Origin of the sequence: Nonomuraea sp. NPDC048901, assembly GCF_040649695.1 — a bacterium.
In the GTDB taxonomy this organism is placed as follows: Bacteria; Actinomycetota; Actinomycetes; order Streptosporangiales; family Streptosporangiaceae; genus Nonomuraea.
On record NZ_JBEZFW010000016.1, the window covers coordinates 56369 to 279838 of the forward strand.

Annotated in this window: 225 protein-coding genes, 1 tRNA gene and 3 pseudogenes (2 of these 229 only partly in view); 149 read left to right on the top strand and 80 right to left on the bottom strand. The window is 69.2% G+C overall.

All coding sequences use genetic code 11. The features are described from left to right. Positions 1–1861: the 3' portion of a sodium-translocating pyrophosphatase gene (locus AB0C30_RS41740; protein ID WP_357954528.1), read on the top strand. The gene continues 458 nt to the left of window position 1, outside the view; 1861 of the gene's 2319 nt are visible here — the last part of the coding sequence; its start codon lies off the left edge, out of view; the stop codon is at positions 1859–1861. Between the two features lie 239 nt (positions 1862–2100). Beyond that, positions 2101–2580, top strand: coding sequence for a histidine phosphatase family protein (locus AB0C30_RS41745; RefSeq protein WP_357954530.1), 480 nt, complete (start codon positions 2101–2103; stop codon positions 2578–2580). Here the strand turns inward: AB0C30_RS41745 and serB are convergent. From serB to AB0C30_RS41760, 3 genes are read right to left on the bottom strand one after another with little or no spacing between them, the layout of a single operon-like run. Next, positions 2570–3787, bottom strand: coding sequence for a phosphoserine phosphatase SerB (gene serB / locus AB0C30_RS41750; protein WP_357954532.1), 1218 nt, complete (start codon positions 3785–3787; stop codon positions 2570–2572). The genes AB0C30_RS41745 and serB overlap by 11 nt on opposite strands. A gap of 49 nt (positions 3788–3836) precedes the next feature. Beyond that, positions 3837–4847, bottom strand: a complete 1011-nt coding sequence (locus tag AB0C30_RS41755) for an S-adenosylmethionine:tRNA ribosyltransferase-isomerase (RefSeq protein ID WP_357954534.1) — start codon at positions 4845–4847, stop codon at positions 3837–3839. Next, on the bottom strand, positions 4844–5500 hold the full coding sequence (locus tag AB0C30_RS41760; RefSeq protein ID WP_357954536.1) for an SDR family NAD(P)-dependent oxidoreductase: 657 nt from the start codon (positions 5498–5500) through the stop codon (positions 4844–4846). The genes AB0C30_RS41755 and AB0C30_RS41760 overlap by 4 nt, the downstream gene beginning before the upstream one ends. 123 nt (positions 5501–5623) lie before the next feature. Between AB0C30_RS41760 and AB0C30_RS41765 the strand changes: the two genes are divergently transcribed. Together AB0C30_RS41765 and AB0C30_RS41770 are read left to right on the top strand one after the other, a co-directional pair. After that, positions 5624–6739, top strand: a complete 1116-nt coding sequence (locus AB0C30_RS41765; protein WP_357954538.1) for a GAF domain-containing sensor histidine kinase — start codon at positions 5624–5626, stop codon at positions 6737–6739. Then, entirely contained in the window at positions 6736–7359 is a 624-nt protein-coding gene (locus tag AB0C30_RS41770) for a response regulator transcription factor (RefSeq protein WP_357954540.1), read from the top strand. The genes AB0C30_RS41765 and AB0C30_RS41770 overlap by 4 nt, the downstream gene beginning before the upstream one ends. A gap of 9 nt (positions 7360–7368) precedes the next feature. Here the strand turns inward: AB0C30_RS41770 and AB0C30_RS41775 are convergent, their stop codons facing one another. Both AB0C30_RS41775 and AB0C30_RS41780 read right to left on the bottom strand, forming a co-directional pair. Beyond that, positions 7369–7983, bottom strand: coding sequence for a response regulator transcription factor (locus tag AB0C30_RS41775; protein WP_225299067.1), 615 nt, complete (start codon positions 7981–7983; stop codon positions 7369–7371). Then, positions 7980–9179 carry a sensor histidine kinase gene (locus tag AB0C30_RS41780; protein ID WP_357954543.1) on the bottom strand — a complete coding sequence of 400 codons (1200 nt, stop codon included), beginning with the start codon at positions 9177–9179 and terminating at the stop codon, positions 7980–7982. The genes AB0C30_RS41775 and AB0C30_RS41780 overlap by 4 nt, the downstream gene beginning before the upstream one ends. A 136-nt stretch (positions 9180–9315) precedes the next feature. Here AB0C30_RS41780 and AB0C30_RS41785 point away from each other — a divergent pair, with 136 nt between their 5' ends. Further along, a complete protein-coding gene (locus tag AB0C30_RS41785) occupies positions 9316–10257 on the top strand; it encodes a CPBP family intramembrane glutamic endopeptidase (protein WP_357954545.1) in 942 nt (313 codons plus the stop codon). Positions 10258–10280: 23 nt separating this feature from the next. On the opposite strand, the gene AB0C30_RS41790 is transcribed toward AB0C30_RS41785, so the two are convergent. Continuing rightward, positions 10281–11045, bottom strand: a complete 765-nt coding sequence (locus tag AB0C30_RS41790) for a hypothetical protein (RefSeq protein ID WP_357954547.1) — start codon at positions 11043–11045, stop codon at positions 10281–10283. A 70-nt stretch (positions 11046–11115) separates the two neighbouring features. On the opposite strand from AB0C30_RS41790, the gene AB0C30_RS41795 reads away from it, so the two are divergent. The 4 genes from AB0C30_RS41795 (at position 11116) to AB0C30_RS41810 (ending at position 13961) form a co-directional block, all read left to right on the top strand. After that, positions 11116–11904, top strand: coding sequence for an ABC transporter ATP-binding protein (locus tag AB0C30_RS41795; RefSeq protein WP_225299059.1), 789 nt, complete (start codon positions 11116–11118; stop codon positions 11902–11904). A gap of 93 nt (positions 11905–11997) precedes the next feature. After that, positions 11998–12921, top strand: coding sequence for an SPFH domain-containing protein (locus tag AB0C30_RS41800; RefSeq protein ID WP_357954550.1), 924 nt, complete (start codon positions 11998–12000; stop codon positions 12919–12921). A 32-nt stretch (positions 12922–12953) separates the two neighbouring features. Further along, entirely contained in the window at positions 12954–13709 is a 756-nt protein-coding gene (locus AB0C30_RS41805) for a sulfite exporter TauE/SafE family protein (protein WP_357954553.1), read from the top strand. Between the two features lie 30 nt (positions 13710–13739). Further along, complete coding sequence (locus AB0C30_RS41810; RefSeq protein ID WP_357954555.1) at positions 13740–13961, top strand: hypothetical protein; 222 nt, start codon at positions 13740–13742, stop codon at positions 13959–13961. Between the two features lies 1 nt (position 13962). Here AB0C30_RS41810 and AB0C30_RS41815 read toward each other — a convergent pair whose 3' ends face one another. The 6 genes from AB0C30_RS41815 to AB0C30_RS41840 form a co-directional block, all read right to left on the bottom strand. Beyond that, positions 13963–14802 carry an NAD(P)H-binding protein gene (locus AB0C30_RS41815; protein ID WP_357954557.1) on the bottom strand — a complete coding sequence of 280 codons (840 nt, stop codon included), beginning with the start codon at positions 14800–14802 and terminating at the stop codon, positions 13963–13965. 75 nt (positions 14803–14877) lie between these two features. Next, the gene (locus tag AB0C30_RS41820; RefSeq protein WP_357954559.1) at positions 14878–15789 is read right to left on the bottom strand and encodes a Rieske 2Fe-2S domain-containing protein; all 912 of its coding nucleotides are present in this window, start codon (positions 15787–15789) and stop codon (positions 14878–14880) included. Between the two features lie 30 nt (positions 15790–15819). Continuing rightward, a complete protein-coding gene (locus tag AB0C30_RS41825) occupies positions 15820–16431 on the bottom strand; it encodes an HD domain-containing protein (protein WP_357954561.1) in 612 nt (203 codons plus the stop codon). 1 nt (position 16432) lies between these two features. Further along, positions 16433–18622, bottom strand: a complete 2190-nt coding sequence (locus AB0C30_RS41830; protein ID WP_357954563.1) for a molybdopterin-dependent oxidoreductase — start codon at positions 18620–18622, stop codon at positions 16433–16435. Between the two features lie 147 nt (positions 18623–18769). Further along, positions 18770–19411 carry a hypothetical protein gene (locus tag AB0C30_RS41835; protein ID WP_357954565.1) on the bottom strand — a complete coding sequence of 214 codons (642 nt, stop codon included), beginning with the start codon at positions 19409–19411 and terminating at the stop codon, positions 18770–18772. A 1-nt stretch (position 19412) separates the two neighbouring features. Further along, complete coding sequence (locus tag AB0C30_RS41840; protein ID WP_357954567.1) at positions 19413–19544, bottom strand: hypothetical protein; 132 nt, start codon at positions 19542–19544, stop codon at positions 19413–19415. 758 nt (positions 19545–20302) lie between these two features. Here AB0C30_RS41840 and AB0C30_RS41845 point away from each other — a divergent pair. Together AB0C30_RS41845 and AB0C30_RS41850 are read left to right on the top strand one after the other, a co-directional pair. Then, positions 20303–21166, top strand: a complete 864-nt coding sequence (locus tag AB0C30_RS41845) for a helix-turn-helix transcriptional regulator (RefSeq protein ID WP_357954569.1) — start codon at positions 20303–20305, stop codon at positions 21164–21166. A 55-nt stretch (positions 21167–21221) separates the two neighbouring features. After that, on the top strand, positions 21222–21449 hold the full coding sequence (locus AB0C30_RS41850; RefSeq protein WP_357954571.1) for a DUF397 domain-containing protein: 228 nt from the start codon (positions 21222–21224) through the stop codon (positions 21447–21449). A gap of 272 nt (positions 21450–21721) precedes the next feature. Here the strand turns inward: AB0C30_RS41850 and AB0C30_RS41855 are convergent, their stop codons facing one another. The 3 genes from AB0C30_RS41855 to AB0C30_RS41865 form a co-directional block, all read right to left on the bottom strand. Continuing rightward, complete coding sequence (locus AB0C30_RS41855; RefSeq protein ID WP_357954573.1) at positions 21722–23167, bottom strand: catalase; 1446 nt, start codon at positions 23165–23167, stop codon at positions 21722–21724. A 19-nt stretch (positions 23168–23186) separates the two neighbouring features. Next, positions 23187–23594: a Fur family transcriptional regulator gene (locus tag AB0C30_RS41860; protein ID WP_357954575.1), complete on the bottom strand. Its 408-nt coding sequence runs from the start codon at positions 23592–23594 to the stop codon at positions 23187–23189. A gap of 82 nt (positions 23595–23676) precedes the next feature. Further along, positions 23677–25077 carry an MFS transporter gene (locus AB0C30_RS41865; protein WP_357954577.1) on the bottom strand — a complete coding sequence of 467 codons (1401 nt, stop codon included), beginning with the start codon at positions 25075–25077 and terminating at the stop codon, positions 23677–23679. A gap of 107 nt (positions 25078–25184) precedes the next feature. On the opposite strand from AB0C30_RS41865, the gene AB0C30_RS41870 reads away from it, so the two are divergent. The 4 genes from AB0C30_RS41870 to AB0C30_RS41885 all read left to right on the top strand — a co-directional run bounded on the left by AB0C30_RS41870 (position 25185) and on the right by AB0C30_RS41885 (position 29760). After that, positions 25185–26021: a helix-turn-helix transcriptional regulator gene (locus tag AB0C30_RS41870; RefSeq protein WP_357954579.1), complete on the top strand. Its 837-nt coding sequence runs from the start codon at positions 25185–25187 to the stop codon at positions 26019–26021. A gap of 160 nt (positions 26022–26181) precedes the next feature. Next, positions 26182–27273, top strand: a complete 1092-nt coding sequence (locus AB0C30_RS41875) for a CapA family protein (protein WP_357954581.1) — start codon at positions 26182–26184, stop codon at positions 27271–27273. Between the two features lie 41 nt (positions 27274–27314). After that, positions 27315–29036, top strand: a complete 1722-nt coding sequence (locus AB0C30_RS41880; RefSeq protein WP_357954583.1) for an SDR family oxidoreductase — start codon at positions 27315–27317, stop codon at positions 29034–29036. A 43-nt stretch (positions 29037–29079) separates the two neighbouring features. Beyond that, positions 29080–29760: a TetR family transcriptional regulator gene (locus AB0C30_RS41885; RefSeq protein WP_357954995.1), complete on the top strand. Its 681-nt coding sequence runs from the start codon at positions 29080–29082 to the stop codon at positions 29758–29760. 27 nt (positions 29761–29787) lie between these two features. Here the strand turns inward: AB0C30_RS41885 and AB0C30_RS41890 are convergent, their stop codons facing one another. Continuing rightward, positions 29788–30153: a hypothetical protein gene (locus AB0C30_RS41890; RefSeq protein WP_357954585.1), complete on the bottom strand. Its 366-nt coding sequence runs from the start codon at positions 30151–30153 to the stop codon at positions 29788–29790. 164 nt (positions 30154–30317) lie between these two features. Here AB0C30_RS41890 and AB0C30_RS41895 point away from each other — a divergent pair, with 164 nt between their 5' ends. Then, positions 30318–30848, top strand: coding sequence for a tetratricopeptide repeat protein (locus AB0C30_RS41895; RefSeq protein WP_225299024.1), 531 nt, complete (start codon positions 30318–30320; stop codon positions 30846–30848). A 117-nt stretch (positions 30849–30965) separates the two neighbouring features. On the opposite strand, the gene clpB is transcribed toward AB0C30_RS41895, so the two are convergent. The 6 genes and pseudogenes from clpB to AB0C30_RS41925 form a co-directional block, all read right to left on the bottom strand. After that, positions 30966–33536 (bottom strand): ATP-dependent chaperone ClpB, encoded by a 2571-nt coding sequence (clpB, locus tag AB0C30_RS41900; RefSeq protein WP_357954587.1) that lies wholly within the window; start codon positions 33534–33536, stop codon positions 30966–30968. Positions 33537–33586: 50 nt separating this feature from the next. Further along, positions 33587–33892: pseudogene (locus AB0C30_RS41905) on the bottom strand (helix-turn-helix transcriptional regulator); the annotation flags it as partial. 3 nt (positions 33893–33895) lie between these two features. Further along, positions 33896–35080, bottom strand: coding sequence for a molecular chaperone DnaJ (dnaJ, locus tag AB0C30_RS41910; protein WP_357954589.1), 1185 nt, complete (start codon positions 35078–35080; stop codon positions 33896–33898). Positions 35081–35100: 20 nt separating this feature from the next. Further along, on the bottom strand, positions 35101–35697 hold the full coding sequence (gene grpE, locus AB0C30_RS41915) for a nucleotide exchange factor GrpE (protein ID WP_357954591.1): 597 nt from the start codon (positions 35695–35697) through the stop codon (positions 35101–35103). Next, positions 35697–37568 carry a molecular chaperone DnaK gene (gene dnaK, locus AB0C30_RS41920; protein ID WP_357954593.1) on the bottom strand — a complete coding sequence of 624 codons (1872 nt, stop codon included), beginning with the start codon at positions 37566–37568 and terminating at the stop codon, positions 35697–35699. The genes grpE and dnaK overlap by 1 nt, the downstream gene beginning before the upstream one ends. 277 nt (positions 37569–37845) lie before the next feature. After that, entirely contained in the window at positions 37846–38304 is a 459-nt protein-coding gene (locus AB0C30_RS41925; RefSeq protein ID WP_357954595.1) for a hypothetical protein, read from the bottom strand. A gap of 91 nt (positions 38305–38395) precedes the next feature. On the opposite strand from AB0C30_RS41925, the gene AB0C30_RS41930 reads away from it, so the two are divergent. The 5 genes from AB0C30_RS41930 (at position 38396) to AB0C30_RS41950 (ending at position 43645) form a co-directional block, all read left to right on the top strand. Continuing rightward, the gene (locus AB0C30_RS41930) at positions 38396–39277 is read left to right on the top strand and encodes a proline dehydrogenase family protein (protein ID WP_357954597.1); all 882 of its coding nucleotides are present in this window, start codon (positions 38396–38398) and stop codon (positions 39275–39277) included. A gap of 119 nt (positions 39278–39396) precedes the next feature. After that, complete coding sequence (gene proC / locus AB0C30_RS41935) at positions 39397–40191, top strand: pyrroline-5-carboxylate reductase (protein ID WP_357954599.1); 795 nt, start codon at positions 39397–39399, stop codon at positions 40189–40191. Positions 40192–40332: 141 nt separating this feature from the next. After that, complete coding sequence (locus AB0C30_RS41940; protein ID WP_357954601.1) at positions 40333–41700, top strand: HlyD family efflux transporter periplasmic adaptor subunit; 1368 nt, start codon at positions 40333–40335, stop codon at positions 41698–41700. Next, positions 41697–42464, top strand: a complete 768-nt coding sequence (locus AB0C30_RS41945; protein WP_357954603.1) for an ABC transporter ATP-binding protein — start codon at positions 41697–41699, stop codon at positions 42462–42464. The genes AB0C30_RS41940 and AB0C30_RS41945 overlap by 4 nt, the downstream gene beginning before the upstream one ends. Further along, positions 42461–43645, top strand: coding sequence for an ABC transporter permease (locus AB0C30_RS41950; protein WP_357954605.1), 1185 nt, complete (start codon positions 42461–42463; stop codon positions 43643–43645). The genes AB0C30_RS41945 and AB0C30_RS41950 overlap by 4 nt, the downstream gene beginning before the upstream one ends. A gap of 57 nt (positions 43646–43702) precedes the next feature. On the opposite strand, the gene AB0C30_RS41955 is transcribed toward AB0C30_RS41950, so the two are convergent. The 4 genes from AB0C30_RS41955 to AB0C30_RS41970 form a co-directional block, all read right to left on the bottom strand. Further along, positions 43703–44443 carry an ABC transporter permease subunit gene (locus AB0C30_RS41955; protein WP_357954607.1) on the bottom strand — a complete coding sequence of 247 codons (741 nt, stop codon included), beginning with the start codon at positions 44441–44443 and terminating at the stop codon, positions 43703–43705. After that, positions 44440–45330: an ABC transporter ATP-binding protein gene (locus AB0C30_RS41960; RefSeq protein ID WP_357954609.1), complete on the bottom strand. Its 891-nt coding sequence runs from the start codon at positions 45328–45330 to the stop codon at positions 44440–44442. The genes AB0C30_RS41955 and AB0C30_RS41960 overlap by 4 nt, the downstream gene beginning before the upstream one ends. Positions 45331–45410: 80 nt before the next feature. After that, positions 45411–46070, bottom strand: coding sequence for a response regulator transcription factor (locus tag AB0C30_RS41965; RefSeq protein ID WP_357954611.1), 660 nt, complete (start codon positions 46068–46070; stop codon positions 45411–45413). Continuing rightward, positions 46067–47242, bottom strand: a complete 1176-nt coding sequence (locus tag AB0C30_RS41970) for a histidine kinase (protein ID WP_357954613.1) — start codon at positions 47240–47242, stop codon at positions 46067–46069. Before AB0C30_RS41970 ends, AB0C30_RS41965 begins: the two co-directional genes overlap by 4 nt. A gap of 136 nt (positions 47243–47378) precedes the next feature. Between AB0C30_RS41970 and AB0C30_RS41975 the strand changes: the two genes are divergently transcribed. From AB0C30_RS41975 to AB0C30_RS42020, 10 genes are all read left to right on the top strand, one after another. Then, entirely contained in the window at positions 47379–48542 is a 1164-nt protein-coding gene (locus AB0C30_RS41975) for an acetoin utilization protein AcuC (protein WP_357954615.1), read from the top strand. 8 nt (positions 48543–48550) lie between these two features. Continuing rightward, positions 48551–49333: a phosphatase gene (locus tag AB0C30_RS41980; protein ID WP_357954617.1), complete on the top strand. Its 783-nt coding sequence runs from the start codon at positions 48551–48553 to the stop codon at positions 49331–49333. 312 nt (positions 49334–49645) lie between these two features. Then, entirely contained in the window at positions 49646–49849 is a 204-nt protein-coding gene (locus tag AB0C30_RS41985) for a helix-turn-helix domain-containing protein (RefSeq protein WP_026214222.1), read from the top strand. 176 nt (positions 49850–50025) lie between these two features. Next, a complete protein-coding gene (locus AB0C30_RS41990) occupies positions 50026–50124 on the top strand; it encodes an AURKAIP1/COX24 domain-containing protein (RefSeq protein WP_018654693.1) in 99 nt (32 codons plus the stop codon). A 22-nt stretch (positions 50125–50146) separates the two neighbouring features. Beyond that, positions 50147–51142: an NAD-dependent epimerase/dehydratase family protein gene (locus AB0C30_RS41995; RefSeq protein WP_357954619.1), complete on the top strand. Its 996-nt coding sequence runs from the start codon at positions 50147–50149 to the stop codon at positions 51140–51142. 23 nt (positions 51143–51165) lie between these two features. Then, a complete protein-coding gene (locus AB0C30_RS42000) occupies positions 51166–52035 on the top strand; it encodes a lysophospholipid acyltransferase family protein (RefSeq protein WP_357954997.1) in 870 nt (289 codons plus the stop codon). A 106-nt stretch (positions 52036–52141) separates the two neighbouring features. Next, positions 52142–53140, top strand: coding sequence for a ThiF family adenylyltransferase (locus tag AB0C30_RS42005; protein ID WP_357954621.1), 999 nt, complete (start codon positions 52142–52144; stop codon positions 53138–53140). Between the two features lie 51 nt (positions 53141–53191). Next, a complete protein-coding gene (locus tag AB0C30_RS42010; RefSeq protein WP_357954623.1) occupies positions 53192–53986 on the top strand; it encodes an SDR family NAD(P)-dependent oxidoreductase in 795 nt (264 codons plus the stop codon). 109 nt (positions 53987–54095) lie between these two features. Beyond that, the gene (locus AB0C30_RS42015; RefSeq protein ID WP_357954625.1) at positions 54096–54677 is read left to right on the top strand and encodes a sigma-70 family RNA polymerase sigma factor; all 582 of its coding nucleotides are present in this window, start codon (positions 54096–54098) and stop codon (positions 54675–54677) included. A 2-nt stretch (positions 54678–54679) separates the two neighbouring features. Continuing rightward, positions 54680–55675 (top strand): LCP family protein, encoded by a 996-nt coding sequence (locus AB0C30_RS42020; protein ID WP_357954627.1) that lies wholly within the window; start codon positions 54680–54682, stop codon positions 55673–55675. A 315-nt stretch (positions 55676–55990) separates the two neighbouring features. Here the strand turns inward: AB0C30_RS42020 and AB0C30_RS42025 are convergent, their stop codons facing one another. Next, positions 55991–56866, bottom strand: a complete 876-nt coding sequence (locus tag AB0C30_RS42025) for an HAD-IB family hydrolase (RefSeq protein WP_357954629.1) — start codon at positions 56864–56866, stop codon at positions 55991–55993. A gap of 136 nt (positions 56867–57002) precedes the next feature. Here AB0C30_RS42025 and AB0C30_RS42030 point away from each other — a divergent pair, with 136 nt between their 5' ends. Further along, on the top strand, positions 57003–57230 hold the full coding sequence (locus AB0C30_RS42030; RefSeq protein WP_357954631.1) for a helix-turn-helix domain-containing protein: 228 nt from the start codon (positions 57003–57005) through the stop codon (positions 57228–57230). Between the two features lie 46 nt (positions 57231–57276). Beyond that, positions 57277–58023: a transposase gene (locus AB0C30_RS42035; protein ID WP_357954633.1), complete on the top strand. Its 747-nt coding sequence runs from the start codon at positions 57277–57279 to the stop codon at positions 58021–58023. 103 nt (positions 58024–58126) lie between these two features. Here AB0C30_RS42035 and AB0C30_RS42040 read toward each other — a convergent pair whose 3' ends face one another. Both AB0C30_RS42040 and AB0C30_RS42045 read right to left on the bottom strand, forming a co-directional pair. After that, positions 58127–58759 carry a DUF5667 domain-containing protein gene (locus tag AB0C30_RS42040; protein ID WP_357954635.1) on the bottom strand — a complete coding sequence of 211 codons (633 nt, stop codon included), beginning with the start codon at positions 58757–58759 and terminating at the stop codon, positions 58127–58129. 68 nt (positions 58760–58827) lie between these two features. Next, a complete protein-coding gene (locus tag AB0C30_RS42045) occupies positions 58828–59466 on the bottom strand; it encodes a sigma-70 family RNA polymerase sigma factor (RefSeq protein WP_357655008.1) in 639 nt (212 codons plus the stop codon). A gap of 178 nt (positions 59467–59644) precedes the next feature. Between AB0C30_RS42045 and AB0C30_RS42050 the strand changes: the two genes are divergently transcribed. Further along, the gene (locus AB0C30_RS42050) at positions 59645–61228 is read left to right on the top strand and encodes an antibiotic biosynthesis monooxygenase (RefSeq protein WP_357954637.1); all 1584 of its coding nucleotides are present in this window, start codon (positions 59645–59647) and stop codon (positions 61226–61228) included. A 15-nt stretch (positions 61229–61243) separates the two neighbouring features. Here the strand turns inward: AB0C30_RS42050 and AB0C30_RS42055 are convergent, their stop codons facing one another. Then, entirely contained in the window at positions 61244–61480 is a 237-nt protein-coding gene (locus tag AB0C30_RS42055; protein ID WP_357954639.1) for a glutaredoxin family protein, read from the bottom strand. 116 nt (positions 61481–61596) lie between these two features. Between AB0C30_RS42055 and AB0C30_RS42060 the strand changes: the two genes are divergently transcribed. From AB0C30_RS42060 to ccsA, 13 genes are all read left to right on the top strand, one after another. Further along, positions 61597–62274, top strand: coding sequence for a redox-sensing transcriptional repressor Rex (locus tag AB0C30_RS42060; protein WP_357954641.1), 678 nt, complete (start codon positions 61597–61599; stop codon positions 62272–62274). Then, positions 62271–63527 carry a glutamyl-tRNA reductase gene (locus AB0C30_RS42065; RefSeq protein ID WP_357954643.1) on the top strand — a complete coding sequence of 419 codons (1257 nt, stop codon included), beginning with the start codon at positions 62271–62273 and terminating at the stop codon, positions 63525–63527. Before AB0C30_RS42060 ends, AB0C30_RS42065 begins: the two co-directional genes overlap by 4 nt. Then, positions 63524–64429 (top strand): hydroxymethylbilane synthase, encoded by a 906-nt coding sequence (gene hemC / locus AB0C30_RS42070; RefSeq protein ID WP_357954645.1) that lies wholly within the window; start codon positions 63524–63526, stop codon positions 64427–64429. Before AB0C30_RS42065 ends, hemC begins: the two co-directional genes overlap by 4 nt. Next, positions 64426–65982: a bifunctional uroporphyrinogen-III C-methyltransferase/uroporphyrinogen-III synthase gene (locus AB0C30_RS42075; RefSeq protein WP_357954647.1), complete on the top strand. Its 1557-nt coding sequence runs from the start codon at positions 64426–64428 to the stop codon at positions 65980–65982. The genes hemC and AB0C30_RS42075 overlap by 4 nt, the downstream gene beginning before the upstream one ends. Continuing rightward, entirely contained in the window at positions 65979–66962 is a 984-nt protein-coding gene (gene hemB, locus AB0C30_RS42080) for a porphobilinogen synthase (RefSeq protein WP_357954649.1), read from the top strand. Before AB0C30_RS42075 ends, hemB begins: the two co-directional genes overlap by 4 nt. Positions 66963–67092: 130 nt before the next feature. Then, positions 67093–67722: a bifunctional DNA primase/polymerase gene (locus tag AB0C30_RS42085; protein WP_357954651.1), complete on the top strand. Its 630-nt coding sequence runs from the start codon at positions 67093–67095 to the stop codon at positions 67720–67722. A gap of 31 nt (positions 67723–67753) precedes the next feature. Further along, on the top strand, positions 67754–69043 hold the full coding sequence (gene hemL / locus AB0C30_RS42090; RefSeq protein WP_357954653.1) for a glutamate-1-semialdehyde 2,1-aminomutase: 1290 nt from the start codon (positions 67754–67756) through the stop codon (positions 69041–69043). A gap of 218 nt (positions 69044–69261) precedes the next feature. Continuing rightward, positions 69262–70185: a LysR substrate-binding domain-containing protein gene (locus AB0C30_RS42095; protein WP_357954655.1), complete on the top strand. Its 924-nt coding sequence runs from the start codon at positions 69262–69264 to the stop codon at positions 70183–70185. Positions 70186–70241: 56 nt separating this feature from the next. Then, a complete protein-coding gene (locus AB0C30_RS42100) occupies positions 70242–70880 on the top strand; it encodes a histidine phosphatase family protein (protein ID WP_357954659.1) in 639 nt (212 codons plus the stop codon). A gap of 55 nt (positions 70881–70935) precedes the next feature. Further along, positions 70936–71514: a TlpA disulfide reductase family protein gene (locus AB0C30_RS42105; RefSeq protein WP_357954661.1), complete on the top strand. Its 579-nt coding sequence runs from the start codon at positions 70936–70938 to the stop codon at positions 71512–71514. Further along, on the top strand, positions 71507–72229 hold the full coding sequence (locus tag AB0C30_RS42110) for a cytochrome c biogenesis protein CcdA (RefSeq protein ID WP_357954663.1): 723 nt from the start codon (positions 71507–71509) through the stop codon (positions 72227–72229). The genes AB0C30_RS42105 and AB0C30_RS42110 overlap by 8 nt, the downstream gene beginning before the upstream one ends. Further along, positions 72229–73770 carry a cytochrome c biogenesis protein ResB gene (locus AB0C30_RS42115; protein WP_357954666.1) on the top strand — a complete coding sequence of 514 codons (1542 nt, stop codon included), beginning with the start codon at positions 72229–72231 and terminating at the stop codon, positions 73768–73770. The genes AB0C30_RS42110 and AB0C30_RS42115 overlap by 1 nt, the downstream gene beginning before the upstream one ends. Next, positions 73760–74734: a cytochrome c biogenesis protein CcsA gene (ccsA, locus tag AB0C30_RS42120; RefSeq protein WP_357954669.1), complete on the top strand. Its 975-nt coding sequence runs from the start codon at positions 73760–73762 to the stop codon at positions 74732–74734. The genes AB0C30_RS42115 and ccsA overlap by 11 nt, the downstream gene beginning before the upstream one ends. Positions 74735–75093: 359 nt before the next feature. Here the strand turns inward: ccsA and AB0C30_RS42125 are convergent, their stop codons facing one another. Beyond that, positions 75094–75399 carry a PLDc N-terminal domain-containing protein gene (locus tag AB0C30_RS42125; protein ID WP_357954671.1) on the bottom strand — a complete coding sequence of 102 codons (306 nt, stop codon included), beginning with the start codon at positions 75397–75399 and terminating at the stop codon, positions 75094–75096. A gap of 556 nt (positions 75400–75955) precedes the next feature. Between AB0C30_RS42125 and AB0C30_RS42130 the strand changes: the two genes are divergently transcribed. Both AB0C30_RS42130 and AB0C30_RS42135 read left to right on the top strand, forming a co-directional pair. Further along, entirely contained in the window at positions 75956–77029 is a 1074-nt protein-coding gene (locus AB0C30_RS42130; RefSeq protein WP_357954673.1) for a hypothetical protein, read from the top strand. A gap of 10 nt (positions 77030–77039) precedes the next feature. Next, a complete protein-coding gene (locus AB0C30_RS42135; protein ID WP_225298934.1) occupies positions 77040–77282 on the top strand; it encodes a hypothetical protein in 243 nt (80 codons plus the stop codon). A 94-nt stretch (positions 77283–77376) separates the two neighbouring features. Here AB0C30_RS42135 and AB0C30_RS42140 read toward each other — a convergent pair whose 3' ends face one another. Then, entirely contained in the window at positions 77377–77595 is a 219-nt protein-coding gene (locus tag AB0C30_RS42140; protein ID WP_225298932.1) for a BldC family transcriptional regulator, read from the bottom strand. A 256-nt stretch (positions 77596–77851) separates the two neighbouring features. On the opposite strand from AB0C30_RS42140, the gene AB0C30_RS42145 reads away from it, so the two are divergent. Then, positions 77852–78070 (top strand): DUF4229 domain-containing protein, encoded by a 219-nt coding sequence (locus tag AB0C30_RS42145; protein WP_357954675.1) that lies wholly within the window; start codon positions 77852–77854, stop codon positions 78068–78070. Here the strand turns inward: AB0C30_RS42145 and AB0C30_RS42150 are convergent. Then, complete coding sequence (locus tag AB0C30_RS42150; RefSeq protein ID WP_357954677.1) at positions 78067–79278, bottom strand: hypothetical protein; 1212 nt, start codon at positions 79276–79278, stop codon at positions 78067–78069. The genes AB0C30_RS42145 and AB0C30_RS42150 overlap by 4 nt on opposite strands. 77 nt (positions 79279–79355) lie before the next feature. Here AB0C30_RS42150 and AB0C30_RS42155 point away from each other — a divergent pair, with 77 nt between their 5' ends. The 18 genes from AB0C30_RS42155 to AB0C30_RS42240 all read left to right on the top strand — a co-directional run bounded on the left by AB0C30_RS42155 (position 79356) and on the right by AB0C30_RS42240 (position 98313). Beyond that, a complete protein-coding gene (locus AB0C30_RS42155; protein WP_357954679.1) occupies positions 79356–80072 on the top strand; it encodes a demethylmenaquinone methyltransferase in 717 nt (238 codons plus the stop codon). A gap of 335 nt (positions 80073–80407) precedes the next feature. Next, on the top strand, positions 80408–80488 hold the full coding sequence (locus AB0C30_RS42160) for a DUF397 domain-containing protein (RefSeq protein ID WP_357955000.1): 81 nt from the start codon (positions 80408–80410) through the stop codon (positions 80486–80488). A gap of 192 nt (positions 80489–80680) precedes the next feature. Beyond that, positions 80681–81934, top strand: a complete 1254-nt coding sequence (locus AB0C30_RS42165) for a geranylgeranyl reductase family protein (protein WP_357954681.1) — start codon at positions 80681–80683, stop codon at positions 81932–81934. Positions 81935–82001: 67 nt separating this feature from the next. Next, positions 82002–82397 (top strand): NADH-quinone oxidoreductase subunit A, encoded by a 396-nt coding sequence (locus tag AB0C30_RS42170; RefSeq protein ID WP_214640645.1) that lies wholly within the window; start codon positions 82002–82004, stop codon positions 82395–82397. Between the two features lie 2 nt (positions 82398–82399). Further along, positions 82400–82951 (top strand): NADH-quinone oxidoreductase subunit B, encoded by a 552-nt coding sequence (locus AB0C30_RS42175; protein ID WP_219529166.1) that lies wholly within the window; start codon positions 82400–82402, stop codon positions 82949–82951. Between the two features lie 59 nt (positions 82952–83010). Further along, positions 83011–83643 (top strand): NADH-quinone oxidoreductase subunit C, encoded by a 633-nt coding sequence (locus tag AB0C30_RS42180; protein WP_357955002.1) that lies wholly within the window; start codon positions 83011–83013, stop codon positions 83641–83643. 43 nt (positions 83644–83686) lie between these two features. Next, positions 83687–85012 carry an NADH-quinone oxidoreductase subunit D gene (locus tag AB0C30_RS42185; protein WP_357954683.1) on the top strand — a complete coding sequence of 442 codons (1326 nt, stop codon included), beginning with the start codon at positions 83687–83689 and terminating at the stop codon, positions 85010–85012. Continuing rightward, complete coding sequence (nuoE, locus tag AB0C30_RS42190) at positions 85009–85665, top strand: NADH-quinone oxidoreductase subunit NuoE (RefSeq protein ID WP_357954685.1); 657 nt, start codon at positions 85009–85011, stop codon at positions 85663–85665. Before AB0C30_RS42185 ends, nuoE begins: the two co-directional genes overlap by 4 nt. Continuing rightward, complete coding sequence (gene nuoF, locus AB0C30_RS42195; protein WP_219529170.1) at positions 85662–86951, top strand: NADH-quinone oxidoreductase subunit NuoF; 1290 nt, start codon at positions 85662–85664, stop codon at positions 86949–86951. The genes nuoE and nuoF overlap by 4 nt, the downstream gene beginning before the upstream one ends. Next, complete coding sequence (locus AB0C30_RS42200) at positions 86948–89335, top strand: NADH-quinone oxidoreductase subunit G (protein ID WP_357954687.1); 2388 nt, start codon at positions 86948–86950, stop codon at positions 89333–89335. The genes nuoF and AB0C30_RS42200 overlap by 4 nt, the downstream gene beginning before the upstream one ends. Continuing rightward, on the top strand, positions 89332–90687 hold the full coding sequence (gene nuoH / locus AB0C30_RS42205) for an NADH-quinone oxidoreductase subunit NuoH (protein WP_357954689.1): 1356 nt from the start codon (positions 89332–89334) through the stop codon (positions 90685–90687). The genes AB0C30_RS42200 and nuoH overlap by 4 nt, the downstream gene beginning before the upstream one ends. Beyond that, the gene (gene nuoI, locus AB0C30_RS42210) at positions 90674–91189 is read left to right on the top strand and encodes an NADH-quinone oxidoreductase subunit NuoI (RefSeq protein ID WP_357654965.1); all 516 of its coding nucleotides are present in this window, start codon (positions 90674–90676) and stop codon (positions 91187–91189) included. The genes nuoH and nuoI overlap by 14 nt, the downstream gene beginning before the upstream one ends. Then, positions 91182–91955 carry an NADH-quinone oxidoreductase subunit J gene (locus tag AB0C30_RS42215; protein WP_357954691.1) on the top strand — a complete coding sequence of 258 codons (774 nt, stop codon included), beginning with the start codon at positions 91182–91184 and terminating at the stop codon, positions 91953–91955. The genes nuoI and AB0C30_RS42215 overlap by 8 nt, the downstream gene beginning before the upstream one ends. After that, the gene (gene nuoK / locus AB0C30_RS42220) at positions 91952–92248 is read left to right on the top strand and encodes an NADH-quinone oxidoreductase subunit NuoK (protein WP_214640635.1); all 297 of its coding nucleotides are present in this window, start codon (positions 91952–91954) and stop codon (positions 92246–92248) included. Before AB0C30_RS42215 ends, nuoK (AB0C30_RS42220) begins: the two co-directional genes overlap by 4 nt. 51 nt (positions 92249–92299) lie before the next feature. Continuing rightward, the gene (nuoL, locus tag AB0C30_RS42225; protein ID WP_357955003.1) at positions 92300–94171 is read left to right on the top strand and encodes an NADH-quinone oxidoreductase subunit L; all 1872 of its coding nucleotides are present in this window, start codon (positions 92300–92302) and stop codon (positions 94169–94171) included. Continuing rightward, on the top strand, positions 94171–95730 hold the full coding sequence (locus tag AB0C30_RS42230; protein WP_357954693.1) for an NADH-quinone oxidoreductase subunit M: 1560 nt from the start codon (positions 94171–94173) through the stop codon (positions 95728–95730). Before nuoL ends, AB0C30_RS42230 begins: the two co-directional genes overlap by 1 nt. Continuing rightward, on the top strand, positions 95727–97313 hold the full coding sequence (gene nuoN, locus AB0C30_RS42235) for an NADH-quinone oxidoreductase subunit NuoN (protein ID WP_357954695.1): 1587 nt from the start codon (positions 95727–95729) through the stop codon (positions 97311–97313). Before AB0C30_RS42230 ends, nuoN begins: the two co-directional genes overlap by 4 nt. Positions 97314–97323: 10 nt before the next feature. Beyond that, complete coding sequence (locus AB0C30_RS42240) at positions 97324–98313, top strand: polyprenyl synthetase family protein (RefSeq protein WP_357954698.1); 990 nt, start codon at positions 97324–97326, stop codon at positions 98311–98313. Here the strand turns inward: AB0C30_RS42240 and rarD are convergent. Next, the gene (gene rarD, locus AB0C30_RS42245) at positions 98281–99207 is read right to left on the bottom strand and encodes an EamA family transporter RarD (protein ID WP_357954701.1); all 927 of its coding nucleotides are present in this window, start codon (positions 99205–99207) and stop codon (positions 98281–98283) included. The genes AB0C30_RS42240 and rarD overlap by 33 nt on opposite strands. 137 nt (positions 99208–99344) lie before the next feature. Between rarD and AB0C30_RS42250 the strand changes: the two are divergent. Further along, a pseudogene (locus tag AB0C30_RS42250) lies at positions 99345–99674 on the top strand (peptide-methionine (S)-S-oxide reductase); the annotation flags it as partial. 64 nt (positions 99675–99738) lie between these two features. Here the strand turns inward: AB0C30_RS42250 and AB0C30_RS42255 are convergent. The 3 genes from AB0C30_RS42255 to AB0C30_RS42265 all read right to left on the bottom strand — a co-directional run bounded on the left by AB0C30_RS42255 (position 99739) and on the right by AB0C30_RS42265 (position 100990). Further along, the gene (locus AB0C30_RS42255) at positions 99739–100230 is read right to left on the bottom strand and encodes a helix-turn-helix transcriptional regulator (protein ID WP_357954703.1); all 492 of its coding nucleotides are present in this window, start codon (positions 100228–100230) and stop codon (positions 99739–99741) included. A 224-nt stretch (positions 100231–100454) separates the two neighbouring features. Further along, positions 100455–100658, bottom strand: a complete 204-nt coding sequence (locus tag AB0C30_RS42260) for a hypothetical protein (protein WP_357954705.1) — start codon at positions 100656–100658, stop codon at positions 100455–100457. Further along, positions 100649–100990 (bottom strand): hypothetical protein, encoded by a 342-nt coding sequence (locus AB0C30_RS42265; protein ID WP_357954707.1) that lies wholly within the window; start codon positions 100988–100990, stop codon positions 100649–100651. The genes AB0C30_RS42260 and AB0C30_RS42265 overlap by 10 nt, the downstream gene beginning before the upstream one ends. A gap of 207 nt (positions 100991–101197) precedes the next feature. On the opposite strand from AB0C30_RS42265, the gene AB0C30_RS42270 reads away from it, so the two are divergent. Next, the gene (locus tag AB0C30_RS42270) at positions 101198–101908 is read left to right on the top strand and encodes an XRE family transcriptional regulator (RefSeq protein WP_357954709.1); all 711 of its coding nucleotides are present in this window, start codon (positions 101198–101200) and stop codon (positions 101906–101908) included. A gap of 10 nt (positions 101909–101918) precedes the next feature. Further along, the gene (locus AB0C30_RS42275; protein WP_357954711.1) at positions 101919–102386 is read left to right on the top strand and encodes an NUDIX domain-containing protein; all 468 of its coding nucleotides are present in this window, start codon (positions 101919–101921) and stop codon (positions 102384–102386) included. On the opposite strand, the gene AB0C30_RS42280 is transcribed toward AB0C30_RS42275, so the two are convergent. Beyond that, on the bottom strand, positions 102368–102712 hold the full coding sequence (locus AB0C30_RS42280) for a hypothetical protein (protein ID WP_357954713.1): 345 nt from the start codon (positions 102710–102712) through the stop codon (positions 102368–102370). The two genes, AB0C30_RS42275 and AB0C30_RS42280, sit on opposite strands and share 19 nt — an antisense overlap. 225 nt (positions 102713–102937) lie before the next feature. Next, positions 102938–103450 (bottom strand): peptide-methionine (S)-S-oxide reductase MsrA, encoded by a 513-nt coding sequence (msrA, locus tag AB0C30_RS42285; RefSeq protein ID WP_357954715.1) that lies wholly within the window; start codon positions 103448–103450, stop codon positions 102938–102940. 243 nt (positions 103451–103693) lie between these two features. Here msrA and AB0C30_RS42290 point away from each other — a divergent pair, with 243 nt between their 5' ends. Together AB0C30_RS42290 and AB0C30_RS42295 are read left to right on the top strand one after the other, a co-directional pair. Next, positions 103694–104287 carry a DUF4291 domain-containing protein gene (locus AB0C30_RS42290; RefSeq protein WP_357954718.1) on the top strand — a complete coding sequence of 198 codons (594 nt, stop codon included), beginning with the start codon at positions 103694–103696 and terminating at the stop codon, positions 104285–104287. A gap of 679 nt (positions 104288–104966) precedes the next feature. After that, complete coding sequence (locus AB0C30_RS42295) at positions 104967–105380, top strand: hypothetical protein (protein WP_357954720.1); 414 nt, start codon at positions 104967–104969, stop codon at positions 105378–105380. A 229-nt stretch (positions 105381–105609) separates the two neighbouring features. On the opposite strand, the gene AB0C30_RS42300 is transcribed toward AB0C30_RS42295, so the two are convergent. After that, on the bottom strand, positions 105610–106032 hold the full coding sequence (locus tag AB0C30_RS42300; RefSeq protein WP_357954722.1) for a hypothetical protein: 423 nt from the start codon (positions 106030–106032) through the stop codon (positions 105610–105612). On the opposite strand from AB0C30_RS42300, the gene AB0C30_RS42305 reads away from it, so the two are divergent. From AB0C30_RS42305 to AB0C30_RS42320, 4 genes are all read left to right on the top strand, one after another. Further along, positions 106025–106528 carry an RNA polymerase sigma factor gene (locus AB0C30_RS42305; RefSeq protein WP_357954724.1) on the top strand — a complete coding sequence of 168 codons (504 nt, stop codon included), beginning with the start codon at positions 106025–106027 and terminating at the stop codon, positions 106526–106528. The two genes, AB0C30_RS42300 and AB0C30_RS42305, sit on opposite strands and share 8 nt — an antisense overlap. Further along, on the top strand, positions 106525–107550 hold the full coding sequence (locus AB0C30_RS42310) for a CU044_5270 family protein (RefSeq protein WP_357954726.1): 1026 nt from the start codon (positions 106525–106527) through the stop codon (positions 107548–107550). Before AB0C30_RS42305 ends, AB0C30_RS42310 begins: the two co-directional genes overlap by 4 nt. Positions 107551–107677: 127 nt before the next feature. Then, the gene (locus AB0C30_RS42315; RefSeq protein ID WP_357954728.1) at positions 107678–108883 is read left to right on the top strand and encodes an FAD-dependent oxidoreductase; all 1206 of its coding nucleotides are present in this window, start codon (positions 107678–107680) and stop codon (positions 108881–108883) included. Further along, positions 108880–109791: an RNA polymerase sigma-70 factor gene (locus AB0C30_RS42320; RefSeq protein ID WP_357954730.1), complete on the top strand. Its 912-nt coding sequence runs from the start codon at positions 108880–108882 to the stop codon at positions 109789–109791. The genes AB0C30_RS42315 and AB0C30_RS42320 overlap by 4 nt, the downstream gene beginning before the upstream one ends. Positions 109792–109809: 18 nt before the next feature. Here the strand turns inward: AB0C30_RS42320 and AB0C30_RS42325 are convergent, their stop codons facing one another. Further along, entirely contained in the window at positions 109810–111402 is a 1593-nt protein-coding gene (locus AB0C30_RS42325) for a hypothetical protein (RefSeq protein WP_357954733.1), read from the bottom strand. After that, positions 111399–112328, bottom strand: coding sequence for an ABC transporter ATP-binding protein (locus tag AB0C30_RS42330; RefSeq protein ID WP_357954735.1), 930 nt, complete (start codon positions 112326–112328; stop codon positions 111399–111401). Before AB0C30_RS42330 ends, AB0C30_RS42325 begins: the two co-directional genes overlap by 4 nt. Positions 112329–112419: 91 nt before the next feature. On the opposite strand from AB0C30_RS42330, the gene AB0C30_RS42335 reads away from it, so the two are divergent. From AB0C30_RS42335 to AB0C30_RS42345, 3 genes are all read left to right on the top strand, one after another. Then, complete coding sequence (locus AB0C30_RS42335) at positions 112420–112968, top strand: MarR family transcriptional regulator (protein WP_357954737.1); 549 nt, start codon at positions 112420–112422, stop codon at positions 112966–112968. A 168-nt stretch (positions 112969–113136) separates the two neighbouring features. After that, a complete protein-coding gene (locus tag AB0C30_RS42340; RefSeq protein WP_357954739.1) occupies positions 113137–113592 on the top strand; it encodes a helix-turn-helix domain-containing protein in 456 nt (151 codons plus the stop codon). A 2-nt stretch (positions 113593–113594) separates the two neighbouring features. After that, positions 113595–114149 carry a PIN domain-containing protein gene (locus AB0C30_RS42345; RefSeq protein ID WP_357954741.1) on the top strand — a complete coding sequence of 185 codons (555 nt, stop codon included), beginning with the start codon at positions 113595–113597 and terminating at the stop codon, positions 114147–114149. 47 nt (positions 114150–114196) lie between these two features. Here the strand turns inward: AB0C30_RS42345 and AB0C30_RS42350 are convergent, their stop codons facing one another. After that, a complete protein-coding gene (locus AB0C30_RS42350) occupies positions 114197–115258 on the bottom strand; it encodes a hypothetical protein (RefSeq protein ID WP_357954743.1) in 1062 nt (353 codons plus the stop codon). Between the two features lie 277 nt (positions 115259–115535). Here AB0C30_RS42350 and AB0C30_RS42355 point away from each other — a divergent pair, with 277 nt between their 5' ends. From AB0C30_RS42355 to AB0C30_RS42375, 5 genes are all read left to right on the top strand, one after another. Further along, positions 115536–116198, top strand: a complete 663-nt coding sequence (locus AB0C30_RS42355) for a DUF4097 family beta strand repeat-containing protein (RefSeq protein ID WP_357954745.1) — start codon at positions 115536–115538, stop codon at positions 116196–116198. 165 nt (positions 116199–116363) lie between these two features. Next, the gene (locus AB0C30_RS42360) at positions 116364–118202 is read left to right on the top strand and encodes an RICIN domain-containing protein (protein WP_357954747.1); all 1839 of its coding nucleotides are present in this window, start codon (positions 116364–116366) and stop codon (positions 118200–118202) included. A gap of 248 nt (positions 118203–118450) precedes the next feature. Then, positions 118451–118732: an SDR family oxidoreductase gene (locus tag AB0C30_RS42365; RefSeq protein ID WP_357954749.1), complete on the top strand. Its 282-nt coding sequence runs from the start codon at positions 118451–118453 to the stop codon at positions 118730–118732. Between the two features lie 58 nt (positions 118733–118790). Beyond that, positions 118791–119279 carry a DUF5946 family protein gene (locus AB0C30_RS42370; RefSeq protein WP_357954751.1) on the top strand — a complete coding sequence of 163 codons (489 nt, stop codon included), beginning with the start codon at positions 118791–118793 and terminating at the stop codon, positions 119277–119279. Positions 119280–119339: 60 nt separating this feature from the next. Next, positions 119340–119879, top strand: a complete 540-nt coding sequence (locus AB0C30_RS42375) for an AAA family ATPase (protein ID WP_357954753.1) — start codon at positions 119340–119342, stop codon at positions 119877–119879. Here the strand turns inward: AB0C30_RS42375 and AB0C30_RS42380 are convergent. The 3 genes from AB0C30_RS42380 to AB0C30_RS42390 all read right to left on the bottom strand — a co-directional run bounded on the left by AB0C30_RS42380 (position 119876) and on the right by AB0C30_RS42390 (position 122415). After that, positions 119876–120874, bottom strand: a complete 999-nt coding sequence (locus AB0C30_RS42380) for a zinc-binding dehydrogenase (protein ID WP_357954755.1) — start codon at positions 120872–120874, stop codon at positions 119876–119878. The genes AB0C30_RS42375 and AB0C30_RS42380 overlap by 4 nt on opposite strands. Before the next feature lie 47 nt (positions 120875–120921). Beyond that, complete coding sequence (locus tag AB0C30_RS42385) at positions 120922–121269, bottom strand: MerR family transcriptional regulator (protein WP_357954758.1); 348 nt, start codon at positions 121267–121269, stop codon at positions 120922–120924. A gap of 108 nt (positions 121270–121377) precedes the next feature. Continuing rightward, the gene (locus AB0C30_RS42390) at positions 121378–122415 is read right to left on the bottom strand and encodes a hypothetical protein (RefSeq protein WP_357954760.1); all 1038 of its coding nucleotides are present in this window, start codon (positions 122413–122415) and stop codon (positions 121378–121380) included. 206 nt (positions 122416–122621) lie between these two features. On the opposite strand from AB0C30_RS42390, the gene AB0C30_RS42395 reads away from it, so the two are divergent. The 4 genes from AB0C30_RS42395 (at position 122622) to AB0C30_RS42410 (ending at position 130699) form a co-directional block, all read left to right on the top strand. Continuing rightward, positions 122622–123626 (top strand): ABC transporter ATP-binding protein, encoded by a 1005-nt coding sequence (locus AB0C30_RS42395; protein WP_357954762.1) that lies wholly within the window; start codon positions 122622–122624, stop codon positions 123624–123626. Further along, on the top strand, positions 123623–124327 hold the full coding sequence (locus AB0C30_RS42400) for an ABC transporter ATP-binding protein (protein ID WP_357954764.1): 705 nt from the start codon (positions 123623–123625) through the stop codon (positions 124325–124327). The genes AB0C30_RS42395 and AB0C30_RS42400 overlap by 4 nt, the downstream gene beginning before the upstream one ends. Positions 124328–124387: 60 nt before the next feature. Continuing rightward, positions 124388–127699, top strand: a complete 3312-nt coding sequence (locus tag AB0C30_RS42405; protein ID WP_357954766.1) for an FtsX-like permease family protein — start codon at positions 124388–124390, stop codon at positions 127697–127699. Positions 127700–127837: 138 nt separating this feature from the next. Further along, positions 127838–130699, top strand: coding sequence for an FtsX-like permease family protein (locus AB0C30_RS42410; RefSeq protein WP_357954768.1), 2862 nt, complete (start codon positions 127838–127840; stop codon positions 130697–130699). Between the two features lie 68 nt (positions 130700–130767). Here AB0C30_RS42410 and AB0C30_RS42415 read toward each other — a convergent pair whose 3' ends face one another. The 3 genes from AB0C30_RS42415 to AB0C30_RS42425 form a co-directional block, all read right to left on the bottom strand. Further along, positions 130768–131640, bottom strand: coding sequence for an SDR family NAD(P)-dependent oxidoreductase (locus AB0C30_RS42415; RefSeq protein ID WP_357954770.1), 873 nt, complete (start codon positions 131638–131640; stop codon positions 130768–130770). 99 nt (positions 131641–131739) lie between these two features. Continuing rightward, entirely contained in the window at positions 131740–132321 is a 582-nt protein-coding gene (locus AB0C30_RS42420) for a helix-turn-helix domain-containing protein (RefSeq protein ID WP_357954772.1), read from the bottom strand. A gap of 28 nt (positions 132322–132349) precedes the next feature. Continuing rightward, positions 132350–132991 carry a TetR/AcrR family transcriptional regulator gene (locus AB0C30_RS42425; protein ID WP_357954774.1) on the bottom strand — a complete coding sequence of 214 codons (642 nt, stop codon included), beginning with the start codon at positions 132989–132991 and terminating at the stop codon, positions 132350–132352. Between the two features lie 239 nt (positions 132992–133230). Here AB0C30_RS42425 and AB0C30_RS42430 point away from each other — a divergent pair, with 239 nt between their 5' ends. The 3 genes from AB0C30_RS42430 to AB0C30_RS42440 are packed head-to-tail and all read left to right on the top strand — an operon-like array spanning position 133231 to position 135885. Then, positions 133231–133803 (top strand): RNA polymerase sigma factor, encoded by a 573-nt coding sequence (locus AB0C30_RS42430; RefSeq protein WP_357954776.1) that lies wholly within the window; start codon positions 133231–133233, stop codon positions 133801–133803. Beyond that, positions 133796–134983 (top strand): CU044_5270 family protein, encoded by a 1188-nt coding sequence (locus AB0C30_RS42435; protein ID WP_357954778.1) that lies wholly within the window; start codon positions 133796–133798, stop codon positions 134981–134983. The genes AB0C30_RS42430 and AB0C30_RS42435 overlap by 8 nt, the downstream gene beginning before the upstream one ends. After that, a complete protein-coding gene (locus tag AB0C30_RS42440) occupies positions 134980–135885 on the top strand; it encodes a CDP-alcohol phosphatidyltransferase family protein (RefSeq protein WP_357954780.1) in 906 nt (301 codons plus the stop codon). Before AB0C30_RS42435 ends, AB0C30_RS42440 begins: the two co-directional genes overlap by 4 nt. 317 nt (positions 135886–136202) lie before the next feature. On the opposite strand, the gene AB0C30_RS42445 is transcribed toward AB0C30_RS42440, so the two are convergent. Further along, positions 136203–137237, bottom strand: a complete 1035-nt coding sequence (locus AB0C30_RS42445) for a hypothetical protein (RefSeq protein ID WP_357954782.1) — start codon at positions 137235–137237, stop codon at positions 136203–136205. A 146-nt stretch (positions 137238–137383) separates the two neighbouring features. Continuing rightward, positions 137384–138316, bottom strand: a complete 933-nt coding sequence (locus tag AB0C30_RS42450) for an NBR1-Ig-like domain-containing protein (RefSeq protein WP_357954784.1) — start codon at positions 138314–138316, stop codon at positions 137384–137386. A 425-nt stretch (positions 138317–138741) separates the two neighbouring features. Here AB0C30_RS42450 and AB0C30_RS42455 point away from each other — a divergent pair, with 425 nt between their 5' ends. Further along, positions 138742–139086, top strand: coding sequence for a hypothetical protein (locus AB0C30_RS42455; RefSeq protein WP_357954786.1), 345 nt, complete (start codon positions 138742–138744; stop codon positions 139084–139086). Between the two features lie 159 nt (positions 139087–139245). Next, positions 139246–139983: a DUF2306 domain-containing protein gene (locus tag AB0C30_RS42460; RefSeq protein ID WP_357954788.1), complete on the top strand. Its 738-nt coding sequence runs from the start codon at positions 139246–139248 to the stop codon at positions 139981–139983. On the opposite strand, the gene AB0C30_RS42465 is transcribed toward AB0C30_RS42460, so the two are convergent. The 3 genes from AB0C30_RS42465 to AB0C30_RS42475 all read right to left on the bottom strand — a co-directional run bounded on the left by AB0C30_RS42465 (position 139973) and on the right by AB0C30_RS42475 (position 142437). Further along, on the bottom strand, positions 139973–140629 hold the full coding sequence (locus AB0C30_RS42465) for a response regulator transcription factor (RefSeq protein ID WP_357954790.1): 657 nt from the start codon (positions 140627–140629) through the stop codon (positions 139973–139975). The genes AB0C30_RS42460 and AB0C30_RS42465 overlap by 11 nt on opposite strands. Continuing rightward, the gene (locus AB0C30_RS42470) at positions 140626–141765 is read right to left on the bottom strand and encodes a histidine kinase (RefSeq protein WP_357954792.1); all 1140 of its coding nucleotides are present in this window, start codon (positions 141763–141765) and stop codon (positions 140626–140628) included. The genes AB0C30_RS42465 and AB0C30_RS42470 overlap by 4 nt, the downstream gene beginning before the upstream one ends. 105 nt (positions 141766–141870) lie before the next feature. Next, positions 141871–142437: a helix-turn-helix domain-containing protein gene (locus AB0C30_RS42475; RefSeq protein WP_357954794.1), complete on the bottom strand. Its 567-nt coding sequence runs from the start codon at positions 142435–142437 to the stop codon at positions 141871–141873. Between the two features lie 80 nt (positions 142438–142517). Between AB0C30_RS42475 and AB0C30_RS42480 the strand changes: the two genes are divergently transcribed. Next, on the top strand, positions 142518–143948 hold the full coding sequence (locus tag AB0C30_RS42480) for a prolyl oligopeptidase family serine peptidase (RefSeq protein WP_357954796.1): 1431 nt from the start codon (positions 142518–142520) through the stop codon (positions 143946–143948). Here AB0C30_RS42480 and AB0C30_RS42485 read toward each other — a convergent pair. The 3 genes from AB0C30_RS42485 to AB0C30_RS42495 all read right to left on the bottom strand — a co-directional run bounded on the left by AB0C30_RS42485 (position 143924) and on the right by AB0C30_RS42495 (position 148528). Beyond that, positions 143924–145234 carry a hypothetical protein gene (locus tag AB0C30_RS42485; RefSeq protein WP_357954798.1) on the bottom strand — a complete coding sequence of 437 codons (1311 nt, stop codon included), beginning with the start codon at positions 145232–145234 and terminating at the stop codon, positions 143924–143926. The genes AB0C30_RS42480 and AB0C30_RS42485 overlap by 25 nt on opposite strands. Positions 145235–145364: 130 nt before the next feature. After that, on the bottom strand, positions 145365–147467 hold the full coding sequence (locus AB0C30_RS42490; protein WP_357954800.1) for a prolyl oligopeptidase family serine peptidase: 2103 nt from the start codon (positions 147465–147467) through the stop codon (positions 145365–145367). 116 nt (positions 147468–147583) lie between these two features. Continuing rightward, the gene (locus AB0C30_RS42495; RefSeq protein WP_357954802.1) at positions 147584–148528 is read right to left on the bottom strand and encodes an SDR family NAD(P)-dependent oxidoreductase; all 945 of its coding nucleotides are present in this window, start codon (positions 148526–148528) and stop codon (positions 147584–147586) included. Between the two features lie 141 nt (positions 148529–148669). On the opposite strand from AB0C30_RS42495, the gene AB0C30_RS42500 reads away from it, so the two are divergent. Continuing rightward, the gene (locus AB0C30_RS42500; RefSeq protein WP_357954804.1) at positions 148670–149239 is read left to right on the top strand and encodes a helix-turn-helix domain-containing protein; all 570 of its coding nucleotides are present in this window, start codon (positions 148670–148672) and stop codon (positions 149237–149239) included. Between the two features lie 7 nt (positions 149240–149246). Here the strand turns inward: AB0C30_RS42500 and AB0C30_RS42505 are convergent, their stop codons facing one another. Next, positions 149247–149627: a cupredoxin domain-containing protein gene (locus tag AB0C30_RS42505; RefSeq protein WP_357955005.1), complete on the bottom strand. Its 381-nt coding sequence runs from the start codon at positions 149625–149627 to the stop codon at positions 149247–149249. Between the two features lie 162 nt (positions 149628–149789). Here AB0C30_RS42505 and AB0C30_RS42510 point away from each other — a divergent pair, with 162 nt between their 5' ends. Next, positions 149790–150179 carry a nuclear transport factor 2 family protein gene (locus AB0C30_RS42510; protein WP_357954806.1) on the top strand — a complete coding sequence of 130 codons (390 nt, stop codon included), beginning with the start codon at positions 149790–149792 and terminating at the stop codon, positions 150177–150179. Positions 150180–150184: 5 nt separating this feature from the next. Here AB0C30_RS42510 and AB0C30_RS42515 read toward each other — a convergent pair whose 3' ends face one another. Further along, positions 150185–150763: a TetR/AcrR family transcriptional regulator gene (locus AB0C30_RS42515; RefSeq protein ID WP_357954808.1), complete on the bottom strand. Its 579-nt coding sequence runs from the start codon at positions 150761–150763 to the stop codon at positions 150185–150187. Between the two features lie 42 nt (positions 150764–150805). After that, positions 150806–151621, bottom strand: coding sequence for an SRPBCC family protein (locus tag AB0C30_RS42520; protein ID WP_357954810.1), 816 nt, complete (start codon positions 151619–151621; stop codon positions 150806–150808). A 130-nt stretch (positions 151622–151751) separates the two neighbouring features. Between AB0C30_RS42520 and AB0C30_RS42525 the strand changes: the two genes are divergently transcribed. The 12 genes from AB0C30_RS42525 (at position 151752) to rfbD (ending at position 161357) form a co-directional block, all read left to right on the top strand. After that, positions 151752–152171, top strand: a complete 420-nt coding sequence (locus AB0C30_RS42525) for a VOC family protein (protein ID WP_357954812.1) — start codon at positions 151752–151754, stop codon at positions 152169–152171. Between the two features lie 54 nt (positions 152172–152225). Further along, positions 152226–152585 (top strand): MmcQ/YjbR family DNA-binding protein, encoded by a 360-nt coding sequence (locus AB0C30_RS42530; protein WP_357954814.1) that lies wholly within the window; start codon positions 152226–152228, stop codon positions 152583–152585. 49 nt (positions 152586–152634) lie between these two features. Beyond that, positions 152635–153117 (top strand): GNAT family protein, encoded by a 483-nt coding sequence (locus tag AB0C30_RS42535; RefSeq protein ID WP_357955007.1) that lies wholly within the window; start codon positions 152635–152637, stop codon positions 153115–153117. Between the two features lie 164 nt (positions 153118–153281). After that, positions 153282–153659 carry a hypothetical protein gene (locus tag AB0C30_RS42540; RefSeq protein ID WP_357954816.1) on the top strand — a complete coding sequence of 126 codons (378 nt, stop codon included), beginning with the start codon at positions 153282–153284 and terminating at the stop codon, positions 153657–153659. A gap of 19 nt (positions 153660–153678) precedes the next feature. Continuing rightward, complete coding sequence (locus tag AB0C30_RS42545; RefSeq protein ID WP_357954818.1) at positions 153679–154665, top strand: EamA family transporter; 987 nt, start codon at positions 153679–153681, stop codon at positions 154663–154665. A gap of 18 nt (positions 154666–154683) precedes the next feature. Continuing rightward, positions 154684–155337, top strand: a complete 654-nt coding sequence (locus AB0C30_RS42550) for a GntR family transcriptional regulator (protein ID WP_357954820.1) — start codon at positions 154684–154686, stop codon at positions 155335–155337. Between the two features lie 116 nt (positions 155338–155453). Then, positions 155454–155804 (top strand): hypothetical protein, encoded by a 351-nt coding sequence (locus AB0C30_RS42555; RefSeq protein ID WP_225298795.1) that lies wholly within the window; start codon positions 155454–155456, stop codon positions 155802–155804. Positions 155805–156075: 271 nt separating this feature from the next. Continuing rightward, positions 156076–157530 (top strand): sugar transferase, encoded by a 1455-nt coding sequence (locus AB0C30_RS42560; RefSeq protein ID WP_357954822.1) that lies wholly within the window; start codon positions 156076–156078, stop codon positions 157528–157530. Between the two features lie 2 nt (positions 157531–157532). Next, the gene (locus AB0C30_RS42565; protein ID WP_357954824.1) at positions 157533–158600 is read left to right on the top strand and encodes a glucose-1-phosphate thymidylyltransferase; all 1068 of its coding nucleotides are present in this window, start codon (positions 157533–157535) and stop codon (positions 158598–158600) included. Next, positions 158597–159523, top strand: coding sequence for a dTDP-glucose 4,6-dehydratase (gene rfbB / locus AB0C30_RS42570; protein ID WP_357954826.1), 927 nt, complete (start codon positions 158597–158599; stop codon positions 159521–159523). Before AB0C30_RS42565 ends, rfbB begins: the two co-directional genes overlap by 4 nt. Further along, on the top strand, positions 159520–160464 hold the full coding sequence (locus tag AB0C30_RS42575) for an endonuclease/exonuclease/phosphatase family protein (RefSeq protein WP_357954829.1): 945 nt from the start codon (positions 159520–159522) through the stop codon (positions 160462–160464). The genes rfbB and AB0C30_RS42575 overlap by 4 nt, the downstream gene beginning before the upstream one ends. After that, on the top strand, positions 160461–161357 hold the full coding sequence (rfbD, locus tag AB0C30_RS42580) for a dTDP-4-dehydrorhamnose reductase (protein ID WP_357954831.1): 897 nt from the start codon (positions 160461–160463) through the stop codon (positions 161355–161357). The genes AB0C30_RS42575 and rfbD overlap by 4 nt, the downstream gene beginning before the upstream one ends. Here rfbD and rfbC (AB0C30_RS42585) read toward each other — a convergent pair. Further along, positions 161277–161885: a dTDP-4-dehydrorhamnose 3,5-epimerase gene (gene rfbC, locus AB0C30_RS42585; protein ID WP_357954833.1), complete on the bottom strand. Its 609-nt coding sequence runs from the start codon at positions 161883–161885 to the stop codon at positions 161277–161279. The genes rfbD and rfbC (AB0C30_RS42585) overlap by 81 nt on opposite strands. A gap of 234 nt (positions 161886–162119) precedes the next feature. Between rfbC (AB0C30_RS42585) and AB0C30_RS42590 the strand changes: the two genes are divergently transcribed. From AB0C30_RS42590 to AB0C30_RS42625, 8 genes are all read left to right on the top strand, one after another. Further along, complete coding sequence (locus AB0C30_RS42590) at positions 162120–163037, top strand: hypothetical protein (protein ID WP_357954835.1); 918 nt, start codon at positions 162120–162122, stop codon at positions 163035–163037. Positions 163038–163098: 61 nt separating this feature from the next. Beyond that, positions 163099–164316 (top strand): class I SAM-dependent methyltransferase, encoded by a 1218-nt coding sequence (locus AB0C30_RS42595; protein ID WP_357954837.1) that lies wholly within the window; start codon positions 163099–163101, stop codon positions 164314–164316. Next, on the top strand, positions 164313–165086 hold the full coding sequence (locus AB0C30_RS42600) for a sugar phosphate nucleotidyltransferase (protein WP_357954839.1): 774 nt from the start codon (positions 164313–164315) through the stop codon (positions 165084–165086). The genes AB0C30_RS42595 and AB0C30_RS42600 overlap by 4 nt, the downstream gene beginning before the upstream one ends. Beyond that, positions 165083–165733, top strand: a complete 651-nt coding sequence (locus AB0C30_RS42605; protein WP_357954841.1) for a PIG-L deacetylase family protein — start codon at positions 165083–165085, stop codon at positions 165731–165733. Before AB0C30_RS42600 ends, AB0C30_RS42605 begins: the two co-directional genes overlap by 4 nt. A 6-nt stretch (positions 165734–165739) precedes the next feature. Further along, positions 165740–166762 (top strand): SDR family oxidoreductase, encoded by a 1023-nt coding sequence (locus tag AB0C30_RS42610; protein ID WP_357954843.1) that lies wholly within the window; start codon positions 165740–165742, stop codon positions 166760–166762. A 17-nt stretch (positions 166763–166779) separates the two neighbouring features. Then, complete coding sequence (locus AB0C30_RS42615; RefSeq protein ID WP_357954845.1) at positions 166780–168042, top strand: DUF4910 domain-containing protein; 1263 nt, start codon at positions 166780–166782, stop codon at positions 168040–168042. Beyond that, entirely contained in the window at positions 168039–169010 is a 972-nt protein-coding gene (locus AB0C30_RS42620) for a hypothetical protein (RefSeq protein WP_357954847.1), read from the top strand. The genes AB0C30_RS42615 and AB0C30_RS42620 overlap by 4 nt, the downstream gene beginning before the upstream one ends. Then, positions 169003–170466: an oligosaccharide flippase family protein gene (locus AB0C30_RS42625; RefSeq protein WP_357954849.1), complete on the top strand. Its 1464-nt coding sequence runs from the start codon at positions 169003–169005 to the stop codon at positions 170464–170466. The genes AB0C30_RS42620 and AB0C30_RS42625 overlap by 8 nt, the downstream gene beginning before the upstream one ends. Here AB0C30_RS42625 and AB0C30_RS42630 read toward each other — a convergent pair. Next, on the bottom strand, positions 170435–171403 hold the full coding sequence (locus AB0C30_RS42630) for a glycosyltransferase (protein WP_357954851.1): 969 nt from the start codon (positions 171401–171403) through the stop codon (positions 170435–170437). The genes AB0C30_RS42625 and AB0C30_RS42630 overlap by 32 nt on opposite strands. A 279-nt stretch (positions 171404–171682) precedes the next feature. Between AB0C30_RS42630 and AB0C30_RS42635 the strand changes: the two genes are divergently transcribed. Next, a complete protein-coding gene (locus AB0C30_RS42635; protein WP_357954853.1) occupies positions 171683–172489 on the top strand; it encodes a hypothetical protein in 807 nt (268 codons plus the stop codon). A 22-nt stretch (positions 172490–172511) separates the two neighbouring features. Here the strand turns inward: AB0C30_RS42635 and AB0C30_RS42640 are convergent, their stop codons facing one another. Continuing rightward, entirely contained in the window at positions 172512–173408 is an 897-nt protein-coding gene (locus tag AB0C30_RS42640) for a DUF6492 family protein (protein WP_357954855.1), read from the bottom strand. Between the two features lie 107 nt (positions 173409–173515). On the opposite strand from AB0C30_RS42640, the gene AB0C30_RS42645 reads away from it, so the two are divergent. Next, positions 173516–174241, top strand: a complete 726-nt coding sequence (locus AB0C30_RS42645; RefSeq protein ID WP_357954857.1) for a hypothetical protein — start codon at positions 173516–173518, stop codon at positions 174239–174241. A gap of 2 nt (positions 174242–174243) precedes the next feature. Next, positions 174244–175644, top strand: coding sequence for an O-antigen ligase family protein (locus tag AB0C30_RS42650; protein ID WP_357955009.1), 1401 nt, complete (start codon positions 174244–174246; stop codon positions 175642–175644). On the opposite strand, the gene rfbC (AB0C30_RS42655) is transcribed toward AB0C30_RS42650, so the two are convergent. Next, positions 175583–176128 carry a dTDP-4-dehydrorhamnose 3,5-epimerase gene (gene rfbC, locus AB0C30_RS42655; protein WP_357954860.1) on the bottom strand — a complete coding sequence of 182 codons (546 nt, stop codon included), beginning with the start codon at positions 176126–176128 and terminating at the stop codon, positions 175583–175585. The two genes, AB0C30_RS42650 and rfbC (AB0C30_RS42655), sit on opposite strands and share 62 nt — an antisense overlap. A 106-nt stretch (positions 176129–176234) precedes the next feature. Between rfbC (AB0C30_RS42655) and AB0C30_RS42660 the strand changes: the two genes are divergently transcribed. Genes AB0C30_RS42660 through AB0C30_RS42680 form a run of 5 tightly spaced genes read left to right on the top strand, consistent with a single transcriptional unit; the run spans position 176235 to position 182658 of the window. Continuing rightward, a complete protein-coding gene (locus AB0C30_RS42660) occupies positions 176235–177056 on the top strand; it encodes a WecB/TagA/CpsF family glycosyltransferase (RefSeq protein ID WP_357954862.1) in 822 nt (273 codons plus the stop codon). A 20-nt stretch (positions 177057–177076) separates the two neighbouring features. Next, positions 177077–179176: a glycosyltransferase gene (locus AB0C30_RS42665; RefSeq protein WP_357954864.1), complete on the top strand. Its 2100-nt coding sequence runs from the start codon at positions 177077–177079 to the stop codon at positions 179174–179176. A 10-nt stretch (positions 179177–179186) separates the two neighbouring features. Further along, the gene (locus tag AB0C30_RS42670) at positions 179187–180479 is read left to right on the top strand and encodes a hypothetical protein (protein ID WP_357954866.1); all 1293 of its coding nucleotides are present in this window, start codon (positions 179187–179189) and stop codon (positions 180477–180479) included. A gap of 11 nt (positions 180480–180490) precedes the next feature. Further along, complete coding sequence (locus tag AB0C30_RS42675; RefSeq protein WP_357954868.1) at positions 180491–181786, top strand: hypothetical protein; 1296 nt, start codon at positions 180491–180493, stop codon at positions 181784–181786. Continuing rightward, positions 181783–182658 (top strand): Gfo/Idh/MocA family oxidoreductase, encoded by an 876-nt coding sequence (locus tag AB0C30_RS42680; protein ID WP_357954870.1) that lies wholly within the window; start codon positions 181783–181785, stop codon positions 182656–182658. The genes AB0C30_RS42675 and AB0C30_RS42680 overlap by 4 nt, the downstream gene beginning before the upstream one ends. Here AB0C30_RS42680 and AB0C30_RS42685 read toward each other — a convergent pair. The 4 genes from AB0C30_RS42685 to AB0C30_RS42700 all read right to left on the bottom strand — a co-directional run bounded on the left by AB0C30_RS42685 (position 182655) and on the right by AB0C30_RS42700 (position 188415). Then, complete coding sequence (locus AB0C30_RS42685; protein WP_357954871.1) at positions 182655–183728, bottom strand: acyltransferase; 1074 nt, start codon at positions 183726–183728, stop codon at positions 182655–182657. The genes AB0C30_RS42680 and AB0C30_RS42685 overlap by 4 nt on opposite strands. A gap of 73 nt (positions 183729–183801) precedes the next feature. Further along, entirely contained in the window at positions 183802–184848 is a 1047-nt protein-coding gene (locus tag AB0C30_RS42690) for a 2-oxoacid:ferredoxin oxidoreductase subunit beta (protein ID WP_225298742.1), read from the bottom strand. Further along, entirely contained in the window at positions 184841–186685 is a 1845-nt protein-coding gene (locus AB0C30_RS42695; RefSeq protein WP_357954874.1) for a 2-oxoacid:acceptor oxidoreductase subunit alpha, read from the bottom strand. Before AB0C30_RS42695 ends, AB0C30_RS42690 begins: the two co-directional genes overlap by 8 nt. A 245-nt stretch (positions 186686–186930) precedes the next feature. Further along, a complete protein-coding gene (locus tag AB0C30_RS42700) occupies positions 186931–188415 on the bottom strand; it encodes a polysaccharide deacetylase family protein (protein ID WP_357954876.1) in 1485 nt (494 codons plus the stop codon). An 85-nt stretch (positions 188416–188500) separates the two neighbouring features. Between AB0C30_RS42700 and ndhC the strand changes: the two genes are divergently transcribed. The 5 genes from ndhC (at position 188501) to AB0C30_RS42725 (ending at position 192134) form a co-directional block, all read left to right on the top strand. Continuing rightward, a complete protein-coding gene (gene ndhC, locus AB0C30_RS42705) occupies positions 188501–188872 on the top strand; it encodes an NADH-quinone oxidoreductase subunit A (protein ID WP_357954877.1) in 372 nt (123 codons plus the stop codon). A gap of 130 nt (positions 188873–189002) precedes the next feature. Beyond that, positions 189003–189470: an NADH-quinone oxidoreductase subunit B family protein gene (locus tag AB0C30_RS42710; RefSeq protein ID WP_357955010.1), complete on the top strand. Its 468-nt coding sequence runs from the start codon at positions 189003–189005 to the stop codon at positions 189468–189470. Next, entirely contained in the window at positions 189467–190000 is a 534-nt protein-coding gene (locus tag AB0C30_RS42715) for an NADH-quinone oxidoreductase subunit C (protein WP_357954879.1), read from the top strand. The genes AB0C30_RS42710 and AB0C30_RS42715 overlap by 4 nt, the downstream gene beginning before the upstream one ends. Continuing rightward, a complete protein-coding gene (locus AB0C30_RS42720) occupies positions 189993–190934 on the top strand; it encodes a complex I subunit 1 family protein (RefSeq protein ID WP_357954881.1) in 942 nt (313 codons plus the stop codon). Before AB0C30_RS42715 ends, AB0C30_RS42720 begins: the two co-directional genes overlap by 8 nt. A gap of 231 nt (positions 190935–191165) precedes the next feature. Beyond that, positions 191166–192134, top strand: coding sequence for a hypothetical protein (locus AB0C30_RS42725; protein ID WP_357954883.1), 969 nt, complete (start codon positions 191166–191168; stop codon positions 192132–192134). Between the two features lie 100 nt (positions 192135–192234). On the opposite strand, the gene AB0C30_RS42730 is transcribed toward AB0C30_RS42725, so the two are convergent. Next, positions 192235–193434, bottom strand: a complete 1200-nt coding sequence (locus AB0C30_RS42730; protein ID WP_357954884.1) for a protein kinase — start codon at positions 193432–193434, stop codon at positions 192235–192237. Positions 193435–193642: 208 nt separating this feature from the next. Here AB0C30_RS42730 and AB0C30_RS42735 point away from each other — a divergent pair, with 208 nt between their 5' ends. From AB0C30_RS42735 to htpX, 7 genes and pseudogenes are all read left to right on the top strand, one after another. Beyond that, on the top strand, positions 193643–194506 hold the full coding sequence (locus tag AB0C30_RS42735; RefSeq protein WP_357954886.1) for a 4Fe-4S binding protein: 864 nt from the start codon (positions 193643–193645) through the stop codon (positions 194504–194506). Then, positions 194503–195066 carry an NADH-quinone oxidoreductase subunit J gene (locus AB0C30_RS42740; protein WP_357954888.1) on the top strand — a complete coding sequence of 188 codons (564 nt, stop codon included), beginning with the start codon at positions 194503–194505 and terminating at the stop codon, positions 195064–195066. Before AB0C30_RS42735 ends, AB0C30_RS42740 begins: the two co-directional genes overlap by 4 nt. Then, a pseudogene (gene nuoK / locus AB0C30_RS42745) lies at positions 195066–195350 on the top strand (NADH-quinone oxidoreductase subunit NuoK); the annotation flags it as partial. The gene AB0C30_RS42740 and the pseudogene nuoK (AB0C30_RS42745), both read left to right, overlap by 1 nt. 275 nt (positions 195351–195625) lie before the next feature. Then, positions 195626–197533 (top strand): NADH-quinone oxidoreductase subunit L, encoded by a 1908-nt coding sequence (locus AB0C30_RS42750; protein ID WP_357954890.1) that lies wholly within the window; start codon positions 195626–195628, stop codon positions 197531–197533. Next, positions 197533–199296 (top strand): NADH-quinone oxidoreductase subunit M, encoded by a 1764-nt coding sequence (locus AB0C30_RS42755; RefSeq protein WP_357954892.1) that lies wholly within the window; start codon positions 197533–197535, stop codon positions 199294–199296. The genes AB0C30_RS42750 and AB0C30_RS42755 overlap by 1 nt, the downstream gene beginning before the upstream one ends. Then, positions 199293–200930: an NADH-quinone oxidoreductase subunit N gene (locus AB0C30_RS42760; protein WP_357954893.1), complete on the top strand. Its 1638-nt coding sequence runs from the start codon at positions 199293–199295 to the stop codon at positions 200928–200930. The genes AB0C30_RS42755 and AB0C30_RS42760 overlap by 4 nt, the downstream gene beginning before the upstream one ends. Positions 200931–201297: 367 nt before the next feature. Beyond that, positions 201298–202149, top strand: a complete 852-nt coding sequence (gene htpX / locus AB0C30_RS42765; protein ID WP_357954895.1) for a zinc metalloprotease HtpX — start codon at positions 201298–201300, stop codon at positions 202147–202149. A gap of 91 nt (positions 202150–202240) precedes the next feature. Here the strand turns inward: htpX and AB0C30_RS42770 are convergent, their stop codons facing one another. From AB0C30_RS42770 to AB0C30_RS42785, 4 genes are read right to left on the bottom strand one after another with little or no spacing between them, the layout of a single operon-like run. Beyond that, positions 202241–202450 (bottom strand): ferredoxin, encoded by a 210-nt coding sequence (locus AB0C30_RS42770; RefSeq protein WP_357955012.1) that lies wholly within the window; start codon positions 202448–202450, stop codon positions 202241–202243. 13 nt (positions 202451–202463) lie between these two features. Continuing rightward, positions 202464–203666 carry a cytochrome P450 gene (locus tag AB0C30_RS42775; RefSeq protein WP_357954897.1) on the bottom strand — a complete coding sequence of 401 codons (1203 nt, stop codon included), beginning with the start codon at positions 203664–203666 and terminating at the stop codon, positions 202464–202466. A 54-nt stretch (positions 203667–203720) separates the two neighbouring features. After that, positions 203721–204185 carry an NUDIX domain-containing protein gene (locus AB0C30_RS42780; protein WP_357954899.1) on the bottom strand — a complete coding sequence of 155 codons (465 nt, stop codon included), beginning with the start codon at positions 204183–204185 and terminating at the stop codon, positions 203721–203723. A gap of 49 nt (positions 204186–204234) precedes the next feature. Further along, on the bottom strand, positions 204235–204780 hold the full coding sequence (locus AB0C30_RS42785) for a helix-turn-helix domain-containing protein (protein ID WP_357954901.1): 546 nt from the start codon (positions 204778–204780) through the stop codon (positions 204235–204237). 60 nt (positions 204781–204840) lie between these two features. Here AB0C30_RS42785 and AB0C30_RS42790 point away from each other — a divergent pair, with 60 nt between their 5' ends. Then, positions 204841–206130 carry an alpha/beta fold hydrolase gene (locus AB0C30_RS42790; protein ID WP_357955014.1) on the top strand — a complete coding sequence of 430 codons (1290 nt, stop codon included), beginning with the start codon at positions 204841–204843 and terminating at the stop codon, positions 206128–206130. Continuing rightward, positions 206127–207380 (top strand): serine hydrolase, encoded by a 1254-nt coding sequence (locus AB0C30_RS42795; RefSeq protein ID WP_357954903.1) that lies wholly within the window; start codon positions 206127–206129, stop codon positions 207378–207380. Before AB0C30_RS42790 ends, AB0C30_RS42795 begins: the two co-directional genes overlap by 4 nt. A gap of 146 nt (positions 207381–207526) precedes the next feature. Here AB0C30_RS42795 and AB0C30_RS42800 read toward each other — a convergent pair whose 3' ends face one another. After that, the gene (locus AB0C30_RS42800; RefSeq protein ID WP_357954905.1) at positions 207527–208351 is read right to left on the bottom strand and encodes a glycerophosphodiester phosphodiesterase family protein; all 825 of its coding nucleotides are present in this window, start codon (positions 208349–208351) and stop codon (positions 207527–207529) included. A 332-nt stretch (positions 208352–208683) separates the two neighbouring features. Then, positions 208684–209181, bottom strand: a complete 498-nt coding sequence (locus tag AB0C30_RS42805) for a YajQ family cyclic di-GMP-binding protein (protein ID WP_357954907.1) — start codon at positions 209179–209181, stop codon at positions 208684–208686. Positions 209182–209828: 647 nt separating this feature from the next. On the opposite strand from AB0C30_RS42805, the gene AB0C30_RS42810 reads away from it, so the two are divergent. From AB0C30_RS42810 to AB0C30_RS42830, 5 genes are all read left to right on the top strand, one after another. Then, a tRNA-Tyr gene (locus AB0C30_RS42810) sits at positions 209829–209910 on the top strand. Between the two features lie 547 nt (positions 209911–210457). Further along, a complete protein-coding gene (locus AB0C30_RS42815; RefSeq protein ID WP_357954909.1) occupies positions 210458–211318 on the top strand; it encodes an SDR family oxidoreductase in 861 nt (286 codons plus the stop codon). Positions 211319–211452: 134 nt separating this feature from the next. Further along, positions 211453–213342: a CocE/NonD family hydrolase gene (locus AB0C30_RS42820; protein ID WP_357954911.1), complete on the top strand. Its 1890-nt coding sequence runs from the start codon at positions 211453–211455 to the stop codon at positions 213340–213342. Continuing rightward, the gene (locus tag AB0C30_RS42825; protein ID WP_357954913.1) at positions 213339–213953 is read left to right on the top strand and encodes an alpha/beta hydrolase; all 615 of its coding nucleotides are present in this window, start codon (positions 213339–213341) and stop codon (positions 213951–213953) included. The genes AB0C30_RS42820 and AB0C30_RS42825 overlap by 4 nt, the downstream gene beginning before the upstream one ends. After that, positions 213941–214846: an alpha/beta fold hydrolase gene (locus AB0C30_RS42830; protein ID WP_357954915.1), complete on the top strand. Its 906-nt coding sequence runs from the start codon at positions 213941–213943 to the stop codon at positions 214844–214846. The genes AB0C30_RS42825 and AB0C30_RS42830 overlap by 13 nt, the downstream gene beginning before the upstream one ends. 737 nt (positions 214847–215583) lie before the next feature. Here the strand turns inward: AB0C30_RS42830 and AB0C30_RS42835 are convergent. Further along, entirely contained in the window at positions 215584–216252 is a 669-nt protein-coding gene (locus AB0C30_RS42835; RefSeq protein WP_357954917.1) for a Type 1 glutamine amidotransferase-like domain-containing protein, read from the bottom strand. A 246-nt stretch (positions 216253–216498) separates the two neighbouring features. On the opposite strand from AB0C30_RS42835, the gene AB0C30_RS42840 reads away from it, so the two are divergent. After that, a complete protein-coding gene (locus tag AB0C30_RS42840) occupies positions 216499–216924 on the top strand; it encodes a hypothetical protein (RefSeq protein ID WP_357954919.1) in 426 nt (141 codons plus the stop codon). A 401-nt stretch (positions 216925–217325) separates the two neighbouring features. Here AB0C30_RS42840 and AB0C30_RS42845 read toward each other — a convergent pair whose 3' ends face one another. Then, positions 217326–217481 (bottom strand): hypothetical protein, encoded by a 156-nt coding sequence (locus AB0C30_RS42845; RefSeq protein WP_357954921.1) that lies wholly within the window; start codon positions 217479–217481, stop codon positions 217326–217328. A gap of 155 nt (positions 217482–217636) precedes the next feature. On the opposite strand from AB0C30_RS42845, the gene AB0C30_RS42850 reads away from it, so the two are divergent. Then, on the top strand, positions 217637–219328 hold the full coding sequence (locus tag AB0C30_RS42850) for a hypothetical protein (RefSeq protein WP_357954923.1): 1692 nt from the start codon (positions 217637–217639) through the stop codon (positions 219326–219328). A gap of 58 nt (positions 219329–219386) precedes the next feature. Here AB0C30_RS42850 and AB0C30_RS42855 read toward each other — a convergent pair whose 3' ends face one another. Next, the gene (locus AB0C30_RS42855) at positions 219387–219671 is read right to left on the bottom strand and encodes a DUF3027 domain-containing protein (RefSeq protein WP_357954925.1); all 285 of its coding nucleotides are present in this window, start codon (positions 219669–219671) and stop codon (positions 219387–219389) included. 169 nt (positions 219672–219840) lie between these two features. On the opposite strand from AB0C30_RS42855, the gene AB0C30_RS42860 reads away from it, so the two are divergent. After that, positions 219841–220209: a hypothetical protein gene (locus AB0C30_RS42860; protein WP_357954927.1), complete on the top strand. Its 369-nt coding sequence runs from the start codon at positions 219841–219843 to the stop codon at positions 220207–220209. A 35-nt stretch (positions 220210–220244) separates the two neighbouring features. On the opposite strand, the gene AB0C30_RS42865 is transcribed toward AB0C30_RS42860, so the two are convergent. Beyond that, on the bottom strand, positions 220245–220718 hold the full coding sequence (locus AB0C30_RS42865) for a GNAT family N-acetyltransferase (protein WP_357954929.1): 474 nt from the start codon (positions 220716–220718) through the stop codon (positions 220245–220247). Between the two features lie 48 nt (positions 220719–220766). Between AB0C30_RS42865 and AB0C30_RS42870 the strand changes: the two genes are divergently transcribed. Together AB0C30_RS42870 and AB0C30_RS42875 are read left to right on the top strand one after the other, a co-directional pair. Beyond that, on the top strand, positions 220767–221708 hold the full coding sequence (locus AB0C30_RS42870; RefSeq protein ID WP_357954931.1) for an RNA polymerase sigma-70 factor: 942 nt from the start codon (positions 220767–220769) through the stop codon (positions 221706–221708). Between the two features lie 81 nt (positions 221709–221789). Beyond that, on the top strand, positions 221790–222974 hold the full coding sequence (locus AB0C30_RS42875) for an FAD-dependent oxidoreductase (protein ID WP_357954933.1): 1185 nt from the start codon (positions 221790–221792) through the stop codon (positions 222972–222974). A gap of 121 nt (positions 222975–223095) precedes the next feature. Here AB0C30_RS42875 and AB0C30_RS42880 read toward each other — a convergent pair whose 3' ends face one another. After that, positions 223096–223470, bottom strand: partial view of a DUF4184 family protein gene (locus AB0C30_RS42880; RefSeq protein WP_357954935.1) — the final stretch only. The gene runs 393 nt beyond the window's last position; only the last 375 of its 768 coding nucleotides appear in the window; its start codon lies beyond the right edge, outside the window; the stop codon is at positions 223096–223098.

Consider the following 223470-nt stretch of genomic DNA (forward strand, 5'->3'; position numbering starts at 1 on the left):
CGGCATGTTCACCGTGGGCCTCGGCCTGCTCGGTGCGGCCGTCGTCGTCTTCGTCTACCAAGGTGACGCGCCCGGTGTCCTGGAGGGCTTCGGTTTCGGCGCGGCGCTGCTGGCGATGTTCATGCGAGTCGGCGGCGGCATCTTCACCAAGGCCGCCGACGTGGGCGCCGACCTGGTCGGCAAGGTCGAGCAGGGCATTCCCGAAGACGATCCGCGCAACGCGGCGACGATCGCCGACAACGTGGGCGACAACGTCGGCGACTGCGCGGGCATGGCCGCCGACCTGTTCGAGTCGTACGCGGTCATGCTGGTCGCCAGCCTCATCCTGGGCAAGGTGGCCTTCGGCGAGCAGGGACTGATCTTCCCGCTGATCGTGCCCATGATCGGCGTGCTCACCGCGATCATCGGCATCTTCGTCACCCGGATGCGCGACGGCGACCGCAGTGGCATGGCCGCCATCAACCGCAGCTTCTTCATCTCGGCCGGGATCTCCGCCGTGCTGGTCGCGGCGGCGGCGTTCTGGTACCTGCCCAGCACCTTCAGCGACCTGACCGGCTCGGCCGTGCAGTCCACCGCCAACCCGCGGCTCATCGCCATCGGCGCGGTGATCATCGGTCTGGTTCTGGCCGGCGCCATCCAGCTGCTGACCGGCTACTTCACCGAGACGACCAGGCGTCCGGTCCGCGAGATCGGCGAGAGCTCGGCCACCGGGCCGGCGACCGTCATCCTGGCGGGCATCAGCGTCGGCCTCGAGTCGGCGGTCTACTCGGCGCTGATCATCGCCGGCGCGGTCTACGGCGCGTTCCTGCTGGGCTTCGGGAACGTGACGATCGCGCTTTTCGCGGTGGCGCTCGCCGGCACCGGCCTGCTGACCACCGTCGGCGTCATCGTCTCGATGGACACCTTCGGCCCGGTATCCGACAACGCGCAGGGCATCGCCGAGATGTCCGGTGACGTCGAGGGTGAGGGCGCGCGCGTGCTCACCAGCCTCGACGCCGTCGGCAACACGACGAAGGCCATCACCAAGGGCATCGCGATCGCCACGGCGGTGCTCGCGGCGACCGCGCTGTTCGGCGCGTTCCGCACGGCCGTGGAGCTGGAGCTCGGCAAGGCGAGCCAGGCGGCCAAGGAGGCGCTCGGCGCGTTCTCCACCTTCAGCCTGAGCATCGACCAGCCCAACGTGCTCGTCGGCCTGGTCATCGGCGCGGCGGTCGTGTTCCTGTTCTCCGGGCTGGCGATCAGCGCGGTCGGGCGGGCCGCGATGCGCGTGGTCTTCGAGGTACGCGACCAGTTCCGCAACCACCCGGGCATCATGGACGGCACCGAGAAGCCCGAGTACGGCCGCGTCGTCGACATCTGCACCCGTGACTCGCTGCGCGAGCTGGCCACGCCCGGCCTGCTGGCGGTCATGACGCCGATCGCGGTCGGGTTCGCCCTCGGGTACGCGCCGCTGGGCGCGTTCCTGGCCGGGGCCATCGCCTGCGGCACGCTCATGGCGGTCTTCCTGTCCAACTCGGGCGGTGCCTGGGACAACGCCAAGAAACTGGTCGAGGACGGGCACCACGGCGGCAAGGGCTCCGAGGCCCACGAAGCCACGATCATCGGTGACACGGTCGGCGACCCGTTCAAGGACACGGCCGGACCGGCCATCAACCCGCTGATCAAGGTGATGAACCTGGTGGCGCTCCTGGTGGCGCCCGCGGTGGTCCTGTACGCGGGCAACCCGGCCCTGCGCATCGGGATCACGGTCGTGGCCGTGGGCGTGGTGGTCGGCGCCATCCTCGTCTCCAAACGCCGCTCGGTCACCAGCGAGTCGGCCAGCAACGACAACAACCGGGAGCAGCAGCCGGTGGCTTCCTAGCGACCCCGTCCGGACGCCCGCTCCTCCGAGGTCTGGGGGAGCGGGCGTTCCACATTTCAAGAAACGAGAAGGATCGCGGGTCAGGTGCGGCACCCGCCGCCCCCGGTGGGAAACTGGGCGGATGGAAGACAAGCGGCCCAGCGGCGGCAAGGCGCTGGCCTACATTCTGCTGGCGATGCTGGCCATCCTCGCGGTGATCGTCGCGCTGGGTGTGTGGGCGACGAGAGGAACATGAGCACGTGCGTACGTTGATCGTGCTCCGCCACGCCAAGGCCGCGCAGGTGCCCGGCCTGGAGGACCGTGAGCGTCCGCTGACGCACCGGGGCGAACGCGACGCGAAGCGGGCCGGCGACGAGGTGCGGGCCCTCGGGCTGGCTCCCGACCTGGTGCTGTGCTCCCCGTCCCTGCGTACGAAGCGCACCGCCGAGCTGGCCTTCCCCGAGGTGGCGGTCAGCTACGAGCGTGATGTCTACCAGGCATACCCCGAGGAGCTGCTGGCGCTGGTCAAACTGACCGATCCGGAGCTGGAGACGGTCGTGCTGTGCGGCCACAACCCGGGCGTGCACGAGCTGGCGATCTCGCTGGCCGGGGGCGACTACGGGTTCCGGCCGGGGTCGTTCGCGGTCATCCGTACGGAAGCGAACTGGGTGGACCTGTGGCCGGGCGAGGCGCAGCTGATCACCCGCTGGGACCCCAAGGAGGGAGAGGTCAGCGGGTGAGCACGCCGTCCTCGGCGTCCGCCGCCTCCACCTCGTCCCGGGAGATCCCGAGCAGGTAGAGGATCGAGTCGAGGTAGGGGGTGTTGACCGCGGTGTCCGCCGCCTCCCGGACGACCGGCTTGGCGTTGAACGCGATCCCGAGCCCGGCCGCCGCGATCATGTCGAGGTCGTTGGCCCCGTCGCCGATGGCCACCGTCTGGCTGATCGGCAGCCCCGCCTCGCGGGCGAACCGCTCCAGCGCGCGGGCCTTGCCCGGCCGGTCGACGATCTCGCCGACGACGCGGCCGGTGAGCTTGCCGTCGACGACCTCCAGCACGTTCGCCGCCGAGTAGTCGATGCCCAGGTCCTCGACCAGGCTGTCGGTGATCTGGGTGAAGCCGCCGCTGACGATGGCGAAGCGGTAGTCGAGCCGCTTGAGCGTGCGGACCAGCGTACGGGCGCCGGGGGTGAGCACGACCTGCTGCCGTACCTGCTCGAACACCTCGGCCGGCAGCCCTTCGAGCAGCGCGACCCGGCGGCGCAGGGACTCGGCGAAGTCGAGCTCGCCGCGCATGGCCTCCTCGGTGACCCGGGCGACCTCTTCGAGGCAGCCAGCGTGGCCGGCCAGCAGCTCGATGACCTCGCCCTGGATGAGCGTCGAGTCGACGTCCATGACGACCAGCCGCTTGGCCCGCCGCGACAGACCGGTGCGCTGCACGGCCACGTCGACGTGCAGGGCGGCGGCCTCGGCGGCCAGCTCGACGCGGAGCGCGCTCGGGTCTGCGCCGGAGACCGACAGCTCGATGCAGGTGACCGGCCACTGGGCGAGGCGTTCGATGCGGTCGATGTTCGCGCCGGCGGCGGCGATGCGCCCGGCGATGCCCGCGATGGCGGCGGGCTGGAGCGTCGCGCCCAGCACGCTGACCGACAGGCGGCCGCGCCGGCGCTGCTCCTTGGTCTGGGAGCCGGTGGAGAGCTCCAGCTCCAGGCCGAGGTCCTCAGCCACCCGTTCGACGGCGGTCCACATGGCGCCGAGCGTGCTGCCGGTGCCGGTCGACGGACCGCCCGCGTAGGCGACGAGCACGCCGAGCGTGAGCCGCCCGCGGATGACGACCTGCTCGATGTCGGCCACGGTCACCGGAAAACCCGACAGAACTGAGAAGAGCCTCGAGGTGACGCCCGGTCGGTCCGGGCCGGTCAGGGTGATCAGGAGGGTGCGCTGGTCCACATTGAGCCAGGCTACTGGGCGTACCCTGACACATGAGCACGAGGGGCCACTATCGGCGCAGCAGCAAGTGGGTGTCACCGAACTCGTGCCAGAGATACCCCTCCCGCAACGCCGCCATGTAGGCGCGGGCGAGCGGCTCCCGCTCGGCGATCGCGGTGAGCATCATCAGGTGGCTTGACCTGGGCTCATGCAGCCCGGTGAGCAGCCCGCTCACGGCCTTGACCCCGACGTCTGGCGTCACGATGTGCCTGGTCCAGCCCGCCGAGGCGGCCACCAGCCCGTCGCCGCCGACGGCCGTCTCCAGCGCGCGCACCACGGTGGTGCCGGCGGCCACCACCCGGCCGCCGTTCGCCGTGGTCAGGTTGACCAGGCGGGCCGTGGCCGCGGGCACCTCGTACCGCTCCGCGTAGGGCGGTTCGTCCTTCTCCGGCGAGGCGACCCCGGTGTGCAGGGTGATCGGCGCGATCCCGACGCCGCGCGCCACCAGAGCCGTGACCAGCTCGGCGGTGAACGGCCGGGCCGCGCTCGGCATCTCCGCGCTGCCCGGCACGGTGGCGAAGACGGTCTGGTAAGCGTCGAGCGGCCAGTCGCGCGACACGTAGGAGTAGCGGATCGGCACGCCGTGATCGCGCAGGTACGCCTCCACGTCACGGTCGAGCCTGGCTCGCCACAGGCGCGGCGTCTCGCGTTCGATGAGCCGCAGCGTCGCCCGTCCGGGCAGCGGCAGCCATTCGCCCGGCTCACCGCCGCCGTACGGCTCGGAGGACTTCGAGGTACGGCGGCGCAGCTCGACCAGCCAGGTGCCGTCCTCGCGCGCGGTGGAGAAGTGCACGGCGAGCCGGTCGAGCCTGATGGCGGCGGGCAGCGTCGCCGAGTTGTTGACCACGATCAGGTCGCCGGGGTCGAGCAGCCCCGGCAGGTCGGTGAAGCGGCGGTGCTCCGGCGGGAGATGGCCGCGCGAGACCAGCAGCCGCACCGAGTCGCGGGTCAGCCCTCGGGCCTCGGGCGGCTCGTGCGCCGACAGGGTGTCCGGCAGCGCGAAGTCGAGCGCGGCGGTCATTGCAGGCTCACCCGGCCGCTGGCCGGACGGGCCCTGACCAGGTCGTACAGTGCCGCGGCCACCTTGGCGGGGTCCGCCGCGCCGGCCGCCTCCTCCGCGCCGACGGCGTCGGCCAGCATGCGGGTGTTCATCTCGCCGGGGTCGGCCCACCAGACGGCCAGGTCGGGTTCCTCGGCCGACAGGACGTTGGACAGCTGCTCCAGGGCGGCCTTGGTGGCGCCGTAGCCGCCCCAGCCCTCGTAGGCGCCGGTGGCGGCGTCGGAGGTGATGTTCACGATCGCGCCGCGCGTGGCGCGCAGCGCGGGCAGCGTCGCCTGGATGAGGGCCAGGGGAGCGATCACGTTGGTCTCCAGCAGGGCCCTGAACTCGTCCCTCGGGTACACCGACAGCGGAGGCAGCGGGGTCACGCCCAGCCCGCTCGCGTTGTTGACCAGCAGGTCCAGCTGGGGTACGGCCCGCGCGAGCCGCTCGACATGTGCCGGGTCGCTCACGTCACCGGCGATGGCGGTGGCGCCCAGTTCGGCCGCGACCCGCTCCAGATCCGCCGCGCCGCGGGCGGTGAGCAGGAGCTCCCATCCGGCGCCGGCGAGTGTCGTCGCCAAGGCCAGGCCGAGGCCGCGGGAGGCACCGGTGATCAGTGCGGTGTTCGTCATGTCTTGACGGTAGGAGCGCGGAACCGGCCGTACATCGGGCTGAGGGGCCGCCTCCGCCTGGGCATATGGACCTAGGACCAATGGCGCCCGGGCATGACGGCCCAGGACCATAGAGTGGGTGCCGTGGCCTCCGACAGGGACGAGATCATGCAGGCGGTGAGCACCGCCGTGCTCGCCGTGACCCGGCACCTTTCGGTGCGCGAGGTGCTGCAGGTCATCGTCCGCTCGGCCCAGCGGCTGCTCGACGCCCGGTACGCCGCGCTCGGCGTGCCGGACGAGGACGGCTCGTTCGCCGAGTTCGTCGCCGAAGGGCTCACCGACAAGCAGTGGGACGCGATCGGCCCGCTGCCCAGGCAGCACGGCATGCTCGGCGCGATGCTCCGCGACGGGGCTCCGGTACGCCTGCCCGACCTGCGCGAGGACCCCAGGTTCGAGTGGTGGCCCAAGGCGCACCCGGTGATGAAGGACTTCCTCGGCGCCCCGATCCGCGACGGCGAGGAGGTGCTCGGCATCATCTTCCTGGCCAACAAGCGCTCGCCCGACGGGTTCACGGAGGCGGACCAGGACCTGCTCACCCTGTTCGCCGCGCACGCCGCCATCGCGCTGACCAACGCCAGGCTGTACGAGCGGGGCCGCGAGCTGGCCATGCTCGAAGAGCGCAACCGGATGGCCCGCGAGCTGCACGACGCCGTCACCCAGAAGCTGTTCTCGCTCAGGCTGACCGCGCAGTCCGCCGCCGTCCTGCTGCCCAGCGCCCCCGACCAGGCCGCCGCCGAGCTCGAACGCGTGCAGCGCCTGGCGGGCGAGGCGCTGGCCGAGCTCCGGGCGGTGATCGTCGAGCTGCGCCCGGCCGAGCTGGACCGGCACGGGCTGGCGGAGACGCTGGGCAAGCACGTACGCCTGCTCGACCGGCTCCATCCCGCGCACGTCACGTTCGAGGGCGGCGAGCTGCCGCCGCTCGAGTCGGCGGTGGAGGTGGCCGTGCTGCGGGTCGCGCAGGAGGCGCTGCACAACGCGCTCAGGCACTCGGACGCCGGCCACGTCGAGGTGCGGCTGGCCGATGAGGGCGGCAAGCTGGTGCTGACCGTACGCGACGACGGCAAGGGCTTCGAGCAGGCCGAGTCGCGCGGCCTGGGCCTGGTGTCGATGAGGGACAGGGCGGAGTCCGTGGGCGGCGTCATGACCGTCGCCTCGGCCCGCGACGAGGGGACGACGGTCCGCGTGGAGGTGGGCGTGTGATCCGGGTGCTGATCGCCGACGATCACCCAGTGGTACGACAGGGCCTGCGGACCTTCCTCGACCTCCAGGAGGACATCACGGTCGTCGGCGAGGCGGCCGACGGGGCTCAGGCCGTGGAGCTGGCCGACGAGCTCGTTCCCGACGTGCTGCTGCTCGATCTGAAGATGCCGGTGCTCGACGGGCTCGGCGCGCTGGGCCGGCTCTCGGGGGCGCTCCCCAGGGTGATCGTGCTGACCTCGGTGAGCGATCGGTCCGACGTGGGTCCGGCGATGCGGGCGGGCGCCTCCGGGTTCCTCTACAAGGACGTGGATCCGAACGCGCTCGTGCAGGCGGTGCGGGCCGTACATGGAGGGCAGGTGCTGCTCGCCCCCGAGGCGGCGGAGGCGATGCTGGCCGGCGCCAACGGCTCGCCGCCGACGCTGGGGCCGGTGCCGCTGACCGAACGGGAGCGCGAGGTGCTGGCGCTGATCGCGGCCGGCCACTCCAACCGGGAGATCGCCAGGAGCCTGTCGGTCGCCGAGAAGACGGTCAAGACGCATGTGTCCAACGTGCTGATGAAGCTCGGCGTCCAGGACCGCACCCAGGCCGCCCTGTACGCCGTTCGCCACGGGTTAGCTTGACCTCGCGATTCAGGATGACCTCGCGATGTGGATGGCCAGCTGAGTGCGGTCGCGTAGCCGCAGTTTGCGCAGGATGCTGGAGATGTGGTTCTTCACCGTGCCCTCGGTGATGAACAGCCGCCTGGCGATCTCCCGGTTGGTCGCGCCATCGCCGACCAGAACGGCCACCTCGTGCTCGCGTTCGGAGAGCTGGTCGGCGAGGTCCGGCGTGGCGGGGGCGCTGCGCAGCTCGGCGACCACCCGCTCGGCGGCGACTCCGCCCAGCACGGTCTCGCCCCTGGCCGCCTTGCGGATGGCCGCCACCAGCTCGTCCGGCGGGGTGTCCTTGAGCAGGTAGCCACGGGCGCCGGCTCGCAGGCCGCCGAAGATGTAGTCGTCGTCGTCGAACGTGGTCAGGATGATCGCGGGAATGTCGAGCCGGCCGACCAGCTCGATCCCGTCCATCCTCGGCATCCGCGCGTCCACCAGCGCCACGTCGGGCCTGGCAGAGGGGAGCAGGTCGAGCGCGGCCAGCCCGTCGGCGGCCTCGCCCACGACCTCGATGCCCTCCTCCAGCTCCAGGAGCTTGCGCAGGCCCTGGCGCATCAGCACCTGATCGTCGACGATCAGCACCCGGACGATCACAGGCCCGCCCCCGTACCGGCAGGAAGGTAGACCCGTAACGCGAAGCCGCCCTCCGCGCGGCTCCCCGCGTGCAGCGAGCCGCCGAGCGCGGTGACCCGCTGGCGCAGCCCGGCCAGGCCGTGCCCGCCGCAGACCTCCTCGTCCGCCGCGCCGCGCCCGTCGTCGGTGACGGCCAGCTCGACGCGGCCGTCCGAGGCGCCGAGCACGACCGCCACGCGCCGCGCCCCGGAATGGCGCGCGGCGTTGGTCAGCCCCTCCTGCAACGCCCGGTACATGACCAGCTCGGCCTCCTCGTCAAGAGCCGGCCCCGCGCCCTCCGCCTGGAACGTGACGTCGAGTCCGGTGCCCTCGAACGAGCGCGCCAGCTCGGCCAGCGCGGTGGCGCCCGCCTTGCCCTCCAGCGCCAGTGGCTTGAGCGCCCGCACCCAGCGCCGAGTGTCAGCCAGGGCCTCCACGGTGAGCTGCTGGGCCTGTCGCACCTCGGCCCACGCCTCATCGGGGCGGGCCGCGCGGTAGCGCTGGGCGTTCTCCAGGCCGAGGTTGATCACCGTGAGGTAGTGGCCGACGGAGTCGTGCATCTCGCGCGACATGCGAGCCCGCTCCTCGGCCACCGTGAGCTCGCCCACCCTGGCCGCGTACCGCCGCAGCTTGGCGTGGGCGTCGGTCAGCTCGGCCAGCAGCCGTTCGTTGTCGGCGGCGCGCTGCCTGGCGCCCAGCAGCACGCGGGTGGCGATCAGCGCCCACACCGTGAACACGGCCATCACGATCGTCTCGGCGAGCGACCGCCAGGCATCTCGCCCCATCATCAGATTCGCGGTCAGGGTGAAACCCACCGCGACCGCGCTGAACCACACGCCGCCGCCGAACCCGAACACGGAGACGATGTGCGTGAGCACCACCACCACCAGGGGGATGGTCGTGATCGCGCTCCCGGTGCCCATCCCACCCAGCGCGGCCAGCACGAAAAGGAGGCTGACCGCTCCATGGGTCCGCGAGGCCGCCCGATTCCACCGCAGGAACGGCCACATGCCCAGCATCGCCAGGGGCGGCACACAGAAGAACCACAATCTGTGGTCACCGGCCGCGATCTGGAGCGCGGACCAGAGAAGGATCAGGTCCGAGCCGCCGAAAAGGGCGCTCAGAATGTACGGGGCCCGCTCATCGGTGCCATGTGTCCAACGATCACTTCCGGCCACGCTTCCACGCTAACAGCGGGGATGGCGAAGCCCTCGGGGTCGGCGGCCGAACATGACCTGCGACACATACGAAGACAGGCCGTGATCGGTCTGGGGCAGGATTCGCCCGGCTCGGCCGATCTTTACGTTCGGTGAAATGAACAACGCTTTCGTCAATGCTTCGACGGCCGGGAAACGCGGCACCCATCCGCTCGTGGCGGTCCTGCTGGCGCAATTGATCTACGCCGCGGGCATCGTCATCGGAATGGCGCTCCTGCTGCCCCTTGGCATGCTCTTCCCCGGCAGGCAGTCGGGCCCGCTCTTCGCGGTCCTGCTGGTGCTGACGACCGTGATCCAGCACGCACCGATCTTCGTGCTGCTGTGGCTCTGGACGCGCTTCTACGAGAAGCGGCCGTTCGCCTCGCTCGGCCTCGCCTGGGGCCGTGGTGCCTGGCGGCAGCACCTGATCGGCTTCGGCCTGGGCGCGGCCTTCATCGCGGGCTGGTTGGCACTGCAGTACGTCACGGGCAACCTGCGCGTGGACGGATCGCGGTGGAACTTCGCCCTGCTCTACCTGCTGCCCGTGGCCTACCTGGCCAGGGTCATCATGATCGCTATCGAGGAGATCCTCTTCCGGGGCTGGATCCTGCAGAGCGCCGGGGCGCGGTGGGGCGTGCCCGCGGGCATCGCCGTGTCGTCCGGGGCGTTCGCGCTCTTCCATTTCGTCGGGCCGCTGATGCTGATCGCGCCGCTGCACACCTTCCACTGGGTGCTCGCGACCAACCTGGTGCTCTGGTCGGTGCTGGCGGCGCTGCTCACGCTGACCGGGCGCGGTCTGTGGGCGGCCATGGCGTTCCACGCGACCCCGCTCTGGCTGGCCACCTACGCCTTCGTGGTGGCTGTGCCAGGGCAGCGGCTGCCGGACATGGCCGTGCTCCTGCTGAGCCAGCCGAAGGCGAGCCCGCTGGCCGGGGAGGCGGCGCTGGCCGGACCCTTCACCGGCCTGCCGACCACGCTCCTGCTGGCCGTCCTGTGCGCGGGCGCCCTCGCGGTCTACCTGAGGAGGTCTCGCGTGAGGGAAGTCACGGCCGCCGCCTGACCGTTACGGAAACCCGCGTGCGGCTATGGCCTGACCGGCTCGAAGATGGAGTGGTGCGCGGCTACGAGGGCGCGGCGTACCGCGCGGTCGAGCTCGCGCAGGGCCTCGCCGCTCGCGGCGATCTGGCCCGAGGTGAGCCCTCTCTCGTCGGCCACCCGCAGCACCGCGTCAAGCCGTGTGGCCAGAGTGGAGACGCGGTGCGCCCGTCCCGGATAGCCGGGGGCCAACTCGCCGCCGAGCCGTCCCAGCCGGTCGGGCCGCTCGGGTGCGGGTCCGTCGACTGAGGTCAGGGCATCCGTCGCCGAGCGCATCGCGATCGACAGCTCCCGCTCCGCCTCGGCCACCGAAGGCAGGTCCACGCGTACGGGCCCCGAGGGGTGTACGGCCAGGCGTACCCCCACATAGGACGACCCGCGCAGGTCGGGCGAGGGCACGAGCCCGAGACAGTGGCCGGAGAGCACCGCGATGACCGCCTGACCGGCCTCCACCGCGGCCGCGTTGAAGGCGGGCGGTCCGGAGAGCCCAAGCGGGTCGCCGGGTGCGGGCAGCGCGAGCCGGAGCTCGGTCAGCCCGCCGGATCGCAGCTCGGCGAGGTAGGCACGCAACGGCAGATCGCCCACGACGGGGCCCACGACGGGATCCACGGCAGGGCTCGCGGCGGGGCCCACGACGGCTGGACCTGCGGCGGCTTCGACCCGGTCCACGGCCTCGTCGAGGCCGACGTGACCGGCGAGCCAGGCGTTGCCCCAGGCGACCAGCGGAGGAGAGACAGGTGATTCAGGAGGCACCGATCCACGATATGCGCTCGCCCTGCAATAGGTTTGTCCCGAGCGTTACTCCTAAAGGAGGGATACGGGGATGGGTGGTCAGGTGCTGCGGCTCCAGGACGTCGCCGTCCGGCGCGACGGAGCAGCCCTGTTGCGCGGCATCGACTGGACGGTCAACGAGGACGAGCGCTGGGTCGTCATCGGGCCGAACGGAGCGGGCAAAACGACCTTGTTGCAGGTCGCGGCGACGCTGCTCTATCCGAGCGAGGGGATCGTGGAGGTGCTCGGCGAGCGGCTGGGTCAGGCCGACGTCTTCGACCTGCGGCCCCGCATCGGCCTGGCGAGCGCCGCGCTGGCCGAGCGCATTCCGCCGGAGGAGAAGGTCATCGACCTGGTCCTGACGGCGTCCTACGCGATCATGGGCCGCTGGACCGAGGAGTACGACTCCAACGATGTCACCAGGGCCGTCGAGCTGATCGACATGATGGGCGCCGCGCATCTGATCAGGCGCCGGTTCGGCACTCTGTCCGAGGGTGAGCGTAAACGGGTGCAGATCGCCCGTGCGCTGATGCCCGATCCCGAGATGCTGCTGCTGGACGAGCCGGCGGCCGGGCTCGACCTGGGCGGCCGGGAGGACCTCGTACGCCGGCTGTCGGTCCTCGCCAACGACCTCCGCTCACCCACGCTGGTGCTGGTCACGCACCACGTGGAGGAGGTGCCCAACGGATTCACCCACGGGCTGCTGCTCAAGCACGGCTCGGTCGTGGCCCAGGGGCCGCTGGAACACGTGATGACGGCCGACAACCTGTCGCAGACGTTCGGGGTGCCGCTGACGCTCGATCGCAGCGCCGAAGGGCGCTGGTACGCCCGCGCGCACTAGACGTTGGTACGCCCGCACGCACTAGATCGCGTCAATCCGCTGAACGACCATTAGCATTTACGAAGGCGATCCCCTCGGCCTCGGAGCGTTGGCATGTCCACGGAGCAGCTCATCGTCGCCATCGTCGTCGTCGCCGCGGTGGGGTTCGGGGTGACGCGGACGGTCCGCATCATCCCCCAGGCGACCGCGGCGATCATCGAGCGGCTCGGCCGCTATCACCGCACGCTGAAGCCGGGGCTCAACCTGGTGGTGCCGTTCGTTGACCGGATCAAGGATCTGATCGACCTCCGCGAGCAGGTCGTCTCGTTCCCGCCACAGCCGGTGATCACCTCCGACAACCTGGTGGTCTCGATCGACACCGTCATCTACTTCCAGGTGACCAATCCGAAGGCGGCCACGTACGAGATCGCCAACTTCCTGGTCGGCGTCGAGCAGCTGACCGTCACCACGCTGCGTAACGTGGTCGGCGGCATGGACCTGGAGAGCACGCTGACCTCCCGCGAGGAGATCAACACCGAGCTGCGCGGCGTGCTCGACGAGGCGACCGGCAAGTGGGGCATCCGGGTCAACCGGGTCGAGCTCAAGGCCATCGACCCGCCGTCCTCCATCCAGGACTCGATGGAGAAGCAGATGCGCGCCGACCGCGACAAGCGGGCCGCGGTGCTGGCCGCGGAGGGGCAGCGGCAGGCGGCCATCCTGACGGCCGAAGGTGAGCAGCAGGCGGCAGTCCTGCGCGCCCGTGGCGAGGCGGAGGCTGCCGTGCTGCGCGCCCAGGCGGAGGCTGAGGCTCAGGCCATGCGGGCCAAGGGGCAGGCCGACGCGATCGGGATGGTGTTCAAGGCCATCCACGAGGGCAAACCGGACCAGCGGCTGCTCGCCTACCAATACCTGCAGATGCTCCCCGAGATCGCCAAGGGTGACGCCAACAAGATCTGGATCGTCCCGTCGGAGATGGGCCGGGCACTGGAGAATCTGGGCGGTCTCTTCTCGCCGCCCAAGGATGACCCCGACCGGTAGCCGGGAAAGGATCCGCCTCTAAGCTCTGTCGGATGACAGTGTGGGAGGCGGTCGCGGTGTTCGCGGCGGGGGTCGCGGCCGGAGCCATCAACGCGGTGGTCGGGTCGGGCTCGCTGATCACCTTTCCCACGCTCGTGGCCGTCGGCATCGACCCGGTCGTGGCGAACGTCTCCAACAACATCGGCCTGGTGCCCGGCTCCTTCACCGGCGCGTACGGCTACCGTGCCGAGCTCGCCGGGCAGCGCGAACGGCTGCTGCGCCTCGGGCCCGCCTCGGCGATCGGCTCGCTGATCGGCGGGATCCTGCTGCTGTTCCTCGACCCGAGGGTCTTCCAGGTCGTGGTCCCGGTGCTGATCGGGCTGGCCTGCGTACTGGTCGTGGTGCAGCCCAAGCTCAACGGCTGGCTGTCGGCCCGGCGCGAGAACGACGATCCCCACGGCGGGGTGCTGCTCTGGCTCGGCGTGCTGGGGGCGGGAATCTACGGCGGCTACTTCGGCGCGGCCCAGGGCGTGCTGCTGATCGGGCTGCTCGGCAGCTTCCTGACCGAACCCCTGCAGCGGGTGAACGCGGCCAAGAACGTGCTCTCCCTGATCGTCAACGGCACCGCGGCCGTGCTGTTCGTCTTCATCGCCCACGTGGATTGGTGGGCCGTGCTGGCGGTGGCGCTGGGGGCCACGGTGGGTGGGTTCGTCGGGGCCAAGGTCGGTCGCCGCATCCCGGCTCCGGTACTGCGGGGCATCATCGTTTGTGTGGGGATCGTGGCGATTATCAAACTGGTGTACGGATAAATACCAGGCATTCTGGGTATAAATCCGTACATGAAGGGTGATCGGGTGGAGATCGTCATCGACGCGGGCGACTCATCCCCGCGCACCTACGAGATCGCCGCCACCCGCGCGGGCCGCCGTGTCGAGGTGGCCACGCGGCGGGGGCTGGTCGAGGTCAGTGAGGTGACCAGGAGCGGCACCGCGGTGCGTACGGCGCGGTTCATGTCCAGCCGGATCCTGGCCCTGGTGGAACATCCGGCTGACGAGAGCTGAGTCAGCGGAAGTCGGTCGCGTGGTCGGTGGCCCACTGACGGAAGGTCAGCGCGGGGCGGCCGAGGAGCTTCGGGACCGTGTCCGTGATCCGCTCCGGCGTGTCCACGAACGCGCCCCAGCCCGCGAGCGCGCCGTCCACGAACCGGGCGTCGCCCCACGCGGCCAGCAGTTGCTCGCGGGCGACGTCCAGCGGCAGCTCCGCCCACCGGACCTCCCGGCCGACCGCCTCGCCGATGATCCGCGCCTGTTCGGCCTGTGACAGCTGTTCGGGCCCGCTGAGGACGTACTTGCCCCCGCCGTGCCCGGCCGAGGTGAGCACGTGCACGGCCACCGCCGCGATGTCCTTCTCATGGATCAACGACCTGCGCGCCTCCCCGTACGGCCAGCGCACCACGCCCTGCCTGACCTGGTCGGCCCAGCCGAGCGTGTTGGCCGCGAAACCCACGGGCCGGAGGAACGTCCAGCTCAGGCCGGTGTGCCTGATCAGGCGTTCCACCTCTTGGTGGAACAGCGTCGGCGATTCACCATCGGCCAGATCCTCGACGTCGGCCGACAGGTAGACGACCCGGCGCGCGTGGGCGGCGATGGCCGCCACCACGTCCCGGGCGGTCTCGGCGGCGAAGCCGGGCCAGATCAGGAAGACGGATTCGACGTCCTTCAGCGCCGGTTCCAGGGTCTCGGGGACGGACAGGTCGCCGTTGACCGCCTCGACCCCTTCCGGGAGTTTCGCCCGGTCCGGGTCGCGGACCAGGGCGCGGACCTGGAGGCCCGCCCCGGCCAGTTGGGAGACCACGTGCTTGCCTACGTTGCCGGTCGCGCCGGTCACCAGAATTCTGCTCATGGACGGACCGTAGAACTTCAACCAATGTTCAGGTCAAGCGGTGTCCAGGCCATGCTCGGCCGTACGTAGAGCTGCTCAGGTCATGCTCGGCCGTACCTGGAGCGTGCCGTCGCTGCGGATCCGGGTCTCGAAGGTCGGCGCGGGCGCGGTCGCCGGACCGTGCTTGACAGACCCGTCAACCAGCCGGAACGTGCTGCCGTGCCAGGGGCAGACCACGCACGCCTCGCCGTTCTCCACGATGAGCCGGCCCTGGTGGAGCGGGCCCGCGAGGTGCGAGCACCGGTCGGCGAGCACGGTGACGCCCGAGCTGTGCCGCAGCACGAAGAGCTGGATGTAACCGAGCCGCCGCGACACGGGGCGACCCTGAGGCAGGTCGTTGACCAGGCAAAGGTCGTGCCAGCCCAGCGGTACGAGATGGGTCACCTGGGGCGCGTGGTTGGCGCCCGCCGCCTGCCGATAGGCCAGATTCCCGCCCAGGTAGGCGCCGAGACCGCCGACGCTCAGACCGGCGATGGTCAGCATCTTGCCGGCGCGCTCGTTCCCGCGCAGCCGGGCCAGGAGCGAGGCGGAGAAGAGCCCCAGCGCGGTCACGTTCGACAGCATGTGGACGAACCCGACACGCTGCTGCTCGCGATGGAGAGACGACCAGTCGGTCAGGCCGGCGGCCGCGGTGGGCAGCGCGCTGCCGATGCCCGTGGCCAGCAGGAGTCGCGCGGCCCGGGGATCGGTGCTGGTCCAGTCGAGCACCGCGGTAGACGTCCAGCAGCCCAGGCTGAAGGTGGCGAGCGGCGGGTGCAGCGGTTTGCCCGTGGGCACGCCGTGCAGCCAGTCGCGCAGCCGTCCCGGCCGGATCCCCTTGCGTATGGCCTTGGCCAGCACTCGGATCGGCTCGTCCATGGCTTTGGACCTCTCGAGCCGGTCGGCCAGGTCGACCGGCCCCACGAAACGCCGCGACTGCCGCCTTCTCGCTCGTACTTTCTCTTTCACGACAAGTCCCCTACCCCGGCCATAAGGGCATCACTCGGACAGGTGGCCCCTGGCGATGGAGAGCTCGACCAGCTCGAGCGCGTACGCCCCGAGCGACGGCGAGCCGTCCTCGATGAGCCGTACCTTCTCCTTGACCTGCGCGGCCGTCACCTTGAACAGCGGCCAGGTGCCGCCCTCCGTGTGATGGTTGGCCAGGATCGGCGCGAAGCGGTCGAGCGCTCGGGCGAACTTCGCCTCCGGCGTCTCCCTGGCCTCGAACTCATCCCAGAGTGCCCGCATCGCCGCCCCCTGCTCACCCGGGAGCAACGCGAAGATGCGGTCCGCGGCGGCCCGTTCCGCTGCGGGCTGGGCGGCCACCGCGGCCGTGTCGTAGATGAAGGTGTCACCGGCGTCGATCTCGACCAGGTCGTGCACGAGCAGCATGGACACCACCCGTTGGATGTCGGTGTCGGGTGGCGCGTGCTCGGCCAGGACCATGGCCAGCATGCCTACGTACCAGGAGTGCTCTGCGTCGTTCTCTCGCCGTGAGCCGTCCATGAGATGGTTGCGGCGGATGATCCGCTTCAACTTGTCGATCTCGACGGCGAAGGCGATCTGGGCGGTCAGGCGGTCCTCTTCTGGTGCGATAGTCACGCGCGACACCTTAATGTGCGGTGATCACCCCGGTTGGCAAAATCGTCACCGGAACCCCATTGAACACGGCATTTCCCGACGGAACGTCGATTGTCGACTCATCGGTCAGTATGTTCGCGCTCACCCCGGCGTGTTCGGCGGCGATCAGCTGAGCGCTGCCCGCGTGTCCCCAGCCGTGGGGCAGGCTGACCACGCCCGGCATGATCGTGTCGGTGGGTTCGAGCGGCACTCTGAGCTCCCCCGTGGCCGAGCGGACCAGGGCCTCCCCGTCCAGCCCGAGCCTGGCCACGTCGGCCGGGTTGATCTGGAGCGTGCAGGTGTTGCTGCCGCCGACCAGCGGGGCCACGTTGTGCAGCCAGCTGTTGTTGGAGCGCAGGTGGCGCCGCCCGATCAGGACGATCTCCGGCGGCTCCTGCTCCAGCCCGGCGCGCAGCCGCTCCACGTCCTCGATGAGCTGCGGTGGCGCGAGCTCGATCACCCCGGAGGCGGTCCTCAGCACCTCGCCCAGCCGGGGCTCCAGCGGCCCGAGATCCAGCCCGTGCGGGTTGTCGAGCAGCTTGCGCAGCGACAGGTCGCCCTTGCCCGTCCACTCTCCGTACGGGCCCAGCTTGAGCATCAGGTCGAGCCGTCGCTCGGCCCCGCAATCGCCTTCGAGCGCGGCCCGCAGCTCGGCCACGTCGCGCCCCTCCACGCCCGAGCCCGGCAGGCCGACCGCCTTGCGCAGCATCTGGTCGAGGACGAACTCGTCGAGATCGCCTTCCAGCCCGGAGGCGATCATGGTCAGCCGGGCCAGGATCTGCGCCTCCGACGGCTGCCCGTCCAGCGGCAGCGACGGCGGCGAGTAGCGGGCGTAGTTGCGCACCGCGAAGTTGAGCAGGGCGAAGTCGTAGTGCCCCGACTGGAGGGCCCGCGGCGGCGGCAGGATGACGTTCGCGTGCTTGGTGGTCTCGTTCAGGTAGGGGTCGACGCTGATCATGAAGTCGAGCCGCTCGAGGGCCGCGTCGAGCCGGGTGCCGTGTGGCGCGGAGAGCACCGGATTGCCGGCCACGGTGAGGAGGAACCGGATCTGCCCGTCACCGGGCGTCTCGATCTCGTCGGCGAGCGTGGCGACCGGCAACTCGCCGTTGGCCTCGGGCAGGCCCCTGACCCGGCTCTTCCACCGGCCCACGGTGTAGGGGCGGCGGGCCAGGCCGAACTCGGTGGCGGGTTTGGCGAACATGGCGCCGCCGGGCCGGTCGAGGTTGCCGGTCAGCACGTTGAGCACGTCCACCAGCCACTGGGCCAGCGTGCCGAACTCGGCCGTACACGTGCCGATCCTGGCGTAGACGGCCGCCGTCCTGGCCGCCGCCAGCTCCCTGGCCAGCCGGACGATCATCTCGGCGGGCACGCCGGTGCGGCGGGACACCACCTCGGGCGGGAAGTGCTTGGCCGCTTCGCGTAACTCCTCCAGGCCGTTGACCTCATGGGACACCGTGGTCAGGTCCTCGGCGAAGAGCGTGTGCGTGATCCCGAAGAGCAGGTAGGCGTCGGTGCCCGGACGTACGAACACGTGCTCGTCGGCCAGTCCGGCGGTCCTGGTGCGGCGGGGATCGACCACGACGAGCCGGCCGCCGCGGGCGCGCAGCGCCTTGAGCCGGCCGGGGAAGTCGGGCGCGGTGCACAGCGAGCCGTTGGACTCCAACGGGTTGGCGCCCAGCATGAGCAGGTAGTCGGTCCGGTCGAGGTCCGGCACCGGGACGGCGAGCGGATGGCCGAACATCAGCCCGCTGGCGACGTGCTTGGGCATCTGGTCGGCGGTGCTGGCCGAGAAGATGTTGCGGGTGCCGAGGGACTTGAGCAGCGGCGTGCCGTAGAGCTGGCCCGCCATGTTGTGCACGTTGGGGTTGCCGAGATAGACGCCGACCGACTGGCGGCCGTGCCGCTCCGTGACCTGGTCGAGGCCCTGCTTGACGGCGGCGAACGCCTCGTCCCAGCCGACCTCGCGCCAGAGCTCGCCCTCCCTGATCAGCGGCTTGCGCAGCCGGTCGGGGTCCTCGTCCAGGCGGCCCAGGCTGGCGCCCTTGGGGCAGATGAAGCCCTTGCTGAACGGGTCCTCCTTGTCGCCCCGCACGCTCGTCACGTGCCCGCCCTCGTCGAGGGTGAGTGTCAGGCCGCACACGGCCTCGCACAGGGGACAGGTCCGGTGAACGGTCGACGTCATCACGGCTCCTGAGTTCGTCGGTGGAACTCATCTTTGCTCGTACGACACATATGGGGAAGCCCCGGAGCCCCCGCGGTCTCCGGGGCTTGCACTGGGGAGCGTTCGGCCCAGGCCCGAGCCGCCACTCCCCAGGTCATGGGCAGGCAGTCAGCCGACCTGCGGCAGGGCGAACGGCCTGGCCAGATCAGGGGGCTCCTCGAGGTCGGTCCTCAGCGAGGCCCAGGCGCGGCCGTAGAGCCGGTCGAGTCCGGGGGAGACGGCGCCGGGCAGCTCCTCACGCCGGACGATCTCCACGATCAGCAGGTGCGCCCATTTGCGGTGCCGGTAGACGTTGGCGCTCCTGGCCCAGCACGCCGCCGCGATCTCCTCGGCGTACGCCTCGAACTCCGCGGCGGAGATGCCCGCCCTGGTCATCACCAGGGCCTTCTCGCCCGTACGCGTGGGCGTGATCCACAACACCAGCGGGATCCGGCCCGCGCGGGTGTGCATGGTGGTCTCCAGGCAGGTCTTCTGCAGCCGGTGCCTGGACGCCACGCACCAGAAGTGCGCCATCACCCAGTTGCGACCGGTCCTGGTCACCGCGGGCGCGGAGATCGCGCTGGTCAGCATGATGAACGGCCACCACCGGCCCTGCTGGGTGGCGCCCAGGAGGGTCAGCACGAACAGGCTGAGCGCCCCGATCAGCAGCAACTCGGTACGAATCCGCCAGAGCCTGGCCAGCAGGCCGGTACGGGTGGGCGGCAGGTCCTCGTTGGCGGGGTAGATCTGGTTGCGCGGGTTCCTCGACATCTCAGGACACCTCCTCGGCGATTCGGGAGGGGATCGTGAGCTGGTCGAATCGGGGGTCGCGGTAGCGACGAGCGCCGAATCCGATCTTGTCGACGGTCCAGCCGCGCCGGTAGGCGAACTCATCCGGCTCCATGCAGATTTCTCGATCCGCCCATGCCATGAGTTCCCGGATCCGGGTCTTGATTCGGCTGAGTCCCTTGGTACCTTGTGAGTACATGGAACACCTCTTTCGCGGCATTACTCGAGGTGGGTTCTTTCGCCGGATCGCAGGCTGATGACCGGTGGCGCCGCAGGGTGGCAGCCCTTTTGAGCGGCTAATAGGTGGTCAGCCTGGGTCCGGCTTCTTGGTGTTTCTGCGCGCTCGAATGAGCGACATGCGCTGTGGTCAGTCAGATGCGTGCGGGGTCCTTCCGGCAAGCGGCCTCCCTGGGGCAGAGATTCAAATCCGGGACGGCGACGTTGCCGGAGGTGCGGCCCGCGTGGCCGCCAGCGATGAAGAGCGGTAGGCCCGGTGTGGTAGGCCGTGTCGTCATCTCGGCCCCCCATCCGTCGGTTACCTTCCAGGGCTCGATCGTCTCTCCCGGATGGGCCTGGTGCAATACATTCAGCAAGAGAAGATTTAGTTTTCTTCGGACCTTGCTTGATATTTTGCGGTGCAACTTGCACGTCAACTGTTAGGCGCTCCTGGCGCATGAGCGGTTCAGGGAGGTCGTCGGCTGCCGTCCCGCTCCGGGTTGGGCCCCCTCTTGCCCCTTAAGCTCACTCCGTGAAACCCTTACGGCAAGCCTCAGTGGCAGTGCTCGTGCAAGTTGCAGTGTAAGATTGGCCGAACGGCTAAGTGACCTTTCCCCGTTTCACCTTCACCTTCATTCCCGACGAGGAGAGTGGACGGTGCCATCGCAGCAGGGCAGTCCGACTGTTCGCAGGCTCAGACTCGGTCAGGAGCTACGCCTCCTCCGCGAGCGAAGGAAGCTGACGGGAGCCAGAGCGGCCGGCGATCTGGGCTGGAGTCCCAGCAAGATCAGCCGGATCGAAGCGGCCAAGACCATGCCAAGTGCCGAGGACATCAAGGCATTGGCAGAGCTCTACAAGATCGACAGTGAGAAACGTGACGAACTCTTCGCCCTGCTGAGGGATGCGGATCAGCGTGGGTGGTGGGAAGATTACGAAGACGCCCTCCCGGAGGAATACACAAGATTCCTCGGGCTGGAAGCGGAGGCGACCTTCCAGCGCAACTGGGAACCCCAGATCGTGCCTGGTCTCCTCCAGACTGAGGACTACGCACGGGAGGTCGTCCTTTCCGTCCGTGGCATCTCACGGATCACGCACAGCGGTGTCCGGAGCCGGGTCGAGGCGCGCCTGGATCGGCAGCAGCGGGTGTTGCATCGCCCACAGCCGTCCCAGCTACGTTTCGTGCTCGACGAGCCGGCGCTGATGCGTCGTTTCGGTGAGCCCTCGGTCATGCGTGCGCAGATGGAGCATCTCCTGGAGATGTCGCTGTTACCGCACGTCAGTGTGCAGATACTGGCGACGGATGCGGTGCACCCCGTCAACACGGGGGCGTTCATCCATCTGAAGTTCGCGGAATTCGACGATGTTGTATACCTGGAGCAGCTCTACACGGCCAACTTCGTCGAAGACCTCGAACGTGTAGCCGGATATGAGACGGCCTTCGACTACATCGAGTCCCAAGCGCTTGACGAGGACGAGTCACGTGTCCTCATCCAGCGCAAGGCCATGATGTGGCGGGGCTAGCGACAAAGATCACAACAAGGGGCAATGGTGCCCCTTTCGCCCGTTTGGGGAGAAAATGTACATCGATCCCGTGGTAGCGACCTGGCAGAAGAGCAGCTTCTGCAACGGCGCGAGCAGCTGCGTCGAAGTCGCACCCCTTGCCGACGGAAACGTCGCTTTGAGGGACGGCAAGGAGCAGGACGGTCCCGTCCTGGTCTTCACGCCGAGTGAATGGGCCGCCTTTACGGCCGGGGTCCGCGATGGCGAGTTCGACCTGACCTCGCTTGCCGCTACCGCTTCATGAAAAACGGCCCTGGCAGGTTGCTGGCACAACACCATCAGGGCCGCCACGCACTCCAGTTCGACCTTGTACGCGAGATCTGAAGATCTTCATATCTTGGCCTGAACCGCGTTGGAGATCAACTAGCCACACCAGGTTCGAAGCAGGGGATCAGTCCTCAATCGCGGAGTACGGTCTGACGACTCCAGCCGAAGAGCCCTCTGCCCTCCATTTGGACCGCCCACAACGGGCACAGCCCGCGCCGCACATGGGCGCGGGCTGTTTCACGTGCGGCGTCAGGAGAGGCCGAGGCCGTGGGAGACGCCCTGGCCCAGGTCCTTGTGGATGTTGTTCCAGTACTCCACGACGCGCTGCTTCATCTCCGAGGTGACCTCGGGGGCCGAGGCGTGCCCGACGATGTTGCTCACCAGGTGCGCGCGGTCCGTTTCTGACAGCACGTTCTCCCAGAGGGCGCGCGGCTGGACGTAGTCGTCGTCCTCCGCGTGCTTGGTGTACGCGGACCGGATGATCTCGCCTGCCACCTGGTAGTTCTCGCCCGCGTACAACGCCGGGTCCGCCGCCGGGCCGTTGACGCTGTTGGGGGCGTACACCGGGTCCTGCGAGTTGCTGAAGGTCATCGGACCGTCGAAGTTGTAGGAATTGACCGCGGCCCGCGGCTGGTTGATCGGCAGCTGCAGGTAGTTGGGGCCGATCCGGTAGCGGTGCGTGTCGGGGTAGGAGAACAGGCGGCCCTGCAGCATCTTGTCCGGTGAGGCGCCGATGCCGGGCACCAGGTTCGACGGCTCGAAGCCCGCCTGCTCCACCTCCGCGAAGTAGTTGCGCGGGTTGCGGTTCAGGGTGAACCGGCCGATCGTGATCTCGGGGTAGTCCTCGTGTGGCCACACCTTGGTCAGATCGAACGGGTTGAAGCGGTAGTCGGCCGCGGCTTCGAACGGCATGATCTGCACGTTCACCTTCCACGACGGATGGTCGCCGGCCTCGATGGCCGTGTGCAGGTCGCGGATGTGGTGGTCGGGGTCGACGAGCAGCGCGGCCGCCTCTTCGCCCGTGTAGTTCTTGATGCCCTGCTCGGTCCTGAAGTGGTACTTCACCCAGAACTTCTGACCTCCGGCGTTGTACCAGAGGAAGGTGTGCGAGCCGAAGCCGTGCATGTTCCGCCACGAGGCGGGGATGCCGCGGTCGGTCATGAGGAACGTGACCTGGTGCGCCGACTCCGGCGACAGGGTCCAGAAGTCCCACTGCATGTTGTTGTCCCGCAGGTGGGTGTCGGCCCGGCGCTTCTGGCTGTGGATGAAGTCGGAGAACTTCTGCGGGTCGCGGATGAAGAAGATCGGGGTGTTGTTGCCGACGAGGTCGTAGTTGCCCTCTTCGGTGTAGAACTTGATCGCGAACCCGCGTGGGTCGCGGGCGGTGTCGGGGCTGCCGAGTTCGCCGGCGACGGTCGAGAAGCGCAGGAAGAGCGGGGTCTCCTTGCCCTTCTGGAAGAGGCCGGCCTTGGTGAACTGGCTGACGTCCTCGGTGATCCGCATGACACCGTGGGCGCCGCCGCCTTTGGCGTGTACGACGCGCTCGGGAACCCGTTCCCGGTTGAAGTGCGCCATTTTCTGGATCAGATAGTGATCCTGCATAAGAAGTGGGCCGTTGGGGCCGACGGAGAGCGAGTGCTCGTCGCTCGGCGCGGGAATGCCGGCGTCGTCGGTGGAGATAGGCCTGTTCGTCATCAGCGCGGTCCTCCGAAAATCATCGTTGACAGCTCGGGCAGACGCCCCAGTAGGTGACGTCGGCTTCGTCCACGACGTATCCGGCCGCGTCGACGGGCACCAGACACGGGGCGAGCCCGGTCGCGCAGTCGACGTCGGTCATGGCACCGCAGCGCCGGCAGACCAGGTGGTGGTGGTTGTCACCCACCCTGGCCTCGTAGCGCGCCGGACTGCCCATGGGTTCGATCTTGCGGAGCAGTCCGGCCTGGTGCAGCGCGTGCAGCGAGTCGTAGACGGCCTGAAGGGACACCTGACCCACACGGTCGAGCACGCCGCGGTGAACGGCTTCCACCTCGAGGTGGTCGCCTTCGCGCACGGTCCGCATGATCGCCAAGCGGGCCGCGGTCACCCGCAGCCCTGCCTGGCGAATTAGGTCGTTGTCCCCCATATCCGGACACGCTAGTGCTAAACCTGAATGATTCAAGTAAAGGACTGGTACAGGTCTCGGTCGGGCCGTACCAAGAAGAGTCTCAGCGGCGCCGTACCAGGAAGATCGAGCTCACCCCGGCCAGTACGGCCAGCGCCGCGAGCGCCACGGCGGTCGCCATCGAGGCGGAGCCGGTGCCCCCGCCCTGGCTCAAGGAGATGAACAGCGTGCCGACAGTCGACACCCCGATCACCTGGCCGAGCTGCATCACGGTGAGGAGCGCCCCGCTCGCGTCGGCGGCGTAGACGTCGTCCACCTGCTGGGTCGCCATGTTGGTCACCGCGACCTGCACGCCGAGCCCGGCGCCGATGAGCGCGCTCATGACCGCGTACAGGACGCCGCCTCCGGAGGCGAGGCCGAGGCCCAGGTAGGCCGGCGCGGCCACCACGTAGCCGAAGGGCACGAGCGAGCGCTGCAGACCGGGCGGCAGCAGCGGCCAGCAGAGCCCCACGAGCGCGAACGCCAGCGCGCACGGCACCAGCATCATGCCCGAGGCCAGCGGCGACAGGCGCAGGTCACCCTGGAGGTGCAGCGCCGAGGTGAACAGGAACGCGCCCCAGGTGGCCGGCCCGAGCAGTAGCACGGCGAGCCCCGGCCGCATGCCGGGGGCGCGCAGCACGCCCGCGTTGACCAGCGGGCGCCCGCCGCGGCCCGTCACCCAACGCTCGACACGGACGAACGCCACGAAGACCACCGCGCTCAGCGCCATCGAGGCCCAGCCCCACAGCGGCCAGCCGAGGTCCCTGCCCAGCACGAGCGGCACCACGAACAGCAGCACGGCGGCCGACAGGCTCACCAGGCCCCACGGGTCGAGCCCGCCCTGGCCGCCACCATGGTCGGCGGGGAGCACCCGAAGCCCCGCGATCAACAGCAGCGCGCCGATCGGCACCAGCACGAGGAAGACGATCCGCCAGCCGGCGCCGAGCCCGAGCAGGATCCCGCCGAGCGCCTGGCCGACCACGATGCCACCGCTCACCACCGCCGACCACAGGCCCAGCGCCCGGCCTCTGGCCGCGCCCTGGTAGTTTCGCTGGATCAGCGTCATGACCTGGGGCATCATCAGCGCGGCCCCGGCGCCCTGGGCGAGCCGGGCGGCGACCAGCGTGCCGGTCGTGGGCGCGAGCCCCGCGGCCAGCGTGGTGATCGTGAAAAAGGCGAGCCCGGCGAGGAAGGCCTTGCGGTAGCCGAGCAGGTCGCCGAGCCGGGCACCGGTGATCAACAGGACGGCGTAGACGATGGTGTATCCCGCCACGATCATCTGCAGCCCGGCACCTGATGAGTGCAGATCGGCCTCGATGGTCGGGGTGGCCACGTTGACGATGTTGACGTTCAGGATGGCCAGGAACTGTCCTACGAGGATGATCGCGAGGAGCAGCCCGCTGGCCTTGCCCTTCTCCGGCTGTACGGCCGGGATCGGGGGAGCAAGATGGGCAGATTGGGTCATAGATAGAGTCTGGCGGCAAACCAGTACCAGTAACGAGAGCCCCTTTATACTGGTATTAACAGCACCTGGATGGCTTACGCCCGCTCCACCATAGTGAAGGGGTGACCGTGACAGAGGCAAGGCGCTCCGATTTGTCGGCGTTCCTGCGCACCCGGCGCGAGCGGATCACCCCCGAGATGGTCGATCTGGCGCCCGGGCCCCGCAGGCGCACTCCCGGCCTGCGCCGTGAGGAGGTCGCCCAGCTCGCCGGGGTGGGCGTCACCTGGTACACGTGGCTGGAGCAGGGACGGCCGATCAACGCCAGCAGCCAGGTGCTCGACGCGATCTCGCGTACGCTCCGGCTCGACACCGCCGAGCGGGAGCATCTCTACCGGCTGGCGGGCCAGCCGGGCACACCCGTCCTGGCCGGCTCCACCCCGGTGACGCCGGAGATGCAGGCCATACTCGACCAGCTCGGCGCCATGCCCGCGTGCATCACCAACAGCCGCTGCGACGTGCTGGCCTGGAACCCCGCCTACGCGACGATCTTCCCCGAGATCGTCGACGCCCCGGAGGGCGAGCGCAACTCGCTCTGGCAGACGTTCGTCAGCCCTTCATGGACGACCATGCTCGTCAACCGCGACCATGAGCTGCCGCGCGCCGTCGCCGTCTTCAGGGGTGCCTACAGTCGCCACACCGACGACCCGTGCTGGCAGGACTTCGTCCGGCGGCTCGCCGCGGAGAGCGCCGAGTTCGCCAGGCTGTGGGCCAGGCAGGACGTGGCCGAGCCCGGGCCGCGGGTGAAGACGTACGAGCACCGTGAGATGGGCCGGATCGGCTTCAGCACGACCAGCTTCCACCTCTCCTCGGCGCCGGAGACCCGCATGATCGTCTACTCGCCGCAGGACCAGCGGTGCCTCGACGCCATGACCCGCCTCATGGCCGGCGCTGCCTCGATGTCGTGACCCCGCTCCACGGCCGGCGCTGCCTCGCCGTGACCTTGCGGTGCCTCGGCCTCATGACCGGCCTCATGACCGAAGGTCAGCGCCCCTAGGCCGCGCGCGATTCATCCGCTCATGGCATGCTCGATGGCTGAAAGTCAGGATCGAGCGGAAGTAGCCGCACATGAGAGTCCCCCGCCCCCTTCTCGCGGCGCCCCTCGCCGTGATGCTGGCCTCGGCCGCCGCGTGCTCGGCGGCCGAGTCGGAGCAGCCGCCGAAGAGCGAACAGGCGGCGGAGAAACCGAAGGACGCGTCCGTCAAAACCACCCCCGCCGCCCCCGCCCGGAAGCCGTACACGATCTCGTTCGGCGGGGACGTGCACTTCGAGGGCGGGCTTCGTAACCGGCTCGCCGCGCCGCGCACGGCGCTCGGACCGATCGCGCAGGTGCTGCGCTCGTCCGACCTGGCGATGGTCAACCTGGAGACGGCGATCACCACGGGTGGCACGCCCGCACCCGGCAAGCAGTACACATTCCGGGCGCCCGAGACGGCGTTCGGCGCGCTGAAGGCCGCCGGCGTCGACGTGGCGTCGATGGCCAACAACCACGGCATGGACTACATGGAGACCGGGCTCGCCGACTCGCTGGCGGCGATCAAGCGGAGCAAGTTCCCGATCGTGGGCATCGGGGCGAACTCCACCCAGGCCTACAAGCCGTACAGGAAGACCGTCAACGGCAACCGCGTCTCCATCATCGGGGCCACGCAGGTGCTCGACGCCGAGTTCATCCAGGCCTGGACGGCTACATCCGACAAGGGCGGGCTCGCGTCGGCCAAGGACGAGGATCGCCTGCTCCAGGCCGTACGGCAGGCACGCAAGAACTCCGACACCGTCATCGTGCACCTGCACTGGGGCACCGAGATGCAGAAGTGCCCCAACCCGGCGCAGCTCGCGCTCGGCCCGAAGCTGGTCAAGGCGGGCGCCGACGTCGTGGTCGGCGGGCACGCGCACATCCTGCTCGGCGCCGGGTACATCGGCAACGGCTACGTCAGCTACGGCCTGGGCAACTTCGTCTTCTACAACTCCACGCCCGGCACCACCGGCAGGACCGGCGTGCTGACGCTCACCATCAAGGGCCGCAAGGTGCTCAAGGACCAGTGGACGCCCGCCACCATCCAGGGGGGTATACCGATCCCGATGACGGGCACGGCCAAGACACAGGCGGTGGCCGACTGGCGGGCCCTGCGATCCTGTACGGGGCTGGCAGCCCGCCCTTGACGAGATCTATCATTGGACTCCACGTCCAATAGGAGGTCGCCATGCGCTGGGTCGAGTCCGATGACGTACGGCTGGCGGTCTTCGAGGAAGGCGATCCCGGCGACCCCACGATCGTGCTCGTCCACGGTTATCCGGACACGCACCGGGTCTGGGACGAGGTCGCCGAGCGGCTGCGTGACCGCTTCCAGGTGGTCCGCTATGACGTACGCGGTGCGGGCGCCTCGACGGCCCCACGCCATGCCGGTGACTACGCCTTCCACCGGCTGGCGGCCGACCTGGCGGCGGTGCTCGACGCGATCGGCAAGCCCAGGGTCCACCTGGTCGGGCACGACTGGGGCTCGCTGCAGGGCTGGGACGCCGTGTCTCGTCCCGGCATCCGGGATCGCATCGCCTCCTTCACCAGCTTCGGCGGTCCGGGGCTCGCGCAGGCGCGCCACTTCATGCGGCACGGCAGGCGGCGCGACGTCCTGGCGCAGGCGGTCAGGTCCTGGTACATCGGCGCTTTCCGGCTCCCGGTGCTGCCCGAGCTGGCCTGGAGCACGTTCATGCCCCGGGTCCTGGAGCGGTCGATGCGGCGGGACGAGGGCCTCGAACCCAGACCGGGCCACCCGGCCGACACTCTGAGAAGCGACGCCCGCAACGGACTGCACCTCTACCGGAGCAACATGGGCGGCCATCCCAGCGGCGACGTGCCCGACCACGTTGCCGTGCCCGTTCAGCTCATCGAGGCGACGCGAGATCCGTTCGTCGGCCCGGCGCTGCTGGCCTCGCTGGGGGAGGGGGTTCCCAGGTTCTGGCATCGCAAGATCGCGGCCGGGCACTGGGTCCAGCGCAGTCACCCCGACGTCATCGCCAGGATGATCGCCGAGTTCGCCACCCACGCCGATGGCGGCGCGCCCACCAGGAGCCTGCGCGGGGCCCGCGTCGAGGAGGGGCGCAAGGCGTTCGACGGGCAATTGGTGGTGATCACCGGCGCGGGCAGCGGCATCGGGCGCGCCACCGCGCGGGCCTTCGCGGCGCACGGCGCCGAGGTGGTCTGCGCGGACCTCGATCGCGAGGCGGCGGCTCGTACGGCTGACGGCATCGCCAAGGACTTCGGCGGTACGGCACACGCCGTACGAGTCGATGTCGCCGACACCACCCAGATGGAAGACTTCGCCAGAAATATCCGCACTGAGTATGGAGTGCCGGACATTGTGGTGAACAATGCCGGGATCGCGGTCAGCGGGCCGTTCCTCGACCACTCGGTCGACGACTGGCGCAGAACCCTCGACGTCAACCTGTGGGGCGTCATCCACGGCTGCCGGCTGTTCGCCGCCCAGATGGTCGAACGCGGAGAAGGCGGCCACATCATCAACATCGCCTCGCTGGCCGCGTTCGTACCGTCGCGACTGCTGCCCGCCTACTCGACCTCGAAGGCGGCGGTGAAGATGCTGAGCGACTGCCTGAGAGCGGAACTGGCCGGACAGGGCATCGGGGTCAGCGTGATCTGCCCCGGTTTCGTGTCCACGCCCATCGCGCACAACGCCACGTACGTCGGACCGGACATGAGGGACTCGGCCGAACAAGGGCTGGCCCGCCGCGGCTACCCGCCCGAGCGCGTCGCCGCTCATATCCTCCGGGCCGTACACCGTGACCAGGCCGTTGTGCCGGTCAACGCGGAAGGGAAGATCGGTTACGCGCTGTCGAGGATCTCGCCGGGAGCGCTGCGCCGGTTCGCGAGAGTGACCGGCGTCACGAGAAATCCGCCATTCGCCAGGTAACGATCGTGCACTTGGGGGGAAGATGGAGCACGTGTCCTCCCCGATGATTGAAGACGGCTGCGCGGCGCCCAAACCGCTCCGGCGGCAGCCGACGCAGCGCCGCAGTGCCCGCCGCGTCGAGCGGATGCTCGACGCGACCGCCGAGCTGCTCGACGAGATCGGCTACGAAGGGCTCTCCACCACCCGCATCGCCGAGAGAGCCGGCGTCGCGATCGGGTCGGTCTACCAGTTCTTTCCCGACAAGCGGGCCATCACGCAGGAGCTGACCCGGCGCAACGTCGAGCAGTTCGTCTCCCGGGTCGGCCGCCGGTTCCTCGAAGAGGACTACCGCGGCTGGTGGGAGGCGGTCGACGCGATCATCGACGAGTTCGTCGACATGCACCGGAGCGTGCCCGGGTTCAGGAATCTGCGCTTCGGCGACGTGGTCGACCTCAACCTGCTCGACTCCGACTCCGACAACAACATGGTGATCGCCGGGCGGCTGCGCGGGCTGCTGCTGAAGGAGTTCGGGCTGGCCGACAGCCAGGAGCTCGACATGGCCGTGCTGGTCGCGGTCGAAGCGGGCGACGCCGTGCTGAAGCTGGCCTTCCGCCGCGATCCGGACGGCGCGCCGGAGATCATCGAGGCGGCCAAGCAGCTGATCCGCGGCTTCCTGTCCCGCCAGCTCAAGTCGTGGCCTTCGGGAGGCGCCCGGGCCCTCGATGAAGGGTCACGGCCCTCGTGAAACGTCACGCGCCGGGCTGCTGGGCCGTCAGTGGGCCGCGTGCAGCTCTCTGAGGAGCTCCGGCAGCCAGGCGGGAGTCGAGCCGCGAGGGTCGTACCTGGACTGGAGCCGGTCGCCCGATTCCGGGACGAGCGCGGAGGCGGGCGGCGGGTGCGGCTGGGTGCGAGAGGTGTCGGTGCCCGGCGCGCACGGTGTCAGAAACGTCACCGACCGTGCGTCGCGGGCCTCCCGGACCATCCTGGTGTGCAGCCTCGCCTCAAGCGCGTGCAGGTTTCGCTCCGCCGATTCGATGGCCTCCAGCCGGGCCGAAAGGTAGCCGACCGCCCCGGGAATCACGGCGGACAGTACGACGAGGCAGACCAAAATGAAGGTCATCTGCCTGGACAGGCCCATCGCGACTCCCTCCACTAGCGGACGAGCGCGACGGTAATATCCCCTCCGACCAGCACAGACACGCTGACTGTAGGCACACTTTAACGCTACGTTGCCGAACCTGTGCGAGATCCGCGATGTGTATTGACCGGGCAAAACCGCAAGCGGCTCGGTAGTCTCGCGGTGTGGCGCATGTGACCCGTGAGCACCTTGATCGCCTGCTAGAGCAGGCACTGCTGGCCGACGACCACGGTTCGCTGGCCAAGCGGCTGTACGACGTCGCGCTCGGCTATTCGACGGGCGACGTTTCCAGGGCATCCATCCTGGTCCTGGCCGCCGAGGAATGGCGGGCGGCGGGACAGCCCGCGCGTGCGATGGAGTGTTTCCAGCGTGCGATGGAGGACGGTGGTGAGTCGAGCATCGACCCGCGAGCCGGCATCGCCGACACGCTCTTCGAGCTCGACAGGCCGGACGAGGCCAGGGAGGTCATCGAGACCATCCGTGCGGAGGGCAGAGCCACCACGGCGACCGCCCACACGATCGCCGAGACCCTGGTCGCCTACGGTGACCTGCGGGCTGGGCACGAGTGGGCGACCCAGGCGGTGCTGGCCTGCGACGAGGACGACCCCGAGCACGTGGCCCTGCTACGCACTCGCTACCGCATCAGGGTGGACCTCGGCCTACCGGAGGACGACCTCGACGCCCTGGTGTCCTGACCAGGGACGTCCCGAGAGGGCGGAGGTGACCGGCCCGGTGGTGGCGTGAGCCTGCCCACCTGCCGTGATACGTGACGCCCGGGAACCGATCGGTTCCCGGGCGTCACGTATCAGACCTCAACCGCGGACGATGGACAGCTCGTCGTCGCCCAGGTCCACCAGCACCCGGTCGCCGTCCACGACCTCGCCCGACAGCACCGCCTTGGCCAGCTTGTCGCCGATCGCCGACTGGACCAGGCGGCGCAGCGGGCGCGCCCCGTACATCGGGTCGTATCCGGTGAGCGCCAGCCACTCGCTGGCCGCGTCGGTGACCTCCAGCGTGAGCCTGCGGTCGGCCAGCCGCTGGGCCAGGCGTTCGACCTGGAGGTCGACGATGCGCGTCAGCTCTTCCGAGCCGAGCGCGTCGAACAGGATCACGTCGTCGAGCCGGTTGAGGAACTCCGGCTTGAACGAGCTGCGCACCGCGCCCATCACGGCCTCGCGCTTGGCGCCGTTGGCCAGTTTGGGGTCGACCAGGAACTGCGAGCCGATGTTGGAGGTGAGGATCAGGATCGTGTTGCGGAAGTCGACGGTACGGCCCTGGCCGTCGGTCAGCCGGCCGTCGTCGAGCACCTGCAGCAGGATGTCGAAGACCTCGGGATGGGCCTTCTCCACCTCGTCGAGCAGCACGACCGTGTAGGGCCGCCGCCGGACGGCCTCGGTGAGCTGGCCGCCCTCCTCGTAGCCGACGTAGCCGGGAGGCGCGCCGACGAGCCGGGCGACGCTGTGCTTCTCGGAGTATTCGCTCATGTCGATGCGGGTCATCGCCCGCTCGTCGTCGAACAGGAACTCCGCCAGCGCCTTGGCCAGCTCGGTCTTGCCGACACCCGTCGGGCCGAGGAACAGGAACGAGCCCGTGGGCCTGTCGGGGTCGGAGATCCCGGCCCGGCTCCGGCGTACGGCGTCCGAGACGGCCTGTACGGCCTGCTGCTGCCCGATGAGGCGCCGCCCCAGCTCCTCTTCCATCCGCAGCAGTTTGGCCGTCTCAGCCTCCAGCAGGCGCCCCGCCGGGATGCCCGTCCAGGAGGAGATGACCTCGGCGATGTCGTCGGCGCCGACCTCCTCCTTGACCATGGCGTGGTCGGGCGTCGCGGCGTCGGAGGCGGCTTGCAGAGCCTGCTCCAGGCGCGGCACCTCGGCGTACATGAGCCGGGAGGCGGCCTCGAAGTCGCCGTCGCGCTGCGCCCGCTCGGCGCCGCTCCTGGCCTCGTCGAGCTGCTTCTTCAGCTCGCCGACCTTGTTGAGGCCGGCCTTCTCCAGCTCCCAGCGGCCGACGAGGGCGTTGAGCTCCTCCTGGCGGTCGGCCAGCTCCTTGCGCAGGCGTTCGAGCCGCTGGATGGAGGCCTCGTCGGTCTCCTTGGAAAGGGCCAGCTCCTCCATCTTCATCCGGTCGACGTTGCGCTGGAGCTGGTCGATCTCGACGGGACGCGAGTCGATCTCCATGCGCAGCCGGGAGGCGGCCTCGTCGACCAGGTCGATGGCCTTGTCGGGCAGGAAGCGGTTGGTGATGTAGCGGTCGGAGAGCGCGGCGGCGGCGACCAGCGCGCTGTCGGCGATCTGGACCTGGTGGTGGGCCTCGTAGCGGCCCTTGAGCCCGCGCAGGATCGCGATCGTGTCCTCGACCGTGGGCTCGCCGACGTAGACCTGCTGGAAGCGGCGCTCCAGCGCGGGGTCCTTCTCGATGCGCTCGCGGTATTCGTCGAGCGTCGTAGCGCCGATCATGCGCAGCTCGCCGCGGGCCAGCATGGGCTTGAGCATGTTGCCCGCGTCCATCGCGCCCTCGGCGGCCCCCGCCCCGACGACCGTGTGCAGCTCGTCGATGAACGTGACGATCTGCCCGTCGCTCTCCTTGATCTCGGAGAGCACGGCCTTGAGCCGCTCCTCGAACTCGCCGCGGTATTTGGCGCCCGCGACCATCGCGCCGAGGTCGAGCGAGATGAGCCGCTTGTTGCGCAGCGACTCGGGCACGTCGCCGGCCACGATGCGCTGGGCCAGGCCCTCGACGACAGCCGTCTTGCCGACGCCGGGCTCGCCGATCAGCACCGGGTTGTTCTTGGTGCGCCGCGACAGCACCTGCACGACCCGGCGGATCTCGGAGTCGCGGCCGATGACCGGGTCGAGCTTGCCGTTGCGGGCCCGCTCGGTCAGGTCGACGCCGTATTTCTCCAGCGCCTGGTAGGTGTCCTCGGGCGTCTCACTGGTGACACGGGCGTGACCGCGTACCTTCTCGAAGGCGTCGAGCAGCGCCTGAGGCGTCGCACCCTGGGACTTCAGCAGCTCGGCCGCCTGGCCGCCGTCGGTGGCCAGGCCGACGAGCAGGTGCTCGGTGGAGACGTACTCGTCTTCGAGCCGCTTGGCCCGTTGCGCCGCGGTGTTGATCACGGTGAGCAGTTGGCGGGAGCTCGACGGCGCGCTCACGGTGGAGCCCTGCGCCTTCGGCAGCCCGGCGAGCTGCTCCTCGGCCTTGGCGCGCAGCGTCTTCCAGTCGGCGCCGACGGCTTCGAGCAGCGGAATGGCGGTGCCGCCCGTCTGGGCGAGCAGAGTGGTCAGCAGATGGGCGGGCGCGATCTCCGGATTGCCCTCCGCGGCGGCACGCCGCATGGCCCCGGAGAGAGCTTCCTGGCTCTTCTGGGTGAGCTTGTAGTCCATGTGTTCTAGGCCCCCGGTGGCAGCTCGTAGCGGATCAGCGCCCTGACCATCTGCATCTCGGCGCGGAGGCGGTGAACCTCCTCACGCAGCCGCAGAGCCTCGTTCTCGAGCTCGAGAATCCGCTTGATGCCCGCGAGGTTGATGCCCTCCTCCTGGGAGAGCCGCTGAACCTCGCGGAGCTGGATGATGTCGCGGGTGGAGTAGAGGCGGCCGCGCCCCGCCGTGCGGCCTGGACAGACCAGTCCGAGCCGGTCGTACTGCCGCAAGGTCTGCGGATGGAGGCCCGACAGCTGTGCGGCCACCGAGATCACATAGACCGGAGTCTCGTCTGACAGGTCGAAATAGTTGGCGTCCATCGGCTACTCGCTTCTGGCTCTCTGTATGAGATCAGCCCGCGGGTCCTCGCCCGCCGTCGCGGTGTTGAACTCCGTGAGGAGCTCGCGGGACTTGTCGTCCAGTGTCTTGGGGACGAGCACCTCGACGGTGGCGAGCAGGTCGCCCTTGGTGCCGTCCTTGCGGGCGACGCCTCTGCCACGGATCCTGAACGTGCGGCCGTTGGGCGTGCCCGTCGGGATGCGCAGCGTGACCGGCAGCCCCTTGAGTATCGGCACCTTGATCTCGGCGCCGAGCGCGGCCTCGGAGAAGGTCACCGGCACCGTGATGGTCAGGTTGTCGCCCGTCCTGCCGAAGACGGCGTGCGGTTTGACGTGCGTGAGGATGTAGAGGTCGCCGGCCGGGCCGCCGTTCTCGCCCGGAGCGCCCTTCCCCTTGAGCTTGACCCGCTGTCCGTCGGCCACCCCCGCGGGGATGCGCGCCTGGATGTTGCGGGTGCTCTTGGCCCGGCCGCTGCCCTCGCACACGGGGCAGGGGTCGTCCACGAGCAGGCCGCGGCCCTTGCAGTCGCGGCAGGGCTCGGAGAAGGCGAAGTTGCCCAGGTTGCGGCTGGCCGCCCCGGTGCCCTCACAGGTCGGGCAGACCCGTGGGGTGGTGCCGGCCTTGGCCCCGGTGCCGCTGCACGCCGTGCAGGCGGCCGAGCTGGTCATTCTGAGCGACACCGTGGAGCCGTCGACCGCTTCGGAGAAGGTGAGCGTGACCTCGGACTCGACGTCCTGGCCACGTCGCGGCCTGGTGGCGCTGGTCGTACGGGCCGAGCCGCCGCCACCGCGGTTGAACAGCCCGCCGAACAGGTCGCCGAGCCGCTCACCCGCCCCGTGGCCCTGCTGCTGCTGGTTGGCGGTGCCCCCGAACAGGTCGCCGAAGTCGAACGGGAAGCCGCCACTGCCGGGACGCTGGGCCCCCACCCCGGACCCGAACAGCGTGCGCGCCTCGTCGTATTCCTTGCGGCGCTTGCTGTCGGACAGGATGTCGTTGGCCTCGGAGATCTCCTTGAACTTGGTCTCCTTGGCCACGTCGCCCTGATTGGTGTCGGGGTGGTACTGCCTGGCCAGCTTGCGGTAGGCCTTCTTGATGTCTTCGGCCGTGGCTGACTTGGGCACACCAAGGACGGCGTAGTAGTCCTTCTCCAGGTAGTCCTTGGTGCTCATCTATCGCCCTTCGTTCTTCGTCAGTTGTCGTCGTCGGACGCCGGGGGGGCGTCTTCTGGCTCCGCCACGGCCACCCGCGCCGGGCGGAGCACCCGGTCACCCATCCGGTAACCGGGCTGGAGCACCTCGATCGCGGTCGGCTCGGTGACGTCCGGCGAGTAGCTGTGCATCAGCGCCTCGTGGACGGTCGGGTCGAACGGGTCGCCCTTCTGGCCGAAGGAGTTGAGCCCGAGCTTGGTGACGGCCGCTTCCAGTGACTCTGCCACTTTCGCGAAGCCACCGGTGAGCTCGCCGTGATCACGTGCCCGGCCGATGTCGTCGAGCACGGGCAGGAGCTCCTGGAGGGCGCTCGCGACGGCCTGCTCCCGCACGGCTCCGCGGTCGCGTTCGACCCGCCTGCGGTAGTTGGTGTATTCCGCCTGGAGGCGCTGCAGGTCGGACGTCCGCTCGGAGAGCTGGGCCAGCAGGTCCCCGTCCTGCGCCGCCGCCTCACTGGCGGCGGGAGGAGGGGGAGTGTCCTGGTCCTGCGGTCGTTCGCGCACCTGGCCCGTCTCCGGGTCGATCTTGCGGTTGTCGCGGATCACCGGCTCGTCGTGCCCGTTGTCACGCGTCGGCATCACTTGTCCTTCTTCGGCTGGTCTTCGTCGACGATCTCGGCTTCGACCACGTCGTCATCGGCCTTCTGCTGCTCGCCGGCCGCGGCGTCCTGCGGGGCGCCCTCGCCGCCGGGCTGCTGGGCCTGGCTCTGCGCGTAGATCGCCGAGCCCATCTTCTGGCTGACGGTCGCGAGCTTCTCGGCCGAGTTGCGGATGACGTCGGTGTCGGTGCCCTCCAGAGCCTTCTTCAGCTCGGCGAGCGCCTCCTCGACCTCGGTCTTGATCTCGCCGGGGACCTTGTCGTCGTTCTCGCGGAGGAACTTCTCCGTCTGGTAGGCGAGCCCGTCGGCGTTGTTGCGGACCTCGGCCTCCTCGCGGCGCTTCTTGTCCTCGTCGGCGTAGGACTCGGCCTCGCGCATCATCCGCTCGATGTCGTCCTTCGGCAGCGCGGAGCCGCCGGTGATCGTCATCGTCTGCTCCTTGCCCGTGCCCAGGTCCTTGGCGGAGACGTTGACGATGCCGTTGGCGTCGATGTCGAAGGTGACCTCGATCTGCGGGATGCCGCGCGGCGCCGGGGCGATGCCGGTCAGCTCGAAGGTGGCCAGCTTCTTGTTGTAAGAAGCGATCTCGCGCTCGCCCTGGTAGACCTGGATCTGCACCGACGGCTGGTTGTCCTCGGCCGTGGTGAAGACCTCGGAGCGCTTGGTCGGGATCGTCGTGTTGCGCTCGATGATCTTGGTGAAGATGCCGCCCTTGGTCTCGATGCCCAGCGACAGCGGGGTCACGTCGAGCAGCAGGACGTCCTTGACCTCACCCTTGAGCACACCGGCCTGCAGGGCGGCGCCGATGGCGACGACCTCGTCCGGGTTGACGCCCTTGTTGGGCTCCTTGCCGCCGGTCAGCTCCTTGACGAGCTCGGAGACGGCGGGCATGCGGGTCGAGCCGCCGACGAGCACCACGTGGGCGATGTCGGAGATCTTGATGCCGGCGTCCTTGATGACCTGGTGGAACGGGCCCTTGGTCCGCTCGAGCAGGTCGGCGGTCAGCCGCTGGAACTCGGCCCTGGTCAGCTTCTCGTCGAGGTGCAGCGGGCCCTCGGAGGAGGCGGTGATGTAGGGCAGGTTGATGGTGGTCTCGGCCTGGCTGGACAGCTCGATCTTGGCCTTCTCGGCGGCCTCACGCAGGCGCTGGAGCGCCATCTTGTCCTTGGACAGGTCGACGCCGTGGGCGTTCTTGAACCGGTTGGCCAGCTCGTCGACGACCCGCTGGTCCCAGTCGTCACCACCGAGGTGGTTGTCGCCGGAGGTCGCCTTGACCTCGACGAAGCCGTGGCCGTCCTCCTGGCCGACGTCGAGCAGGGACACGTCGAAGGTGCCGCCGCCGAGGTCGAAGACCAGGATCGTCTGGTCCTGCTCCTTGTCGAGCCCGTAGGCGAGGGCCGCCGCGGTGGGCTCGTTGATGATGCGGAGCACGTTGAGGCCCGCGACCGTGCCGGCCTCCTTGGTGGCCTGGCGCTGCGCGTCGTTGAAGTAGGCCGGGACGGTGACCACCGCGTCGGTGATCTTCTCGCCCAGGTAGGCCTCGGCGTCCTGCTTCAGCTTCTGCAGCACGAAGGCGCTGATCTGCTGGGGGGAGAACTTCTTGCCGTCGATCTCCTGGGACCAGTTGGTGCCCATCTCCCGCTTGACGGAGCGGATGGTCCGGTCCACGTTGGTGACGGCCTGTCGCTTGGCGACCTCGCCGACCAGGACTTCGCCGTTCTTAGCGAAGGCGACCACGGACGGCGTGGTCCGCGAGCCCTGCGCGTTGGCGATGACGGTGGGCTCACCGCCCTCGAGGATCGAGACGACGGAGTTGGTCGTCCCAAGGTCGATACCTACCGCACGTGCCATGAGTACGTCCCTGTAGTTAAAGTTGAGTCGGTCAGACTCAACGTACGAATGCCCGGGGTGTTTGTCAAACAGCTTGAGCCTACTCGACTCAACCCGACCCCGGGCACCCGTATTCCCCCTGAGAGTTCCCCCCTCAAACCCTGACGAGACCCCGGCGCGACAGGGGTCGTGTGCGGGGGTCTGGTCGTTCCGTCCTGAAAGTTTTCCGTCCGATACTGGCGGAGCCTGGCGCGACAGGGGTCGTGTGCCGGGGTCTGGGTCTGGGTCTGGTTGAGGTTCAGGGCTTGGCGCCGTCCAGCACCTTGCGCTTGCCGAGCGGGGTCTTGAGCTTGACCGTCGTCGTCTTCTCCACCGCGATCATGATGCAGGCGACGTCCTTGGCCTTCGGGGCGGTGCCCTCGTACAGGGTGACCTTGACGCTCTTGCGCGTCTCCTTGACCTTCACCCGGTCCAGGACGGTGCACGGGGCCACGCCCGACCACCAGATGAGCTTGAGCTTGCGGCCGTGGGACGTCGGTTGCGCCTTGGTCCAGCGGACCTTGTGCGTGTTGATGGTGTCGCCCGTGGGCTTGACCGGTTTCGGAGCCTTCGTGGGAGTGGTCTCAGCGGGAACACTCGCCACGGGGTCAGTGGTGACCGGCGTCTGTGGGGCGGGGGCGGTGGCCTGCTTGGCAGGCGCGGGGGCCCCGCAACTCGTCGCAAGCACCAGACATCCGGCCAGAAGAGTCGCTGTCATTGTGCGCATACCTCTTGGACGAATGGGACGGCTCGCAGGTTCAGCTACCGAATCCGGCGGGTTTCGCGCCGGCGAAGTTAGGGTGGAATATGTGCTGCGTCAGGCCCTGCTAGCCGTATCCAGGAGCGACCTCGTCGAGCGGGTCGTCACCACCTCGCCGCTGACCAGAGACGTGGTCAAGCGCTATGTCGCCGACGACGTCGAAGCGGTCGTCGCCCGGCTGACCCGCGACGGGCTGCTCGTCACCATCGCCCGCCTGGGCGAGGACGTCACCGACCGGGCGCAGGTCGAGCGTGCGGTCCAGGGCTACCTCACGCTGCTCGGCCGGCTGCCTCGCGACGCCGACGTGTCGGTCAAGCTGACCGCGCTGGGGCTGCGGCTGTCCGAGCAGCTCGCGCTCGACAACGCGGCCACCGTCTGCGAGGCCGCCGCGGCCAGGGGAGTGACGGTCACCCTCGACGCCGAGGAGCACGACACGATCGCCAGGCTCGACTCCGTGCACGCCACGCTGCGCAAGGAGTATCCCGACGTGGGCATCGTGGTGCAGGCGTACCTGCCGGACGCCCGTGAGCGCTGCGAGCGGCTCGACGGCGCCCGCGTACGGCTCTGCAAGGGCGCCTACAGCGCGCCCGGCGCCCTCACCTCACGGGCCGACATCGACCGGTCGTTCGCGCGCTGCCTCAAGGTGCTGATGGCGGGCACCGGCTATCCCATGGTCGCCACGCACGACCCGCGGCTGGTGGAGATCGCCTCGGCGCTGGCCGTACTCACCGGGCGGGACGCGACGGGCTTCGAGTATCAGATGCTGTACGGCGTGCGGCCCGCCGAGCAGGCCCGGCTGGCCGGGCTCGGCGCGCAGGTGCGCGTCTACGTGCCCTACGGCGCCGACTGGTACGCCTACCTCATGCGCCGCCTCGCCGAGCGCCCGCGCAACCTGGCCTTCTTCGCCCGGTCGCTGCTGAGCCGGCACTAGCTTCGCCCGGTCGCCTGGGTCTTCTGGGTCTTCTGGGTCGCCTGGGTCGCCCGGTCGCCTGGGTCGCCTGGGTCGCCCGGGTCGCCGGTCAGCAGGCAGCGGCTCGGTAGGCTACTGGGGTGATTGCGATTCTGGGCACGGGCAAGATGGGCGAGGCCCTCCTGTCCGGGCTGCTGCGAGCGGGGTTCGATCCGGGCGACATCATGGCGACGTCCCGCAGGCCGGAGCGGGCGCAGGCGCTGCGCGAGGCCTACGGCGTGCGGACCGTGACCAACACCGAGGCCGCCAAGGCCGCGGAGACGATCATCCTGGCGGTCAAGCCGCAGGACATGGCGGCGCTGCTGGCCGAGATCGCCCCCTATGTCCCCGCCGACCGACTGGTGATCACCGCCGCCGCGGGCATCACCAGCGCCTTCGTCGAGCAGCGTCTCGGCGTCGAAGTGCCGGTCGTCAGGGTGATGTCCAACACGCCGATCCGCTTCGACGAGGCGATGAGCGTGATCTCGGCGGGCGCCCACGCGAGCGAGGAGCACCTCCAGCACACCGAGGACCTGCTCAAGCCGGTCGGCAAGGTGCTGCGCATCCCCGAGTCGCAGCAGGACGCGGCCACCGCGCTGTCGGGCAGCGGGCCCGCCTACTTCTTCTACCTGGTCGAGGCCATGGTCGACGCGGGGATCCTGCTCGGCATGCCCAGGGCGGCCGCGCTCGACATGGTCACCCAGTCGATCGTCGGCGCCGCCGTGATGCTGCGCGACTCGGGCGAGCACCCGGTGATCCTGCGCGAGGCGGTCACCTCGCCCGGTGGCACCACGATCGCGGCGATCGCCGAGCTCGAACGCCACAGCGTCCGCGCCGCCTTCCTGGCCGCCATCGAGGCCGCCCGCGACCGGAGCCGCGAGCTGGCCTCAGGCTGAGCCGCGACCGGAGCCGCGAGCCGCCCGCGACCGGAGCCGCGAGCCGGCCTCGGGCTGGGGCCGGAGTGAGTCCGGGCTGTGTCCGGCCCGAGTTCGGGAGGCCCAAGCCACCCCGGGCACCCTGCTCCTACGATGGGTCGGGTGACGATCCGTCGCGGCATCCCCCCGCTGCTCGTCCTGCTCGCGCTGACCGGCTGCTCGGCCGAGGCACCGGCCGCCGTACAACTGGCCGACGTCAAGCGCGCCCCCGTCACCGAGGTCGTCGAGGCGCCCGCCACCATCGGCGCCCGCGCCACGGCCACCCTCCGCTCGCCCGCCCAGGGCACGATCGCCCACCTGTACGTACGCGAGGGCGACCACGTGCGCAAGGGCCAGATCGTGGCCAAGATCCGTTCGCCGCAGGCCCAGGACCAGCTCAAGCAGGCCCGGCGGGCGTCGAAGTCGGCCGCGCCCGCGACCCCGAGCCTGGGCCGCCCGAACGTCCGGCTCGCCTCCTTCGACACCGGCGCGTTCGACCGCAAGGTGGCCGCGCACTTCGCCAAGGCGCGCAGGGAGGCGAAGAAGATCGACGACGCTCAGGCCCGCAGGCAGCTGCTCAGCGCCATCGGTCTGGCCGAGGCCCAGCACAAGGCGCAGACCAGGGCCCTGAAGTCGATCACCGCGCAGCTCAACCGGTCGATCAACAGCGTGCTGGCCGGGGTCACCAGCGGGTTCAGCGGGCTGACGTCGTCCATGGCGTCGTTGCAAGCGGCCTCCAAGTCCCAGGCGAAGGCCGCGGTCAAGGCGGCGGAGAGCGCGGTGAAGTCGCTCACCGTCAAGGCGCCGTTCGGCGGGGTGGTCACGCTCGGCCGACCCTCGGGCGGCGGCGCCGCGAGCAGTTTGAACGGCCTGCTCAGCCAGCTGCCCACCGGCGGCCAGCAGCTGCCCGCCGACACCTCCGGCGGCTCGGCGAGCGGCGGCACGCCGGTGGCGACCGGTGTTCCCGTGTCGGCGGGCGACCCGATCGTCACCGTCACGGACATCTCGGAGCTCACCCTCTCCGCCGACATCGACGAGACCGACGTGCTGCTGGTCAAGAGGGGAACCAAGGCCACGGTCGAGCTCGACGCGGTCCCCGGCGCGGCCTACACCGCGCGGGTCACGGGCGTCGGCGTGACGCCGATGCCCGGCACGACGGGCGGCGTCAGCTACCCGGTGCAGCTCACGCTCGGCGCGGGCCGGTTCGACGACGGCGCCGCGGCGCCCACCCCCAAACCGGGTATGAGCGCGGTGACGCGGCTGACGGTCCGCGAGTCGCCCGCCGCCATCGCGGCCCCGGCCTCGGCGATCGTCTCCAGCGGGCGCGAGAGCGTGGTCTGGGTGGTCAGGAACGGTACGGCGGAGCGCCGCGTGGTCAAGCTCGGCGCCCAAGGAGAGGCGGTGGTCGAGGTGCTGAACGGACTGTCGGTCGGTGACCGGATCGTGGTCAAGGGCGCGGACTCGGTACGGCAAGGGCAGCGACTGCCATGACCGCCGCCGCATTGGAAGCCGTCGATCTCACCAGGCGCTACCAGCTCGACGGCGTCGCCGTGGAGGCGTTGCGCGGTGTGTCGCTGCGCATCGGCCGCGGCGAGTTCGTGGCCATCATCGGGCCGTCCGGGTCCGGCAAGTCCACGCTGATGCACTTACTCGGCTGCCTCGACCGGCCCACGTCCGGGCGGCTCCGGGTGAACGGGGTGGAGATGTCGCAACTGTCCGACACCCAGCTGGCCGAGCTGCGCAACAAGACGATCGGGTTCGTGTTCCAGTCGTTCCACCTGCTGGCCAGGACCTCGGCGCTGGAGAACGTGGCGCTGCCGCTGGTCTACCGGGGGGTGGGGAAGGCCGAGCGCCGGGCCAGGGCGCGGGCCGCGCTGGAGGCGGTGGGTCTGGGGCACCGGATGGAGCACCGGCCCTCGCAGATGTCCGGCGGCGAGCAGCAGCGCGTGGCGATCGCCAGGGCGCTGGTGGGCGAGCCGAAGGTGCTGCTGGCCGACGAGCCGACGGGCAATCTCGACACTCGCAACGGCGCCGAGGTCATGGCCATACTCGACCGGCTCAACAGTGACAGCGGGGTGGCCGTGGTGCTGGTCACGCACGAGCCGGAGGTCGCGGGACACGCCCGGCGGCAGATCCACGTACGCGATGGGCTGATCGAGCTGGACACCGGCGCCCAGGAGAGCAAGGAGAGCGAGCAGAGCAAAAGGAGCGAGCAGGGCGCAAGGGAGAAGAGGGACGGCGGCGGCGCGGGGTGAGGGGGCGCGAGGCGTTCGGCATGGCGCTGGAGGCGCTGCGGGTCAACCGGATGCGCAGCGTGCTGACCATGCTCGGGGTCGTCATCGGCGTGCTCGCCGTGGCGATCCTGGTGGCCGTCGGCACCGGCGCGAAGGACGCGGTGGAGAAGGAGATCTCCGGCCTCGGCACCAACATCATCCTGGTCGTCCCTGGCCGGCTCACCGTGGGCGCGGCGCCGACCCAGAGCAAGCTCAACCTGGCCGACGTCGCGTACGTGCGGCGCGTGGTCGGCGACCCGGCCAAGGTGACGGTGTCGCTGCAGTCGGGCGAGACCGTACGCGTCGGCGGGACCGAGGCGTTCGTCACCGTCGTCGGCACCGACCAGAACCTCACCAACATCTTCGACCGCCCGCTCGACAAGGGCCGTCACCTGAGCGGGACCGACGTCGACACCCGGCGCCGGGTCGCCGTGCTCGGCTCCGAGGTGGCCGACAAGCTGTTCGGCGACCTCGATCCGATCGGGCGGCAGCTGACGATCTCCGGGGCGCGGTTCCGGGTCGTCGGCGTCTACGCCAAGATCGGCCAGACCTTCGGGGTCTCGCGCGACCAGGAGGTGCACATCCCGGTGACGACGGCCCAGCGGCTGCTCGGCATCGCCAGGGTCAACGGCATCGCGGTAGGCGCGTCGGGGCCCGACGAGATCGAGCCGCTCCAGAGCCGGGTCGTGGCGGCGCTGACCGACAGGTATCCGGGGGAGAAGTTCTCGGCCGTCACGCAGACCCAGCTGCTCGGCACGATCGGCAGCGTGCTCGGCATGCTCACCGGCGTGCTGGCCGCGATCGCCGGCATCTCGCTGCTGGTGGGCGGCGTGGGCGTGTCCAACATCATGCTGGTCAGCGTCCGGGAGCGGACCCGTGAGATCGGGCTGCGCAAGGCGCTCGGGGCCAGGCAGCGCGACGTGCTGACCCAGTTCCTGATCGAGGCGGTGCTGCTGACGACGATCGGCGGCGTCATCGGGATCCTGCTCGGCGTCGGCGGCGCCCTCGCCATCCAGGCGCTCACGCCGGTGCCCGCCTCGATCACCTGGTGGTCGATCGCGCTGGCGTTCGGCGTCTCGGCGGCGGTGGGCGTGTTCTTCGGCGTCGCGCCCGCGCGGAGGGCCGGCCGGTTGGACCCGGTCATAGCCCTCCGCGCCGAGTGACGCGCTCAGTGACGCGCGCTCAGTGACGCGCGCCCAGCGACGCGCTTAGCGGCGTGATTACGCGTCGCGGCGCCGCATCAGCACGGCGCCCGCGATCACCGCGACCGCCACCCAGGCGAGGTAGACCGCGAACCCGCTCCACGGGCCCAGGGAGCCGCGGCTGTCGCCGGACACGATCAGCAAGCCGGCGTTCGTGGTGAAGTATGCGGCCACGGTCCTGCCCCACTCGCCCGGGAGCTGGATCGCGACGCTGGGCAGTACCAGGATCAGTGAGATGGCCGACACGATCGCGCCCGGCGTGTGCCTGATCAGTGTGCCCAGTCCGAGCCCGAACAGCCCGCACGCGGTCAGGTAGAGACCGGACCCGAGCGTAGCCCGCGCCACCTCCCCCATCTCGATGGACGGTGGCTGGGCGATCGCCAAGCCGACGCCCACCGCGACGGCCGACGCGACCAGGCACACGACGAGCGACACCGCGACGAACACCACGATCTTGCCGGTCAGCAGGCGCATGCGCTGGGGCACTGCCATGAGCGAGGTGCGGATCCCCCCGGTGCGGTATTCGCTGGAGATCACCAGAACGCCCAGGGTGGCCATGGAGATCGAGGCCATCATCGCCCCGGTCAGGCTCAACATGATCGCCTCCGAGCCCGGGACCGGCCCCTTGGCCATGCCCTTGGCCGAGGCGTTGAGGAGGACGGAGAAGCCCAGCATCAGCACGGCGGTGGTGGCCAGGGTCCACACCGTCGAGCGGACAGAGCGGATCTTGGTCCATTCGGACCGGAAAATGTCGATCATGATGAGTACTCCAGGCTGTCCTTGGTGAGCTCCATGTAGGCCGCTTCGAGCGAGGGCTGGACGAACGTCAGTTCCTCCAGCGGCAACCCGGCCCGCGCGGTGATCGTGCCGATCTCCAGCGGCGTCACCCCGGTCACCCTCAGGTGGTCGGTGTGCAGGTCACCGACCTTGATCAGATCGGCCACCTCGGCCAGGCGGGGCGAGCGCACCCGTACGTACGACTGAGAGCTGCGCCCGATGAACTCCGACATGCTCGTGTCGGCGATCAGCGCGCCCTTGCCGATCACCACCAGGTGGTCGGCCGTCTGCGCCATCTCGCTCATCAGGTGGCTGGAGACGAACACCGTGCGCCCCTCGGCCGCCAGCTTCCGCATGAACGTGCGGATCCACAGGATGCCGTCCGGGTCCAGCCCGTTGACGGGCTCGTCGAAGAGCAGGATCTCCGGATCGCCGAGCAGTGCGGCGGCGATGCCGAGCCGCTGCGACATGCCGAGCGAGAACCCGCCGACCCGCCGCTTGGCCACCTTGGTCAGGCCGACCTCCTCCAGCACCTCCTCCACCCTGCTCGCCGGGATGGCGTTGGTCTGGGCGATGGCCAGCAGGTGGTTGCGGGCGCTGCGCCCGCCGTGCACGGCCTTGGCGTCGAGCAGCGCGCCGACCTTGCGCAGCGGGTGCCGCAGCTCCCCGTACGGCCTGCCGTCCACGAGGACCGACCCGCCCGACGGGTGGTCCAGGCCTAGGATCATGCGCATGGTCGTCGACTTCCCGGCGCCGTTCGGTCCCAGGAACCCGGTCACCTGGCCGGGTTCGACGTCGAAGGACAGGTCCGCCACGGCCACGGTGCCGCCGTAGCGCTTGCTCAGGTTCGTTGCCCGGATCGCGGTCATGATCCAAGCGTGGCCGGGCGGGAACGGGATTTCGTCCTGCTGGAGGACCGTTCGCGGGCGCGGTCTCTGGGACCCTGCTCCTACTCTCCAGGGGTGATCAGCGCCGCCTCGTAGGCCACGATCACCGCTTGGGCCCGGTCCCGGACGCCGATCTTGGCGAACAGGCTCGTCACGTGGTTCTTGACGGTCGAGGGGGAGACGTCCAGCTCCTCGGCGATCTCCGCGTTGGACCTGCCGCGGGCGATCAGGACGAGCGTCTCGCGCTCGCGCTCGGTCAGCCCGTCCAGCTTCGTGGGAGCCGCCCGGCGGCGCGGTCGCGCAGCTCGTACGAACGTGCCGATCAGGCGGGTCAGCAGGCGCGGCGCCACGGCGGACTCGCCGCGGTGCACCACGCGGACGCCCTCGACCAGCTCCTCGGGGGAGACGTCCTTGGGCAGGAACCCGGCGGCGCCCGCCCGCAGGGCCGCCACCACGTTCTCGTCCAGGTCGAACGTGCTCAGCGCGAGCACCCGCACACCGGGCGACTCCACGGTGATCCGTTCGGTCGCGCGAACCCCGTCGAGGCCCGGCATGTGCAGGTCCATCAGCACCACGTCCGGGCGCAGCCGCTCGCACAGCGCGACCGCCTCCGCGCCGTCGGCCGCCTGGCCCACCACGCGCATGTCCGGCTGGGCGTCGAGCATGAGCTGGAAGCCCTTGCGCACCAGCGCGTGGTCGTCAGCCAGCAGTACGGTGATCATGTCGTCTCCAGGGGAATGCGGGCGCGCACCAGGAAGCCGCCCTCCAAACGGGGGCCCGTGCTCAGGAGGCCGCCGCACAGGGTCACGCGCTCGGCCATCCCGTCCAGCCCGAACCCCGGAGCCGGGGCGTTCCGGCTGCCCGCCGCGGGCAGGCCGTCGTCGATGACCTCCACCTCGACCGCCTCGCTCTCGTACGCCAGCCGGACGCTGGCCCGCGCCCCCACGGTGTGCTTGCGGGTGTTGGTCAGCGCCTCCTGCACGATCCGGTAGACGGCGTGGTCGACGGTCGTCGGCAGCGTGACGGGCTCGCCGATCACGGTCAGGCTCGTGGGCAGTCCGGCGGTCGCGGCCTCCTGGACCAGCGCCGGCAGCCGGGCGGCGCCCACCCCGGTCGCGGCGTCGGCGCCCCCCTCGACCCTGAGCAGCCCGTCCGTGGTGACCACGCCGCCGGCTCCGACCGGGTCGTCGGCCCTGAGCACGTTGAGGAGCTGGCGCATCTCCGCCAGTGCCTGACGCGCGGTCCGCTCCGCCCCGGCCAGGGCGTCATGGGCGGCGTCCTCGCTCGGCGGCAGGGTGGCCCTGGCGCCGCCGACCAGCACGTTGATGACGCTGATGTGGTGGGCCACGACATCGTGCAGTTCCCTGGCGATGCGCCGCCGCTCGGCGCGGACCGCGCTCTCGGTGGCCTCCCGCTGGCCGCGCTCCCTGAGCTCGGCGCGGACTCTGACGAACTGGCCGACGACTATGGGGGCCAGCGGGTACAGCCCGATCATCCAAGCGCCGGGTACCGGCCTGGTCAGGTGGTTGGCCAGAGCGTAGACCACGCCCCCGCCAACGGCGGTGAGCGCGGCGGTCCTGCCCGGGGTGTAGCGGCCCACGCTGTAGAAGGCGATCGTCGAGGAGATGTTGGCCGACGCCATGATGCCGGCGGCCATGCCGAAGATCTCACCGGCGGTCTCGATCGCGGCGACTGTGACGGGCCGGGTCCGCCGTAACAGCAGCGGGAACGTGCTGAGAATGAAGAGGCCGGCGCCCATGGCGACGTCCGGGTAGCCCTGGCGCAGCACGGAGACCAGGCCGACGCTCGCGGCCCCGACGAGCACGGTCACCAGCGTGATGTCGAAGACGCGCGGACGCTTGAAGAAGCGCCATGCGGCCGTGACGCGTCGCATGAAGCGCATGATCCAACCCTATGTGGCAGTTATTGAAAAGCGGCGATATTTCGCCGGAACAGCCCCCGTCACCGTCTGGACGCGGCCAGTTGACGCTGCGGTAACGTCGCTTCAAGGGCGAGGGACGGGAGCAAGAATGAGTTCTACGGCACGGGCCATCTGGGACGATGCTCTCACTTCCTACGATTTCGGGCCGAGTCATCCGCTGGCGCCCGTCAGGGTGGAGCTGACGATGGCGCTCGCCCGTGAGCTCGGCGTGCTGGACAAGATCGAGGTGGTCGGCTGTGTGCCCGCCACCGACGACGAACTGGCCCTGGTGCACCGGCGCGACTACATCGAGGCCGTCAAGCGCGTCTCCGCCTCCGGTGGGGCCGACCTGTCCGTGGGGCTCGGCACGTCCGACAATCCGGCCTTCAAGGGCGTACACGATGCCTCGGCGCTCATCGCGGGCGCGACGCTCGCGGCCGCCCGCGCGGTCTGGGAGGGCACGGCCGAGCACGCGGTCAACATCTCCGGCGGTCTGCACCACGCGATGGCCGGTAACGCCAGCGGCTTCTGCGTCTACAACGATCCGGCGCTGGCCATCGCCTGGCTGCTCGCGCAGGGGGTCGGCCGCATCGCCTATGTGGACGTCGATGTGCACCACGGCGACGGCGTGCAGGCGCTGTTCTACGACGATCCCCGGGTGCTGACGATCAGCCTGCACGAGAGCCCGCGCACGCTGTTCCCCGGCACCGGCTACCCGGGGGAGACGGGCGCGGAGGGCACGGCGGTCAACGTGGCGCTGCCCGCGGGCTGCGGAGACGAGGGCTGGCTGCGGGCCTTCGACTCGGTCGTGCCGCCGCTGCTGCGCGAGTTCCGGCCGGAGATCCTGGTGACCCAGCACGGCTGCGACAGCCACGCGCTCGACCCGCTCGCCAACCTGATGCTCAGCCTCGACGGTCAGCGCACCGCCTACTCCGCCCTGCACCGGCTGGCGCACGAGACGGCCGGCGGCCGGTGGCTCGCGACGGGCGGGGGCGGCTACGAGTTGGTCCAGGTGGTGCCGCGGGCCTGGACGCACCTGATGGCCGAGCTGTCCGGGCATCCGCTCGACCCGGCCACCCAGACACCCCCGGCCTGGCGGGCGTTCGTACGGGAGCGGACGGGCGAGACGCCCCCGCTGACCATGACGGACGGCAGAAATCCGGAATTTCGCGACCTAGCTGGTGGTTATGACCCAGCAGACCCCATCGACCGTGCGGTCATGGCGACCCGACAGGCGGTCTTCCCCCTGCACGGCCTCGACCCGATGCCTTAGGGAGAGTTGTGCTCAGCCGCGACCAATTCCGCGAACACCTGGTCCGCACCCGGATCGCCGGCGAGGTCGCCACGTCGCGCGAGAACAATCTCGACCACTACAGCTCGGTGGCCAACCGCGATCCCTATTACATGCTGGGACTCACCCTGGAACAGCCTTGGTCGTTCCGTGACGTCCTCGCGCAGATGGTCAAGGCGGCCGGCGTGCAGGCCGACGCGGGACACCGCTGGGGCCAGGACACCATCGACCCCGACCTGACGATCGACGCGCTCGACGCCATGGCCGACCGGATCGCCGGCGTGCTGTCGCGGGACAAGCCGCGGCTGCTGTTCGCCACCGGGCACCCCACGGGCCTGCTCGTCGTCCACTTGGCGCTCGCCCGGTTCGCCGTGGAGCGCGGGGCGACGCTGCTGACGCCGGCCGAGGGCTGGACCTACTCCGGATCGGGTTTCGGACGCGCACGTAAGATCCGCTACCTCCAGGACATCGCCATGCTCGATGACAAGGGCGGATTCGTGCACACCCACGACTCCGCCCCGATGGAGCGGATGCTGACCGTCCTGGGCGAGGTCACGCCGGACCTCGTCATCGCCGACCACGGCTGGGCGGGAGCGGCTGGAGAGGCGGGTGTGCCGACGGTGGCGTTCGCCGACAGCAACGACCCCGGACTCTTCCTCGGCGAGGCCGAAGGCAAGATCGACGTGGTCGTACCCCTCGATGACAATGTGCTACCGCGCTACTACGAGCCGCTGATCGCCCATCTTGTCACACGAGCCTCACAGGCCCTTTGAGTTCAATTCGGTCATCCCCATACTGTCTTTTCGCGCCTGCATTCCAAGAGGCTCGCAGTCCCTTTGCCAACTTTTGAGGGGGCCTGGGCGACTCTTATGTGTGACAAGTTGGACAGTTCCAACGTCCAGGCGAGGTGCTCAAGCCGGTGGTTAACCAGCGATTTTGCTGGTTTGGCTGACAGGTAGCTCCGTCAGCTGAGAAAATAGGGGGTTTGCGCTGTCGGAGTCCCGACTTACGCTGACGGCAGTACACGTGCGTGAGCAGTGGCACCAGTGGGGATAACCCGTAAACACGTGCGGAAGAGGCGTCCGATGGGTGCAGGCGAAAGACCTCTCAGTGAGGTGAAGTTCCTGACGGTGGCGGAAGTGGCCACGGTCATGCGGGTGTCCAAGATGACGGTGTACCGCCTGGTGCACTCTGGCGAGCTGCCGGCCATCCGAGTCGGTCGGTCGTTCAGGGTGCCCGAGCAGGCGGTCCACGACTATCTGCGGGAGGCCTACATCGAGGCAGGGTAGATCTTGAGGTAGCGGCGTATGCCACACGCCGTGAATGCCGTCGTGGGAGACGCCCGGTCGCCACCGAGCGGCCGGGCTCACCCCCAGGGGGCGATCCACAGCCGATCGCCGGTAGTCTGTGATCCGGTGTGCGCTCGCGCATCGGTTCAGATCTGCTATCAGTACCTGGGGGTCCCGTGGGCTCTGTGATCAAGAAGCGCCGCAAGCGGATGGCCAAGAAGAAGCACCGCAAGCTGCTCAAGAAGACGCGCATCCAGCGGCGCAACAAGAAGTAACAGACGCAGCTGCGAGGCGCTGATGACCCACACCGTGCTCGTCACCGGGGTCTCGCGCCACGTGGGCGCTCGGATGGCGAGCGTGCTCGCCGCCGACCCGGACATCAGTCGCGTCATCGGAGTGGACACCGTGCCGCCCCCCTCGCTGACGCGAGATGGCGGCATCTCCCTCGGCCGGACGGAGTTCGTCCGGGTCGATCTGCGCAGCCCCGACATCGCTCAGGTGATCGCGGCTGCCGACATCGACACCGTTGTGCACATGAGCCTGGTCAGCGCTCCGTCGCGGGGCGCGGGCAGGGCCGTGATGAAGGAGCACAACGTCATCGGCACCATGCAGTTGCTCGGTGCCTGCCAGCGGTCGGCGACCGTGCGGCGCGTGGTGGTCCGTTCGACCACCGCCGTCTACGGTTCGTCGCCACGGGATCCGGCGGTGTTCACGGAGGACCTGGAGCCGCACGACGGCCCGAGCCACGGCTACGCCAAGGACGCCGTCGAGGTGGAGGGCTACGTGCGCGGTTTCGCGCGTCGTCGGCCCGACATGGCGGTCTCGCTGCTGCGCTTCGCCAACTTCATGGGTCCCGGCGTCGACTCGCCGCTCACCCGCTACTTCACCCAGCCGGTGCTGCCGACCGTGTTCGGCTTCGATCCGCGGCTGCAGTTCGTCCATGAGGACGACGCCGTCGAGGTGTTGCGGCGGATGGCGACCGAAGATCACCCCGGCACGTACAACGTGGCCGGGGCAGGCGTGTTGCTGCTGTCGCAGTGCGCGCGCCGGGCGGGGCGGCCGTCGTTGCCGCTGTTCGCGCCCGCCTTCCGCCTGCTGGGCGATGCCGCGCGCCGCGCCGGACTGGTCGACTACTCGCCCGAGCAGGTCCGGCTGATGAGCCATGGCCGGGCGGTCGACTGCTCCAGGCTGGAGGCCGAGCTGGGCTGGAAGCCCAAGTTCACCACCGGAGCGGCTTTCGACGACTTTCTGCGCTCGCGGGGGCTGCACCCGCTCGGAGGTGTGCGGCATTGAGCGTCCCGGACGACGAGGCCCGCGTGATCCCCATCAGCTCGGCACCCTCCTTCGAGGAGCCGGAGCCGCTCGCCAGGCTGCTGGCCTTCATCCGCCGGCGCATCACCGGCGACTACGAGGTCGACGAGTTCGGCTATGACGCCGAGCTGACGGACAAGGTGCTGCTGGAGCTGATCAGGCCCCTCTACCACCACTGGTTCAGGGTCGAGACGGTCGATCTGAAGAACGTGCCCGATGAGGGCGGCGCGCTGGTCGTGGCCAACCACTCCGGCACGCTGCCGGTCGACGCGCTGATGATGCAGGTGGCGCTGCACGACGAGGCCGACCGGCCGCTGCGGCTGCTCGGCGCCGACCTGGTCTACCAGCTTCCGATGCTCGCCCACCTGTCGCGCAAGACCGGCCACACGCTGGCCTGCCGCGAGGACGCCGACCGGCTGCTGCGCAAGGGCGAGCTCGTCGGGGTGTTCCCCGAGGGGTTCAAGGGCGTCGGCAAGCCGTTCTCCGAGCGCTACAAGCTGCAGCGCTTCGGCCGCGGTGGGTTCGTCGCGTCGGCGATCCGCGCCGGGGTGCCGATCCTGCCCACCGCCATCGTGGGCGCCGAGGAGATCTACCCCAAGATCGGCGATCTGCCGACGCTGGCCAGGCTGCTCGGCCTGCCCTATCTGCCGATCACCCCGCTCTTCCCGCTGCTCGGCCCGCTCGGCCTGGTGCCGCTGCCGTCGAAGTGGATGATCCAGTTCGGGGAGCCCATCCGTACCGACGAGTACGACGCGGCGGACGCCGACGATCCGGTGCTGGTGTTCAACCTCACCGATCACATCCGCGAGATCATCCAGCAGATGCTCAACGAGCTGAGGCTGCGCCGCGGCCCCGCCTTTCCGCCATTCTTCTGAACTCAACAGAATCTTGACATGATCGGTCAAGCCATCAAGGATGGGGAAACCGAGCAAGGCAAGACGGCGGCTGGACACCCATGGGTTCGACACCTAGGGAGCGTGCATGAGACGGCTCGTCGACTCCGTGCTCGTCACGAACGCTGGCGACCAGGTGATCCTGTCGACCGGCTCGCGTGACGGATTATCGCTGCGGGGCGACCTCGACCGCGTCGAGCAGGCGGTCACGCTGCTGCGGGACGGCGTCGACGACAGTGAGATCCACGCGGACCGGCTGCTGGCCGACCTGGTGGCGGCGCTGACGCACATGGGGTGGCTCACCTCGGAGCCGCCGCAGTCGGCGGCCGAGTCCACGGGCCGGCTCGCCCGCCAGCACGGCTACCTGACACTTTTCGCCCCCGACGCGCGCGAGCTCCAGTCGCGGATCGCCGCCTGCACGATCATGCTCCTCGGCGTGGGCGGCATTGGCGCGGTCGCGGCCCAGCATCTGGGCGCCGCCGGGGTCGGCCGCATCGTGGCCGTCGATCCCGACGTGGTCGAGCTGCACAACCTCAACAGACAGCTGCCGTACACGACAAGGGACGTGGGCGTGCCCAAGGTCGACGCGCTCAGCGCGCGGCTGCGTGACTTCGCGCCCGAGACCGAGGTGGTGTCCGTACGGCGGCGTGTCGCCAGTGCGGCCGACCTCGACGGCCTGCCGCACGTGGACCTCGTCCTCATCGGCGCCGACGAGCCCGCCGAGCTGGCCGACACGGTCTGGCGGTGGTGCCGCGAACGTGACGTGGCCATGAGCCGTGCGGCCGTCGCCCACGAGCACGGCCACTGGGGCCCGCTGCTGTCGCCCCGCGAGGGACACTGCCACACCTGCTTCGAGCACGCCCGTGAGGCCGGGCTGTCGCGCGAGCGGCGGCTGGAGGGCGGTCACGGTCCCACGCCGTGGTCGTTCGGCGCCACCAACACGGTCATCGCGGCCTGGGCCGTGCACGACATCGTCCAGTACATCGCCACGTCCGAGTGCCCCACGCTCAACCGCCGCGCCCACCTGGACTTCGCCCACGGTGAGCTGCACTTCCTCGACGGTCCCCGCTGCACCTGCAACCAGTAGCGGGCCGCCGGTGTTCTCCGACTGAGAACACACCGGAAGCGAAGGAAAACTATGGATCTGCAACTTACCGGCCGCGTCGCCATCGTCACCGGGGCGTCCAAGGGCATCGGCCTGGCCGTGACCAATACCCTGATCGAGGAGGGCGCCCACGTCGTCGCGGCCTCCAGGACCCGCACCCCCGAGCTGCCCGGCAAGGCGGTGCACGTGCCGGTCGACCTGATGGACCCGCAGGCGCCCGCCGAGGTGGTCGCCCGCGCGGTCGAGGAGTTCGGGCGGGTGGACATCCTGGTCAACAACGCCGGCGGCCCGCCGCCCGGCGTGACGCTGCCGCACGCCGGGTTCATGACCTCGGACGACGACACCTGGCGGGGGATGTTCGAGTTCAACCTGTTCTCGGTCATCCGGATGATCCGCTCCGCCGTACCGGTGATGCTGGAGGGCGGCGGCGGCTCGATCGTCAACGTCTCCTCCGTCACCGCCCGGCAGCCTTCGGCGGTGAACATGGACTACGGCGCGGCCAAGTCGGCCCTCACCTTCGTCAGCAAGGCGGTCGACGAGGAGTACGGCCCGCAGGGCATCCGGGTCAACACCGTCTCTCCCGGGCCCGTGCTCACCCCCTGGTGGACCGACGAGGGCGGCGCGGCTGACGTCTTCGGGGGCATGGTCGGCGCCGACCGGGACAGCGTGATCACCAAGGTGGCCCCGGAGATGATGAAGCTGACGACGGGCCGCCTGGTCACCCCGCAGGAGGTCGCCGACGCGATCGCGCTCCTGGTCTCGCCCCGCTCCGGCAGCACGGCGGGCGCCGACCTCGTGATCGACGGAGGTTGCGTCAAGGAGGTGTGAGCGCGAACTCCGCGGTTTGCGGCGGCCCGCTGAACGTGGACCACCGTGAACCTGAATGGCGGGTTGTGGTGATACATCCCTGACCGACTTCCCCCGCAGAAGGGCGGAGATGATCACGCAACCCGCCACCAGGGGTGCGGACGCAGAGCTCGTGCACGCTTCGCTGACCGATCCTGAAGTGTTCGCCGAGCTCTTCGACCGCTACTCCGCCATGCTCTACAGGTACGTCTCCAAACGGCTGGGCCCCGAGCCCGCCGAGGACATCGTCGGCGAGACGTTCCTGGTCGCTTTCTCCCGCAGGAAGAGCTACGACCCGAGCTATCCAGACGCCCGGCCGTGGCTCTTCGGCATTTTGACCAAGCTCGTCTCCCGGCATCACCGCACCGAGGCGGCCCGCTACCGCGCCCTGCAGCGCGCCCCTGTCGACGCCGACGTGGAGTCCCCGGCCGACCGCGTGGCCGCCGGGGTGACCGCGCAGGCGTCGCGCCCCGAGCTGGCCAGCGCGCTGGCCGCCCTGCCCGCCAAGGACCGCGACGTGCTCCTGCTGATCGCTTGGGGCGATCTGACGTACGAGGAGGTCGCGCGGGCGCTCGGCATCCCGATCGGCACCGTACGCTCCCGCCTCAACAGGGGCAGGCGGAAGGTACGCGCGGCGCTCGGCGACACCAACCCGATGCTTGAGGAGGAGTGACGATGGACGACCTGAAGATGCTCCGCGACCTCGGCAGGGAGCTCGAACACCAGCCTCCGGCGACGCTGGTCCGCCAGCGGCAGCGCCTGCTCCAGGCCAGACCGCGGCGCAGGCGGTTGACGTGGCTGCTGACGGGTCTCGTCGCGGTGGCCACGATGGCCACCGTGGCCACCGTCGCCGTGCCCACGCTGATGCTGGCGGGCCGCCAGACCGTGCCTCAACCGGCAGGTGCCCGCCCGGCCAACACGAGCGGCACGCTGAACGTGCTCCTGGTCGGCAGCGACAGCCAGGGAGGTTCGGACAGGTTCGACAACGGAGCCCGCTCCGACACGCTCCTGCTGCTGCATCTGCCGGCCGACCGGACGAAGGCCACGATCATCTCCTTCCCCAGGGACTCGATGGTGCGGATCCCCGCCTGCGGGTCCCAGCCGGCCAGGAAAGACATGATCAATCAGGCGTTCCGTATCGGCGGTCTCGCCTGTTCGGTGAAGACGGTCGAGACGCTGACGAAGGTGCGTGTCGACCACATGATGGAGGTCGAGTTCTCGGGCGTGGAGGCCATCGTGAACGCCCTCGGCGGGGTCGAGGTCACGTTGCCGCAGGCGGTGGATGACAAGAACACGAAGCTGAGGCTCTCTGCGGGCAAGCACTTGCTCAACGGCAAGCAGGCGCTGGGCTACATCCGGTTGCGTCACTACGGCGACGGGTCGGACATCCAGCGCATCAAGCGCCAGCAGGTGCTCATGATGTCGATGCTGAAGAAGGCCAAGCAGCGGCTGAAGGATCCGGCGGCCCTGCGCTCCTTCCTCACCACGGCCGGCAAGTCGTTCAAGACCGACCCGGAGTTCGACCTCGACACCATGATCGGCATCGCCGGGACGCTGGAGAAGACCAAGATGCCCTTCGTCATGGTCCCCTGGGAGCCCGATCCCGACGACCGGAACCGGATCGTGTGGAAGCAACCGGAGGCGGAGCAGCTCTTCGCCAGCTTGCGGTAGTTGCCCCTGGGGGTTCGTCCACATGACCGTCTCGATCCCTGCGACGGTCCGTGGTGGTTGAGGTCCTTGGGAGGGACACCCCCTCCGGGGGCGGAAGAAGCCGGTTTGTGGTGGCTCGGGTCCCTTGGACGGATACCCCTCCGGAGGAGGGAAGCAGCCGGTCCGTCGTGGCTGGGGGCCTTTGGGGACGCCCCTCCGGGGAGAGGAGGAGGAACCGGGTCGTCGTGGCTGGGGCACTGTTGGGATGCCCCTCCGGGGAGAGGGAGCAGCCGGTCCGTCGTGGCCGAGGTCTCCTGGAGGGGATGCCCGGGTCGGCTACTGCGTTGAGCGGTAGTGCTTGCGGAGGGCGATGCCGGCGGCGATGCCGCCGGCCACCGCTCCGACGCCCGCGGCGATCGGCAGGGCGGTCAGCGTCGCCTTTCTGCCGGTACGGAAGTCCTTGATCGGCCAGTCGTGCTTCTTGGCGTGCTCGCGCAGCTCGCTGTCGGGGTTGATGGCCACCGGCTTGCCGACCAGCGACAGCATCGGCAGGTCGTTGGCCGAGTCGCTGTAGGCGGTGCACCGGGTGAGGTCGAGGCCCTCCCTGCGGGCCAGCGCCCGCACCGCCTCGGCCTTGGCCGGGCCGTGCAGCAGGTCGCCGACCAGCCGCCCGGTGTAGACGCCGTTGGTGGTCTCGGCCACCGTGCCGAGCGCGCCGGTCAGGCCGAGGCGCTGGGCGATGACCCTGGCCAGCTCGACCGGCGTGGCCGTGACCAGCCAGACGCGCTGGCCGCGGTCGAGGTGGCTCTGCGCGAGCGCTCGGGTGCCGCCCCAGATGCGGTCGGACATGACCTCGTCGTAGATCTCCTCGCCCAGCCGGATCACGTCGTCGACCTTCGCGCCCGCGACGAACGCCAGCGCGGTCTCGCGGGCCACCGCGATGTGCTCGGGGTTCTCGTTGCCGCGCAGCCGGAACACCGCCTGGCCGACGGCGAACTTGAACAGGTCAGAGGTGGTGAACAGGCCGCGCGTCGCCAGGCCCCTGGCGAAGTGGTAGATGGAGGCGCCGCGCATCATCGTGTTGTCGACGTCGAAGAAGGCGGCCGCCTGCTGGTCGGGCTCCGTAGGGGTCACCGTCACCGCGGCCGCCGCTGCGGCCTCGCCGGCGAGCTCCGCCTCCGCCTCGCGCTGTCGTCGCATTAGCCGCCACATGCGCCTCAGCTTATCGAAGGTCCGCTGAAAGCCTCGGCCTTCGGTTCGGGCCGGGGATGAATGCGGTCCTGTCAGATGGCCCGCCGGAGGCGGGACAGCCCGGGGTAAGTAGCGCGGACCCGGAAGCGGTCAGGTCGTGTTGGCGGGTCGCAGGTACCGGCTGGAGTTCGACTTCGGGCAACAGATGTTCGCCGAGCGGCTGGGCGGGATCTGCCGCAGCGTGTGGAACACCGGCCGCGAATACCGGGGTGAGGCGCCTACCTCAGTTACGAGGAGCAGTGCGCACAACTCGCCGAGGCGAAGAAGGATCCGTACTGCGACTGGCTCGCCGACGCTCCCGCCCAGGTCATCCAGCAGACGCTGAAGGACCTGGACCAGGCGTGCCGACAGCACGGCACCTGGAAGGTGCGTTGGAAGTCGCGGACGAAGTGGAAGCCGTCGTTTCGGTTCCCCACCGCGAAACACATCCCCGTCGAGCGGATCAAGGACGGGTGGGGCCGGGTGTTGCTGCCGAAATTCGGGTGGGTGAAGTTCCGGATGTCACGCCCTCTGGGGGGACGGTGAAGTCCGCGACCGTCTCGCGCGACGGCAGGCACTGGTTCATCTCGTTCCTGGTGCAGGACGGCCTCACTCGGGTTGAACACCACCTTCATCTCGATGCGCACGCCGGGGTGGACCGGGGTGTGGTCACGGCCGCGGTCACCTCCGACGGGGAGTTCTTCGATCGCCGCCACGCCGGAACCGGTAGTTTGTCCAGTCTGGTGCCACCCCCTGAGTGCAAACAGGACAGGCAGCCCGATCTGGGGTTCCTCACTCCGGGCGAGGCGGAACGCTATCTGCGGCTCCAGCGGCGGCTTGCCCGGTCGAAGAAGGGCTCCCGGCAGCGTGAACATGTCGTCGCGGCGATGGGCGACATCATGCGCCGCGTCCGGTGGCGTCGCGCGGATTTCAACGCCCAGGCCGCGCACCGCCTCACCCGCCGCTACGCCATCGTGGTCCTGGAGAACCTCAACATCGACGGCATGACCACCAGCGTGCGGCGCAGGCCTGCGGGCACACCGAGCACGCCGACATCGTCGGGGCGAAGAACACGTTGGTCAGATATCGGGCGGCCGGGCTGGTCGTTCCAGGGCGTGGAGACCCATCCGGGTCCGTGAAGCGTCAAGCACCCCGTTCCACAGCGCGAGCCGCGCAAGCGGCATGAGCTGCCGCGTAAGCGGCACGGGAACCTCCGTCCCTTTAGAGCGGAGAGCAGGTCAACTAGCGCGGGGCCACAAGCCCGTCTATGTAGTCGAGGTAGCCCGTCGCCTTGTCCTGTTGATCCCCGTCCATCCGTTCGAGCATTGGTTCGACCATGTTTTTCTGGTCGCGCGCGAACCGGTTGATCTTCGGTGAGCGCGGCTCGGCCCGCTCCAGCCTCCTGATGCCGGACCGGGTCGAGTCCTCCATCTCCTTGAGCGTCTTGGTGACCAGCGGTCCGTCGCCGGACGAGCCGAGCAACTGGGCGACTTCGGCCGCCCGGGTCTTGGCCGAGACCAGCTCGCGCTCGGCCCGCTGCACGTCGTCGGTGCTGAGCCGGACCAGCGTGCTCTCCGCGGCGCGCTTGAGCGGGTAAAGCGTGTCGCCGGGCAGTGCGTGGTAGGTGGCGAAGGCCGACAGCATCATGGCCGCCGCCAGGCCGAACGTGGCGGCCTGGGAGAGCCAGGAGAGCCGCCGCCCCGGACGGCGATGGGAACGGCGGGCCCGTACGGGCTCGGGGAGGCGCTGTGCGCACAGGAGCTCGGCGCGGAGACGTTCGCGGAAGGCGGCGGCCGGACCCCCGCCCAGCGGGAGCCGTCGCAGCTCTGTGAGGTGTTCGAGCACGCGCTCGCGCGATATGCGCGCCCTACCCATGACAGCTCCCTGACGCCGCCGGGGAATCCGATCGTGACATCTGCCTAACGACGTGCCGCTGGTGGAGGTTACGCCAGGTCGTGCTTGAGCGCCCTGGCCAGGGCCCGGATCGCTCGGAACTGCAGGGCTTTGATCGCTCCACTCTTCTTCCCCATGATCAACGCGGTCTCGGCGAGCGACAGGCCGTGCAGGAACCGCAGAACCACGCATTCCTGCTGCTCGGGATTCAGATCCTGGACGGCGCGGAGCATCCGGTCGTTGATGATGGCCGTGACGACGGCGTTCTCCGGGATGTGCGGGCCGTCGAGCGGGACGTCGATCACCTCCCCGGTCGGGATTTCCAGGCGATAGCGGCCGGACTTGAAGTGATCGGTGACCAGGTTCCTGGCGATGGTGACCAGCCAGGCGCCGAAGTCACGGCCCTGCCAGGTGAAGTCGGTGATCCGGCGAAGCGCGCGGAGAAAGGTCTCGCTGGTGAGATCCTCGGCCAGCGGATGCGAGCCGACGCGGAAGTAGATATAGCGATAGACAAGATCCACGTATCGGTCATAGAGCGTGCCAAAGGCATCCGAGTCTCCGGTCTTGGCGTGCAGCACCAGCATGCGGAGGTCATCGGGAATCTCTTCGCGCACGGCAAGCTCGCTCGTCCGGGCGGGACCAGCGACCGCTGGTGGGAGCAGCCCGGCGAACGGCCACGAGTCAGGCATCCGGTATCCCTAGGGGTAAGGGGTGCGGCGTGCTCGAACACTCTAGAAATCAACCGGAAATTCCACAATCCGCTTCGTGAAGGCATGACTAGCCGTAATCGGCCGATACCGTGTGGACCGACCCGTTCCCTCTTCGGCTACCGGCTGGGAGGCATAGTCCGGCAGCATTGGAGTCACCATGGAGATCCTCGTTGCTGTCCTAGCCTTTGTCGGTGCCCTCCTCGCCGCGATCGGCGCAGTCGCCCTGGTCCGGCGCCTGCGTGACGAGGTGGAGGGGTGGTTGATCGCCTGGACCGTTTCAGCCGTCGCGCTCTGCCTGGCGCTCGGTGCGATCGGCGTCGGCTACCTGATGGGATTCGGGGACGTCACCTTCAAGGTCTACCAACTGACCGGATCCCTCCTCGCGCCCTTCTGGCTGGCCATCGGACTGGTCCAACTCCTGTCGGAGAAGGTGCCGCCGAAATTCGCCGGCTGGCTGCTCGGGATCGCGTTCACCATCGTCGCCACCGTGGTGCTCATCTTCGACCCGGTGAGCAGGGCCGACGAGATGGGCAAGCTGCTCCCCGCGGCCGAGGGGCACTGGAACCTCATCCCGAACTACCTGCTGATCGGCGCGCACTCCATCGCCGGGCTGATCATGCTGGCGGCCGTGGTGATCGCGGCGCTGCGCTGGCGCAACGGTGACGAACTCGACACCGACAACCTGCACGCGGTCATGGTCATCGCGCCCTCGGGCATCGCGATCATCGGGGCGATGAGGTTCGCGGTGCCGGGCTTCTTCGCCACCGCGCTGTTCGTGGTGGCCGCCGCGGGCATCTGGTACGCCGTGCTGCGCCCCCTGGCGCCGTACGAGGACGACGACGAGGACGACGAGCTCGAGGGCCACCGCGGCGAGCGGTCCGGCGAGCGGTCGGCTGAGCGGTCCTCTCATGGCCGCCGGGCCATGCGGGATCGGGACCCCTTCCCCCAGCCGGACTCCTTCCCCCACTCGGAGCCGTTCCTCCCCTCGGACTCCTTCCCTCGGTCGGAGCCCTTCCCCCAGCCGCTCGCCGACATGCCGATGCAGGGGCCGCCCCAGCAACAGCAGCAGCCGCCTCCCGGTCAGCCCCGCCGGTCGGGCCTGGGTGATCTGGTGGCCGAATACCGGGCGGGCGACCAGCCGGTCGACTACGCCGCCCGGATGGCGCCGCCGCCCGACCAGGGCCCCTCGACCGGCTACATCATGAACGGCGGGCACGGCGCCGGGCCGCAGACCGGTCCCCAGGACTTCGGGATGCCCGGCACGGGCGCGGTCTACCCGGGGGCCGAGTTGTTCGCCACCGGCTCCCGCGCGGCCCAGCAGCCCCCTCAGGGCCAGCCCCCTCAGGCTCAGCCCGTGCGGACGCCGGCCCCGCAGGCCCAGCCTCAGCAGCAGGCGGCCTCCAGCAGGCCCTCACCGAGCATCTACGGCATGCTGACGGTCTTCACCCTCATGGACGGCTCAGGCGAGGCGTTCGACCGCCTGGCGGAGCTCACCGTCGAGGCCGTACGACGGGGCGAGCCCGACACGCTCATCTACGCCTGCCACGCGGTCAAATCGGCCCCGCTGCAGCGCATCGTCTATGAGCTCTACCGCGACGAGGTGGCCTACCGCGACCACCAGCGGCAGCCGCACGTCGAGCGGTTCGTCAACGAGCGCCAGGCCATGGTGCTGGCGACCAACATCATCGAGCTGAACGTCAACGCCGCCAAGGTCGTACCGCTCCCGACCGCGATGTTCTAGCTGCTCAGGGTCCTACTAGCCGCTCAGCGCGGCGCGTAGCCGGTCTTCGGAGACCCGCCAGAAGTCGTGCTGGACTCCGTCGACCAGAGTGACCGGGATCATCTCCCAGTATTTCTCCCGCAACTCCTCGGAGGAGTCGATGTCGACCTCCTCCCACGGCACACCCAGGTCTCCTGCCACGCGGGAGACGACCTCGCGCGCGTCGTCGCAGAGGTGGCAGCCCGGCCTGCCGAGCAGCGTGATGCGGTGCATGCACCCAACCGTATCGTGCCGACTTTGTGCATCGCTTCACAAAGGGATTAACCTGAAAGGCGGTTCGATTTCATTCACGCGGCCGGCAGGCCGCTCGTCCCCTGGAGCTCCGGCACGTGAAGAGCCCGTCCCAGTCCCGTGACCGCGGGATCCCCGAGGCAACGGTCGCCCGGCTCCCGTTGTACCTGCGGGCGTTGAACGGGATGGCCGAACGCGGCATCGCGACCGTCAGCTCCGAAGATCTGGCCATGGCCGCGGGCGTCAACTCCGCGAAGCTCCGCAAGGACCTGTCCCATCTGGGCTCGTACGGCACGCGAGGCGTCGGCTACGACGTCGAATACCTCGTCTACCAGATCTCCCGCGAGCTGGGCCTGACCCAAGACTGGGCCGTGGCCATCGTAGGAGTGGGTAATCTGGGCCGGGCACTGGCCAATTACGGTGGTTTCGTCTCCAGGGGCTTCCGTGTGGCCGGGCTTCTCGACGCCGACCCCGAAGTCGTGGGCGACGATATAGCGGGGTTGAATGTTGAGCACATAGACGTCCTGGAAGCCGTCATCGAACGGCGTGGAGTCTCGATCGTGGTTCTGGCGACACCCGCGATAGCGGCGCAGGAAGTCTGCGATCGTGTGGTGGCGGCCGGGGTCACCAGCATCCTGAACTTCGCGCCCGTAGTGCTTTCTGTACCAGATGGCGTGGATGTCCGTAAAGTCGACCTATCAATAGAACTGCAGATCCTTGCGTTCCATGAGCAGCGCAAAGCAGGGGGGCCACTTATGGCCGTGGACAGTCAATGAGTCTTCTCACCATCGGACTCAGCCACCGGACAGCTCCGGTGGCCATGCTCGAGCGCGTTTCGGTGTCCGGCGAGGCGCTCGTCAAGCTCCTGCACGACGTGCAGCAGGACGTGTGCGTCGCCGAGGCCATGGTGGTCTCGACGTGCAACAGAGTAGAGGTTTACGCGGCCGTCGACCGTTTCCACGGCGCCGTCACCGCGATCAGTCGCTTGCTGGGCGTCCACTCGGGCGTCCCCGTGGAAGAGTTGCAGCCGCACCTCTACGTCCACTACGAAGACCAGGCCGTCGAGCACCTGTTCGCGATGGCCTGCGGCCTCGACTCGATGGTCGTGGGCGAAGGGCAGATCCTCGGCCAGGTTCGCCGGGCGCTCACCCTGGCGCAGAAGCAGGGCACCATCGGCGCCACCCTCAACGAGCTGGTGCAGCAGGCGCTGCGGGTCGGCAAGCGCGCCCACGCCGACACCGACATCGACAAGGCGGGCGCCTCCCTCGTGACCGCCGGACTGGCGCTGGCGGGCGACCTCGCCGGGCGCCGGGCGCTGGTGGTCGGCGCGGGCTCGATGAGCTCGCTGGCCGCCACCACGCTGGCCCGCGCGGGCGTGACCGACATCGTGGTCGCCAACCGCACCTTCGAACGAGGCGTACGCCTGGCGGCGTCCGTAGGCGGCAGGGCGGTGGAGTTCGCCGCGGTTCCCCGAGAGCTCGCGACGGCCGACATCGTCATCTCCTGCACGGGCGGCGGCCAGCACGTCATCACCCCCGACATCGTCCCCTCAGGCGCGTTCCTGCTGGACCTGGCACTGCCGCACGACATCGACCCCGCTGTCCGCGAGGTGCCCGGCGTCACGCTGGTCGACCTGGAGACCATCCAGGAATCGGGCATAGGCTCAAGGGAGGGCGACACCGTCGACTCGGTGCGCAGGCTCGTCGCCGAGGAGCTGGCCGCCTTCCTCACCGCCGAGCGGGCCGCCAAGGTCACTCCGACCGTGGTGGCGCTGCGCAGCAAGGCGGCGTCCGTGGTCGAGGCAGAGCTGGGCCGGCTCCTGATGCGCATGCCCCAGCTCGACGGCAAGGCCAGGGACGAGGTGGCGCAGACTGTGCAGCGGGTCGTCGACAAGCTGCTTCACGAGCCCACTGTGCGTGTCAAACAGCTCGCCACCAGCCCGGGAGGCGATCATTATGCCGAAGCGCTGCGCGAGTTGTTCGACCTGGATCCGAAGATGCCCGAAGCCGTGAGGGAGGTGGAGTTGTGACACTGCGCTTGGGCACCCGGCGCAGCCTGATGGCGACCACGCAGTCGCAGATGGTCGCCGACTCCTACACCGAACGGACCGGGCGCGCCATCGAGCTGGTCGGCGTCACCACGTTCGGTGACGTGACCAAGGCTCAGGTGGCGCAGCTCGGTGGCACGGGCGTGTGGGTCAGCGCGCTGCGTGACAAGTTGATCGAAGGCGAGATCGACTTCGCCGTCCACTCGCTGAAAGACCTGCCGACCAAACCGGACCCGCGGGTGACACTGGCCGCCATCGTGGCCCGGCACGATCACCGCGACGCGCTGGTCGGCCCGGCGAAGTTCGCCGACCTGCCCACCGGGGCCAGGATCGGCACCGGCTCGCTGCGCCGGATCGCCATGCTCAGGGCGCTGCGTCCCGATCTCGAGTACGTCCCGATCCGCGGCAACGCCGACACCCGGATCGGCAAGATCGCCGCCGGCGAGGTCGACGCGGTCGTGCTCGCCTCGGCGGGCCTGACCAGGATCGGCCGGGACGTGGAGATCGCGCAGATCTTCGAGGTCGAGGAGCTGCTGCCCGCGCCAGGGCAGGGCGCCCTGGCCGTGGAGTGTCTCTCCGACAACGCCGACCTGATCTCCTTCCTCGGTGTGCTCGACGACCCGCGGACGCGCTCCGCGGTGTCGGCCGAGCGCTCCGTCCTGTCCGCTCTCGAGGCCGGCTGCTCATCCCCCGTGGGTGCCTTCGCCGTCGATGACGGACAGACCCTGAACCTCACCGCCATGGTCGTCTCTATCGACGGCCAGCAGGCGGTGCGCAAGTCCGCCGCCGGCTCTCCTTCCGAGTCTGTGAAACTCGGCCAGCTCCTCGCGGCCGAGATGATCTCCGAAGGGGCCGACAGATTGATGGGGGAGCAATCCCGTTGAGCTCCGATAGTCCAACCTCCGGTTTCCTCGCGTTCGTGGGCGCGGGCCCCGGCGATCCGAACCTTCTCACGCTCCGCGGCGCCGAACTACTGGCCAAGGCCGACGCGGTCGCCCTCGACGAGGAGCTGTTCGGCTCGTTCCTGCGCCACTGCCGCGAAGGCGTGGAGATCGCGTCCGGCGACCTCGTCAAGCGCGCCAAGGCCGGGCAGTTCGTCGTACGCCTGTGCGAGGGCGACCCGATGCTGTTCTCCTCGATCGCCCGGTCGATCGAGGAGGAGGTCGCGGCCTGTGCCGCGGCGGAGGTGGACTTCGAGATCGTGCCCGGCGTGCCGCCCGCGACCGCGGTGCTCACCTACGCGGGCATCCCGCCGGCGGCCGACGTGCCGGAGTTCCGGATCGTCGACGCCGCGCACGAGCAGGACTGGGCCGCCCACGCCGCCTGCCAGGGCACGCTGGTCATCTACAACGGCCTCGCCGGGGCCGTGGCGATCGGCAAGGCGCTGGTGGCCGGTGGCAAGCCCGACAGCACGCCCGTGGCGGTCAGCAGTAGCGGCACCACCACCGAGCAGTACACCGTCGTCTCGACTCTGGCCAGGCTGCAGGCCGACATCAAGCACGCGGGCTTCACCGAGCCCGCGCTGATCGTCGTCGGCGACGCGGTCGGGCAGCGCGACAAGCTGTCGTGGTTCGAGACCAAGCCGCTGTTCGGCTGGCGGGTGCTGGTGCCGCGCACCAAGGAGCAGTCCGAGAGGCTGTCCGAGCAGCTCACCTCCTACGGCGCCGTGCCGGAAGAGGTGCCGACCATCTCCGTCGAGCCGCCGCGCACGCCGCAGCAGATGGACCGCGCGATCAAGGGCCTGGTCACCGGCCGCTACGAGTGGGTGGCGTTCACCAGCTCCAACGCGGTCAAGGCGGTGCGCGAGAAGTTCGAGGAGTACGGCCTCGACGCCCGCGCCTTCGCCGGGCTGAAGGTGGCCGCCGTGGGCGACGCCACCGCGCGGGCGCTGGTCGAGTTCGGCGTCAAGCCCGACCTGCTGCCCTCGGGCGAGCAGTCGTCGGAGGGCCTGGTGGCCGAGTGGCCGCCGTACGACTCGATGCTCGACCCGATCAACCGAGTGCTTCTGCCGCGGGCGGACATTTCCACAGATACCCTCGTGGCCGGTCTGACAGAGCTAGGCTGGGAGTGCGACGACGTCACGGCCTACCGCACCGTACGAGCCGCACCGCCCCCCGCCCCGATCCGCGAGGCGATCAAGGGCGGCGGGTTCGACGCGGTGCTCTTCACCTCCTCCTCGACCGTCCGCAACCTCGTGGGCATCGCCGGCAAGCCGCACAACGTCACCGTGATCGCGGTGATCGGGCCGCAGACCGCGAAGACCGCCGAGGAGTTCGGGCTGCGCGTCGACGTCATGGCCGACCGGCCGTCGGCGTCCGCCTTGGCCGCCGCGCTGGCCGCGTACGGTGCCAAGCAACGCCAGGCGGCCCTCGCCGCCGGCGACAGCCCGCGGCGGCCGTCGCAGAACCGCAGAGGCGCCAGAAGGAGAGCCAAGTGAGTGCTGACTACCCGGTCGCCCGGCCGCGCAGGCTCCGCCGCAGCCCCGCGATCCGGCGCATGGTGGCGGGCACCAGACTGCACCCCGCGGACCTGATCCTGCCGCTGTTCGTCAAGGAGGGCATCGACCAGCCGCAGCCGGTCGCCTCGATGCCCGGCGTGTTCCAGCACACCCGCGACTCGCTGCGCAAGGCCGCCCACGAGGCCGCCGACGCCGGGGTGTCCGGGGTGATCCTGTTCGGCATCCCCGCCGTCAAGGACGCGCGGGGCTCGGCGGCCGACGACCCCGAGGGCATCCTGCAGGTCGCGCTGCGCGACGTGAGCGCCGAGGTGGGCGACGCGGTGGTGGTCATGGCCGACACCTGCCTCGACGAGTTCACCGACCACGGCCACTGCGGCGTGCTGACCGCCTCCGGCGACGTCGACAACGACGCGACGCTGGAGCGCTACGCGTCGATCGCGGTCGCCCAGGCCAGGGCCGGATCCCAGATGATCGCGCCGAGCGGCATGATGGACGGCCAGGTCGGAGCCATCAGGGCGGCGCTCGACGCCGACGGCTTCAGTGACCTGCCGATCCTCGCCTACACCGCCAAGTACGCCTCCGCCTTCTTCGGCCCCTTCCGCGAGGCCGCAGAGTGCGCGCCGCAGTTCGGCGACCGCAGCACCCACCAGCAGGACCCGGCCGGGCCGCTGGGGGACGCGATGCGCGAGCTACGCCTCGACCTCGCGGAGGGCGCCGACGCCGTCATGGTCAAGCCCGCGATGGCCTATCTGGACGTCATCAGGCGCTTCCGCGACGAGGCCGACGTGCCGGTGGCGGCCTACCAGGTGAGCGGCGAGTACGCGATGATCGAAGCCGCCGCGGCCAATGGCTGGATCGACCGCGACCGGATGATCATGGAGTCGCTGGTCGCGATCAAGCGCGCGGGCGCCGACCTGATCCTGACGTACTGGGCCACCGAGGTGGCGCGCCGCCTGTGAACCAGGGGGTTTCCCGTCGATCGCTGAGGCCTGTGCGTTAGAGTGCAATAACAAGTGCTGGTGTGTCCCGCGTGTGCTTTGCAGCCAGGAGCCGGGGCCTCTTCAGGCGCTTGGATCGACGGGAGACACCATGGTGGGGGTACCACTCGCTCGGCGTACCAAGAAACGGCCGCGCCCGACACGGATCGATACCGTCCTGGGCTATGCCGCTCTCGGCTGGCCGAGCGTGCCGGGTGCCCATCCGCTGCGTCAGGGCGCCCGCTCCTGCTCCTGTGACCGCCTTGGCTGCCCCGACCCGGGCGCGCATCCGCTGTCTCCCGCCTGGCACCTACAGGCCACGACGGACGCCACGCAGCTCACGCGCTGGTGGCGGATGGACCCCGACGCCAATGTGATTCTGCCCACCGGCCGGGTGTTCGACGTCTTCGACGTACCGCTCGACACGGGCCTGTCGGCCCTCACCCGCATCGACGGCGCCTCGGCGCACTCGGGCCCGGTCGCCGCCAACGGTGACCGGGTCCTGTTCTATGTGGCCACGCGTGGCAATCCCGACGACGAGGACGAGTGGTGGTCCTGCCAGCTCGACTGCGAGCCCGGCACCATCGAGGACAATCCGGGCCTGCGCTGGCACTGCCGCGACAGCTACGTCCTGGCCCCGCCCTCCACGCTGCCCACCGGCCAGCCCGTCTCCTGGCTGCGCCCGCCGGACGGCCGTCCGCTGCCCGATCCGCTGCGCATCCTCGACTGGCTCGCCGACTAGACCGCCGTGGCCCAGGACTAACCTGGAGCGCGTGAGCCGTACACAGAACTCCGAGGACCTGTTCGCCCGCGCCCGTGCCATCGTGCCGGGTGGCGTCAACTCCCCGGTCCGCGCGTTCGGCGCGGTCGGCGGCACGCCGCGCTTCATGGCCTCCGGGCAGGGCCCCTATCTCACCGACGTCGACGGCAACCGCTACGTCGACCTGGTCTGCTCGTGGGGGCCGATGATCCTCGGCCACCGCCACCCCGCCGTCGTCGAGGCCGTCTCGTCGGCGCTCTCCCACAGCCTCTCGTACGGCACCGCCACGCCGGGCGAGGTCGAGCTGGCCGAGGAGATCGTCGCCAGGGTGGCGCCCGTGGACAAACTCCGGCTGGTCAGCTCGGGCACCGAGGCGACGATGAGCGCGGTGCGGCTGGCCCGCGGGTTCACCGGGCGGTCGAAGGTGGTCAAGTTCGCCGGGTGCTACCACGGTCACGTGGACGCGCTGCTGGCCTCGGCGGGGTCGGGCGTGGTCACGTTCGGGCTGCCGGACACGCCTGGCGTGACGGGGGCGTCGGCGGCCGACACCATCGTGCTGCCGTACAACGACATCAGCGCGGTGGAGCAGGCGTTCGCGTCCGCTGAGATCGCCTGTGTCATCACCGAGGCGTGCCCGGCCAACATGGGCGTGGTGCCGCCGCTCGCCGGCTTCAACGCCCGCCTGCGCGAGCTGTGCACGGCCAACGGCGCGCTGCTGATCATGGACGAGGTGCTGACGGGCTTCCGGGTCTCGCCCTCGGGCTGGTACGGGCTGGACCCGGTCGACGCCGACCTGATGACCTTCGGCAAGGTCATGGGCGGCGGGTTGCCGGCGGCGGCCTTCGGCGGGCGGGCCGACGTCATGTCCTGCCTGGCACCGGAAGGGCCGGTCTACCAGGCGGGCACACTGTCGGGAAACCCGCTGGCCTGCGCCGCCGGACTTGCCACGCTACGCGCGCTCGACGCCGGCTCCTACGCCAAGGTGGACGCGGCGGCGCTGGCGGTCGGCCAGGCCGCTTCCGACGCCCTCGCCGCGGCGGGTGTGCCGCACCGGTTGCAGCGGGCGGGGAGCCTGTTCTCGGTGTTCTTCACGGATGCGCCGGTGACGGACTTCGACGGTGCGCGGGCCCAGAACACCGCGGCGTACACCGCCTTCTTCCACGCGATGCTGGATCGCGGGGTCTATCTGCCGCCGTCCGCGTACGAGGCCTGGTTCCTCTCGGCCGCTCACGACGACGAGGCGCTCGGTCAGATCGCCGACGCCCTGCCGGCAGCCGCCAAGGCTGCCGCGGCGGTCCTCTGATCGGCTACTTGCTCGGTTACTTGACGCTCGGTTACTTGGCGGCCGGCTTCTGGTAGCGGACGCGCTGGTCCCGAGCCTGCTCGGCGAGGGTCTTGAGGTAGGAGATGGTGGTCGTCTGCTGCTTCTGCGCCTTGTTGTTTCTCATGCATATATTTTCTCCTGCTACAGAGTGAAGGACAAGCGAGACTTTCTACGCTAAACCCTTTAGACTGGCTTACATGTTGGACTTGAACCGTCTCAAGGCCCTTCACGCTGTGCACATCTACGGCTCGGTGGGTGCCGCGGCCGACGCGCTCATGGTGACGCCGTCGGCCGTGTCGCAGCAGATCGCCAAGCTGGAGCGCGAGACCGGTGCCCGGCTCATGGAGCGCAACGGGCGCGGGGTGCGGCTGACAGACGCCGCCGGGCTGCTCGCCGACCACGCCGAGCGGATCCTTGCCCTGGTGGAGACCGCCGAGGCGGACTTCGAGGCGCTGCGCGGCGAGGTCGTGGGGCGGCTGAACATGTCCGCGTTCCCGACGGCGGCGCGCGGGCTGATGCCCTCCGCCCTGACCGCGCTCAAGCGGCGCCATCCCGATCTGCACGTTCAGATGCACGAGCGCGAGCCGGAGCGCATCGTGCGCGACGTGGCCAGGGGTGAGCTCGACCTAGGTGTCATCCAGGACTGGCTCAACCGGCCGATCGCCCTGCCCGAGGGGTTGTCCCGGTCCACGCTGCTCGACGACATCGCCGACCTCCTGCTGCCCGCGGACCATCCGTTGGCCGGCAACAAGGAGGTCGAGCTGGCGGCGTTGCCCGCGAACGAGCGGTGGATCAGCTCCTCGCCCGGCACCGTCTGTCACGACTGGCTGGTCTACACGCTGCGTAACGCCCAGCTGGAGCCCGAGATCTCCTGCATGGCCGACGAATATCCGACCCAGATGGCGCTGGTGGCGGCCGGGCTCGGCTGCGCGATCATCCCCCGGCTGGGACGCGACTGCGTGCCCGACGGGGTGGCCGTGGTGCCGCTGCGGCCTCGGCAGTCGCGCCGCATCTACGTCATCTGGCGCAGCGACGCGGCCCGGCGGCCGGCGATCCGGGCCGCGGTCGAGGCGCTCGCCGACGCCAGCCGTACGAAGGAGAACGCCTGGGCGGTCGCCTAGCGTCCGGGGCGCCTGAGATCGCGGAACGGACAGAGCGGGATAGGCTGTGGCACACCATGGCTGAAACCACCGTAGTTCACCTGATGCGCCACGGTGAGGTGCACAATCCCGAAGGCGTCCTGTACGGCAGGCTGCCCGGCTACCACCTGTCCGAGACCGGCCGGCTGATGGCCGAGACGGTGGCCAAGTCGGTGGCGGGCCGTGACATCGTCACCCTTTACAGCTCGCCGCTCGAACGCGCGCAGGAGACCATCGCGCCCCTGGCCGCGCTGCTTGAGCTGCCGGTGCAGACCGACGAGCGGCTGATCGAGGCCGCCAACATGCTCCAGGGCCGCAAGGTCGGCCAGGGCCTGGCGGTCCTGCGTGATCCGAAGAACTACCGCTACTTCTGGAACCCGCTGCGCCCGTCCTGGGGCGAGCCCTATCCGGCGATCGTCAAGCGGATGCGCTCGATCATCGAGGAGGTCAGGGCGGAGGCGCGCGGGCACGAGGCGCTGCTGGTCAGCCACCAGCTGCCGATCTGGTCGATCAGGATGGCGGCCGAGGGTCGCCGGCTCTGGCATGACCCCCGGCGCAGGCAGTGCAATCTGGCCAGCCTCACCACGCTCACCTTCGACGGCGATCGTCTGGTCAGCGTCGGCTACAGCGAGCCCGCCGGATCACTGGCGACGGGCCCCAGCGTGCCGGGCGCCTGACCTCGCCGGTAGAGTTGCAAGCTCTACCGGTCGTAGTACAAGGAGATCTTCCTCCGTGCGCGCCAAATCCATCTCCCTCGTCCTCTCGGCCGTCCTGGTCGCGGGCGGCCTCGCGGGCTGCGCGGGCGCCAACCAGTCAGGCCAGCCGCAGGCGGGCGACACCCGTTTCGTCGCGGGCGACGGGAAGATGCAGGTGTTCGACGTCGCCGACCGCCAGGCCGCCCCCGAGATCGGCGGGCAGACCCTCGACGGCGCGACCGCCTCGCTCGCCGCCCACAAGGGCAAGGTCGTGGTGCTCAACTTCTGGGCGTCGTGGTGCGGCCCGTGCCGGGCGGAGGCGCCGGTGCTGAAGGAGGTCGCCGCCAAGACCAAGGGCCGCGTGGAGTTCCTCGGCGTCGACTTCAAGGACCGCAAGGCCGACGCGCTGGCGTTCGAACGCACCGAGCAGACCGGCTACCCGAGCATCTTCGACCAGCCGGGGCAGGTCGCGCTGCGCTTCCAGGGCACGGTGCCGCCCGCGGCCATCCCGTCCACGCTGATCATCGACGCCCAGGGCAGGATCGCCGCCAGGGCGCTGGGCGCGGTCAAGTACACCGACCTGATGGACGCGGTGACCAAGGTGCGCGATGAATGACGTCGTCGCCTCGGGCTCGCTGCTCCTGGCCGTGCCCATCGCGGTGCTGGCCGGGGTGGTGTCCTTCCTGTCGCCGTGCGTGCTGCCCCTCGTCCCGGGCTACCTGTCGTACGTGACGGGCATGAGCGAGGACCCCAAGCGGGGGCGGCTGGTGCTCGGCACGGTGCTGTTCGTGGCCGGCTTCGCGCTGGTGTTCGTGCTCAGCGGCGCGCTGTTCGGCGGCCTCGGCGCGGTCATGCTGGGCAACGCAGAGATCATCACGCGGGTGCTCGGCGTGCTGACGATCCTGCTCGGCCTGGCCTTCCTGGGCGTGCTGCCCGGCCTGATGCGCGACGTGCGCATCCACAAGCTGCCCGCCGCTGGGCTGGCCGGGGCGCCGCTGCTGGGCGTGGTGTTCGGGCTGGGCTGGACGCCGTGCATCGGGCCCACGCTGGCCGTCGTGCTCGCGCTCGGACTGAACGAGGGCAGCGCCTCGCGTGGCGCGCTGCTCGCCGTGGCGTACGCGCTGGGCCTCGGACTGCCCTTCGTGGCCGCCGCCCTCGCCTACAGCAAGGCCCTGCGTACGTTCCGCGCGATCCGCAAGCACTCACAGCTGATCACCCGGATCGGCGGCGGCATGATGGTGGCCGTCGGCATCCTGCTGGTGACCGGCCTCTGGGGAGAGATGATCGCGACCATGCAGGGTCTGATCGGCGCCTTCAGGCCGGTGATCTGATGACCGTCGACGAGCTGGAGAAGGAGCGGGCACGGCCCGCCGGCATGGGGCCCGTGGGCTGGCTGCGCTGGGGCTGGCGCACGCTCACCTCGATGAAGACGGCGCTGATCCTGCTGTTCCTGTTCGCGCTGGCGTCCGTGCCCGGCTCGCTGGTGCCGCAGCGCGGCGTCGATCCCGACAAGGTGGCGGCGCTCTTCCAGAACGACCCGACGCTCGCCGAGTGGTACGACCGCTTCCAGCTGTTCGACGTCTTCACCTCGGCCTGGTTCGCCGCGATCTACCTGCTGCTGTTCACCTCGCTGATCGGCTGCGTACTGCCGCGCACCGCCACCTACGTGCGCGAGTTGCGCCGCCGCCCACCGGCCGCGCCGCGCAACCTGTCGCGCCTGCCGCACTTCTCGCGGCTGGACGACCCGCTGACGGTCGAGGAGGCCGCCGGGCGGCTGCGCCGGCTCCGCTTCCGCGTCGAGGTCGGCGACGGCTGGGTGGCCGCGGAGAAGGGCTACCTGCGCGAGACGGGCAACCTGCTCTTCCACGTATCCCTGCTCGCCCTGCTCGTCGCGATCGGGTTCGGTTCCCTGTACGGCTACCGCGGCAACGTGCTGGTGGTCGAGGGCGACGGCTTCGCCAACACGGTCGCCGCCTACGACCGGTTCATCCCGGGCAATCAGGTGTCGGCGGAGTCGCTGGAGCCGTTCTCGTTCACGCTCACGGACTTCCAGACCACCTACCAGGTCGAGGGCCCCAAGAGGGGGCAGGAGCTCGACTACTCCGCCTACATGAAGGTCAACGACGCGCCCGGGGCGCCCACGCGCGACTACACGCTCAAGGTCAACGAGCCGCTGGAGGTCAACGGCACGCAGACCTACCTCCTCGGCCACGGCTACGCGCCCGTGTTCAAGGTCACCGACGGCAAGGGGCAGGTCGCCTTCGAAGGGCCCGTCCCCTGCCTGATCGAGATCAAGCTCACGCTCACCTCGGGCTGCGTGGTCAAGGTGCCCGACGCCCAGCCGTCGCAGCTCGGGTTCCTGCTGCGCTTCCTGCCCACGGGTGACGGCGCGGGGGCCTCTCTGTTCCCCGGCGCGCTCAACCCCCAGGTCCAGCTCCTCGGGGCCTTCTCCGGTGACCTGGGCGTACGCTCCGGGCGGCCGCAGTCCGTCTACGAGCTCGCGCCGCCCGAGGTGATGCGCAAGCTCACCCCGCTGGTCATGGGCACCGGCCAGGCACCACTCGCGGTCGGGGGGTCGCTCCCCCTGCCCAAGGGGGCGGGAAAGCTGGAGTTCACCGGGGTCAAGGAGTGGATGACGCTCCAGATCGCCTATGACCCGGGGCGGCTGCCCGCCCTGATCGCCGCGGGCACGGCCGTGGTCGCCATCGCGCTGTCGCTGATGATCCGCCGCCGCCGGGTGTGGGTGCGGGTCAAGGACGGCGTGGCCGAGGTCGGCGGTCTTACCCGTACCGAAGGGTCCGCGGCGGGCTTCACCGAGGAGTTCGCCGACATCGTCAAGGTCCTATCAGCTGGAGGCAAGGATGCCCGCTGAGCAGCAACTGGCCGGGGTGAGCGACCTCTTCGTCGTCGCCGCCGTCCTGCTCTATCTGGCCGCCATGATCGGGTTCGCGCTGGAGCTGGCCTTCGGTCGCTCCAAGGCCGACTCGGCCGCCGTACCCGCCAGGCAGCCCGTGGGAGCCGGAGTCGGCTCGGCGGGCGGCTCCTCAGACGCCCCTGCCGCTTCGGACGGCCCTGTCGTTCCGGAGACAGTCGTCGAGCCGCCGGCCTGGGCGGGCAAGGCCGGCTGGGCGGCCATGACGCTCGGCTGGCTCGGCTGGGCCGCGAACCTGGCCGCCATCGTCACCCGGGGCCTGGCCGTGGACCGGTGGCCCTGGGGCAACATGTACGAGTTCGTGGTGGCCATCTGCTTCGCCGCGGTCACCGCCTTCCTCGGCACCCAGCTCCGGCAGAACGTCCGCTTCCTCGGTGCCTTCGTCATGGTGACGGCCGCACTGGGGCTCGGCTTCGCGGTCAAGGTCCTCTACACGGCGGCGGGTCCGGTCGTGCCGGCGCTCAACTCGTACTGGGTGGCCATCCACGTGACGGCGGCGATCCTGGCGAGCGGCCTGTTCATCGTGGCCGGTGTGGCGGGCATCCTCTACCTGATCCGCGGCGACGGGATGTCACGGCTGCCGTCACGGGCCGACCTGGAGCGGGCGGCCCACCGCGCGATCGTCTTCGCCTTCCCGGTGTGGACCTTCGCCGTCATCGCCGGTGCTCTCTGGGCCGACAAGGCTTGGGGCCGTTACTGGGGCTGGGACCCCAAGGAGGTCTGGGCCTTCATCACGTGGGTGGCTTACGCCGCCTACCTCCACGCTCGGGTCACCGCCGGATGGCGCGGGCGAGCGGCGACGATCGTGCAGCTCTTGGCGTTCGGGTGCCTGCTGTTCAACCTGGTGGGAGTCAACATGTTCATCTCGGGGCTGCACAGCTACGCGGATGTGTCGTCGGGGTGATCGTCTGTGCCACGGCCGTCTCCTTTCGTGTGACGGTCCGTGGTGGCTGGGGTCCCTGAGGGGATACCCCCTTCGGGGGCAGGGAAGCGGGCGGCCCCTTGTGGCTGATGGCCCTGTGGGGATGCCCCTTCGGGCGCGGAAGAAGTCGGTCCGTCGTGGTTAGGGCCCCTGGGGGATGCCTCCTCCGGAGGAGGGGGAGAAGACGGTCCGTGGCCCTTGGAGGTTGCCCCGTCCGGGGAGCGGAAGTAGCTGGTCCGTGGTGCTGGGGTTGCTTGGAGGGGTACCGCGTTGTGGCAGGGGCCCCATGGAGGGACGCCCCCGTCATGGGCGACGGAGAGCGGACGGTCGGGGACGCCGCTCTAGCTGTCGTCGCCGCGCATGCGGCGGTCGAGGTCGCGGAGGAATTCGGGGTCGTCGTCCGGGCCCTTGGGGGCCGAGTGGCGGCGGGAGCCCGGTCGCGGGGGGACCGGCCAGGTCTCGCGGGGCTTCTGGGGGCGGCCGCGGATCATCCAGACGGCCCCGCCCACCAGGGGAACCAGCGCGACGACGAGCACCCAGAGCGGTTTTGGTACGTTCCTTACCTCTTCCTCCGGCGTGGTGATGACGTCGAACAACGAGTAGAGCCAGAAGGCCAGCAGCGCCAAGCCGATAACGACACCTACCATGTCCGAACTGTAAGCCATTCGCGTCGTGATCGTGTTTTCCCGTTGTCCCATTTCAGGTGACTCCAGCGAGACCTACGTCGTACGGTGGACTCGATTCAGCGGCGTCCGCCCGCTGGGACCGCCGTTCGGGGCGGCCGGGTGCCATGCGCGCGGGCGTCTCACGGCGTTGAGGGGTGCGATGGCCTTTTCTAACGACAAGGGCCGCCATCGGCGGGGTCGTTGGTGGCGGCGCGGGTCGTATCTCTTCTCCCGCCGCAGTGAGGCGCCCCCCGATGCGGATCGCTCCTTCTGGACGAACGATCGGAGTGCGCCTCCCGGCAGACTCAGCCCTGCCGGACGGCCGGACCGGGGCCGTGAAGACCGCGCGGGAAGGCTGGGCTGGCCGTGGCGGCCCGGCGCCGGCGGGGACAGGCACGGGTGGCCCGGCGGCGACAAGCGCGGCGGGGACAGAAGCGGCGGGGACAGGCGCGGGTGGCCCGGTTCCGAGGGCGGGGCCAAGCGTCGCGACCGCCTGGCGTCCGAGCGGCCGGATCACGAGCGGTCGGACCGCGAGTACATGGAGCGCAAGCGAGCCGATCGGGATTGGCCAGGACGCATGTGGCCGGGCCGGGAGCCCGCCGGGCGGGACTCGATCGGGAGTGAGGGGAGCTTCGCGCTGTTCGGTTGGCGGGGTCGCGAGCGGCGCCAGGCCGGCGGAGACGGTTCCGAGGGGTGGCCCTGGGCGGGGCGCCGCCAACAGGAGGACTTCCGCCAGCAGGAAGAGTTCCACCGACAGGAGAGGTTCCGGCAGGCGGAGGAGTTCCGGCAGTGGGACGCCGCCGAAGCCGGGCAGTCGCAGCGTTGGGAGGCCGCTGAAGCCGGAGAACCGCGGCGCTGGGATGCAGCCGAAGCCGGAGAGCCGCGGCGGTGGGAGGCAGGGGAGCGGCTGTCGGCCGCCGTGGTGGACCGCCCCCAGTACACGTGGCACGACTTCGAGCTCGACGACGTGGTGCTCCGGGCGCGACCCAACCGCCCCGACGCTCCCTCGCTCGGCGACGGCCTGCGGCACTGCGGGAAGCTGGAGACCATCCTGCACCGTCAGTGGGACGCCCGAGAGGGCCCTCCGTCGCCGGAGGTGGTGCGGGCCGTCGAGAGCCTGGCCATGCTGCCCGACCTGCTGAAGGAGAAGCTCGCCGCGGGCCTCGAAGGCATCTACGTGGGCCCGGGCGGCGTACCGGATCTGGACGACATGGGCTACCTGCGCGGCGCCCCCCTGCCGTCCGGCCGGGCCTCATGGGACATCTGCGCCGGAGCCTACGGCGACGGGAAGATCGTGGTGGGTGACCGCCCCTCACCCACGCCCGACGTGATGATGCACGAGGTCGGGCACGCCATCGACGACGTCGACTCGGCTTACGGCGATTGGGTTTCCGATTCGCGGGAATTCGCGAAGCTGTACGAGGACATCACGCCGCTCCTGGTCTCCGCGTTCCACCGCCAGGGGGACGGGCTGGGGCGCAAGGAGTTCTTCGCCGACGCGTTCGCCGCGATCGCCTCGCGCCAGCGACCGGCCCTCGTCGACATGCTGGGCGGCGACACCCGCGCGGCGCTCAACGTCATGCTGTTCTTCAACCGGCGCTACGGAATCTAGGTGATGAGCCATGTACGTCATCCGGCTCGCTGACGGGACCCTGCGCGTGCCGCAGAGCCTGACCAGCGAAGACGGGCGTCTCATCGGCAACGCGTACGTGGAACTCGAACCTGGCGACCCCGACTACGACACGTGGCTTCCGGAGTCCCTGACGGAGGAGGAGGCGGCGGATCGCCGGGAGCGCTGGCTGATCGAGAACGACGACCTGGAGCAGGAGTTCTTGGCCTTCAAGGCGGAGCAGGAAGACGCCTAGGCCGGCCCGGGTCAGAGGTCGAGGGGCCGCTGATGACGTTTACAGACAGGGGGAGACGGCGACCCTGCGGGCAGGATCACCGTCTGATGGAACGTCAAACACGCGGGGACTCGCCCGACCTGTCGGCCGTTAGAACGTCCTCGCCTCGAAGAAGGGCATGCACTTCCGACTCGCGGAACCGACGATGCCCCCCGGGGGTGCGGATACTGCTGATGCGACCTGCCGCGGCCCAGCGTGTAACCGTCTTTGGGTCTACCCGGAAGAGGGCGGCAACCTCTCCTGGGGTCAGCAGACGCTCGCTGCTACTCTCCACCAATCTCTCCCCCTCGCATCCCGCTTCCTGCCAGCGGGCGGACAGGTAACCAGTGTGTCGAGCGAAGCCTGATTTATCCGTGGTTTTCGACAAAGATCACGGGTTGTTATCAGCTGACTGCCCGATTGTTATATGATAGAGCCTCTTTGGGGCTCTCGTGGGTGTTTCTTTACGAAACACCCTAACTGGGACACTAGCAGTGCTGGCGCCCGATGCGAAGAGCGACCGTGTCACACAGGGCGAGTAACCTCGATCTGTGCATCCCGTTCTCGTATACACCGCGTCGCGGATCGGCCTGTTTGTCGTGACACTCGGCGTCCTGCGACTGCTTGGCCTGCAAAACCCGATGCTACTGATCATCGTGTCTTTCTTGATCAGCGGCATCGCCAGCTACGTCTTGCTCTCGAAGCAGCGTGACGCTCTTAGCACTCGCATCAGCGACAAGATCGACCGGCCCAAGCCGCAGAGCGACTAGGGCAGGGGGAACATGCCAATCCGGGCATGGTACTCCCGTCCGAGTCTCGTTGTGTCGCTACCAACGAGTAGTCCGCCGCTGTACGCCAGAAATGCCTTGACCCCGATCCCGCGCTCCCTGCCAGGATTCCAAGTCAGCGCCATTCCGGTGACTGGATGAATGGCGGCGATGCCCTCGCGGGGCACCGCTCCAGGCCCGGCCGAGTCGTGGCCCAGCGGATTGTTCAGCCATCGCTGGTGGCCGCCGACGTAGACCGCCGCGCCGGTCACCGCCACTGCGTAGAGTGAGTCTCCGCCGGTCTTGTTGACCCAGGTGGGCGTGATCCGCTCGCCCCTGCTGTACGTCTCGAACCTGGCCGTGCTGTCGCACAGCCGCTTCCCGCGCACCGGTCCGCCGGTGGTGACGACGGCGAAGTAGCTGCCGTCGGGCGCGAAGTCCAGGCCGCGTACGTAGGAGGGGAAGGCGTCCATGCAGGTGGGGACGTACGCCTCGGTACGCCAGTCGGCCACCTTGGCGCCGCCGCCGCGTACGTCGATCAGCCCCAGCTGCGGCCTCGACAGCCCGTCCAGCGTGGTGAAGTTGCCGTCGACCGCGAGCCGTTCGGCGGTCAGGGCCAGTGCGTAGACCCGCAGCGTCGGCGTCAGCGGCGCCCCCGGCGTGATCGCGAACGCCGGGTCGGTCGCGCCGGTCGTCGCGTCGAGCCTGGCCAGCGCCGCGCGCGGCCTGGTGAAGTCGCCGCCCGCGTAGAGCTGCGCGCCACGCCTGGCCAGCGTGGTCACCATCCCGCCGGAGACGCCGGGCCTGAAGTCCCGTACGGCCGAGCCATCGAAGAGGTTGAGCCTGGCCAGCGCCCTGGTCGGCGTCCCGTTGACCGCGGGGAAGTCGCCGCCTACGTAGACCGTGCCGCCGTCGCCGGGGGCCAGGCTGTAGACGGGCCCGCCGACCTGCGGCGCGAAGTAACGCAGGATGTGCCCCGTCGCGAGGCTGTAGGCGAAGACGTTGTCCCGGGTGTAGGTGTGGGTCCGTGAGGCGTCGGCGACCTCGCTGAACGAGCCGCCGACGACGACCGTGCCGCCGACCAGGGTGATGGAGTTGACGATCCCGTCGAGCACGTGCGGAGTGGTGTCGACCGGGTCGGCCGAGACGACGCGCGAATGAGCGACCGGGGTCGTCGCGAGGATCGCCGCAAGGGCGACACGTACCAGCATTCGCAAACTTCTAGCAGACATTGGGTAATCACGCGGCTACTTTCTGTTGATTGTCGCGATGGTCATAGGCTTGGGCCATGACGCGTGCTCAGCTGGACAAGCAGCCGGATCAGGTCGCCGCGATGTTCGATCGCACGGCCCGGCGCTACGACTTGGTCAACGATGTGATCTCCCTGGGACAGGTGCGCTTCTGGCGCAAGGCGGTGGCCGCCGCCGTCGACGCCGGGCCCGGCGAGATCGTGCTCGACCTGGGGGCGGGCACCGGCACCTCCACCGACGCGTTCACCACGCTGGGCGCCCGCGCGATCGCCTCCGACTTCTCCCTCGGCATGCTGCGCACGGGCGTGCGCCGGCACGGCGGCAACGCGCTGAGCGGTGACGGAGTCCCGTTCATCGCGGGTGACGCGCTGCGGCTGCCGTTCGCCGACGACGCCTTCGACGCCGTGACGATCTCGGTGGCGCTGCGTAACGTGCACGACACCTCGCAGGCGCTGCGGGAGATGCTGCGCGTGACGCGGCCGGGCGGGCGGCTGGTGATCCTGGAGTTCTCGCACGTGAAGGTCAACGCCTTCGATCTGGTCTACCGCGAATATCTGATGAAGCTGCTGCCGCGAGTGGCCACGGTCTTCGGGTCCAATGACGACTCCTATGCCTATCTGGCCGAGTCGATCCGGGACTGGCCCGACCAGCCGACACTCGCGCGCACCATCCAGGAGGCCGGCTGGCAGCGGGTCGCCTGGCGCAATCTCACCATGGGCATCGTCGCGATCCACCGGGGATTCAAGCCCGCGTAAGCCCGTTCAGTGCTGCTCGATAGCCCGTTCTGTGCCGCGCGTAACCCCGTTCCGCGCGGCTCGATTAGGCGAGATGCCATTCACGCCGTCAAGTCCGCGATCCGGCCGGGGTTCCGTGTCCGGAGATATCGTTTATCGCGGGAATTATCCGTGGGGGCGGGCCGACCTACGGCGGGTTCGGCAACGCGGCGCTGGGCGAGGATGGTTCTCGACTAATTCCCGGCCGTACTGGTGTAGCGTTTTGCTTACGGAGCGTGACCGCACTGCTGTAACCCGCGTCACATTTCTCGCGATAGGCTCGGATATAACCGTGACGCTACGAAGGAGTCTGCCCGGTGGGCCCGATGCTCTGCTTCACGCCCGATGAGTGGCGCGCCTTCATCGAGGGTGTGCGCCGCCGCGAGTTCGCGGTCTGATCTCCTCGTGGCGACGACGCAGGGCCCTTCGTCTCGGACGGAGGGCTTTCGTTTGTGCGAAGACCGGCCCCCGACTGCCACTTTGTCCAAGAAAAGGGTTAGACTGCGGGCCGACAAGTTTGTGAAGGGGTTCACAAAGGAACGAAGGCGCCACACCCCGAGGCCTTCGAGCGTGTAGGACAGGACAGTCCAGTGACCGAGCCACCAGCCACACAGGCTGACGCCGATGTCATCGTCGTCGGCGCCGGTCCCGCCGGTTCCGCAACCGCTTTTTACCTCGCTCAGGCCGGCCTCGACGTGCTGCTCCTGGAGAAGACCAGGTTCCCCCGGGAGAAGGTCTGCGGCGACGGCCTGACCCCCCGAGCGGTCAAGCAGCTGCTCAACATGGGCGTCGACATTGACGCGCCCGGCTGGATCAGGAACAAGGGCCTGCGGGTCGTGGGGGGCGGGCACCGCTTCGAGCTCGACTGGCCGCAGCTGGAGCGCTTCCCCGACTTCGGCCTCGTGCGCACGCGCAAGGACTTCGACCAGATCGTCGCCGCCAACGCCGTCAAGGCCGGGGCGCGGCTGATGGAAGGCGTGAACGTCACCGGGCCTGTCCTCGACGACCGCAGCGGGCACGTGGTCGGAGTGACGACCAAGGACGGGCCGACCTACCGCAGCCGTCTGGTGGTGGCCGCCGACGGCAACAGCACCCGGCTGGCCCTGGGGATGGGACTCCACAAGCGTGAGGACCGCCCGATGGGCGTGGCCGTACGCACCTACTTCGAGAGCCCGCGTCACGACGACGACTACCTGGAGACGTGGCTGGAGCTGTGGGACGACAACACGCTGCTGCCCGGCTACGGCTGGGTGTTCGGCGTGGGCGACGGCACCGCGAACGTCGGACTGGGCCTGCTCAACACCAGCGACCAGTTCAAGAACATCGACTACCGCGACCTGCTCAAGCGGTGGTGCAAGGCGATGCCCGCCGAGTGGGGCTTCACCGAGGAGAACATGCGGGGCCCGATCCGCGGCGCCGCGCTCCCGATGGCCTTCAACCGCCAGCCTCACTACACCCGCGGCCTCGTCCTCGTCGGTGACTCCGGCGGCGCGATCAACCCGTTCAACGGCGAGGGCATCGCCTACGCCATGGAGACCGGCGAGATCGCCGCCGAGACCATCGTCAAGGCGCTGCGCCAGACCACCCCCGCGCAACAGGAACGCATCCTGCGCACCTATCCTCAGGTGTTGAAGGACGCCTACGGCGGATATTTCACGCTTGGCAGGTGGTTCGTCCAGGCGATTGGGAAGCCGGGAGTCATGAGCTTCGGAACGCGGCATGGGTTGCCACACCCGAGGCTGATGCGCTTCGCGCTCAAACTCCTTGGTAATCTCACCGACCGGCGAGGGGATGCGTCGGACAAGATCATCAATGCACTCTCGAAGGTCGCGCCACCAGCATGAACCTCAGACTCACCCATAGATCAGGCTGCGCGCCCGCGCGCGTGGCGACTCCAGAGGAGGCGTAGCGATGGACCTTTACGTGCCCATCCTGGTGCTCGCCGTTCTCGCGGGGGGCTTCGCGATCTTCTCGGTCGCCATCGCTCCCTTCACCGGTCCCAAGCGCTGGAACCGCGCCAAGCTTGACGCCTACGAATGCGGCATCGAGCCGACGCCCCAGCCGGTCGGTGGCGGACGGTTCCCGCTGAAATACATGATCACCGCGATGCTCTTCATCGTGTTCGACATCGAGATCATTTTCCTTTACCCCTGGGCAGTCTCCTTCGCGCCGCTGAAGAACGACGCGGGCAGCGTGCTCTCCTCGGGCCTCGGGGTGTTCGCGCTTGTCGAGATGCTGCTGTTCATCGTCACCGTGCTCGTCGCCTACGCGTACGTGTGGCGCCGCAAGGGTCTGGACTGGGACTAGAAATGGGACTTGAAGAGAAACTCCCCAGCGGGTTCATCCTCAGCACGGTCGAACAGGCCGCCGGCTGGGCGCGCAAGAACTCCGTATGGCCGGCCACATTCGGCCTCGCCTGTTGCGCCATCGAGCTGATGGCCACCGGCGGCCCCCACTACGACCTGGCGCGCTTCGGCATGGAGCGCGCTTCGGCGTCTCCCCGGCAGGCCGACCTGATGATCGTCGCCGGCCGCGTGTCGCAGAAGATGGCTCCCGTCCTGCGGCAGATCTACGACCAGATGGCCGAGCCCAAGTGGGTCATCTCGATGGGCGTGTGCGCCTCAAGCGGCGGCATGTTCAACAACTACGCCATCGTGCAGGGCGTGGACCACATCGTCCCGGTCGACATCTACCTGCCCGGCTGCCCGCCGCGGCCGGAGATGCTGATCGACGCGATCGTGAAGCTGCACGACAAGATCCAGAACATGAAGTTCGGCGCCCACCGCGCCAAGCAGATCGACGAGCTCGAACTGCAGGCGCTGCGTACGCTGCCGCTGATCGACCAGGGGGCCGCGAAGTGACCTCGCCCGACAACCTCCCCGAGGTCCCCTCCGCCGAGGTCCCCGAGGTTCCGGCGGTCGTGGAGCCGCCCGTCGCCCGGCGCGGCATGTTCGGCACGACCGACTCGGGTGACACCTCCGGCTACGGCGGTCTCGTCGTACGGCGGGCCCCTCAGCTGTCCACGTCCCGCCCCTACGGCGGCTACTTCGACGAGCTGGTCGACACGCTGGCCCTCGACGACGCCATCGAGCGCGTGGTCGTGGACCGGGGCGAGCTCACCCTGCACGTGAAGCGGGAGCGGCTCGTCGAGGTCTGCCAGAAGCTCCGTGACGAACCGGCCCTGCGCTTCGAGCTCTCGCTCGGCGTCTCCGGGGTGCACTACCCGCACCTGAAGGGTGAGGAGCTGCACGCGGTCATCCACCTCTGCTCGATCACCCACAACCGGCGCGTCCGCGTCGAGGTGAGCGCCCCCGACGAGGACCCGCACATCCCCTCGACCGTCGGCGTCTTCCCGGGCCACGACTGGCACGAGCGCGAGGCGTACGACTTCTTCGGGATCGTCTTCGACGGCCACCCCGGCCTGACCCGCATCATGATGCCGGACGACTGGGAAGGTCACCCGCAGCGCAAGGACTACCCGCTCGGCGGCATCCCGGTCGAATACCGCGGCGCCACGATCCCCGCGCCCGACCAGAGGAGGTCGTACGCGTGAGCGTCATCGAGCTGGGCGTAGACGAACTAAGTGAGGTTCACTCGTGAGCACCGGATATGACGAGGCGACCGAGGGCAAGGTCTACTCGGTCACCGGCGCGGACTGGGACGAGGTCGTCAGCGGCGTCCGTGAGTCCGACGACGAGCGGCTGGTCATCAACATGGGCCCGCAGCACCCGTCCACGCACGGCGTGCTGAGGCTGGTCCTGACCCTCGACGGTGAGACGGTCACCGAGGCGCGTGGCGTCATCGGCTACCTGCACACCGGCATCGAGAAGAACCTCGAATACCGGACGTGGACGCAGGGCACCACGTTCGTCACCCGCATGGACTACCTCTCGCCGATCTTCAACGAGACCGCCTACTGCCTGGGCGTCGAGAAGCTGCTTGGCATCGAGGACCGCGTCCCGGACCGGGCGCAGGCCATCCGCGTGATGATGATGGAGCTCAACCGGATCTCCTCGCACCTGGTGGCGATGGGCACGTTCGGCATGGAGCTCGGCGCGACCACGCCCTTCCTGTTCGGCTACCGCGACCGCGAGCTGATCATGGACCTGTTCGAGTACATCACCGGGCTGCGCATGAACCACGCCTACGTCCGCCCCGGCGGTGTCAGCGTGGACCTGCCGGCGGGTGCGGTCGACAAGATCGGCGAGTTCCTCAAGATCATGCCACAGCGGATCAAGGACATCCGCAAGCTGCTCGACGAGAACCCGGTCTATCTGCGCCGCACCAAGGACGTGGGCTACCTCGACCTGACCGGCTGCATGGCCCTGGGCATCACCGGGCCGATCCTCCGCTCGGCCGGACTGCCGTGGGACCTGCGCAAGTCGCAGCCCTACTGCGGCTACGAGACCTACGACTTCGAGGTGGCGACCGAGCGCGGCTGTGACGTGTTCTCCCGCTACCTGGTCCGGATGCGGGAGATGGAGGAGTCGCTCAAGATCGTCGAGCAGGCTCTCGACCGCATCGCCGGGCCGCTCAAGGGCGACCCCGTGATGATCGAGGACAAGAAGATCGGCTGGCCCGCGCAGCTCGCGCTGGGCCCCGACGGCTTCGGCAACTCGCCCGATCACATCGCGCACATCATGGGCAGCTCCATGGAAGCCCTCATCCACCACTTCAAGCTGGTGACCGAGGGATTCCGGGTGCCGGCCGGGCAGGCGTACGCCTCGATCGAGTCGCCCAAGGGCGAGCTCGGCGCGCACGTGGTGAGCGACGGCGGCACCCGCCCCTACCGCGTCCACTTCCGCGAGCCGTCCTTCTGCAACCTGCAGGGCTTCCCCGCCATGGCGGAGGGCGGCCAGGTCGCGGACGTGATCGCCGCGGTGGCATCTATCGACCCCGTCATGGGAGGTGTGGACCGGTGACTTACTCACCGGAAGTCCGAGAGCGTCTCGAACGAGACGCCAAGGAGATCATCGGACGCTATCCGAAGACGCGGTCGGCACTGCTGCCGCTGCTCCACCTCGTGCAGTCCGAAGACGGTCACGTCTCCGACGACGGGCAGGAGTTCTGCGCGGAGATGCTGGGCCTCAGCAAGGCGGAGGTCGTCGGCGTCGCGACGTTCTACACCATGTACAAGCGCAAGCCGGCCGGTGACTACCACGTCGGCGTCTGCATCAACGCGCTGTGCGCCGTCATGGGCGGCGACCAGATCTGGGAAGAGCTGTCGGAGCACACCGGCGTCGGCCACGAGGAGACCACCGCCGACGGCAAGGTCTCGCTCGAGCGCCTCGAGTGCAACGCGGCCTGCGACTTCGCCCCGGTCATGATGGTCAACTGGGAGTTCTTCGACAACCAGACGCCAGAGTCGGCCAAGCAGCTCGTCGACGACCTGCGCGACGGCAAGGACGTCCGGCCGACCAGGGGGCCGAAGAAGCTCTGCACCTTCAAGGAGGCCTCGCGGGTGCTCGCGGGCCTGCCCGACGACCTGGCGGGCGACGGCCCGTCGGCCGCGGGCCCCTCGCTGGAGGGCCTCAAGGTCGCCAAGGCCAACGGATGGAAGGCCCCAGAGGCATGAGCACGACTCTCACCCCGGTCCTGACCGCGAACTGGGACCAGGCCAACTCCTTCACCCTCGCCGGCTACGGCGAGTATGAGGCGGCCAAGAAGGCGCTGGGGATGGACCCCGACGCGGTCATCCAGGCCGTCAAGGACTCGGGCCTGCGCGGCCGCGGCGGCGCGGGCTTCCCGACCGGCATGAAGTGGGGCTTCATCCCCCAGGGTGACGGCAAGCCGCACTATCTCGTCGTCAACGCCGACGAGTCGGAGCCGGGCACCTGCAAGGACATCCCGCTGATGATGGCCAACCCGCACTCGCTGGTCGAGGGCGTCATCATCACCGCCTACGCGATCCGGGCCAACCACGCCTTCATCTACGTACGGGGCGAGGTGCTGCACGTCATCCGGCGGCTGCACGCGGCCGTGCGCGAGGCGTACGAGAAGGGCTACCTCGGCACCGACATCCTCGGCTCCGGCTACGACCTCGAACTCGTCGTGCACAGCGGCGCCGGGGCGTACATCTGTGGCGAGGAGACGGCGCTGCTCGACTCGCTCGAAGGCTTCAGAGGTCAACCGCGGCTCAAGCCCCCGTTCCCGGCCGTGGCGGGCCTGTATGCCTCGCCTACTGTTGTGAACAACGTGGAGTCTGTGGCCAGTGTTCCCTCAATTGTGACCAACGGGGCCGACTGGTTCGCCGGGATGGGCACCGAGAAGTCCAAGGGCTTCGGCATCTTCTCGCTGAGCGGCCACGTCACCCGGCCCGGCCAGTACGAGGCGCCGCTCGGCATCACGCTGCGCGAGCTGCTCGACATGGCGGGCGGGATCCGCGAGGGCCACGAGATCAAGTTCTGGACCCCGGGCGGCTCGTCCACCCCGATCTTCACCGACGAGCACCTGGACGTGCCGCTCGACTTCGAGTCGGTCGGCGCCAAGGGCTCCATGCTCGGCACCCGCGCGTTGCAGATCTTCGACGAGACGACCTGCGTGGTCCGTACGGTGCTGCGCTGGACGGAGTTCTACGCCCACGAGTCGTGCGGCAAGTGCACGCCGTGCCGCGAGGGCACCTACTGGCTCAAGCAGGTGCTCAAGCGCCTGGAGAAGGGCCAGGGCACCGAGGAGGACCTGTCCACGATCACCGACATCGCGGACAACATCCTGGGCCGCTCGTTCTGCGCGCTCGGTGACGGCGCGACGAGCCCGATCCACTCCTCGGTGAAGTACTTCCGCGACGAGTACCTCAAGCACTTCGAGGTCGGCGGCTGCCCGTTCGACGCGAAGAAGTCCACTCTCTGGGGTGACCAGTGACAACAACCGCCGTAGAGACCAACCTGGTGACCCTCAGCATCGACGGGTTCCAGGTCAGCGTCCCGAAGGGCACCCTGATCATCAGGGCGGCAGAGCTGCTGGGCATCCAGATCCCGCGCTTCTGCGACCACCCGCTGCTCGACCCGGCGGCCAACTGCCGCCAGTGCCTGGTCGACATCCCCGACGCCGGCAACGGCCGCGGCTTCCCCAAGCCGCAGCCGTCCTGCGCGATCGAGGTCGCCGAGGGCATGGTGGTGCAGACCCAGCTCACCTCGCCGGTCGCCGAGAAGGCGCAGCGCGGGGCGATGGAGCTGCTGCTCATGAACCACCCGCTGGACTGCCCGGTCTGCGACAAGGGCGGCGAGTGCCCCCTGCAGAACCAGGCGATGTCCAACGGCCAGGGCGAGTCCAGGTTCCAGGAGCAGAAGCGGACCTTCCCCAAGCCGCTGCCGCTGTCCTCGCAGGTGCTGCTCGACCGTGAGCGCTGCGTCCAGTGCGCCCGCTGCATCCGCTTCTCCGACCAGATCGCCGGCGACCCGTTCATCGACTTCTTCGAGCGCGGGGCCAAGGAGCAGGTGGGTGTCGCCGACGGCAAGCCGTTCGACTCCTACTTCTCCGGTAACACGGTGCAGATCTGCCCGGTCGGCGCGCTGACCGGTGCCGCCTACCGGTTCCGGGCCAGGCCGTTCGACCTGGTCTCCACGCCGAGCGCGTGCGAGCACTGCGCCTCCGGCTGCAGCCTGCGCACCGACCACCGGCGCGGCCGGGTCACCCGCCGCCTGGCCGGCAACGACCCGCAGGTCAACGAGGAATGGAACTGCGACAAGGGCCGCTGGGCGTTCTCCTACGCCACGCAGCCCGACCGGCTCAAGACGCCGCTGGTACGCAACGAGGACGGCGTGCTCGAACCCGCCTCGTGGCCCGAGGCGCTCAGCGTCGCGGCCCGCGGCCTGGCCGCCGCGCGCGGCAGGGCCGGGGTGCTGGTGGGCGGCCGGGTCACGGTCGAGGACGCCTACGCCTACGCCAAGTTCGCCCGGGTCGCCCTCGGCAGCAACGACATCGATTTCCGCGCCAGGCCGCACTCCGCCGAGGAGGCGCAGTTCCTGGCCCACGCCGTGGCCGGCAGGGGCATCGAGGTTTCCTACAGTGACCTCGAGAGCGCCCCTGCCGTGCTGCTCGTCGGGTTCGAGCCCGAGGACGAGTCGCCGATCGTCTTCCTGCGCCTGCGCAAGGCGTGGATGAAGAAGGGCCTGAAGGTCACGGCGATCGCTCCGTTCGCCACCAACGGCCTGGCCAAGATGGGCGGCACGCTCATCCGCACCGCGCCGGGCGCGGAGGCCGACGCGATCGGCGAGCTGGTCGGCTCGCTGGCCGAGGGCACGATCGTGCTCGCCGGTGAGCGGCTGGCCACTGTTCCGGGTGCCCTGTCCGCCCTCGTACGCCTCAGCACCGCGTCGGGCGCCAAGCTCGCCTGGGTTCCGCGCAGGGCCGGCGAGCGGGGCGCGATCGAGGCGGGCGCGCTGCCGAACCTGCTGCCCATCGGCCGCCCGGTCGGCGACGAGATCGCCAGGGCCGAGGTCGCCAGGGCGTGGAACGTCGGCTCGCTGCCCGACGCGCCGGGTCGCGACACCACGGGCATGCTCCTCGCGGCGCTGGAGGGCAAGCTCGACGCGCTGGTCGTGGCCGGTGTCGACCCCTACGACCTGGCCGATCCCGCCGCGGCGCTGGCCGCGCTGGAGAACACCCCGTTCATCGTCAGCCTGGAGATCCGCGCCAGCGCGGTCACCGACCGGGCCGACGTGGTCCTGCCGGTCGCCGCCGTGCAGGAGAAGGGCGGCACGTTCGTCAACTGGGAGGGCAGGGGCCGCTCGTTCGGGGCCCCGCTCAGGGTGCCCGGCCTGCAGAGCGACCTGGCCGTGATCAGCAACCTGGCCGACCGGATGGACGTCCACCTGGGCCTGCCCGACGCCGCGGCCGCCCGCCGCGAGCTGAGCGCGATGGGCTCCTGGCGCGGCACGCGCGTCGCCGCCCCCAGCACCGCCACCCGCTCGCAGCTCGCGCCGCGGACCGGCGAGGCGCTGCTGGCCAGCTGGCACCTGCTGCTCGACGACGGCCGCCTGCAGGACGGCGAGCCGTACCTCGCGGGCACCGCCCGGCCGGCCGAAGCGCTGGTCTCGGAGGCCACCGCAGCGGAGATCGGCGTCGTCGACGGCGGCAAGCTGGTCGTCGGCGGTCAAGGACCCAACGCGGTCACGTTGCCGGTGCGCGTCGCCGACCTGCCGGACCGGGTGGTCTGGGTGCCGGCGAACTCCGGCGGCTGCTCGGTCACGCGCGATCTCGGCGCGGCGGCCGGCGACATCGTCACGATCGGGAGCGCCTCATGATCCCTGTTCTCCTGACTGATCCGACTCTTGCCGATTTCGGCAAGGATCCGCTCTGGATCACCATCATCAAGGCAGTGATGCTGTTCGCCTTCCTGATGCTCTGCATCCTGTTCGGCGTCTGGTTCGAACGGAAGCTGATCTCCAGGATGCAGAACCGCTTCGGCCCCAACCGGGCGGGCAAGTTCGGCCTGCTCCAGTCGGTGGCCGACGGCATCAAGATGGGCCTGAAGGAAGACCTCTTCCCGCGGACCGTCGACAAGCTGCTCTACCTGATGGCCCCGGTCATCATGGTGATCCCGGCCTTCCTGGCCTTCTCGATCACCCCGTTCGGGCCGATGGTCAACCTGTTCGGCGTGCGGACGCCGCTGCAGCTGGTCGACCTGCCGGTGGCCGTGCTGTTCATGCTGGCCATGGGTGCCATCTCGGTCTACGGCGTGGTGCTGGCCGGCTGGTCGTCGCGCTCGCCGTACGCGCTGCTGGGCGGGCTCCGGTCGGCGGCGCAGGTGGTCTCGTACGAGATCGCGATGGGTCTGTCGTTCGTCGGCGTGTTCCTGTTCGCGGGGACGCTGTCGACATCGGAGATCGTCAAGTCGCAGGCGACCGGCGGCGAGCTGTGGGGCATGTCGATGCCCTCCTGGTACGTCGTCCTGCTGCTGCCGTCGTTCCTGATCTACGTGTTCTGCGCCTTCGGTGAGGCCGCGCGTATCCCGTTCGACCTGCCCGAGGGCGAGGGCGAGCTGGTCGGCGGCTTCCAGACCGAGTACTCCTCGTCGCTGAAGTTCGCGCTGATCATGATGGGCGAATACCTGCACACCTTCGTCGCCTCGGCGATGGCCATCACGCTGTTCCTCGGCGGCTGGCGGGCACCGTTCCCGATCACGTGGTTCTGGGCCGGCGCGAACGAGGGCTGGTGGCCGCTGCTGTGGTTCTTCGTCAAGTTCGTGCTGGTCTTCTGCTTCGTGGTGTGGGTGCGGGCCTCGCTGCCGCGCGTCCGCTACGACCAGCTCATGTCGCTGGGGTGGAAGGTTCTCATCCCGGTCAACCTGGCGTGGATCATGCTGGTCGCCACGATCCGGACCGTCATGTACGTCAAGAACGGCGAAGCCGGCTTCCAGGGCAGCCTGGCACCCGTCATGGTGGTCGCGGTGGTCGTCATCGTCGGCGCGCTCGCCATCTGGGCCCGGTTCGACACCGTGAACCAGCGCCGCAAGGAAGCGAAGAAGGCGGAGGTCGAGGCGGAGTTCGAGGAGCTGTCCAACGAGCCAACGGCCGGTGGCTTCCCTGTGCCGCCGCTCGACCTGCCGCACTACCACGGGGTGCAGCACAAGGAGATTCCCAGTGGGACTAACTGATTGGCTGAACCCCGTCAAGGGCTTCGGGGTCACCTTCCACACGATGTTCAAGAAGCCCGTCACGGTGAACTACCCGGAGGAGAAGAGGCCTACGGCGCCTCGCTTCCACGGGCGGCACCAGCTCAACCGCTGGCCTGACGGGCTGGAGAAGTGCGTCGGCTGCGAGCTGTGCGCCTGGGCGTGCCCGGCCGACGCCATCTACGTGGAAGGTGCCGACAACACCGACGCGGAGCGCTTCTCGCCGGGTGAGCGTTACGGCCGCACCTACCAGATCAACTATCTGCGGTGCATTCTCTGCGGTCTGTGCATCGAGGCGTGCCCGACCCGGGCCCTCACGATGACCAACGAGTACGAGCTGGCCGACACCAACCGCGAGAGCCTCATCTTCACCAAGGAGATGCTTCTCGCGCCCCTGACCCAGGGGATGGAGCAGCCTCCGCACCCCATGCGGCTCGGGGACACCGAAGAGGACTACTACCGGCTGGGACGGACCAATGGGTGAGACCATTACCTTCTGGGTGCTCGCCGTCGTATCCGTCGGTGCGGCACTCGGCATGGTGTTCAACCGGAAGGCCGTCTACTCGGCGCTGATGCTCGGCACCGTGATGCTCTGCCTCGCGGTCCTCTACGCGGTGCAGGACGCGCCCTTCCTGGCCGCGGTGCAGATCATCGTCTACACCGGCGCCGTCATGATGCTCTTCCTGTTCGTGCTCATGCTGGTCGGCGTCGACTCGTCCGACTCGCTGGTGGAGACGCTGCGGGGCCAGCGCTTCTGGGCCGCGATCGCCGCCGTGGGCTTCGCCGCGCTGGTCATCCTGGCCATCGGCAACGCCGTCTTCGCCAAGGAGGCCGGGCTGGCCTCGGCGATCGGGCAGGCCGGTTACATCCGCTCGCTGGCGCTGCTGCTCTTCACGAAGTACGTCTTCGCCTTCGAGATCACCTCGGCGCTGCTGATCACCGCCGCGCTCGGTGCGATGGTGCTGGCACACCGCGAGCGGCTGACCGTACGGCCTTCGCAGAAGGACCTGTCCCGCGCCCGGTTCCTCGGCGATCGCCCGTCGCCGCTGCCCGGACCCGGCACCTACGCCAGGAGCAACGCCATCGACATGCCGGCGCTGCTGCCCGACGGCTCGGTCGCGGAGAGCTCGGTCAACCGCTACATCGCGCGGTTCGACGTCGAGCAGGGTCATCTGCCCGAGGATCCGAAGCTCGCCGAGGCCATCAAGCACAGGGCCGCCGTCGAGTCGGCTGAGGAGGAGTCCAAGTGACCACCCATTACCTCGTCCTGTCGGGCCTGCTGTTCGCCATCGGCGCGATGGGCGTGCTGATCCGGCGCAACGCGATCGTGGTGTTCATGTGCGTCGAGCTCATGCTCAACGCCTGCAACCTCGCGTTCGTCGCCTTCGCCAGGCAGAACGGCAACCTCGAGGGCCAGATCATCGCGTTCTTCGTGATGGTGGTGGCCGCGGCCGAGGTCGTGGTCGGCCTGGCCATCATCGTGACGATCTTCCGAACCCGCAGGTCCGCGTCGGTAGACGACGCCAACCTGCTGAAGTACTAGAGGTGACTGGTGGAATCTCCTGCTGAGATCGTCCAGCACACCGCCGGCGGCATGATCGGGGCCTCTTGGCTGATGATCGCCTTCCCGTTGCTGGGTGCGGCGATCCTGCTGATCCTCGGACGCATGACGAACCGGTGGGGCCATCTGCTGGGCGTGGCCATGTCCCTCGCCTCGTTCGTCGTGGCGGTGCTGACCTTCTTCGAGCTCATCGGCCTACCGGAAGAACAGCGCCGTCAGGCCGTACATCTGTATGAGTTCATTCCCGGCATGGTCGACATGGGGTTGCTGATCGACCCGCTGTCGATCAGCTTCGCGCTGCTGATCACGGGTGTCGGATCGCTGATCCACATCTACTCGATCGGCTACATGTCGCACGATGCCGAGCGGCGCCGGTTCTTCTCCTATCTGAACCTCTTCGTCGCCGCGATGCTCCTGCTGGTGCTGGCCGACAACTACGTCGGGCTGTTCATCGGCTGGGAGGGCGTGGGCCTGGCCTCGTACCTGCTCATCGGGTTCTGGCAGTTCAAGCCCTCTGCGGCGGTCGCGGCCAAGAAGGCGTTCGTCGTCAACCGCGTCGGTGACTTCGGCCTGCTGGTCGGGATGTTCATCATCCTGGCCACGTTCCACACGCTGACCTTCAGCGACTTGGGCGCGCAGATCGCCAAGAGCCCGCCGTCCGGCGGCGCGATCACCGCGATCGGCCTGCTACTGCTCCTCGGCGCCTGCGGTAAGTCGGCGCAGCTCCCGCTGCAGTCGTGGTTGCTGGACGCGATGGAGGGCCCGACCCCGGTCTCGGCCCTCATCCACGCCGCGACCATGGTCACCGCCGGGGTCTACCTGGTGGTCCGCTCCGGTGCGTTCTTCTTCCCGCCGGACTCGGCGCAGGCGCTCGCAGTCTCGATCGTCGGCGCGGCCACGCTGCTGGCCGGTGCCATCATCGGTTGCGCGAAGGACGACATCAAGAAGGGCCTGGCCGGCTCGACGATGTCGCAGATCGGCTACATGATGCTCGGCGCGGGCCTCGGCCCGGCGGGCTACGCCTTCGCGATCGGGCACCTGATCACGCACGGCTTCTTCAAGGCCGACATGTTCCTTGGTGCCGGTTCGGTCATGCATGGCATGAACGACGAAGTGAACATGCGGAAGTACGGCGGGCTGCGCAAGTACATGCCGGTGACCTTCGTGACGTTCTTCATCGGCTACCTGGCGATCATCGGGTTCCCGCTGCTGTCCGGATATTTCACGAAGGACGGCATCATCGAGACCGCCGTGGAACACAACCAGGTGCTTGGCTGGCTGGCCGTGCTGGGGGCGGGCATCACCGGCTTCTACATGTCGCGGATGGTCTTCATGACCTTCTTCGGGGAGAAGCGCTGGGAGAAGGATGCGCACCCGCACGAGTCGCCAGCCGTCATGACCTGGCCGCTGATCATCCTGTCGATCGGCTCGATCTTCCTGGGTGGCTACCTGATCCTCAGCAACACGCTGATGAAGTTCTTGGGTCCGGCCGTGGGTCTGCCCGAGGAGCTGCCGACCTTCCACTGGACCAGCGTCCCCGGTCTCGCCACGCTGGCGCTGGTCGCTGTCGGGGCGGGCTTCGCGTGGGTCAGGTACGGCAGGGCCGAGGTGCCCGCCGTGGCGCCGCGCGGTTCCTTCCTCACCACGTTCGCCCGTCGTGACCTCTACGGCGACGCGCTCAACGAGTCCCTGTTCATGCGCCCCGGCCAGTGGCTGACCCGCTTCGCGGTGTACTTCGACAACCGCGGCATCGACGGGCTGGTCAACGGCCTGGCGGCGGGCATCGGCGGGACCTCGGGGCGTCTCAGGCGGATCCAGACGGGCTTCGCCAGATCCTACGCGCTGTCCATCCTGTTCGGTGCTGCCCTCCTGGCAGGCGCCCTGCTCCTCGTTGGGAACATCTGATGTCACCCTGGCTCCCGATACTCATGGCGGTGCCCGTCCTGGGCGCCATCGTGGTGGCCCTGCTTCCCAAGGGCAGTGACAAGCTGGCCAAGCAGGCCACGCTGCTGGTGTCCCTGGTCGTGCTGGCGCTGACGCTCGTGATGGCGGTCCAGTTCAAGACGGGCGGCCCCAGGTTCCAGTTCCAGGCGGTCTACGACTGGATCCCGAGCTTCGGCGTGAAGTTCGGGGTCGGCGTCGACGGCATCGCGCTCGTACTGATCGCGCTGTCGGCGGTGCTGGTGCCGATCGTGGTGCTCGCCTCCTGGCACGACGCCGACGGCACGCAGAGCGCCGACGGCACGCTGATCACCCCGAAGCGGTCGGTCAAGACGTACTTCTCGCTGCTGCTGGTGCTGGAAGCGATGATGATCGGCGTCTTCGCGGCGACCGACATCTTCCTGTTCTATGTCTTCTTCGAAGCCATGCTGATCCCGATGTACTTCATGATCGGGTCGTACGGCGGCGTGCAGCGGTCGTACGCGGCCGTCAAGTTCCTGCTGTACTCGCTGTTCGGCGGCCTGCTCATGCTGGTCGCGGTCATCGCGCTGTACGTGGTCGCGGGCAAGGGCACGTTCATGTTCCCCGAGCTCGTCGGCGTCATCCAGGACCCCGCGACGCAGAAGTGGCTGTTCGCCGGCTTCTTCATCGCCTTCGCGATCAAGGCGCCGCTCTGGCCGGTGCACACCTGGCTGCCCGACGCGGCCGCGCAGGCTCCGGCCGGCGCCGCCGTGCTGCTCGTGGGCGTGCTCGACAAGGTCGGTACGTTCGGCATGCTCCGCTTCTGCCTGGAGCTGTTCCCCGACGCGGCCAAGGCGTTCACGATGCCGATCGTGGTCCTCGCGGTCATCAGCATCATCTACGGCGCGATCGTGGCCATCGGGCAGACCGACATGAAGCGGCTCATCGCCTACACGTCGATCTCGCACTTCGGCTTCATCGTGATGGGCGTGTTCGCCATGTCGCAGGTGTCGCAGTCCGGTGCCGCGCTCTACATGGTCAACCACGGCTTCGCCACCGGCGCGCTGTTCCTGGCCGCCGGGTTCCTCATCGCCCGGCGCGGCTCGCCGCACATCGCCGACTACGGAGGCGTCCAGAAGGTCGCCCCGCTGCTCGCGGGCTTCTTCCTGATCGCCGGTCTGGCCGGGCTCTCGCTGCCGGGGCTGTCGTCGTTCGTCAGCGAGTTCATGGTGATGATCGGCACCTACACCAGCTCTGCCTTCGGGTCCGGCGCGCTCGCGGTCGCGGCGATCGTCTCCGCGCTGGCCGTGATCCTGGCCGCCGTCTACATCCTGTGGATGGTGCAGCGGGCGCTCAACGGGCCGACCGCCGAGCCGGTGAAGGCCTTCAAGGACCTGAACGTGCGCGAGATCGTCGTCCTGGCGCCGCTCATCGCGCTGATCATCGGCTTCGGCTTCTTCCCCAAGCCGCTGCTCGACGTGATCAACCCCACGGTCACCCAGACGCTGGTCAACGTGAAAGTGGACAACCCGGCTATCGCTGAGAAGGGGGCCGGCCAGTGAACGACGCTGTCGTGGCGCCGACCATCGAATACGGCACGCTGGCGCCGATGCTGCTGGTCTTCGGCGCGGCCGTCGTCGGTGTGCTCGTAGAGGCGTTCGCGCCGCGCTACATGCGCAAGTCGATCCACGTACCCCTCACCCTGCTGTCCCTGGCCGGCGCGTTCGCGCTGGTCATCGTGCAGGTGCTCAAGGGCGCCGTGCCGACGGCGCCGGTCGCCATGGGCGCGGTCGCGGTCGACGGACCCTCGCTGTTCATCTGGGGCGTCATCCTCGTCCTGTCGTTCGTCTGCGTGCTGATGATCAACGACGAGGGCCACTTCGTCGCCTCGGCGGCGGCCGTGCCCGGCAGCGCCGACGAGGAGGAGGCCGAGGCCGCCGGTGGCTCGCACACCGAGGTCTACCCGCTGGTCCTGTTCGCGGTGGGCGGCATGCTGCTCTTCCCCGCCTCGCACGACCTGCTGACCATGTTCGTCGGCCTTGAGGTCATGTCGCTGCCGCTGTACCTGCTGTGCGGCCTGGCCCGCCGGCGCCGCCTGCTGTCGCAGGAGGCGTCGATGAAGTACTTCCTGCTCGGCGCGTTCTCCTCGGCCTTCTTCCTGTACGGCACGGCCATGATCTACGGCTACGCCGGGACCGTGTCGTTCACCGGCATCAACAAGGCTCTGGCCACCGGCTCGCTGCTCGACCCGATCCTGCTGCTCGGAGTCTCGCTGCTCGGCGTCGGCCTGCTGTTCAAGATCGGCGCGGCGCCGTTCCAGGCGTGGAAGCCGGACGTCTACCAGGGCGCTCCGACGCCCATCACCGCGCTCATGGCCTCCGGCACGCTGGTCGCGGCCGTGGGCGCCGTGCTGCGGGTGTTCTGGGTGGCGCTGGGCAACCTGGACTGGGACTGGCGTCCGGTCATGTGGGCCGTGGCGGCTCTGACGATGGTGGTCGGCGCGATCCTGGCGATCACGCAGACCGACATCAAGCGCATGCTGGCCTACTCCTCGATCGCGCACGCGGGCTTCCTGCTGATCGGCGTCATGGCCACGTTCGACAAGAGCGCGCAGAACGCCAAGTCGCTGTCGGCGATCATGTTCTACCTGCTCGTCTACAGCATCACTACGGTCGGCGCCTTCGCGGTGGTCACGATGGTCCGCGACCCCGGCGGCGAGGCGGGCCACCTGTCGCGCTGGGCCGGGCTGGGCAAGCGCTCGCCGATCCTGGCGGGCATCTTCGCGTTCTTCCTGCTGGCCTTCGCCGGCATCCCGCTGACCAGCGGCTTCTTCGGCAAGTACGCCGTGTTCGCCGCCGCGCTGGCCAGTGGGTCCGAGGCCGGTGACTCGCTCGGGGGCTGGATGACCGGGCTGGTCGTGCTGGGCGTCGTCGCCTCCGCGATCGCCGCGTTCTTCTACGTGCGCGTCATCGTCCTGATGTTCTTCAGCGACCCGGCGGCCGACGGCCCCTCGATCGCGGTGCCCAGTATGGGGACCGTGGCCGTCATCGCCATCGCGCTGCTGATTACGGTAGGAGTCGGGCTCTTCCCGCAGCCCATGCTCGACCTCGCCAACCAGGCTGCATCCGGCCTGTTCATCAGATAAGGGGATCTGTATGTCCGCGCCTCCCGTGGTTGACCTTCCCATTGAGGACGAACGGTTGGCGCAGGACGTGGCCAACGGACTGGCCGCCGTCGAGAAGCTGCTGCGTTCGTCGGTGGAGAGCGAGGACGCCTTCGTCACGGAGGCGTCCAAGCACCTCATCGAGGCCGGGGGCAAGCGCTTCCGTACGCTGATGGTGCTGCTGGCGGCCCAGTTCGGGGATCCGTCGGCGCCGGGTGTCGTGCCCGGCGCCGTGGTCATCGAGCTGACCCATCTCGGGTCGCTCTACCACGACGACGTCATGGACGAGGCTCCGGTACGCCGGGGCTCGCCGTCGGCCAACGCCCGGTGGGACAACACCGTGGCCATCCTCACCGGTGACTACCTGTTCGCCCAGGCGTCCGACCTCCTGGCCGACCTCGGGCCGGAGCTCATCCGCGTACAGGCCCAGACCTTCTCCCGCCTCGTGCAGGGTCAGATCCGCGAGACCATCGGGCCGCGCGGCGAAGAGGACCCGGTGGCGCACTACATCAGCGTGCTCGCGGACAAGACCGGGTCTCTGATCGCGGCCTCCGGCCGGTTCGGGGCGCTGCTGTCCGGGGCGCCTTCCGACGTCGAAGAGCGGCTGAGTCGGGCGTGCGAGGCCGTCGGGGTGGCCTGGCAGCTGGGGGACGACCTGCTCGACGTGGCGTCCACCTCGACGGAGTCGGGCAAGACGCCGGGGACGGATCTTCGGGAGGGTATCCGGACGCTGCCGGTCCTCTACGCTCTGGCCTCGGACCCGTCCTCGCGGCTGGCGGAGTTGCTGTCGGGGCCGGTGGCCGAGTCGGACCTGGACGAGGCGCTGACGCTGCTGCGGGCGCACCCGGCCATGGGACAGGCGCGGGCCGAGCTGGATGCCTGGGTGAACCGGGCTCGTACCGACCTTTCCAGCCTCCCAGACATCCCCGCCAAGAACGCATTTTTGGCGCTATGTGACTACGTTGTCGAGCGTTCTGGGTGATCTCCTGATCGCGGCCCGTGTGGCGCGGGCCGTACGGATGCTGTCGTAGGTGAAGACGGCCAGGGCCAGCCACACGATCGAGAACCCGATCCAGCGGCTGGCCGGCATCGTCTCCTTCGCGACCAGCACCCCGCACAGGAACTGCAGGACCGGCGCGATGTACTGAAGCAGGCCGATCGTGCTGAGCGGCACCCGGATGGCGGCGGCGGTGAAGCACAGCAGCGGCACCGCCGTGATCACGCCCGCCCCGACCAGGAGCGCCGCGTGGCCGAGCCCCTCGGTTCCGAACGTGGACTGCCCGGTCAGGCTGAGATAGAGGATGTAGCCCAGCGCGGGGGTGAGCAGCACCAGGGTCTCGACGGTGAGGCTCTCGGCCGCGCCCACGTTCGCCTGCTTCTTGACCAGCCCGTACAGACCGAAGCTGACGGCCAGCGCGAGCGCGATCCACGGCGGCCGGCCGTAGTCGATGGTCAGCACGAGCACGGCGAGTGTCCCGAACCCCACCGCCACCCACTGCAGCCGCCTGAGGCGCTCCTTGAGCAGCACAACCCCGAACAACACGCTGATCAGCGGATTGATGAAGTACCCCAGGGCGCTCTCGACCACCTGACCGGCGTTGACGGCATAGATGTACACGCCCCAGTTGACGGTGACGATCACGGCGGCCAGCGTCAGCAGCGCGAGCTTCCTGGGCTCCTTGAGCAGCTCTCTCATCCAGGACCAGTGGCGCCGCACGGCCAGCACCACCAGGACCGCGACCAGTGACCAGGCCATGCGGTGCGCGAGGATCTCAACGGCTCCTGACGGCTTGAGCAGCGGCCAGTACAGGGGGAACAATCCCCACATCGTGTAGGCGGCAGCCCCGAACAGCACACCGCGCCTCAGGTCAGGCATGTAGTCCAGTTTCAGGCATTACCACCTTTAAACACAAATGCGTATTGCTGTACGGAAATATGTAGGACTGCTAAAAGGTAGCGGGGCTGTCCGGGGGTGGCTCGGTGGGTTGGCTGTTCGGCGGCGACAAGACATCGATGGTCAGTCCCGCTGACGCTCTGACCGGGCGTTCCACGGAGATGCCGGTCCCGGCGCGACACGCGATCCTGGACGCGCCCCTGGCTCCGACGTACCCCGTGGGCACGGAGATCGCCGACTTCGGCCTGGGCTGCTTCTGGGGCGCCGAGCGCGTCTTCTGGCAGGTTCACGACCCGACGCAGAGCATGCGCCAGGGCAACGACGCCGGCACCCAGTACCGCTCGGCGATCTACTGGCGCTCGCCGGAGCAGCAGAAGGCGGCGGAGGCGTCGCGGGAGGCGTACCAGGAGGTCCTGAAGAGGCCGGGCTACGGCGAGATCGCCACGGATGCTTCCGCGTCTGCGTCGCCGCGAAGCGCGATCTCCGGTAAGCGGCCCTGTTCATGGACAGATTCTATGGTCGGCGAACGATATCGGATCTTGTGGCCTCGAGTATGGTCCATTGCTCGCCGGTCAGCCCGTAGAGCGGAGTGAGATCCTTGAGATCGCTCGCATTGGGAATAACCTGCGCTCGTTCAAACCCCTCAAGCGCCCATGTGGATATTCCCGTTCGCGCACTAACCTGGTTTATCGACAGCCCGCTTTTTAGTCGAGCGCTGCGAAGTGCCTCCGCGAGTTGCCCCTTGGGGCCTGGCGGGAGCGTGATCGGATTGGAGGCTACCGGGCGGGGTGCGTTGTCTGTGTTCCCCTCTGCGCGGGAGGAGCCCGCGACGGCCGCGACACCGCCTGATAGGAGAACAAAGCCGATGATCAGAGCTACGAGCACGATCGCGCCTGAGGAGTCGGAGTCGGTGGTGTCGGCGGTGGGGGAGTTTCGAGTGTGAGCCCTCACTCGTGTCCGCTTGCCGCTTTTGAGATATCGCCAATGCGATCTGACGGAAACCATGGAGCGAGGTTAAGCGGCGGCTCCGACAGAATTAGCCGGCAGGCAGCAGAGGGCTAGCAAAATGGCGCTCGGCAGAACGCTCTCCTTACTTTACGGAGACCGTGCCTAGTGTTATAGGGCAGCCTTTTTGGCGGTTTTACGAGTGGCGACTATGGGGAGATCGAGGGAGTGGTCGTCTAATGCGCTCGCCCGGTGCTGCTGCGCAAATGGTTACGGGGGAGGTTTCAAGCCATTTTGCCGGCGTTCGTTGCCCTGATCTCGGCCTCCAGGTGCCTAACCAGCTCTTCCATAGTCTTTCCGCAGCGAACGTTGTTGAGGTTGCTGCTCTGTGGGACCAGGCTCACGCGGATGGCCGTCCAACCACCGGCCAGGTCATAGATCTGCCACCCAGGGAAGCGCCTGACCACCTGCTCCAAGGTCACCGGCACGGCTGTGCTCCATCGATCATCGGTGAGAGTGGGTGAGACCTGCGCACCTCTGCGTAGCGGAAGGCGACGCGGTGGGCTGCTCTTCCGGGCTCCAGGAGTGGGTGGCAGGCGTAGACGGCGCGCTTCCGGTTCGGTTCCCAGCCTGTACGCCACCAGAACCCGTCATGGTGGCACCAGACGATGAGTCCGACCCACACCGAGACGAGTGCGATCCCGTAGCCGTCGTGTACGTCGCTAAGGATGTTGAGGTGCCTCAACTCCCGCCGCAACTGCTCGGCAGCGTCCAGCGATGTGGCGACCTCAGGGTCGGACAGCGCGTGCTGTGGGTACATCCACCTACCTCCAGTGACGGCGGTACCAGTGAGTCCAAGTGAAGCCGGGCGGACGGGACCTTTGAACTGCGCCGGAGCCCATCGTCGGGACGTGTTGGGTTACCGAGAAACGTCCCTGGATGGACTTGAAACGTCCCGGGGTGTTCGCGTCCACTGGAGTGCGTGAACGAGCGACTACGCACAGCGATGCTCCGTCATGGTGTGGGCATGGAAGACCTGGCTGAGACGTGTGGCGTCGAGCCGAAGACGGTGGAGCGGTGGATCAACACCGGTCGGGTCCCGCACCGCCGGCACCGGTGGGCGGCTGCGAAGTTGCTTACTGCCGACGAGACGTACCTGTGGCCCGACGTGCTGGAAAGCAGCCAGGAGCGCCGAGGCAGGGCGAACCGGTCGGAGCTGGTCGAGGTCTTCCCCGATCGCGCCAGCGTGCCACGCGAACTGTGGCTGCGACTTCTCAGCGATGCTCAGGAGAAGGTGGACGTGCTGGTCTTCTCAGGGACGTTCTACGCCCAGACGCAGCCCAAGATCGCACGGTTGCTCAGAGAGACGGTGGAACGTGGTGTCGCGATCAGGTTGTGCTTCGGTGATCCCAACGCTCAGCCCGTCGACACGCGTGACCATGAAGAGGGTCTCGGGGGGACGCTGGCCGCCAAGATACGCTCATCCCTGACCTACTACCGGGCGCTGCCCGACCTGGATGGCTGCGAGATGCGGCTGCACTCCACCACGTTGTATGCCTCACTGTTCCGCTACGACGACGACATCCTGGTCAACCCACACGCGTACGGTGAACCAGCGTCGGCCAACCCGACCTTCCACTTTCGCCGCCTCGACGGCGGGACGATAGCGGACCACTACATGTCATCGTTCGAGCGCGTCTGGGCCGAGGCAGTGCCGTGGTCCGGCGCGAAGATCTGAAAGGCAGCTCATGGGGCGAGTCGAGTACTGGAACGACCCGGACGCGCCGAAGGCGAACAGCCTGGTACCCGCCTGCGGGACGGTCACGGTGGACGACGCGGGGCGCATCCTGATGCAGTGCCGACGCGACACCGGTCAGTGGGCTCTGCCCATGGGCAAGATGGAGATCGGGGAGACACCGTCTCAGTGCGCCGTGCGGGAGACCGAAGAGGAGACTGGCGTCCGCGTCGAGCCGGTGGGCATCCTGGGCATCTACTCCGACCCTGGTCACATCGTGGCCTACACCGATGGCGAGATCCGGCAGGAGTACGAGGTGATGCTGATCGCCCGCCCGGTCGGTGGTCGGCCGGGGGCCAACGATGAGGCCAGCGACGTGCGCTGGGTGGCCCCTGGTGATCTTCATTCGCTGGACATCCACCCCACGCAATGGCGACAGCTCAACGACTACCTAGAGCGCGCCTACCCCCACGTAGATTGACCTCTGGTCAGTAGGGTCGCCGGTGGCGCCGGGCAGACGGCGGCCAGTTCGTCGGGATGGTTGAGACGCATGCGGCGGACGCGGAGTCGACGCGAATTCGCTGCGGTCCGCTGAGGCAGGATCGACATCGGCACGGCGAGGTGGTCCTCGGCGTGAGCCGCGGTCGCGGCCAGCGTGGCGATGTCACGCCTGATGTTCGCCACGATCTCGGTCAGCGCCTGCCGCAGCTGCGGCTCGGGAGCGTCCAGCAGATCGGCGATCTGGCGCAGTGGCAGGCCGAGCCGCGGCCGGGCTGGTGATGGCCGCTCGCCCGGCCGAGACGTCAAGGCCGTATCTGGTCACGCTGGCCGGCGCCGGGCTGACCGGTCTGCTTCATGACGCCGGAAACCTGGCACTGACTCAGCTGGCCGCCCCAGCCGACGCCTACAGGGACCGACGGCCCTACGGGGGCACTGGAACAGCTCGGGCACGCGCTCCACATGCCCATCATGATCTGATCCGGGGTTCTGGGCCGGCGGTATCTGCGCACCACGACCGACGGCTGAACGGGGTCAGCCCTCCGTGCGGGCGGGCAGCCGCCATCCCGGACGCGGGAAGTGGCAGGTGTAGCCGTTCGGGTAATGCTGCAGGTAGTCCTGGTGCTCGGGCTCGGCCTCCCAGAAGGGGCCGACCGGCTCCACCTCGGTGACGACCTTGCCCGGCCAGAGTCCGGAGGCGTCCACATCGGCGATCGTGTCCTCGGCGATCCGCTTCTGCTCGTCGTCCACGTAGTAGATCGCCGAACGGTAGCTGAGACCGATGTCGTTGCCCTGGCGATTCTTGGTGCTCGGGTCGTGGATCTGGAAGAAGAACTCCAGGATCGCGCGGTAATCGGTCGTCTCGGGGTCGAAGAGGATCTCGATGGCCTCCGCGTGCGTCCCGTGGTTACGGTACGTCGCGTTCGGCACGTCACCCCCGGTGTATCCGACCCGGGTCGCCGTCACACCCGGAAGGCGGCGGATCAGCTCTTCCATCCCCCAGAAGCATCCGCCTGCCAGCACGGCCCTCTGCGTCTGCGTAGCCATGACGACCCCCTCCACGATCTCTCAGCTCGGTCGCTTGGGCACCACCGGCATCCCATGCCTGCCCGCTCTTCTCAACGCGCGAGGGTTCCGAGCGATTCCGTGCCCGCGCGGCCGCAAGCCACGGACAAGGAGCCGGCGCGGTGGGTCGCGGCACCGGCAATCCGCACGGTCTCTCCGCCACGGTGAACGGCCATCCGAAAATTCGCTGGCCGTCTGAGCCGTCCGCCCTCACGCTTGTACCCCATGGAACAACCGCAACGCGGGATCCGTGCCGCCTATTCGGACTCAACGATCACCGTCTACCAGGCGTACGACCCGGAAATAGGCCTGCCCGCCGTCCGCGACGGCCGTTTCCCCGCCGCGTGGAAACGGAACAGGATGACGTGGATCAAGCCGTCGTTCCTGTGGATGATGTACCGGTGCGGCTGGGGCGCCAAGCCGGGGCAGGAGACCGTTCTCGCCGTCGAGATCAACCGTGACGGCTTCGAATGGGCGCTGCGGCACGCGTGTCTGTCGACCTACGCTCGCGACGTACACCCCGACCGCGAAACCTGGCAGCGTCAGCTGAAGCGCGCCCCCGCCCGCGTGCAGTGGGACCCCGAGCGGGGCCTGCGTTTGCAGCCTCTTCCCTACCGATCCCTGCAACTCGGCCTCTCGGGCGAGGCCGTACGACGCTACGCCGACGAATGGACGGTCGCCATCCGCGACATGACCCCGCTCGCCCACGAGATACACGCCCTCGTCAGCGGTGGTGACCTGGACTCCGCCGCCCGGCTGCTGCCCCAGGAACGCTCATATCCCGTTGGAGACGAGCTTCTTGCTCACCTACGGGGGTGACACCTCCTCGGCGTGCTGATCGCCTCGGGCGACCGGCAGCTGTCCGACCTGCGGATCGAGCGGTTCATGCGCGGGATCATGCTGGCCGCGCGGCCGCGGTGGGCGCGCTGATGGGAGCCGTCCAGGCGACCGGGCTCGCCAGCCACAGCCTGGGCCGGTCAGAGGAGGAGGCTGTGGCTTCCTGGCGTCACGCCACCGACCTGATCATGCGGGGCCTGAAGTCCCTGTGATCACCCATGACACCTGATCCGGCAGGCGGCTGAGATTCTGGACACGGCCCGTTTCCCTCTTCTCGACGTAGGGTTGATGTCGTGCGGTTTCTACGTGGGGTTATCGCCGCAGTCGTCCTCTACTTCGTCGTCTTCTACGCTGTGGGACTCGTGTTCGGTAGTAATCCGATCTTCATTCTCCTCGTGTGGGCCGCAGCAGTTGGCCTGCTCTTCGCGATCCCACCTGCCAGGAGAATGGTGATTGGTTCGCGGCGCACCTAACTGGGGTCGGTCCAATATGAGTGACTCGTTGGGATATTGCGGCAAAACGGCTACTGCGGGATCGGCGGGACGGGCGTGACCTGCCCCGTCGGTCTGACAATCAGCGACGGGGAGTAATGATTCGCCTTACGCGGCGTGGCAGTGAGACGGAGGCTCTGGCCGGAAGCCTCACTCCCGACGAACGTCAGATGATCAGGGTCCTCGATCTTCAGCGCCTCGCCGTGAAGAAGGAGGGCCGGACGCCCGAACAGGCGGCGCAGGCAAAGGATCCAATCTACGGCGTTCTCTCCTCTTTCGCGATATGGGAGGACTTGATCAACGACATGGAGGAGGGGTGGCCAGGCCAGGACTTTGTCTACACGTACCTCAATGACCTGACTGTCCGGGATGGTCTGGAAGAGTATTGCGAGGCTCTGCAAGGAACGGCTCACACGAAGCTCACCCGCACGCTGGATCGCCTCGACGAGCGCTATCGCGCCGTGACGCACGAGGACGGCGGCGCTCAGCTCGCACGGTACTGGCGGCCCCTCGCAGAGGGGAACGAGACCCGATGGTGGTGGACTCGAGGGCCGAACGATCTACCCCCGGGGTGGTGTCGCTAGTAGCTACAGCGACGACTTTTTCTACATGATCGAGGGCGTGCCCGCCGACGGGCGCCCGCTGCGCGTCGGGCGGTCGTTGGACCGCGCTGCGGCTCTTTGCCACGGTCCCGACCAGCATGTACCGCCCAAGCGCCGGGGAGGAATAGGCCGAGGATTCGCGGGGTGACCCCGTGACCTCTGGCGGGCGTGGCGGCGCCGTCCCTCCAGATCCCACGCCGCCACGCCCGGTTTATCGGGCTTGCCCGGACAGCAACGCCGTCCAGATCGCCCCAGCTTCATGGATCGAGCACGGCGAGGTCTTGCGGACCTCGGGGGTGCCGTCGAGTTGGACGGTCCGCCGGATGAACGCCTGCCCGCCGCCCTCGCACAGCTCGTGCACCGTGGCCCGGCAAGAACAGGTCCAGGCCACATGACGTACCCGTTCGAGAGCCTGGTGCGGACGTCGCCAGTCCAGCCGGGTGTGACCTCCGCGAAGCGCCTCGCGGACGAGGTGCTCAGCACGGGATCGCTGGAGTGGATGACGCAGGTCCTCAACGGAGATTAAGTCAACGTTTCCCTTGGCCTGTGTTTCCGGGACGCCATCCCTCTGCGACGCCAACTCAAGATTTTCTGGAAGAATCGCACGCTTGCGGGCAAGCAAGGGTGTGATCACTGCTCCTGGCGTCTTCGAGGCCATCTTCGAAGCCCATTACGAGGAGATCTGGCGCTACATCGGCCGCAGGCTCGCCCTCGACGTAGCCGAAGACCTGGCGGCGGAGACGTTCCTCATCGCCTTCAGACAGCGCGACCGCTTCGACTCGGCCGTAGGCGAGGTCAGGCCGTGGCTGTACGGCATCGCCACCAACCTCATCGGCCGGCATCGGCGTGCCGAGGTGCGGAGGTACCGTGCCATAGCCCGGACGGGGCCGCCACCTGACGACGAAGGACACGATCAGCGGATCGTGGACTGGCTCACCGCGAAGGTGACGGTCGACCGGCTGGCGGGGGCGCTGGCGCGGCTGTCACAGGGGGAGCGCGATGTGGTGCTGCTCATCGCGTACGCCGGGCTGAGGTACGACGAGGTGGCGGCGGCGCTCGGAATCGCCCCGGGGACGGTCGCGTCCCGGTTGAGCAGGGCCAGGACCAAGCTTCGTGAGGGGTTGGAATGAACGAGTTCCAGGTCATCGACTCGCTGATGCCCGACACGCCGACCCCGTCGGCCGGCCAACTGGCGGCGGCGCGGGCGCGGGTATTCGCAGCCGCACCGATTCCTCCTGCGTCCAGGGCACGGGTGCGCAGGAGGTCGTGGACGGGCATGGCGCTCGTGGCGGCGGCCGTGGCGCTCGTGGTCGGCGCCGTGACGGTTCTCGTACCTCGGCCTGCGGTGCAGCCTGTCGCGGTCACGCCCATGCAGAAGCTGGAAGCCGCGGCCGCCAGGCTGGCGGCGACACCGGAGGCGAAAGGTCGTTTTTGGCGACGTGACACCGAGGAGGTCATGCGGACGAAGACCGAGTACAACTACAAGGCCGAGATACGGGCCATGGAGGTGGAGGAACGGGCCATGGAGGTGCTCGCCTTCGGGCCCAGCCGCGAGGTCTATGGCTGGCGCGAGCCGGTGTCGTCGAAGCCGTACACGGCCAAGGGCCTGAAGGCGTGGCGACGGGACGGCTCGCCCAAGCTGTGCCCCGCACGGGGGTGCGACAAGAACATGCCCGCGTACTCCTCGACGGACCTGAAGCTGGGGCTGGAGCTCGCCGAGGGGTTGAAGCCGACGATGACGGAACTGCGGAACCTCCCCAAAGAGCCGGCGGCGCTCAGGGCGCGGCTGCTGGCAAGTTACGACCCTCAGGGGGCCGCTGAGCGCGAGCCGTGGCTCGCGGGGGCCGTCAAGCGGCTCATCAACTCACCGGCGACGCCCGGCACCAGGGCCGCCGCTTACCTTCTCCTGGCGAAGGCGCCGGGCATCAAGGTGGTCGACGAGGTACCCGGCACGTTTGGGCTCAACGGGCTGGCTCTCCAGTACCAGGGAGGTCAGCTGGTGATCGACCCCAGGACTGGACAGTTGCTCGGGATACAGGGGCTGAGTCCCGAGGGCGTTGCGTGGGAAGCCGAGATCATCAGGAAGGCGGGCTGGAGCGATGTGCGGCCGGTGGCGCCTCCCAAGTGCCGGAGCTGTACGGCCCGGCTCTAGAACGCGCGCACCGGATGGGTTGCCTTTCGAAGTGAGCGTCTGTGGCGCGTGTCACACCGATCGCATGTCACGGATCGGCGGGCTGCTTGCATCCCGTGGTTGTCCGTACCAAGCGAAAGGTACAAAAATGACCACGCGATACGAAACCGGCATGGCAGCTCCGCACCGCGTTCTGATTCTGGGGGCGGGGTACGCGGGCATGGCCGCGGCGATCCAACTGGCCGCTCGGACCAAGGGGCGCGAAGACGTACAGGTGACTCTGGTGAATCCGCAGGAGCGGTTCACCGAGCGGTTGCGGCTGCACATCTCGGCGACCGGGCAGCAGGTCGCCGAGATGAACATCCCGGAGTTGCTGGAGGGCACGGGCGCGCGGTTCGTGCGCGGCTGGGTGACGGCGATCGAGGCAGACGCCAAGGTCGTGCGGATCGACGACGACCGCGTGCTGCGCTACGACACGCTGGTGTACGGGCTGGGGAGCGTGGCCGACACGGTGACGGTGCCGGGTGTGGAGGAGTACGCGTACACCCTCAACAGCGCCCACGACGCCGAGGTGCTGGCCGAGCGGCTGGCTCGGCTCGGTCGCGGTACGGTCGTGGTCGGCGGCAGCGGGTTGACCGGTGTCGAGTCGGCCGCGGAGATCGCTGAGCGGCACCCCGAGCTGACCGTCGTGCTGCTGGGCCGGCAGGAACCCGGCGCGGCCATGAGCCCCAAGCCGCAGGCCTATCTGCGGTCCGCGCTCACGCGCCTGGGTGTCCAAGTGCGTAGCGGGATCGAGGTGGCGAAGGTGCTGCCCGACTCCGTCGAACTGGCGGGCGGGGAGAGCGTCGCCGCCGACGTCGTCCTGTGGACGAGCGGTACGCGGGTGTCGCCGCTGGCGGCCGCCGCCGATCTGACCGTCGACGAGCGCGGCCGTATTGTCACCGACGCGACGCTACGGTCGGTGTCGCACCCGGATGTGTACGCCGTGGGCGACGCGGCCGCGATTCGCCAGGGCTACGGCGTCATGCATGGCACCTGCCAGGGCGGCATGCCGACCGGTGTACACGCTGCGGTGTCGATCGTCCGTGCGTTGGACGGGAAGCGGACCAAGCCGTTCCGCTTCGGCTACTACCACACGCCGGTGAGCCTGGGACGGCACGATGCGGTCGTCCAGTTCACCCACCCCGACGACAGCCCTCGACGGGTGCATCTGACCGGCCGCATGGCGGCACGGTATAAGGAGGCGGTGACCGCTTCGCCCTGGCCGACGTACGGCCGTATGAAGAAGATGCCGGCCTCAGGTGCGTTCTGGCCCCGTGGCGGCCGCTTCACCCGTGTCCGAGGTGTGCGATGACCAGCCCGTACGGGGAGCACGACCAGCAGGTGTTCAACCAGCATCGCAATCTGCTGTTCTCGGTGGCCTATCGTGTCCTCGGCACCGTGGCCGACGCCGAGGACGCGGTACAGGATGCCTGGATCAAGTGGTCGGCCGACGACCGTTCGCAGGTGGCCGACCCCAAGGCCTATCTGGCACGGATCGTGTCGAATCTGGCCCTGCAACGGCTGCGCTCGACCCGGTACCAGCGCGAGACCTATGTGGGGCCGTGGCTGCCCGAGCCGATCCTCACCAGCGGCGACACCGCCGATGACATCACGAGCGCCGAGTCGGTGTCCACGGCGATGCTGGTGGTGCTGGAAACCCTGAGTCCGCTTGAGCGCGCGGTGTTCGTACTGAAGGAGGTCTTCGACTTCAGTCATGCCGAGATCGCGCAGGCGGTGGAGCGTTCCGAGACGGCGGTACGCCAGGCCGCGCACCGCGCTCGCGAGCACGTACGGGCCCGGCGGCCGCGCTTCACCGCCGACCGGTCGCGGCAGCGCGACGTCACGGAGCGCTTTCTCGCCGCCGCGACCGGAGGCGACATCAACACCCTTATGGAACTGCTGTCACCGGACGTCACGCTGTGGACCGACGGGGGAGGCAAGGTCCGGCAGGCTCTGCTTCCGGTCGTGGGCGCCCAGACGGTCGCCGCCTGGTTCGGCGCCATCGGCAAGGTCACGTACCAGGGTGTCGCGCCCGGCGACATGAACGCCGAACTGGTCGAGATCAACGGCGGGCCGGGCATGGTGTTCAGCGGTCTGGGACGCGTCATCGCCACTGTCACCTTTGATTTCGACGCTGACGGCCGCATCACCGCCATCCATAACATCGCCAACCCGGACAAACTTCGGGCCATCGCTGAGGGGGCCATTCGCACGCTCTGAGGTCCGCGCCGGATCGCGCTATCCGAGGTCACGTCGGCGGAGCGCGGCCAGCCCCACGGCGGTGAGCGAGGTGGCGACGACGGTCAGCAGGATCAGCGGCGTCATGGTGAATTCGGCGACCGGGAGCCCGGGGGTCTGCGCGAACGGCGACACCGTCAAGATCGACGGGTCGGCGTGCAACAGTTCCACCGCGAACTCGAGCACGAAACACAGCCCGAGCGCGACATAGGCGACGATCGCGGCGAGCCGCGGCAGCAGGCCGTACACCAGCACCGGAATGGCGGACAGCACCAGGACCGAAGGAAGCCGTGTCAGGCTCGCCCCCAACAGCCGGGCGATCTCGCCGCCCGCGTCTCCCGTGGAGAGCCCATAGACCAGACCCATCCCGAGGCCGAGCCCGGCGAGCACGATCGCCGACCCGGCCGCGACGACGGCCAGGTGACCGCCTGCCCAGCGCAGCCTGCCGATCGGGCCGGTCAGGATGACGTCGGCATGGCCGGAGGTCTCCTCCGCCCGCAAGCGCAGGGTCGCCTGAATCGCGTAGACCGTGATGACCTGGCTCATCAGGTAGATGACGAAGGCGAAGAAGCCGTCGGCGGGACGGCCGCCGCCACCCATCCGCTCGATCAGGCCCCTGAGAGCCTCGCTCGCGTTCAGTTGCTCGGCGGCGCTCCGCGCCACGCCGCCCAAACCGGCGCCGAACGCGGTGGACGCGACGGCCCAGGACAGCAGCGTGCCCCGCTGCAGCCGCCAGGCCAGGGCAAACGAGGTACGCAGGCCCGGCGCCGCCTCGGCGGGGCCGAGCCGGGATGGGAGGATGCCGGCCCCCAGGTCCCGGCGCGCGGACATCCGGTACGCGCCGGCCACCAGCAGCAGGGTCAGACCGATGACCGGCAGCAGCGGCCAGTAGTGGTCACCGGCGAAGGGACGCATGCGCTGGGTCCAGCCGAACGGCGACAGCCAGGACACCCAGGAACTCTGCTCGAGGTCCGCGACCGCGCGCACCGCGTACAGGATGGCCATCGCGGTGGCGGCGAGGCCGGCGGCGGTACGAGCGCTTTCGGTCAGCTGGGCCGCCAGGCCCGCGAGCGCGGCGAAGACCCAGCCGACGGCGGCGACCGACAGCCCCATCACCAGGGCACCCTGTGCAGGCAGCCCCTGGCCCATGAGCCCCAGTGCCACGACAAGGGCGGTGATCAGCCCGGCGGCGAACGCCACGGTCAGCGCGGCCGTCAGTGCCGCGTGCCTGCCGACCACGGTCGAGCCCAGCAGTTCGCTACGGCCCGCTTCCTCCTCTCCGCGAGTGCTGCGGATCACCAGGAACAGGCTCGCCAGTGCGATCAGCAGGGCAGCCTGCCCCCGTACTCGCCACGCGGCGAGCCCTGCGGCGGACGAGTCATAGATCGGGCCGATCATCATGAGCTGTGTCGGGTCGCCGTTGGTCGTGTGGAGGAACGTCTGGCGCGCCTCCTCCGTGGGAAACGCGGCGGCCACCGAGCCGGCCACGCCGATCACGAGCAGCGCCACGAGCCCGTACCAGACCGGTAACCGCACCCGGTCGCGCCGCAGGATGAGCCGGATCAGTCCGCCGGTGCCGATGAGAGTGTTCATCGCTGTGCCACCGCGTGCTTTCCGTTCGAGCCCGCGCCGGACAGATCGTCTTCGTAGTGGCGCAGGAACATCTCCTCCAGCGTCGGTGGCTGGCTGACCAGGCTCCGCACACCTACCTTCACCAGCTCGCGCAGCAGCGCGTCCAGCGCGTCGCCGTCGACCTGGCAGCGCAGCCGGTTGCCCTGCGTCCACAGGCTGTGTACGCCCGCCGAGCCGACGAGTTGGGGAACGGGCCCGGCGAGCTCGGCCGCGATCGAGGTGCGGGTGAGGTGGCGCAGTTCGGTGAGCGTGCCCGTTTCCACCGTGCGGCCGTGCCGGATGATGCTCACCCTGTCGCACAGGGCCTCGACCTCGGCGAGGATGTGGCTGGACAGCAGCACGGTACGGCCCTTGCGCCGCTCTTCCTGGATGCTCTCCTGGAAGACCGCCTCCATCAGCGGGTCGAGGCCGGAAGTGGGCTCGTCCAGGATGAGCAGGTCGGCATCCGAGGACAGCGCCGCGACCAGGGCCACCTTCTGCCGGTTGCCCTTGGAGTAGGCCCGCCCCTTCTTGCGTGGATCCAGTTCGAAGCGGTCGAGCAGTTCGGCCCGGCGCCGGGGGTCGATCCGGCCGCGCATCCGGCCGAGCAGGTCGATCGCCTCGCCACCGGACAGGGTCGGCCACAGGGTCACGTCACCGGGTACGTACGCCAGCCGCCGGTGCAAGGCGGTCGCGTCTCGCCACGGATCGCCGTCCAGCAGCCGAGCGGTCCCGGAGTCCTGACGCAGTAGGCCGAGCAGGATCCGGATGGTCGTGGATTTACCTGCCCCGTTCGGCCCGAGGAATCCGTGCACCTCACCGGCCCGGACCGTCAGGTCCAGACCGTCGAGTGCCCGGGTCCGGCCGAAGGTCTTGACCAGACCGGACGCGGAGATCATGTTTGCCATACTTCGGACACTACATGAATTTCACGAAATTCGTGAAACATCAGTTAGTCTGTAGCCTGTGGCCATCAGAGCCGACGCGCAGAGGGTGTGCATGACCGAGAGAGCCGACGACGAGACCGGCATGACCAAGAGAACCGGGGACGTGCGCACGGCCGACGCGCTGCGGTTCCTCGAACGGTTCGCCGTGATCATGTCCGACTCGGGTTACCCGCGTATGGCGGCCCGCGTGCTCGCGGCGCTGCTCATCGCCGACGACGGCCGGCGCACCGCCGGCGAACTCGCCGACGTACTGCACGTCGGCCCGTCGGCGGTCTCGGGCGCGGTGAAATATCTGATGCGGGTCGGGATGGTGACCCGCGAGCGGGACCCCGGTGAGCGCCGTGATCATTACCGCGTCGACCAGGCGGCGTGGTACAGGGCGGCGGCGTCGAGTGACGAGGTTTTCCGTCGTTTCGAGGAGGGCGCGCGCGACGGAGCCGAGGTGCTCGGTACGGACACGCCCGCGGGCGCCCGGATGGACGAGACTCGGCGCTTCTTCGCGTTTCTCCGGAGCGAGGTCCCCCAGCTGCTGCACAAGTGGAACGAGTTGAACGCTCAGCCTGCAGAACGATCAGGCGGCTCGGCCCGGTCCGGCTCCTGACGCGCGCTTGGTCGTCGCCGTCGTCCGACGGTGGTCTTTCGCGCTCTCCGAGGTCGCGCGAGGTGGAAAGCGGCCAGCCCGAGCGCGGTATCGCTACCCAAGGGGGTCTCGTAGGGGTGCTTGCGATTGTTTCGTTTATTGCGGATACTGCGATAGGGAGGTGTTGTCATGACAGACGTCCAGGCCAAACGTGTTCAGCCCGGGATCATCGACGCCGAGCTCGCCAGTCGCGCGGTGCGGCGGATCAAGGATTACCTCATGCGGTATCCCGAGCAGTCGACCATTCGCGTCGACGGCGAGCATGGTGGCGAGAACCCGTTGATCCTGCCTCGCGAGGCTGTGAGCCTGCTCGCCTTCGTCCTCGCTCAGGCGGCTGAAGGGCGCGGAGTAACGGTCATACCGTCCCATGCCGAGCTAACCACGCAGCAAGCAGCGGACATGCTGAACGTCTCGCGACCCTATCTGATCAAGCTTCTGGAAGCGGGTGAGATGCCCTTCCGGTTGATCGGTAAGCATCGGCGTATCACCTATGAGGACCTCCAGGAGTACAAGCGCCGTGACGACGTCAAGCGCCGGACGGCTGCTGATCAACTTGCTGCACTGGGGCAAGAGCTGGGCATCTGAACATGGCCTTCGTGGTGGTCTACGACGCGAACGTGCTGTACGGCAACACGCTGCGCGACCTGCTCATCCGCCTTGCCATGGTGGGGCGGACGCAGGCCAAATGGACCAACGGGATTCTCGACGAGATGCAACGCAACCTGCTTGCCAACCGTCCCGATATTTCGGAAGAGAAGTTTGGCAAACTCCGGCTCCTGATGAACTCGGCTGTCCGGGATTCCCTGATTGAGGGGTATGAGCCGCTGATTGAGGGGCTGAAGCTTCCCGACTCGGATGACCGGCATGTGCTGGCGGCGGCGATCAAGGCAGGGGCACAGATCATCGTGACGTCGAACCTCAAGGACTTTCCGCCAGAGGACTTGGCCCCATGGGGCATTGAGGCCAAATCGCCCGATGACTTCGTGCTGGACCAAATTGACCACGACGGGAGAGTCGTGTGGGCTTGCGTGCAGCAGATCGCGGACTCGCGTACCAACCCGCCGGAAACTGTGGACGACGTGCTCGATGCATTGGAGACGGCAGGCCTCGTCGAGTCGGTCGCTGCCCTACGAGCCGGTTAGAGGCATTGCCAGCCCGATCTTGTGGACCACATCCGCATGCCGACTGATCATTTCAGCGCGCTGAAGTGCGGGAAGATCTCGGACTTCTTGCCGAGCTTGAGCAGCGTCTCCGTCACCCGGCCCTTCAAGTCGACGATCCCGACGCCGGCCTTGGTGGTGATGAGCAGGTGCTTCTCGTCGTACCAGCCGAGGGTGGTGGCCCGCCCGCTGGAGGCGATGGGCAGTCTCGTCACGGCCTTGCCGGTTGCCGCGTCCCACACGCAGGCAGCCTTCTCCAGTGGCAGGCAGGCGGTGACGAACCGCTTGCCGGAGGGGGAGAAGCCGCCGCGTCCGTCGCCGCCCGGCCGGCCTCGTACCTGGTATTCCTTGGTGGCCTTGCCCTGGAGGTCGTACAGCCGGACGGTTGTGCTGCCGAGCCTGCCGTGTCTGACCAGGAAGCGGGTGCCGTCGTTGTTCCACTCGAAACCGCCGACGGTGACCAGCGCCTTGTAGATCTTGACGAAGCGGGGCGTGAGGTCAGGCACGTCGAGGATCAGGACTCCTGCCGAGCGGTCGCCCTGGCGGGCCAAGCTGACGGTGAACAGCAGCCTCTTGCCGTCCGGTGACCACCTGGGCCAGCGCATCTGGGGATACTGGGTGCCGCCGTTCTCGGTGTCGGCGGGGGTGTAGTCGGTGAGCTGGATCGCGACGTCTCGGCTCTTGCCGGTGGTCCGGTCGAGGATCCGCAGGCGGCTCTTGGCTGGCTCTTCCCGCGACTCCAGTCGCCCGACCGTCCAGCGACCGTCGGGGGAGACCGCGAAATCCCCATAGTCGCTCTTGATGAACCGCCGCCGGTCCGGCTGCCATGCCCACAGCGCGAACAGGCCCCCGTGGTTTTGCATGTCGACGGTGGTGTACGACGTGAGCTGGACAGGGCGGCCGTTCAGGTCGGCGACGACCGCGGCCTGACCCTTGCCGAACTGGCCATCTCCCGTCTGTTCCGTTACGCCAGGTAACGGGCCCCGGGTCGGCTGAGGCGGGGGCGCGACGGCCGAGGCGGCGGTGGCGGCGGCTGTGGCGGTGGTGAGCACCAGTGCGCTCACCAGGCTGGACACGAAACGGCCGAGCATGTGATCTCTCCTGGCTGTCGGAAGGAAGCCTTACCAAGATCAGAATAGGGTCCGCCCCGACCCCGCCGTGGCGGCTCATCGCGAATTTCCACCACCCCGCCACCGAACCCCGCATGGACGCCCTCGGGCTCAACGCCGAGCGTGCGGGTGGTGTGTCAGTGGTCGCGTCAGGACGGCGACGGCCCGGTATCAGCACGGTCGGCGATGCTCAATCCCATGAACGGTCCAGCGCTTGCGAACTGGGCCACACCGAACTCAGATTCAGCAGGAGCACACAATGCAGAAGTTCGACACCCCCGCCGCGATCACCACCGTCCTGGACATCCCCGCCGGGCGCGTCCAGTTCATCGCGGCCGACCGGGCCGACACCACTGTCGAGGTGCTGCCCGCCAACGCCTCCAAGGGCCGCGACGTCAAGGCCGCCGAGCAGACCACGGTCGAATACGCCGACGGCGTCCTGCGGATCGAGACCGCGCAGAAGAACCAGTACCTCGGCCCCACCGGAGCCATCGAGGTGACGGTCCAGCTGCCCACCGGTTCCCGCGTCGAGGCGAAGTCGGGCAGCGCCGAACTGCGGACCGTCGGCCGCCTCGGCGACGTCACCTTCGAAGGCGCCTACCACCAGATCAAGCTGGACGAGACCGCAAGCCTGCGCCTCACCGCGACCGACGGCGACGTCGAGGTCGGCCGGCTGGGCGGCCCCGCGGAGATCAGCACCGCACGAGGCGACATCCGGATCGCCGAGGCCACCGGCGGCAAGGTCGTGCTCAGCACCCAGTCCGGCGACATCACGATCAGCGCCGCCGCCGGCGTCTCGGCCTCCCTGGACGCCGGTACCACCCACGGCCGCATCGCCAACACCCTCAAGAACGATGGCACCGCCGAGCTCGACATCCACGCCACCACCTCCAGCGGCGACATCACCGCCCGCAGCCTCTGACTGAGAGTTCTGGACGCTTCCCCGGCCCCGAGGTCGCACCCCACGCCCCTCGCGTGGCCTGGGGGAAGCGCGTATTACGCCTGGATTGGCTATTCCGGTCGGGCCCAGTACGTTGATCTTCCTCATCGTCAAGGTGAGCGATGTTCACGATCCGGGGGTCGCCGAATGCTTCTCAAACGCCTTGTCCTCTATGTCGCGGCGGGGGTTCTCGTCGCCAACGGGCTCGATGCCCGTCCCGTGGCGGCGGAATCGCTCGATCCATGTTCCGGTACGGCGGTGTCGTCCGAGCCGCTGAGCTGCGGCGCGCCATCGGACCTCTTCCCCGGCGCGCGGCTCGGGTTACGGACGGGCCCCCAGGCGAACGGGGCCCGGCTCACGGCGGACCAGGCCGACGCGGCGGCGGAGGCGGCGACGGCCAAGGTCCTCTGCGATGGCGACGGGGAGAGCGGCAAGCGCGTCGAGGTCCTGTACGTCCGCGAGCCCAGCATGCCCGACCGTTTCACCCAGCTCATGCCGATGTTCCAGGCGTGGCTCGCCAACGCCGACGACGCGTACAACGACGCCGCCGCGGAGGGCGGCCAGAGCCGGCACATCCGCTATGTGACGGAGGCGGTCTCCGGGGGTTGCCAGGTCGCGGTACGCCAGGTCACGGTGCCCGCCGACTCGCTGGCCACCTTCGACAGTGGCATCACCGCGGTGAAGGCGCTGGGATACGACAAGGCGGACCGCAAGTACCTCATGCTCACCGAGGCGACCGTCGAATGCGGGCGGGGCGGACGGTACAACGACGATCGTCCCGACGCCGCCAACTACAACAATCGCACCACCTACGCGCGGGTCGACGCGATACCCAACTGTTTCGGCGCCAACGCGATCGCCCACGAGCTGGGCCACACGTTCGGCGCGGTGCAGCCGAGCGCGCCGCACTCCTACAGCGGGCACTGTACGGATCAGTTCGACCTCATGTGCTACGGCGGTACGCCGTCCTGGGACTGCGTGGAGTGGAACGACTACCGGGTTCCCGACTGCAACCGCGACGACTACTTCAACGTCAGCCCGGAGGCGGACAGCTATCTAGCCACCCATTGGAACAGCGCGGACAGCGACTTCCTCATCAAGGGCGCCGCCGCCGACGTCGTAGGCCATCCCACGGTCGGCTTCACGTACGCGATCACCAGCGTGTCCACCGGCGGGGCCATCGAGCCGATCGACGGCTCCACGACCGGACTGGTCAGGCTCAGTCAGCGCGCCCGGACCAACGGGGCGAGCCAAAAGTGGATCATGGGTTACAAGACCGGCCTGCAGTTCATCAACGCGAACAGCCGGATGTGCGTGGACAGCGCCTACAGCGGCACCACCTCGGGAACCCAGGTCCTGCAGTACGGCTGCAACGGCCAGGACGGCATGCGGTGGGCGTACCTGCCGCAGGCGGACGGCAGCTACGCGATCATCAACTGGCTGTCCGGTCTGGCCCTGACGGTCACGGGCGCGTACCCGGCCCCGCTGGAGCAGCGGCCCTACACCGGGGCGACCAACCAGCGGTGGAAGTTCAACCGGATCACGGATCCCGGCCCGCAGGACGGCGCGAAGTACTACCTGACAGGCATCGGCAACCGCGAGAACGCCGAGGTGCTCAACGGCGCGCTGACCTCCGGAGCGGTGGTCACGCATAAGGCGCACTCCGGCGCCACGCGCCAGCAGTGGACGTTGCGCAAGGCCGCCTCGGACACCTTCCCCGCCCGCCTCGTCAACGTCAACAGCGGCCTGTGCCTGGACCTGAAGACGCCGAGCGACGCGGCCGGAACTCAGATCGTCCAGTCGACCTGCACTGCGAGCAACGCGCAGATGTGGACTGTACGGCGTGCGGCTGACGGCACGTACGTCCTCGTCAACGTCCACAGCCAACGCGTGCTCAACATGACGACCGGTACGTCGTCCGCCCTGGACCAGCAGGTCCTGGCCGGCAACAACGCCAACCACTTCTGGGCGCTCAAGCCGATCTAGCCTGGCCCGCCCGGTCCCTGGAAGCCCAGGTCAGCGGTGTGACCTGGGCTTCTCGTGGGCGAAGACAGCAAAGGACCTGATTTGCGAAGATTTCCAGATGGGAATCGACATGAGCGCACAGGGGCCTCTGGCGGGCAGGGTAGCGGTGGTGACCGGAGTGAGTCGCCGGGCCGGGATCGGCTTCGCCCTGGCCCGTGAACTGCTGAGCGCCGGGGCGAAGGTGGTGGCGCAGTCGTGGACCCCACACGATGCCGATCAGCAAGGGTGCGATCCATCAGATGACGGCCAGCCTCTCCGACGCGCTCGCTGATCGAGGCATCACCGTCAACACGGTCAACCCTGGGCCGGTGGACACCGGCTGGGCCGGTCCCGAGCTCGCCCGGCACATCGGCCGTTCCCTGCCTTCGGGCCGGTGGGGCAGGCCAGATGAGGTCGCCAAGGTGGTCCGTTGGCTCGCCTCGGACGATGCCGCCTGGATCACCGGGCAGGTGATCAATTCTGAGGGCGGGTTTCGACGTTGGGTGGAGTGAGGGCTGTCGGCCGAAATGTCGTCGACAAGGCCGTTGCTGACCGCCTATGGTGCGGACCGTGACAGACAGCCCCAGCATGCGCCAGTGCGACTGCGGTGCGAGTGCCGGCCCGCTGGGTGTGTGCGTCGACTACTACCACGCGATCCTGGCTGAAGAGCAGGCCGATCCGCAGATGTACAGGTGGCACGCGCCCGTGGTGTGCGCGTACCTCCTGCAGCATCCTTCCAGAGCCAATGAGAAGTACCTGGACGGCCAGTTCCGCCAACTGCAGTTGTACGTGGACAAGGGCCTCGACGCGCTGCTTCGCGTCGCGGCTCATCAGGTGGCGCGGAACAAGCACGGGGTACGGTCGGGCTACGACATGGCGCCGCTCGAGGAGTACGCGCCGCTCCCGCAGGCCGGATCTCCCGGGCGCTTCCGCGCTACGTTCTGCGGCTTGCCCGTCAAGGGTGGCAGCTTCGTGTCCGATGGGCATCTGGCGTACGGACGCCACATCGAAGCCATCGCCGAAGCGACTGTGGAGTCCTGGAGATCCGTCCAGACCTGACGGACAGCCCGCAGATCAACCCATCCCATGCCCAGATCCGGGATGTACGGGAAGTGATTCATGAAGCGCTACATCCTGACCGGCACGCCTGGAGCCGGGAAGACCGCCATCCTGCGTTGGCTGGAGTGCGACGGCTACACCGTCGTCGAGGAGGCGGCGACAGATGTCATCGCCCTGCGGCAGGCCCAGGGCGAGTCCGAGCCGTGGACGAAGCCGTCCTTCGTTGAGGCGATCGTCACCTTGCAGCGCCGACGGCAGGAACAGGCCGCGGCCCTCCCCGGCGAGGTGCAGATCTACGATCGATCGCCGGTCTGCACCTACGCCCTGGCCACTTATCTCGGCCACTCCGTCTCGCCGGCGCTGACCCGCGAACTGGAACGCATCGAAGCGCAGCAGATCTACGAGAAGAAGGTGCTCTTCGTACAGAACCTCGGGTTCGTCACGCCGACCGACGCGCGGCTGATCACGTTCGAGGAGTCGCTGCGGTTCGAGCGGGTCCATCAGGACGCCTATGCCTCACTCGGGTACGAGTGTGTGCTGATCGCTCCGGGCGTGCTGCCGGACAGGGTGGCGGCGGTCAAGAAGCAGTTCGGTTCCTAGCGCCAAGGATCAAGGGCGTGCTTGCCACGGGTCCGGCCTGCTTCGAGTTCCTGAAGCACCGCCGGCCCGTCGCCCAGGGGGTGGACCTGGGGGGTGCCGGGCGGGTACACGCCGTGGGCGATGAGCGCCCCGATCTCCGTGAACAGCGATCGGTAGATCGATGGGGCGGCGCTCGCCAGCGCACCGATGTGCAAGCCCTTCACCTGCGCGTGGTGGGTGAAGACCAGGTCGTGCGTGGTCAGACTGGCGTCGCCGGAAGCGGCGCCGAACACGACGACGCGCCCGATGAAGGGTTTGGCGACCGACAGACTGGTCTTGAACGTGGCCTGTCCTACCGATTCAAGGACCAGCTCGACTCCGCCGGTCAAACGGGTGATCTCCTCGGCCAGGTCGGGGCGTGCAGTGTCCAGAACCTCGTCGGCGTCGAGCGCTCGAACGACGTTGTGCTTGGCCGGTGAGGCCGTGGCGATCACCCGCGCACCGTAGTGGCGGGCGAGGCGCACCGCGGCCTGCCCCACTCCTCCTGCCGCCGCGTGGATGAGCACCGTGTCACCTGGCTTGATCTCACCCAGCGGCCTCAGCGCCGCCAAAGCGGTCGCCCAGTTCAGCACCATGCCGAGGGCTTCGGCGTCCGTCCAGCCGGACGGGACGGGCAGCACCTCTGCGGCCGGCAGCGCCATGTACTGCGCGAAGGCGCCAGGGCCGGCTCCGATGACGTGGGTACCGAGCGGAAGTGGGGCCTCGACGTCAGGTCCGACGCCCACGATCTCACCGGCGGCCTCGAATCCCGCGACGTAGGGCGCCTGAGGCCCTCCTCCGTAGGTTCCACGGGTCTGCATGACGTCGGCGAAGTTGACCCCGGCCGCGCCGACTCGGATCAAGTACTCGCCCGGGCCCGGGGTGGGGCGACGACGGTCGCTGGTGAGGATCAGATCCTTCGGCCCGCGGTGCGACCGCTGAAGCAGTGCCCGCATCGTCTGGTGGTTGGTCTCCATACGCCGAAACGTAGGAGCCTCACACTGGCGTGAGGGTCAAGCCATGGTCACCGGCGGGCCTCGCGCAGGTAGGCGTCGAGTGCCGACTGCTGGGCGGTGAGAGCGGCGATGCGAGCGGTGAGCCGATCACGATAGCTCTCCACCTCATGCAGGAAAAGCGGATCCGGGTCAGCTTCCGGTCCGTCGGTGAGGTGGGGCAGGGCTGCCTTGACCAGCCGTACGGGCAGCCCGGACTCCAGCAGCGAGCGAATAGCGTGGACGCGGTCGATGGTCGACTGGCAGTAGTCGCGGTATCCGTTACTGCACCGACCAGGGACGATCAAGCCTTCATCCTCGTAGTACCGCAACGACCGCACACTCACGCCGCTGGCGCTGGCGGCTTCGCCGATCTGCATGTCTCAGACAACGTGCCGACGCTCCGCGAGCTTCCGTGAGCGTTTCACCGGCATCGCGTGGCTCACCGGCCGGGCCTTCACAGCGGCGAGCCGAGGCTTGACCGGGGGTCAGCGGCCGCTGCCCGCTACGAGGCCGGAGTAGTTGGCGAGCACCTTGACCTGGTCTGGTTTGCCGCTCTTCGCGGGGATGTGGGCGGCGACCTGGAACAGATCGGTGATCGTCATGTACGTGTAGTACTTGCCGCGCAGGATTCCGCTGTCCTTCTGGAAGACGTAGTTACGCTCCGGGCCCTGCCGCACGTCGTAGCGGATCGTGCGCTCGATCGTGGTGAAGGTCAGCGCTCCGCCGTCGGTGGTGCGCAGCGTGTACGACGGATAGCGGGTGGCCGGGCGGGCGGTGGACGAGATGCGCGCGTACTGGTTCATCCTCTGGCGAGTCTTCGCCGCCCCGGTGGTGATGCTGTCGGCGGCGAAGAGGCTCTTGTCGGCGGCGGTGCCCTTGCCGACCATGTGGGCGGCGTACTTCTTCGCGAAGTCGGCGGGCGACATCAGCAGGCCGGTTCCGTCCGTGGGGCCGACCGCCGTGGCGACGCCCGAGGCGTCAGCGGCGATCGCGGGCAGTTCATCGGTGGTGGTGCCGTCGAAGGTGTCGGGGGAGTACATCTGCCGCCAGCCGTCCCCCTGCCGGGCGAAGAGCAGGTACGTCGGCTCCTTCGAGGTCGTCGGCTTGCGCTGCCAGTGTGCCGTGGCCAGGAACCAGGGCTGCTGCCCGGCGGCCGGCGCGCGGAACGCGGCGCCCGTGTAGCCGAACGGCTGGTACTTGATGGTCTTGCGCAGGATGCGGCTGGAGGCGTAGCTGGCCTTGTCGATGGCGAAGCTGGAGCCGCCCTCGTAGCCGGCCAGGAGTTCGTCGCTCCGGGCCTTGTTGGCGGCGTTGTTGCGCTTGACGTAGTCCGCGAGGACCGAGGTGGCCTCCTGGTCCGAGACGGCCCGAGCCGGCTTCGGGGCACTGCTCGCGCTGGGTTCGCCCGTCGCGGCAGGGTCCGCCTTCGTGCCGCCCATGCCCGGCAGGGCGGGCAGGGCGGAGCATCCTGCGAGCAGACACCCTGCCGTGACTGCGCTGATCGTCCAGCCGTACCGTCGCACTTTCCGTACCTCTAACCACTATGGGACTAAAGGGCACAAAAGTAGCAGTAGTGATGTCGGGTGCACGATTGGGGACCGCGGTTCGGGGCAACCCGTCACGGCTCCTTCGCGGGGCGTGAGCGCTCACGAGAGCCTGTTGGCCGGGCGGATGGGGACTCTATAGAGTCTGGCCAGAGATGAGCGCGACTCCGGTCCGGAGGAGGGGGATGTCCATCAAGCCGCTGTCCCTGCCGCAGCCACCTCAGAAGGCGCCGGAGTTCGGGCGGGACGCGCTGATCGTCTGCGAGAGCCTGGTGCGGATCTACCAGTCCGGGTCGGTCGAGGTGCAGGCGTTACAAGGGCTGGACCTGCTCGTTGACAGTGGCGAGATGGTCGCCGTCGTCGGGGCGTCGGGGTCGGGCAAGTCGACGTTGCTGTCCATCCTCGCCGGGGTCGACGCCCCCACCGCCGGGCGGGCGCGCGTCGACCGGTGGAACCTGCTGGCGATGTCCCGGGCCGATCGTGTGCACTACCGGCGGCGTACTGTCGGATTCGTCCGGCAGCAGACGGCCAGCAACCTCGTGCCCTACCTGACCGCGCGGCAGATGGTCGACCTGCCGATGACGGCGGCCCGCACACCGGCCCGCAGGCGCCGGGCCCGCGCCGCCGAACTGCTGAGCGCCCTCGGCGTCGCCGACTGCGCCGACCGGCGTCCCGCGCAGCTGTCCGGCGGGCAGCAGATGCGGGTCGCCATCGCGGTGGCCCTCGCCAACGAGCCGCGCGTCCTGCTGGCCGACGAGCCGACCGGCGAGCTGGACACCGCCACCTCCGCCGAGGTCTTCGGGACGTTACGAGAGGTCAACCGCCGGCTCGGCGTCACCGTCGTCATCGTGACCCATGACTCCGCGGTCAGCGGCCAGGTCGAGCGGACCGTGGCGATCCGCGATGGACGCACCAGCAGCGAGGTACTACGCCGCACCGCCACCGGCGCCGACGGCGACACGCACATGATCGCCGAGGAGTACGCCGTGATGGACCGTGCCGGACGGGTCCAGGTGCCGCGCGACTATCGGGAGGCATTGGCGCTGACCAGACGGGTCCGACTGGCGCTGGAGGCCGATCATGTCGCGATCCGCCCCGACTTCGACGGACCCGATCGCGATGTGGTCCGCCCTGATCTCGACGCGGCCGATCACGTCGCGATCCGCCCTGACCTCGATGGATCCGCGTGAGCGCCGGTCCGGCCGACAGGCCGCTGCTCGCCGTGCGTGGCGTCCATCGGCGCTTCGGCAGCGGGCCGACCGCCGTCCACGCTCTGCGGGACGTGTCGTTCGACCTCGCCGCGGGCACCATGGTGGCCCTCATCGGCCGGTCCGGATCCGGGAAGACCACATTGCTGAACGTCATCGGCGGTCTGGACCGTCCGGACTCCGGGACCGTACTCGTCGACGGTACCGACGTGACAGCCCTCGACGAGGACGGCCTGTCCCGGTTACGGCGGGAGAAGGTCTCCTACGTGTTCCAGACGTTCGGCCTGATCCCGGTGCTGTCGGCCGCGGAGAACGTCGGCGCCCCATTACGGCTGGCGCGCCTCCCGGCGGCGGAACGCGAGCGTCGGGTCGAGCTCTTGCTGGAGCTGGTGGGCCTGGCCGACCACGCCCAGCAGCGTCCGGGTGAGCTGTCCGGCGGTCAGCAGCAGCGGGTGGCGATCGCCCGGGCCCTGGCCGCCTCTCCCCGGCTGCTGATCGCCGACGAGCCGACCGGGCAGCTGGACGCCGAGACGGGTCTGTCGGTGATGGCGCTGTTGCGCGGAGTCGTGGAGTCCGAGGGCGTGACGGCGCTGGTGTCCACGCACGACCCGACGATGCTCGCGCTGGCGGACCGGGTGATCCAGATCAACGACGGGCGGCTGGACGGGCGGGAAGCCTCATGATCGTCCAGGAACGTGGGCCGTTGGACGGGCAGGAAGCCTCGTGATCGTCCAGAGCCGCACGTGCTGAGGCTGCTCGCCCACCGAGCCCGCGCGCAGTGGCCGCTGCTGGCCGCCCTCCTGGCGGTCGCCATGGTGGGCCCCACGCTGCTGGGCGCCTGCGCACTCCTCGTTACCCGCACCGCCGAGCACGCGCTGGAGGCCGCCGCGTCCCGCGCAACTCCCGACCAGGTCGACGTCACCGCCTACACCGTCACCATCCGCGGACCGGACGCGCGATCCGTCGCCGCCGACACCCGCCGCGTGCTGACCTCGGCGCTGGCTCCGTTCGCCGCGACGACGGCCGCGCGCGCGTCGTCGGTGATGCGGTCGCTGCCGACGACGCGGGCGGGTGGCGACGGCGTACCCGCTGAGACCTACCTGTCGAGCGTGGAGGATCTGCCGGCTCGCGCCGCGTTGGTCACGGGACGCTGGCCGCGGGGCGCGGCCGACGCGGCGCACCCCGCCGTGCCGCCGAAGGCCGACGCGGTCCGCCGTGTCGTGCCGCTGGAGGCCGTCGTGCTTGAGCCCACCGCGCGGCTGCTCGGCCTCACCCTCGGCAGACGCGTCCGCCTCGGTGCGGAGCTGGGCGACGACCCCGCCCGGACGGTCGACGTAACCATCGTCGGCGTCGTACGCCCGCTGCCGGGTACCGGCTGGGACCGCGACCCCCTCGCCGCCACCGGCTACGACCTCGCCTACCGCGACGGTCGCTCCGTGCGGCCGGTCCACGCGTACGGGCCGTTCATCGTCGATCTCGCCTCCTTGCTCGCCGGCGGCTCCACCATCGACCGGCTGGAGATCACCGCCCATCCCGACTTGTCCGCCCCCACCCGCCGCGGCCTCGACACCGTCGCCGAGGCGGTTCTCGGCGCCGACCGCATATTGGCGCGTACTCTCGGCGACCGGGTGCGGATCGAACGCGTCGCCTCCCGGTTGCCGTCGACCCTGCTGTCCGCCCGCGACCAGCAGCAGGTCACCGCTGCGGCCGTACTCACCGTCGCTGTCCTCGGCATCGTCCTGACCGCGACCGCCCTCGCCCTCGCCGGGCGGCTCACCGCCGGCGTGCGCGCTGACGAGACCGCTCTGCTGTCGGCGCTGGGCGTCAGCAGAGGGCAGTTCGCCGCCGCCGCCGTCGTCGAGGCCGGCGCACTTGCCGTTCTGGCCGCCGCGCTCGCGATCCCCGCCTCTTCTGTCCTGCACGCCGGTCTGACTCACCTGCCGCCGCTGGCGGAGGCCGGGCTCGCCGTCCATCCGGTCGTGACCGGCGTCCATGTGCTCGCGGTCGCCGGTGGCGCGCTGGCGCTCGCGGCGGTGCTCGTCGCTCTCTCGGTGCGGCCCACGCCCGTGGTCGGCGACCGTCGCCACCGGCGCGAACTGCTGGCCCGCTCCGGGGCCGATGTGCTGCTCGTGGCGTTCGCCGTCGCCGGCTGGTGGCAGCTGCGCGATCAGCCCACCGGCTCCGGGTCCTCCGTCGACGCCATCCGCGTGCTCACTCCCGCGCTGCTGCTCACCGCCGGCTCCGCGCTGGCGCTGCGCCTGGTGGTGCCCGCGCTGCGCGGCGTCGAGCGGCTGGCGCGCCGCGCCCGTGGGCTGACGCTCCCGCTGGCCGCGTTCGAAGCCGCCCGTCGGCCGCAGGCGGTGGCCGCGGGGCTGCTGATCGGCCTGGCCTGCGCGGCCGCCACGTTCGGGGTCGGCTTCGACGCCACGTGGCAGCGCTCCCAGCATGACCAGGCCGACTTGGCCGTCGGCACCGATCTCGCTCTCACCCTCTCCGCGCAGCCGGAGGCCGGACAGGGCGCGGCTGTCGGCGCGGCCACCGGAGGCGCGGTGAGCCCGGCCACCAACCGTGGCGTCGCGGTCGGGCAGTGGCTCGGCAACGCCGGCGACGTACCGCGGCTGGTCGCCGTCGACACCACCCGCGCCGAGTACTTGCTGCGCGGTCGGCTGAACGATGGCCGCAGGTGGACGGACGTGGGCGCCGCGCTCGCGCCGCCGACCCGCGCCACCGGCGTCCCCGTCCCGAAAGGCGCCGTGCTCACCCTCGCCGGAAAGGCGACCGGCGGTGGGAAGGCGACCGGCACTGGAAAGGCGACCGGCACGACCCCGCTCACCGTCACCCCGCGGCTGCTGCTGCAGGACGCCACCGGCTTACGGACACCCTGCGACGGCGCGCCCATCCCGCTCGACGGCAAGGCGCATCAGCTGCCGGCCTGCGCGACCGTCGAAGGGCTGCGGCTGGTCGCGGTGTCCCTCCCGTTCGCGCCCGATCTGGGGAACGTCGGCTTCGGCTACTCCGATGCCCTGGCCGAGCTGCCGGCCGGGGCCGGCGACAGCCGCGTCGCCGTCACCCTCACCGTGCCCGAGGCCCCAGCCTCCACCGGTGTGGCGTCCGGGTCGCCGTGGAGCGCCACCTCCGTCGAGCCCGCCCCCGGCCAACTCGGCGATCCGGCCGTCGCCCTCGCCCGTACCCCGGCCGGTGTTCAGCTGAAAATGACGACCACCGTCGGACTCAAAGGCCCCCCGGACGCCGCCCGAACCCTGGTCGCCACCGCCTTCCCGGCCACGGGGCCGGTGCCCGTCGCCGTCTCCACCCGTTTCGCCGACGAGGTCGGTGCCCGTCGCGGCTCCCGGCTCAATCTCACCGTCGGACTCACCCCCGTCCCGGTCAGGGTGACCGAGGTGCTGCCCACGGTTCCAGCCGCCCCGGGCGCCGCGGCGATCCTGGCCGACTCGGACGTCCTCTCCCGCGCCCTCGTCGTCAGCGGCAACCTCGACTTCCCCGTGGACGCCTGGTGGGTCGGCAACCCCACCCGGGCCGATGCCGCCGTACGCGTCGCCGCCCTCCGCCTCGGCGCCGTCACCACGCGCGCGTCCGAGACCGCCCGCCTCACCGGGGGCCCTCTGCGCGCCGGACTGCCGGCCGCGCTGCGGCTGCTCGTCCCGGCCACGGTCCTGTTGCTGCTCGCCGGCGTCGTCCTGCATGTGACCTTCGACCTCCGGACCCGCGCGCTCGAGGTGGCGCGGCTGCGGGGCCTGGGGATGACCCGGCGCGAGGTACGTGCCGTACTGCTCGGCCAGCACGTCGGCGTCCTGCTGCCCCTGCTCGCGGCAGGCGCGGCCGTCGGCGCACTCGCCACCCGCGTCGTCGCGCCCCTGCTCGTCCGCTCCGAGACAGGCGCCGTCCCCGTGCCCGCCGCCCTGCCCGTCTGGCCGTGGGTCACCGAGGTCGGCTTGCTCGCCCTGTTGCTGGCCGGGTGCACGCTCGCGGTGACCGCCGTGGTCGTCGTACAGGCCCGCCGCGTCGACGTCGCGTACCTGCGGGTGGCGTCGTGAAGCACATGCGGACACGGGTTGTGAAGCATCTGTGGGTGGGGTCGTGAAGCACATGCGGACACGGGTCGTGAAGCATCTGCGGGTGGTGTCATGAGGCGCATGCGGGCACGGCCTCGGGAGGCATCCGCGAGTGGTGCCGTGAGATGGCGCGCCGGCCTGTGGCCGGTCGGTCGCTGGTGGCCGCCCGCCCTGCACTGGCCCAGCGTCCGTGGGCGTGCCCGTGCCGACATCGGGTCGCTGCTCCTGGCCGCCGCGGTCGTGGCGGCCGTCACTCTGCTCGCCGGCGTCGTACCGCCGCTGCTGCGCGCGACCGCCGACGAGGCCGTACAGGACGGGGTCCGCCGCGCCGGTGGCGACGGCGACGTCCTTGCAGAGGCCCGCATGGAACGCGATGACGGGCCCAACGGCGGACGCGTCCGCGCTCCCCGGCTCGCCGAGGAGGTCGGCGACTTCCGCGACAGGGCGACGGACGAACTCGGACCCGGCCTGCGGGCCGCGCTGCGTCCGCCCGTCGCCACCGTCATCAGCCCCACGCTCAAGATCACTGATGGCAGCGTGCTGCGCACCTTCCAGCTCGCCTACCTGGCGAAGGGCGGTGGCGCCGACGGCGGCCCGCACGTGAACGGCGCCGACGGCGGCTCGCACCGGAACGGCATCGGCAGCGGGCCGCAGGTGACCTGGATCGCGGGCGGACCGCCCCGGTCCGTCGTCCGCGAGGCGGACAACCACGCCGAGGTTCCCGTCACGGGGGCGCCCTGGCCGGTGCAGGTCGGTCTCTCGGAAGCGGACGCGGACGCGCTCAAGCTGCGTCCCGGCGCGCGCATCCCACTCAAGGACGACGCGGGAGCCGTCAAGAATGTCCTGGTCAGCGGCATCTTCCGGGCGACGGACAGTACCGATCCCGCCTGGCGGACGGCTCCCGCGCTGCTGCGTCCCGTCTCCGGCGCGGATGATGTGGGCTCCACCCGATTCGCCGGCCTGCTGTCACCCGAATCCCTGCCCGACGCCCGCCTCGCCTTCGAGCAGGACGCGCTACGGCGCGTCGTCCGGTTCACCCCCGACCCGAACCGGATCACCTGGGACTCCGCCCAGGCGGTCTCCGCGAAGGTGGTCGCGCTCAAGGCGACCTCCGGCTCCTCCGGCGCCCTCGACGGCTCCCTGAAGTGGGAGACGGGGCTCGACGGCGTACTGCGGAACATCCGAACCCAGGTCGGCGCCGCGTCCGCGCAGGCGTCGGTCCTGCTCACCGGCGTGCTGGCCGTCGCGGTCCTGGTCCTGCTGCTCGCCGCCGACCTGCTGGTGCGCCGCCGCGCCCCGGCGCTGGAGGCCGCACGGCAACGGGGGGCGGCCCTGCCGACGCTCGGTGCCGAGTTGCTGGTCGAGTCCGCCGTGGTGGCGCTGACGGCCGCCGCGGCCGGGCTCGCGCTGTCCCGCGCGGTCGTCCCGGGCGCCTCCTGGGAGTGGGTGGTCCCCGTGGTGCTCACCGCCGTCGTCGCCGGCCCGGTGTTCGGTACGCTCGCCGCCGCCCGCGCCACCCGCGACCGGCGGGTCCCGGCCAACCGGACCGCGCGCCGCTGGGCCCGTCACACCGTCCAACTGCGCCGCGCCGCCCTTGAGGCCGCGGTACTGATCGCCGCGGTGGCCGCCTTCGTGGCGCTGCACCAGCGCGGGATCCTCCCGGCCGCCCCCGCTCCCGGCGGCGACGTGGCCGGTCCGGGGCTCGGGCTGGGGGATGGCGGGCCGCTGCCCGCGAGCGCGCCCGTTCTTGGCGTTCTCGCCGGCACGCTCGTCCTGCTGCGGCTGCTCCCCGCAGGGCTGGGCCTGGTGCTCAAGCGGGCCTTGCGCTCACGCCGTCCGTTGGCGGTGTTCGGCACCGCGCGGGCGGTCGCGACGTCCGCGCGTGCGCTGCCGCTTCTGGTCCTGGTGACCTCCGCCGCCTTGGCGTCGTTCGCGTTCACCCTGGACGCCACCGCCGGCGACGGCCTGGCCGAGGGCGCGTGGCGTACCGTCGGCGCCGATGCCCGCCTCGACGTCGTCCCCGCCGCGGCGGCCTCCACGCCCGCCCTGTCCCGGCGCATCGCCGCCGCTCCGGGAGTCCGGCAGGCCGTCGCCGCGCAGGTCACCGACCGGGCGCGGGTCGTCGCCGACTCACTGGTCGTCGCTCCGCGTCTGGTGATCGTGGACGCCTCCGCGTTCCGGCGGCTGCTCGCCGCCACCCCGCTGCCGGACGCGCCGGCGCTCGCCCGGCTCGGGGCGACCGGTCACGGGGACGTGCCCGCCCTGGTGCGCTCCGGCGACGGCGGTCTGCGGCCAGGCATGCGGCTGGAACTGCTCCGGGACGGTGCTCCGGCCATCCGGCTCACCGCCGTCGGTACGGCACCCGCCATCGGCGACGCCGGTGACGTCGTCCTCGTGGACGCCGCTACCCTCCAAGCCGCGGGCATGCCCTCCGTACCGAACACGGTGTGGGTGACCGGCCCGGGAGCGGCGCGGGCGGTCGCCGCGAGCGGCGTCGACGCGGACACCGTGCTGCGCGAGGACGTGCTGCGCGCCCGCCGCGCGGCGCCGCTGACGTCAGGGCTGCTGGCGTTGGCGTGGGTCTCGGCCGCGACGCTGCTGGCCCTGGGGCTGCTGGGTCTGGCTCTCGGCGCTTCCGCGAGCGCGCCGGAGCGATGGCAGACCCTGACCCGGCTGCGCACCCTCGGTCTGCGGCCACGGGACGCCCGGTGGATCGCCGCGGGGGAGTTGCTGCCGCCGGTGATGGTCGCCGCCGTGGCCGGTCCACTGCTCGGGGTGCTGCTCGCCCGCCTGATGCTCGGCTCGCTCGCGCTGCGGCTGCTCACGGGGCAGGCTGCTGACCCGGCCCTGGTGCTGCCGTGGTGGCGGCTCGGCCTGGTGGCCATGGCGTTGCTGGTGGCGGTCGCCGTCGTGGTGCCGATCGAGTCGGCGCTGCGGCGCCGTCGGCGGCTGAGCGAGGTGCTGCGCGCGGGCGACGGATAGCCGGCGCCCGCAGTCTGGCAGGACGCCCTTTGCCAGACGAGTTCGGCGGAGGGGCAAGGTCGCGAAGCTCAGGTGAGGGGAGCCAGTTGCCGGCTGAGTCTGAGGACGGCCTGGACCGTCCGGGGGTCGCGGCTGGCGCGGAAGGGGGCGACGGGTCGAGTGTCGGGTCCGATCACCAGGCCTGTCTGCCTGTCAAGTGAGGCGTCGGTCGCGGCGAGGATCGATGGCCGGGCCGCCACGGACGCGGGGCCGGAGGTGGCGCGTTCGAAGGTGCGGCGGACCAGTGGCCAGAGCAGGCGCAGGCCCGGTGAGACGATCTTGGGTGAGCTCATGGTGCCGTCGGTCATGTCGGTGGCGGCGCCGCCTGGATCGGCCGCGAAGACCGAGACGCCCGTGCCTCGCAGTCGCTCGGCCAGGTCCAGCGTGTACGCGAGGTTGGCGAGCTTCGCCCGGCCGTACCAGTGAAAGCCGTAGTAGCCGCCCGGCGGCTCGACCGCCGCGAAGGTGCGCTTGGCGACCCTGATAGAGCCGGAGGTGACGTTCACGATTCGGCTCGGCCCGCCGGCCTGGAGTGGTGCCAGCAGCAGCTCGGTCAGCAGGTAGGGGGAGAGGTGGTTGACGGCGAACGTCGCTTCGATCCGGTCCGTCGTCTGCTGCCGGTCGGCGAACATCGCCCCGACGTTGTTGATCAGAACGCTCAGCGGTCCCTCCGCCGCCAGTCGGGCGGCGAGCACTCGTACGGCGTCGAGCGATGCGAGGTCGGCCGCCACGAACCTCGCCTCCGCTCCGGGCGCCGCGGCGCCGATTCGCTTGATCGCTTGGGCGCCGCGCTCGGCGCTCCGGCCGACCACCGTGACCGCGTAACCGGCCGCCGCCAGCCCGATCGCGGTCTCCAAGCCGATTCCGCCGGTCCCCGCCGTCACTACCGCCCGTCGGTCCACGGTCCCACCCCTCATCGCCTAATCGGATAGCTATCCGTTTCTCTTCGCGTACCGTAGCACAAGCGGATAGTTATCCGGTTAGGGGAGGGGAACGGGCCGTCAGCGTGACGGGCGCAGGCCCTGGAGGAGGACGTCGAGGTAGAGCTCGGCGTACTTGGGGTCGCCGTCACCGGAGCGGACCGCGTGCTGGACGCCGCAGAGCAGGCGGCGGATGTCGTCCGCCTCCAGGCCTTCCCGGACGGCGCCGGCGGCGCGGGCGCGATCGAGCAGTTCCTCAAGGGCCCGGTCAAGCTCGATCTTCATCTCCGAGGTCTGTGCCCCGGCGTCGCCGGCGGATTCGAGCACGGCCGCGAACCCGGCGTCGTCCAGCGCGCGTCCAAGAGTGAACCGCAGCAAGCGGTGCAGGCCTGCGAGGACATCCTCGTCGGCCGCCGCGTTCTGCGCTTCGGTGACGAGTTGCTGGAAGCGTTCGGCCGACAGCGCCTCCAGCAGCGCGTGCCGGTTGGGGAAATGCCGGTACACGGTCCCGACGCCCACCCCCGCGAGCCGGGCGATGGTGTTGAGTTGGAGTGAGTCGTCACCTGCGGCCAGTTGCTCGCGGGCGACTCTCAGCACCCGTGCGCGATTGCGCGCGGCGTCCGCGCGCAACGCTGTCCCCTGTCCGGCGGCCTTCGGTGTCACACGGTCAGCCTAATGAGCTTCGGCCGGATCAGCTGTCGGACGGTGACTCGGCGGAAGGCGTGAGGTCGAGAAGGCGGTCGAGCAGCTGGTGCATGTGAGCGCGGAAGCGCCGCAGTGCGTCGGGGTCGTCGGGGTGGCGGCGTTGTCCTGTCGTGTCGAGGATCCCGCTCACTGAGAACCCCTGGATGCACCAGACCATCGTGTACATGGTGAACTGCGCGTCGGCGTGCACGGGCGCCGCCAGGGCGGTGATGCTGTCGACGGCGTACTGGGCCAGCGGCTGAGCGGAGAGTGACTCCAGCTCTTCGATGTCGCTGGCGTCGGAGAGCCATCGGTGCATCCACAGCGCGGGAACCTCGGGATGCTCGACGCACAGGTCGATGTAACCGTCGATGAACCGGTGGAGGGCGGTCGGCCGCTCCTCGGGTGCGGCGGCCTTCAGCTCGCCGGCTCTCTTGTAGATGACGGCCGAGAGGAGCTGCTGAGCGCGCTCCATGACCGCCAGATAGAGGTGGCGTTTGGTGGGGAAAAGCGGGGTGATGGCGGCCGTGGTCAGCCCGGCGGCCTCACCGATTTGACCGATGGAGACGCCGTCGTGGCCGAGCGCGGCGAACAGCCTGGTCGCCACCCGCAGGATCAGCTCCCGCTCGTTCTCTTCAGGAGAGGCCATGGACGCGACCATAGGACCGCGCTGTCGCCCGGCCTACCGCTCGATCGGCAAGCGCGGGTAAAAGTCCGAGCTGCGGAGCGGGGCCCGCCGTACAGGCATTTAAGGGACGTCAGGGGATATTTCGGGAAACTTCGTGTTGATTTTGAAAGAAGTGTGAAGAGGAGGCGGGGCTTCGGCGGAATAGAGGTGTACCCCACAGAAGGGACACCATGCGAATGGCCGCTCCCCCGGACGTGCCCGTGACAGACGATGACGCCGCGCTCATCGAGCGGTCATGGCACCACCCGGAAGCGTTCGCCGTGCTCTACGACCGCTACTTCGAAGAGATACACCGGTACGTCTCCGGACGGCTCGGCACTCAGATCGCGGATGATCTGGCCGCCGAGACGTTCCTGGTGGCGTTCAGGAAACGGCAGACGTTCGACTCCGCTCGCGGTGCCGTACGGCCTTGGCTGTACGGGATCGCCACCAACCTGCTCGCTCAGCATCGAAGGAGCGAAACGCGCAGGCTGGAGGCTTTTCAGCGGGCACCTGCCGGCGAAGTGGCAGACGACGGGCACGAGGACAGGGTGACGGCGAGAGTAGCCGCCGCGAACGCACAGGGGCGGCTCGCGACAGCGCTTGGACGTCTCTCCGCCGGTGATCGCGACGTGCTCCTCCTCGTCGCGCTCGCCGACCTCACCTATGAGGAGGTCGCGCAGACGCTCGGCATTCCGTTCGGGACCGTCGGCTCCCGGCTCAACCGGGTGCGTAAGAAGCTCCGCAGAGCCCTGGGCGGCGTCAATCCGATGATCGGAGGGTTCGATGGATGAGCTGAACGACCGCCCGGACGAGCTGGCCGCCGTACGCGATCTCCTTTCGATGCCCGGGCCTTCCTCCGAGGTCGTCGACTCGGGCCGGGCCAGGCTGCAGGCGGCGCTGGCCGCGCCACCTCAAGCCCCTCAGCGCGTACCGGAAGCTCCGCAACGCCTACCGGTTCGAACTACGCGAAGAGCAGGACGGTCGCGGTGGTGGGCGCCGGTCCGTAACGGGTTGATCGGGGCGGCGTCGGCGGTCGCGCTGGCGCTCGCCGTGGCCGTGCCCTCGAACTCGCTGATCGACCTCTCGCCCGTTCCCGCCGTGTCCGCCTCCGCTCCGCCGACCGCCAGGCAGATCCTGCTCGCCGCCGCGATCGCGATGGCCACGGCACCCTCCGACGGCGCCTACTGGCGCACCAGCGTCGTGACCGGGCAGCTGATCCTCTCTCCCGACCGCCGGTACGTCGTCAAGCGCCAGTCCACCCGTCAGACCTGGCTCACCAGGAAGAACAGCGCGCAGGATCGCTGGACCGGCCGGTACCTCGGCGCGCGACCGGCGACACCCCAGGACGAGGCCGCGTGGCGAACCGCCGGGTCGCCGAGCCGCTGGCAATACCCGGCGGACGTGACCGGTCTGGGCCGCGTCTCCCCCCAGGCATTGGTGGAGGCGGCGCCCGGTCCGCCGCAGGGCGGACCGCACCGCGTCGGGTGGCGGAACGCGGACGGCATCCTGACCAAGCAACTGGTCAGCTGGACGGCCCTGAGTACGATCCCGAGCGACCCCACGGCGCTGCGCGCCTTCCTCGTGACCCACATCGCCCGGGAGAACGGCGCGTATGTCGGGCGCGAGATGGAGGCCGAGCTGCGCGAGAGCTGCCTGGAGATCATCACCGGGCTGCCGGTCTCGCCCGAGGTGCGCGCCTCGGCGTACGAGATCCTGGCCTCGATGCCCGGCATGAAGCCGGAGGGCGCGGTCACCGACCCGCTCGGCCGGGCCGGTCAGGCCCTGAGCTACCAGGTGATGAGGGACGGCCGCCTCAGCGACGAACGGCTCGTCATCGACGCGGAGAGCGGACTGCCGCTGGCCACGGAGACGAGGAGCGTCAGCCGGGTGGCCGACGGCCGGGACGTCGAAATTGGCTCTTTCATCGCATATCAGCAAATCGGATGGACGGACGAAGGGCCCGCACAGTGACAACCTTCACTTTGGACGACGTGCGCACGCTGACCTACAAGGCGCGGGACGCCTGGTGGACGGTGTTCCTGGTCGATCCGCTCGCCGGTCGTCTGGTGGTCGGCCTGGCGAACCGTACCGCCATCACGCCGAACCAGATCACCTGGGGCGCCTTCTTACTCGGGCTCGGCTCGGCGGGCTGCTTCCTGATGGCCGACGGTTGGGCATGGCTGGCCGCCGGCGCCGTCCTGTATCACCTGAGCTTCGTGCTGGACTGCGTGGACGGCAAGATCGCCCGGCTCAAGGGCACCGGCACCGTGCTGGGCGGCTGGCTCGACTACGTCTTCGACCGCATCCGGGTGCTCACCTGCGCCCTGGCGCTCATGTGGGGGCGCTTCGAGAGCACCGGTGAGGAGTTCTACCTCGTCCTCGGCATGCTCGTCGTCTTCCTCGACATGCTCCGGTACGTTGACGCGCTCCAGATCGCGAAGGTACGCCGCCAGATGCGCCGCAAACTGGACGACGCGATCGAGCAGGTCACCGGCGTCCCGGCCGTCCGCTTGGAGAGTCCGGACCTGGAGGAGACGGGTCTCGAATCGGGAGAGATCCGCTCCGCCGACTCGGTCGACCTGCAGCAGAACTTCCGCGCGCACTTCGCCTGGTACATCCGCATCCGCGACTGGCTGCGCGACCACCGCGTCCGAGCTCATCTGATCAGCGGCATCGAGTTCCAGATGGCGGTGTTCATCGTCGGCCCGCTCACCGGGTGGATCGTGCCGGTGACCGTCGGCACGGCGGCCCTCCTACTGGTCTTCGAGGCCGCGATCATGTTCAAGCTCTACCTGTCCTCGCGGGACCTCACCCGGGCACTGACGAAGATCCGCTCTCGGCCCACAACGCCGGTGGCTCAGCCGCAGGGCTAGCGCGTGAACCCCCGCCCCCGATCGCCCGATGCCGGCGTCCCTCGGTCGGCGTCGACTCGTCTGTGCGGCATGGGATGTGGGCCGCGTGGGATGCCGCCGGTTGGGGCATCCGTGGACGGAGTCGACACCTCGGTCGGGACACTCGATCGGGCAGTTATCGGGTGCGGGGGGAGGTGCGGGCCGTGGGATGAACCGGCCCGCTCAGAAAGGGGTACGGCGGCGCGGGGCTCGTAGGTTCATCCAGCCACCGGAAAAGTCGGAAAGTGCCGGTTCGGGGGCGGCGATGCGGAAGGCGGGGCATCCCTTCCACCACGGAATCATGATTCGGCCAGTGCGACCGCCCTTTCCAGGACGCGCCGGGCATCCTGCGGCGAACGTCTGCCCAGGCCACAGGCGGGGGAGACGTCCACCGTACGAGACAGGATGCTCTCCACCATGCGGAGGATCTTCCGCTGGTCGTCCACTTCCTGAGCCTCGTGGACGAGGCCGGCGGCGAACCTGGTGTCCGGAGGCAACGCGGCGAGGGATTCCAGATCCTGGTAGAAGCCAGGTTCCAGGGGCGGCGGCTGGTCGCCCGCCGCCAGCGGGACGTGGACGTACTCCAGCGGGCGGCCTTGCGGCCAGGCCCGTAGAAGCGCGTTGAGTATGGACACCACCGGCGTCACGGTGGGTAATCGCTTCAGCGCCTTGTTGTTGAGGTCGCCGACGCACAGGTGGACGCCGAAGCGAGCGTTAGGCGGCGCGGTGGCGACCTGCTTCACCATGCCGTGGACCAGCGAGCGCGCGGTCGCCGTCCGCAGCGGCTTCGGAACGCCCGCCACCATGACCAGCTCGACGGGCACCTCAAGCTGGAACAGTACGTCGTGGCCGCCCCACCCGGCGATCTCCCGGATCTCACGGGCGAGCGCCTCCCGGAAAGGCCGGCGGCGGGTGAACGCCCTCGCCGGGCCGAAGGCGAAGAGCGCGAGGTCCAGGTCGCCGGGGATCCCGACCTGGAACGACACACCGTCAAGACGGTGTGACGCGCGGATCTCCTTGAACACCTCGTAGCCTTCCCCAGCGGCGGCCGCGTGGCCGAGGCGCATAGAGCCGGAGGTGAGCCGGTGTCCGCGCTTCACCCTGAAGACAGGGCGGTTGTCGTAGCCGGACCAGTTGCCGTCGGTCCGCAGTTCGATGTCCGGATGCTCGCGGAGGCCGTCGATGATGTGCGTGATCCAGTTGCGGCGGGCACCGACCTCCCCGTCCGCCAACGCCCGTAGATACGGGCCCGCCACGTCCGCCACGATCGTCATGGCCTGGCGCGTGTCGGCTGCCGGATAGCTGCCGACGAGATGGATGTGGCGGCTTGGCATGCGTCTCTCCTCACCGGCGCCGCCATGGGGCAGCGGCCTCGAAACCGTGTTCCACGTCAGAGCGCGCACCCCGAGTGTGATGAGTATCGACCGTCCGGTCGAGTGGCAGCCGGTCGACGGCTGAGAGCGCCTTACCGGCAGGTCGGTCAGGGCGCGCTCACCCGAACGTCCAGGAACACCGGCCGCTTGTCCGGGAACAGCTCCTGGCCCTGCGCATCGGTCATCTTCCAGTAGATGCGGCAGTTGCCGGGTTTGTCCGGAGCGCGGACCTGTACCGAGATGTCCGCGGTTTGGCCCGGTGCGGTCGGCGGGATGGGCACCGTTTCGGGGGATCGGCAGGGCCCGGTGTTGATACGAGCCAGACGCCTGCCCGCCCAGGACGTGGTCCCGATGTTGCGGATCCGCCATACCTTCTTGAACGACGAGCCCGGCCGCACTTCCGAGCCGTCCGGGTACGTGATGTCACCCACGAATGCGGAGTCATCCTTCGCGGGCGTGCGCGCCGGGGGATCATCCTGGCCCGTGGTCGTCGCCAGGTAGAAGCCGGTCAGGCCGACCAAGATGATCGCAGCCGCGATCATGGCACTGACGAGGACGCGGTTCCGCCGCGCGGACGGCGCCGGAGCTTGGACGACTTCGGCTGCGGTGGTCGGCGGCGCTGGCGCGGGTTCGTCGTTGTGCGCTGTGCCAGCCATTGCTCCGTCGTCGTCCGCCGTGCCGACCGTCGCTCCGTCGTCGTGTGCCGTGCCGGCCTCCGCTGTGTCGTCGTGCGCCATGGGGGCCGCCGCTCCGTCGACGGTGTCGGTGTCGGTGTCGTCAGGCGAAGGGACCGCCTTCGCGCGCTCCCAGAGCTCCCGCCACTCCCGTTCGGTCTCCTCGGGATCACGCCCCAGTCGATCAACCGCGAGGACCCGGACGAACTCCCACGCGGTCTCCCAACTCGGCAACTTCCGCCCCTGGGCCGCGCTGGCCAGCGACGACTTCGAGGCCGCCGCGCCGAGCCGAGCGGACATCTCGGCGTACGAGGGATCGCCGGCTTCCTCTTTCAGCTTCAGGAGCCGGTCGGCGAAGGCGCCCACCGCACCCGAATCCGGATCAGGACGTATCGGCTGCCGTCCTCGACGCTTACGATCCTGAGCCTGCACCCCGGCCCCACTTCCCCCCGTTCACTCTTCCCTCCGTTCACTCGTGACACTGCCGATTCCTCCGCATCCGGCGGTGCCCTCCCAAATTATCTGACGCGACAAGTCAACGATCAGTTCAGATCACCGCAGGTCGACGTCCGGGCGTGATTTGTCCAATGTCCAGCGTCGGCCCCGTGGAGCAGCCTTGGACAAAGATCGCTGGCTGGCCCCGTCCCCCTGATGGCATCGTGGCGGAGGTTCCTCGGCGAACACACCCGCGCGGCACCGGCGCCCCCCAAGCGCATCTCTCCTAAGCGCGTCGTCCTCAGCTGCCTCGCCTCAGCGAAGTGACCGCATCACTCCAGAGGAGGAGATTTCTCATGTCCACCAGTTCTCGTATGGCGAGCCTGCGTACCCGAGTCGCCGTCGTCGCCGCCTCATCCGTCGTCGTCGCCGGACTCGGCGTCGGCCTTGGCGCCGCTCCGGCTGCGGCGGACGTCCATCGCGGTGTCAGTGGCTGCTTCGCCTGGTCCTGGGGAGACGGCAACACCTCCGTGACGGTGTACTGGCACAACCGGTGCGGCAACAAGCGCAAGTTGAAGATCAAGTACAGCCTCGGCTGGACGTACAAGAACTACACAGCGGTGGTCAAGTCCGATGGGAAGGGCCACAAGAGGTTCCAGACCGCTTCGATCGTGTCCATCAAGGACGGGGGCCGCGCCTAGCCTGCGGGGGCAGGCGCTTGGGGGTGCGGCGCGGACACGTGCCGCACCCCGGGCCCGCCGATCAGCCGAAAGTACGCCTGATTTCCGGACGATCGGCCAGCTCAGAACGGGCCGTTCTATCGATGAGCCGCCACCGCCTCAGTCCGCACAATCGGGGTTATGAGCGACGAGATCACGACGGTACGCCCCCCGTTCCGGCAATCCTCTCAAGGCAGCAGGCCGACTCAAGGCAGCAGGCCGACGGATGATCGGCGCAGAGCCAGGCGGGCAGGATGGCTCGTGCCCGCCGGGCTGATCTTGCTCAGCGCCATTCCCATAGCCGCCGGCGCCTTCCGCCTGACCCAGTTGGCCGGCGGTGCGGCGATCACGTCGGAGAACGCTCGGTTCTTCGCGATGCCCCTGCCCGTGGTGCTGCACATCATCAGCGTCAGTGTGTACAGCCTTCTGGGGGCTTTCCAGTTCGCCTCCGGGTTCCGCCGCCGGAGGCCGGGATGGCATCGCGTCGCCGGGCGGGTGCTGGTGCCATGCGGATTCGTCGTAGCGCTGACGGGCCTGTGGATGACCCTGTTCTATCCCCGCCCTGAGGGGGATGGCGATCTCGTCACCGGCTTCCGGCTCGTGTTCGGCACGGCCATGTTCCTGTGCCTCAGCCTCGGCCTCGCCGCGATCCGGCGGCGGGACTTCGCCCGGCACCGCGCCTGGATGATACGCGGGTATGCGATCGCCCTGGGCGCGGGGACGCAGGCGCTGACCCACTTGCCGTGGTTCCTGTTCTTCGGCACACCTGGCGAGCTGCCCAGAGGGCTGCTCATGGGCGCTGGATGGGTGATCAACGTCGCCGTGGCCGAATGGATCATCCGTAGGCGACCGGCCGATCCACGCCGAGTTAGTTCTTGATGCGGTTGGTCTCATACGCCCACATGGCGATCTCGACGCGATTGCGGGCGCCGAGTTTGGCCATCAGGCTAGCGATGTGGGATTTGACGGTGCTGAGGGAAATATGCAGCTGGTCGGCGATCTCGCTGTTGGTCCGGCCACGTGCCACGGTGGTCAGGATCTGTTCTTCTCGCTCGGTGAGCGCCTCGATGGGGTGGACCGGTGGTGCGGCGGGCCCGGCGCGGGTGAAGGCTCCGAGCAGTCGTGCGGTGATGCTCGGGGCGATGAGCGCGTCACCGTTGGCGGCGGCGTGAACGGCCTGGGAGAGCAGGTCGGCGCCGGCGTTCTTGAGCAGAAAACCCCGGGCGCCGGCTCTCAGGGCGGCGTAGACGTACTCGTCCAGGTCGAACGTGGTGATGACGACGACCGCCAGGGGGTCCTCGACGGTCGGGCCGGCCAGGGACCGGGTGGCTTCGATGCCGTCAAGGACGGGCATGCGGATGTCGAACAAGCACACGTCAGGGCGTAGGCGCCGGGCGAGCTCGACGGCTCGCCGCCCGTCGGCGGCCTGGCCGATGACCTCGATGTCCGGCTGGGCGTCGAGGATCATCATGAGGCCGGTGCGGACGATCTCCTGGTCGTCGGCGACGATCACGCGGATGCTCATGGGGCCGATCCGGTTCGAGGGAGTACGGCGGTCACGCTCCAGCCCCGATCGGGGTTCGGGCCGGCGACACAGGTGCCGCCGAGCAGGTCGGCGCGTTCGATCATGCCGATGAGTCCGTAACCCGGCGTCGCGGCCGGGCGGATGAGGCTGCCGTCGCCGTCGTCGCTGACGCGCAGGTGCACCGAGGTGTCGTCGGCGGTCAGGCGGACCTGAATGCGGGTGGCGTGACGCGCGTGGCGCCGGGCGTTGGTGACCGACTCCTGGGCCAGGCGGTAGATCGCGGCACCGACCGAGGGGGGCAGATCGTCGACATCGCCCGAGATCTCCACGTCAACGGAGGGACCGGAGCCGCCTGGACCGGCGAGCTGTCGGAGATCGGCGACGCGCCGCCCGGGCGCCAGGCCGGCCGGCTGGTCGCGGCGTAAGACGCGCACCATGGCGCTCATCTCGGCCAAGGCGCGCGCCGCCTCCGCCTCGATCACCTGCAGCGCCTCGGTCGCGGCGCTCGGCCGCGACGCCGAGGTGGCCAGGCCGGCCTGCGCGCGGATGGCCATCGCCGAGACGTGATGAGCGATGGTGTCGTGCAGGTCGCGGGCCAGCTGTTCGCGTTCGAGCAGCTTGACCTGGTCGAGCTCGCGCATCCTGGCCTTGGCCCGATAGCGGAAGGCCACGCCCAGGGCGCCGACCAGGAACACCACGGTGACCCCACCGACGGCATCGCTGGGACCGGGGTAGTCGGAGACCATCGAGAAGCAGATCTTGACCAGGATGATCGTCGACCCGATCACCGCCTCGCGTCCGGACCCCCACCGGAACAACGAGTAGGCCAGCAACAGCAGAAACGCCATGGTGTACGTCTCTGGCGAGTAGCCGCCCGTCAGTAAGGGGACCGGGGTCATGGCACCGAAGGCGATCACGATCGTCAGCAACGGTCTGCTGCGGCGCCACAACAACGTCGTCGCCAGCCCGACAGTGACGATCACCGAGAGGGCCCGCCACGGAAGATCCGGCCGCAGCACTCCTTCGAGCACCGCGACCGCCACCAACACCCCTACCAGCGCCCAGTCCCGCCACCCCCGCGGCGCGGGGTTGGGAGGGCGGGGCTCGTCCCACACCGAACGAATGAGACCGCGCACAGGGTCATGGTACGAGAGCCGGTGCCACTCCGGATCAGCCCCAGGTACGACAAGCACATGCCGCCACGTCGTGCCCGCAGGTGAGTTGTCTTGGCGAGGACTTGGTCAATCCTCGTCTGCGGGGAGGGCGAAGAGGCGGATGTACAGAGGGCGGGCGTCTGGGGGTGCGTCCTCGGCGCGGTGGCTGTACCTCAGGAGCAGGGCTATGTACTCCTCGTAGAACTCGGCGAATTCCTGCTTCGTCATTCGGCCCAGGCCGCGTGATGCCTTCGCCCAGTCCGGGTCGCGTTGGTAGGCGGCGGGGAAGCGTTCGAAGAGCACGCGGTCCTCGTCCATGCCGATCCGGTGGAATTCGGCCAGCACCGGGCGGTCCTCGGGGGCGAGTTGGTCCGAAGTGGGCACGCGCATGTCCCTCGGGGCGTCGGGGGCGCGGCGCCACCAGCGCTCCCGGCCGGTCGAGCGTTCGGGGATCTCCTCGATGAAGCCGTACTTCTCCAGCTGGCGCAGGTGGTAGCTGGTCGTTCCGGTCTTGGCGTCGAGGAGCTCGCCGAGGGTGGTCGAGGTGGCGGGGCCGTGCACGTTGAGGTGGCGCAGCATGAGCCGGCGCATCGGATGGGCGAGGGCCTTGAGCCGCGCCGGGTCGTCGAGCGTGAACGCCTCGTCATCCTTCATGAGGAGCAGCCTATCCTCCTGCCGAACGATATCTGCAGAGAAACCTTTGCCGAGATGTCTCTGCAGAGTAGCTTCGGCATATGAGACGGATTCTTGCTGGAGCGGCGGCAGCGGCCATGGCCCTGTGCCTGCTCGTCCCGCCGGCTGTCGCGGTGACCGAACCATCCCCGCTCGCCGTACCCCCTGATCTGAGCGCGGCCGAGGTGAGCTTCCGGGGTGGCGGCGGGCTCGCCTTGCACGGCACGGTGCTGACCCCGGCTGGGGCGAAGGCCGACCGGCCGGGGATCGTGCTGGTGCACGGCGCGGGCACCGGAACGCCCCGCAAGCAGCTCCTGGGTGAGGCGGTCGAGTTCGCCCGCCGGGGGCTGTCCGTGCTGATCTACGACAAGCGGTCCGAGGGCTACTCGCTCTTCACCCGGTCCTACTCGCAGTTGGCCGACGACGCGCTCGGCGCCGTGGCCGCGCTGCGTACGCGGCCGGGTGTGGATCCGGCGAAAGTCGGGCTGTGGGGGCTCAGCGAGGGCGGCTGGGTGGTGCCGATCGCGGCCTCTCGCTCGAAGGAGGTCGCCTTCATCGTGCTCGTGGGCGCCAACGGGCTGGCGCCGTTGCGGCAGCAGACCTGGGCGGTGGCGGCCGGGCTGCGGAAGGCGGGGGTGTCGGGGTCGCTCGTCGAGCGGGCCGAGCCCAAGCTGTACACGGTGATCGCCGACGGCGGCATGTTCCCCGAGCCCTACTACGATCCCGCGCCGACCATCGCCAAGGTAGGCCAGCCCGTCCTCGGCATCTGGGGCACGAACGACCTGCTGACCCCGCCCAAGGAGACCCCGCCGGTGTTCGCCAGGGCGCTCGAAGCGGGCGGGAATCGGCACTACACCTTCCAGTTCTTCCCCGATGCCGATCATGCCGCCCACCAGACCCCTGACGGCGGCGTCACCCGGCTGAAGGAGCTCGCCCCCGGCTACGCCGATCTGGTCGGCTCCTGGATAAAGGACGTGACCGGCGGCAAGCTGCCCACAGCTCAGACGAATGGACCGGCCCCCACGCAGGCGTCGCTGACCATTCCGATGGATCCTCCGGCCTGGTGGGAGTCGGCCTTTATGCAGGTCGTGGCCTTGCTGGTATTCCTGGTCGGGTTCGGCGCCTATCCGGTGGTCGCGCTGGTGCGGCGGCTTCGCCGGGCTTCCCAGGCGCCGGTCTCCAGGGCCGCCCGGCTGGTGAGCGCGGGCGGGTTCGGGGTGGTGCTCGGGGCGTTCTCCTACCTGTTCTACGTGGTCATGACCGGTGGCAAGCTGGCCGCTCCCGGGCCCATGGTCGCGGGTCACCCGGTGATCTGGCTGGTGCTGCAGCTTCTCGCGGTGGCCTGCGTGGTCGCCACCGTCCGTACGGCGCTGGCCTGGCGCCGGGCCCGCGCCGCTGTGGCGAGGGGGGAGAGGGTACGGCTCGGACTCCTGCTCGCCGGTGGGGCGGTGTTCCTCCCGTGGGCCCTCTACTGGGGGCTGCTGCTTCCGTGAGGGGCGGTTCGCCATTCGATGTCCTGTTCCGCACCGCGTACCCAGGTCACGTAAAGCGATGGGCGGCCGGGCCGGGTCACCTCGAACAGATAGGCGTCCGGCACGTCGACCCGCCGGACGCTCTCCGCTCCGTCGAGGCGTGCGGCCAGCTCGGCGAAGGCGTCCGCGCTCGGATGACGGGCACCGAGCGTCTCGCCGTCGGACTCCAGCAGCACGAACTTCGAGAACATCAACTGCAGCAACTCGAGATGGTCCGCGGGCTCGTACGGGTCGGGGCCGAGCTGCCAGCAGACCGTGCGCCGCACGCCGCAGGACATCGCCAGGAGGTTGCGCACCACGAGGTCCCGCGCGTTGATCCGATGCCGCTCGGCCTCCAGCTCCGGCGGGCAGCCCGTCATGAACATCTGCAGGGTGGGCGGCAGTTCGCTCATCCGCGCGTACAGCCGCTCCATCGCCTCACGGGCGGGCGCGGCCGACACCCGGCCTGACCTGAAGTCCTCGGTCGTGAACGTGTGCCAAGGGGTCATGGCGCCGGAGTTCATGACGTCGGCCAGGTGCTCCATCACCTCCGGATATTGGAGGAGGAGGGGGCCGTTGTACTCGCCGGCCAGGATGGGCTTCTCGGGGCCGTACGAGCGCATCACGGTGCGGATGTCGTCGATGGTGTCGGGAATCAGGTACGGGTCGCCGTACAGATGGATGTCGAAGACGTCGTAAGCGCCCTCGGCGACGAGCCGCAGGAAGAAGTCCCGCTCCTCGTCGGGGGTCTCGGGGGCGGGGAAGACGCCGGGCGGGCAGCCGCCGAGCACGACGTCGGCCCGTGGGTCGGCGCTCTTGACCGCCCGGTGGAAGAGGGCCAGCAGGTCGAGATATTCGGTGGCGGTGCCGCCCCAGAACAGCGGGATGCACGGCTCGTTCTCGCACTGCCAATAGCGCACGCGGCCCGCGCAGTGCGTCACCAGGGCGCGCAGCATCGCCTCGTACGCGGCGGGGTCGGCGGGCGGTGAGCCGGGGAGCAGGTCGGTCGATCTGGTCGAGCCCCAGGGTGAGGCCGCGCAGATCATGAACCACAGCTCGGTTTCGTCGTCGACCTGGTCCAGGACCGCGTCCACCGCGCTCCAGTCGTACTGGCCCGGTTCGGGTTCGAGCTGGGACCAGTAGAAGAACACGCGCAGCAGTCCGGCGCCGAGGTCGCGGGCCTGCGGGGCGAACGTGTCGGGCTTGGCGACCAGGCCGTACTGGATGCTGCGGACCACGCCCATCCGGATGCTGTCGGTCGATGTCATGAGCTGTCCTTTCGGAGGAAGTCGTCCTCCGACGATGGCCCCGCCCGCTGGTAGGTCGCTGTTGTCCCGCTGTCACGTCACTGGTGGCGGGCCCGCGGCCGGGCTTCGGACCCGGCCGCAGGTCGTGCGGTCAGGCGGAAGAGACGTTCAACGCCGTACGCAGGAACTCCAGCTGGTGCCGCAGCAGCCCCTCCACAGCCGCCTCGGCGGTCGGCATGTGCGTGGCCCCCGACAGCGGGAGCACCTGGTGCGGGCGGCCCGCCGCCAGCAGCGCCGCCGACATCCGCAGGGTGTGCGCGGCCACCACGTTGTCGTCCGCCAGGCCGTGCACCAGCAGCAACGGGCGGCGCAGCCGGGCCGCGTCGCCGATGGGCGAGGAGCGCTCGTAGTTCTCCGGTTCCTTGTCCGGGTGGCCCAGGAACCGCTCCCGCCAGTGGGTGTCGTACAGCCGCTGGTCGCTCGGCGCCGCCCCCGAGACGGCGGCGTGGAATACCTCCGGCATGCGCAGCACCGCCGCCGCCGCGAGCGTGCCACCGTAGCTCCAGCCGCGGATGCCCACCCGGCCCAGGTCGAGGTCGGGGCAGTGCTCGGCGGCCGCCCGCAGCGCCACGACCTGGTCTTCGAGCGGCGCGGTGAGCGTGTCGCCATGGACGGTCTTGTCCCAGGCGGGACCGCGTCCCGGAGTGCCACGGCCGTCCGCCGTCACCACCGCGAACCCGTGCTCGGCGAACCACTGCGACTCGGCCAGCCACCAGTGCCGGGCCCGGGTCACCAACTGCATCGCCGGTCCCGCGTACGGCGCCATCAGCACCGGCAGCGGACCGGAGCCCGGCCGGTGCCAGGAGGGCAGCAGCAACGCGGTACGGATCTCCCGCTCACCCGCCCGCAACCACGTGACGCGCGGGACGATCAGCGGCTCGGCCTGGAGCGAGGCGATCTCCACGTCGGGCCGCCCGTCACGCACCACGCGGAACGAGTGACCGGCCTCGGTATGGGAAGCGAGCACCAGCGCGCCGCCCGTCTCCACACCGGCCGGCGCGCCGCTCGCCCGCCGGCCGGTGTGCAGCCCTGGCCCGTCGCTCAGCCGTACGGGACCGCGCTCCGCGTCATACGTCCACAGGTGTTGTTCGGTGGGCTCGTCATTCGCGGTGAAGAGCACAGATTCGCCGGAGACGTCCACAACCGAGCGGATCTGCAGCCCTTCGGGGGTGACCGGACGCCCGTCCACGAGCAGCCGCCGGGTCCCGTCCAGGTCAGCGGTGTGCACCAGCGCACCGGACGCCGTACGTGCGGGCGTGCCCTCGATGAGCTGGACCCAGGCGGCATCGCGCTGCTCGTGGAGCGGCTTCGTCCGGCCCGTGTCCGGATCGGCGGCCAGCACCAGCAGCGTGCGCTGGTCCCGGCTCTGCACGCCGATCAGCGGGCCGTGCGCGTCCCAGTCGGCGGTGGCCACGTACTCGTACGCGGCCCGGTCCCAGCGCACCTCCACGGAGCCGCCGTCGAGGTCGAGCACGTGCAGCGTGACCTCGGCGTTGGCCGTACCGGCCGCCGGGTAGGCGATCTCGCGCGGCGGCCGGGACGGGTTGGCGGGATCGGCGATCCACCATCGCTGTACGGGACGGTTGTCGACCCTGGCGGCCAGCAGCCGGGTGCCGTCGGGCGACCACCAGTAGCCGCGCGTCCTGTTCATTGATTCGGCCGCCACATGCTCGGCCAGCCCCCAGACCACCTCCGGGTGCTCGGGTACGGCCAGCCGCCGGTCACGCCCGTCGGCCAGTTCGACGACGTGCAGCGCGCCACCGGTCACGTAGGCGACCCGGCTCCCGGTGGGGTCGGGCCGGGGATCGACCACCGGCCCGGCGGTGGGCACGGGCCGCGCCTCGCCGCCGTCGATGTGCACCGCCCACAGCCGCCCGTCAACGGCGAAGGCGATGGTACGTACGGCGGCATCGGCCGCATAGGCGACGACCCCGGTCGCCCGCTCCCGAGCCCGTTCCCGCCGAATCCGCTCCGCCTCCGGAACGGCCCCGTCCGCGCCGAGCGTCTCCGGCGCCACGACCAGCCGCTCACCCATCTCGTCGGCGACCCACAGACAGCTGCCCCGATCCTCACCCCCGCGAGTCCGGAGGAACACGACCCGACGGCCATCGGGCGACAGAGTGAAGGCCCGGGGCACCCCGAGCGAGAACCGCTGGGTACGGGCGAATTGACGTGGAAATCCGTTGGTATCCATAAAAGGGACTCTGCACCGGACTACCAGGAACAGTGGGGGAGTGAAGTGCGCGGGGAGACTCACCGGCGCCGGGGATCGATCGATCCAGTAGATACTTTAGCAGGCGGGGATCCAGGTCAGGCGTTGACGGAGAGCTCCCACAGACGCGCCGCGGCCGCCGGGTCGAGGGCGTAGGAGGCGACTCCGTGGCGGGCCGAGTGCGTGTCGTTCGGCAGCGCCTCGTTGCAGTCCTCGAAGTAGCGGCCGGTGACGCCGTCGAGCAGCGGCGACGCGGCGGCGAGCACCGAGGTGGCCGCCCCCTGCTCCGTCGTCTTCCACGTGACGTCCGCGCCGGAGGTAGCGGCGGCGGCGCGCAGCCGGTCGAGCTCCTCGTCGGAGACGTACCGCTGGAGGTTCGTGCGGATGCCGCCCGGCATCAGCGCGTTGACGGTGATCCCGTCGTCCGCCCAGCGCCGTGCCGCCTCCACCGCGAACAGCACGTTCGCCGTCTTGGACTGCCCGTACGCCGACCACGGCTCATAGGCGCGCTCACGGAAGTTGATGTCCTCGAAGACGACCGGGGAGCGCAGGTGCGCGGTGGAGCTGACCGAGACCACCCGGGCGCCGTCGGCCGCCGCGAGCGCGGCGTGCAGGCCGGTGGCCAGGGCGAAGTGGCCGAGATGGTTCGTGGCGAACTGGAGCTCCCAGCCGTCCGGGGTGTGCGCCTCGGGGCAGGCCATCACGCCGGCGTTGTTGACCAGCATGTGCAGCGGGCCTTCCCAGGCGGCCACGAACGACGTGACCGTGCCGCGGTCGGCGAGGTCCAGCGGGGCGACGAAGATCTGCTTGTTGCCGGTGGTCGCGGTGATGTCGGCGGCGGTCGCGGCGCCCGCGTCGAGGTTACGCACGGCGAGGGTCACCTCCGCGCCCGCCGCGGCGAGCGCGCGGGCGGTCTCGACGCCGATGCCGGACGCCCCGCCGGTGACGATGGCCCGCCGACCGCTGAGATCGACGCCTTCCAGCACCTCGGCCGCGGTGGATCGGGCGGTGAACGGGGTGGTGATGCGGGTGTTCGCAGTCATGATTCCCAGTCCTGTCAGGGATGCGGTAGGAGAGCCCCAAACGGTAAGATGTGAAACGGAGGAGCCTCCAATTAACTCCGACTGTATTCGGAGTCTCCTCCGTTTGGCAAATCTCGCCCCCGAAAATCCACAGGAGTCACCGTGCAGGCCGGATCCCGACCGCTGCGCGCCGACGCGCGCCGCAACCGCGATCGGCTGCTCGACGCCGCCGTACGCGCCTTCTCGAATGAAGGCCCCGAGGTGACGCTCGACGCGATCGCCAAGGACGCGGGCGTCGGCATCGGTACGCTTTACCGGCATTTCCCCACCCGCGAGGCGCTCGTCGAGGCCGCGTACCGCAACGAGCTCACCAGGCTGTGCGAGGCCGCGGCGAGCCTGCTGCGCACGATGCCGCCCGACCAGGCGACCCGCGCCTGGATGGATCGCTTCGTCGACTACATGACGACCAAGCGCGGCATGGCCGACGCGCTGCGCGCGGTCATCGCGTCCGGCGGCAACCCGTTCTCGGAGAGCCGTGACCGGATGGTCGGCGCGATCGGGTCGCTGCTGGCCGCCGGGGCCGCCGCGGGGACCGTGCGTTCGGACGTCGAGCCGGACGACGTGCTCGCCAGCCTGGGCGGCGTGGCGCTGGTCGTCGGCGAGCACGAGCAGCGCGACCGGACGGGCCGCCTGCTCGACCTGCTGATGGACGGCCTGCGCTACCGCCGCTAGGGGCTCGCTATTTCACGCTGATCTTCGTCATCATTCCCATCGCGCGGTGATTGTCCACCGGGCACCACAGGTCGTACGTCCCCTTCTTCAGCGTGACGGAGAGCTTCGTCGTCTTTCCGGCTGGGACGATGCTGGAGGTCGAGTCGACCCCGGGCCCCTTGATCGACAGGCCATGCGAAGCGGTTCCCGCATTGTGGATCGTGAAGGTGTAGGCCCCTGCCTTGAAGTCGGTCGTCGAGAGCGTGAGAGAGAACTCCCGCTCGGTCACGGTGACAGACGTATCGCGAGCCGCAGTCGTACCCGCGCCGACCGTTGTCAGCGTCAGCGCGGCGGCCACGAGCCCGATCACCAGACGGGGCGCACTTCTGGAACGAATCGCAGCGGACATGATCGCCAACCCTTCATCGCGGCATCGATGTCAGCCATGGCAGTCTCCGTATTCCCGGACCCGCGTAACGCCAGACCCGCGGGCGTGCCGCCATCATTTGACCTTGTCACCAGCGTCAACGTTTATCGTCGATCCCCGACCGCCGACGAACGGACGCCTCGCATGAGCACGGACCGCGACACTCTTCTCGAGTACGACCAGAGCTTCTTCGACGCCTTGGTGGCCAACGACCTCGACCGGCTGACGGAGTTGCTGGCGGACGACTTCCTCCTGGTGGGGGTCGAAGATGGGGCGGTCGCCACCAAGCAGGTCATCCTCGACCTGGTGGCGTCCGGGTCCCTCCGGTTTCCGCGGATCGACTCGTTTCCCGGCGAGGCGATCGTCCGTTTCCATGGGGAGGTGGGCATCGTCGTCGGACGTACCGGCATGAACTTCACCAGCCCCGAAGGCGCCACGTTCAGTGCCGGAAGCCGCTACACCCACGTGTACGCCACCGACTCCCACGGTTCCTGGCGCCTCACCTCCGCCCAGGGCACCGCGATCAAGGGCTGACCCGGCTACCCCACAAGCGTGGCGGCGCAGCTGGTGACGAGGTCCTCCGCGTAGGCGGGAATCGGGCGGCCCAAGCTCTGGTGGCGGCGGACCGTGGCGTACGGCAGGTCGACCGTGGCCAGGAACAACTGCTCGACCTCCTGCGGCTCGCGCCTGTCCAGCCGTTCGGCCAGGGCGCGGACGGCGTTGCGGACCCGGCGGTCGCTGCGTTCCAGGCGTTCGCGGGCCTCCGACGGCCAGTTGGGTTCGTCGAAGTCCGCCGGGCCGTACAGCAGGATGTGAGCTTCGTGCGGATGCGCCCGGCTCCAGGCGACCACGTGGCGCGCGGCGGCGGGGGCGGCCCGCGCGGCGGGCTCGGTGTTGAGCGCGGACAGGAAGCCGTCCTGGAAGCGGTCGACCGTGCGCAGCCACAGGGTGGCGAGCATGGAGGAGCGGCTGGGGAAGCGGTGGTAGATCGAGCCGCTCGGCGCGCGGGCGGCACGGGCGACCGCCGCCACGGTCACGGTGCTCGGGCCGCTCGCGGCCACCAGTTCGGCGGCCGCGTCGAGCAATCGGTCAACGTCATGGCGAGGCGGTCGTCCCATGCCGTCGAGCGTATAGGGACAGACTGAAGGGTTTCTGGACGGTTAATCAGCTTCTGTCTTGGTCATCGCACTGATGGTCTCGGCCATGTGCGTCCGCAGCTGGGCCAGCCGCCCCTCGATGATGGCGCTCGCGTCCCCCGGATTGTTGAGTACGGCCTGACGCAGCCCACTGTTCCCGTACGCGTGGACGAACGTGTGCTTGATGATGGTTTGTCCGGAGTCGGGGATCAGGTCGTAGCTCCACAACGAGGCCCGCCACCGCTGGCCGTCGAGCACCGCCCAGGCGAACCGCCTGACCGGCTCCACCTCCGTGACCTCGCACGTCACGACCCCCGTCTGGCCGTTGGGGAACCGGTTACGCCCCTCGAACCTCCTGCCGACCGCGGGGCCGTCCCCATCGTCGAGCCAGGTCGCGCCCGTGCATTCCGGGCTCCACTCGCCGATGCGCGAGACGTCCGTGATCAGCTCCCACACCTCCTCGGGCGAGTTGTCGACCCGGACCACGACCTCCGTGGTGGCTCCCGTCACGGCGTAATCGGCCTGGAACGCCCGCACTTCCACGGTCCCGAACCTGGCCGCCGGATGCTTGGCCGCCACTTCCACCGCCTCCTCCAGGCTCGCGCACTCGAGGATGTCGAAGCCGCCGACCTGCTCCTTCGTCTCCACGAACGGCCCGTCGCCGACGAGTACGCGCCCATCGCGCACGCGTACGGACCGCCCTTCCGAAGCGGGCCGCAGCGCGTGTCCTTCCAGCCGGATCCGGCGCCGGTCCATCTCCTCGACCCACTCTTCGGCCCCGCCCTCGTCCGCGCTCACCTCGATGGACGGATCCGCGCAGATCAGCAGCAGATATTTCACCAGATGACTCCTTCTGCTCGTCGTTTTCACCCCACCGACGAACGGCTCTCTCACAAACCGACAAGTGGACAGCGATATAGCGGGCAACTCATATTGGACGGGGTTAACATCCCCCACACCGGAGGTCTGTATGGACGTGCGTCTGGACCATCTCGTCTGCTGGGTCTCGGACCAGCTTCGCGCGCTCGACTTCTACGAGCAGGTCATCGGCCTGCCGGGGGTACGTGCTGAGGAGTTCAGGGACGGCAAGGCGCCGTTCCCCAGCGTACGGGTCTCCGGTGACACGATCATCGACCTGATGCCCCAGAACGCGGCGAACCGCGTCGACGAGGGCACCGGCGTCAGCGGCAGCGCCGGTCATCCCATCAACCACTTCTGCCTGGCGCTCGGCCGGGACGACTTCGACGCGCTCGAAGCCAGGCTGACCCGCAACGGCGTGGAGGTCACCGGCACCGGCTCCAACTCGTTCGGCGCCAGGGGCATCGCGCCGGGCGTGATCTACTTCTCCGACCTCGACGGGAACGTGATCGAAGCCCGCTACTACAACTGAGGCTAGGACGGGACCGGGCGCAAACTGTCGGCGCGATTTGCTACACAAGACGGCATGGGTGTGAGCGTCGACGAGTTCCTCAAGCTGCTGGACCGGTTGCCCGAGGCGCGCTTGGGCGATCACGGTGGCACCTGGGTCAGCCTCAAGGTGCGTGACAAGGGCTTCGGTTATCTGTGGGAAGAGACCGAGACCGTTGGGCTCAAGGCGACGATCGAGGAGCAGATGGCGCTCGTCGCCGAACGGCCCGATGTGTTCGAGATCCAGTTCACCGCCGGCCGGTTCGGGTGGGTGGTGGTGCACCTGAAGCGGATCGACGCTGACGAGCTGTTCGAGCTGGTCGCCGAGGCATGGTGCTTGACGGCACCCAAGGAACTGGTCGCCCCCTTCGAGGCTGCTCATAAAATCGGGCAATAGGGCGTAAAACAGTTGGAAGTCGCGGTTAGGATCAGGCACCGTGACAGATATGGACATCGAGCTGCGCGAGTGGTGCGCGGACGACGCTCCTATCGTGCTGCGCGCGTTCCAGGCGCCGGACATGGCCGGTCAGGCGTCGTGGCCGATCGTCTCACTCCAGGACGCGGTGGGCTGGATCGCGTCCTGGCCCGGTGCGGGCCACGCGTTCGCCGTCACGCTCTCCGGCCAGGTCGTGGGCAACGTCGCGGTGACGGGCATCGACGGCCACGACAACGGCTGGGTCTCCTACTGGACAGTGCCCGAGGCCAGGGGTCGTGGTGTCGCGGCGGCGGCTGTGGTCGAGCTGACTCGCTGGGCCTTCCGCGAGCGCGGCCTCTACCGGCTGGAGCTGGGCCACCGCATCAACAACCCGGCCTCATGCCGCGTGGCCACCAAGGCGGGCTTCCGTCCGGAGGGCATCGAACGCCAGAAGCTCCGCTATGACGGCCGCCGCTACGACGTCGAACGCCACGCCCGCCTCGCCACCGACTGACCTCCCGCCAACGCCGATGCGGTACGGTCGCTGACCTGTTGCGGGACTGACCTGCCAACTGACTGTCTGCCATCACCCATTGCGGACGGCTGGGTATGTGGGACGGAGAGTGCCGAACAGCTCGCGCCTGGTCATGGGTGGGCGAGCTGATCTAGGCTCGGGGGGTGGACAGCGAGAGCTCGGCCGCGGCCGGCCTGCTGGCGGCACTGAGCCGGGCGGCGGAGATTCTCGCCGATTTACAGCACCCGTTCGTCCGGAGCCAGCCCTTCTCCTATTTCTTTCCGCCCGCCGGCGTACGTACCGGGACCGCGTTCACCCTCCCCGACGGCCGTGAGCTCAGCTTCGCCGTCTCCATCTCCGCCGCCAACGGCGAGTTCCACGTCGACGGGGTGATCTCCGTCGAGGGTGACGTACTGCTGGGGCTGCCGCGCAAGACCACGTCCAGCATCCACGACGGGCTCGCCGTGCTCGACGACTATGCGGGCGAGCTGGCCGCCCCGGCCGGGCAGCTCATCGACCAGCAGTTGGACAATATTGTCTAACTGTCTGACAATGATAGGCATGAAGAACGGACCTTTCGCCGTCATCGGTGCCTCCGTGCTCTGGGGGACGGCCGGTACGGCGGGGCTGCTCGTCTCGGCCGACTCGATCGCCTTGGCCGCCGCCCGGCTGGTCATCGGCGGCACAGCGCTCGCCCTGGTCGGCCTCTTCGCCGGATCGGGAGCCGGATCGGGAGTTGGGCGGGGCCCGTTGGTCACCCCCAGGCTGCCTCTGGCCCTCAGGTTTCCGGTGACTCCCGCGTTGCCGGCCGCCGCCGTTGCCGTCGCCATGTACCAGTTGTGCTTCTTCGCCGCGGTCGCCCGCACCGGCGTGGCCATCGGCACAGTCGTCGCGATCGGCAGCGGGCCCGTCTTCACCGGGGTGCTCTCCTGGTTGCTGCACGGTGAGCGGCCGAGCCGGCGGTGGGCCATGGCCACCGCCGCCGCGGTCTGCGGGTGCGCCGCCCTGATCGTGGGTGGTGGTGCGCAGGCGGGTGGGCAGATGGTGTCCGGGGTGCTGTTCGCGCTGCTCGGCGGGCTGCTGTACGCGTTCTACGCCGTCACCGCCGCTCGGGCGATCAGCACGGGCTCCTCGTCGAACGCGGTCATGGGCGTGCTGTTCGGCGGCGCCGCCGCCATCATGGTGCCGGTCCTGCTCTGGCGGGGTACCGAGTGGTTGGCCGAGCCGCGCGGGCTGCTCGCCGCCCTGTACCTCGGCGTCGGCGCCACCGCTCTGTCCTACTTCCTGTACGGCCGAGGGCTGCGCACCACACCCGTGGCCACGGCCGCCACGCTCGCCCTGGCCGAGCCGGCGGTCGCCGCGCTGCTCGGGCTGGTGGTGCTCGGTGAACGACTGACCCCGGTGTCCATCGCCGGTCTCGTCCTGCTGGCGATCAGTCTGGTGGTCGTGGCCGTACCAGAAAAGCGGCCATCCGAAAGGCCGCTCGCGGAGAGGTCGGCGTCTGAGGAGGCGCGGGCGGTCGCGGGGGGAAACGGTGTGTCCCGATGAAGCGTTAGAGTCGCAGCCGTGACGTTGCCGCTCAGACCCGTCTCCGCGGTCGGCGCGCTCGCCGACGCGCTGCGCCGCAGGGTGCTCTCCGGCGAGATCGGGCCGGGTACGGCGCTGCCCGAGCAGGAGCTCGCCGCCACCTACGGGGTGGCCCGGCCCACGGTCCGGGAGGCCCTGGCGGTGCTGGTGCACGAAGGGCTGCTCAGGCGTGAGCGCAATCGCAGCGCCTATGTCCCCGAGGTGACGATCGCGGACCTCGACGATCTCATGTACGTACGCCGGCCGCTGGAGGGTCTGATGGCCACGGCGGTGGCGGGGCGGCGGGTGCCGGCGGCGGAGGCGGCGCTGGCCCGGATGGACGCGCTGCCCGCCGACGCCCCGTGGTCGGAGTCGGTGGCCGAGCACATGGCGCTGCACCAGGCGCTGATCGAGGCCGTGGGCAGCCCGCGGCTCGAACGGCTCTACGGCGCGCTGGCCGCGGAGACCCGGCTCGGCCTCGTCCGGCTGCGTGAGGTCTACGAGGACAGGGACGTGCTCGTACACGAGCATCGGGAGCTGCTTGACGCCATCGCCGACGGCCCGGCCGATGCGGCGCGGGCCGCGGTGGCCGCCCACCTCGGCCACACGTGGGGCGGCGACGCATCCCCCCGAGCCGAGACCGACCGCCCGTAACGAGACCGCTCCCGAGCCCCTCCTGACCCTCTGCCGCGCCGATCTCGCGATGGAGATCCGCACCCAATATCGCGAACCCTTGCGGCGGGACCCCAGGAGTCGCAAGAATCGCGGCCATGCACGGCAACCCGATGCCGGACTCCTACGTGTACGTCACGGAAGAGGGCGTGACCCGTCACTATGCGGACGGGAGCGTCGAAGCCCTTGCCTGGGAGGACGTGGTCGAGGTCCGTGTGGTGACCGAGTCAGGAGAGGACGTCCTCTATATCCTGCTCGACCGCGACGGCGAAGGCTGCGTGGTACCCAGGTCGGCCACCGACGCCACGTTTCTGGCGCGTCTGCGCTACCTGCCCGACTTCGACCTCGACCGGTTGCACATCGCCGCCGAGTCGGCACATGACGGAGTCGTGGTCGTCTGGCGGAGCCCCGACCCGCCATCCGCACTGCCGGATCTGGAATATGACTAGCGGCGTAATATTCCGGCAACCTGCTGAAATGTTGCCATAAACCTCACATTTGCCGACATGTCGATCAGCACTTTTGGATCGTTCCGTCAACCCCTTCCCCGCCCCGAGTTCCGTCCGGTTGTGGACATTTAACGGTATATCGCTTGTCGGAGTGGATCTTTACTCTTTAGTGGGGGCCGCCGCCCTTGATTGTGCATGGGGGACTTGTCAACCCATGAGGTTCAAGGAACGTCATGTTCTTGCGGTGCACAAAAGTTTTCAGGGTGGTGCTATGAGGGTGGGGACTGAGGAGTCCGATGTCGTACTCCTCAAGGCTGTACCACGTCACGCGTCAAGTATCTGGACGCGTGCGTACTTACGGCTTCTGTGGGGTGGCGACACGGCGTGCGCGCTGGTCGCGTGCGTTTGCGTGCTGGGCATCCGCCTTTTGTCCGGCGCGTACGTTCCGTTGGCCGAATTCGTTCTAGGAGTGAGCCTGGTCATCGCCTGGCCCTTCGCGTTGGCGATGGGTGGCGCGTACCGGCAGCGCGCGCACGGCGAGGGCACTGAGGAGTTCAGGGCCGTCTTCAACGGTGGCGCCGGGTTGATGGCCACGGTCGCGATCGGCGCCTACGCCACGCAGACCGTCGTCGCGCGCAGCTTCGTGATGGCGATGCTGCCGCTGGCGCTTCTGTCCGCGTTGTACTTCCGCTACAAGCTGCGAAAACGGCTGCACAGCCGGAGAGTGGTCGGCGACTACATGCGCGAGGTCATCGCCGTCGGCCATCGCGAATCCATCCTCGACCTGGTCATGCAGTTCCGCCGTCAGCCGTACCACGGCATGCGGGTCATAGGCGCCTGCCTGCCGCCGGACCGGATGGACGTCGACCTCGACGGCATCCCGGTGCTGGGCTCGTTCGGTGACGTCGCCGAGGTGGTGTACCGGATGGGAGCCGACGCGGTCGCCGTCACGGCCTGCCCGGAGTTCGACGGGTCGGCGCTGCGGCGGCTGGCGTGGAGCCTGGAGACCGCGCGCACCGACCTGTTCGTCGCGCCCGCGCTCATGGAGGTCGCCGGCCCGCGGATCAGCATCAGGCCGGTGGCGGGGATGCCGCTCCTGCACGTGGGGCATCCCGAGTTCGACGGTGCCAGGCAGATCGTCAAGACCGTCTTCGACCGGCTCGTAGCGGGAGCCGCGTTGCTGCTCATGGCCGTGCCGCTGCTGGCGATCGTGCTGCTGATCCGCCTCACCAGTCCGGGCCCCGCGCTGTTCACCCAGACCCGGGTCGGTAAACGCGGCAAAGAGTTCCGTGTCCTGAAATTTCGGACCATGGTGGAGGACGCCGAGAAGCTCAGAGGCGCGCTCCTCGATGCCAACGAACTGGACGGGGTGCTCTTCAAAATTAGGAACGATCCAAGGATCACGCCGGTAGGCGCTTTCCTCCGCAAATACTCGCTGGACGAGCTCCCCCAACTGGTCAATGTCATGCGCGGCGACATGTCGCTCGTCGGCCCCCGGCCGCCGCTCCCGGAGGAGGTCGCCAAGTACGGCAGCGACGTCCGCCGCCGCCTGGTCGTCAAGCCGGGCATGACGGGACTCTGGCAGGTCAGCGGTCGCTCGAACCTGAGCTGGGAAGAGTCCGTACGCCTCGACCTGAGGTACGTAGAGAACTGGTCCCTCATCCTCGACCTCCAGATCCTCTGGAAGACCTGGTCCGTCGTCACCCGTGGAGAAGGGGCTTATTAGCGGTGAAAGCACTCGTGCTGGCCGGAGGGTCGGGCACACGGCTACGGCCCATCACCCACACCTCGGCCAAGCAACTCGTGCCCGTCGCCAACAAGCCGGTGCTGTTCTACGGCCTGGAGGCGATCGCCGAGGCGGGGATCAGGGAGCTCGGACTGGTCGTGGGCGACACGCAGGCCGAGATCGAGGCGGCCGTCGGCGACGGCTCGGCGTTCGGGCTGCAGGTGACCTACCTGCGCCAGGAGGCGCCGCTGGGCCTGGCCCACGGCGTGCTGATCGCCCGCGACTTCCTCGGTGACGACGACTTCGTCATGTACCTGGGCGACAACTTCATCGTGGGCGGCATCAACGGCCTGGTGGACCGGTTCGCCAGGGAGCGGCCCACCGCCCAGATCATGCTCACCAGGGTCGGCGATCCGCGCCAGTTCGGGGTCGCCGAGCTCGACGCCGCCGGCCGGGTGGTCGGCCTGGAGGAGAAGCCCGACCGGCCCAAGAGCGATCTCGCGCTGGTCGGCGTCTATCTCTTCAGCCCGGCCATCCATGCCGCCGTGGCCGAGCTCAAGCCGTCGGGGCGCGGCGAGCTGGAGATCACCGACGCGATCCAATGGCTGATCGAGGCGGGGCTGCGCGTCGAGTCCTCGGTGATCTCCGGCTACTGGAAGGACACCGGCAACGTCACCGACATGCTGGAGGTGAACAGGCTCGTGCTGGAGTCGCTCGACCGTCGGGTGAGTGGTCAGGTCGACCAGGCCAGCGAGCTGATCGGGCGGGTCGTGGTGGAGCCGGGCGCCGTGGTCGAACGCTCGCGCGTCGTGGGCCCGGTGATCATCGGCCCCGGCGCGCGGGTACAGGACAGCTATGTCGGCCCGTTCACCTCGATCGGCGCCGACTGCGCGATCGGCCGCAGCGAGATCGAATACTCGATCGTGCTGCCCCGAGCCTCCATCCAGGGTGTCGGCCGGATCGAGTCGTCGCTCATCGGCCACGACGTCGAGGTGACCCCCGCTCCGGACACCCCCAAAGCCCACCGCCTCGTGCTGGGCGATCACAGCAAGGTGCAGATCAGTTCATGACAAGGATTCTGGTGACGGGTGGGGCCGGCTTCATCGGCTCGCACTTCGTCCACGGGCTGGCCGACGCGGACGTGACCGTGCTCGACAAGCTCACCTATGCCGGCAACCGGGCCAACCTCGAAGGGAGGCCGCACACCTTCGTCCACGGTGACATCTGCGACGCCGAGCTGCTCGGCGAGGTGGTGCCGGGCCACGACCTGGTGGTCAACTTCGCCGCCGAGTCGCACGTCGACCGGTCGATCGACGGCCCGGCCGAGTTCATGCGCACCAACGTGCTCGGCACCCAGACGCTCTTGCAGGCGTGCCTGGAGGCCGGGGTGCCGAAGGTGGTGCACGTGTCGACCGACGAGGTCTACGGCTCCATCGACCACGGCTCATGGGACGAATCCGCGCCGCTCCTGCCGCGCTCCCCGTACGCCGCGTCGAAGGCGGGCGGCGACCTGGTCGCCCGCGCGTACGCGATCACGTACGGCCTCGACGTGTCGATCACCCGGTGCGGCAACAACTACGGCCCGAGGCAGTACCCGGAGAAGGTCATCCCGCTGTTCGTCACGAACCTGCTGCGCGGCGAGCGGGTCCCGCTCTACGGCGACGGCGGGAACGTCCGCGACTGGATCCACGTCGCCGACCACTGCGCGGGCATCCGCCTGGTGGCCGAGAAGGGCGCGCCGGGCGAGGTCTACCACATCGCGGGCACCGCCGAGCTGACCAACTGGGAGCTGACCGAGCGGCTTCTTGAGGCGTGCGGCCGGGACTGGAGCATGGTCGAGCCCGTCGAGGACCGCAAGGGCCATGACCGCCGCTACTCGCTCGACGACACCAAGCTGCGCGCGCTCGGCTACCGGCCGGAGATCCCGTTCGAGCAGGGGCTCAAGGACACCGTCAGCTGGTACGCGAGCAACGCGGCGTGGTGGAGAGCTTGAAGCAGAACACCTTGCTCACCTCCGCGCTCTGGGCACTGCTGTCGCCGTTCGCCGGCTGGGCGGTGCTCCGCGTGGCCGGATGGGAGCCCAAGCTCAGGTGGTCCCAGCTGGTGTCGTTCACCCCCTACGCCGCCGCGGGCTCGCTGGTGCCGCTGGCGCTCGCTCTGGCGCTGCGCAACCGGCCCGCCACGTACGCCGCGCTGGTGGTGGGCGGGCTGCTGGCCTCGGTGGTGCTGCCGCGCGCGGTGCCGAAGGGCGCGCCCGAAGCGGAGGGGCAGCCGCTGCGCGTGATGACCGCGAACCTGCGCGTGGGCTCGGTGCCCGCCGAGGCCCTGATCGGCGCGGTCGAGCGGAGCCGCCCCGACGTGCTCACCTTCCAGGAGCTCACGCCGGACCTCGCTGCGCGACTCGACCGGGGCGGCCTGCGCGCTCTGCTGCCGTACCACCTGGAACAGCTGGGCACGGCCGTCTACTCGCGCTTCCCGCTGCGTCCGGGGCTCGGCTTCGCGGCGGGCCAGTGGCAGCACGTCGGCGGCCTGCTGACGCTGCCCGACGGTTCGGAGGTGGACGTCGTCGGCGTGCACGCCTGCGCGCCGGCCGGCGGCTGGCTGGCGGGGTGCTGGGCGCAGAGCATCCGGGTCCTGCCGCCGGCGGTGGCCAAGCGGCCGCGCGTCCTGGCCGGCGACTTCAACTCCACGCTCGACCACGCGGTGCTGAGGGAGCTGATCGCCACCGGCTATCAGGACGCCGCGTCTGTCACCGGGAAGGGACTTGTCATGACCTGGCCGTACTACGGGCGCTCCGCCCTCGTCCCCAAGGTCGCCATCGACCACGTGCTGGCCTCCGAGGGGGTGGCCGTGCGCTCGTTCGAGACGCTCGCCCTCCCGCGGACCGACCATCGCGCCACGGTCACCGACCTGGTGTTGAGGCGGCGCGCATGAGGTGGGTGATCACGGGTGCGGGCGGCATGCTCGGCACCGACCTGACGGAGCTGTTGCGGACCATGCCGGGCATGCGGGTCCGCCCGTTCACCCGGTCCGAGCTGGACCTGTGCGACGCCGGTGCCGTCGCCTGGGTGCTGCGCGCGGCCAGGCCCGACGTGGTGGTCAACTGTGCCGCGTGGACGGCCGTCGACGATGCCGAGACGCGTGAGGCTGAGGCCCTGGCGATCAACGGGACGGCCGTATCCGTCCTCGCCCGGGTCGCCGCCGACCTGGGCGCCCGGCTGATCCAGCTCTCCACCGACTACGTCTTCGACGGTGCCGGGGTCGGGCCGTACCGGGAGAACGCCCCGACTGGGCCCATCAACGCCTACGGCAGGACCAAGCTCGCGGGCGAGCTCGCCGCCCTGGAGCACGGCCACCACGTGGTGCGTACGGCCTGGCTCTACGGCGCCCACGGCCGCAGCTTCGCCCGCACGATGGTCGGCCTCGAAGCCTCCCGGCCGACCGTCTCCGTGGTCGACGACCAGTTCGGCCAGCCCACCTGGACCGGTGACCTGGCCGAGCGGATCGTCCAGCTCGGCCGGGCGGACGCCCCGCCCGGCGTCTACCACGGGACGAGCGCCGGGCGGACCAGCTGGTATGACTACGCGAGAGAGCTCTTCTCCCTGCTCGGGGCCGATCCCGGCCGGGTCGAGCCCATCCCGAGCACGGCCCTGCGCCGGCCCGCCCCACGCCCCGCCAACAGCGTGCTGGCGCACGGGAACTGGCAGGCCGCCGGGCTGCCGCCGATGCGGGAGTGGTCCATCGCCCTACACGCGGCCTGGCCGGCTCTGCTGAGCGCCTGGGGAGCTCGCGTAGTGGGCCAGGCAGTCGGCGTAGGAGGGGAGTAGACCTTGTTCGGTGGCTTCCGCCAGCGTGGGTGCCGCGGCGTCCTTGTCCGAGAGGATCGGCTCGATGCCCTCCGGCCAGACGATGCCGAGGGCCGGGTCCAGCGGGTGGATGCCGTGCTCGCGCCGCGGGGCGTACGAGGTGGAGCACAGGTAGATCACGGTGGCCGACTCGCTGAGCGTGAAGAACGCATGGCCGAGCCCTTCGGCCACGTAGACCGCCTGCCGCGAGACGTCGTCCAGTTGCACCGCCGCCCACTGGCCGAAGGTGGGCGAGCCGGTTCTGAGGTCCACCGCGACGTCGAGGACGCTGCCGGAGACACAGGTCACGTACTTGGCCTGACCGGGCGGCACGTCCGCGTAGTGGAGGCCGCGCAGCACGCCCCTGGCCGAGACCGAGCAGTTGGCCTGGGCGAGGTCCAGCGGGCGGTCGAGCTCGTCGCTCCTGAACCACTCCAGGAACTGCCCGCGACCGTCCTTGTGGATACGCGGGCTGAACAACCAGGCGCCGTCGAAACCGAGGGGATCCATGAGCCGGATCCTGACATAGCAGGAACGTTCCCACCAGAGCGTGTAACGCGGGATATGGCAGTCGCGAAATGCCAGTTGATTGAGGCATGTGGTCCTGAGCGGGGTCAGGATCACCATCCCGATCAGTACGTTTCCGGGAGCCTGCAACCCATCCCGCCCCACGCACGGCCTCGCAAGACCTACGAGGGGAGATCGGTTCGACTCGCACCATGCACGTGTAAGGGGCAAGCCCAGATGACCACGGTATTCACCGGCAGCACGATGAACGACGAGGCGCGACGCGAGAGGATCTTCCAGGGCGACGTCTTCGTCTACACGGCCTCGCCCGCGTCCCGCGAGCTCGTGTCCTTCGCCCGCGAACTGGTCGCCGAGACCTTCGGCGGCGCCGATCCCACGACCGCCCAGCACAGCATGCCGGTCGAGCGGTTCGCCGCGCTGCTGGCCGACGTCAAGCCGCGCTTCATCCATCATCCGAGGTGCAAGGAGCTCATCGCCGTCCTGCTGGACGAGCTGGGATTCGCGCCGGACGAGACCTACTTCGACGTGCCGCGGTTACGGACCTCGACCTCCGACGGCTACCTCGACTCGGGCATCTCCTACGCCTACCACGCCCACCGCGACTGCTGGTACTCGGCGCCGTTCAACCAGGTGAACTGGTGGATCCCCGTCTACGACGTGGTGCCGGAGAACGTCTTCGCCCTGCACCCGGAGTACTTCACCCAGGCCGTGCGCAACGGCAGCGGCCGCTACGACTACGCCTCGTGGGTCAGGACGGAGCGCCCGTCGGCCGCCCAGCACATCTACAGCGACACGCGCGAGCAGCCGAAGCCGGAAGAGGACCTCGACCTGTCCGGCGAGCTCAGGTTCGTCATGGAGCCGGGCGGGGTGCTCCTCTTCTCCGGCGCCCAGCTGCACTCGACCGTACGCAACACCTCGGGCGTGACGCGCTTCAGCATCGACTTCCGCACCGTCCACATCGACGACGTCAGATCACGCAAGGGCGCGCCCAACGTGGACGCGGCGTGCCTGGGCACCACTCTGCGCGACTTCATGCGCGCAGGGGACCTGGCACGCATCCCGGAGGAGCTGTCGGCGGAGTACGAGAAGGAGGCCGTGGCTCACGTGGAGCGAGCCAACGGTAGTTCGTACTGAATTTCACACATCGGGAGGGGACCATGGCTCGTTGGTTACAGCGCGGAAGAGGCCGAGGCCGGTGACCGTCTGCCGGCTCTGCGGCTCGGGCGAACTGGCGAGCGTGGTCGACCTCGGTGCCACGCCGCCCTGCGAGCTGTTCCTCACCAGGGAGCGGCTCGACGAGCCCGAGCTCACCTACCCCCTGCACCTGCGGGTCTGCACGAGCTGCTGGCTCGCCCAGATACCGCCGCTGATCCAGCCGGAGGAGACCTTCACGGAGTACGCGTACTTCTCCTCCTTCTCCACCTCCTGGGTGGAGCACGCCCGGGAGTTCGTGGCGGCGGCCGTGGACCGGTTCGCGCCGGGCTTCGTGGTCGAGGTGGCCAGCAACGACGGCTACCTGCTACAGCACGTGGCGGAAAGAGGGGTGCGCTGCCTGGGCATCGAGCCCTCGGCCAACGTGGGCCAGGCGGCCAGGGACAAGGGCATCGCCACGCTTACGGCCTTCCTCGACCCGGAGACCGGGGCGGCGGTCCGCGCCGAGCACGGGCCGGCCGATCTGGTCGTGGCCAACAACGTGTACGCGCACATCCCCGACGTCGTCGGCTTCACCCGAGGGCTGCGCGCGCTCGTCGCCGACGACGGGTGGGTCTCCATCGAGGTGCAGCACCTGCTCACGCTCGTGGAGCTGAACCAGTACGACACGATCTACCACGAGCACTTCCAGTACTACACGGTCGCCTCCGCTCGGCGGGCCCTGGCCACCGGCGGCCTGGCCCTGGTCGACGTGGAGCTGCTGCCGACGCACGGCGGCTCGATCCGGCTCTGGGCCCGGCCCGAGGAGGCGGGCGGCGAGCCCACCGAGCGGGTGGCCGACGTGCTGGCCAGGGAGAAGGGGGCCGGGCTCGACGAGCTGGCCGGGTACGCGGAGTTCGCCGCCCGGGTGGCCAAGGTCCGCCGCGACTTGCTCCGCTTCCTCATCGACGCGGCCGAGGCGGGCAAGACCGTGGCCGGCTACGGCGCTCCGGGGAAGGGCAACACGCTGCTCAACCACTGTGGGATACGCGAGGACTTGCTGGCGTACACGGTGGACCGCAATCCGTACAAGCACGGCAGGTTCACGCCGGGCACCCGGATCCCCATCCTGCCGCCCGAGCGCCTGGCCGAGGACCGGCCGGACTACGTCCTGGTGCTCCCGTGGAACCTGCGGGAGGAACTCACCGAACAGCTCTCCTACGTCCGCGAATGGGGCGGGCAGCTGGTCTTTCCCATCCCGAGTCTGGAGATCGTGCCATGAAGGTCGTGCTCTTCTGCGGTGGGTACGGCACGCGGATGCGCACCGGAGCGCCGGGCGAGGTACCCAAGCCCATGCAGCTCGTCGGTCCCCGGCCGCTGATCTGGCATGTGATGCGCTACTACGCCCACTTCGGGCACACCGAGTTCATCCTCTGCCTCGGTTACGGCGCCCAGCACATCACGGAGTTCTTCCTGGACTACAAGGAGACCGCCTCCAACGACTTCCGGCTGCGCGGCGGCGAGGTGGAGCTGCTGTCGCAGGACATCTCGGACTGGTCGATCTCCTTCGTGCAGACCGGCGTCCAGTCGCCGATCGGCGAGCGGTTGCGCCGGGTCCGCGACCATCTGGACGGCGAGGAGGTGTTCCTGGCCAACTACGCCGACGTGCTCACCGACGCGCCGCTGCCGGAGATCGTCGACCGCTTCACGGCCGCCGACGTGGGGGCATCCATGATGGTCGTGCCGCCGCCCGGCACCTTCCACTGCATCGACATCGACGACGACGGGCTGGCGAGGGACATCGCGCCGGTCACCCAGATGCCGATCTGGGTCAACGGCGGATATTTCGTGCTCCGTCAGGAAATTTTCGATCACATTCCGGAAAATGGGGATCTGGTGGGGGATGGCTGTGTGGAGCTGACCAAGCGCGGCCGGCTCATGACCTACCGGCACCGCGGCTACTGGCGGCCGACCGACACCGTCAACCAGCGGATCGAGCTGGACGAGGCGTACTCGCGCGGCGACAGGCCCTGGGCGCTGTGGGAGGCATGATCCGCCTGACGGCCGCCCGGTTGGGCCGGATCGTCGCGCTGGGCGCGCACTGCGACGACATCGCGATCGGGGCGGGCGGCACGCTGCTCACGCTCTGCGCGGGCCGGCCCGGGCTCCAGGTCGACGCGCTGGTCCTGTCCGGCGGCGGCACCGAGCGAGAGGACGAGGAGCACGCGGCGCTCACCGCCTTCTGCCCCGGGGCCGATCTGCGGCTGACCGTGCTCAAGCTGCCCGACGGCCGGCTGCCCGCGCACTGGGAGCAGGCCAAGGAGGCGCTGGAGCTGCTGCGGGCCAGGACCGATCCCGACCTGATCCTCGGCCCGCATCCGGGAGACGCCCACCAGGACCACCGGGGCCTGGCCGAGCTCGTACCCACGGCCTTCCGCGACCACCTGACGCTCGGCTACGAGATCGTCAAGTGGGACGGCGACCTTGGCCGCCCCACCGCCTACCAGCCGCTGCGGCCGGAGGTGGCGGCGGAGAAGGTCGCCCTGCTGCGGCGGCACTACCCCTCGCAGCTCCGGCGTACCTGGTTCGACGACGAGGCCTTCCTCGGGCTCGCCCGCATCCGCGGGATCGAGTGCGGCGACAGGTACGCCGAAGCCTTCCACACCCGCAAACTGACCCTCGACCTCGCAGGAGACTAGCCGGATATGCGTGTACTGCTGACCGGGCACCAGGGCTACCTGGGCACCGTCATGTCCCCCGTACTCGCCGAAGCGGGACACGAGGTGACCGGCCTCGACTCGGGGCTGTTCGCCGACTGCGTCCTCGGGCCGCAGCCCGACGACCCCCAGGGGCTCGCCGTGGACCTGCGCGAGGTCCCGGCCGAGGCGCTGGCCGGATTCGACGCGGTCGTGCACCTGGCCGCCCTGTCCAACGACCCGCTCGGCTCGCTGGCGCCCGAGCTGACCTACGACATCAACTACCACGCCTCCGTACGGCTGGCCCGGCTGGCCCGAGAGGCGGGGGTGCGGCGCTTCCTGTACGCCTCCACCTGCTCGGTCTACGGAGCCGCCGGCGGGGACGACCTGGTCACGGAGGAGGCGCCCCTGCGTCCCGTGACCCCCTACGCCGAGTCCAAGGTACGCGTGGAGGATGAGGTGCTGAAGCTGGCCGACGCCGACTTCACGCCGGTCTTCCTGCGAAACGCGACGGCCTTCGGCTTCTCGCCCCGGCTGCGCGCGGACATCGTGCTCAACAACCTGGTGGGGCACGCGCATCTGTCCGGCGAGGTACGCGTGCTGTCCGACGGCACGCCGTGGCGGCCCCTGGTGCACGCGCTGGACATCGCGGACGCGTTCGCCGCCGCCCTGGTCGCGCCGCGCGAGGCCGTACACGCCGAGGCGTTCAACGTGGGCACCGAGCAGAACAACGTCACCGTAGCCGGGATCGCGGCGACCGTGGTGGAGGCGGTGCCCGGCGCCACGCTGGCCATCACGGGGGAGACGGGCGCCGACCCGCGCTCCTACCGGGTCGACTTCTCGCGGATCCGCGCCGCGCTGCCCGGATACGAGGCGCGCCGCTCGGTGAAGGAGGGCGCGCTCGAACTCATCGACGCCTACCGGCGGCACGGGCTGACCAGGGAGGGCTTCGAGCGCCGCTTCACCCGCCTGGCCCGCCTGTCGGACCGGCAGGCCGCGGGCACGGTCGACGAGCGGCTGATGCCCTCGTGACCGGCTCAGGAAAGGAGATGCACGAGCTCGTCGAGCGTCTCTACCCGCTGTGCCGGAGCATCACGGGAGACGGCGTCCGCCGCACCCTGGAGATCGTCGGCGAGCACATCGCGCTGAACGTGCACGAGGTGCCCACCGGCACGCAGGTGCTCGACTGGAACGTGCCCAAAGAGTGGAACATCCGCGACGCCCACATCAAGGACCCCACGGGCGCCAAGGTCGTCGACTTCGCCGAGTCCAATCTGCACGTGGTCGGCTACAGCGTGCCGGTGTCGGCCCGGATGCCGCTGGCCGAGCTCCGCGGCCACCTGCACACGCTGCCGGACCAGCCGGGGCTCATCCCCTACCGGACGAGTTACTACGCCGAGGACTGGGGGTTCTGCCTGCGCCACGAGACGCTGGCGGGCCTCCGGGAGGGCGAGTACGAGGTCGTGGTGGACTCCACGCTGGCGGACGGCCACCTCACGTACGCCGAGCATGTCGTGCCCGGCCGGACGAACGAAGAGGTGCTGATCTCCTGCCACACCTGCCACCCGTCGCTGGCCAACGACAACCTGGCGGGCATCGCGGTGGCCGTCCAGCTGGCCCGGCGGCTGGCGGCGGCGTCGCCGCGCTACACCTACCGCTTCCTGTTCGCGCCCGGCACGATCGGGTCGATCACCTGGCTGGCCCGCAACCGGGACGCGGTCGAGCGGGTCAGGCACGGGCTGGTGCTCGCGTGCGCGGGGGACGGCGGCGCGCTCACGTACAAGCGGAGCAGGCGCGGCGACACGGAGATCGACCGGGCGGTGGGGCACGTGCTGCGCTCCTCCGGGCGCCCGCACCGCACGCTCGACTTCTCCCCGTACGGCTACGACGAGCGGCAGTACTGCTCGCCCGGGTTCGACCTGCCCGTCGGCTGCCTGACCAGATCGACGTACGCGGGCTATCCCGAGTACCACACCTCGGGGGACAATCCGGCGTTCGTGCTCCCCGAGGCGATGGAGGACACCCTGGAGACCTGCTGGGAGGTGACCCGGGTGCTGGAGGGAGACCGGCGCCTGGAGAACCTCAGCCCCTACGGCGAGCCGCAGCTGGGCCGGCGCGGCCTGTACGGGGCGCTGGGCGGCAGGAGCGACACCAAGCAGGCCCAGATGGCCATGCTCTGGGTGCTGAACCTCTCGGACGGCACGCACTCGCTCCTGGACATCGCCGAACGGGCCGGCCTCCCGTTCCAGGCAGTGGCGGAAGCGGCGGCGAGCCTCGAAGACGCGGAGTTGGTGAGGGAATGGAAACCATGAGCTTGCGGGTCGGCGACCTGGTGGAGATCCGCAGCGAGGCCGAGATCCTGGCCACGCTGGACGAGCGCGGTGAGCTGGACGGCCTGCCGTTCATGCCGGAGATGCTGAAGTTCTGCGGCCAGCGCCTCACCGTGCACAAGGTGGCGCACAAGCTGTGCGACACGCTGACCAAGACGGGCCTGCGGCGTATGGACAGCGCCGTGCACCTGCTCGGCGCCCGGTGCGACGGCTCGGCGCACGGCGGCTGCCAGACGGCCTGCTCCATGTACTGGAAACAGGCGTGGATCAAGCGCGTCGCGGCGGACGAGCTGCCCCCGAACGCCGTGCCGGACTCCCGGCTGCTGCCGCTGCTGGAGATCAACAGCCGCAAGCCGCCGGGCGAGGACGGCACTGAACGCTACTCCTGCCAGGCCACCGAGCTGCTGAGAGCTGCGCCCGTACCCCTGCCGATGGCCGATCTGGGACAGTTCGTGGCGGACGTGCGGACGCGGAACGTCGGCGTGCTCAGGACCCTGAAGGCCACCGGAATCGGGCTGTACAACCGGTTCCAGCACCTGACCAGGAGGAAGCTGCCCCGCGCGCTGCGCATCAAGGGCGGCCGGCCGTGGGGCACGATGAAGGGCGAGGTCAGGGGCCGCACGCCGGTTCAGACGCTCGACCTCCAGCCGGGCGAGCTGGTCCGCGTACGGTCCAAGCAGGAGATCCTGGCCACCGTCAACGAGGACCTGTCCAACCGCGGCATGAACTTCGACGCCGAGCTGGCCCGCCACTGCGGCCGCACCGCGCGGGTGCGCGCCCGGGTGGACCGGTGCATCGACGAGCCCACGGGACGGATGCTGGAGATGAAGACGCCCTGCATCGTGCTGCAGGACGTGGTGTGCGAGGGCGTCCACTCGCTGAACTGCCCCCGCGAGTTCTTCCCCTTCTGGCGCGAGATCTGGCTCGAACGGGTGCCGGACGGTGAGTGAACCGGTAGTGAGCGAGCCCGTCAGCGATCACCGGGCCGGATCGGCGGGCAGGGGACTGCGGTGGGGGCTGCTGGCGCGCGGCGGGTCGAAGCTGGCCACCTTCACCCTGAGCCTCGTGCTGGCCCGCCTGCTCGCCCCGGAGGACTTCGGGTTGTACGCGGTCGCGCTGGCCGCCAACCAGTTCCTCTTCTACATCAACGACGCCGGCATCGTGGCGGCCGTCGTGCAGTGGCGGGGCAAGCTGGAGGACATGGTGGTCACCGCGACCACCGTGGTCCTCACCCTCAGCGTGGCCATCTACGCCGCGTTCTGGGTGGCGGCGCCCTACTTCACCGGCCTGGCGGGCAACGTCTCGGCCACGCCGGTGGTGCGGCTGCTCACCGTGATCATCGTGATCGACGGGTTCGTCAACGTACGCAGCGCGGTCATGCTCCGTGCCTTCCAGCAGGACAAGATAGCCAAGGCGAACATGGCCGGCATCGCCGTCCAGGTGCCGGTGGCGATCACGCTGGCGGTCATGGGCGCGGGCGTCTACAGCTTCGTCATCGGCGCGGTCGCCAACTCCCTGGTGAGCGGCATCCTGGTCTTCATCTGGGCCAAGATGCCGCTGCGGCTGGGCTTCGAGCGGGCCATCGCCCGCAAGCTGCTGGGCTTCGGCGTTCCCCTGGCGGTCAGCCTGGCCATCGAGGCGCTGGTGCTCAACGCCGACGCCATCATCATCGGCCGGCTCCTGGGCGCGACCACGCTCGGCTTCTACATGATCGCGCTGAACGTGTCGAGCTGGGTGCCGGGGTTGGTCGGCGAGGCCCTGCGCCACGTCACGCTGCCCGGTTTTTCGCGGGTCGCCGAGGAGCGCCCCGAGGCGTTCTCCGCGCGCGTCCAGCAGATCGTGCCGATGCTGATCACACTCGTGCTGCCCGTCGCGGTCCTCTTCGGCGTGCTGGCGCCCCTGGTGGTGCCCTTCCTGTACGGCGAGCGCTGGCTGCCCGCCGCCCAGGCGCTGTCCTTCCTCATGGCGCTGATGGTGGTGCGGATGCTCACCGCGCTGGCCTTCGACATCCTGACCTCGCTCGGCGCGACCAGACTCGTCGTCTGGATGAACCTGAGCTGGGCCCTGGCCCTGCTGCCCGCCCTGTACGCCGGCGCCCGCCTGGACGGCATCCGGGGCGTGGCCATCGCGCACGCGGCCGTCGCGCTGCTGATCGCCCTGCCCGTGACGGCGCTGCAACTGCGCCGCTCGGGCGTCGTGCTCGGACCGGTCCTGCCCGGGATCCTCCGGCTGCTCCTCGGCGGCCTGCTGGCCGGCCTGGCCGCCTGGCTGGTGGCCAGGCTGACCGAGGGCGCCTTCGACTTCGTCCGGCTCTGCGCCGCCGGAGGAGCCGGGCTGATCGTGTACGTGGTGACCGGGCTCTCGCGAGACCGGATCAGGAAGATTCGCGAGGTGGTGACGAGCTGAGCGGCCCCCGCAGGCCGCGGGCCACGTCGATGGCCGAGTGGGCGACGTTGCGGGCCATGGGCACGGCGTTGCGGCGCAGCCAGGGCCGCAGCGCCGCGTAGGCGCGCAGCCGCTGGCCGCGGGTCAATGGAGCGTTCCTGATGACCCGCAGCAGCGCGCGGCCCTCCTCCACGTTGGGCAGGAAGAAGCGCTGGTCTCCGGGCATCTCGCGGGCGCGGAAGGCCCGCGCGTGGTTGACCTGGCTGTTGCTGCCCGGGTGGTTGCGGTGCCGCAGCAGCAGCTCGTCCACCACGACCAGCGGCCCGAGCAGCGCCAGGCCCGAGATCATCACCCGGTCGGCGGGCAGGATGGCCTCCAGCGGCCGGGCCCGCAGCAGCGTCTCCCTGCGCATGAGCCCGTAGAAGTGCATGGTCTCGTCGTAGTTGTCCAGCCGGTGGCGCAGGCGCGTCACCGGGTCGGGCTGGTCGGTGGGGGCGGTGTCGCGCCAGGTGCCGATGGTCTGCCCCGTCTCGTCGATCTCCTCGACGCCCGAGACGGCCGCCGCCGCCGACGGGTGGCGGCGCAGCGCCGCCGAGAGCAGGGCCAGGCGGTCCTCGTGGTACTCGTCGTCGGAGGTGGCGTAGGAGAAGAACTCACCGCGGGTCTCGTGGACGACCTTGTTGTGGTTGGCCGTGATGCCGACGTTGCGCTCGCGCCGCAGGTAGCGGACGCGGGGATCGGTCCTGGCCAGCTCGCGGCAGAGCTCCTCGGTGCCGTCCGTCGAGCAGTTGTCGGCGATCACCAGCTCGAAGTCGACCCCCTTCTGGGAGAGGACCGAGCGCAGGGCGCCCTCCAGGTACGGCTCGCCGTTGTAGACGGGCATGCCGACCCCGATGGGTGGTTCGGCGCGGCCGACGAGTGAAGCGGAGGAGCGTACATTCGGTGATCTGGACGTCATCCGGGCAGCCCTTCTAGCGGAAGCTGAGGTGAGGCTGAGGTACGGTCGCGCCGATGTTCTCGCGAAGTAGGGCGAACGGCAACCAAGTCCGGTGATTCGTAACATCGACTCGGCCGGTCACGATAAGCAATCTGTACCATTTTTTATGGCCAGGGCATTGGCCCATACTGGCGGGGGCTTGGGCGGGTAAATATGGCTTTTTGGAACGATCTGTTAGGCCTTATCCGAAACAAGCGTGTTGGACCTCCCATCATCGCCCTCGCCCTCCTCCTGGCGTTGGTGGCGTTCTTCGTGGGGTCACCGCGTTACGAGACCGAGTCGTCGCTCATCCTGACCGCGCCGCCGTCCGGTGGCACCCTGTCGATGGATCCCACCAAGCCGGTCGGCCTGACCAACCCGCTGCTGCAGTACAACGACGGGCTGCGGACGGTCGCGGGCATCCTCATCCTCGCGCTCAACAGCAAGGACGAGCTGCGCAAGCTCGGGATCGAGGAGAACGGCAGCACCGAGATCGTCATCGACGACGGCCGGTCCAACGCGGACCTGCTGGGCGTCGTGACGCAGGGCCCGTTCATCCACATCAAGGTCGTGAGCCGGACGGCGGAGACGGCGAAGGGCATCCTCGAACGGGCCGAGCGGCGGCTGCGTGAGGAGCTGACCAGCTATCAGACCTCGCTGGGCGCGCCGAAGAGCACGTTCATCGCGGTCAACAATGTGGCGCTGATCCCGGTCGAGTACGACGGCGGGGGCAAGGTCCAGCTGGCCGTGGAGGTGCTGGTCGTCGCCCTGCTCTTCGGTTTCGGCGCCGCCTACCTGATGTGGATCCGCCGCGTCCGTGGCCGTACCGCGCCGGCGGAGCCGGCCAAGGACGAAGCGGACGTCCCCGAACCCGCCGCCGAGCCGGAAGCGGCGAAGCCCCTTAATGGCCGCCCAACGGTCATGTCTTCCGGAGGATCCGACGACGACCCGTCCACGGACCGCGACAACGACGGCCCCCCGACGGAGGAGTTCGCCCGGATCAACGGCGAGTTCCTGGGGATCGCCCCCGACCCGCGCAAGCCCGACCAGGACGGCCGCGCGGGCTAGGCAACCGGGTTCGCCAATCGGGTCAGGCGACCCGGTTGGCGACCTCGGCGCAGCGCTCGATGGCCGCCTGCCGCACCTCTCGCGGGGTGCCCGACTTGGCGGAGATCATCATCCCGATCGCCCCGTCCCCGAGCCGATCGGCGAAGGCCAGGGCGGTCGGCAGGTCCATCGGCGACTCGTCGGGGGTCTTGTGGCACAGGCCGGTGTCCGACGGCGGGCGCCCGTCCGGCGCGCTGAGCACCTCGTCCACGAACAGGCCGTAGAGCATGAACTCCGACACGTGCAGCCGGGAGCCGAACGCGTCGGCCCAGTGCCGGCCGGTGTTCTCGGTGAGCCGCCGCTGGAGCCCGCGCACGATGGCGGGATCCCAGAAGGTGAGCGGGCTCATGTAGTCGGGCAGCGGCGGCTCGGGCGCCGGTGGCAGTTTCAGCAGCTCGCGGGCGACCTGGTGCCACAGCACGTGCCGCGTCATGAGCGGGTGCACCCCGTCCTCCAGCCGGTGCAGCAGCGGCCGGCCGCCGACCAGGGAGCGCTGGGCCGTCGTCGGCCGGACGAGCACCACGTCGGAGTCGGCCACCAGGACCACGTCCGCGTCCATCGCCGCCGTGGCCGCCAGCTTGACGATCTGCTGCATCACCCAGCCGCGTACGGGCGGCCAGGGACGCAGGGCGTTGACCCACATGCCCAGCCGGGGCACCTTGACGTAGCGCTTCGGCAGTAGCTCTCCCACGGTCCTGACCCGGCAGCGGGGCCCTTCGTGGGCGGCGAACAGGCGCCGGTCGGCGCGCGGCACGAAGACGTGGTGGACGGTGTCTTCTGGGGTGTACTCCAGTACGGAGCGGTGCAGATCGGCGAACTGATCCGCGTCGGGTCCATAGCTGGGGGTGACGACAGCAAGCGAGGCCATGGGCTTGGTCACTCACCCTCATCGGAGTGAAGCTTTGGCACGTTACACGTGATAAGTAACGCTGGTCGCAGCCTCGCCGATGCTCTGAAGTACGGCTGGAACATGCCTGGGGGGCTGTGTTGGACTTCTGGAGCGCGATCATCGTCCTCCTGCGTCGCTGGTACATCGCGGCTCCCGCGTTCCTGCTGACGCTCGCCGCCGCCTACGGCGTCTACACCCAGATCCCCGTCCAGTACTCCTCGACGACGGTCATGGTGCTCACGGTGCCGCCGAGCGGGTCGTACCGGCCGCCGAACCCCAAGAACCCCAACCCGATCATCAACCCGCTGCTCAACTTCGACGGCGGGCTGAACATGTCGGCCTCCATCCTGGTGCAGATACTCAACACCGCGGAGGTGGCCGGCCAGATGGGCATCCGGCCGGACGGCAAGACCACCTACAAGGTCAACAACGGCCACCCCAATCCCGAACTGCTCATCAGCGCGCCCTTCGTGGTCATCGAGGGCAAGAGCCTGGCGCCCCAGGACGCGCGGGCGATCGTGGTCCGGGTGGCCGAGCGGGCCAAGGTCGAGCTGAAACGCCGCCAGGAAGTGCTGAAGGCCCCGCCGGAGACGTACATCAACCTGAACGAGATGGTCTCCCCGACCGAGCCGCAGCCGGAGCGCGGCGGGAAGATCCGCAGCGCCGCGGCCGTGTTCGCGCTGGGCGTGGCCGCCGCGCTCGGCGCCTCCTTCTGCGCCGAGAGCGTCATGACCGGGCTGCGGCGCAGGAGAGACGAGCGGGACGGGCCGGAACCGGCGCCCGAGGCGGACGTCCGGACCGAGGAAGCGGTGTTGCAGCGTTGAACGTGGCCATCGAGCGGTCCATCGTCCGGCCGGTGCCCCACCGGGCCGACGCCGCCACCCTGTGCGCGATCTTCACCGTGGTCCTCATGCTGGTGCCCGCTCGCCAGGTGATCGGCGGCCTGCCGTTCGACCTCACCTACGCGGAGGCCATCGGGCTGTTCGCCGCCGTCTGGTGGTTCTGCGCGCACCTCACCAGTACGCTCGGCGCGGCCAAAGGGCCGTCGGCGGTGCGGTACGCGATCTACTTCTACGCGCTCGCCTTCCTCGCGACCTACGCCTACGCCTCCGCCGGGTGGCTGCCCTCGTACGAGCAGGACCTGTCCGACCACGTGCTGGTCATCGCGGTCGCGATGGTGGGCATCGCGCTGATCGGCGTGGACGGCGTGCCCAGCCGCGAGCGGATCGACCTGGTGCTGAAGACGCTGGTGGTGGTCGGCGCCATCATGGGGGTGATCGGCGCGATCCAGTTCCTGCTGTCGTTCGACGTGACCCAGTACATGCAGATCCCCGGCAGCCGCCTGCGGGCGGTGGAAGTGACGATCCTGGAGCGCAACGGGCTCAACCGGGTGGCCTCGACCGCGGGGCATCCCATCGAGTTCGGCGTCGTGTCCGCGATGGTGCTGCCGGTCGCCCTCCATTACGCCTTCGGCGCGCGCGAACACGGTGAGCCGCAGCGGCGCTGGTGGACCGTGGTGGCCCTGATCGCCTGCGGGATGGCCTTCTCCGCCTCACGCTCGACGGTGCTGGGCCTGGCCGCCTCCGGGGCGGTGCTGTTCCTCGGCTGGCCCAACGCCCGGCGCGTCAGGGCGGCCGTCGCGCTCGCCGGTTTCCTGGTCGTCATGAAGCTGCTCGTCCCCGGTCTGATCGGCGCCATCGCCGGGCTGTTCACCAATCTGGACAACGACGAGAGCCTGCGCTGGCGGACCAACGACTACACCACGGCGATCTCGGAGTTCTCGCAGCATCCCCTGCTGGGCCGGGGCAACGGCACTTGGTTCCCGCCGCACCACCCGGTCTTCGACAACCAGTATCTGCTGACGGCCGTGCAGGGCGGCGCGATCGGCGTGCTGGCGTTCGTCGGCCTGTTCGTCGTCGGGATGTGGTCGGCGGTTCGGGTCAGGAGCATCAGCGTGGACGACCGCACCCGTGACCTCGGGCTGACGCTGGCCGCCTGCCTGATCGTGCCGGTGGTGGGCTCGGCCACGTTCGACCTGAACTCCTTCAGCACCGCCACCGCGCTGTCGTTCCTGCTCATCGGCCTGGCCGGGGCGTTGATGCGGGCCGCGCGCCGGGAGGTGCGGGCGCGCGGGGACGCTGAAAGGGCAGTCGCGCGCCGCGAGGTCAGCCCTCCAGCCGCCGCCGTGCCTCTTTCCACGAGCCGGCCGCCAGATCCCGCGCGCTGATCGCCGAGACCGGCAGCGGCCAGTCGATCGCCAGGTCGGGGTCGTCGTAGCGGACGGAGATGTCCTCGGCCGGGTCGTGCGGCCGGTCGATCCGGTAGCAGACGTCGGCGTCGCTGAGCGCCTGGTAGCCGTGGAGCAGACCGGGCGGCACGTACAGGTGCGTGAAGGTCTCGTCGTCGAGGACCACCGACATCCGCTCGCCGAAGGTGGGCGAGCCGGGCCGGGCGTCCACGAGGACGTCGTACACCGCGCCGCGCGCGCACCTGACGAGCTTGGCCTCGCCCCGGCCGGAGCGGCCGTGCATGGCCCTGATCGCGCCCTTGACCGTGCGGGACTGGCTGTCCTGGACGAACGCCGCAGGGTCCAGGCCGTGCTCGGCCGCGATCTCGGCGTCGAACGTCCTGGTGAACAGGCCGCGCTCGTCACTGTGCGGGCTCGGGACGAACAGCAAGGTCCCCGCGAGCGCGCCTTGTTCGACTCTCATGGACCCCATCCTGGCGGTGTCTCCTCCGGTCGGCCACCGTGTAACGGATATAGCCCGATACCGATGTCCAAAGGGTGAGTCGGCTGACGGGGGGTGCGGCATTCCGATGGACCACTCGTCGGATGAGAACGGTCCAAAGAACCGCGCCTTACCCCTCGCGCCCCGCGCGCGGGTGGGCGCCGTCGGGATCGACGCCATCACCGAACCGGAGGTCGCCGAGCACCTCGCGCGGGCCTGGCACGACGGCCTGGGCGGCATGATCGTGACCGCCAACGTGGACATCGTCCGCGCCGCCACCCGCGACCCCGAGCTCGCCGGGCTCGTGGCGGGCGCCGAACTCGTGGTCGCGGACGGCATGCCGGTGGTGTGGGCCGCCCGCCTCGGCGGACTGCGCGTATCCGACCGCGTCACCGGTGCCTCCCTGATCTTCACCCTCAGCGAGGTCGCCGCCCGCGAGGGACGGTCGGTGTTCCTGCTCGGCGGCGAGCCGGGGGTGGCGGAGGCCGCCGGTGAGGTATTGGTCCGGCGTTATCCAGGTTTACGGATCGCCGGAGTGTACGCACCGCCCTTCGGCTTCGAGCGGCTGGCCGGCGGGATGGGGGAGACCGTGGAGAAGGTCCGCGCGGCCGCGCCCGACCTCGTCTTCGTCGGCCTGGGCTTCCCCAAGCAGGAACGCGTCATAGCCGCGCTCCGCCCCGAACTCCCGCATGCCTGGTACATCGGCTGCGGCGCCGCCATCCCGATGGCCGCCGGGCAGTTCCGGCGGGCTCCGGACGGGATCCAGCGGGTGGGCGGCGAATGGCTGTTCAGGCTGGCCCTCGAGCCCCGTCGACTCATCCGCCGGTACCTACGTGACGACCTGCCCTTCGCGCTCAGGCTGCTGGCCGGGGCCGCGTGGCACCGGCTGGCCGCGGGCCGGCGCTCCTGATCCCCACAGATTGGTGCCTGATGACTGTTCCCGAGCGGTCGCCGCTTGCCATCGTGATCGTCACCTACCAGAGCGGGCAGGTCATCGAGGAGTGCCTGCACTCTTTGGACACCGTGCTGAGCGAAGGGGAGCCGGCCCGGATCATCGTCGTGGACAACGACTCCCCCGACGACACGGTGGAGCGGGTACTCGCGACCGGAGTGCCCGTCGAGCTGGTAGAGACCGGCCGCAACGGCGGGTTCTCGGCCGGCGTCAACGCGGGCATCGCCGCCGCCCCCGGCTGTGACGTCCTCATCCTCAACGCCGACATCCGGCTCAAACCCGACTCGGTGCGCCTGCTGCGCGAGGCACTGGCCGTGCCCGGCACGGGCATCGCGGTTCCCCGGCTGCTGGGCGCCGACGGCATGCTGCAGCTGTCCCTGCGCCGGCGCCCCACAGTCCTGCGGGCCGTGGGAGAGGCGCTGCTCGGCGGGCTCAGAGCGGGCCGCCACGCACCGCTGGGTGAGCTCGTCGTCGACCCGCGCGCCTACGAGCGGCCGGGCACGCCCGACTGGGCGACGGGCGCCGCCTGGCTGGTCTCGCGCGCCTGCCTGGACGCCGTGGGACCGCTCGACGAGCGCTACTTCCTGTACTCGGAGGAGACCGAGTACATGCTCAAGATCCGCGACCACGGCTTCTCGATCCGCTACGAGCCAAGGGCGGTGGCCGTCCACCTCGGCGGCGAGCAGGCCAACTCCGCCCCGCTGTGGACGCTGGCCGCCGCCAACCGGGTGCGGCTGCACCGGCAGCGGTACGGCAGGCCCCGCGCGCTGCTCATGCGCCTGGCGGTCGCCCTGAACGAGGCGCTGCGCGCCGTCACCCGTGGCCGGCGGGCAGGGGAGCGGCACCGGGCGGCGTTGCGCGAACTCGCGACGATGGACGAGTGGCCGACACCGCCGGGCGGTCGCCCGTTATCGCCGCCCGCGTACGTCTGCTTCTCCGCCCAGGACTGGTGGTACCACAATCGGGCCCACTCCGACTTCCAGCTCATGCGCCACCTCGCGGGATCGCGCAAGGTGCTGATCGTCAACAGCATCGGCATGCGGATGCCGCTGCCCGGCCGCTCCACCTTCGTGCTGCGGCGCATCGCCAGGAAGCTGCGCAGCGTGGCCAAGTTCGTCAGGCGAGTGGAGCCGAACCTGTGGGTGATGTCGCCGCTCCCGCTCCCCCTGTACGGCTCGCGCCTGGGCCGCGGGCTGAACGCCTGGCTGGTCAGGACGCAGGTACGGGCGGTCTGCGGGTGGCTGGGCCTGAAGGTGCCGGTGATCGTGGTGACCATCCCCACCGCCTGGGACGTGGTACGCCCGATGCGCCGCCGGGCGCTGATCTTCAACCGCTCGGACCGCCACTCCGCCTTCCCCGAGTCCGACACGAGGACGATCGAGACCCTCGAACGTGACCTTCTGGAACGTGCCGACCACGTGGTGTACGCCAGCCGAGGGCTCATGGCCGAGGAACGCCCGCTCGCGGGCACGCGGGCCCGCTTCCTCGACCACGGGGTCGACCTGGAGCACTTCAGCCGCGTACCGGCCGACCGGCAGCCCGCCGACCTGCGGGCCGTACCGGGGCCCAGGATCGGCTTCTTCGGCGCCCTGGACGACTTCGTGGTGGACTTCGACCTGCTGGAACGGGTCGCGCTCGGTCTGCCCGAGGCGTCGCTCGTGCTCGTCGGCGACGCGAACGGGCAGATCGAACGGCTCACCAAGCACCCCAACGTGCACTGGCTGGGCCTGCGCCCCTATTCGGTGATCCCCGCCTACGGCTCCGGCTTCGACGTGGCGATCATGCCGTGGCTGGACAATGAGTGGATCAAGCACGCTAACCCGATCAAGCTTAAGGAGTTCCTGGCGCTCGGCCTGCCCGTGGTCAGCACCGAGTTCGACGAGCTGGCCCACTACGCCGACCGCGTCAGGACCGCGACCACCCCTGAGCAGTTCATCGAGGCCATCCGCGTCTGCCTGGCCGAAGGCGGCCCGCAGTCGCCGGAGCGGCTGCGCGGCTCGCTGGCCGGCGCCTCCTGGTCGGCGCGGGCGGCCGACCTCATGGCGCTGGCCGAGCAGACACCCGACGCACGGCGTTGAGAGGGCTTGCGTGAGGATACTGACAGTCACGCGGTGGGCGGCACTGCTCACTGCCGCGACGGTGGCCGTCGGGGGCGGGCTGTGGCTGCGGTCCGTCCCGCCGAAGCCCGTCGCGAGCACGCTGCCCGCGCCGACGATGGCCTTGCGCGCACTGCCCTGGGAAGGCGGTCCCGCAGCCTACAAGGGCTCGGCCGCGGCCGTCGGGGCGGGTTGGACCCGTCCCGGCTTCTTCCCGGTGGGGCTCTGGTTCGCCTCGGCGCGGACCGGCCGGGAGGTCGCGCTGGATCGGGCGGCGGGGATCAACACCTACGTCGAACTGGCCGACGGCAGCCGTCCTGAGCTGCTCAGGAAGTCCGGCATGACCGCGCTGACCAGCCGCCCGCTGCCCGGCGCGGGCGCCGAGACCGTGGGCCGGCTGATCGCCGACAAGGCCGACGTGTGGGCGGGACCGGGCAACGGGCGCTGGACGGGCGCCCGCGGTTTCACCAGCAAACCCGTCTGCGTCCCCGTACTCGTCACCTGCGGCTACACCGTCATGCGCACGCTCGCCGAGCGCCTGCCCAAGGGCGACCGGCTGCGGTACGCCTCCTTCGGCAAGGGCGTGGCCTACTGGGAGGAGGAGGCGCTGGCCGCCAAGTTCGTCAACGGCTACTCGGACGTGGTCGCGGCCGACGTCTCCTGGTACGGCGACCCCAACGTCTGCGCCGAGGCCACCCGGTGGCTGCAGCTGCCGGCGGCCCAGTGCCGCCTGGCGGCCAACTACGGCGCGACCGTCGAGCGGCTGCGCACCCTGGACGCCGCCGACGGTCGACGGCAGCCGGTGTACGCGATCATCTCGCTCTCCGGCCTCACCCCCGAGCAGGTGGGCGGCGCGGCGATGAGCGCCCTGATCCACGGCGCCAGGGGGATCGTCTATGACGCGCACGGCACGGACCCCGCCTGCAAGGTGGACAACGTGCTCCGGCGCGCCTGCGGGAAGGCGGTCAGGCGCGGGGTCGCCGAGCTCGACCGCCGGATCGCGCGGCTCGCGCCGGTGCTCAACACCCAGTCGTACGCCTACGACTTCGCGCCCGAGCTGGACACCATGCTGAAGCGCCACGACGGCGCCTACTACCTGTTCACGATGCTCGGCCGAGGCCAGGCTCCGGGGCCGCGCGTGCTGACCGTACCCAGCGATCTTTCGGCGGCGGGCCACATCGAGGAGATCTTCGAAGACCGGAGCATCCCGGTCGACAGGGAGGGACACTTCACCGAGACCTTCGACGCGGAGCACAGCTATCACGTCTACCGGATCGCCCCGTAGCTGGGAGGGCAATGACTTCTCGAACGACGAACAGACGGATCTTGCTCATCGCGGTCACCGCTCTGTTGGTGATCGCCGTGGGCTGGGTGTTCGCGCAGGCCAAGTCGACCCGTGACGACCTCGGCCTGCCGCGCGTCCCCTGGGAGGGCGGCCCGGCCTATTACGCCAAGTTCAGCGCCCCGGCCGCCGCGGGCTGGACCGATCCATCGTTCTTCCCCATCGGGGTCTGGTTCGAGTCCGTCGTCGAGGAACGCGACGTGCGGATGGACAAGGAGGCCGGGCTCAACACCTACGTCGAGCTGACGGCCAACAGCGACATGAGCCTGATCCGCGCCAACGGAATGTCGGCGATCACCAGCAAGCCGCTGGCGGGGTCGGGCAGCGAGACGGTCGGCTGGATGATCGCCGACGAGCCCGACATGTTCGCCGGGCCGGGTGACGGCGTCTGGAGCGGCAAGTACGGCGGCGAAGGCCAGGTGTGCCTGCCCGACAAGCCGCCCTGCGGCTACACGGCGATGCGCACACTGAAGGACAAGCTACCCAAGAACGACGGCCGCCTGCACTACGCCAACTACGGCAAGGGCATCGCCATGTGGGAGTCCGACGACGAGGCGAAGAAGTTCGTCAACAGCTACACCGACGTCATGTCCACCGACGTGTACTGGTACACCGACACCGGCATCTGCCCGGAGGCCGAGAACTTCATCAAGCTGCCGACCGACCGCTGCCCGCGGGCCGCCAACTACGGCATGGTCGTCGACCGGGGCAGAAAGCTCGACGCCCTGGACGGCAAGAGGCAGCCGATCTACGCGTTCGTGGAGCTCGGCTGGCCGGGTTCCAACGGCCTGCGCGCGATCACCGGCGACGAGCTGGCCGGCGCGGTGATGAACTCCCTCATCCACGAGGCACGCGGCGTCATCTACTTCAACCACAGCTTCGCCGGGCCCTGCCCGAGTCAGCACGTGCTGCGCGAGCCGTGCGCCCAGGCGACGCGGACGGCCGTGACGGAGCTGAACCGGCGGATCCGCACGCTCGCGCCCGTCCTGAACACCCAGTCATACGTCCACACCTTCGCGCCGGGACTCGACACCATGCTCAAGGACCTCGACGGCTCCTCCTACGTCTTCGCCATGCCCAAGGCGGGCGTCCAGCCGGGGCGGCAGACGCTGAAACTGCCCAAGGCGCTGGAGTCGGCCTCCAGCGTGGAGGTGCTGTTCGAGAACAGGACACTGCCCGTGAAGGACGGCGGCTTCACCGACACCTTCGAGCGGGAGAACACCTACCACGTCTACAAGGTCACGGCATGAGCGCGCCGGTGAACGTGGGCCTGGTCGGCGCCGGGCCCTGGGCGCGCGACTTCCACGCCCCCGTCTTCGCCGCCGGGCCCGAGACCCGGCTGGCGGGCGTCTGGAGCAGGCGCGCCCCGGCCGCCCGGGCGCTGGCCGAGCGCTTCGGCGTGCCCGCCTTCACCTCCTACGAACGGCTGCTGGAGCGGTGCGAGGCCGTGGTCTTCGCCGTCCCGCCCGACGTCCAGGCGGCCATGGCCGTCCAGGCGGCACGTCAGGGCCGGGCGCTGCTGCTGGAGAAGCCGATCGCGCTGACCGTACGCGACGCGCAGGCGCTCGCCGGCGAGGTGGACGCCACGGGCGTGGCCACGCAACTCGTGCTGACCAACCGCTACCGTCCCGCCGTACGCGAGTTCCTCAAGCGGGCCCGCGACTTCCCGGCCATCGGTGCCCGCGCCATGCAGCTCACCGGCGAATTCCTGGACGACACCTTCGCCGACAGCCCGTGGCGCTCCCGCGCGGGCGTGCTCTACAACACCGGACCGCACGGCCTGGACCTGCTCGACGCGGCGCTGGGCCGCATCACGGAGGTCAGGCCGGCCGGCAACCGGGCCGGCTTCCTGGCGCTGACCTGCCTGCACGAGAACGAGGTGATCAGCCAGCTGACGATCTGCGGCCGGGTCCCGCAGCGCCGCAGGACCCGCTATGAGCTGTACGGCCCGGAGGGCACGCTGGTGCTCGACTCCGAACACCTGCCGGAGGACTCGACGGAGACCAGAGCGACCCTGCGCTCCGAGTTCGCCACCGCCGTACGGACCGGCCGCTCACACGAGATCGACGTGCACCGGGGCCTGCACCTGCAGCGGCTCCTGGCGCAGGCGGAGCCGCGCTAAGAGGCCTCGGGGACCGCGACCGCGACCGGGACCGGGGCGGGCTTGCGCTGCCGCAGGCGCAGCGCGGGCCGCTCGACCAGCCGCCAGCTCAGCGCGGCCAGCGGCAGCACGATGCCGACCGTGGCCAGTAACACCAGCGCGGGCGCCCGGAGCCCGTACTGGACCAGCACCTGCTGGGCGGGGAAGGCCAGCAGGTAGGTCCCGTACGACAGGTCGTAGGAGCCGGTGGGCCGGTGCAGCCACGTCGGCGCGCGGAAGGCGATGAGGAACGTGAGGCAGGTGACCGCCGCGATGGCCCCCAGATTGGCCACCGGCGTGCCCCACAGCAGCCACCACGCGAGCACCACGGGGACCGTCAGCCAGAGCGGCGGGACCCAGCGCAGCTCCCTGATCAGCATGCCGAGCGCGAAGAACGCCACGGGCTGCGCGGCGTACGCCGACACGACCAGGGGGATGAGCGGACCGGAGTAGCCGGTGAGGTGGATGACCGAGGCGGCGGCCAATGCGAGCAGCACCAGCCCGACCAGGACCGTCCGGCGGCGCAGCAGCCCCAGCAGGCCCATGACCGCCACACCGACGTAGCAGAGCACCTCCACCCAGATCGTCCAGAGCGACCCGTTGACCGCGTCCGGGTAGGGGAGCCCCTGGAAGACGCCCGGCAGCGCGTAGCTCACCGGCTGGATGAGCAGCCCTCTGGCGATGTAGCTCCAGGCGCCGGAGCCGGCGAAGTAGGAGGCGGCAGGCAGCGTACTCACCAAGGGTCCGAGCAGCAGGGCCGTGGCGACGACGACGAGCGCGTACGCGGGATAGATGCGCAATGCCCTGCGGAGCGTGTAGCGGCGGACCGACGGGTCGGACAGCCAGCTCGTGCTGATCAGGTAGCCGCTGATGAGGAAGAAGACCCCGACGCCTATGCCGCCGACCCCTATCCCGCTGTCGGGGGTCAGGGGTGTCCCGTGCCCGGTCAGCACCCAGCTGTGCTCGACGATGACCGCCAGCGCGCCCAGGAGGCGCAGCAGGTTGAAGGCGTTCAGCCGGGATTGACCAGGCCCGTTTTGCGCTTCGGCCACTCCGCAGCTCCCCCGCGAGTCCGATGCATCGGAGGTGTATCGGTTCGCGAAGGAGCTGCGTTACCCCACGGTTTCAGCCGATGCGCCAGGTGTCTCCACCCATGAGCAGCTCGCTGAGGTCGCCGGCTCCCTTCTGCGCCACGGCCTCCTCCATCTGCTCGGCCATCAGCACGTCGTACGCGGGCCGGTCGATCGAGCGGAAGATGCCGATCGGCACGTGCTCGAACGCGGGCTCGTCCAGCCGTGACAGCGCGAAGGCCAGCGACGGGTCGGGGTGGTGCGCGTCGTGCACCAGGATCTGGTCGGCGCTCACCGAGGCGCGGTCGGCCACCTCGATGCCGCCGTTGGCCGCCCTGACGACCGCCTTCGACGCCGACACGATCGGCTGCCCGTGCTCCAGCCGCAGCGTGATGTCGTCGCGGATCTCCGGATCCTTGAGCTGTTCGAAGGCGTTGTCGTTGAAGATGTTGCAGTTCTGGTAGATCTCCACCAGCGAGGTGCCGCGGTGGGCGGTGGCCTCGCGCAGCACCGACTGCAGGTGCTTGCGGTCGGAGTCGATCGTCCTGGCCACGAACGACGCCTCGGCGCCGATGGCCAGCGAGATCGGGTTGAACGGCTTGTCCAGCGAGCCCATCGGCGTCGACTTGGTGATCTTGCCGACTTCCGAGGTGGGGGAGTACTGGCCCTTGGTCAGACCGTAGATCCTGTTGTTGAACAGCAGGATGTTGAGGTTGACGTTGCGGCGCAGCGCGTGGATCAGGTGGTTGCCGCCGATCGACAGCGCGTCGCCGTCACCCGTGATCACCCACACCGACAGGTCGGGCCGGCTCGCGGCGAGCCCGGTCGCGATCGCCGGCGCGCGGCCGTGGATCGAGTGGAAGCCGTAGGTGTTGAGGTAGTACGGGAAGCGGGAGGAGCAGCCGATCCCGGAGACGAACACGATGTTCTCGCGCTTGAGCCCGAGCTCCGGCAGGAAGCTCTGCACGGCGGCCAGGATCGCGTAGTCACCGCAACCGGGGCACCAGCGCACCTCCTGGTCGGACTTGAAGTCCTTCAGGCCCTGCTTGGTGTCCGTCTTGGGGACGAGCGAGAGGCCCTTCCCATTGATCAGCTCAGTCACTGTCGATCACGTCCTGGATGACTCCGGCCAGCTCCTCGGCCTTGAACGGAAGCCCGCGCACACGGTTGTAGCTGATGATGTCGACGAGGTAGCGCGCCCGCAGCAGCAGCGCGAGCTGGCCCAGGTTGATCTCGGGCAGCAGCACCTTGTCGTAGCTCTTGAGCACCTCGCCGGTGTTGGCGGGCAGGGGGTTGAGGTGGCGCAGGTGCGCCTGCGCGACCTTGCCGCCGCTCTTCCTGATGCGGCGTACGGCCGCCGCGATCGGGCCGTAGGTCGAGCCCCAGCCCAGCACCAGCACCTTGGCGTCGCCGTCGGCGTCGTCGACCTCAAGGTCGGGCACGTCGACGCCGGCGATCTTGGCGGCCCGGGTCCTGACCATCAGGTCGTGGTTGTTCGGGTCGTAGCTGATGTTGCCTGTGCCGTCGGCCTTCTCGATGCCGCCGATCCGGTGCTCCAGGCCCGGCGTGCCGGGGATGGCCCACGGGCGGGCGAGCGTGTCGGTGTCGCGCTTGAACGGCAGGAACTCGCCGTCATCACCGTTGGGCGCCGTGGTGAATTCCTGGGAGATGTCGGGTAGTTCGGACACCTCCGGCAGGCGCCACGGCTCGGAGCCGTTGGCCAGGTAGCCGTCCGACAGCAGCATGACCGGGGTGCGGTATTTGACCGCGATCCTGGCCGCCTCGATGGCGGCGTCGAAGCAGTCGCTCGGCGACATCGGCGCCACGATCGGCAGCGGAGACTCGCCGTTGCGGCCGAACATGGCCATCAGCAGGTCGGTCTGCTCGGTCTTGGTCGGCATGCCGGTGCTCGGACCGGCCCGCTGTACGTCGACGATGAGCAGCGGCAGCTCCGTGGTGACCGCGAGGCCGACGGTCTCGGCCTTCAGCGCCACACCGGGCCCCGACGTCGTGGTCACGCCCAGCGCGCCGCCGAACGCCGCGCCCAGCGCCGCGCCGACACCCGCGATCTCGTCCTCCGCCTGGAAGGTGCGGACGCCGAACCGCTTGTGCTTGGACAGCTCGTGCAGGATGTCGCTGGCCGGCGTGATCGGGTAGGAGCCGAGGAACAGCGGCAGCTTCGACTGCACGCTCGCGGCGATGAGGCCGTAGGCCAGGGCCTGGTTGCCCGAGATATTGCGGTAGACACCGGGCGCCAGCTGGGCCGGCTTCACCTCATAGGAGACCGAGAACGCCTCGGTGGTCTCGCCGTAGTTCCAGCCCGCCTGGAAGGCCGCGATGTTGGCCTTGGCGATCTCCGGCTTCTTGGCGAACTTCTGCTCCAGGAACTTGACCGTGTGCTCGGTCGGCCGGTGGTACAGCCACGAGAGCAGGCCCAGCGCGAACATGTTCTTCGAACGCTCGGCGTCCTTCTTGGACAGGTCGAAGCCTTCGAGCGCCTTGACCGTCAGCGAGGTCAGTGCCACCGCGTGGACGCGCCACTCGCTGAGCGAGTCGTCCTCCAGCGGGTTGGCCGCGTAGCCGACCTTCTGCAGGTTGCGCTTGGTGAACTCGTCGATGTTGGCGATGATGTCGGCGCCACGGGGCAGGTCGCCCAGGTTGGCCTTGAGCGCCGCCGGGTTCATCGCGACGAGCACGTTGGGGGCGTCACCCGGCGTCAGGATGTCGTGGTCGGCGAAGTGCAGCTGAAAGCTCGACACACCGGGGAGGGTGCCTGCGGGGGCGCGGATCTCGGCGGGGAAGTTGGGCAGCGTCGACAGGTCGTTGCCGAACTCCGCGGTGCCCGCGGTGAAGCGGTCGCCCGTGAGCTGCATGCCGTCACCGGAGTCGCCGGCGAATCGGATGATCACGCGGTCGAGTTGCTGGACCTGCTTCGTCACAGCTCAGTCCTCCTCGACGCGCCGGTGGCTGTGGGCGCGTTCTCAGTTTCCATGCTAGATCCTCGCGAGGTTCAACACGTTTCCTCGCCACATAATGCGGGTAAACGCGGAGGCAATCAGGGGCTACCGGAGAACCACTAGGGGTGACACAGGCCGCCGGCGATTGTGCACAGGTCTACGTGCAGCCGTGCGAAGAGGACTGTTCGGGTCACGAGCGCCAACTATACGTCCCCCCAAGGCGTGGACTACGTCTGGGGGCGCTCTGGCGTGCTCGCCGACCCCGGCCGGTATAGGCGTCCTGCCTGCGTCCCCGCTGTTCCATACAACTCTGGAACGGTGACGAGGGTGTAACCCTTCCCGCGCAATCTTTTGACGATGTCCGGGACCGCGTCCACGATCGTCTTGTTGACGTTGTGCATGAGCACGATGCTCCCGGCCCGCACCCGGCGGGTCACCCGGTCGGTGATCGTCTTGGCGTCGTCCACGCGCCCGTCGCCCGCGTCGACGTCCCAGCCGACGATGGCCAGGCCCATCTCTCCCGCCACGTCCGTGACGTCCTCGTTCACCGTTCCGTAGGGCGCGCGCATCAGCGTGGGGCGCTCGCCGATGGTGGTCGTTATGGCGTCCTGGGTACGGCCGAGCGAATCGGCGATCTTGCTGGTCGGCAGCTGCGACAGGTCCCGGTGCGCCCAGGTGTGGTTGGCCACCAGGTGCCCCTCGGCACTCATCCTGCGCACCAGGTCCGGCCGGGCGGCGGCGTTGATGCCGATGATGAAGAAGGTGGCTCGCGCCTTCGCCTTGAGCAGCAAGTCGAGCAGCCGGGGCGTGGCGGGTCCTGGACCGTCGTCGAAGGTCAGCGCGACACACTTGGTCTCGGCGCAGTCGACCGAGCCCGCCTGGTTGCTGGCGGCCTCCGGGCTGGGCGTCGGGACCGTCTTCGGCACGGTCGCGGACGTCTGCTCGGCGGCCGTCCGTACGGCATGCTGAGCGGCCCGTCCGGTCGGCGAAAGCAGGGGCTCCACCTGCCGCGCGGGTACGGCCACGGCCACGCGGCCGAGGGAACATGGCCCGACCTGGCAGTCGTCGAACTCCACCACCAGGTCCCCGTCATGGTTGAAGGCCATCGAGTCGAACTGCTCGCCGGTCAGCTCGTGGGCGGTCGTCGGGGTGCCGCGCTTGGCGAGCTGGCTCCTGACCAGGCGCGTGAGGTCGTACAGCGCGCTCTGCGCGGCGAGCAGGCCCGTCGAGCCGGTCGCCTGGCCGGTCTTGCGGTCGTACCAGAGGGTCCGGGTGGAGTTGCTCCAGCCGTCGCCGAGGGACTCGCCGGTGCGCAGCCGTACCCCGACGATCTCGCCGGAGGCGGCGGTGAGCTGCCAGTCCATGTTCAGCTCAGGGCGGGGGCGCGGCGCGTCGAACCTGGTGGCCTTGCGGAAGCCGCGCAGCACCCGCTCGGCCTCGCCGCGCAGGGCCGCGTTGAGGCGGGGGGCGTCCGGCAGTTGGGGGTAGGTGATGTGCACATAGCGACCCGCGTTCTCGCCCTCGTCGCCGCCCAGGTTTCTGGTCCCCAGACCGTCCACGGTCGCCGGGTCAACGAAGTCGATCATGGTCGGCTCCGCGGGGACCATGACGTCGTGCTCGTGCTCAGGCTCGGGGGAGGCGGTTGCCAGCCCACCACCTGCCGCGGAGAGGACTAGCAGCGCGATTCCTCCGAAGAATCGCTTTTTGTGCATGGCCGACAGGCTATGGGGGAGATCGCGTGGTTTACCCCGTTTTGGGGTGATAGGGACGGAGCTTTGACTGGGTTACGATCAGGACATGGACGGCTACTTCGGGTCCTACGTGCTGGTCGCCGCGCTGCTGCTGATCGGCGTGGCCATCGTGGCCGGGGCCCTCCTGGCCAACCGCCTCCTGCGCCCGACCAGGCCGACGGCCGAGAAGCTGACCACGTACGAGTGCGGCGTCGACCCCGTCGGCGACGGCTGGGCCCAGTCGCAGGTGCGCTACTACGTCTTCACCTACCTGTACGTGGTCTTCGCCGTGGACGCCGTCTTTCTCTTCCCGTGGGCCACGGTCTTCGACGCGCCGGGATACGGGCTGACGACGCTCGTGGAGATGTTCGTCTTCCTGGGGTTCATCGCGCTCGGCATCCTCTATGCCTGGCGGAAGCGCGTACTCGCCTGGACTTAGGTTGTTTTTCGGTCGATCAACCGGGGACTCTCTACTCCTGGGGGAGATCGCGAGGGACAATGGTCGTATGGCAGCCACGGATCTCCCGATGCCCACAGTGGGGCCGATCTCGCGCTTGGCGCCCAAGCCGATGCGCTTCGTGCTCAACTGGGGGCGGCGATATTCGCTGTGGGTGTTCAACTTCGGGCTCGCCTGCTGCGCGATCGAGTTCATCGCGACCTCGATGAGCCGGCACGATTTCATCCGGTTCGGGGTGATCCCTTTCGCCAACGGGCCGCGCCAGGCCGACCTGATGATCGTCTCGGGCACCGTCACCGACAAGATGGCTCCCGCTGTGAAGCGTCTCTATGAGCAGATGCCCGATCCGAAGTACGTGATCTCGTTTGGTGCCTGCTCCAACACCGGCGGGCCCTATTGGGACTCCTACTGCGTCACCAATGGTGTCGACCAGATCATTCCCGTGGACGTCTATGTGCCCGGGTGCCCGCCCAGGCCGGAGGCGCTGCTGCACGGGATCATGAAGCTGCAGGAGAAGATCGCGGCGGAGCGGCTCAGCGACCGCTACGTGTGGTCCCGCTCGCACGAGGGAGAATTGTGACCCTGGAAGAGCGGTTCGGTGAGCGGGTCTCGGTCTCCACCTCCTTCGGCGAGACCACCGTCGACGTCGCCACGGCGGACTGGATCGAGGTCCTGACCTTCCTCAGGGACTCCGGCCACACCTTCTTCGACTGGCTGACCGGGGTCGACGATCCGCCCGACGGGTTCTTCGTGGTCGCCCACGTCTACGACCCCGACTCGTGCGAGCGCGTGCTCGTCCGCACCCGGGTGCCGCGCGCCGACCCGCGCCTGCCCTCGGCCGTGGGCGTCTACCGGGGTGCCAACTGGCACGAGCGCGAGACGTACGAGATGTTCGGGGTGCTCTTCGACGGCCACCCCTACCTGGTGCCGCTGCTGCTGCCCGACGGCTTCGAGGGGCATCCGCTGCGCAAGGACTTCATCCTCGCCGCCCGGGTGGCCAAGCCCTGGCCGGGAGCCAAGGAGCCGGGCGAATCGGGGCACGGCTCGCCGAGCCGGCGCAAGACGCTACCGCCCGGCGTACCCGCCGACTGGGGGACACCCGATGCTTGACGTGGTGCTGCGCTTCGCCGCCATTCTCGTCGTGTTCCTCGTGCTGCCGCTGATCGTCGGGCAGACCGAGCACAAGGTCATGGCGCATATGCAGTCGCGCCTCGGGCCGATGTACGCGGGCGGCTTCCACGGCTGGGCGCAGCTCATCGCCGACGGGGTGAAGTTCGCACAGAAGGAGGACGTCATCCCGGCCGCGGCCGACCGGCGCATCTTCATGATCGCCCCGGGCGTCGCGCTGGTGCCGTACCTGCTCGTACTGATCGCCATTCCCGTCGACCAGGGCCTCGTCGGCGTGGACCTCGACCTCGGGCTGTTCTTCGTACTCGCGGTGATGGGCATCGGGGTGCTCGGCTCGATCATGGCGGGGTGGGCGTCGGCCAACAAATACTCGGTGCTCGGCGGCATGCGGGCGGCCGCCCAGCTCATGTCGTACGAGCTGCCGCTGGTGCTGGCGGCCTCCTCGGTCGCGATGGCGGCGGGCACGCTGTCCATCCCGGGGATCGTGTCGGCGTGGCAGTGGTGGTGGCTGCCGTGGCAGGCCATCGGCGGCGTGGTGTTCTTCCTGGCCGGCCTGGCCGAGCTGCGCCGCCCGCCCTTCGACATGCCGATCGCCGAGTCCGAGATCATCATGGGCCCGATGACCGAATACACCGGGATGCGGTTCGCCCTGTTCATGCTCTCGGAGTATGTGGGGATCGTCGTGCTGTCGTTCCTGACCGCAGTGCTGTTTTTGGGCGGCTGGCACGGGCCGTTGCTGGCCGGGTGGGTGTGGACGCTGGTCAAGGTCTTCGTGCTGGCCTTTTTGGTGATTTGGCTGCGGGTGAGCTTTCCCCGGCTGCGCGAGGACCAACTGCAGAAGCTGGCCTGGGTGGTGCTGGTGCCGCTGGCGCTGGCGCAACTGGCGCTGACGGGTGTGGTGAAGGTCCTCACTTAGTGGAGTGGTGTCCATGGAGGTTCGCCGGGCATCGTCCTTCCGCTTCTCGAAGCGGTGTCCTTCTATCAGGCCTCTGCTCACGACGGTCGTGTGACGAAACACCCGGGGACCATTGTGGTCGCCGGATTAGTCGTTTGGGGCCGTCACGTGGGCGTTTCCCGTGCTCGAAACTTTACCTCCGACTTATCCGTCTTATGTGAATAGGGGGCTAGGGGGAGGACGACGATCGTCATGGACGTTCAGCTTCGACCGGTAGCGGGGGCGCACCCCGGAGCACGCTGTCCCAAGACCGCCATCTCGTGGGACGGTGACGCACTGGCGGTCACCGACGCCGCATCCGGCCAATCCTTACAGCTGAGGCCTGCGACGCTCTACTGCTACAGCTACGACCAGGCGTTCCTCGTGTCGTCCAAAAAGTCTAAGACCCACGCGGTCCAGGGCTTGGCCGCGCTCGACGAAGACGGCCTGGTGCTCCTCGACCTGCCGGGCGAATGGTACTTCCCACACTTGACCGACTTCGTGGTGAGGACCGGCATCCCGCTGGTCGACGCCCGCCACCACCCCTCGGAGCGGGTACGCGCCGTGCTCGCCGCCCGCGCCCCCGGCTGGCGTCGCCTCCACGGCCAGCCTCCACCAGCGCTGCTCAGGTACCGCAAACCGGTGAGCATCGGCGTCGGCGTCGCCGGACTGGCCGCGATGGTGTACCTCGCGTCGACCGGCATGTGGATGGCCTGGCGCGGCATCTCGGCGGTCGGCCGGATGCTCTTGGACGTCGTGGAGGCCAAGTGGCTGGCGGTGGGCTTCAGCCCCCTACTGCTCGTCGTACGTCCGGTGTCGGCTCGCATTCAGCGCTGGCGTGCTGATCGTGGCCTGATCCTCGGCTCCGGCACGGGGGCGTACATCAGTGTTACGCCATACGAGAAGCTGGAGATCCACCAGGGTAAAGCTCAGCTGCCGAAGATACGGATCGGTGAGGGGCTGGCGGACGCGGTGAGCTTGCTGCTCTACCACTACGACGGTTTGTCAGGCCTTGTAATCCTGAATAAGCGGGAAGACGCTGTGCACCATCTCCCAGGGTCATGGCTGCCCGACGCGGCCAATCGTTTCGCGCGCCGGCACGGGCTGAGGCTGGCTGTGCATGCGGTGTCGCGTGAGGAGTACATCGCCCTGACCCTCAACTCCCGGGACGCGACACCCTGATCATGTCGGCGGCCCATGCCTCACATGCCCCGGAAGTCGTCTTCGCCCGCTCGGCCCTGTTCGTCCCTGGTGGAGGCGGGTCAGGCCCAGGCGGATCGGGTCAGTGGACGATGGCCAGCATCACGTCGGACGCGGACGGTCGGTCGTCGGGGCTCTTGTGGAGGCAGGCGCCCGCGATGGCGCGGAGGGCGGGCGGTAACGGCGACAGGTCCGGATGGAAGGTGAGCACCCGGTTGAACACCGCGGGCACCGTGTCCTCCCCGAACGCCGGCCGTCCCGTCGCCGCGAACATCATCGTCACAGCCCAGCTGAACACGTCGGACGGCGGCCCCACCGGTGCCCCCGACAGTTGCTCGGGCGACATGTAAGGCGGGGTGCCGACCATCTTGCCCGAGGTGACCGTCATCTGGTCGAGCGCCCGCGCGATCCCGAAGTCGATCACTCGCGGTCCGTCCGATCCGATCAGTACGTTGCTCGGCTTGAAATCGCGGTGGACAACCCCCGCCTTGTGGATGGCGGCGAGTGCCCCGGCTGTGGATAACGCCAGCCGCGTAAGGCTGTCCTCGTCGCGCGGGCCGTACTTGCGTACGAGATGTTCGAGCGACGGACCCTCGACGTATTCGCTGACGATGTAGGCGTGCTGACCCGTGATGCTGACGTCGAGCACCCGGGCCGTGGAGAACGTCGCCACCCGCCGCGCCGCGTCCACCTCCCTGGCGAACCTGGCCCGCGCCACCTCGTCCACGAGGTCGTGCAGGACCTTGACCGCGACGCGTACGCCGTTGGGCGCCATCGCCAGATAGACCGCGCCCTGCCCGCCCCGCCCGAGCGGCTGGAGCACCCGGTAGTGCCCGATCCACTCGGGCTCGTGCGGTCGGCGCTGGTGGCTCGGGGCGGTGGTGCGCTGGTGCAGATCAAAGGGCGGAGGAGTGCTCCGGTGCTGGTGGGGAGGCTGGTAGACAGGTCTGTTGAGGCGGGCCCTGACCATTTTGGGGACGAGGATGCCCGAATGGATGACCCCGCCCAGCCAGCTGATCACCAGCCCGAACGAGACCAACCCCGACAGCGGGTCAGGGATCTCGTCGAACTCCGTGTAGCTCATGGCCGCCAGCAAGAACGAGCCGATGCAGATGGCATAGAAGCCCGCCGCGACGACGTGCCACGTGCTCCGCAGCCAGTAGGCCGCGAACCCGATCGTGAACGGCGTCGCCAGCCCACACGTCAGCAGCGGCAGCACCGCCCACACGATGGCCGCCGCCCACGCTCCGCCGCTGGGACGGGGCGGCTGGCTGTACGACATGGCGGGAAGACTATCGCGCAGGACTTTCACATATCGGGTGTGGACACATCTTGTGGATAACCTCCCGTCTGCCTGTGGATAGCTGTGGAAAACTTGGGGACAACGGGCCTGGAGCGTTCACCTGCGCGGTCAAGTGCGACATGATGTTGATATGGCGCGGATACCGGGAGTCGGCCTCGCGAAGGGCCTATCGGTCACTCTTCGTCACATGCTGCGCAAATCCGTGACCCAGCAGTATCCCGAGGTCAAGCCCGCCCTCCCACCGCGCAGCCGTGGCGTCATCGCCCTGGTCGAGGAGAACTGCACCTCCTGCATGCTCTGCGCGCGCGAGTGCCCCGACTGGTGCATCTACATCGACTCGCACAAGGAGACCCTCCCGGCCCCTGAGGGCGGACGTCCCCGCCAGCGGAACGTACTCGACCGGTTCGCCATCGACTTCGCCCTGTGCATGTACTGCGGGATCTGCATCGAGGTGTGCCCGTTCGACGCGCTGTTCTGGTCGCCCGAGTTCGAGTACGCCGAGGGCGACATTCGGAACCTTCTGCACGAGAAGGATCGGCTCGCGACCTGGGCTCCCACGGTTCCGCCTCCTCCTGCCCACGACCCTGGCGCCGAGCCGCCGAAGGAACTCACCGCTGCCCGCCGCCCGGCCCGTGGCCCGTCCACCGCCCGCCCTGGCGCCGCGGGCCCGGCCGTGGACCGCACCGACAAAGCTTCTGGCCCTGCCTCTGGCCCGGCATCTGACGTAGGTTCTGGTCCCGCATCCGGAGCGGCTTCTGGCGCTGCTTCCAGTACCGCTGCTTCCAGTACCGCATCCGGACCTGCCGCCGATACCGCCTCCGGACCGGCTCCCGGCGCTGAATCCGGCGTCGAATCCGGCCCGTCATCCACAGGTCGGCCATCTGCCGAAGAGTTTTCCACAGGCACGGGCCAACCGTCGTCGCCGCCCGGCCGCGGGGAGCAGACTTCTGGCACGAGCCGACGCGGGCGCAGGATGGCCGATCCTCGATCCATCCGCCCGCCCGGGCGGCTCGACCCTGAAAAGACAAGGGAGTCCGAGGAGGATTCGTGACCGAGGCGGTGCCCTCCTATCTGTCACCCACCGGGCAAGAGATCGTCTTCTTGCTGCTGGGTGCGGTGGCGGTCGGATCCGCGCTGCTCGTCGTCACGACCAGGCAACTGGTCCACGCCGCCCTCTGGCTGGTCGTCTCGTTCGGCGCCCTCGCCGGCGGCTATCTGGTGCTGACCGCCGAGTTCGTGGCCTGGGTCCAGGTGCTCATCTATGTGGGCGCGGTGGTGGTCCTGCTGCTGTTCGGGATCATGCTGACCCGTGCTCCGATCGGCCGCTCCGCCGATCTCGACAGCGGCAACCGGTGGGTGGCGGCCGTGGTGGCGGTGGCGACGGCGGCCGTCCTGGTCACCGTGGTGATCGACGGCTTCCGTACGGCGTACACACCGCTGAAACCCGGCGCCGGCGCGGCGAAGGAACTGGGCGCCAGCGTGTTCAGCACGTGGGTGCTGCCTTTCGAGGCGCTCTCGGTGCTGTTGCTGGCCGCGCTGATCGGTGCCATCGTGCTGTCCCGCACGGATATACCCGGGGGTCCGCCACCTGAGCAGACCGGGGGTTCTTAGTGCACATCGTCTACCCGGCGGTCGTCTCCGCGCTTCTGTTCTCCGTCGGCGTCTACGGGGTGCTCGCCCGGCGCAACACGATCCTCGTGCTGATGTCGGTCGAGCTGATGCTCAACGCCGTCAACCTCAACCTGGTCGCGTTCGACGTGTGGTTGGGCGATCGATTGCACAGCGGCCAGGTGCTCACGCTGTTCATCATCGTGATCGCCGCCGCCGAGGTCGGGCTGGGGCTCGCGATCGTGCTGTCCCTCTACCGCAACCGCCGTACGGTCGACATCGACCAGCTCCGCGACCTGTCCGAACCCGGCACGTCGGACACCCCGGCGGACCCGGGGGGTAGGGCGGGCGACCAAGCAGACTCCGGCATGCCGGGCGATCCCGCAGATCCCAGCACGTCGGATGACCCGCCGACACGTCGGCTGGGTGAGCCCGCGGTGGCGGAGGACCCGACCACGACGCGGGAGAACGCGGTGACGGGGGATCCGACCACGACACCAGAGCCTGCGGCGGCGGGGGACTCGGCCACGAAAGCCGAGCCCGCCAAGCGAGGGGGCGCGTCGTGACGGTCTTCCCGCTCCTGGCCGTCGTCCTGCCGTTCGTCGCGGCCTTCGCCGGCCTGCTGCTGCCGCGCTGGCCGCGCCGGCGCCCGGAAAGCAGACCGGGTTCAGGGGCCTCAGCGGCCAACACGCGGGCGGCGTGGATGGCGGTGCTGCCCACGGCGGCCGCCGCGGTCCTGGCGCTCTGGCTGGCCTGGGCACCCGGCTTCGCCTTCCTCGAAGGCGCGACGCCGGGTCCGGCCGTCGGCCGCACCTACGGCACCATCGGCACCGGCGCCGTCCCGATCTCGCTGACCCTCCAGGCCGACGACCTGTCCGCCATCCTCGGCGTTCTGGTGACCCTCGTGGCGCTGGCCGTACAGGTCTATTCGGTCGGCTACCTCCATGACGACCCGCGCTATCCCTCCTACAGCGCCTTCATCAGCCTGTTCACCAGCGCGATGCTGCTGGTCGTCTACGCCGGCGACCTCCTCGTCCTCTACGTGGGCTGGGAGATCATGGGCCTGTGCTCCTACCTGCTCATCGGCCACTGGTGGGAGGACAAGAGCAACTCGCGGGCGGCCATCAAGGCGTTCCTGGTCACCCGGCTCGGCGACGTCGGCTTCCTGTTCGGCATCTTTGTGCTGGGCGGCGCCGCGGGCAGCTTCCAGATATATGAAGTGCTGGAGAAGGTGCCCGAGATGTCCACGGGCACGATGGTGACCGCCACCATGCTGCTGTTGGCCGGGGTGGCGGGCAAGAGTGCGCAGGTTCCGCTGCACACCTGGCTGCCCGACGCGATGGCGGGCCCGACCCCCATCAGCGCGCTGATCCACGCCGCCACCATGGTGGCCGCCGGGATCTTCATCGTGGCGCGGCTCTTCCCCGTGTTCCAGGGCGCCCCTCCCACGCTCGACGTGCTGGCCGTCATGGCCGCCCTTGGCATGCTGGGCGCCGCCCTGGCCGCGCTCGCCCAGGACGACCTGAAACGCGTGCTCGCCTACTCGACGATCAGCCAGCTGTCCTACATGGCCGGCGGGCTGGCGGTGGGGTCCGACAGCGCGGCGATCTTCCACCTCCTCACGCACGGCGCGTTCAAGGCGCTGCTGTTCCTGTGCGCCGGCGCGGTCATCCACCACGTCGGCTCCAACCTGATGAGTCAGATGGGCGGCCTGAGACGGGCGCTGCCGGTCACGTTCGTCACGATGACGATCGGGTTCGCCGCCCTCGCGGGGCTGCCTCCGGCCAGCGGCTTCTTCAGCAAGGACGAGCTCCTGCTGGCCATGGACCCCGCGCTGCCGGGTAGCGGTCTGACGGATGCCGCCGCCCTGCTGCTGTACGGCTGCGCGCTCGCGACCGTCGCCGTCACCGGGGCATACGCGACCCGAGCCTGGCTACGCACCTTCTTCGGCGCGGCGAGAGTCGTGGCGCTCCCCGAGCCCGAGCCCGGCACGGCCCACGTGATCGACATCCGCGAGGCGCCGCGGACGATGCTCGTGCCCATCGTGCTCCTCTCGGTTCCCGCCGTGCTTCTCGGGTTCGCCGGTGGGCTTCATGTGGAGCTCGGCGTGGCGGCCGTCAGCGTCGTGCTCGCGCTGCTCGGCGGCGGGGTGGTGTACGCGTTCTGGCGCAGCGACCCCCTCGCCGACCCGGCCCGGCTGCTCGGCCCCCTGCGCGTGCCGTGCGAGCGGGCGTTCTACGTGGACGGCGTCTACGCCGCCCTGTTCGTCCGGCCTGTCCTGGCGCTGGCCAGGCTCGTGGTCAGGACGGACGACGTGGTCGTGGACGGGGCGGTGCGCGGCTCGGGGCGGTCCGCGCGAGGGCTGTCCGGGCTGCTGCGGCTCGCCCAGAACGGCAACGTCCAGCTCTATGTGAGCGGCGTGCTCGCCGGGGTCCTCCTGATCGTGGTGGGGGCGGTGGTGTTCACGTGATGAGCTGGCTTCCTGTGGTGCTGCTGGCGGTGCCGCTGCTCGGCGCGTTGCTCCTGCTGGTGTCGCCCACCGTGTTGCGTCCCTGGCTGCGGGTCTACGGGCTGGTCGTGTCGGGTGTCGCGCTGGTGCTGGCCGTGGTGATGGTGGCGACGTTCGACTACGGGCAGGCGGCGCGGCCGCAGTTCGCCGTCGACCGGGAATGGATCTCCGGGCTGGGGCTCCACTTCCACCTGGCCGTCGACGGCATCTCGTTGCCGCTGATCGCGCTGACCGCGCTCCTGACGTTCCTCTGCTTCGTCTACCTGAGCTGGGGAGACGCGCGCGGCCCCGGCCAGCTGCTGCGACCGAGAGCCGGGGGTGCGCGGCCGCGGGCGCTGGTGTTCACGCTGCTCGTGCTCGAAGTCGGCATGATCGGTACATTCCTCGCGCTCGACCTGCTGCTGTTCTTCGTGTTCTTCGAGATCGTGCTGATCCCGATGTACTTCCTGATCGCCATCTGGGGCGGCAAGGGCCGCCGGGGCGCGTCGATCAAGTTCATCCTCTACACGCTGCTCGGCTCGGTCGTGATGCTGCTCGGCCTGCTGCTCGTCTGGGCACGCACCGGCACGCTCGACATCGTCGCCCTCGGCCAGGCACACGGCGCGGGCATGCCCAGAGCCGTACAGATCCTCGCGTTCGTGGCGATCGGCGTCGGGCTGGCGGTCAAGACGCCTATGTGGCCGCTGCACACCTGGCTCCCCGACGCGCACACCGAAGCGCCCACCGTCGGCTCGGTGCTGCTGGCCGGCGTGCTACTGAAGATGGGCACGTACGGCTTCGCCAGGATCGCCATCCCCGTCCTGCCCGAAGGGGCGGCGGCGGTGGCGCCGTGGCTGGGGGCGTTCGCCGTCGTCGGCATCGTCTACGGTGCCCTGGCCTGCCTCGCGCAGCGCGATCTCAAGCGCATGATCGCCTACTCCTCCGTGGGCCACATGGGCTTCGTCCTGCTGGGCTTCGCCACGCTGACCACCGTGGGCATCAACGGCGCCCTGTTCGCGAACGTCGCCCACGGCCTCATCACCGGCCTGCTGTTCTTCCTCGCCGGCGCGATCAAGGAGCGCTACGGCACGGCCGACATGCGCGCACTCGGCGGCGGCATGCTGGCCACACTTCCCCACCTGGGGTCGGTGCTGACCTTCGCGGCCATCGCCTCGCTCGGGGTGCCGGGTCTGGCTGGGTTCTGGGGGGAGATGCTGTCCCTCTTCGGCGCCTTCCAGCCGGCGGGCGGGTTGCCTCGGGGGCTGTTCCTGACGTTCATGGTGATCGGCGGGCTGGGCGCGGTGCTGACGGCGGCGTACTTCCTCGTCATGCTGTCCCGGGTGACACACGGGCGCCCCGAACGCGCCCAGGCGGTCCCCGCCGCCGCCCCCTCGGGCGCTTCTGGCGTGGGCGGCCGGCCATCCGACGCGTCTGCGTGGCCGGACAGCGAGCGGTCTGGGTGGGCGGGTGAGTCGCCCGACAGTGAGCAGGCTGCGTGGCCGGGCGAGTTGCCGGACAGTGAGCAGGCTGCATGGGCAGGCGAGTCGCCGGATAGTAAGCGGGTCGCGGGGGCGATCAAGGGAGAGGATGGCGTCGGCGGGCGGGTGTCGCGGGACATCCAGGGGTACGAGTTCGCCGCCTGGGTGCCGTTGATCGTGCTGATCCTGCTGTTCGGGCTCTGGCCGAAACTGCTCCTCTCGCTCACCACACCTGCCGTACAGACCCTGCTGGGGGCCCTGTCATGATCCAGCAGATCGACTACTCGGTCATCGCGGTGCCCCTGGTCCTCGCGCTGGTGGCCGGGCTCGTGCTGATGCTCGACGCGTTCCTCCCCAGCGGGGGACGTACCAGGACCGGGCTCGGTCTGGTCAGTCTGGCGGGCGTCGTCGTCGCCCTGGGGTTCGTCGTGGCGCAGGCCGTACGAGGTGACGGTGCACGGGCGACCTTCTGCGTTCCCGACAGCCTCGCCACCGCGGCGGGCCCCGGAAGTGAGCCGGCGTGCTCGTTCGTGGTCGACCGGTTCACGCTGATCTTCGCCGGGCTGGTGCTGGTGGCGGGCGTCGTGGTCGTGCTGATGTCGATGACCCAGCTGGCCGGGGGCGGCATTCCGGCGGGTGAGTGGTATTTCCTGCTGCTCTGTACGCTGGTCGGCGCGGTGACCCTGCCCGCCTCGCGTGACCTGATCATGCTGGTGGTGGCCCTGGAGCTGGTCTCGCTGCCGGTCTTCGCCCTCACCGCGCTCAAACGCTACGACGGGCGCTCCTCCGAGGCGGCGGTCAAGCTCTTCCTGGTCTCGGTCGTGTCGACGGCCGTGATGCTGTTCGGGGTCTCGCTGCTGTACGGGATCGCGGGGACGGTCTACCTCTCCCGTCTCGCCTCGGTGTTCAGCGGGAAGGCCCCCGCGCCGGGTGTGGGTGCGCCGGAGACATACTCGTCGCTGCTGGCGGCCGGTCACGGGCTACCGGGCGTGGTCACGGTCGGGCTGGTGCTCGTCGTGGCGGGCTTCGCGTTCAAGATCGCTGTGGTGCCGTTCCACGCCTGGGCGGCGGACGTCTACCAGGGCGCGCCGATCCCGGTCGCCGCGCTGCTCTCGGTGATCTCGAAGGCGGCCGGGTTCGCGGGCCTGATCCTCGTTCTGGTCACGGCGCTGCCCGGCCAGGCGTCGACCTGGTCGCCCATCATCGCGGTCGTCGCGGCGCTCACCATGACGGTCGGCAACCTCCTGGCCATGCGCCAACGCTCCGCCGTACGTCTGCTTGCCTGGTCCTCGGTCGCCCAGTCGGGCTACATCCTGGCCCCGCTCGCGGTGACGGCCCAGACCGGGGCGATGACCGCCGCCTCTAGCCTTACCGTCGGTGCGGGTGCGGCGGGTGCGGCTGGCACTGCCGGTGATGTCGCCGGGGCGATCGGGGCATCCGTGGCGTACCTCGTCATCTACGCGGCCATGAACCTGGGCGCCTTCGCGGTCGTCATGCTGATGTCGCGGACGACCGCGCGCAACGAGCTGGACGACTACCGTGGCCTCGCCTTCCGCAGTCCGGTGGCGGCGATCGCGCTGGCGTTCTGCCTGATCTGCCTGGCCGGTCTGCCACCGGGGTTGGCGGGGCTGTTCGCCAAGGTGGTGGTGTTCCGGGAGATCATCGAGGGTGGGGCCGGGTGGCTCGCGGTGGTCATGGCCGTCAACACCGTGATCGGTCTGTACTACTACGTGGTCTGGACGGCCCGGCTGTTCACCCCGGCCGAACCCGCGCCCTCCGGGGTTCGCAGGGCGCTTCCCGCCGCCTGGGTGGCCGTCGGGATCGCTGTGGTGGTGGCGCTGCTGTTCTCGGTCGCACCGCAGCTGGTGCTGGGGATGACGTCGCTGTCCGCCTCCGGGTGAGCATGCGGGTGGGACACATCCGCCTCCGGGTGAGCCAGCGGATGGGGCGCATCTCCCTCCGGAAGAGCTGGCGGATGGGGCGCATCTCCCTCCGGAAGAGCAGGCGGACGGGCCGTAGTTCCGACGCGCTGAGCCAGCGGACGGGGCGTAGTTCCGACGCGCTGAGCCAGCGGATGGGGCGCGGTTCTGACGCGCTGAGCCAGCGGATAGGGCGCATCCCCTTCGGAAGAGTTGGCGGATGGGGGCGGTTCCGACCCTCTGAGCTGGCGGTTCGGTCGTGCTGTGCCCTGCGGCGGGCACCACAGGGAACGATGAACCGGGGGATCGTCGTTGGACCAGGTGAACCCACACCGCGAAGGGGGGAACCTTGCACCACAACGGTCTGCGCACCGCCATTCTGCTGGGCGGCCTATCTGCGTTGATACTCGCGGTGGGAGGGTGGCTGGGCGGCGGCACCGGACTGCAGCTCGCGTTCGTGCTCGCCATGGCGAGCAGCGGTATCGCCTACTTCTTCTCCGACCGGATCGCCCTGTCGGCGATGCGGGCGCGGCAGGTCAGCGAAGTCGAGCAGCCGATGCTCTACCGGATCGTACGGGAGCTCTCCAACGAAGCCCGGCAGCCGATGCCGCGCCTGTACATCTCGCCCACCGTGCAGCCGAACGCCTTCGCGACCGGCCGGAGCCCGCGCCAGGCGGCGGTCTGCGTGACGTACGGGCTCACGCAGCTGCTCAACCCGGACGAGATGCGCGGAGTCCTTGGCCACGAGCTGTCCCATGTGTACAACCGAGACATCCTGGTCTCGTCGGTAGCCGGCGCGCTGGCCACGATGATCACTTGGCTCAGCTACGTGGCCGTGTTCTTCGGCGGGTCCGATGACGATGAGGGGCCCGGGTTCGTGGGGGCGCTGCTCATGATGGTTCTCGGACCGGTGGCGGCGGGGATGGTGCAGATGGCGATCTCCAGGACGCGGGAGTTCCAGGCGGACGAGTCCGGCGCTCGGCTGACGGGCGATCCGCTGGCGCTGGCTTCGGCGCTGCGCAAGATCGAGATGGGCGCGCGCCGGCTGCCGCTGCCGGAGAACAGCCGCCTCACCTCGGCTTCCCACATGATGATCGCCAACCCGTTCAGCGGGTCCGGGTTCGGGCGGCTGTTCTCCACCCACCCGCCCACTTCCGAGCGGGTCGCCCGGTTGGAGCGCATGGCGGGCTACCGCCGCTAATCCGCCGCACCGAGGGCTAATCCGCCACACCGATGGCTCGTACAGCTGGGCGGACCACAGGGACTCGTACAGCTGGACGGCAGGGGTGTGACTACGCCGTCACGTCGGACTCGGACAGTTGGATCGCGGCGGCCGGGCACACGCTCGCCGCCTCCCGTACGGCCCGATGCAGGCGCGCATCCGGCGTGTCGTCGAGCAGCAGCACGACCCCGTCATCCTCATCCTGGTCGAACACCTCCGGCGCGATCATCGCGCACTGCCCCGCTCCGCAGCACTTGTCCCGATCCACCGCCACCCTCATGATCATCCCCCGGTCACCACCTGACGGGCACCTGCTGAAGCCCGCCGATGAGCAGCCCTTCGCGGCGGGCCAGCTCCCGAGCGGGAACCGCCAGCTCCAGCGACGGCAGCCGCCGCAGCAGCACGGCCAGAACGGTCTGCAACTCGGTACGCGCCAGCGCCTGCCCCAAGCAGGAGTACGGCCCGACGCCGAAGGCCAGATGGACGTTGGGCGAGCGACCCAGGTCCATGTCGCCGGCCTGCGCGAAGGCGTCCTCGTCGTGGTTGGCCGAGGCCAGGCTGCAGACCACCGTGGTCCCGGCCGGCAGCGTCGTACCGGCGACCTCGACCTCCTCGGTGAGGTAGCGCGGCATCCCGAAACCAGGGTTCGCGTCGAAGCGCAGGATCTCCTCGACCGCCGAGCGGATGAGGGACGGGTCCGCCAGCAGGCGTTCCCACTGCCGCCGGTCGGCCAGGAGCATGGCCACCATTTTGCCGATCATGTTCGCGGTGGTCTCGTGCCCGGCGACCAGCAGGCCCTGGCAGGTGCCCAGGACGACGGCCTCCGTCATCAGGCCGTCCTCCTCGACGAGGGCCAGGAGGGCGCTGATCAGATCGTCGCCCGGCTCGGCCTTCTTGGCGGCGATGTGCGCCGTGAGGTAGTCGTTGAAGTCGGCCTGCGCGGCGTCGATCTCCTTCTGCTCGAACTTCGTCATGTTAAGGAGCGTGTCGGACCAGTACGGGAACCGGAAACGATCCTCATCGGGCACCCCGAGCAGGTCGCAGATCACCCATACCGGAAGCGGGAACCCCAGCCCGGAGACAAGATCGGCCGGCGCCCCCTGCTCCACCATCGCGTCGATCAACTGCTCGCTCATCGCCACCATCCGCGGCTGCATGGCCATGACGCGCTTGACCGTGAACGCCTTGCCGACCAGCCGCCGCCACTGCTGGTGCCCCTCGCCGACCGAGGTGGCCATGCCCGTCCTGCGCTTGGCGAACGATCCGCCGGAGGCGTCGGCGCTGACCCTGGCGGCGTCGGGAGCGTCCAGGTGCCGGGTGAACCGCGGGTCTGACAGCACCTGCTTGACGTCCTCGTAGCGAGTGAGCAGCGTCGCCTCATCGCCGCTGGCCAGCCGGACCCGGGCTACCGGGCAGCCCTCGCGCATGCTCGCCCATTCCTCAGGCGGCTCCAGAGCGGTGGGATTGCGGAACGGGTAATCGGGCGCGCCACTCACGGTGACCTCCTGATGGCCGATATGACCGCATTTAAAACAATTGCCTTATGGTCGTCAAGCAGCCGAGTTGATCTTGCGCAGAATGGTGGCGAGGTCCTCGGGGAAGAAGACCTCGTCAGTGGCCTCCAGTTCCTCGGGGCTCCACCAGCGGTGACCCAGCGTGGTGGCCTTCTCGATCTCCTCCATGTGCTCGTACGAGATGTCCGTGCCCTCGGCCACCCGGACCGCGAAGAACGTCTGGTCCTGGGTGACGGCGTACTCGGCGAAGAAGAACTCGATCGTGCTCGTGCCGTACGGACCGGTGAGCCGGTCGGCCCCGGCCCGGATCCCGACCTCCTCGTGCAGCTCGCGCAGAGCGGCCTCCTGGAGCGTCTCCCCGTCCTCGGCGGCGCCACCGATGGTGAACCAGAACGGCTCATCGGGCCGGGCGGGATCGAACCCGTGGAGCAGGAGCACCCTGCCCTGTTCGTCGATGGGCAGGGCACGGGCCGTGAACCGGCGCAGGGGGATTTTCGTCACGTCATTGGAGCCTATGCGGGCGTTCTCCGGCTTGCGGTGGGCCGGCGCTTCACTCGGAGTCGGCGGATGGCTGTTCGAGAGGGAAGAAGAGGGGGCTGAGCAGGTATTGCGCGCGGTCCGGCGTCGGCTGGTTGGCCAGCAGGGGCAGGAGTACGCGACGTAGCCCGCTGATCATCTCTTCCAGTTCGTCGCGGTTGAGCCAGATGGCGTGCTGCCGGTAGCCGACGAGATCCGCGACCGGGTCGGCGTTCTCGCGGTCGAGGTAGGCGTTGAACTCGGCGACCAGGACCGCCATCGAGGTGGCGAAGACGCGCCGGTGGTCGTCGGGCGACAGCGCCGCGAGCGCGTCGGCGTCGACGGTGACCCGGTCGAGGCGTAGGCGGTAGTGGCGTTCCACCGCGCCACGCACCCTCCTCTCGTCGGCCACCTCCAGGATTCCGCCGGACGCGAGCAGGTCGACGTGCCGATAGACCATGGCTTTCGAGACGTCGGGGATCCGGGCGCACAGCTGAGTGGTGGTGAGTGAGCGCCCGCCGCGCATCGCGTGCACGATCCGCAGTCGTACCGGATGTGCCAGTAGCTCCAAGGATTCCATCCGCACAACGATCTCATGCTGTGCTACCGTTCGCAAAACAGTAGAAAGGTTGGTGTCGTGATGATGGTGGAAAGGGGCCCGGCGGCCACCGCCATGGCGGTCGTCGAAATGGCGGAGAATGGGCACTTCGCGGACATCGAGCGGTTATTTGCCCCGCCGCTGCGAGCGGTGGTGTCCGCTGAGGCGCTGCGCGCCGAGTGGGAGGGCCTGATCTCCAGGATCGGGCCGATCTCGGCGTTGGGGACACCGGTGAGCGAGCCGGTCAAGGCGGGGCTGACCCGGGTGAGCGTGCCGGTGACGTGCGAGCGGGGCGGGTTGACGGTGGTCATGTCGGTCGATGAGACCGGCCTGCTGCAGGGTCTGCGGCTCGCGCCCCCGCTCACCGAGCAATGGACGCCGCCGCCGTACGCGCGTCGTAAGAGTTTCGACGAGCACGAGGTCACCGTGGGCTCCGACGCGCTGGCCGTACCCGGGACATTGAGCCTGCCGCGCGGGCGCGGCCCGTGGCCCGGCGTGGTGCTGCTCAGCGGCGGCGGACCGTTCGACCGGGACGAGACCAGCGGCCCCAACAAACCGCTCAAGGACCTGGCCTGGGGGCTGGCCAGTCGTGGCGTGGCGGTGCTGCGCTTCGACAAGGTGACCTACACCCACGCCGGTCAGTCCGACTTCACGATGACCGACGAGTACGTCCCGCACGCCGTCGCCGCCATCCACCTGCTGCAGCGCCACTCGAACGTGGATGCCGCCCGGGTGTACGTCGCTGGCCACAGCATGGGCGGCAAGGTAGCCCCGCGAGTCGCGGCCGCCGAGCCGTCCGTGGCCGGTCTGGTGCTGCTGGCCGGTGACGCCCAGCCGATGCACCAGGCCGCCGTGCGCGTCGTCAGTTACCTCGCCTCCTTGGACCCCGGCGCGCAGGCCGCCGCCGAGATGATCACGCGGCAGGCCGCGATGGTCGACAGCCCCGACCTGTCGCCCGACACGCCCGCCGCCGAGCTGCCGTTCGGCTTTTCGGGGGCGTACTGGCTGGATTTGCGCGGCTATGACCCGGTGGCGACCGCGGCGGCGTTGAACAAGCCGATGCTCATCCTGCAGGGCGGCCGCGACTACCAGGTGACCGTCGCCGACGACCTCGCCCGCTGGCAAGCAGGCCTCGCCCACCGGGCGGACGTCACGATCCACGTCCACGACGCCGACAACCACCTGTTCTTCTCCGGCTCAGGCCCGTCCACTCCCGCGGAATACGAGTCGCCGCAGCACGTCGACGCGGCCGTCGTCGCCGACATCGCCGATTGGCTGGCACCTCGCGCTGACCACACCGACTCGACATTTGGACGAGGGGCACGGCAATGATCGAAGAAACCGCGGCGGATACTTCCTCCAAGACCGCTGAAGAACAGCTGAACTGGCTGCTGGGCGCGTCAGCCCGAGCTCCGCTGCCGGACAGTGAGATCCGTCAGCGCCTGGCGCCGGCCCTGCTGGACGCGAGCGGCGGGCCGGACGGACTCAACGCCGCGCTGGCCGGGGTGGGCAGGCTCGCGGCAGGCAAGATCCTCACGACGCGACCGGATCTGGCCCAGGCGGAGGTGCGTGGTCCTACTGCCGACTACCTCCTCACGGTGCATGTGGACGGGGCAGGGCTCGTGGACAACCTCCGCCTGACCCCGGACGAAGGCGAGCCGACCTCGTGGACGCAGATCGACACGCGGCTGGCCGAGCTGGGAACACGCGTGTCCTTCGCCGCTGCGGAGATCGAGCCGGACGGACAGTGCCGGATCGTCCACGGCCTCGCCGCCGACACGCAACGGCCGATCGGCTCGGCGTTCAAGCTGTACGTACTGGGCGCGCTCGCCCAAGCCGTCGCAGAGACGCGAGCCGCGTGGGACGAAGAGCTGGCGATCCGCGAGGACTGGAAGAGCCTGCCCTCGGGCACACTGCAGGACCGCCCGGCCGACTCCACCCTCCCGCTGGCGGCGTTCGCCGACCACATGATCTCGATCAGCGACAACACCGCCACCGACCACCTGATCCACCACCTGGGCAGGGAGGCGGTGGTGCGCCAGCTGTCGCTGTTCGGCCACCGGCAGCCCCAGGAGAACATCCCGTTCCTCACCACCAAGGCGCTCCTCCAGCTCAAGGCCGCCCCGGATGCGGCTCGGGCACAGCAGTACCTGGCCCTGCCGCGACACGAGCGCGCCGCCGCGTTACGGGAACTGGAAGAGCGGCCCCTGCCCGATATGCGAAAGACCTGGCCCCAACCGAACAACATCGACCAGATCGAATGGTTCGCCTCGCCGGCCGACATCTGCCACGCGTACGCGGGCCTGCTGCGGCTCGACCAGCCCGAGATCCACCATGCGCTGTCACTCAACGACGACGGGCTCAACCTGGACGCGGCCCAGTTCCCGGCAGTTTGGTACAAGGGCGGCAGCGAGCCTGGCGTCGTGACCATGCACTACCTCGCCCGCACGGCCGACGGCCGCGCTCTGGCCACCAGCCTCATGGTGTCCGACCCCACCACCGCACCCGACACGATGGACGTGGCGACCAAAGGCCAGTCCATCATCCGAGGCGCGTTCCACCTCCTGTCCCTGGCACGGTGAACACCTCTCCCGCAGAGATCCCGTCATGCCCACCGCTCACCGCACGGATGCCGCTGCGCCGCATCGACCGCGTGTTCTTGGCCGCGGTGACGTGAACGAGCATGGTCATGGTGACGCCCCTGACGAGTCGGCCGGCCGATGACCAGCTATTGGCATTTCCCCTTGAGCCACGCGCTGAGCTGGGAGGTATAGTCGGTCGCCACCCGCTTGGTCGACTGATCGAGCGCGGCCTGCCACGCGCTCTCGTTCAGCTTCCACGAGGGCGGCGGTTCCTCCCATTTGGTCACCTCCGGCCAGATGGGCCCGCCGGTCAGCACCCGCGCCAGGCCCGCGGCGGTGACGCGTCTCTTGAGCTCGGCCGCGATACCGGCATCATGGGAGTACAGGATGATCTCCTGCGACCCGTATCGCTCCTTGACCGGATCCAGGACTTCGGCCCACGCCCGCGACTTGATCGTGGCGTCGGCGCCGAGCAGGAACTGCCGCGTCTCGGGCTTGATCTCGACCAGCCCGATCATGCCGTCGGTCTTCATGGCGGCCAGCCACTCGCGGAAGGTGGAGACGGTCTCACCTTTGAAGATGCCCCGGTTGATCGTCCGCCCCTTGAGCGCGGTGTCGCCGGCGGCCCACCAGATGTCGGTGATGTTCTTCTTGGCGCCGCTCAGGCCCCAGGTGGAGGTGTTGTGCCACATGACGGCCTTCGTACCGTCTTTGGTGAGCTGCAGATCCGCCTCGACCCCTGCCGCACCCCAGCCCTTGTACTTCCGGATGGCGGTGGGGTTGTTGGGCTGGCGTACCTGATCCCGGTTCCAGGTGTCGGCGCCGTTGGCGCCGCTGGGGTAGCCGCCATGCCCGAATATCTGCGGACACGGCGGTAACGCGGCGCTCGCCTGGGCGGCGGGACTGCCCGCAGGAAGTACGGCGGCCAGCACACCCACAGCCAGACCGGCCACAACACGCGATAACGCCAAGACCCTCACCTTTCGCTCGCCCAATTACGCCAACCCTGGCATATCTGGATCACTGCGAGGCCTCGGATACGGCGCCCGGCGGCCTGGCGAGGCGGTGAGTCGGGCATCGAGCGTCGTCGGGGCCCGCCAGCACTGGTAGACCTCCACCACGTCACCAGGGCGCTTCAGCGCAGACCGTGCGGCTCACCCTCGCTCAGCACACATGTAGGGGCGGCGTTTATGGAGGGCGGAGGCCCGAGGCACAGGAGAAAACGCGTGCCCTTGTGGACAGCGCGCTCGCCGTGTGCCCCGGATATGCCCTGCGCGATCTCTGACGTACGGCGGGGCGCCCGCTACCTGTAGTTCACGAACTGCAGGGCGATGTCCAGATCCTTGCCCTTGAGCAGGGACATGACCTCCTGGAGATCGTCCTTCTTCTTCGAACTGACCCGAAGTTCCTCACCCTGGATCTGCGCCTTGACACCCTTGGGTCCCTCGTCGCGGATCAGCTTGGAAATCTTCTTGGCGTTCTCCTGGTCGATGCCCTCCTTGAGCGAGACCAGCATGCGATATTCCTTGCCGGACAGCTTGGGCTCGTCCGCGTCGATGATCTTCAGGGAGAGGCCTCGCTTGACCACCTTCTCCTTGAACACGTCGAGCGCGGCCCCGGCCCGCTCCTCGCTGTTGGCCTTGATCTCGATACTCTGCCCGGACCAGCTGATGCTGGCCCCGGTGCCCTTGAAGTCGAAGCGGTGTCCGATCTCCTTGACCGTCTGGTTCAGCGCGTTGTCGACCTCCTGGCGGTCGATCTTGCTGACGATGTCGAAAGATGAATCGGCCAAAACGCACATCCTCTCGCTGCGTAAGCATTAGGCGGTATCCGGTTCCAGATCTTGCGGACCTCGAAAACGCGCCCTCTGCGAACGCGGACCCCAGCGTACGAGCCTAGCCAGCATCGGCGCGTCGTGCAGGGCGCCGGGCCTTGATCCACCCGCCACACCGAAGGATCATCGGCGTCGCCTCCCGATTAGGGCGCTTTTCGATGGTGTTGATGGGGATTGCGCGGGTGCCTGGGGCCGGCGCCGACTGTCACCTACTGACGCGCGAAGCTCATCCTCACCGTACGAGCCTCGGCAGCGCTGGTTGGCCAGCACGAACGCGACCACCTTCAAACAGGCGAACCGCATCGGGCCGGACCCTCCGCCTTCTCGAAACGCGTTTGCTCAGCTCAGAGACATCATTCCGGGTGATCGCCTGCTCGTCTTCAAGGTAGGCCAGAGCTAGCCCCGCTCTGCGACCTCCTCGGCGCCCTGGTGCTTGGCAAGCCGTCGCCGCAGGTCAAGGACGCGGGGCCGCTCAAAGGGACGGTTCGGTCGATGGTGGGGCGAATACCGTTTCGGTGGAGCAGGTAGGCGGGATCCGGCGTGGGACAAACCGGTGTCACGTGTACCTCGGAAGTCCGCTATTCTTCTGATGTCGCCGCGAGAGCGGATGGCACGGCAGGTTGCCCGAGTGGCCAAAGGGAGCGGTCTGTAAAACCGTCGGCTCAGCCTACGCAAGTTCGAACCTTGCACCTGCCACACGCAGTTAGCGCAGCTCAGAGGCCCCACGGGGCCTCTTCTGCGTTTCAGGGGTCATGCAGCCAGATGCCGCTGTGAGCGGCCCGTTGTCGCAGCACCCGGAATATGCCCGGAATGGATCATGGGGTGTTTCCCCTGGCTGGGTCCTTGATCCGGAGCATCTGCGGATCCCGAGCGCTTCCTCCGTCGTCTGGTTGCTCGCTGAGCATGAGGAAGGCATCGAAGAGGATCGCCTCTTGGGGGGCCACCAGCGGTAGATCGTCTGCTTGCCGACACCGCCCGGGTGGTGATGCCCTCGATGCTCAGCTTGGCGTATCCGACCTCCTGCACCAGCTCGAAGGCCGCGGTGAGGATGCCCGCCGGGGACCTCGTTCTGGGGGGCCGCGCCGGAGAGGAGTTTGCACTGTGTCGTCATGCCGTCCAACCTAACAAGCAAACAAGACGAGACGGTCCGTCTTGACGCAGCAATGGGGAGCCAATAGAGTCACTGCTTGGCGAGACGAGACGGATCGTCTCACATCCTGTGCAACCGATCGGAGTTCTGCATATGCGCACCGCGGATACCGCCTCTTCCCGCACCTGGTTCATCACGGGAGCCAGCCGCGGTCTGGGTCGTGCGTTCGCTATCGCCGCGCTGGAGCGCGGCGATCAAGTGGTCGCCGCCGCCCGTACCATCACCCGACAGGACTTCGACGACCGGCACGGAGACCGGCTGCTCACCCTTGTCCTGGACGTGACCGATCGCGACGCGGTGTTCGCCGCCGTGTACACCGCCGTCGAGCACTTCGGCCGGCTGGACATCGTGGTGAACAACGCCGGCACTATGTCCTCGGGCATGATCGAGGAGTTCACTGAGGCCGAGGCGCGCGCCCAGCTGGAGGTCAATCTTTTCGGGGCGATGTGGGTCTGCCAGGCTGTCCTGCCGCACCTGCGTGGCCAGGGATCCGGGCACATCGTGCAGATCTCCAGCATCGCCGCGCTGGGCGGCTTCCCGAGCACCGGGATGTACAGCGCGAGCAAGTTCGCGCTGGAGGGCATGAGCGAGGCGCTGGCAATGGAGGCCGCGCCGTTCGGCGTGAAGGTCACCCTGGTCCAGCCCGGCGGTTACTGGACCGACCTGTACGCCAGCATGACGACGACGTCGCCTCTGGAGGAGTACGGCCCGTTGCGCGCCGAGCTGGAGAAGCAGTGGGCCGAGGGCTCGATCGACAGTGAGCCACGTCTGGCCGCCGAGGCGCTGCTGAAGCTGGTGGACAGCGAAGCCCCGCCGCAGCGGTTGCTGTTCGGCAGCATGGTCTACGACCTGGCCTTCGACATCTCCCGCCGGCGGATGGCGACCTGGGCCGCTTGGGAGCCGGTCAGCCGCGCCGCCGAACACGCCGTATCCGCTCCCGGAACCGCCGATTGACCCGCGGCCCTCGACGCCCGCCTGGCCGGCGCCCACCGCCGGGTATCGCGCCGTGATCCGACCCGCCCCCGCTGTGCCGGGCGGATCCGGCCTCCCTGCCTTTTCTCCATCGACACCGCTTAACGGGGGCACACATGTCAATCTCACAACGGCGAGGTTCCCTCGCCACCGTCGTACTCGCGACCGCACTCGCAGTCGCCGGGGCTCCAGCCGCGTCCGCGACGGCGGAGCCGGCGGTCGAGATCTCCGGCGGGCTCACGCAGCCCGTCTTCTCCTACCAGGACGCCATCCGTGAGCACATTCGGGTGCAGTCGCCGGTCGACAGCGACGGCGACGGCAAGAAGGACCTGGTCCGGGTGGACATCATCCGGCCGAAAGAGACCGGTTCCGGGCTCAAGGTCCCGGTGATCATGCACGAAAGCCCGTACTACGACGAACCGGGGGTCGGCTTCGAACTGGACCACAAGAAGTACGACGCGGACGGGAACCTGACGAAGTTTCCGCTGTTCTACGACAACTACTTCGTGCCGCGCGGGTACGCGTTCGTGTCCGTCGACATGATCGGCACCAGGTTGTCGGACGGCTGCCCCACCTCCTACGGCGCTTCCGACGTGCTCGGCGGCAAGGCGGTCATCGACTGGCTGAACGGCCGGGCGACCGCCTACGACGACAACGGCGATCCGGTGAAAGCCACCTGGACCACTGGGCGTACCGGGATGATCGGCCAGTCGTATGAGGGAGCCCTCGCCATGGGGGTCGCCGGCACCGGGGTGGCGGGGCTGGAGACGATCGTGCCGGTCGCAGGGTTCAGCAGCGGGTACGGGATGTGGCGTGCGAACGGCACCCTCACCTGGTTCAAAGGCGGGCCGGAGTGGCAGGCCGACCGGGTCGACCTCGATCCGGAGGAGAAATGCGCGGCGGTGCGCCGGCAGCTGGCCGCCGGGTCGGACGACGAGACGGGCAACTACAACGCCTTCTGGCGCGAGCGCGACTATCGGACTGGGCCGATATCGAAGGCACGCAACGTGCGTGCCAGCGTATTCACGGTAGTAGGAATGCAGGACCGGAACGTGCGAGCCGACCAGTTCTCCACCTGGTGGGCCGGATTGCCGCGCAACGTGCAGCGCAAGGTGTGGGTGACGCAGTACGGGCACCTCGACCCGTTCTATGCCCGCCGCGACGTGTGGGTCGACACCCTGCACCAGTGGTTCGACCACGAGTTGATGGGCGTGCCGAACGACGTCATGCGCCGGCCGCGCGTTGACGTACAGCTCGGCCCGGACCGCTGGATCACCCAGGCCGACTGGCCGACGCCGACGCGGACGGTGACCCTGCGACCGCGGCAGGACGGCTCACTGGGCCGCAAGCCATCGACCGGAACCGGCAGCTACCTCGACACCGCCCAGACCGAGGTGGCGATGGCCGGCGATCCTGCCACCACCAACGCCAACCGGCTTGCCTACCTGACCCCGCCGCTGAAGAGCCCGATACGGCTGTCCGGAACGCCGTCGGTGAGCCTGCGCCTCAAGCTGGACAAGCCGACCGCCAACCTGGGCGTTCTGCTCGTCGACTACGGCCAGGACACCCGCATCCACGGCGTCGATCCCGCCGGCGGGCAAGGTCTCAAGTTCATCGGCGGCGAGGACTGCGTCGGCGAGAGCACGGCCGATGACGACGGCTGCTACTTCAGGGCCGCCGACAACACGGTGACCGCCGGCTTCCAGGTGGTCACCCGCGCAATCCTGGATGCCCAGAACCACAAGTCGCTCAGCCGCCAGACACCTCTGACGCCGGGCAAGCCATACCAGATCACCTGGTCGATGCTGCCTCAGGATTACGAGTTCAAGGCGGGGCACCGGCTGGGCCTGGTGCTGACCGGGACCAACGACGACATCACCGACGCCGAATCCGGCACCGGGACCAAGGTCACCGTCGACCTGGCCGGCACTTCGGTCTCGCTGCCGCTGAAAGGCGAAGAACCCGATCGCGGTACATCGTTCACAGATGCGAAGGAGCACCCATGACAACCTCGAACCCGGCCAACGCGACCTGGACCGGCATGGTGCCGGTCGATGACACGGCGCTGGCCGTGACCGACACCGGCGGTCCCGGTGTCCCGGTGGTCTACCTTAACGGCCAGTTCGGCATCCAGCCGCAATGGCGTAGGGTCATCGCCGAACTGGGGACGGGGTGGCGGCACATCACCTACGACATGCGGGCTCGCGGCAAATCGCAGCGTTCGGCGGACTATTCATTCGAGACGAACGTCTGCGATGTCGATGCCGTTCTCGGGGCCAGGAGTGTGTACCGGCCGCTTCTGGTCGGCTGGTCCTACGGCGCGGCGGTCGCGGCGCACTGGGCCAGCCGGAATCCCGAGCGTAGCGTGGGCGCGGTCCTGGTTGACGGCGCGTACCCGCACGACTGGCTCGACGAGGCCATGGAACAGCGGATCCGCAAGCTGTTTCGACGGATGAGCTGGTTATGGCCGCTGCTGCGCCCCTTCGGTATGGCCCCGCGGATGACCGCCGACCAGCAGGCGAACAGCAACATCGAGCTCGGCGTGATCTCCCGCGAGCGCGCGCTCGGCCCCGTGCTGAACAACATCACTATGAGGAGTGAGACATGGCCCGAGTGACCGAGTCGCAGACCGGCGGACTTCGCCGCACTGAGACCTTCGTGGATGTCGCGGACGGCTATCGGCTCTGGGCGGAGATGGCCGGCGATCCGGAGCGTCCCGCCCTGTTGCTGGTGATGGGAGCCAACACAAGCGGGCTGGGCTGGCCCGACGAGTTGGTCGAGCTGCTGTCCCGGGACCACTTCGTCGTCCGCTACGACCACCGCGACACCGGACGCTCCACCCATGCCTTCCACGAGCGTCCCTACCCGATCCGTGCGCTGGCCGACGACGCGATCGCGGTCCTCGACGCGCTGCGGATCGCACGCGCTCACGTGGTCGGGATGTCGCTGGGCGGCACCCTGGTCCAGTTGCTCCTCCTCGACCACGCGGACCGGCTGATGAGCGCCACGATCTTCGGCTCCGCGCTGCTCGGCGGAGCGGCCCCCGATCCCGATATCTCCGACGACGACCTGCCCGGGCCCGACCCCCGGCTGCTCGCTCTGTGGGCGGAGCTCGGCCAAGAGCGCGACCCGGAGACGGAGCTGCGGTGGCGCGTCGAGCACTGGAGGGTCCTCAACGGCGACGTCCTGCTCTTCGACGACGAGGAGTTCGCCGATCTTGAACGTCGGATCGCCGCCCACAGCGGCACCTGGCACAGCCCCGCCGCCCATGCCCTGGCCGACCAGTCAGGCATGGAGCGTGGAGCCGAACTCGCGAACGTCTCTGTGCCCACCTTGGTGATCGACGCGCCGGAGGATCCCATCACCCCGCCCCCGCACGCCACCCGGCTGGCGCACGCCATCCCCAACGCCACTCTGGTCACAGTACGCGGCCTCGGCCACGCACTGCCCCTCGCGATCGTGTCGCCCCTCGCAGCAACGATCACCGCCCACACCCGTCGACGGCCCTGACCCGGGAGAACCGTCCGAGGCGCCGGTGCCGGGCCTTCATACGGCCGGGCGGGGCCTGGACGTTCACCGAGCGCCCTGCCAGACCTCGGTGTACGCGGTCGAGGCCACCACTTTCCCGCGCTCTGCCCGGCCAGGAGGACGGCGAGTTCGCGAGGCCGCTCGACGAGTTCGTGGCGGAGGTCTTCCGTTGCGGGCAGCAACAGCCACCTATATTCACCCGCCGACCACGTCCGCCGTTCGAATGTCCCACCCGAATCACCCCCTGGGGCTCTCGCACTGTCGTAGACGGGGTCGTCGCCGAAGATCTTCGCGGAGAACTCCTCACCGGGGTGATCGATGATGGCCTGGGCGTCCGCGCGGCTCATGGCCACGTCGATGCCGAGGTGGACGGCGATGTTCCCGTCGTCCTGCCGGCCGAGGCTGAAGCAGATCGTGTAGCCCATGCCGCCCGTGCACTTGTTCACGGGGGCGGGTCGGCCGACGCGGGGCCTGCCAGTGCGATGGCGGCCACGAGAACCGCCGAGGTGACGATGTCGGTCAGTTCTGACGCCACTCAGGTGGCCCGAGACCATGATCAATGTTCATCAGACGTGAACGCACTTGCCACCGTCTGGAGCTGGCGCAGTGCCGCTCGCAACGTTACCAGGCGTCGGGTGCTCGCTACGGCCGGATGGCCGTAGCGCACGGGATCTGCGGCATGAGTGGGCGCCTCGCCCACTCATGGTCGGCGTCGGTGGCTAGGAGGAAAAGGACCTCCAGTGGCCCTCGGAGACGACCTCGATGGTGCCGTCGGTCACCTTGATGGCCGTCTGGTCGTCGATGGCGTACGCCGGACCCGCGATGTCGGCGGCCCATCTCTCGGCGTCGGCCATGGTGTTTCCCGGCATGAGCTCGTGTCCCAGGTGCGGGAAGATCGAGAAGTCGACGACCCCTAGGGTGCGGTCGCTTCCGGTGGGCGGCGTCCATTCGACGAAGTAGTCACCGATCCGGGGGGTCATCACCATGCTTCCGGCGCTCACCCCCACCCAGACCGTCTCGGACAGCGATGGCAGCAGATCCGCCAGCCCGGACTGCCGCATCCAGTGGCACAGGTACGTCGCCTCGCCACCGTCCACCAAGAGGACGTCGGTCTCCTGGACCCAGGGGACCCAGCGGTCCTTGCCGATACTGGGCAGTGCGGTGAGCTCGAGGAGGCCCACCGACTTCCAGCCCAGGTCGCACATGGGTGCTGGGGTTTGTCCGGCGATGAAGCGCCAGGCTGAGGCCGGCGTGCACATGGGGTGGCCATACTCCGCCGTAGGGATGCAGAGGGCGCTGGAGTCGGCGATCGGCTTGCCCAGCAGATCGACCAGCGCATCGCGGATGCCCGCGTTCGTGACGCCTCCGGAGGTGAGAAGAAGCTTCAAGATGTCTCCCGATTCGAGTGCGATGGAGCGGTGTGACGTGTAGACGTGGGACCACCGCGAGACTCATCGCTGCTGGGAGCAAACGCCTGGTAGATCAGTCTCCAACCCTTCGCTCTCCAGGTCCTCACAGCCTGGACGGCGCTGGCGACAAGCTGCTTGACGGGCTGACAACCTCGATTTTACAGAGTATTGGGATGGCCGATACGGTTGATTCGGTCAAGATCTTTGCTCTTATGAGGTTGAAGCATGAAGAAGCTCACATCCGTTCTGCTCAGCTCCGCCGCCGCGACGGCCATGCTGCTGACACCGGCGACCGCAGGCTCCGCACAGGCAGGCACCGCACGGACGAGTACGGAGACCGCCAGTACGAAGGCCATCGCCGCGTCGGCTCAAGCCGGGGTCGAGCGCGACAGCATCAGTTGCTCCCGGCCCAGAGGCAAGTGGGCCAACTACTCGTGGGGTGAGGGCAACACGAGCGTGACCATCTACTTCAACAACCACTGCAGCCACAAGGTCAGCGCCAAGATCATGTTCGTGAGGAAGGGCTCGGTCGGCGACAAGGCGGCCAAGTACCGTTGCATGACGGTCAACGCCCACACCAAGGGCAAGAAGAAGTTCTACGCCGCTGCCTACAAGCCGTATTCCGTGACCCGCGTCGCGCGCTGCAGCTGAGCCGGCCGCCCGCGTCCAGCGGGGCATGACAGAGCCATGCTCACGGCGCCTTAGTCTACGCAATTTCGAACCTTGCACCTGCCACGCGCAGTTCAGAGGCCCTACGGGGCCTCTTCTGCGTTTCAGGGGCGGGCAGCTCTGAGCGGCTGTTCGTCGCTGATTCCGGCTGAACGCCTCGATCTACGACCAAGTGGCGGCCCTCTTGCTTCCGTTACCGGCGATTCACTCACGCTGGGTTGACCCTGGCGGCGCCGGCGGCTCCCGCCTCGCGTACTGCCTGGTGGGACTGGATGGGATGCGCCTCGGTCAATGGTTAGCTCTACGATCGGTACGGAGTGGTCGCGGCCGGGGGCGCACTTCATACGCCGTCGCATCAGCTTCTGCGCCAGGGCCTAAAGCAGTCAGTTGCGCCGGGTGCCAACTAGATCGGCCAACACTTCGATGTACATGTAATCGTCGTCCGACGTATCTTCGTTGCACAGCGCGATGATGAGGCCCTGCTCAACCAGGGCGCAGCCAACGCCGTCACTTTCGCTTTCTTCCAGGCCGCTGACCACGAACTGTGGGAAAAGGAAACAGAGCCACTGACTGGGCACACTCCCTGTACGGTGGTGCCGCGCTAAGATCGCGTCCCGTGCTTTCGGTTAATTTATGGCGGATTATCAGGATTGGATTAGTCGGTCTGGTCCTTGCGGCGGCTGTCGCGGGCCTAGTGCTCGGCGACGCCTGGCTTTGGGCGGCGGTCGAATGGTCGCCGCCGGCCTACGCGGAGTTCTACATGCGCGGCGGGTTCGACACCCCGACGACTGTGGTGCTGCTCGTGGCCGCCCTGGTGAAGGCCGCGCTCCTGTGGCTGATCCTGCGTGCCCCCGCACCCGGACCGCTGAACCGCCGGGCAAAGGCGCTGCGCCGGCTGCTGTATCTCGCGGTCGCGTACAGCCTCGTGCTGTGGTTCCCGATCGCGCTGCTCCCCGACGCGGTCAACATGGCATTCCAGCTCGCGTTGTGGACCGCGATCGACGTCCTCTACCTGCTCGTTATCCGCTGGCGGTCCCGCATGCTGCGGGCGGCGGCCGGAGCGATGTTCGCGGTCGAGTTGGCGGGGATGGCCAACGTACTGCTCGACGATCTCGACCTCCCCGAGCTTGGATCGGGCGGCGTCTTCGAACTGGGCTTGATGCTGAGCGGAGTGGCGGCGACCATCATCACGATTGTCGGGCAGCGGCGCGACGGCCGGTGGAGCCGCGGCACGCAGGTCGCCGGGTTGTTGTCGCTGGGTGTCTACACGCAGGCGATGCCGTTCAACGTACTCTCCGGCGGCAATATGGCGTTGCCGATCATGATGGACGCGGTGGGGCTCGTCAGCACCGTGTGGATCGCGGCGACCGCCCGTGAACTGCCCGCTGAGGACCGCCTGGCAGACCCTCCGGCCGCACGGCAGCGCGTGATCCGCGTCGCGGTGGCGGCCGTGACCGTACTGCCGATCATCGCACTGATCCAGCCGGAGCAGGCCGCGCACCTCACCTACACCGGCCGGTCGATGGGCTGCTACGACCGGCCGAGCGTCGGCGACCTGAAACCCGCGGAACGCGACGCCGCGTTCCTGTGCCGAGCGCGGAGCAGAGACGGCGGAGTCCCGCCCATGTTCCCTGACAGCGTGCCGGATCAGGCGATCCTCGCGTACGGGCGGGCTCTGTGCCGTACAGAGGACCGCGACGAGCAGAAGGCGATTCTGACGCGGGCCGGGAGCGCGCGGCCCGCCTGGGGCGTGGACCCGTGGGACCTCGTCTACGTGTGCCCGGAGATCGTCGGTGCGACAAATCCCGAGCTGCTGCGGTCGACCACGGAGACGGAGGCGGCGAACGCCGCCTACATCGCCGAGAAGAACGCGAAGTGCCGCGACCCGTGGCCTCGGACGAAGGGTGTCGTCCAGGGTACGGCCAACTACTTCCTGTTCGTCGACGGCGATCCCGGCTATCTGGTCCAAGATCCCAAAGACGCAGCGGCCCAGGAGACGGCGGAGCAGGCGATGGACAAGGTCTACGACGACGACAGCAACCTCATCGGGGTGGCCGGCAGCGCGGTGCTCATCGGGCACGTCGAAGACGTCTCTGACCTGTGCCTTACCGTGAAGGCCTTCCGCACCGCACCGCCGCAGCGGACGGCCGGGTGGGATCAGGTCAGCGAGGTGCCGATCGTCAGCCGCAGCGGCCGGCTCACTGTGCCGTATATGGGCGAGGGCGGAGAGGTGGGCGCGGGCGCCCCGATGCCGAACCTGGCGATCGCGGGGAAGGGCCGCTACCGGCTCCGTGTCTACGTGCGGGTCGACGATGCGGGGGAGGAGCAGCACCTGGTCGTCGTGTTCCCGGGTGCGTCGAAGAAGAGGCTTGAGCTGAAACCGTGAGCGGTGGCGGGGCGCACACTCTCCTCGGTCGGAGCTTCATGCCGCCTGACCGGGGCTGCTACCCGAACGAGCCGTCCTCGCGGTCGACGAACCGCACGCAGCCGTCATGCTCGAAACGCACCCGCCCGTCAAACGACGAGGCGGGGTTGGTGCAGGCCCCATAGTCCAAACCGAGCTGACCGCTCAACGCGATCCAGAAACGGCATCCTCCGCACTGGGAGTAGTACCACTCGTCCAGGTAATCGGCCTGGGCGGTGGAGCGATTCAACGAGGCACCCCATCGCGCATGGCACTGATCATTGTGATCTGGATCGTTACCCGTCCAAGGCTCACCAGCGGCCATTCTCGGTGCCTCCGTCTAAATCCGAGACCGTCAGCTCCGGCGATTGCCCGGGGGCTCGTATTCTTCCAGCTGCAATAGGGAGAGCGTTTCTACGGGCACCCTACCGAGCGAAGGGATCAGCGAGTTGACGCTGTCGACAGCCGACCTCACTGCATCGGATCATGAAGCCATGTCGGAACAGATCCCCGCCCACCTTGACGGCATCGGCCAGGGCTGGCATCCGCTGCTGCAACGCCTGCACGAGGAACTGCTGGCCGTAAGCCCCGGCTACAGCGTCCAACAGGTCAAGGAGAAGTACGGCACCTTACGCGTCTACCTCCTCACCGGCCTGTTGCGCCACCTGCACCAGGGGGGCGACAAGTGGCCCGAACCACATGAGGCGGAACGCTACAAGCGGGAGGACGACGCGGCGACACTCCTCGTACACGCCGCTGAACAGGAGTCGGCCAGGATCTGTGAGTACTGCGGTAATCCCGGCCAGGCCAGGAAACGCCCCTGGATCAAAACCCTGTGCGACGATTGCGACGCCTGTCGCTGAGACTGTGAGCGTTTTCGCGGCAGCCACCCCTGCCATTACGAGGGCTTCGTCAGGTCCAGCACGCCGACCGTCTGGCCCCCGCTCTTCTCACCTGTGAGCTGAAACCCGAGCTTCTGGTAGAAGCCTTCGGGGCTGCCCGCTCCCGGTTCCCACGTCACATACATCTGCGTGCCACCACGACGCCTGACTTCGCCCGCCACTGATTCGACGGCGAAGCGGCCGACTCCCTGCCCTTGTGCGTCGGGTGTGACGTTGAGGCGCCACAAGCCGGACCGGAAGTCGACTCCCTTGCCGTCCCAGTCGATATCGAAGAAGGCCATGAGGAAGCCGACCGGACGGTCGCCGTCGAGGATGAGGCGTGGCCAGGCCACGTTCGGGTGGACGTACGCCTCGGCCAGCGACTTCACCACAGGTGAGACGAAGTGTTCTTGTTCGGGGCGGACTTTCACGGCAATGGCCGTCTCAAAGTTGGCGGGGGTGATAGGCGCGAGGCGGAGGCTTTTAGGCATGCGAGAACCATATGAGTTGGTCACGCATGAAGAGTTAGGATTCGGGCCATGCCTCTAACGGTGATTGACGTGGACAGGTTCGAGCTGTCGAGGCCCCGTCTGGAGGCTATCGCCTACCGTCTCCTCGGCTCCGCTGACGAGGCAGAGGACGCCGTGCAGGAGACCTTCCTGCGCTGGCAGGCCGCCGACGTCGACCGCGTCGAGGTCCCCGAGGCTTGGCTGACGAAGGTGCTCACCAACCTGTGTCTCAACCAGCTCACCTCCGCGCGGGCGCGCCGCGAGACCTACGTGGGCCAATGGCTTCCCGAGCCGCTGCTCGCCGGGGACCGGATGCTCGGCCCGGCCGACACCGCCGAGCAGCGCGAATCGGTCTCGTACGCGGTCCTCACCCTCATGGAGCGCCTGTCCCCCAACGAACGGGCCGTGTACGTGCTGCGGGAGGCCTTCGACTACCCGCACCGGGAGATCGCCGAGATCCTCGACATCACCGAGGCGGCCAGCCAGCAGATCTTTCACCGCGCCAAGAAGCATGTCGCGTACGGCAAAGCCCGCACCGAGATCGACGAGGCCGCCGCCCGGCGGATCGTCGAGGAGTTCCTCGCGGCCGCCACCAGTGGTCAGACCGATGAGCTCGTACGCCTGCTCACCAAGGACGCCATCTCCATCGGCGACGGCGGAGGGAAGGTTCCGGCACGTACCAAGGCGTTCGAGGGAGCCGTCGCGGTCGCGAAGTTCGTGTGGGGCCTGTTCAAGCCCGCCGAGGCCAAGCGCGCCGTCGTCGGCGGCTCGCCCGAGATATACGCCTGGACCGCCAATGGCGAACCCGCCGTTGTGGCCGTCGTGGAAGGCCGGGTCGTCGCCATCATGTGCCTGGAGGTCACCGCCGAGGGCATCACCGCCTGCCGTACCCAGGCGAACCCCGACAAGCTCGAACGCGCGACCGAGCAATGGGCGGCGGCCGGCCACGGGGAGCCCCTGCTCGTGATGTGACGTGTCTCACAACGCGTTCCTGTCAGGAAACAGCGGGCCATCCGGTTCAAGTGGCACATCCGAACCGGACAGGAGCCTGAAATGCAGCATCGCGTCATCGTTCTCGGAGCCGGATACGCCGGAGCCAGCGCCGCCGGCCGCCTCGCCAAGCGGTTGCGCCGCGAGGACGTCGCCATCACCCTCGTCACCGCCGAGCCCGACTTCGTCGAACGCGTCCGCAATCACCAGCTTGCGACCGGCCAGGACCTCAGGCCCCGGCCGCTCAGCGAGATCTTCGCCGGCACCGGCGTCGAACTGAGGCTCGCGAAAGTCACCGGCGTCGACGTCGACCGCAAGACCGTCGCCATCACCGGTGCGAACGGTGCCGAAGAACTGGAGTACGACACCCTCGTGTACGCCCTCGGCAGCGACTGGAACAGCCAAGGCGTACTCGGGACCGCCGAGCACGCCTACCAGATCGCCAGCCGTACCGGAGCGCTCCGGCTACGCGAGCGCCTGGCGGGCCTCGACGCCGGGCAGGCCGTGGTGGTGGTCGGCGGCGGCCTCACCGGCGTGGAGGCCGCCACCGAGATCGCCGAGGCCCGCCCGGACCTCAACATCGCCCTGGCCGTCAGCGGCGGCCTCGGCGACTGGCTCTCACCCAAGGGGCGCGAGCACGTAAGGAAGGTCTTCGGCAAGCTCGGCATCACCGCGTACGAGCACGCCGCCATCAGCGGCGTCGAAGCCGACCACGTCACCACCGCCGACGGCAAGGTCATCCCCGCCGCGGTCACCGTATGGACCGCCGGTTTCGCGGTCCACCCGATCGCGAAGGCGACTTCCCTGGAGGTCTCCGGCACCGGCCAGATCGTGGTCGACCGGACCATGCGCTCGGTCTCACACCCCGATGTGTATGCCGTCGGCGACGCGGCCATGGCGATGGGCGCCGGAGACAAGCCGCTACGGATGTCGTGCGCCTCCGGCATCCCCACCGCCTGGCTGGCCGCCGACGCCATCGCGGCGCGCCTGAGCGGCCGGAAGGTCCCGAACAAGACGATCGGCTACTTCAACCTGTGCGTCTCACTGGGCCGCAAGGAGGGCCTGATCCAGTACGTCACGGCCGACGACCGTGCCAAGCAGGCGGTCCTGACCGGCCGACTGGCCGCCGCGTACAAGGAACTGGTCTGCAAGAGCGCCGCATGGAGCGTCGCCAACCCGACACTTGGGCTGCCGACCCGGCCCAACCGCGTTACGCGTGAGCAGACGCTGATGCGGGAGACCGCATGAACATCGTTGTGGACGACCTTTCCGGCCCGCGGTTCGGGCGGGTCGACGGCGGACGGCTGGAAGGTCGTCGGTTGATGTGGCATTTGGGCGCGTGCCCGTTGTCTGCCTCATGGGGCGCCGATCACGGTGGTGGCTTCGGCCTCGATGAGTTCCTGCAGCATGCGCTGCTCACCACGTTCCGCCCATGCCAGACGAGTACGTAGCACGCAAGTATCACAGCGGCCCCGTCGGCGCCTCCCAGGAGGATGCTCCGAACCAGGTCGTAGCCGCTCACCGCGGCGCGGTCGGTCACCGCTCCGGCGGCGGCACCGGCGATCGCGGCCACCGTGACCATGGCCAGCACCGCGCCGCGCACCCGGCCCGCCACCCCGGGCAGCCGTTCCGGCCGGACCGGGGTCCGCCGATACCAGAGCGCGAACCATCCGGCCAGGGCTACCAGACCACCTGCCGAACTGGCGTACATGAGCACGTTGAACACACGATGCGGGCCGACGAC

Excerpts from the sequence above, each read along its gene's own strand:
- AB0C30_RS42335 (WP_357954737.1), top strand. The coding sequence starts at position 112,420 with ATGACCGAGAGAGCCGACGACGAGACCGGCATGACCAAGAGAACCGGG.
- AB0C30_RS42150 (WP_357954677.1), bottom strand. The coding sequence starts at position 79,278 with ATGCTGGTACGTGTCGCCCTTGCGGCGATCCTCGCGACGACCCCGGTC.
- AB0C30_RS42110 (WP_357954663.1), top strand. The coding sequence starts at position 71,507 with ATGAATGACGTCGTCGCCTCGGGCTCGCTGCTCCTGGCCGTGCCCATC.
- AB0C30_RS42340 (WP_357954739.1), top strand. The coding sequence starts at position 113,137 with ATGACAGACGTCCAGGCCAAACGTGTTCAGCCCGGGATCATCGACGCC.
- AB0C30_RS41830 (WP_357954563.1), bottom strand. The coding sequence starts at position 18,622 with ATGACGTCGACCGTTCACCGGACCTGTCCCCTGTGCGAGGCCGTGTGC.
- AB0C30_RS42040 (WP_357954635.1), bottom strand. The coding sequence starts at position 58,759 with ATGGGTAGGGCGCGCATATCGCGCGAGCGCGTGCTCGAACACCTCACA.
- AB0C30_RS41860 (WP_357954575.1), bottom strand. The coding sequence starts at position 23,594 with ATGGGGGACAACGACCTAATTCGCCAGGCAGGGCTGCGGGTGACCGCG.
- AB0C30_RS41975 (WP_357954615.1), top strand. The coding sequence starts at position 47,379 with ATGAGTTCTACGGCACGGGCCATCTGGGACGATGCTCTCACTTCCTAC.
- clpB (WP_357954587.1), bottom strand. The coding sequence starts at position 33,536 with ATGGACTACAAGCTCACCCAGAAGAGCCAGGAAGCTCTCTCCGGGGCC.
- AB0C30_RS42395 (WP_357954762.1), top strand. The coding sequence starts at position 122,622 with ATGTCCATCAAGCCGCTGTCCCTGCCGCAGCCACCTCAGAAGGCGCCG.
- rfbC (WP_357954860.1), bottom strand. The coding sequence starts at position 176,128 with ATGAGAGTCGAACAAGGCGCGCTCGCGGGGACCTTGCTGTTCGTCCCG.
- AB0C30_RS42795 (WP_357954903.1), top strand. The coding sequence starts at position 206,127 with ATGATCGAAGAAACCGCGGCGGATACTTCCTCCAAGACCGCTGAAGAA.
- AB0C30_RS42600 (WP_357954839.1), top strand. The coding sequence starts at position 164,313 with ATGAAGGTCGTGCTCTTCTGCGGTGGGTACGGCACGCGGATGCGCACC.
- AB0C30_RS42660 (WP_357954862.1), top strand. The coding sequence starts at position 176,235 with ATGGACCACTCGTCGGATGAGAACGGTCCAAAGAACCGCGCCTTACCC.
- AB0C30_RS42230 (WP_357954693.1), top strand. The coding sequence starts at position 94,171 with ATGTCACCCTGGCTCCCGATACTCATGGCGGTGCCCGTCCTGGGCGCC.
- AB0C30_RS42325 (WP_357954733.1), bottom strand. The coding sequence starts at position 111,402 with ATGAACACTCTCATCGGCACCGGCGGACTGATCCGGCTCATCCTGCGG.
- AB0C30_RS42485 (WP_357954798.1), bottom strand. The coding sequence starts at position 145,234 with ATGACATCGACCGACAGCATCCGGATGGGCGTGGTCCGCAGCATCCAG.
- AB0C30_RS42170 (WP_214640645.1), top strand. The coding sequence starts at position 82,002 with ATGGACCTTTACGTGCCCATCCTGGTGCTCGCCGTTCTCGCGGGGGGC.
- AB0C30_RS42375 (WP_357954753.1), top strand. The coding sequence starts at position 119,340 with ATGAAGCGCTACATCCTGACCGGCACGCCTGGAGCCGGGAAGACCGCC.
- AB0C30_RS42480 (WP_357954796.1), top strand. The coding sequence starts at position 142,518 with ATGAGACGGATTCTTGCTGGAGCGGCGGCAGCGGCCATGGCCCTGTGC.
- AB0C30_RS42610 (WP_357954843.1), top strand. The coding sequence starts at position 165,740 with ATGCGTGTACTGCTGACCGGGCACCAGGGCTACCTGGGCACCGTCATG.
- rfbC (WP_357954833.1), bottom strand. The coding sequence starts at position 161,885 with ATGGATCCCCTCGGTTTCGACGGCGCCTGGTTGTTCAGCCCGCGTATC.
- AB0C30_RS42010 (WP_357954623.1), top strand. The coding sequence starts at position 53,192 with ATGGATCTGCAACTTACCGGCCGCGTCGCCATCGTCACCGGGGCGTCC.
- AB0C30_RS42085 (WP_357954651.1), top strand. The coding sequence starts at position 67,093 with ATGGTGGGGGTACCACTCGCTCGGCGTACCAAGAAACGGCCGCGCCCG.
- AB0C30_RS41785 (WP_357954545.1), top strand. The coding sequence starts at position 9,316 with ATGAACAACGCTTTCGTCAATGCTTCGACGGCCGGGAAACGCGGCACC.
- AB0C30_RS42590 (WP_357954835.1), top strand. The coding sequence starts at position 162,120 with ATGACCACGGTATTCACCGGCAGCACGATGAACGACGAGGCGCGACGC.
- AB0C30_RS41810 (WP_357954555.1), top strand. The coding sequence starts at position 13,740 with ATGAAGGGTGATCGGGTGGAGATCGTCATCGACGCGGGCGACTCATCC.
- AB0C30_RS42560 (WP_357954822.1), top strand. The coding sequence starts at position 156,076 with ATGAGGGTGGGGACTGAGGAGTCCGATGTCGTACTCCTCAAGGCTGTA.
- AB0C30_RS41970 (WP_357954613.1), bottom strand. The coding sequence starts at position 47,242 with ATGCGACGCGTCACGGCCGCATGGCGCTTCTTCAAGCGTCCGCGCGTC.
- AB0C30_RS42130 (WP_357954673.1), top strand. The coding sequence starts at position 75,956 with ATGGAGCGCAAGCGAGCCGATCGGGATTGGCCAGGACGCATGTGGCCG.
- AB0C30_RS42005 (WP_357954621.1), top strand. The coding sequence starts at position 52,142 with ATGAGACGGCTCGTCGACTCCGTGCTCGTCACGAACGCTGGCGACCAG.
- AB0C30_RS42445 (WP_357954782.1), bottom strand. The coding sequence starts at position 137,237 with ATGCCAAGCCGCCACATCCATCTCGTCGGCAGCTATCCGGCAGCCGAC.
- AB0C30_RS42680 (WP_357954870.1), top strand. The coding sequence starts at position 181,783 with ATGAGCGCGCCGGTGAACGTGGGCCTGGTCGGCGCCGGGCCCTGGGCG.
- AB0C30_RS42435 (WP_357954778.1), top strand. The coding sequence starts at position 133,796 with ATGGATGAGCTGAACGACCGCCCGGACGAGCTGGCCGCCGTACGCGAT.
- AB0C30_RS42015 (WP_357954625.1), top strand. The coding sequence starts at position 54,096 with ATGATCACGCAACCCGCCACCAGGGGTGCGGACGCAGAGCTCGTGCAC.
- AB0C30_RS41875 (WP_357954581.1), top strand. The coding sequence starts at position 26,182 with ATGAGAGTCCCCCGCCCCCTTCTCGCGGCGCCCCTCGCCGTGATGCTG.
- AB0C30_RS42055 (WP_357954639.1), bottom strand. The coding sequence starts at position 61,480 with ATGCACCGCATCACGCTGCTCGGCAGGCCGGGCTGCCACCTCTGCGAC.
- AB0C30_RS42545 (WP_357954818.1), top strand. The coding sequence starts at position 153,679 with ATGAAGAACGGACCTTTCGCCGTCATCGGTGCCTCCGTGCTCTGGGGG.
- AB0C30_RS42465 (WP_357954790.1), bottom strand. The coding sequence starts at position 140,629 with ATGAGCATCCGCGTGATCGTCGCCGACGACCAGGAGATCGTCCGCACC.
- AB0C30_RS42310 (WP_357954726.1), top strand. The coding sequence starts at position 106,525 with ATGAACGAGTTCCAGGTCATCGACTCGCTGATGCCCGACACGCCGACC.
- AB0C30_RS42605 (WP_357954841.1), top strand. The coding sequence starts at position 165,083 with ATGATCCGCCTGACGGCCGCCCGGTTGGGCCGGATCGTCGCGCTGGGC.
- AB0C30_RS42730 (WP_357954884.1), bottom strand. The coding sequence starts at position 193,434 with ATGTCGTACAGCCAGCCGCCCCGTCCCAGCGGCGGAGCGTGGGCGGCG.
- AB0C30_RS41760 (WP_357954536.1), bottom strand. The coding sequence starts at position 5,500 with ATGACGAACACCGCACTGATCACCGGTGCCTCCCGCGGCCTCGGCCTG.
- AB0C30_RS42380 (WP_357954755.1), bottom strand. The coding sequence starts at position 120,874 with ATGGAGACCAACCACCAGACGATGCGGGCACTGCTTCAGCGGTCGCAC.
- AB0C30_RS42515 (WP_357954808.1), bottom strand. The coding sequence starts at position 150,763 with ATGGGACGACCGCCTCGCCATGACGTTGACCGATTGCTCGACGCGGCC.
- AB0C30_RS42665 (WP_357954864.1), top strand. The coding sequence starts at position 177,077 with ATGACTGTTCCCGAGCGGTCGCCGCTTGCCATCGTGATCGTCACCTAC.
- AB0C30_RS42425 (WP_357954774.1), bottom strand. The coding sequence starts at position 132,991 with ATGGCCTCTCCTGAAGAGAACGAGCGGGAGCTGATCCTGCGGGTGGCG.
- AB0C30_RS42255 (WP_357954703.1), bottom strand. The coding sequence starts at position 100,230 with ATGGTTTCCGTCAGATCGCATTGGCGATATCTCAAAAGCGGCAAGCGG.
- AB0C30_RS42475 (WP_357954794.1), bottom strand. The coding sequence starts at position 142,437 with ATGAAGGATGACGAGGCGTTCACGCTCGACGACCCGGCGCGGCTCAAG.
- AB0C30_RS42875 (WP_357954933.1), top strand. The coding sequence starts at position 221,790 with ATGCAGCATCGCGTCATCGTTCTCGGAGCCGGATACGCCGGAGCCAGC.
- nuoF (WP_219529170.1), top strand. The coding sequence starts at position 85,662 with ATGAGCACGACTCTCACCCCGGTCCTGACCGCGAACTGGGACCAGGCC.
- AB0C30_RS42620 (WP_357954847.1), top strand. The coding sequence starts at position 168,039 with ATGAGCTTGCGGGTCGGCGACCTGGTGGAGATCCGCAGCGAGGCCGAG.
- AB0C30_RS42710 (WP_357955010.1), top strand. The coding sequence starts at position 189,003 with ATGCGCTTCGTGCTCAACTGGGGGCGGCGATATTCGCTGTGGGTGTTC.
- AB0C30_RS42790 (WP_357955014.1), top strand. The coding sequence starts at position 204,841 with ATGATGGTGGAAAGGGGCCCGGCGGCCACCGCCATGGCGGTCGTCGAA.
- AB0C30_RS41835 (WP_357954565.1), bottom strand. The coding sequence starts at position 19,411 with ATGTCGAGGAACCCGCGCAACCAGATCTACCCCGCCAACGAGGACCTG.
- AB0C30_RS41755 (WP_357954534.1), bottom strand. The coding sequence starts at position 4,847 with ATGACCGCCGCGCTCGACTTCGCGCTGCCGGACACCCTGTCGGCGCAC.
- nuoH (WP_357954689.1), top strand. The coding sequence starts at position 89,332 with ATGATCCCTGTTCTCCTGACTGATCCGACTCTTGCCGATTTCGGCAAG.
- AB0C30_RS41815 (WP_357954557.1), bottom strand. The coding sequence starts at position 14,802 with ATGAGCAGAATTCTGGTGACCGGCGCGACCGGCAACGTAGGCAAGCAC.
- AB0C30_RS41880 (WP_357954583.1), top strand. The coding sequence starts at position 27,315 with ATGCGCTGGGTCGAGTCCGATGACGTACGGCTGGCGGTCTTCGAGGAA.
- AB0C30_RS42460 (WP_357954788.1), top strand. The coding sequence starts at position 139,246 with ATGAGCGACGAGATCACGACGGTACGCCCCCCGTTCCGGCAATCCTCT.
- AB0C30_RS42820 (WP_357954911.1), top strand. The coding sequence starts at position 211,453 with ATGTCAATCTCACAACGGCGAGGTTCCCTCGCCACCGTCGTACTCGCG.
- AB0C30_RS42320 (WP_357954730.1), top strand. The coding sequence starts at position 108,880 with ATGACCAGCCCGTACGGGGAGCACGACCAGCAGGTGTTCAACCAGCAT.
- AB0C30_RS42355 (WP_357954745.1), top strand. The coding sequence starts at position 115,536 with ATGCAGAAGTTCGACACCCCCGCCGCGATCACCACCGTCCTGGACATC.
- rfbB (WP_357954826.1), top strand. The coding sequence starts at position 158,597 with ATGACAAGGATTCTGGTGACGGGTGGGGCCGGCTTCATCGGCTCGCAC.
- AB0C30_RS42290 (WP_357954718.1), top strand. The coding sequence starts at position 103,694 with ATGGAACAACCGCAACGCGGGATCCGTGCCGCCTATTCGGACTCAACG.
- AB0C30_RS42855 (WP_357954925.1), bottom strand. The coding sequence starts at position 219,671 with ATGGCCGCTGGTGAGCCTTGGACGGGTAACGATCCAGATCACAATGAT.
- AB0C30_RS42865 (WP_357954929.1), bottom strand. The coding sequence starts at position 220,718 with ATGCCTAAAAGCCTCCGCCTCGCGCCTATCACCCCCGCCAACTTTGAG.
- AB0C30_RS42490 (WP_357954800.1), bottom strand. The coding sequence starts at position 147,467 with ATGGATACCAACGGATTTCCACGTCAATTCGCCCGTACCCAGCGGTTC.
- AB0C30_RS41925 (WP_357954595.1), bottom strand. The coding sequence starts at position 38,304 with ATGACAGCGACTCTTCTGGCCGGATGTCTGGTGCTTGCGACGAGTTGC.
- AB0C30_RS42630 (WP_357954851.1), bottom strand. The coding sequence starts at position 171,403 with ATGACGTCCAGATCACCGAATGTACGCTCCTCCGCTTCACTCGTCGGC.
- AB0C30_RS42860 (WP_357954927.1), top strand. The coding sequence starts at position 219,841 with ATGTCGGAACAGATCCCCGCCCACCTTGACGGCATCGGCCAGGGCTGG.
- AB0C30_RS42830 (WP_357954915.1), top strand. The coding sequence starts at position 213,941 with ATGGCCCGAGTGACCGAGTCGCAGACCGGCGGACTTCGCCGCACTGAG.
- dnaJ (WP_357954589.1), bottom strand. The coding sequence starts at position 35,080 with ATGAGCACCAAGGACTACCTGGAGAAGGACTACTACGCCGTCCTTGGT.
- AB0C30_RS41985 (WP_026214222.1), top strand. The coding sequence starts at position 49,646 with ATGGGTGCAGGCGAAAGACCTCTCAGTGAGGTGAAGTTCCTGACGGTG.
- AB0C30_RS41995 (WP_357954619.1), top strand. The coding sequence starts at position 50,147 with ATGACCCACACCGTGCTCGTCACCGGGGTCTCGCGCCACGTGGGCGCT.
- AB0C30_RS42530 (WP_357954814.1), top strand. The coding sequence starts at position 152,226 with ATGGGTGTGAGCGTCGACGAGTTCCTCAAGCTGCTGGACCGGTTGCCC.
- dnaK (WP_357954593.1), bottom strand. The coding sequence starts at position 37,568 with ATGGCACGTGCGGTAGGTATCGACCTTGGGACGACCAACTCCGTCGTC.
- AB0C30_RS41885 (WP_357954995.1), top strand. The coding sequence starts at position 29,080 with ATGATTGAAGACGGCTGCGCGGCGCCCAAACCGCTCCGGCGGCAGCCG.
- AB0C30_RS41855 (WP_357954573.1), bottom strand. The coding sequence starts at position 23,167 with ATGACGAACAGGCCTATCTCCACCGACGACGCCGGCATTCCCGCGCCG.
- AB0C30_RS42385 (WP_357954758.1), bottom strand. The coding sequence starts at position 121,269 with ATGCAGATCGGCGAAGCCGCCAGCGCCAGCGGCGTGAGTGTGCGGTCG.
- AB0C30_RS42455 (WP_357954786.1), top strand. The coding sequence starts at position 138,742 with ATGTCCACCAGTTCTCGTATGGCGAGCCTGCGTACCCGAGTCGCCGTC.
- AB0C30_RS42175 (WP_219529166.1), top strand. The coding sequence starts at position 82,400 with ATGGGACTTGAAGAGAAACTCCCCAGCGGGTTCATCCTCAGCACGGTC.
- AB0C30_RS42215 (WP_357954691.1), top strand. The coding sequence starts at position 91,182 with ATGGGTGAGACCATTACCTTCTGGGTGCTCGCCGTCGTATCCGTCGGT.
- rarD (WP_357954701.1), bottom strand. The coding sequence starts at position 99,207 with ATGCCTGACCTGAGGCGCGGTGTGCTGTTCGGGGCTGCCGCCTACACG.
- AB0C30_RS42270 (WP_357954709.1), top strand. The coding sequence starts at position 101,198 with ATGGAAGACCTGGCTGAGACGTGTGGCGTCGAGCCGAAGACGGTGGAG.
- ccsA (WP_357954669.1), top strand. The coding sequence starts at position 73,760 with ATGCCCGCTGAGCAGCAACTGGCCGGGGTGAGCGACCTCTTCGTCGTC.
- AB0C30_RS42510 (WP_357954806.1), top strand. The coding sequence starts at position 149,790 with ATGAGCACGGACCGCGACACTCTTCTCGAGTACGACCAGAGCTTCTTC.
- AB0C30_RS42870 (WP_357954931.1), top strand. The coding sequence starts at position 220,767 with ATGCCTCTAACGGTGATTGACGTGGACAGGTTCGAGCTGTCGAGGCCC.
- AB0C30_RS42535 (WP_357955007.1), top strand. The coding sequence starts at position 152,635 with ATGGACATCGAGCTGCGCGAGTGGTGCGCGGACGACGCTCCTATCGTG.
- AB0C30_RS42840 (WP_357954919.1), top strand. The coding sequence starts at position 216,499 with ATGAAGAAGCTCACATCCGTTCTGCTCAGCTCCGCCGCCGCGACGGCC.
- AB0C30_RS42525 (WP_357954812.1), top strand. The coding sequence starts at position 151,752 with ATGGACGTGCGTCTGGACCATCTCGTCTGCTGGGTCTCGGACCAGCTT.
- nuoL (WP_357955003.1), top strand. The coding sequence starts at position 92,300 with ATGATCGGGGCCTCTTGGCTGATGATCGCCTTCCCGTTGCTGGGTGCG.
- AB0C30_RS42020 (WP_357954627.1), top strand. The coding sequence starts at position 54,680 with ATGGACGACCTGAAGATGCTCCGCGACCTCGGCAGGGAGCTCGAACAC.
- grpE (WP_357954591.1), bottom strand. The coding sequence starts at position 35,697 with ATGCCGACGCGTGACAACGGGCACGACGAGCCGGTGATCCGCGACAAC.
- AB0C30_RS41965 (WP_357954611.1), bottom strand. The coding sequence starts at position 46,070 with ATGATCACCGTACTGCTGGCTGACGACCACGCGCTGGTGCGCAAGGGC.
- AB0C30_RS42555 (WP_225298795.1), top strand. The coding sequence starts at position 155,454 with ATGCACGGCAACCCGATGCCGGACTCCTACGTGTACGTCACGGAAGAG.
- AB0C30_RS41850 (WP_357954571.1), top strand. The coding sequence starts at position 21,222 with ATGTACATCGATCCCGTGGTAGCGACCTGGCAGAAGAGCAGCTTCTGC.
- AB0C30_RS41805 (WP_357954553.1), top strand. The coding sequence starts at position 12,954 with ATGACAGTGTGGGAGGCGGTCGCGGTGTTCGCGGCGGGGGTCGCGGCC.
- AB0C30_RS41800 (WP_357954550.1), top strand. The coding sequence starts at position 11,998 with ATGTCCACGGAGCAGCTCATCGTCGCCATCGTCGTCGTCGCCGCGGTG.
- AB0C30_RS42125 (WP_357954671.1), bottom strand. The coding sequence starts at position 75,399 with ATGGTAGGTGTCGTTATCGGCTTGGCGCTGCTGGCCTTCTGGCTCTAC.
- AB0C30_RS42275 (WP_357954711.1), top strand. The coding sequence starts at position 101,919 with ATGGGGCGAGTCGAGTACTGGAACGACCCGGACGCGCCGAAGGCGAAC.
- AB0C30_RS42350 (WP_357954743.1), bottom strand. The coding sequence starts at position 115,258 with ATGCTCGGCCGTTTCGTGTCCAGCCTGGTGAGCGCACTGGTGCTCACC.
- AB0C30_RS42095 (WP_357954655.1), top strand. The coding sequence starts at position 69,262 with ATGTTGGACTTGAACCGTCTCAAGGCCCTTCACGCTGTGCACATCTAC.
- AB0C30_RS42155 (WP_357954679.1), top strand. The coding sequence starts at position 79,356 with ATGACGCGTGCTCAGCTGGACAAGCAGCCGGATCAGGTCGCCGCGATG.
- AB0C30_RS42700 (WP_357954876.1), bottom strand. The coding sequence starts at position 188,415 with ATGCACAAAAAGCGATTCTTCGGAGGAATCGCGCTGCTAGTCCTCTCC.
- AB0C30_RS41960 (WP_357954609.1), bottom strand. The coding sequence starts at position 45,330 with ATGACCGCGATCCGGGCAACGAACCTGAGCAAGCGCTACGGCGGCACC.
- AB0C30_RS42785 (WP_357954901.1), bottom strand. The coding sequence starts at position 204,780 with ATGGAATCCTTGGAGCTACTGGCACATCCGGTACGACTGCGGATCGTG.
- AB0C30_RS42675 (WP_357954868.1), top strand. The coding sequence starts at position 180,491 with ATGACTTCTCGAACGACGAACAGACGGATCTTGCTCATCGCGGTCACC.
- AB0C30_RS42755 (WP_357954892.1), top strand. The coding sequence starts at position 197,533 with ATGAGCTGGCTTCCTGTGGTGCTGCTGGCGGTGCCGCTGCTCGGCGCG.
- AB0C30_RS42725 (WP_357954883.1), top strand. The coding sequence starts at position 191,166 with ATGGACGTTCAGCTTCGACCGGTAGCGGGGGCGCACCCCGGAGCACGC.
- msrA (WP_357954715.1), bottom strand. The coding sequence starts at position 103,450 with ATGGCTACGCAGACGCAGAGGGCCGTGCTGGCAGGCGGATGCTTCTGG.
- AB0C30_RS42760 (WP_357954893.1), top strand. The coding sequence starts at position 199,293 with ATGATCCAGCAGATCGACTACTCGGTCATCGCGGTGCCCCTGGTCCTC.
- AB0C30_RS42360 (WP_357954747.1), top strand. The coding sequence starts at position 116,364 with ATGCTTCTCAAACGCCTTGTCCTCTATGTCGCGGCGGGGGTTCTCGTC.
- AB0C30_RS42770 (WP_357955012.1), bottom strand. The coding sequence starts at position 202,450 with ATGAGGGTGGCGGTGGATCGGGACAAGTGCTGCGGAGCGGGGCAGTGC.
- AB0C30_RS42815 (WP_357954909.1), top strand. The coding sequence starts at position 210,458 with ATGCGCACCGCGGATACCGCCTCTTCCCGCACCTGGTTCATCACGGGA.
- AB0C30_RS42735 (WP_357954886.1), top strand. The coding sequence starts at position 193,643 with ATGCTGCGCAAATCCGTGACCCAGCAGTATCCCGAGGTCAAGCCCGCC.
- AB0C30_RS42240 (WP_357954698.1), top strand. The coding sequence starts at position 97,324 with ATGTCCGCGCCTCCCGTGGTTGACCTTCCCATTGAGGACGAACGGTTG.
- AB0C30_RS42505 (WP_357955005.1), bottom strand. The coding sequence starts at position 149,627 with ATGTCCGCTGCGATTCGTTCCAGAAGTGCGCCCCGTCTGGTGATCGGG.
- AB0C30_RS42825 (WP_357954913.1), top strand. The coding sequence starts at position 213,339 with ATGACAACCTCGAACCCGGCCAACGCGACCTGGACCGGCATGGTGCCG.
- rfbD (WP_357954831.1), top strand. The coding sequence starts at position 160,461 with ATGAGGTGGGTGATCACGGGTGCGGGCGGCATGCTCGGCACCGACCTG.
- AB0C30_RS42345 (WP_357954741.1), top strand. The coding sequence starts at position 113,595 with ATGGCCTTCGTGGTGGTCTACGACGCGAACGTGCTGTACGGCAACACG.
- AB0C30_RS42045 (WP_357655008.1), bottom strand. The coding sequence starts at position 59,466 with ATGCCTGACTCGTGGCCGTTCGCCGGGCTGCTCCCACCAGCGGTCGCT.
- AB0C30_RS42135 (WP_225298934.1), top strand. The coding sequence starts at position 77,040 with ATGTACGTCATCCGGCTCGCTGACGGGACCCTGCGCGTGCCGCAGAGC.
- AB0C30_RS41890 (WP_357954585.1), bottom strand. The coding sequence starts at position 30,153 with ATGGGCCTGTCCAGGCAGATGACCTTCATTTTGGTCTGCCTCGTCGTA.
- AB0C30_RS42265 (WP_357954707.1), bottom strand. The coding sequence starts at position 100,990 with ATGTACCCACAGCACGCGCTGTCCGACCCTGAGGTCGCCACATCGCTG.
- AB0C30_RS41840 (WP_357954567.1), bottom strand. The coding sequence starts at position 19,544 with ATGGAGCCGGATGAGTTCGCCTACCGGCGCGGCTGGACCGTCGACAAG.
- AB0C30_RS42115 (WP_357954666.1), top strand. The coding sequence starts at position 72,229 with ATGACCGTCGACGAGCTGGAGAAGGAGCGGGCACGGCCCGCCGGCATG.
- AB0C30_RS42615 (WP_357954845.1), top strand. The coding sequence starts at position 166,780 with ATGCACGAGCTCGTCGAGCGTCTCTACCCGCTGTGCCGGAGCATCACG.
- AB0C30_RS42720 (WP_357954881.1), top strand. The coding sequence starts at position 189,993 with ATGCTTGACGTGGTGCTGCGCTTCGCCGCCATTCTCGTCGTGTTCCTC.
- AB0C30_RS42295 (WP_357954720.1), top strand. The coding sequence starts at position 104,967 with ATGATCAGGGTCCTCGATCTTCAGCGCCTCGCCGTGAAGAAGGAGGGC.
- AB0C30_RS42315 (WP_357954728.1), top strand. The coding sequence starts at position 107,678 with ATGACCACGCGATACGAAACCGGCATGGCAGCTCCGCACCGCGTTCTG.
- AB0C30_RS42495 (WP_357954802.1), bottom strand. The coding sequence starts at position 148,528 with ATGACTGCGAACACCCGCATCACCACCCCGTTCACCGCCCGATCCACC.
- AB0C30_RS42365 (WP_357954749.1), top strand. The coding sequence starts at position 118,451 with ATGCCGATCAGCAAGGGTGCGATCCATCAGATGACGGCCAGCCTCTCC.
- AB0C30_RS41865 (WP_357954577.1), bottom strand. The coding sequence starts at position 25,077 with ATGACCCAATCTGCCCATCTTGCTCCCCCGATCCCGGCCGTACAGCCG.
- AB0C30_RS41955 (WP_357954607.1), bottom strand. The coding sequence starts at position 44,443 with ATGATCGACATTTTCCGGTCCGAATGGACCAAGATCCGCTCTGTCCGC.
- AB0C30_RS42065 (WP_357954643.1), top strand. The coding sequence starts at position 62,271 with ATGAGTCTTCTCACCATCGGACTCAGCCACCGGACAGCTCCGGTGGCC.
- AB0C30_RS42100 (WP_357954659.1), top strand. The coding sequence starts at position 70,242 with ATGGCTGAAACCACCGTAGTTCACCTGATGCGCCACGGTGAGGTGCAC.
- AB0C30_RS41945 (WP_357954603.1), top strand. The coding sequence starts at position 41,697 with ATGACCGCCGCCGCATTGGAAGCCGTCGATCTCACCAGGCGCTACCAG.
- AB0C30_RS42050 (WP_357954637.1), top strand. The coding sequence starts at position 59,645 with ATGGAGATCCTCGTTGCTGTCCTAGCCTTTGTCGGTGCCCTCCTCGCC.
- ndhC (WP_357954877.1), top strand. The coding sequence starts at position 188,501 with ATGGACGGCTACTTCGGGTCCTACGTGCTGGTCGCCGCGCTGCTGCTG.
- AB0C30_RS42025 (WP_357954629.1), bottom strand. The coding sequence starts at position 56,866 with ATGTGGCGGCTAATGCGACGACAGCGCGAGGCGGAGGCGGAGCTCGCC.
- AB0C30_RS41795 (WP_225299059.1), top strand. The coding sequence starts at position 11,116 with ATGGGTGGTCAGGTGCTGCGGCTCCAGGACGTCGCCGTCCGGCGCGAC.
- AB0C30_RS42805 (WP_357954907.1), bottom strand. The coding sequence starts at position 209,181 with ATGTGCGTTTTGGCCGATTCATCTTTCGACATCGTCAGCAAGATCGAC.
- AB0C30_RS42330 (WP_357954735.1), bottom strand. The coding sequence starts at position 112,328 with ATGGCAAACATGATCTCCGCGTCCGGTCTGGTCAAGACCTTCGGCCGG.